The following is a 230,686-nucleotide window of genomic DNA, read 5'->3' on the forward strand; positions in this document are numbered from 1 at the left end:
TTTTAAATTTCTCAACTATGAAAGATTTTGACTCTCATGGTTTTGGTACTTATTAGGAGGCAAGAGATTTATTAGGAAGCAAGAAACTTATTAGGAGGCAAGAGGCTTATTAGGAGGCAAGGGGCTTAAGCCCCTTGTTAAAAGGGTTAGCGGCAACAGAGGTACTAAGGGGACAAATTTGTTTGCCGATGGGGGTATCAATAATGATGGTTTCTACATCGAAAACAGCGGAGATATTTTCGGGGGTTAAGACGGTGTCTATGTCGCCGATTTGATAGATTTGTCCTTGTTTGAGGAGGGCAAGGCGATCGCTATAGCGCACCGCAAGGTTAATCTCGTGTAATACTGTTATAATGGTCAAACCCTGTCGATTTAACTGTTTCAATAGTTCTAATAGTTGCAGTTGATAATGAATATCAAGGTAGGTGGTAGGTTCATCGAGTAATAACACTTGGGGATTTTGGGCGAGGGCAAGGGCTAAAAAGGCTCTCTGTCTTTCTCCCCCTGATAATTCGCTTACGGGGCGATCGCCATAAGCTGTTAATTCAGTCTCTGTAAGGGCTTGATGTACCGCCTGTTGGTCTTCCCCTGTCAAATCCCATTGATACCATGATTGGTGAGGGGTACGCCCCAAACTAACTAACTGACGGACTGTTAAACCTTGGGGTATGGTTTGCTGTTGGGGTAGGATAGCGATTTTTTTGGCTACGGTTTGGGGAGGAAGTTTATGAATGTCTTTACTATCAAGTAAAATTTTTCCCTGACTAGGTTTGAGGATGCGACAGATGAGCTTGAGGAGGGTTGATTTTCCTGAGCCGTTAGCACCCACTAAACTAAGCCATTCTCCCCTTTCTAAATCGAAATCAACGGATTTGATAATGGCACTTTTACCGTAACCACCATATAGGTTATAAGTATTTAGAGGCATAATAAATTATCTTAAAAAGAGCGTTTATACAATAACCAAACAAAAAGGGGCGAACCGATGAGGGCCGTAACAGCGCCCACGGGCAACTCCACCGCACCGATGCGAGAAAGTAAATCCGCCCAAGACAACACCATCGCCCCCCCTAATGCAGACATGGGTATTAAAAGACGATAATCATTACTTTTGAATAAAAAGCGCATGGTGTGGGGTACAAGTAAACCCACAAAGCCAATTAGTCCTGCAATGCTCACAGCCCCTGCCGCCAATAGGGTTGCGGTGCCACCGATGAGTAAGCGCGATCGCCCCAGGGGAATCCCCAAACCCACCGCCAAATCATCACCGAGGTTAAGGACATTGACAAAACGGGCTAATAAACAAGCAAAGGCGATCGCCACTAGAATGTAAGGACTAGCAAGGCGTAACTCCGCCCAACCACGACCATTAAGACTCCCCACAATCCAATTAAGAGCCCGTTGAATCCTGCCATCATCCGAGAGCAAAAGCAAAGTAGTTTGTATCGCCCCAAACAGAGACGAAACCGCCACTCCTCCCAAAATTAAACGCTCTACGCCGATACCATTTCCCGTCCTTGCCAAGGAATAAACTAAGGCAGTGGTTAACACTGCCCCTAACCAAGAAGCAAGGGGAATCATGTACAGAAAAACATTGAGGGTGATTAACACCACTACTACTAACCCCGCCCCAGCGGAAATTCCCAGTAAAAAAGGAGTTGCCAAAGCATTACGTAACATTCCTTGTAACAACGCCCCAGAAGTACCTAAAGCCGCACCAACCAAAAACGCAGCCAATATACGAGGTAATCTTAAATCCCAAATGATTACTTGATTAATTTCTTCCCCTTGATGTCTGAGGGCTTGATAGATTTCTGTAAACGTAAGAGAAACTGAACCAGATGATAAAGAAATAAAAAAAGTTAACAGTAGAGCTACACAAATAAATATAATTATCAATTGTGTTTTTTTGCTATTGTTCTGAATTTTTAATTTTTTTAATGAACGGCTAGTTTCAACAGGTCTTATTTCTGTATCAACAGTCATGGCAAATTACTGTACTTGCTATTATTAAAGGATTATGTAAAAACATAGCATAGGTTTATTGTCACAAACGCTATTGATTTCTTTTCTCATTTATAACCAATCTTGAAAATTATTGCAAATAATAATCAATTGATGTAATAGTCAAATGAGAATAATATATAACAGTTTCATGATGCAGTGAGTCCATCACCCCATATTTAGTCAATAGTTGATTAATCGATCGCCCTTAGCAGATAATGAAGTGTTGACCAGTAAAATAAAAGTTATATGTTAAGAGCAGGAATCGTCGGACTTCCCAACGTAGGAAAATCAACCTTATTTAATGCCGTAGTAGCCAATGCCAAAGCCGATGCCGCCAATTTCCCCTTTTGTACCATCGAGCCTAATGTGGGGGTTGTAGCAGTGCCAGATGAGCGTTTGGAAGTACTTGCAAAAATATCGAACTCCGTAAAAATTGTCCCCACCCGTATCGAATTTGTGGACATCGCAGGATTAGTAAAAGGTGCTAGTAAAGGGGAAGGATTAGGAAACCAATTCCTCGCCAATATCAGAGAAGTAGATGCCATTATCCATGTGGTCAGATGTTTTGATAGTGATGATATTATCCATGTTTCTGGGTCAGTAGATCCTGTACGTGACATGGAAGTTATTAATTTAGAATTATCCCTCGCTGATTTAACTCAAGTTGAGCGCCGAGTGGAAAGACTCAAAAAACAAGCCAAAAGCAACAACAAAGAAGCAGTGGCAGAAATGGAAATATTAGAAAAAATCTTACCCATCCTCAACGAAGGTAAAGCCGTTAGGGAATTAGAATTTACCCCCGAGGAGGAAGAAATTATCAAGCCCCTTGGTTTGCTAACCTCAAAACCCGTCATCTATGCCGCCAATGTCAGTGATGAAGATTTAGCCACAGGTAATCAATGGGTAGAAGGAGTGAAAGCAGAGGCTACCAAACAAAATGCCATGGTTGTCATCGTTTCTGCGCAAGTAGAATCGGAGTTGGTGGAATTAGGGCCAGAGGAAAAGGCGGAATTTTTGGAATCTTTGGGGGTTGAAGAAGGGGGTTTGCAGTCTTTGATTAGGGCTACTTATGAATTACTCGGATTACGCACCTATCTCACCACTGGGGAAACGGAAACTAAAGCATGGACTATTATTGCGGGAATGAAAGCCCCCCAAGCCGCGGGGGTAATCCATTCTGATTTTGAAAGGGGTTTTATCCGTGCTGAAACTGTTGCCTATAATGATTTGGTTAGTTGTGGCAGTATGGGGGCAGCCAAGGAAAAGGGTTTGGTTAGGGCTGAAGGTAAGGAATATGTAGTGCAAGAAGGAGATGTATTATTATTCCGTTTTAATGTTTAATTTTCTCTCAAACTATTACTTTTTAACATTTTTTAAATAGTTATATTTTTATTTTATGGGTAGGGGCGATCGCTCTTACTTTTTTATTATCAATAACAATAGCAACATAATTTTTAACTATTTTTATCTATTTACTATTATCCTATACTTAGTCTAGTTGAGTATAAACGATACATAAATGACTAAAAAATATGAAATTGCTTTCATAGGACTTTTAAATAATATTTTTTGTTGTTTCTTTTATTTTATCTTTAAAAACTTAAATATTGTGATGATAAACAAATACTATTTATCACCTATGACCATGAGAAATGAGAGTAAATCAATATTTTGATTACATTTATTAATTAATATAAAAATAACTTATTTAAAAGGTAAGGACAAAACAAAGTTGAGGTAGGGTAAAACGTACAAAAATTAGTAGTAAACATATTGATAATTAAAAATATATAAGTCATAATATCTTTTACAACATTAAGAACAAGTTAAGACAAATGAAAAACAACCGTATTTGGACATTATTAATGATTTTGTTATTGGGTGGTGCTTCTGTATCCCTCGCCGCCTGTGGAGATAACACCGAAGTAACTCCTCCTCCTTTAGGAGAAACTGAAGAAATGGAAACTGAAACCGACGGAATGGAAACCGAAGAAACCGAAGAAATGGAAACTGAGGAAACCGAGGAAACGGAAACTGACGGAATGGAAACCGAAGAAACTGAGGAAACTGAAACCGAAGAAGGTGGACAACAGTGATTGTGGTTAGTCAAGGATTTACAAACTGGTGATTTAATGTGTTATGCCACCTTACAAAACCCTGAAGGTAATGAAATTTATAAAGGAGCGAGTTTTGAAATTTGTGCAGATTCGCAAATCTATATAAATCAAACCGTTAGGTTAACTTATGAAGTGGTAAATATCAACGATTGTGAATCTATCGAACCCTGCGGAAAAACTCGTCAAGAGGAAATTATCACAGGGATGGAAATTATTCCATAATGGTTACTAATTAACCATTTCACTCATTTTAAATTTTTGGTGTCAGGAGTTGGGGTAGAAGGAAAAAGTTTATTTTCATCAAGATAAATTTGATTACTTTTACCCGAACTTTTTTTGTGGAAATTAATAATAGATAATCAATCACCCAACACCCATTATCCATTGCCCATTTTCCCACCTCCCCAGACGACTTGTTTAACACCTCCAAAGTAGTTAATAATAGGAGATTAGGTTATTAGAAAAAATTTATATTTTAAACAATGCGTATCTCTTTCAAGTGGTTACAAGAATTAGTCGATATTAATATTTCCCCCGAAGAATTAGCTAAAACCCTCACCATTGCAGGTTTTGAAGTTGAAGACATAGAAGATAGACGCACTTGGGCTGATGGGGTGGTTGTCGGTAAAGTGTTAGAGTGCGATCGCCACCCAAACGCTGATAAACTAAGTTTATGTCAAATCGACATTGGCGAAGAAACCCCCTCCCAAATCGTCTGCGGTGCGCCCAACATCCGAAAAGATATATATGTGGCGATCGCCACCCTTGGTACATATTTACCCAACGTAGATTTAAAAATAAAACCAGCCAAACTCAGAGGAGTAGAAAGTAAAGGTATGGTTTGCTCATTAGCTGAATTAGGATTAAGCAAAGAAAGCGAAGGAATCAAAATCCTCGAAGGAGACTTAAGCGTAGGGCAAGACGTGCGCCCCCTATTGGGTTTAGATGATGTCATCCTCGACATTACCGCCACCGCCAACCGTGCCGATGCCCTTAGTATGGTAGGTATCGCCAGAGAAGTAGCCGCCCTCACAGGGGGAGAATTAAAACTACCCACCACCGAAACCATCCCCCCCAACAATCAAACCGATAACCTCACCCTAGACATCAAAGAAACCTCCGCCTGTCCTGCCTATATTGGTACAATTATCGAGAACGTTAAAATTGCCCCTTCCCCCCAATGGTTGCAATGGAGACTAGAAGCATCAGGAGTGCGCCCCATCAACAACGTCGTTGACGTAACTAACTACATCCTCCTTGAATGGGGGCAACCCTTACACGCCTTTGACAGAGAAAAATTAATCCAAATTACTAACAGCCAAACCTTAAATATTGGGGTGCGCTTTGCCCAAGAAAACGAAACCCTCATCACCCTTGACGGGCAAAAAAGACAACTCAAAGAGCAAAACCTACTCATCACCGCCAACAATCATCCCATCGCCCTAGCAGGTGTTATGGGGGGAGAAGAAAGCGAAGTGGATGACAATACCCAAAATATTATCCTAGAAGCCGCCCTTTTTGAACCTGTACCCATTCGCAGAAGTGCCAGAAGTCAATCCATCCGCACCGAAGCCTCCACCCGTTATGAAAGGGGAGTTAACCAAGTACAATTAGAAAAAGCCCTTCACCATGCCGTAACCCTTATTACTGAATTAGCCCAAGGTAATCCTACCGCCCAAGCTACTGCCGATAATCGTCGAGGAGACTTTACCAACACCATCCAACTCAGACTTGAGCGCATACACCAAGTATTAGGAAAAGTAATTGACGGGGAAGGGTTAACCGATGTTGCCCCCCAAGATGTGGAAAGAATCTTAACCGACTTAGGTTGTAAGTTGAAAGTTGAAACAGAAAAACCCTTAACATGGCTTGTCACCGTGCCACCTTACCGTTACCGTGACTTAGAAAGGGAAATCGATTTAATTGAAGAAGTCGCTAGATTATATGGTTATGATCGTTTTACCGATACCTTACCCCCCCAATCTCAAGTAGGTTACTTATCCTCTGAGGTAACCATTCAGCGCCAAATTAGCTCGGCATTACGTGGTTTAGGCTTAACAGAATTGGTGCAATATTCCCTCGTCAGCCCTGAAAAAGCCCAAATAAAAATTGCTAATCCTCTTTTTAGTGAATATTCTGCCCTGCGTAGCAACCTCATGGACGGTTTAATCAATGCCTTTGAATACAACCAAGCCCAAGGGAACGGATATTTAAACGCTTTTGAAATTGGACGAGTTTTTTGGCTCGAAAATGATAAAAGATGCGAAGGTGACGCACTAGGGGGCATCCTAGGTGGTGATTTATACACAGATGGTATCTGGGTCAATAGTGGCAAGCCTCAACCCATGTCATGGTATGAAGCCAAGGGCATTTTAGAGAGTTTATTTAACAGTCTCAAAGCCCCTATTACCTATCAGGCAGAATCTGATGATGAGCGTTTACACCCCGGGCGCACCGCCAGTTTATGGTTACATAAAACGAAAATTGGGGTATTTGGGCAAATTCACCCTCAACTAAGACAGGACAAAGATTTACCTGATAGTGTTTATGTTTTTGAGTTAAAACTTGCTCCTTTGATGGACTATATCAGCCAAAGATATTTACAGATTCCCACTTTCAAGGCTTATTCTACTTATCCTAGTGTGGAGCGTGATTTGGCCTTCTTTGCCCCTATGGATTTAACGGTGGCAGAAATTACCAACGCTATGCGCAAGGCGGGAGGAAAAACCCTTGTAGATGTGAAGTTGTTTGATGAGTATAAGGGGGAAAATGTGGAGGAAGGTAAGCGCAGTTTGGCGTTTAGTCTAGTTTACAAGTCTCCTGATGGTACTTTAAAGGATAGTGATGTTGATCCTATTCATAATAAAGTCAGAGATAAGTTAGCGAAGCAATTCCCTGTGGAGTTACGCAGTTAATATTCTTTTCATAGGAAAGTAGTTGGTTTCGTTACTTTAACTTTCTCAAAAATTTTTAAGGTGGACATTGCCCACCCTACTAATTATTCATTATTGAAAATGGTTTTTTGTCTCCCCAATGGAAAGTTGAGGAGGCTTTTTTTATGGTTTATTCAACTTCTAAACCGAAAACACGATCAACGGCTTTTTCTACTTTGTAGCCCGAATCAATGGATTCTAAGGGATCTTTACGTAAACGGTGGCGCAGACATAGGGGCATTACTCGGCGGATGTCATCTACCGTTACTTCGGTACGTCCTTCAAAAGCTGCGATCGCCTTTGCTGCCCTATTAGTAACAATGTCTCCCCGTAAACCATCTACATCTAATTCAGAACAAATTTCCGATACTTTGACTCTGATTTCATAATCGATGGTGAGTTGGGGTAACAGATTTTGAGCATCAACCAACTTTTGTTGTAAAGCCTTTTGATCATCATCATACTTCGCCAAGAAACCTTGAGGATCTTGATCAAATTCCCCTCTTTGTTCTACAATTTGTACACGAAGATCTGGATCTTTTACGGTACGAATTTCGGCGTGCATCCCAAAACGGTCTAACAATTGAGGACGTAATTCACCTTCTTCTGGGTTTCCAGAACCAACCAACACAAAACGGGCGGGGTGACGGATAGAAATACCTTCTCTTTCTACAGTATTCCAACCACTGGCGGCGGAGTCAAGAAGTACATCCACCAAGTGATCATCAAGTAGGTTTACCTCATCCACGTAGAGGATACCACGGTTAGCCTTAGCCAAAAGTCCTGGTTCAAAGGCTTTTACCCCTTCAGAAAGGGCTTTTTCGATGTCGATAGTACCACAAACACGATCTTCGGTAGCACCCAAGGGTAAGTCAATCATCGGCACTTTTTTCTGAACAGTATCAATTTGTTGATTTTGTTCTAATTTCTCTCTCAACTCCTCTCCCATCATTTCCATATCGGTGGGATCTGAGTTGAAGGGATCTCCTGCTACCACAGAAATTTCGGGTAAAAGGTCGGCTAATGCCCTGATGGTGGTGGATTTGCCTGTGCCGCGATCGCCCATAATCATGACCCCACCAATTTTAGGATCGATAACATTGAGCAACAAAGCCAATTTCATCTGCTCTTGTCCCACAATGGCAGTAAAAGGAAATACTAATCTACGATTTTTTTTAGGGGGTGCTTGTAAGGTGGTTGTCATAGGTTATTAAATTTTATTATTGAGATACTCTAATTTTTATGTATGTAATTTAAGGATAACCTTTCTATGGTATGTGTTTGTTAGATCCGAGTCAAGAATTAATTACCTCTTAGAATTCAAATCTTAAATTTTAAGTGTCATATTTGTGGAGAATATATAAATATACCTTATAATTTGGCTACCAATTAAGTTGTGCTGACTAAATCTTAGGGGCTTAAACACACCAAAACTATTGTTGAAAAATACTATTATCAATTATTCATTCTCAATTATCAATTACTTAAACTGCTCTTAACGTTAAATAAACTAAGATCCTGACATAATAAAGTTTGACTAATACAAACTAATAAAAAATACCATGTTAGAACCAGGAGATCTCGCCAATCTTTTTTTTGAACATTTAGAAGTTAAAACTATTCCCGCAGGGAGCGTCATTTTTAATGTAAAAGAACAAGGCTCGGTAATGTATGCCCTTTTGAAAGGCGAAGTAAATTTAATAGTCCATGACAAAGTGGTGGAAACCATTTTTGAACATGATGTTTTTGGACAGGGGGCATTGGTACAACCTGAGCATACTAGGGCTTCCACGGCTGTAGCCCATACTGAATGTCAAATTGCAGAGTTAGATAGAGAAAAATTTGTCTTTCTGGTACAAGAAACCCCTTTCTTTGCCCTAGAAGTAATTCGCAGTCTTTCCACTCGTCTGCGTAAAATAAAAGGTGAAGTTTAGGTTTTAGTCATGAAAATATTAGTTCTCAATGCAGGTTCCAGTAGTCAAAAAAGTTGTCTTTATGAAATCCAACCCCATACAGATTTATCGACTCCCCTAGAACCTCTTTGGGAGGCTAGTATTGATTGGACGGTAAATGATGAGTATGGGTTGTTAAAGGTTTTTGCTAATGATCAAAAGCGTAAAATTGACCTACCCTTAGAAAATAAGGGAGATGGTATTTTGATTATGCTCGAAACCATTACCCACGGACATACCAAGGTTTTGTCCAGTCTTGAAGAAATTGATATTATTGGTCATCGCATCGTCCATGGGGGACGAAACTATTCTCAGTCTTGTATTATCACCCCAGAGGTGGAACAAGCCATTCAAGATTTAATACCCCTTGCCCCTAATCATCACCCTGCCCACCTAGAGGGTATAAGGGCGATCGCCCGTACTCTCCCCCATACGCCGCAAGTAGCGGTATTTGACACGGCTTTCCATAGTAAAATCCCCCCCGAAGCAAAAGTGTATCCTATCCCCTATGAATGGTACGAAAAGGGCATCCAGCGTTATGGTTTTCATGGTATTTCCCACGAATATGTCAGCCAAAGGGCGGGGAAGATTTTGGGTAAACCATTAGAAGATTTAAAAATTATCTCCTGTCACCTTGGCAATGGTTCATCTATTACCGCCATCAAAAATGGTCACAGTATCGACACCAGCATGGGTTTTACTCCCCTTGAGGGTTTGATGATGGGTACCCGTTGCGGTTCTATTGATCCAGCTATTCTCCTTCACCTCATGGATGAATATGGCTATGATAAGGAGCAATTAAATCACTTACTCAACAAGGAATCGGGCTTATTGGGGGTTTCTCAGGTGTCCGCTGATGTGCGTAGTATTATAAGTGCGATCGCCAATGGCAACCATCAAGCTCAACTCGCCCTTGATATATTTGTTCATCGTGTAAAATCCGTTATTGGCTCTATGATACCTAGTCTTGGGGGTTTAGATGTCCTTGTGTTTACCGCAGGAATTGGCGAAAATTCCCCCTTAGTCAGAGAACAGGTGTGCGCTGGATTTTCTTTTCTTAACCTTCAGTTAGATCTTGAACACAATAATCTTAAGTGTCTTGATCAAAATATTGCCCGACCCGATTCCTCTGTGGATGTGGTGGTGGTTAAAACTCAGGAAGACTGGGCGATCGCCCTTCAAACCCTTCCTTTTTGTAGCTAAATGTTAACAAATATTAAAAAAATCGCTTTTTTTCTTGACTTTTGCGCTAGAAAAGGAGATGATGAGAATGTAATTAATATAATGAAAATCTGTCTGTTTAGGCTTAAAATTGTCACTATTCCCATTATGTAACAAGTATATCACGAAAGTGCCCCATAAACAAGCCCATCGCCTTTTTTTATTAAAAAGTTACAAAAAGAAATTAATCAATTTGCCGACCAACCGTTAGAGCAGAATAACTAACTCCAGCGGTGCCTTCCCCCGGGTGAACACAATCCCCGACCAGCCAAAGGTTTTTGATGGGGGTACGGGGGGCAAAGCCAAAGGGGCCAAAGGTACTGATTCGTTGACCAACACCGCCCACCATGCCATCTTCACGGGCGGTATATTTAGCAAAGGTTAGAGGGGTGGCTACTTCTTGATGAATGATATGCTCAGGACTGAGGTTAAAATATTCCCCTAAACGGGCGATCGCCTTTTGGGTGTATTCTTGTTTTAATTGGTCATAATCAGCCTTATTTTTATTCCACCATAGGGCGGTATCAGTGAAAGAAGAAGCGATAATGGTGCGTTTGCCCTGGGGCGCTCGTCCATCGTTAGGTTTACTCACCGACACAAACAAAGAATTCATCTCGCCAATTTCGCCCTCATAGTCATAGAGAAATTGTAAATGGGGGGGACAGTTTTCGGGAATAGCAGATTCATCTACCCCTAAATAAATCACAAAAGCCCCAGAAGCAGGTTCTAACTTTTCCACTCTTTTACCATATCCAGATGGTAAATTTTCCGTCATTTTTACAAGGTTATTTACCGTTACATTTGCCACTATGTGATCAGCATTATCAGTAAATATTTCTCCTTTTTTCTTGTGCTTAATAGTTACCCCTTTTACCCTGCCATTTTCCGTGTGAATTTTTTCTACAAAATAACCCATTTTTAACTTACCACCATACTTTTCTAGGGCATTTACAAGGCGATCGCTCAGTACCTGCATACTACCCTCCAGATGATATAGTCCTTGGGGTTCTTGGGACACAGAAAGGGCAGTGGCAGCATATAATAGAGCAGTTTCCTCCGTATCTACCTGAGAATATAACTTAAGTTGTAAATCAAGGAAAATTTTTAAGCGGCGATCGCCCTTTAATCCTAAAAATTGAAGAGCATTAGCCACCGTCATAAAAGTAAAAGGAACAGTAACAAAAGTATCTAACCTTAAGGCCTTGATAAGCTGAGAAAAATCCCACACATTGCGAGGAGGTAACACAGGATCTCTACTTTGAAAACGCCAACTAGCATCAAATAAAATCTTAAACAAAGACCAAAATTTTTTACTATCAGGAAACTGTTTCTCCCTTTCTTTTTGCCATTTTTCAGGACTTCTCCACACCATAATCGGCTCCTTTTCTTCAGGTAAAAAAACCGCACAGGCAGGATCACACACTGTCATAGGAGGTAACTCCACATCCAACTCCCTAAAAATACGCTCATGGATACCCCCCTTCTCCAATCCAGCCACCTGAGTTGCCCCCACATCAAAAGTAAACCCCCGACGCTGAAACGTAGAAGCACACCCTCCCGGCACCATAGCCTGATCATAAATCGTCACATCATAACCCCTCTTTGCCAACAATGCCCCAGCCGTTAAACCTCCGATTCCAGCCCCAATGACCACAACTTTTTTCACAACTTAACCTTTATGCCATAACTTACTTAACATTTCTTAATCTTTATTATAAACCTTCTCATATTAATAAAAAATAAACACACAACACTTTTTCTCAAACAAAAACCCTCAAACTCCATCAAAGGCATTCCTAGAGGCTTTAACCCCAAAAGCCCCTTCAATTTCTGATAACATCTTAAAGTAAACGACTAACGATGAGATAAAATAGACCCAAATAGCACTTATAGCAACGCACTATGTTTAAATTTCTCAAACAAGTAACTGATTACGCCAAAGGAAGTGTTGAAGCCGCCAAATATATCGGGCAAGGATTCGCAGTAACCTTCGACCACATGAAAAGGCGCCCCGTCACCGTACAATATCCCTATGAAAAACTAATCCCCTCCGAAAGATATAGAGGTAGAATTCACTTTGAATTTGATAAATGTATCGCCTGTGAAGTGTGTGTAAGGGTTTGCCCCATCAACCTTCCCGTAGTAGATTGGGAATTTAACAAAGAAGTCAAGAAAAAAGAATTAAAACACTACAGCATCGACTTCGGTGTGTGTATTTTCTGCGGTAACTGCGTGGAATATTGCCCCACCAACTGCCTATCCATGACCGAAGAATATGAACTAGCCGCCTATGATCGTCATGACTTAAACTATGATAACGTAGCCCTTGGACGTTTACCCACCAAAGTAACAGAAGATCCTATGGTAACACCTCTCAGAGAATTAGGATACCTTCCCAAAGGAGTAACCGAACCCCACGACTTACCCAAAAAAAAAGTAAAAAATAGATAACATCCAGATAAAATTTGACCAACATCCATAAAAAAAAGGAGTAATAAAAAACAGTGGAAATATCACAAGGAGTTCAGTTTGTAACCTTTGCTATCCTTGGGGTAATGATGATAGCATCAGCCCTAGGAGTAGTTTTACTAGAAAATATCGTTTACTCTGCCTTCCTACTCGGGGGAGTATTTATTAGCATTTCAGGATTATATCTACTCCTCAACGCAGACTTTGTCGCCGCTGCCCAAATTCTGATTTATGTAGGCGCCATTAACGTCTTGATTCTTTTTGCCATTATGTTGGTAAACAAAACCGAAAACTTTGCCGAAATTAAGGGTAGATGGATTCGTAAAGTATCCACCGCAGCAGTTTGTGCAGGGCTTTTTGGGTTACTTAGCACCATGATTTTATCCACCTCTTGGGATATATCAACAATTTCTGCTTCCGTCATCGAAAACACTACCATTGAGCTAGGAAAACACCTTTTTAGTGATTTCTTACTTCCCTTTGAAATTGCGTCAGTATTACTACTCATCGCCATGGTAGGTGCCATTATCCTTGCGAGAAGAGATTTTATCCCCTCCGCTACCAAAACAGGTGACGGTTTTACCACTTCCTTAACCCTTCCTGAGCAACCCAGAGAATTAGTTTCTGCCGACGATAAATAAAATTATAAGCACCAATCAACGATTATGGAATTACAATTACAATATTTTTTATTATTAGCCGCCGCCTTGTTTTGTCTTGGTATCTACGGTTTAATTACTAGCCGTAATGCCGTTAGGGTATTAATGTCCATTGAATTATTACTCAACTCCGTTAACATCAATTTGATGGGTTTTTCTAATTATTTAGATCCTGATAATATTAGAGGTCAAGTATTTACTATCTTTGTGCTTACCATTGCAGCAGCAGAAGCCGCTGTGGGTTTGGCAATTATCTTGGCTATTTACCGCAACCGTGACACCATTGACATGGAAAAATTCAATTTACTTAAATGGTAAATATTCATTGACACAATAGTTATATTGAATGTCATTATTATGGTGGGCATTGCCCACCTTCACTATTATCGCAGAATGATTTTTAAAGAATTAATCTTAGAGAATTTTGGTCCTTATCAAGGCAAAAATATTATTAATCTTACCCCTGACACTGAGCAAAATGGCGCTTCAATAATTTTGATTGGTGGTATGAATGGGGGAGGAAAGACAACTATAATTGATAGTATTAAATTAGCTTTGTATGGACGTAGGGCAGAATGTTCTACTCGTAAAAATTTGAGTTATAACGATTTTTTATTAGAGTCCATTAATCGTGGGGCAAACATAACTGAGGTAACCAGAGTTGAGTTAACTTTTGAACATTTTATTAATGAGCAATGGATTGAGTTAAAAATTATTCGTCATTGGCAAAGTAATGTTAAGGATGGGAAGGATAATTTAATCATTATTGAGGGAGAATTTCCTGACCTTAATTTGACGGAAAATTGGGATGAATATATAGAGGATATTTTACCGTTAGGGATTTCTAATTTGTTTCTTTTTGATGGTGAACAAGTGAAGGAATTAGCGGAACAAGATATTCCCAACCCTTCTTTAGTGGATGCTATGAGAGCTTTATTAGGATTAGAATTAGCTGACAAATTAGCTAGTGATTTACAAATTTTAGTTAGCCGTAAAAGAAAGAGTTTAGAAAGTACGAAAGAACAAAAAGATTTAGTAAATATTGAAGAGGAGTTAAAGTTTTTAGAGAAGGATAAAAAAGTAATTTTACAAGAGTTAAAAACTGCTGAAAAGGATTTAAAAATAGCTTCCAAAAATTATCGTTTAGCTTCTGATAATTTACGCATTGAAGGGGGCAAGATTGCGGAAAAAAAATATAAGCTAAAACAGGAGGTTGATTCTTTATCTCAAGAGATAGAAATAATTAGAAATCAGTTAGCTAATGTTTTTACTCAATATTTACCTTTAGGCTTAATTAAACCTCATTTAAATTCTGTAAGGGTTCAATTACAGCAAGAGGTAAGGGCTAGTAAAATTCAAAACTCCTATGATATTCTCAGAAGTAAGGATCAAAAGTTGTTAGAGTTTTTAACTACTTTATCTATTGATGATATTAATTATCAAAAAATAAATGGTTTTTTGGAGTCAGAAAATGATAGTTTAGGGCAGGAAATTAATAATATTGATGTTTATTTAAATGGGCAAGAAAAAGAGTTAAATTATTTAGATAATATTCTTAGTTATTCTTTGCCAAGGGAAGAAGAGAAGGCGAAAGAATATGTTGAAAAGTTAAGAATGTTGGAGGAGGAATTGATTAATGTTGAGGCGATGGCTATTAGTGTGGAAGTATCTAAAGACTATCAAAGATTAGAGCAAGAGTATAAACAAAAAGAGCAAAGGGTAGTGGAGTGTAAGGCGGAGGTGACAAGGTTACAAAAAACTTTGGAATCCATGGACCGAGATATACAGTCTAAGTTGAAAAAATTAGGAAAATATAGCGATCGCACCATAGAAGATTTACAGGCAGATCATTTATTAAATGCGATGCCAAAGGTAGAACAGACCTTAATGCTTTTTAAGGAAAAACTTACTCTTAGGAAGTTAAACAAGTTAGAAAATGAAGTAACCAGTTGTTTTCGTTATCTTTTACATAAGTCTAATTTTGTCGGTAAAATTATTATTAATACTGACAATTTTGTACTTAATTTATATGATAATTTAGGTAATTTAATTACTAAAAATAGATTATCCGCTGGAGAAAAACAGCTATTGGCGATCGCACTTTTATGGGGATTAGCGAGGGTATCAGGAAGACAACTACCCATCGTGATTGATACCCCCCTCGGCAGATTAGATTCTTCTCACCGCCATAATTTGCTAGAGCGTTATTTCCCTACCGCCTCCCATCAAGTAATTTTACTCTCTACCGATACCGAAATCGGCGAAGCAGAATTAGAGCAACTGCATCAGCAAAATGTCATTGCAAAAGAATATTTACTAGACTACAATTCAGCAAAAAATCAAACTACTATAAAATCAGGCTATTTTTGTTAAATAGGAGTAAAACTATTTACTACTTTTAAACATTTCACCATGGATATGAGCAATATCATATCTTACCAATTATCAACTTCTTGTCAATTCCCTTGTAAATGCTAAAGTATAATAAACCGTTAAAAACAAAGATTAAACTGATATAGTTTAAATCACATTAATTAGTAAGCGCCCCCAGGGCAAATAGCGAGAATCACAACTGGAGAAAAAATCAACAATGGGAAGAGTCGTTGGTATAGACTTAGGTACAACAAACTCGGTAGTAGCTGTAATGGAAGGTGGCAAACCGTTAGTAATTCCTAATTCTGAAGGTAGCCGCACTACTCCTTCTGTGGTGGGATTTAATAAGGATGGAGAGTTGGTGGTAGGGCAGATGGCTAGGCGCCAAGCGGTTTTAAACCCCCAAAATACCTATTATGGTATCAAGCGTTTTATGGGGCGTAAATATGGAGAATTAACAGAGCAATCAAAACGGGTACCCTATACCATTCGCCGTGATGAGGTTGATAATATCAAAATTCGTTGTCCTCGTATCAAGAAGGAATTTGCCCCAGAGGAAGTTTCGGCGATGATTTTGCGTAAATTAGCACAGGAGGCAGAAAGATATTTAGGGGAGGAAGTAACGGGTGCTGTAATTACTGTACCTGCTTATTTTAATGATGCCCAACGTCAAGCCACAAAAGACGCTGGAAAGATTGCGGGATTGGATGTATTGAGGATTGTAAACGAGCCTACGGCGGCATCTCTGGCCTATGGTTTGGAAAAAAAAGGCAGTGAAAAGATATTGGTTTTTGACTTGGGGGGTGGTACTTTTGATGTTTCTATCCTTGAAGTGGGGGATGGGGTTTTGGAAGTCCGTGCCACCAGCGGTGATACTCAGTTGGGGGGTAATGATTTTGATAATAAGATTGTTAATTACCTTGCAGAGCGGTTTTTGGAGGAGGAAGGAGTTGATTTAAGGCGCGATCGCACTTCACTTCAAAGATTAACAGAAGCCGCTGAAAAAGCCAAAATTGAACTATCAGGGGTAAGCAACACCGAGATTAATTTACCCTTTATTACCGCCACCGAAGATGGACCTAAACACATCGAAACCACCCTTAGCAGAGCAAAATTTGAAGAAATTTGTGGGGAATTGGTATCCCGTTTACGGCGCCCCATCCAACGAGCTTTAAAAGACGCAGGATTAAGCCCTATTCAAATCGATGAAGTAGTATTAGTGGGAGGCTCAACCCGTATTCCCCTAGTACAAGAATTAGTACGTAGTTTTATCGACATAGAACCTAATCAAAATGTTAACCCTGATGAGGTTGTAGCCGTTGGGGCAGCGGTTCAAGCAGGAATTTTGGGCGGAGAAGTCAAAGATATATTGCTCCTTGATGTAACCCCCTTATCTATCGGTGTGGAAACCATTGGAGGAGTGACTAAAAAACTATTGCCCCGTAATACCACCATACCCGTCAGACGTTCCGATGTTTTTTCCACCTCCGAAAACAATCAAACCTCCGTGGAAATTCACGTGGTGCAAGGAGAAAGGGAAATGGCAGAGGATAACAAATCCCTTGGGCGTTTCAAATTGACAGGAATCCCTCCAGCGCCTCGGGGAGTGCCTCAGATACAAGTCGCCTTCGACATTGATGCCAACGGTATTTTGCAGGTAATGGCAAGGGATAAAACCACAGGCAGAGAGCAAAGTGTGGTAATTCAAGGGGCTTCTACCCTTTCTCAGATGGAAGTTACCACCATGATGCAAGAAGCGGAAGCCTTTGCCAGAGAAGATAGAGAAAGACGGGAAAGAGTGGAGAAACGCAATCGTGCTAAGGCTTTGACCGATCAAGCCCAAAGACGGTTACGGGAAGTTACCCTCGATTTTGGCAGTCAGTTTACTAGCCCCTATCGTCGGGATGTGGAGTCTTTATGTCGGGAAATTTTGGATAGTTTAGAACAAAATGACGATCGCAAATTAGACCGTACCCAAGCGGACTTACAAGATGTATTATATGAGTTAAACCGAGAGGTAAGACTGCAATACAATGACGAAGAGGAAGGCTTCTTTGAATCCATCAAGAAAACCTTTATCGGTGATGATGAAGACGAATTATATAATCCTCGAGATTCCAGAAATATTTATCGTCAAACTGATTCTACCCTTTATGGTGGCAAAATGTCCTCTGGTTATGACCGTGGTTATGGTGGTAACAGTGTTAATGACTATGATTATGGGGCAGGGCTTTCCTCTCCTCCTAGTCGTCGCCCTCCTTCACGCCCCGCACCTCCTCCTAGCCGAAGGGGAGGATATGATGATTATCCCGAAGATAGAAATTATCGCACCAATCGCAAACGTGACATCCCCTACGAGAATGACTGGGATGATGATGAATGGTTTTAGGTAATTGATAGTAAAGGCAATGGGCAATGGGGAATAGGCAATGGTAATATTTCCTTAATTCAAAACAAATTTTTTAAAAAACTATGGCATATTATTGGTACAAAGCATTTCATCTTATCGGTATTGTAGTTTGGTTTGCAGGATTATTTTATATAGTACGTTTGTTTGTTTACCATGCAGAAGCGAGGCAAGAAAGCGAGCCAGCCCAAACTATTTTGACAAAGCAGTATGAGATAATGGAAAAGCGTCTCTACAACATTATTACTACCCCCGGGATGATTTTAACGGTAGCCATGGCAGTGGGGTTGATTTCCACCGAACCAGAGGTGTTAAAATCGGGATGGTTACACGCTAAATTTTTGTTTGTGGGCTTACTCCTCATCTATCATTTTTGGTGTGGACGTATTATGAGAAAGTTAGAAAAGAATGAAAATTCTTGGACGGGGCAACAATTTCGAGCTTTTAATGAAGCACCCACAATTCTTTTATTACTTATTGTTTTATTAGCTACATTTAAAGATAATTTACCCCTTGATTTAACCACATGGTTAGTGGCTGGTTTAGTAATTTTAATGGCGGCAAGTATTCAATTATATGCAAAAAAACGTCGTCAAAATAAAGAAAAATTAGCCCAAGAATTGGCTCAAGAAAATTAGATTTTATTAGGGTGATTTGTTTCTTTTATTATTTAATATAAAGTGCGATCGCGAAGTGGCTCTGCGAGATCGCCCTTATTTATCTGACCTTAATTTACTATCTTGATTGTATTTAAACGACTGTCCATTGCCCCTGTAATAGTAGCCCCAGACATAACAACTTTTTTAAGATAATCTAACGCTTCTATGGTAATCTTTTCCCCTGCTATTAAGATAGGAATACCAGGAGGATAAGCCGAAATTGTTTCTCCACTAATTTTATTTAAACTATCTTCTAAAGGAACAACTTTTTTCCCTGCCCAATAGGCTTGACGGGAAGAAATAGAAAATTTAGAATCAAAGTTTAAATAACCATAATTAGAAGATATTTCAGAAACTTCTTGATAAAAATCAGTAAGTTTTTTAAAACCATTAATTAATAAATCAATATCAGCATCATCATTACCAATAGAAATAATAAAAGTTAAATTTTTTAGAGATGGTAACTCACAAGTAACAGCCAATTTTTCGTGGAAAATTTCATCCGCTAAATAACCAGTTATGCCCAACTTACTAACATTAACCGTCAAACGAGTAATATCCAAATTATCAAAATAAGGGGTAGCTTTTTCAAAATCTAGTACCTGAAAATAATCTAAGTTTCTGATAGCTTTCCTTGCCATGGTTGCCAGATAAATAGTTTTATCTAATAACTCTTTTCCTTCCTCCGCCATCTGGGTAGTAGCAGACTCCAAAGAAGCCAGTAACAGATAACTAGGGCTAGAAGACTGTAATAATTGCAGTGCGTTGCTAATACCATCACCATTCACCAAATCCCCCTGTATATGAAGCATGGAAGCCTGAGTTAACGCCCCCAATACCTTATGGGTAGATTGGATGACAACATCAGCCCCAGAAGCGAGGGCAGAAGATGGTAATTGAGGATGAAAAGTAAAATGGGCGCCATGGGCTTCATCTACCAATAAAGGGATATTATGACGATGGGTAATCTCAGCAATTTCTTTGATATTGCTACATACCCCATGATAGGTTGGAGACACAATCATCACTGCTTTAACGTCATTATTTCGTTGTAAAGCTATCTCAATTTGCTGGGGTGATAATCCATAACAAATATCAAAATTTTCATCATATTTTGGATTAATAAAAAGAGGAATTGCCCCTGATAAAACTAACCCATAAATTACTGATTGATGAACATTTCTAGGTAAAATAATTCTATCTCCTTCTCGGCAAGTTGCTAAAATGGAGGCGATAATGCCACAGGTTGAACCATTAGTTAAAAACCATGTTTTTTTTGCTCCAAATGTATGGGATGCAAACTCTTGGGCTTCTTTTATAACTCCTTCTGGGGCGAAAAGGTTATCTAATTCTGGTAATTCTGGTAAGTCAGCTTTAAATACTAATTCCCCAAAAATTTCTTTTAATTTAGTACTAGCTCCTTTTCCTTGTTTATGTCCAGGGGCATAAAAGGGAGCATGATGTTTTTGTGAGGATTTTTTAAGTTGATTTAAAAGGGGATTATTCACAGATATATTATATTGTTTAGAAATCAAGAATCGAGAATTAAGAATAATAAGTTTTTATACTAATATTGGTCTGCAATTATAAAATAACTGATGTTACGCAAAAATATAATTAATCATTTTGAGGTGGTAAAAACCTTGAATGTTCACCCTATGTTTATACACGTGTTGGGGCAGGGGCTGGGAGTTGGGCAAGGGGCTAGGAGTTGGGCAAGGGGCTTAAGCCCCTTGTTAAGATTTACAGATAAAACCTAACTTATAAATGAGTGCGTAACGTCAGTAAAATAATACCTATTTCCCGATAATTTCTTGTAGTGCGTGTTCAAGGGCGATCGCACTGTGAGTCCAATGAGTACCCCCCTGACAAAAAGCAATGTAGGGTTCTCGTAAAGGACCATCAGCAGATAATTCGGACGTACTACCATCAATAAAAGTACCCCCAGCCATAATCAAATTACTCTCATATCCTGGCATGGGCGCAGGTACGGGATCAAGATACGAACCCACGGGGGAATACTTCTGAATGGCACGGCAAAAGGCAATGAGGGCTTCAGGATTACCAAATTTGATGGCTTGAATAATATCTCGTCGGGGGGCAAAAGGTAAAGGATTTACCTCATAACCTAACTCAGCAAACACCATGGCAATTAGATGGGTACTTTTAATGGCTTCCCCCACCATTTGCGGTGCTAAAAATAACCCTTGAAAGAGAAGACGATTTTGATCAAAAGTTGCTCCCCCACTGCTACCAATACCTGGGGCAGTGAGACGACAACAGGCTTTTTCTACTAAATCTTCTCGGCCTGCAATGTAACCCCCTGCGGTTACAATAGTACCTCCCGGGTTTTTTATGAGTGAACCTGCCATCAAATCTACACCCACCGCTGTGGGTTCAAGGGTTTCGATAAATTCCCCATAACAGTTATCCACAAAACAAACCGTATCGGGGTTTTGAGCCTTAACTATGGTTACAATCCTTTCAATGTCTGCTACCGAAAGACTTTTACGCCAAGAATAACCACAGGAGCGCTGGATTAACACTAATTTTGTTTCTGGTTTTACTGCCGTTTGTAAACCTTCCCAGTCAATTTCCCCAGAGACAGTTAAATCCAATTCACGATACTTGATGCCCAATTCCTTAAGGCTTCCTTGCCCTTCTCCCCGAATGCCGATAACTTCCTCTAGGGTGTCGTAAGGATGTCCTGCCACCGCCAACATTTCATCAGCGGGGCGTAAAACTCCATATAAGCAAGAGGCGATCGCATGGGTCCCCGATACTATTTGCACTCGCACAGCACTACTCTTCGCCCCCACAACCCTCGCAAAAACCTGATCTAGCACCTCCCTCCCAAGGTCGTCATGACCATAACCACTGACACTACTAAAATGATGGACTCCTACCTTGTATTCCTGAAAAGCCTTTAATACCTTATGGAGATTATGCTTTATCTGTTGGTCAACTTGAGCAAAAGTAGGGGCTAATTTTTCGGTGGCGGTGGCTATTAATTGAGATGGATTCATTTAGGTAATTGATAATAGAAAATTGATAGTTACGGTAAATTTAAAAAGTGGCTGTTACAAAATTTTAGATTTTGTGGCACTCAATCACTGTATTTTAAAAAATGAATATAAATGCTCATAAAATACAAAACGCCATGTTAAAGAAAATTTTATACGCCGACTCTGGAAATGGTCACACCCAAGAAATGTTAAAAACTTTGCAGGATATTCCTGCCTTTCAAAATTGTGACCTAACCATTTTACACGTTGTTTCTCCCCAAACCAGTGCCGATGCCCTAGAAACTAAATGGGAAGAAGGGGGAAAAATTCTTTCAGACATAGTCAAAAATGTTAACATTGACCCTACCAAGGTTTCAACTATTCTCAGACAGGGTGAACCCAAGGACGTTGTTTGTCAGGTAGCTCAGGAAATTGATGCAGATTTGATTTTAATGGGTTCTAGGGGTTTAAAAAGGTTAGAATCATTTTTGGAAAACTCTGTGAGTCAATATGTATTTCAACTGAGCGATCGCCCCATGCTCTTGGTAAAAGATGATATATATATACGTAAAGTAAAAAGGGTAATGTTGGCCTTAGATAAATCTGAAGCCGCCCAATACGCCCTTGAGTTAACTATTAATATGCTCAAAGACTATCGGGAAGCAGAATTATACTTAGTGAGGGTAAACCCCGATTTAGATGCCAATGTTGACCTATCCACCGCAGACATGGAACAAAATCCCGTCCTTGCCCCTGCCCTTGCCCAAGCCAAAAGAATGGGAATTAGTACCCGTTGCGTCGTCACTGGGGGTAAACCTGGCAAAAAAATCTGTCAGTTAGCCGAAGATAAAGACATTGATTTATTATTACTCGGTTCTCCTGATCGTCGTCCTTCCATTGCCAAAAGTTTGGTAGATTTAGATCGTTTACTGGGTTCTTCTCTTTCTGACTATATACGGGTAAATGCCAACTGCCCTGTTTTATTAGTGAGAAAATAGGTGTTAGACGGTAGAGGACGTATCATGTTACATCCTTAAATGTGTTAGGCATTGGATAATTAAATTATCCATTATTAATTCTCCATTATCAATTATTATCATGTCCATAGGCGATCGTTTTAATCAAATTAGAGGCAAAACTAGATTTGTTGTCTCCCGAATTTTCATCCATTTGCAAGGGGAAGAAATCGCTCCGCTGTTGGGGGTATTAAATGAAAATGCCCGTAATGCCGTTGATGCGGATGGTGATTTGGAAGTGATGGGGGAATGTTTGGTCAATGTTTGCCAAAGTCTGCTTCAATATCAAAACTATTGGAATAGTGCCTCCAATGAAGGGGATGTGGTTTGGAATGAAGGAGAAGCGGGGGATTATGTAGAAGAATTATTCACCGATTCAGCCAATCGTTATCTGGCACAACCCGATATTGAATCTACAGTAGGGGAAAACGAACCTTTATCCCTGCCCATAACCGATAACTTACTTGTTATGATCACAGTAGCTTTTGAAGGGGAATCCCCTGAAATTGAAACGGATTTGGCGGAATATGAGGCCCTGAGTGAAGGGTTAAAAGCTCTTATTAGTCTTAATTATAAAGGTGGTTATCGTGCGATCGCACTTCATTTTTCCCCCGCCCGACTAGGAGAAATCCTCACCGAGGAGCAAACCATTCTCAACTTCCCTGAGTTAATACCTTTATAAAAAAAGTATCAGTTTAAAAAAATAAAAATCATAATGTTTAAGAAATTACTAGCCATATGTTTAGTCATCACCCTCGGTTTTACCACCGTTGCCTGTGGCTCAAACAACGTTAGAAGTAACAATACCAACTTTACTAATAATACGGCTCAAACCATTAATAATATCCCCAGTGGACAATATCCCGTCCAACAAGCCACCTTTAACGATGTAGATGGGGAATATAACCTAATGCTATTAAATACCCCCTCTGGTAGTCGTCCCAACTTCATGACTACCGACTTACAGATGGCAAGGTTAACCGATGAAGAAATAGAAGCAGGTAAACAAACCTACGTAGAAATTAACGGTAGTAATGCAGTGATGCACCTCACCGAAGATTTCCGCATTGAATACATCCACAACGAAACGGAAACCGTTACCAATCCCAATACGGGCAGACAAGAAACTGTCATTGTCAGACAACAATCTAGTTTTTGGAGTCCCTTTGCTGGAGCCATTGCAGGACAAGCTATTGGTAGTATGTTATTTCGTCCTCAATACTATGTCCCCCCCGTGTTTCAACCTGGGGTACCCCTCCGAGGATTTGGTGGTTATGGTAGTAGCTATAGCCAAGCGGTGGACAGCTATCGCAGTAACCATAATACAGTCCCCCCAGTAGAAAGAAATCGTCAATCGGTACGCACCACAGGCACCATTAGAAACAGTCAAACAGGGGCAGTAAGAGGTCGTACCCTAAGCGGTACAAGGGCCACAGGCTCTGGAGTGGGTTCTAGTAACCTCCGCAATAGTGGCACATCCAACAGCACCACTAGACAGAGAAATAATAGTAGTTTTGGTACTAATCGCACTAATACAAGAAGAACCCCTGTTCGTCGTACTCCTACCCGCCGTAGTAGTGGTTTTGGTCGTCGTCGTCGTTAATTAAGTAGGGTGGGCATTGCCCACCTTTATTTATGCCCCTATCACCCCATAAAAACTACCTAAGTGCTACACCTGTAAAGACAAAGATTTTATCCAGAGCAGATTAAAATAGTAGCTACAACTTTTAATCATCGATTATCACTTTGCGAAAATGGGTAAAAAACCACCATCCCCAGCGACAATAGATAGAATGGTAACGGGAGTTTTACAAACTATCCAAGCTCAGTTTAGTTTACCGAACCTCAAACAAGGTGCGATCGTACCAAAAATAAAACTTAAAAATGGAAGTAATGGAAAAACCCATGAATATCCCCTTTTAGGGGAACGTTACATCATTGGTAGAAATAAAAATAGTTGTGACATTATTCTTCGTAATCCTATCATCAGTCAAATTCACTGTGCCGTTGAAAAGGACAAAACAACCAATAGATTTAAAGTAAAAGACTTACAATCTACCAATGGAATTTACCTAGGCAAAAGACGTTATCAATCTCTTACCCTACGTCATAATGATGTGATAACCCTTGGACCTCCAGAATTAGAAGATGTCATAGAATTATATTTTGATAAACCTCCCTCCAAATTATCGTTAATTCTTCGCTATGGATTATTTACCCTTGCAGGTTTTTTGATTCTTCTGTGTGCCATCGTCGCCATAGCATGGTCAAGATATACTGTTTATCCTATGCCCCAAGGCAATACTGGTGCCACGGTGGTTTATGGAGAAGATGGAGAAACGCCTCTTGCCCCCCGCATTTCTTCCCCCCATCGAGAGTTAGAAAGATTGAGTGATTTTTCTTCCTATTTGCCACAGGCGTTAATTGTTTCGGAGGATTCTCGTTACCATTGGCATTTTGGGGTTGATCCTTTGGGGATTTTACGAGCTATCTTGATTAACAGGGGAGATAGTGGGGCCAGACAGGGGGCTAGCACCATTACTCAGCAGTTAGCCCGTAGTCTTTACCCTGAAGTGGGTAGGGAAAATACCATCGCACGGAAGGTGCGAGAAATGGTGGTGGCGACGAAGCTAGAGGCGGTATATAGTAAAGATCAGATTATGAAGGGTTATCTCAATCGAGTTTATTTGGGCATAAATCTTTATGGTTTTGAGGATGCTGCCAGATTTTATTTTGGCAAGTCGGCGCGGGATGTTTCCATTGAGGAGGCGGCGGCGTTGGTGGCTATTTTACCTGCCCCGAATGCTTATAACCCAGTGCAGGATTATGATACGGCTTTAGGATTGCGTAATCGTGTTATCAGTCGTATGCTCTCTTTGGGTATGATAACAGAGGATGAAGCGAATGGAGCTAGAAGATCTCGTATTGAGATAACCCCTGAAGCGAGGGAGACTTTATCAAATACCATTGCCCCCTATTTTTATAGTTATGTGTTTGATGAGGTGCGGATGTTATTGGGGGCGGATTTGTTGCAGGAGGGGGATTTTATCATTGAAACGGGGTTAAGTTTGAAGTATCAAAGGGAGGCAGAAAATTCCCTCAAGGATTATATTAATACTAATGGATCTCGTTTTGGTTTTGACCAAGGGGCGATCGCAACTATCAACAGCAGCACAGGGGAAATTGTTGCCCTAGTGGGGGGAAAAGACTTTCAAGAAAGCCAATTTAATCGGGCCACCCAAGCCCAACGACAAGCCGCCTCCACCTTCAAACTATTTCCCTACACCGCCGCCCTTGAAGCGGGTATATCCCCCAATAAAACCTATTCCTGCGCTGCTTTACAATGGCAAGGGGTACAATTTCGCCCCTGCAATAACTTTTCTGGCCCCATCGATATGTATCAAGGTATGGCACTTTCCGAAAATGCCGTTGCCCTACGCATTGCCCAAGATGTGGGCTTAAATAAAGTGGTAGCCACTGCCAAAAAAATGGGCATCAATTCCCCCCAAAATCCCGTACCTGGTTTAGCCCTAGGACAAAGTGAAGTCAACGTTTTAGAAATGACAGGGGCTTACGCCACCATCCCCAATCAAGGAATATGGAATCGTCCCCACGCCATCAAAGTCATTCGAGACGGCAGAGACTGCGAAAACGTAGATGAATATAACACCTGTAGGGAAGTATATCGTTTTAATCAAGGGGGCTATGAAACCAAACAAGCCATAACCCCCCAAGTCGCCCAAACCGTCCATCAAATGTTACAAAGAGTAGTGACTTCTGGCACAGGCAGAAGTGCCAGTCTTGGTAGAGGGGAAGGCGGTAAAACAGGCACAAATTCTGGGGGTATTGATTTATGGTTTATCGGTTATAGTCCCCAAGATGATTTAACCACAGGAATATGGCTAGGTAATGATAATAACTCTTCTACTAGGGGAAGCAGTGGACAAGCAGCTTCTTTGTGGGGTAGCTATATGAAAAAGTTACTTTAAGCAAAGTGTTTATTTTCTCGTCACCTAAGTTAACATTTCACTACCAATTAATTTTTTATAACGCCTTGCTAGCTCATTTTTTAAACTAGAATCATCCTCCATATACTTATCTTGTAACAGAATCTTTTCCGCTGCATCCCTTGCTAAAACCAACACTTCTTGATCTTCCACCAAACTAGCAAGGGCAAAATCAGGCAATCCCGATTGACGAGAGCCTAAAACCTCCCCCGGCCCCCTCAACCTTAAATCCATCTCTGAGATAAAAAAGCCATCCTGAGACTGTTCTAACACTTTTAACCGTTGTAACCCATCGGGGGATTTGCTACCGCTGATAAGTAAACAATGGGATTTGTGACTGCCACGGCCTACCCTACCCCGTAACTGGTGCAGTTGTGATAACCCAAAACGTTCGGCATTTTCGATGAGCATAACGGTGGCATTGGGTACGTCAACCCCTACCTCGATGACGGTGGTGGAGACGATTATCTGAGTTTCGTTATCCCGAAAGGCGGTGAGGGCGGCTTCCTTTTCCTCCGATGACATACGCCCATGGAGTAAACCTACATTGAAGTTAGTAAAAATTTTCTCGCTAAATTTTTGATGTTCGACGACCGCTGCTTTGACATCGAGTTTTTCTGATTCTTCAATCATGGGAAAGATTACATAAGCCTGTCTCCCTTGGGCTACTTCCCTTTTTATTAATTCATAGCTTTGGGTGCGCTGTTTTCCTGCCAATACGGTGGTTTGAATGGGTTGTCTGCCGGGGGGTAGTTCGTCAATTTGGCTTACGTCTAAGTCTCCATGAAGGGTGAGGGCGAGGGTACGGGGAATGGGGGTGGCTGTCATGGTGAGGACATGGGGGGCTTTTCCTTTGGCTAAAAGACGGGCGCGTTGTTGTACCCCGAAGCGATGTTGTTCATCAATTACCACCAAGCCGAGGTTACGGAATTTTACAGGATCTTGAATTAGGGCGTGAGTGCCAATTAAAAGGGGCAATTCTCCGCTTTGCAGTTGGGAATGAATCTCCCTGCGTTTGGCGGTTTTGGTTGACCCTGTGAGCAATTCTACGGGCAAATGGAGCAGGTTAAACCACTGTACTATCTTGCGGTAATGTTGTTCTGCTAATACTTCGGTGGGTGCCATGAGGGCGGCTTGATACCCTGACTGGAGGGCGGCAAGGATGGCGAATACGGCGACGATAGTTTTTCCTGAGCCTACATCCCCTTGCACAAGGCGATTCATGGGGGAGGATGATTCTAAGTCGGTTTCGATTTCGTTGATTACCCTTTGCTGGGCATCGGTTAGCTGGAAGGGGAGGAGTTGGTTAAATTCTTCGATGAGTTTCCCTTGGGGAATGAAGGGGGAGGCTTGGCGGTTTTGTTTATCTTGTTTTTTTCTTTCTAAGAAGCCCAGTTGCAGGTAGAAAAATTCGTCAAATATTAGTCTTCTTCTTGCGTCTGTAAGTTGTTTTTGGTTGTCTGGATAATGGATATGGGCGATCGCCCTTTGCAGATCAATTAAACTATATTGTTGTCTGAGATAAACTGGCAAAGGATCATCAATTTCCGAGAGAGTAGGCAAAGACTCCACCACCGCCTTCCTAATCAAATCCGCTGCCACCCCTTCGGTGAGAGGGTACACAGGTAACAACCGCCCAATTTTAAGAGAGTTAATACTATTTCCCCCTGAGTCCAAAACCTCAAACTCAGGATTATCAAGGGTAATACCGTATTTATTTTCCTTTACCAATCCCGAAGCTGCAATCAACGCCCCCATAGCATAAGAGCGTTTCATCTTCTCCTGCCATCCCCTACTGCTGAAATAATTTCCCGCAAAAAAACGATTTATTTTCAGTTCTCCTGTTCTATCCTTGATAACGAGACTAAGAATAGTTAACTTTTTATTTTTCGGGCTACTAAAACAAGAGCATTTTTTTACCGTACCAATAACAGTGACCGTTTCCCCTGCTTCTAAATCCTTAATAGCAATTTTTTTTCCATAGTCAATATGCTCCCTAGGATAATAAAATAAAACATCCCTAACCCGATAAATACCCATTTTTTCTAATAGTTTATTTTGTCGAGTATTAACGCATTGCAAATTAATTACAGGACTATTTAAAGTTAGCTTGACGGGAGTTTCTTTTACCTTGGGAGTAACCGTGACCGTCTCAACTTTAGAAGGAAAAGGTATTATATTATCCTCTTTTGTTGCTTCTTTCCTTTCGGCTTCTTCCTTTTGTTTTTCTTTTACCTCATTAATAAATTCTTCTACATAACCAATTAAATCTTTTTTCTCTTGTAAAGTTAACTGAGGATATTCTGCAAAATCCTTTGCCACTTTTTGCCACTTAAAAGCAATCATCAAGTTTAAAACAGGCGGAATACCACCAAAACTAAGACAGAGAAATTCATGGAAACGATATTGTTTTCCCTGTAGATTTTGATAGCCATATTCCTTTTCTACCGACAACGCCTTTTCAATTCTTTCCCAGTCAGGGGATTTTCTGCCCTCTCCACTCATCACGATTCCCTAGTCTCAACCCGAAACTTTACGTTTTCTAGGATAACTGATTCTTGCTTTCTGACTGATAAATTGAGTTGAAAATTGGAAAAAAGGTTTTAGAATAGGTTTAATTAAATTAGCTGACGTGTGGTTATGATAGATTTCACAGTTGCCATTTGTACCTACAACGGAGAGAAAAGAGTCCCTGATGTTCTCGACAGACTCAAACAGCAAATTGACACAGAAGATATTAACTGGGAAATAATAGTTATTGACAATAACAGTAATGATAATACTGCTAAAGTAATCGAAGAATATAAAAATAATTGGAATGTAGCTTGTCCGATTAAATGTTATTTTGAAGAAAAACAAGGATTAGCTTATGCAAGACAAAAAGCTGTTGAAGAGGCAAATGGAAATTTAATTGGTTTTTTGGATGATGATAATTTACCGACATCAAATTGGGTGGAACAAGCCTATCTTTTTGGGAAACAGCATCCGAAAGCAGGAGCCTATGGTAGTAAAATAAAAGGGGAATATGAAATTGAACCACCACCAAATTTTGAGAAAATAAGTAGATTCTTTGCCATTGGCGGTAGCGATAAAACCATTTGTTATACTTCAGATGATTATCAATATGCTTATAAAAGAGTGCTTCCCCCAGGTGCGGGAATTGTTGTTCACAAACAAGCGTGGTTAGATAATGTTCCTACAAATTTATTCTTGCAAGGCAGAGTAAGCGGATTACAATTACCTGGCGATGATTTAGAGGCTTTTTTACATTTAAGAAAAGCAGGTTGGGAAATTTGGTACAATCCAGCGATGGAAATCTACCACAAAATTCCGAAAGAACGTTTACAAAAAGACTATATAGTTAATTTAATGAAAGGAAATGGCCTAAGTAGATACTATACTCGAATGTTAGGCTGGAAAGTATGGCAGCGGCCCTTTATTCTCCCCATCTATGCAATTAATGATTTAAGAAAAATTATGATTCATTTTTTTAAACATAGAAAACTATTAGAAACAGATATTGTTTTAAAGGCGGAAATGAAATTTCTAGTAAGTTCATTTGTTAGTCCTCTTTATTTTTGGAAATATCAAATTTTCAGGAGATAAATATTAATAATGCCCCTTATTTCTGTGATAATACCTGTTTATAACGGAGAAAAAACTATTCAAGAAACCATAAAATCTGTACTTCAACAAACATTTACAGATTTTGAATTAATTATTATTAATGATGGTTCAACTGATAATACTTTAGAAAAAATTGCTCAAATTGAAGATGATAGAGTAAAAGTCCTATCTTTTGCTAATCAAGGGGTGTCTGCTGCTCGTAACCTTGGCATTGCAAACTCTCAAGGCGATTATCTTGCTTTTCTTGACACAGATGATCTTTGGACTGAAGATAAGCTAGAATTACAATTAAAGGCATTACAAGAAAATAAAGAAGCAGTATTAGCTTATAGTTGGATAAATAATATAGATAAAAACAGTAAGTTTTTACGTTCCTACTCACATATTTTATTGAATGGTTATGTTTATGAAAAATTACTAATTAGTAATTTTTTAGGCACTGCTTCTAATCCTTTAATAAGAAGAAAAGTATTTGCAGAAATTGGTAACTTTGAAGAGTCTTTCCCTTATGCAGAAGACTGGGATTTATATTTGCGAATTGCTAAAAAATATGATTTCGTATGTGTACCATTACCACAGATTTTATATCGAATTTCTTCAAATTCTCTTTCTACTAATACAACAAAAATGGAGAAATATGGTTTATTAGTGATTGAAAAAAACTTTGCTGACATTTCTCCTTCATTAAAATCATTGAAAAAAAGTACATTATCTGATTTTTATATGTATCTTTCTCTTAAATCTGTTGAAGGAATACCTAGTTTTAAAAAAAGTTTAAATGGCTTAAGATACTTTTACTTTTTACTACAAAAAGACCCTTTGGTAATCAAGACAAGAAAAAGTTTAAGTAGTATCTTATTATTTAAAATCTTGGTAGGTTTATTCTTGCCGTCCTCACTAGCACAAAAATTATTAAATTTTGCTAAAAAGAAAAGTAACAGTTAAACTATTATTAGTTTAAAGTATCCTCTGTTACTACATGTATATTAGAAGTGTCAATAGTCAAATTACAATTCGGTAAATCACATCTCCCTGTCTCATTAAAAATGGCTTTTTACTAAGTAGTATGTGGTTAAAGCTGGAAATATTTAAAGTAACTTGTTCAAAAAGTAATAAATCAGGAATAATTAAAAGCTACGGATATTATAATAAACTGAGAAAATGACTTTATCGGCAAAAATGAAAACTTTATTTATTAATTTTCAAAAACCTTATCCTCCAATGGGAGGATTAACTTTGCGAAATTGGCAAAATATCAGTCTTATGATGCAACTTGGCGAGGTCCATCTTATTACTCTTGATTTTAAAAAATCAGAGAATGACGATAAATCTAGTCCACCATGTTTGAAAACTTATCAAGAATTTGATCTTAGATTTCTTCGCCAACAGAGAAGTATTCAAACAAAAATAATTAATAAATTATCGTATTTTACGCCTTTAGGACATCCACAAATTAATTGGTTAAGATGGGGTGTAGTAACAACAGCTTTAATGAAATTTATTTTAAAAGAAAAACCTAACTTAATTATTTTTCAAGATGTTAGATTTTATCATTATTTTCAGAAAATTAAAACTCTTCAAGAAAGTTGTCAGTTTAAAGTAATTTATGATGCTCAAAATGTGGAAGGAAAATTATTTAACGATATTTACCATTCCAGTGAAAGAAAACAATCTCTATTTTTTATTTCAAAATTTGATCCTTCAAAAGTTTTGCCGATTAAAATAAAAAGAATAGAACAAAGATTTGTTAGGGAAGCCAATCAAGTCTGGGTATGTAGTGAGAATGATGCTAATTTAATGCGAGAAATGTATGGTCAAAATTTATCTATTCAAGTAGTTCCTAATGGCATTAATGTTCATGACTATGAACATCTACGTCTAGGAAAATGTCCTCTTCCTGAGAATTGGAAATTTATCCCTCACACTATCGTTTTTCCCGCAACCTTTGGTTATCAACCCAACTCTGTCGCTGCTAAATTATTAATCGAGGAAATCTATCCTCGGTTACAAAAAATATATTCTGATTCCCGTTTAATCTTGGTAGGTAGTGGACCAACTAAATTGATGAGAGAAACAGCGAAAAGTAATCCTAATATTATAGTTACTGGTAAAGTCCCAGATATTAAACCTTATTTGGCGGCTGGAAATGTTATGGTTGTTCCTTTACAAGAGGGGGGAGGCACTCGTTTAAAAATTTTGGAGGCTTTTGCTGCGGGGATTCCTGTAGTAAGCACCTCAAAGGGAGCAGAGGGTTTAAAAGCTCAAGATGAACAACATTTGTTAATCAGAGATACCATGGAGGACATTGTAGAAGGAATTATTCAGTTATGGTCTGATCCTTGCTTTGCTAAAAAATTAGCAGATAATGCTTATAAACTGGTTCAATTTGAATACTCTTGGGAAGCAGTTGGTGATAGAGTTAAGGCAATAATTTTTCCTAGTTAACTAAATAATTTATGCAAACATTAAAGCAGTTATGGCAGTCCTAAATGAGTCATGAGATTGGGATCCCCCCTAACCCACCTTAAAAAAGGGGGAACTTAATTTAAAGTTCTCACAAATGATTTAGGGTCGCTATAGATACCCAAAATCAAAATAAAGTGAAAAATCAAGAGGCAAAAATAATGAAAATATGTTTATTATGGGCGACAGTTTATTCAGGAAATATGGGGGTTAATGCTCTAACTTATTCTGCGTTGACTTATTTAGAAAAGTTATCTCAAATGACGAATCAAAAATATCAATACATCTTAATAGGTACAGGGAAGAATGCTATTGTTGAAGATAAAATAGAGATAAATTCTCAAGAACTACATTTTAAATTTTACCCTATATACGGTTATACTAATCGAACTGCTTTAATCAAACCTAAATCGTTATCGTTTTATCAAGAAGTGAAAGAAGCTGACTTAATTATAGATTTAGGAGAAGGTGATAGTTTTACTGATATCTATGGTGAAGAACGGTTTAAAAAATTATTTATAACTAAATTATATTGCTTATTATTAAAGAAAAAAATTGCTTTATTTCCGCAAACAATTGGTCCTTTTAATAAACAGTGGACTCGATTATGCGCTAATTTTATTCTGGGTAAAATGACGGCTATTTATGTTCGTGATGACTTAAGTTATGAATATTGTATTCAGAATATTCCCAACTATAAAACTTTAAAAAAGTTTACTGATTTAGCTTTTTATTTGCCTTTTGAGCAATGCATTTTTAATCACGAAAAGATGAATATTGGTCTGAATATTTCAGGCCTACTTTGGAACGGAGGTTATAATACAAATAATCAGTTTGCTTTACAGGTGAATTATCCACAAATGATTACCAATATTCTGGATTTATTAAATCAGAAAAATAATTGTTTGATTCATTTAATTCCCCATGTGATCAGTCCATCTTTTCCTATCGACGATGATTATGAAGTCTGTCAAAAATTACATTTGAAATATTCTCAAACAATTCTTGCTCCTTCTTTTACCTCCCCCATTGAAGCTAAAAGTTATATTAGTGGTTGTGATTTGTTTATTGGTTCACGAATGCACTCTTGTATTGCTGCTTTATCTGCTGGAGTACCTGTCATACCGATAGCTTATAGTCGAAAATTTACGGGACTTTTCGATTACACTCTCAAATATCCTTATGTAATAGATGCTACGAAAAAAAATGACAAATATGTTATCAATCAATTAGACAAATATATGGGTAATCGGGAAGAAATGTTGACAAAAGTCAAAGAATCCACACTTTTAATTGAAAAATATAATCAAGATTTTTTTGAGGAACTTAGTTATTTAATAAAATGATGAAAAGCGTTAAAGATGTGGGTCAAGCTAATCTGTGTATTGGCTGTGGTATCTGTGAAGCTATGGCTTCTGATCAGGTGATCAAAATTAAATTAGGTGAAGATGGTTTTTATTATCCTCATCTTAATGAGGGCTTGGAAAAACAGGAACCTTGGCAAGAAATTAAACAGGTCTGTCCAGGTATGCTAGTAAATCAAGATCAGACACTTTCTACTCAAGACGAAAAACTCTGGGGACCGATTGCTCAAAGCTGGGTAGGATATTCAACTGATCCAGAAATTCGTTGGCAGGCCTCTTCAGGTGGTGGAATAACGGGTTTATTACAATTCCTTTTAGAAAAAAAAATTGTGACTGGTGTTATACATATAGGTAAAAGTTTATCTAATCCTCTTACAAATGATGTTTTTCTTAGTAGAAAACGGGAAGATATTATCAGAAATTCGGGGTCACGATATGCTCCTGCTTCTCCTTTAACATCAATTATTAAAATACTCCAAGATAAGGTAGAAAAAATCGCATTTGTGGGCAAACCTTGTGATGTGGCTGCATTGCGAGCTTATCTGAAATTATATCCTCAATACCAAGAGCAGATTGTGGTTTTGATTACTTTTATGTGTGCTGGTACTCCTAGTATGAAGGGTACAGAACATTTGCTCAAGACTCTCAAGGTTTCGTCAGACAATTTACAAGATTTTTGGTATAGGGGTAAAGGATGGCCTGGAAAAGCTACAGCAATTGATCAAGATTTGAGAGAATTTTCTCTCAGCTATAATCAGTCTTGGGGTACAATTTTAAACAAACATTTACACTTTAGATGTAAAGTCTGTCCTGATGGAATGGGTACTATTGGAGATATTACTTTTGGAGACGCTTGGATAGAAGAAAACGGTTATCCTAGTTTTGAAGAACAAGAAGGAAAAAGTTTGATTATTGCTAGAAATAATCAAGGTAAAAATTTCATTGAACAGGCAATTACTCAGGGATATTTGGAGGTTGATAATTATTATTTAAATAATCTGGAAAAAATTCAGCCTTATCAAGCACAAAGAAAAAAATTAATTGCTTCGAGAATCTTGGCGTTAAGATTAACAGGACTATTCTATCCTCAATTTTCAGGATTTTATTTAATAGATAATTCTTTATCAGTCAGTATCAGGGAAAATATCAACGGTACTTTAGGTACTCTAGAGAGATTGAGTGATAAAAATAAATTTAACTATTTTGTCTTTAAAATATTTAGTATTCTTTCTCTGACGATTCAAAAAATCGGTAAACTATTCAAGTATTTTAAATAAAAACATTTAATTTTACAATGAAACCTAAAATATCCATAATTTTACCTAGTTTTAATAATCGACAATACCTAGACAAAAGACTCAAAACTATTATCAATCAAACTTTCACCGATTGGGAATTGGTTGTTATTGATAATTTATCCGATGATGGTGCATGGGAATTAATCCAAGAATTTGCTCAAAAAGAGCCAAGAATGCGCATTTCGCAAGCTGCTAGGAAGGGAATGTATGTTAATTGGAATAACTGTATTCGTTTAGCTCAGGGAGAGTACATTTATATTGCGACGAATGATGATCTAATGACTCTGGATTGTTTGGAGAAAATGGTAACAGAATTGGAAAAATATCCCGAATGTGATATTTGTCATTGTTGTTTAACCATTATTGATCACCAAGATCGAGAAATTCCTCAAAAATGGTATCAATTTCTACCTCAATTATTTTATGGTGAATTAATCCATCAAAAACACATTCGTTTTGCTCCTTATGATGGCATTTTATATTGTGCTCTAACTACTGTCTATTGTGGTCCATTACAGTTATTAATTCGGCGCTCTGTTTTTGAGAAAATCGGTTTATTTGCCACAAATTTCGGACCTGCTGCGGATTTTGAATGGGGTATGCGAGCGGCGTTGGTTTGTAATATCCTTCATGTTCCTGAAGAATTGGTTTCCTGGCGTATTCATCCTCAACAGGCCACTCAAAGTTATAGTCATAATAGTTCAGTACATTATGAGAATTTTATCGCCATGGTAAAATCAGCTTTACTAATTTTGGAAAAATATAATCCTGAATTTTATCAGAAGTTAGATTTAGAGAAATTGTTATTTGTCTATAAAAGAAAAGCTTTAACGGCAGGTTTTAAGGGAAAGTCAAATAAATTAGATAAGATTAAATATATCTTATCTTTTTTTTCTCCCAATCCTGTTTTCTTGGCAGAATTTTTCTATAGAAGAGTGTTTTTTGCCAGAGGTAAAACTGATGATTGTACTTATATTAGAAATGAGTTAAAACGCTTACAATTAGAAGATTCAATTAAAATTATTAATTGAATTATGTTTGACTACTTCATAAAAATATAGTTATTTAAATCGTTTAGAATAAGTTTTATTGCGACGAACTCCCCTCGCTGAGAATGCTTCTTTTTATGTCAATGTTATTTCTAGTTACGCTCAGCTTAGTAATCCTCAGTTAATCTTGGGCGGTACAGGAGTTCTTGCTATTGATGATTTGGAAAATCAACAAGTTTTAGAAACCGCTGTAGCTGGAAAAGCTGACCTATTGATAACTGCTAACTTTCAGGATTTTCTCAACAAAGATGTGAAAACCATTATTCCAAATAAGCACGCTATTTATGATTTTCCCCATCATAATATTCATATTGTTCATCCTCACTTAGCCATTAACTGGTTAAAAAAAGGTACAATTCCTCCTATATCTTAACCATAGTAATCTCGTGTGTCATTCCCTCAAAGTTCCACGACTCAATCAATCGGACATCAAAATTAGTTGATTGAGCAAAAAATATTTTCCTAACTAACCTGAAATACTATGCAATTAATGCACCCTGGTTTAAAAGACTTACTTTTAATTCCTGAATACAGCAAAAGGGCGATCGCCCTTACCAATTAATATTAGAAACAAAAGAAATTTCGAGAAAATTATCAGGCTAAGTAGTTAAAATTAGTTGATTGAGCAAAAAATATTTTCTTAACTAACCTGAAATACTATGCAGTTAATGCACCCTGGTTTAAAAGACCTACTTTTAATTCCTGAATACAGCCAAAGGGCGATCGCCTTTTTATCCTTAGAAACAAAATTACCCAATTGGTTATTAAAGTTTAGTAAATTATTTCCCTATCAAATTGGCTTACAAATTAGACGGGAATATCGTCATATTGCCATGGGTTTAAGAGCATTTAAATTTAACGATATTGACTCTATTTTTGTATTTGAATTTTATAATCAACATTGCTTGTTTTTGTTACCATTATTGGCGTTGAGGAGAAAATTAACCTTTCTTAGTCTTCATGGTAATCAACAGTTTGCCATGAATAGCAAAATTAAATACTTAGGCTTTATTTATCTAAAATTTTATCTACAATTATTTAGAAACTTAAAAGTAGTTTTGTTAGAAATTGATGATGATGTAATTCCTGAAAAATACAGATTTTCTGACCATTGTAAATATTTGATGCCCCATCCGATTCTTAGTGAGGTGACACCTAGACTCAAGTTAGGGGAAAGATTATCGGAGAATCAAACCATAAAAATTGGGGTGGTAGGAATGATTCGCCCTGATAAACCGATCGCCCTTATCCTTGATAGAATACAACAGTATATTGCCGATAATGATCACCAATGTGAATTAATCATCGGTACACCCTTAAATCAAAAACCAGCCTATCTCGATGAAACAAAAGCTACTTTGTTCGACACCACCAAAGAAGAAGACTATTTAAAAGTATTACAACAGATAGATATATTAATCATTCACTACGACAAAGAGCGTTATTTTTACCGTGCCAGTGGAGTCATCAGTGATGCAGCTTCGGCTGGTTGCCATATTATCGCCTCTGATTATCCCGTAATTCATCATCAGGTGAATTCTCCCGTCAAAATTGGCTATAATTTCTCCGAATTTGAACAAATACCAAAATTAATTGACCAAACCATTAAGGATATTAAAAACCATGGACAGGATAACCATTGGCAGTGGAGGGAAGCTAGAAGTGTAAGGGCGATCGCATCTATTTTTGATGTAGAGAAATAGTGAGATCTATTAAAGACCCGAATCTTACGCCCATTTCAAGCATCCCGTATTGCTGCTACCTTCCGGTCCTGACAAGGTTTGAGCGTCGAAACTGCATAAGTCCGAGTCATTGACTATCATAACCCATTGTGAAGGTAAATTTCAAGGAGAAAAAACCACTTTGGTCATATTCAATGGGAATATTACAGAAACAAAAGATAAGATACAGTAAAAAATAACCCCATAAAGACTAGGCTATGAAAATATTAGTAACAGGTGCAGCAGGATTTATCGGTTTTTACTTAACCAAAGAATTATTATCCAGAGGAGAAACAGTAGTTGGTATAGATAATATTAACGACTATTATGATGTTTCCCTTAAAATCGCAAGATTGGATCAATTAGAAGGGCAAAAAAACTATATCTTTCACAAATTGGATTTAACAGATAGGGCAAATCTTGAAAAACTCTTTACTGAAAATAAATTCGATACAGTTGTACATCTAGCTGCCCAAGCGGGAGTAAGATACTCCATTGAAAATCCCCATGCCTATGTAGATAGTAACCTAGTGGGTTTTGTTAATCTTTTGGAATGTTGTCGCCACAATGCTATCAAACACTTAGTTTTCGCCTCTTCTAGCTCTGTTTATGGGGCGAATAAAAAAATTCCCTTTTCTACTTCCGACAATGTAGATAATCCTGTCAGTTTATATGCCGCCACCAAAAAAGCCAACGAATTAATGGCTCATACCTATAGTTATTTATACAATATTCCTTGTACTGGGTTACGCTTTTTTACTGTTTATGGACCTTGGGGAAGACCAGATATGGCATACTTTTTATTTACTAAGGCTATTTTAGAAGGAAAACCGATTAAGGTTTTTAATTATGGCAAAATGCAACGGGATTTTACCTATATTGATGATATTGTCGAGGGAATTATTAGGGTGATGAATCATCTTCCCCAAGGTAGTGTCTCTGATGGTGGGCAAAAGCATCCTCCTTACAAAATATATAATATCGGCAATAATCAACCCGTTGAGTTGAGCAAATTTATTGAAGTTATCGAAAATTGCTTGGGCATGGAAGCTGAAAAAAATTTTTTACCGATACAGCCCGGAGATGTGCCAACTACTTATGCAGATATTGATGATTTAATTGAGGATGTCGGTTTCAAACCCAGTACTACCATTGAGGAAGGTATTGAAAAGTTTGTCACCTAGTATAAAAGTTTTTACAAAACATCGTAACATATTTGCTTAGTAAAGTCAAAATATTTTATAAAACTTTAGACTAGCAAGAATTTTTGTTAACATTTTGTAATAGTTACTAAAATCAATAATTCCTGCAAAATATGACACAATCTACCCTTGAAAAAACAAAAGCCCCTGTCGTTTTACCCGTGGGGGGTGAAGACGAAGATAATTTTAATTATCAAGAGGTTTGGTATCCTGTCTTTTTTGTGGAGGATTTGGATAAAAATAGACCCAATTCTTTTACTCTCTTAGAAGAGGATATTGTGATTTGGTGGGAGGAAAAAACTTCTCAATGGCGAGTGTTTGCGGATAAATGCCCCCATCGTTTAGCGCCTTTAACGGAGGGAAGAATTAATGAGGAGGGTTTATTGGAATGCCCTTACCATGGCTGGGCTTTTTCTGGGGAGGGAGATTGTGAAGTGATACCCCAACAGAAGGAAAATCAACAGGCGCAAAAGTCTTCTCGTGCCTGTGCGAAGGCTTATTCTTGTAAAATTGAACAGGATTTATTATTTGTTTATGCTGGTAATCCTAATAATGCTGATAAAACTCCTATTCCCATCGTAGATCCTTTGGAGGAGGATAAGGATAAATGGTTGGTGTTAAATACTTTTCGGGATATTCCTTATTCTGCCCTCACTTTATTGGAAAATGTCCTTGATTCTAGTCATATACCCTATACTCATCATGGTTCTGTGGGCGATCGCACTAACGTTTCTACGGTAGAATTAGAAATTATCAGCAGTAATAGGCAAGGCTTTAAGGGAGTATGGCAAGAAGGACCAAGAAAAGGTAAACTAGGCACTCAATACACTACCTTTGTCGCCCCCAATTTAATGTGGCATGACTTAACCTCCAAGCAATTTGGACGCACCATGACGGTGGTTTATGCTACCCCCATTAGTAAAGGAAAATGTCGTTTATTTGCCCGTTTTCCCTTCCAATTTTCCTCAAAAATACCTCAATTTTTTATTAAGTTGACTCCCCGTTGGTATTCCCACCTGAATCAAAATGCGATTCTTGAAGATGATCAAATTTTCCTCCATTACCAAGAGCGATATTTAGAAAAATTAGGAGGTAGTGAAAAGTACGAAAAAGCCTGTTATTTACCTACCAAAGCTGATTTATATGTAACAGAATTTAGACAGTGGATAAATAAATTTAATGCGGAGTTATTTCCCCATCAAACTTTACCCCCAACTCCTCCCCATGATGTATTATTGGAGCGTTATCATTCCCACACAGAAAATTGTTCTAGTTGTCGTCAAGCCTTAAAAAATATCAAAAAAATACGTCAAACTTTATTAGTTTTCAGCGCCATTATTTGGTCAATAATTCCTTTGATAACCCTTAAAGTCACTAGTATATCTCCATTAATTACTTATTTAACTGTTACAGTTAATTTAATCAGCATTTTATTATACTTTTACTTAGGAAAAATTGAGCAAAAGTTTTATCAAGGACAAACAATAGCTCCAAGAAATGTGAAAAAGTAATTGTTTTAGATCTCAAAAATTGTTAATACGAAAATGAAAAATAAAGAAATCAATAGATAATTATTTTTTATTTTTGATAATCCATTGTAATCATATTTGATAATCCATTGTAATCATAACTATATCCCAAGAAAAATTTTAACAATAACTAACATTCGCTAAAATTAAATGTCAGCAAAAAAAATCTGACGCCAACTACCAAGGGAGGAACTAGGTGAGTGATAATATAATCATTAATAAACAAGATTCTCGTCACGAATTAAGAGAATTACTCAATTCGCAACTAAGATTAATGCTGGATAAAAATAATCTTGAAGGGGCGAAATCATTACTAATACCCGTGCAACCAGTTGATATTGCCGAAGCCATTGGGGATTTACCTGAAACCCAAAAACTAATCGCCTTTCGGCTTCTCAATAAAACAGAATCTATCGATGTTTATGAGCATTTAGACTATAACAGTCAAGAGTCGTTAATTCAAGAATTTAAGCGTCAAGAAGTCTTGGACATTGTTGATAAAATGTCCCCCGATGATAGGGCAAAACTGTTTGATGAATTACCCGCAGTGGTGGTTAGTAGAATTTTAGAGCAACTTAGCCCAGAGGAAAGACAAACAACTAATTTGCTATTGGGTTATGGGGAAGATACCGCCGGGCGGATGATGACTCCTGAGTATATCGCCCTCAAGGAAGATTTTACCGTGGCACAAACCCTTGAGAAGATTCGCTCAGAGGCTAGGGCTTCGGAGTTGATATATTATATGTATGTGACGGATGCTTCTCGTCATCTCTTGGGCATTGTTTCCCTACGGGATTTGGTAGTAAGTTCCCCTGATGATACCCTTGATAAAGTGTTAACTAAAGACATTGTATATGTTAATACGGATATGGATCAAGAGGAGGTAGCCAGACTGATTCAACGGTATGACTTTTTGGCGGTGCCTGTGGTGGATAAGGAGTTGCGTTTGGTGGGTATCGTCACGGTGGATGATGTGATTGATATTATTGAAAGGGAGGCAACGGAGGATATTTATGCCCTAGGGGCGGTGCAGTCGGATGGAGATAATAGTTATTTTAAAACGAATCTTTTTGTGGTGGCGAGAAGAAGGGTTGTATGGTTGTTGGTGTTATTGTTAACCAATACGGTGACAGGGGCTATTATAGGGGCGCAGGAAGATATACTGGGCAGAGTGACGGTTTTGGCAGCATTTATTCCTCTTTTGATTGGTACGGGGGGAAATATTGGTACTCAATCTTCTACGGTGGTTATCAGAGGATTAAGCACTGATAAGGTGAATGATTATGGACCGAAAAAAATTATTTTTAGGGAGGCCATTGCTGGTTTAATATTAGGTTTAATATTAGGTTTATTGGCTACTATTTGGGCTTATTTTTTGCCACAAACAAACCAAAATTTGATGGTATGTGTAACGGTGGGATTTAGTTTAGTGGCGATCGCAATTTTGGCCTCAGTGGCAGGTTCGGCATTACCCTTTTTATTTCGCTCTTTTGGATTAGATCCTGCTTTGATGTCTGCACCCTTTATTACCACTGCTGTAGATGTTTTAGGTGTGTTGATTTATTTTACTATCGCCCGTATTTTATTACCATTTTAGGAGAGAGGCAATGATTTTTAAGAATTTTACTTGGTGGGAGATTGGGGAATATATTAGCACTCTAATTTTATTAATTTTACTTATTATTAATAATCCTTGGCAGGGTAATTTTGTAGTTATATTTTTCGTTGCAGTTATTCTAATTCTTAATATAATTAATCGTAAATCATTAGAGTACAGAAACAAAAAAAGAATAGCAGCTGCCCTTAATATTCAACTAAAAAGATTCTCAGAACAAATTGCAGAAGTTAGTAATAGAGTTAATATTTTAGGTAGTAAAATATCCGTCAATCAGCCGCCCTTATCTAGTTCAAAAATGGGGTTATCAGAAAATGAAGTAATTGCCTCTTTGCAAAAAGACATCGCCACCATTAATCAGTCGGTGACAAGTATGATTGATTATGTCAATAAAAGTGACTTACTAGAAAGAGTAGCTATCATTGAACAAAAATTACCCTATATCGATGCTTCAAATTATAGTGGTAGTGCAAAAAATGATGATTCTATAAAGTTACCTAGTCCTGAAATTATCCATCAAAAGTTACCAAAATATAATTATGATTCACCTCCTCGACTTGCTTGGAAATGTATTCATGTTATAGATGCCCATAGTCAATCAGTTACTGATGTAAGTGTTACTTTTGATAAAAAATATTTAGTTAGTGTTTCTTGGGATCAATATTTAAAATTATGGTCTTTGGAAGATGGTTTAGAAGTAGATGCAATTCAAGGCTCTGAACAGGGTTTATTAGCGGTATCTACCCACCAAACTAACTATTTAAATCATGGTATAGCCACAGGAAGTTTAGATCAAGATGTGAAAATTTGGTCTTTGGAAAAAAAGGGAAAAAAAGAACTAAAATTTAAGTTAGAACATACTTTAACCGAGCATACAGGTTCAATTCATGGCTTAGAAATTGCCCCAGAAAATAACTGCTTAATTAGTGGTAGTTATGACCAAACTTTGAAAAAATGGGATTTAATAAAAGGGGATTTAATTGATAGTTGTTATGATGATAATGGAGCTATAAATACGATCGCCCTTAACGATAAAATCGGTATTATGGTAAGCGGTGGTGGAGATGGCACCATTTCTGTATGGGAAATCAATAGTAATCGTAAACTAGCGGTTTTGGTGGATAACTTAATATCATTAGAATCTATCGCCATTAGTACATCAGGGGAATATGTGGCGGCAGGTTGTGCCAATGGAGACATTAAAATTTGGTATCTGCCCCCCTCGATTTTTAGCCTTTTCCAAGAAGTTTCCCCCTCCCTCCAACTCCAAGGGCATCATGGGCAAGTGATGGATTTAGCTTTTCACCCCGATGACCAGTTATTATATACTGTGGGAGTAGATGGGCTTTTGAAAATTTGGTACTGTGCCACGGGTAAGGAATTAGGACATCTAAAAATTAGTGAAGATAATCGCATCTTTTCCCTTGCCCTGAGTGATGACGGAGAAATTTTGGTGGCAGGAGGAGTTGACGGCACTATCAAAATTTGGCAACAAACTAAAACTATTAACTAAGGTTGGGTTAAAAAGTGGAGTCGTGAGGGTAATGGAGAATTGAGAATAATAAGGTTTCACTATCTCGGTTTATTCAGCGCACCCTATTTACTTATTACTCATAATCACCTAATACCTACTATCCACCACCTAATACCTCTTAGGATATAATATTTGAAGTTTTACGGTGTATAAAAAATATTATGAAAATCATCGATGGTAAAGGTCGTTTATTTGGGAAAGTTAACATTCTTGACCTAGGGGCGATCGCAGTTATACTATTAGTAATAGTGGGTATATTTATTGTACCAGGCCCATCAGGCTCTGTTGCCCAAGTAACAGGGGGTGGTAATAGAGTAGAAAAAGTAGAAGTCAGCCTTATTGTGAGGGGTTTAAACACTACCAACTCCGATGATACCCTTGCGGAATTGAATGATGATGCCGAAGTAAATGTTATCGTCAGAAATGAACCTGCGGGGAAATTAAAAATTGAATCAGTGCGAGAATTACCCAACTATGTGGCAGCAACTCAACCCGATGGTAGCGTAACAGCCCAACTAGATCCACGGCCCATCGTCAAAAATAGCATTGATATGATTTTAACCATGACAGGCAACGGACAACTCACCAACGATGGATATGTCATTGCTAACCAAAAAGTAAAAATTGGTACAGTCTTAGAATTAGATAACCCCCGTTACAATTTCCGAGGCACGGTAATAGAAGTTACTAATGTGGATAGTTAATGGGAAGCAATTTTGATTTAGGTGGGCAATGGACAATTAATTACCCATTACCTAACACCTATCAACTTTAGATGGTAGCTTTAACCTCAGAGGTGTCTAGGGCTTCCACTAGACTGCGTACCACAGCCATCATGGCTACTTCGTCATTAAGTTTGTTTACCGCAGAGCCTACCCCCACTCCAGAAGCACCAGTGGCGATCGCCATGGGTACAGTAACATCGGATAAACCAGAGGCACACAAGACGGGAATTTGTACCGCTTTAGAGATGGCATGGGCGGCGGCAAGGGTAGGACTTGCTTTTTCAATTAATCCTAAAATACCACTATGATTGGGTTTAGAACTTGTACCCCCTTCAGTTTGGATTATATCAGCACCTGCGGCTTCTAATGCTTGAGCTAATTCCACTTGCTCATGGAGGGGAAGGGTATGGGGTACAGTAACGGAAAGAAGAATATTCGGTAATAAAGCGCGGGTTTGACGGGTGAGGTTTAAAACGTCCTCGGCGCTGAAGTTGATTCCCTGAGCATAAAAACTATCAAAGTTCCCGATTTCGATTAAGTCTGCCCCTGCTTCTACGGCGCTGACAAATAACTGAGGCTCAACGGCACTAACGCATACAGGGATATTAATAGATTCTTTTACCGCTTTGATAATTTCTACATCAGCAGCAATGTCCACAAAAGTCGCTCCCCCTAATTCAGCGGCTTTACACACTGCCTTTACATTGGCTAAATCAAAGTTGTTTAAACCACTAATTACTTTAAGGGCTTTTTTCTGGGCGATCGCATTTATTAAATTCTTAAGACTCATACATATACCATGGTAGTGTTTAAGAAATTAATTATATCAGAATAAAGAAATTTGTTCTTTGGTAAGGTTCGTGGAAATTTAGAACTTTTCTAACCAATCGCAAATACGATCTAATTGTTCAATGGTAACTAAACCGTATTGCCATAATACCATGGGCATAAACTCAGTATTTTGTTCCACTGAACGCTGGGCGACAGCAATGGATTCGGGAGAAAGATTGATTTCTTCGCTAAGAAATTCTATGAAATTAGAGTAAATGATTGGTGGCATAATTGATTTTTTTTATATTCTTTAAATGTGTTAACAATGATCGTAAAAAATGATAATTTCTATTATTATTTTCATTAATAAAGTAGATAAACTTTTCCCCATAAAACCTAAATGGCAAACTTTTATAGGTGTTATTAATATTTTATTGATATTGCTTGTCTTACTCTTCAATGGGTTATAGACAAGGAAATTTTATAGTAAACCTCACTCCAGTATCTCGTTGGATAACTAACTAAATTAATGAACAACATCCTAACAAATTAAACAATTGATTTCTTGATTTTTAACTATGATTTAACAATCCCAATTTTAAAAAAGTTAAGTTTGGTATTTTTATTTTGTTAATAGTTAATTTCTTTTCAAGTTGTGGTATTGATAGGTACTGTTATAGTTACTTAATATCTGACGACAATTAATAGTCTAAATTAATCAGACTTTAGGATAAATCCAATTATCTTTGTTTGATTATTTTAGTCACAAAACTTATCAATGGATGACTATAGTTTTGATTTTCAGGGTTTATTGTAAATAAACACTTATTTTAGTTCATTTAACTTAATCAATAGATAAATCAATGGGGTTTATGACTAGCTAATTTAATAGACTTAATCAATTATCTTTGGCAGATATTTTTTTATATCCAACTTTTGAAGCTATATTATAGTTTATTTTTTTGATTTTGTGTAGTCTATTTTACATTATTTTCTAAAAACTGGATAGAAATGCGATCGCCCTGTTGAATATTCAACTCATCGGCTCTCCCCCCAGCCAACTCCAAAACCTGATCAACTATAGCTTCTGGACCATAAATGGGGCATGGCTCACTCTCACAGGGAGGAACATTTGCCTCCACCGATACCACTTCACCCCGATAAAGAAAAATCATGTCAAGGGGCATATTAACATTTTTCATCCAAAAACTAGCCCGACGGGGAAACTCAAAAGGAAACAACATCCCTCGATGGGGGGCAATAGAATCACGGTACATCAAACCTTGAGCTTGTTGTGAAGATGTTTTTGCCACCTCCAAATCGATTTGTTCACCATTAATGATAGTATTAGCCGTGATAGGCAATTCAGGAATAATATGGGGTTTTTCTACTGCAACCTCTGGAGAATCAGCTTTTGAACTATCTAATTCACACCCCATTAAAGGGAAAGATAGCAAAACAAAATAACCAAAAGAATAAATTAACAACCCATATTTTTTATTAAAAAAATTCAAGGATTTTCTAAGCATAAAAAAGAATAATCAATAATTGCATCAAAGTAAAATTAAGCATATATACTCAATCAACTTTTAAAATCAGAAGGTATTAGAACTTAAACACCATCAAGATTGTTATAGTTTTAATTAATAACTTAAAACAATGTTACAATACTTAATCATTTTCAGCAAATACTCATAAAATCATGGCATTACCTAACCTTAATCATATCGGGGAAGCAACAATTAATAAGATAGCGACAAAGGCTTTTGAAACTCAGGTGACACAAGCAAGGGAATTGAGCGTTAATGTGAAAGTCAGTCGTCAAAATCTTCGTAAAGGCATTCTCGAATCCTTAGAAATTAATGGGCAAGGGTTGATAATGAAAAGGGGCTTGAGTTTAGAGCAAATGAATATTAGTCTCCATGAAATAGGAGTTAACCCCCTCAAGGCATTGATGGGCAATGTACAGTTAACAAAACCCAGTGAAGGTAATGCTTGTATTATTCTCACTGAAAAAGATATTTGTACGGCGTTAAATATCGGCTATCTCAACGGCATCGCTTCTCAATATGATGTTTCTATGGATAATCATCCTGTACATATTAAGTTTGAGAATGTTAATTGTCGCATTTTATCCGACCATCGCATCATGGTTGAGGCTAAGGTATTGGTAAAGGAAACAAATACCATGGAGAGGGTATGTATATTATTTAAACCTATTATTTGTGATCAGGGTAATGGTGTTTTGCTGGATGATTTAGAATATGTAGAGGGCAAGGGTTTATCTTCTATAATCATTGATGGTCTCATTTCTCAGATTTGTGATGTTTTTAATTTAGACCATTTTGTTATTGATGGTATTTCTTTACAGGTGAATAATCTTGATTTTTCTGAGGGTATGTTGCGTTTATCTGCTTTGGCGGGAATTACCCATTTTCCCATGGGCAGTAATGGATGATACTAAATTTTGTTTTAATAAGGTACTAATTATTTGGGGAACGAGGAACAGTTTATAATTATATATTAATAAGCTAATCCTCTCTATTTCATCAGGTTAATGAATCGGTATGTTATCTAATAAGGATTTGCTATGGTTCAATATTGTTATGGTTTTTTAAGCAAATTTAATTCATAAAAATAAAGGGCAACGGGCTTATTAAATGCTATAAAATAATCAGGATCTTGGGGTGATAAATAGACAGCAGTATATTGCTTTGCTGTAATATGATTAGGGTCAATTAATTCATATTTGGTAGTAGTTTCCACTAGATTAATATAAATATTGTTAGGGCGACGAAAAAATTGTCTGGTAATTTCACTGGTGATAAACTGTTTTTTATTAATAGTTTGTTTTTGTCTGCCTATGACGGTGGAAATTAGTTCATTTTCTTCACTAAATTTGGTAATTTGTTCAGTGGAGTTTTCTTGATTAATGATGACATTTTTAACATTTTTCTCTCCTAAATAAGCCTGTGCGATCGCCCTTGCATTAAAACCACGATCTGCTATGATTACTTGATTATTATTAATTGTTGTGGGCAAAAATTTGTTTGAATTACTATTCATAATAGTAGGGATAAATTTCACATTAAAATTTATATTTTGGTCAATATATTGAGCATTTTGTGAAAAACCAGGGGTTTCAAATTTAGGAGCAAGGGGTGCTATTTGCTCTTTTAAAATATTACTAACTTGCCAATTTCCTTCAAACCAACGGGGATAAATTAATTCTTTTTCTGGAGATGGTAAAGATATTTGATTATTCCAATTAGGATAACTATTGATTCTTTGTTCTAAGTTTTCGGCAAGGACTGGGTTAATATGAATTAGGAAAAAAGCTAAAGTTAAAGAAATTAATATAGAAATTGTTTTGATAAATGGGAGCATTATTTCTTTTTTTAGGTATGATAATGTGAGCTATAAATTATAGATTATAAATTAATTCTGACGATGTACTATCAACAAAATTTATTTAATTGTTAATTAGACATTGATTCAGATATTTCTTCTATCGTCTCATCTCTTTTGACCATAAAATATTGTAAAATTTACTGTATCTTAGTCATAATTAAACTTATGAGTAAAATATTAATTGTCGAAAATGAGCAGAAACTAACTAAGTTTTTGCAAGAAGGATTAAAGTATCAAGGTTATGAGGTGATGATTGCCGAGGATGGGCTAGTTGGTTTAACCATGGCAAGGGAATCTCGCCCTGACTTGATTGTTATTGATTGCATTTTACCAGGGTTATCAGGGTTAGAAGTTTGTCGCCGTTTACGTTTGGCAGGGGATAAAGTGCCTATTATTCTCTTGACGGCACAGGATGAGATTAACGACAGGGTAGCAGGATTGGACGCAGGGGCCGATGATTATGTATTGAAACCCTTTACCATGGAGGATTTGTTAAGTAGATTAAAGGCTAGTTTACGACGTAGTGGGGAAGAAGATCCAGATTTATTGCATTTCGTTGATCTTAGCTTAAATCGTCGCACTAGGGAAATAAAAAGGGGCGATCGCACCATAGACTTAACCGCCACGGAGTATGATTTACTAGAGTACCTTATCTCTAATGCGGGGGAGGTTTTAACCCGTGACCAAATTTTGCAGAGGGTATGGGGATACGACTTTGGGGGCGACTCCAACATCATTGAAGTATATGTGCGTTATCTACGGTTAAAATTAGAAGCCAATAAAGAAAAACGATTGATTCAAACCGTCAGGGGGGTTGGTTATGTCCTCAAGGAATAGGAAAAAATTGACAATAAATCATTGACCATTAACAATAAAAGAAGAAGAGATAATTAAAAATTACTTCTATTAAAGACACTCCCAAAACTGTTAAACATGAATAAACAACCTAAAATAATTGTATTAGACGATGACCCCACAGGTTCTCAAACCGTCCATAGTTGCTTATTATTGATGCAGTGGGATGTAGATACCCTTCGAGATGGTTTACGGGATGAATGCCCTATTTTCTTTATTCTCACCAACACAAGGGCTTTAAACCCTCAAGAAGCCTCCCGTACTACCCAAGAAGTATGTCGTAATCTCAAAAGTGCGATCGCCCTTGAAAACATAGAAGACTACCTCATTGTAAGTCGCTCAGACTCCACCCTCAGAGGACATTACCCCATCGAAACCGACACCATCGCCCAAGAATTAGGAGACTTTGACGCCCATTTTCTCATTCCAGCCTTTTTTGAAGGGGGTAGAATCACCCGCCATAGCACCCATTATCTCATCATCGATGGAGTAGAAACCCCCGTCCACCAAACAGAATTTGCCCAAGACTCAGTATTTGGTTACAGCTACAGCTATTTACCCGATTATGTCAGCGAAAAAACCGACGGTAAAATTAAACCAGAAGAAGTAGAGTGCTTTTTATTAGAAGACATTAGAAAAGGCACCCAAGAAAGACTCAGAAAACTAAGCCATAATCAATGTTGTGCCGTCGATGCCGAAACCCAATCCGACTTAGATAAATTCGCCCAAGACTTACTCACCGTCGCCAGAGAAGGCAAAAAATTCCTTTTCCGTAGTGCCGCCAGTATCTTAACTTCCCTTGCAGGAGTGGGCAAACAGCCCGTCGAAGCCGAAAATATGGGTAAATATAAACCCACCGATAACACTGGAGTTATTTTAATCGGTTCCCATGTCAAAAAAACTACCCAACAACTAAACCAATTATTACAACAACCCGAAATAGCAGGTATTGAAATTGACGTAGTATTACTGCGAGATAACCCCAACTCCCGACAGGAAATCATCACCCAAGCCCTAGAAAAAGTAAGCCAAGCCCTCTCAAACAATAAAACCCCTGCTATTTATACCAGTAGAGAAGAATTAACCTTTGCAGACATAGCCACCCGTCTCGAATTTGGGAAACAAGTATCAAGTCTGTTAATGGAAATTGTCAAAGGATTACCCCAAGACATCGGCTTTTTAATTAGTAAAGGGGGTATCACCTCCAATGATGTTTTGAGTAATGGTTTAAGCCTCAAGGAAGCCCGACTACTGGGGCAAATTTTACCTGGATGCTCAGTTATTACCACCCCTGCCAATCATAATTTATTCCCTAATCTGCCTGTGGTTTTATTCCCTGGAAATGTGGGAGACAAGAATGGTTTAGTCACCGCTTATCAACGTTTAAATAGTTGATGGTTTAATTATACAAACTCATTGCCTTCTCAATACCATCTTTTAAACTAAGCTCGATCGCACTTTGGGTAACATCCATCAAATCTTGTATGATAGGGGCTTCACTGGAGGAAAACTTTCCTAAAACATGACCGATAGTTTCTTTTTTGCCCTCGGATTTACCAATGCCGATGCGACAACGGGGGAACTTTTGACCCCCTACATGACTTATAATCGATTTCATGCCATTATGACCCCCCGCCGAGCCAGACAGCCTTAATCGGATTTTGCCTAGGGGAATATCCATGTCATCATAAACAATCAAAAGGTCATCAAGACTCAACTTATACCAATCAATTACCGCCCTTACTGATTGCCCAGAGCGATTCATATAAGTTAACGGTTTTAACAGCCTTACTTTTTGACGATGGGGGGCTATACCTTCACAAAAAAGAGCGTTAAATTTACTATTTTTTTGCCAACTAAAACCCCATTTATCTGCTAAATAATCAACTATTTCAAAACCAATATTATGTCTAGTTTTGTCATATTTTGACTCAGGATTTCCTAACCCCACAATTAAGTTAGGAACAACTATTTTTTTCTGTTTTTCTTCTTTCATTAATCTTCTTAACTTTGATTATTTCATTGATTCTTTTAATATTTAAAAACTATTACCTATTCCCTTAACTCTCCTCACTCCAACAACTACGCCACTGAGATTCTGCCTGTGCGATCGCATATAATCTTGTAATACGTTGATAACGTCTTTGTAGATCAACTAGCTTATCCATAATAGCAACGATCCTGCGGCGATCGGCACTTAACCCCGTATCACCAAATTCAATCTCCCCCAACCGTAAACACATAGCCACCACAGGAGTAATATCCTTAATTTCCTTACTAGAAATATCCTCCTTTTCCACCACCAAACTAAGAAGATTAGGAGCATCAGCAATACCCTTAGAATTATCCCTATTTTTCAGAGCCATCTCCAAAACCTTAGCAGGAATTTGAGCAGGAAGAATATTATACTCCTTCAACAAATCATTTCCCCGAGAAGAAATTTCCGTCAACACCTCCCCCAAAGAATCCTCAATTTCATCATAAAAATGTAAAACATCATCAGGATTTAAAACATCAGAAAAAAGATTAACCCCAGAAGAAATCTCAGCACTTAAACCCTGAATACCAGCCTGTAAACTGTTAACCTCCGACGGCACCTCCTGCGGAATAACCCCCGTCAAACTCCGAGGAAAATCCACAACAAGATTATTATCTGGCACATCTATCTCCACCAAATAATTAGATAACTTGATCAAAAAACCCTTACCTAAACCCTTAATTTTTCCCTGTAAATCAACCTTTTGTTGATAACTCAAAGCCAAAAAACTATCAGGATACTTTTGAGTACATATCTGATAACTAGCCAACACCAACTGCTTAGCCACCACAGGAGTAAAATGTTTAATATACTCCTCATATAAACTGTACAACTCCTTGCCCAGTAGCCTAACCTCTGTATCCAATACCGTCAAATCACCACGTAACTGCTTGATTGACTTGCCCATTACTCCACATCCATAAACAACAACACATAATCAAAATCCCCCTTCCTCCCCAAAAGGGAGTAGCCATCAGGCAAAGGGGGAAAGATTCACAAATCAAAAAAAATGCAAGAGAAAAATCTACACAGCGCCGCCAGTTTGAGCAGCAACCTCTTCAGCAAAATTAGTCTCTTCCTTCTCGATACCTTCACCTAAAATGAAACGAGAGAAACGACGAACTTGGATATTTTCGCCGATTTTAGCAACCTGTTGAGTAATTAACTCCTCCACAGTAACACTTTGATCCCTTACATAGGGTTGAGAAAGTAAACACATTTCGCCAAGGCGTTTTTGGATTCTACCCTCAACAATTTTTTCTTTGATGTTGTCTGGCTTATTACCCAAATCATCACGGCCCATTTCAATAGCTTTTTCCTCAGCTACAATCTCTTGAGGAATATCAGAAACCTTAACATATTCCACATTAGGACAAGCAGCAATCTGCATAGCAATGTTTTTGGCAAGGGCTTGGAAATCTTCCCTTCTAGCTACGAAATCAGTTTCACAGTTAACCTCTACAATTACCCCAATGCGTCCACCAGTGTGGATGTAGCTTTCCACGATACCTTCAGCGGCAACTCTACCAGCTTTTTTCTCGGCGGAGGTAATACCTTTTTGACGTAACCATTCCATCGCCTTTGCGATGTCGCCATCACTTTCCTTGAGGGCTTTTTTGCAGTCCATCATCCCTGCATTGGTTTTATCTCTAAGCTCTTTTACTTGCTTTGCTGATATTTCTGCCATAATTAATTACTTTAGTTTGTATTAAATTTTAAAAATTATCTTAAATAATCATTACATAAATCGAGTCCCATGCTCTCAGTTTTTCTGGAAACAGGATTTATCATTTCACCATACAACGGAAATCAAAAACAAATTTTACTCACCGCCAAAAGTATCTAGGTTATAGACACAATTAACAGTAAGTAAAAGTTACATTGTCAACGGCTAAGTTGTCAATCAGGAAAAATTACTCCTCTTCGCCACCAGCATCTTCGGTGTCAGAGTAATCATCATCTTCATAATCTTGATCTTCCGCAGGTTCAACGGTTTCTACAGATTCAAGAAACTCATCCACAGTGCCTTCAGCCACAGCTTTACCATAGCGCCCTTCATAGATAGCATCAGCTAATTTACCAATGATTAACTTAATGGAGCGAATAGCGTCATCATTAGCAGGAATAGGTAAATCAACCAACTCAGGGTTACAGTTAGTATCCAACATAGATACCACAGGTAAATTGAGTTTTTGACATTCTTTGATGGCGTTATGCTCACGACGAATATCAACAATGATAACAAGGTCAGGAATTCTGTTCATGTCCTTGATACCACCGAGGTACTTTCTGAGTTTGGTTAACTCACGACGTAATACCGAAGCCTCTTTTTTAGGTCTTCTGTCTAATGCGCCGCTTTCCTCGAGGGCTTCTAAGTCTTTGAGGTGAGCAACACGGGCTTTGATGGTTTCCCAGTTAGTTAGCATTCCCCCCAACCAACGTTGGTTAATGTAGAATGCACCACAACGGGCTGCTTCTTGGGCAATGATACCAGCAGCTTGGCGTTTGGTCCCTACAAATAAAACTTTTTTACCGCTTTCGGCAGCTTTTTTGACGTAGTTATAAGCCTCGTCCATTAATTGGGCGGTTTGTACTAGGTCAATGATATGAACCCCATTTCTAGCGGTGTAGATGTACTGAGACATCTTGGGATTCCAACGGCGCGTTTGGTGTCCGAAGTGAACACCAGAATCTAATAGCTCTTTTAAGCTAACTACTGGCATTTGATTTTCTCCTTTATTCGGGTTTATCCTCTATCTAGGCGATTAAAATTTCTCTGTCAGAAACACCCGACATCCTAGATATGTGAATTTTTTACAACTTTTCTAGTTTAGCTCAATTACAGCTTTTTTTCCATACCTCAGCATAAAATCAGATGGGTATTGTTTTCCCATAATCAATCCATTGAATATTCTTTATTATGTGGGTGTTTTAGTTTTAAGGTTACCTAAGAAAACTGTTCCGAAAGAGTTAACAAAAATGCAAGTTCTGTTGATGATTGAATGGCATGGGGTGTATTCGAAGGAATAAAAATAAACACTCCTGGTGTTAATGAAATTTCTTTACCCGCTAGGGTTAGTATTCCTTCCCCTTCAATCACGTTGACTGTCGCATTGCGAGGGTTGGTATGTTCGGCGATTTTCTTCCCCGATGAGAGAGACATTAAAGTATATCGACAGTTTCCATCTTCTAATAGAATCTTACTTTTGATTCCTGTTGTAGGATATTCAATTATTTCTTTCCAATGAATGGTAGTATTCTCGTTTGACATTATCATCATGGGATTACTCCTTTGTTTGGGTAAATTATGGAAATACAATTTTGGAAATTGGTGGGTGTCCAAGGAAAATATAAGCAGCTGGTTTTAGTACGCTTTCGGAATAAATAATTTTCTGAATATTTAGACTTTTTACCCTTTTAGCCGTAGCATTGTAAGCTATTATTTCCCCTTCTAAACTAAAATCACTATGGGTAATATAATGATCGTGATCATGCACTGCTTGAAAGATAAAGCTATAAATTGGATTAAGTTCCCATGAGGTGTCATAATTTTCCGCTGATACCCACAAATGATTTTGCTTAATATCATCAAACATTTCACTGGTGTTAGCGTAACGCTTATACCATGAAAATTCTATATTTAGAGGTGTCGTCTGAAACTCATTCCAGAGCCAATCACACAATTGAGCAATCATCACATCAGAAATTTCGGCAGGTTCACTTTCTAAATAGAGTGCAGCAAGATTTTTAACTTTAGATACTTCTGAGAGTTTCATATTTTTATTTTATCTTTTCTTTGACCCTCTACTTATTCAATACTTCAACTTTGTCAGATGATGGGTTTATTTAACGTTTGAGTTGATTGAATACGATATAAAAAGTAATGAAAGGTTGAAATAGATTAACCAACCAGTCTTGATAACTGTTGGATAATGATTCTAGTAATAATGCAGGTGTTTTTTTGCCAACAATTAATACTAAGTCCGATTTATAAACTGTAATTTTATTTACTGTCTTTGGCAATGGGCTTAAGCCCATTGTTCGTTGTATTAGCATACTTTTCTCTACGGATTCGATATATCCCTCTTTTGTCAGTCTCCGATAATCTTTGAAATTGCTAAACTCTAAAAGTCTTTCTCTATATGCGATCGCCCGATTATTTGTTACTTTAAAATAAAAGATGACTCAAAATTAAGAAAAGGAAATTGTAGTATATGTAATCTTTTGCTTATAAGGAGTTATGAAATTAATTAATAGTAAGAAAAAATGGAAAGTGACAAAAGAGGGTTATTTATAACTAATACTATTTTAGTGGATGAAAAAAGGTGAGCATTGCCCACCTTTGATTTTCTCTAGCTCCCTTCATAAAGAAGGGAGAATTTAGCTGAAGATGATTTATTTAATAGATGCACCTGTACCAGTGGCAGGGGCAAAACTAGGTACTACAACTTCATTATCCTGTTTGGTTAACTTGTTATAAAGTCTTTCGGTATTGGGGAAGTTGGCAGCGGGTAAGGTGGGATAACGACGATAAGGCACGGTATCTTCACCAAACACTTGAGAATATTCCATACTACCTACCAAAGCAGAGATAAAAGCACGAATACCTTGACTAGCAAGAATGCGATTATAGTGCTGAATCTCTTTTTGATTCATAGGCGCCCGTCCTAAGAAATGTTTAGTACCCAATTCAATGACCTTAGTATTAGGGAAGGGGGTATAGAATTCTTTGAGGTATAAATCAGAGCAACCGATGGCTTCGATAAACTCTTTGACAGAAATTTCTCCGTTGCCGAGCTTACTTTCTAAGTTGGTGAAGTTGGCATTTACCACATAGGGTTCTACATCGCGCTCGAATACTTGACGATAGGCCGCACGAATTGCATTTTTAAGAGCTACTTTGTCAACGTTGTTGGTAAGTTTAAATACCTTGGTTTGTTGACGTTGAACTGTTACACCTTGGTTAACACGGGATTTAACGTCGGGTTCGGTACGGAAGTTGGCGACTTGTCCGAGTTCGATAAATCTGGGAGTTACTTCTTTATCAACTCTTTGCCCAATGTCTTCTCTGATGGTTCCCACTCTGGCGTTACGCATTTGTAAACCGTTGGGGGTGACATAGCGCTCGTAGGGTACGGTGTCTTCGCCGAAGGCTTCTGAGTATTCTTTACTATCCATCATGGCATCTACGAGGGCATAAAAGCCTTTTTTGGATGCTAAGTCGAAGTAAGGATTCATCTCACTACGTCCGTAGGTAGGACGACCTAAAAGACGACGGTGGATATATTCGATCGCCTTGCACACATAGAAAGGAGTCCAGTAGGTTTTGAGGAATAGCTCAGATTTAGCTAACATACGGATAAAGTCTCTGAGGGAGATTTCACCGTTTTCGAGCTTGATTTCCGCTACTTTTAATCTTTGTCCTTCATAGACATCACGACCAAATACTTGGCGATAGGTAGCTTTGATGACGGCTTGGGTAGAACTTTCACCAAATTTAACTCCTAAACCATTACTTGCTCCTGGTAATTCGTTGTTGAGACGAACTACTTTGGGCCCTAAGGTACCGGGGAATTCTCCACGGGCGCGGGGGTTACTGTTTTGGTTATTGATACCGGGTCCACGGTGGATTAAGATACGTTTGGTATCTTTGCTGAAAGGTGCAGGGGCGCTGCTAGGATTACGGGTTTCTTTGGGGAAAATGGCTCCAAATTGAATTTCGAGGGGGTCATTTCCAGAACCGTAAACGTGTTGATCGGGTAAGGGGCGATCGTATTTAGCAAAGGTAGTGACAAATTGAGGTACTTTGCGGAAAGGCGCACTGTAGTTAAACAAGTCTTGTTGCATACCCCAGTTACGACATTCTTGAGCCTCAACCCCTAAACCTCTGAGGTAAGGTACGGTTTCTTCTCCGAAGTAATCTCCATATTCTTGGGAATCCACGAGCGCATCTACCAGCGCCCCCAAACCTCCAGTGGATACGATAGAGAAGTAGTCTTGTACTTCCTCACGGGAAGAAGGGCCACGACCTAAGATATGACGAAAAGCAAGTTCTAAGGCACGGGAGTTGATGAAAGGCTCAAAGAATTGCTTACGGTATAAAGGAGATTTGGCTAGACGGCGGACAAATTCCTTCATGGAAATATCGCCATTTTTTACCTGAGACTCAAGGTAAGAAATAGATTGAGAATAGGCTTTGCTGATGTCACGCTCGAATACTTGACGATAGGCGGCTTTTACTACGTCGTTTTTCTCGGTGGCAGATAAGCCCGTTTTCATCACAAATTTAGGACGACGTTCAGCGGCATTAAAGTAGCTCTGAGGTAGTTCTAAACCTTGTAAATCATTGGATTGTCTTTGACGTACTTTGTTGGCTGGAGTGGGGGCTTGTAGCTCGGCAAGGAGGATGTCAAAATATTGAGCAATAACTTCTTTTGCTTCTGCATCACCCTGAAAATAGCCAAGACAGGAGGCTTTCATATCCAATAATGCTACTACGGTGGCATCAATGGAACAGGCTCTTTCTAAGACTTCTCTTAAACCTCTGGTATTGACCACCAGAATGTTAGGATCTCCTGACACGATCGCATAGCTCACATAGCGCAAAAACCAAGACATATCCCGCAAGGACTTGGTCATGTTGCTAGGGCCATAACGAGATACATTGATAGGTCTAAATCCCGCAGGAATAGCACCAATGCTAGGAGCGGAGGAGAAGGAGGAAAATAAACCCGTAAAGAAATTACCTTTTTTGGCTTTGGTTTTAGTTTTTTCTTCCACAAAGGTTGCGGTGGAGTTTTGGGCTGCTTTGATGTCGCTAGGTACTTCTGTACCACCACCTACCCCTGCCAAAACCATTGAGGGTGCTTGAACTGGGGGCTTTTCAAAGAAAGCCATGGGAGAGCCACCAGTAAAGATACGGTTGGCCGCACGAGAAACGATTATGTCTGAATTGTTGGTAATGGTTTCTGCGATCGCCAATCTTCTTAAACCAGAATCAAAGTATGTTTTTAACTCACCTAACTCTCTTTGATCGGGAAAACGATCTTGCTGTTCTGCCTGAATAATAGTTGATACAGCTACAGTTTGGTATAATTGCGGTTTCGCTAAGGAACTACCGCCACTTGCTTTTATAGTCATTGATTCTTTTTATTTTAAAACTTTGTTTTTTAATCAATTCGTTCTATTTAGATTAAATCTTTTTGGGCTTTCTTAGGAGTTTTATTAAGTTTTGTTTCATTTTTTACCTACTCGAAGCAATACTAGATAAGGGAATGGGCAATTAAATTGATTTTTATTTCACCCCATCACTTCATTTCCCCTAGTCCTAATCCCTCATTCCATACCTAGAGACATAAGTTTCTAGTCTTTTACCAAATAGTTGATAACGGTTATCTCGAATCATGGCGTAAAGGCGATCGCCCGTACCCTTCGCAAAAGGTAAACCCTGATATACACTGACAAACCAACTGCCAGAGGGTAAAATTCGGGCAATCTCTTCCGCCGCATCGCTTCCCTGCCACCGTTGGTTATTTTCCTTATCAATCAAAATCATGCCCTTTTCACAATCACAGGCACTCACTTCCATCGAATCAAGAACTTCCTCATTCTGCATAGGAGTATATACAAAAGACTTCCCCTGATCAAAACTCTCTAATAATTGCACTAAATTAACACAGAGGTTGCAGTTGCCGTCATAGATGACATGGTATTTCATAGCCATTTGTTATAATTTTTTATATATTGCAATAAAACTTAATATAACTAATTATCTATGACTACCGACAACATTACCCAAACCAGAAAACTAGGCAATACGGACATAGAAGTATCAGCCCTCGGCATTGGTACATGGGCGTGGGGAGACTCCTTTTTCTGGGATTATGGCAAAACCTATGGTAAAAGCCAGATTGAAGAAGCATTTAAGGCAACGGTGGCGGGGGGAGTAACTTTTTTTGATACTGCGGAGGTATATGGCAGTGGTAAATCCGAGCAACTTTTGGGAGAATTTTGTAAGGCTACAGACCAAAAAATTGACATTGCGACCAAATACGCCCCCCTACCTTGGCGGTTATTCGGTGGTTGTGTAGCTGATGCCCTTACCCAAAGTCTCAAAAACCTACAAATGGATTATATTCCCCTATATCAAGTCCATTGGCCTTTTATGCTCATGAGTCAAGATAACCTCATGAATGCCTTGGCAGATGAAGTGGAAAAAGGTAGGATAGGGGCGATCGGAGTTAGTAACTATTCCTCTGAAGAAATGAAAAGGGCAAAAGATATTCTTGCCAAAAGAAATATCCCCCTCGCCGTTAACCAAGTAAAGTATTCCCTCGTTACCCGCAAAATTGAAGCCAAAGGCATCCTCAAAACCGCCCAAGAATTAGGTATTACTCTTCTTGCCTATAGCCCCCTAGCCCAAGGTTTACTAACAGGAAAATATAACCTTGATAATACTACTAAGCCAGAAGGTGCTAGAAAAATGGACTCTCGTTTTAGTTCCAGCGGTTTAAGCAAAATTGCCCCCGTACTCGAACTTTTAAAACAACTGGGAGAAAAATATCAGAAAACCCCTGCCCAAGTATCCCTTAACTGGTTAATGGCACAGGAGAATGTCATACCTATTCCGGGGGCAAAAAATGCCAAACAAGCCCAAGATAATACAGGGGCATTGGGGTGGAGTTTAAGCAGTGATGAGGTGGCGCAATTAGAAGAAATTACTAAACCTTGGCTTAACTCATAAGGTTAACATTTGATGCTTTTTTTCTCATCGAGGGCATCAGCTTCTTTTTTTAACATTGCCAACAAATGATAGTTTTCATTGGTTTGAGCTATTTCCATGCGACGTTCTAAATTACGGCGCAAATTGGCTTGATGAATAGCACCTAAATTACATTTAGTTTCTTCGCTGATAACATTGACAGTGGAGAGACATTCTTTTTCTTGTTGCCTTTCCTCTTGGCGAGGAATAAAGTAAGGTTGCGCATTGGGATTACTACTATAGGCGACACCACGATATGTCAAGAAAATTTTTGGTTGTAACTGGGGAATGTGTCGGGGAAGTTTCTGGCGACATTCGACACCTCTATATTTACCTAATATATCTGCTTCTTTTACTTCTAATAATGATGTTTCACTGGATTGATGTTGATTTCCTCTGTAGGACATTTTCATTTATTTATACCTCTTTTCAATTATTTAAAAATTTATTTATCAACTTAGTTAAAATTTCATCTCAGTGCTGATTAGATGTTATCTTTTGTGCTTATTTCCATAGAGTCTTAGCACTGTTGATATTATTCGCTCTTTGCTATGGGGGATATATTTTTCCCTATACTCAATGTAGCATCTTTTAAATAAGATGGATTTTTTCTGTATCAATTGTTACAGAAAGTTGTTATTTTGGTTGTATTTTGTAATAAAATGGAGAGTTGATGACAAATAAAAGTGCGATACGGCTTATCTAACAAAGAAATCCTCATCTCTAGGGCAGATAATGCTTTATATCAGGCAAAAGAAAGGGGTAGAAATACTGTTATTTAATTTCAAGGTAACGAATGATAAATTATTAATTATCATTTAAACATCCATTCCAAACCCACACTAACTTGAGAGTCTGCCTGTTGTATAGAATTTTGCCACTCGATTTGGGTAGATAAACGTAAACTCTTGTTAATGGCATAGGCAGCGGTAATTTCTGTAATACCAACTTCATTACTACTACCCAACCCTACAAAATTTTGAGTGACAAACACATCTGCCGCCCCTTGGGGAGATAATGGTAACGCAACTCTTACTCCGAGGTTTATACCATCGGTACTATAACCATTTGTTGTAATAGAGCGATAACCCACCACTGGGGCAATGTTAAAATAACCCCCTAATGGTAATACATAGTAGTTTAAATTAGCACTCACAGAACGACGCTCTAAGGAATTTCCTTGACTATCTTCTTCATCAAAGGAAGTAGCATATTTGGCACTGAAGGTTAAAGGGGTTTTACCGATAAATACATCTTCTATTCCCACAGAAATTCCCCCAATGGCATTATTAGAAGGAAACTCACTATAACCGATTCTCAGTCGAGTGGGAAAACTAGGCTTATTTCTGATTTCATCTAATAAATTCGGAGTTTCTTCTACCCATTTTTGCCATACAGGGCTATTTTCCATGACATCAGCAGGAATGTTAAATTGTTGTTGTCTATTTTCTAGGTCAATATTTTGAGCAAAAAGAGTATTATTAATTCCCATAAAGGAGGGAAAAATAATGCCTAGTATTAAAACATATCTATGGGATAAAAAACTAATTTTCATAGAGGCTTGTAGAGCTTATAATTATCAAATTAAATCTTAAAGTTAATTTCATTCAACTCCTAATTTAACATTGATTGTAATTCATTCATCGCATTATTTTGAGCCTCTACTTTTGTATGAATTTGTCCAACATCCGCTTGAAGTTTTTGGGCATTATTTCTAATATGATTTAATTGATCTTGAATGGGATGTAATGCCTGTTCTAACAGGTTAACTTTTGCCTGTATTTCTGTAGTGTGACGACACATATTTTCAACATTTTCTTGATTTGACTGCAACTGATTTTCAGTCTGTTGATAATTATTTTCTTGAAAATTAACGGTTTCTTGTTCGTTTTGTTGAGCTTTTTTTAACTGATTTAATTCATTCGTAAAATGCTCAATTTTTTGGTCAATTTCCATTTGTTGACCTTTTACTTCTGCTAGAAGTGGTTTAATATTAATTGTCTCGGCAAAATCGAGATCAATAATTCCTTTACGGCGACTAAATACTTTCAGATACTCATTCAATACCTTTTGTTGCTTTTTAAGATTTCGTCTTTGCCCCACGAGAGTTTCATTTAATAGTTTCATAGCTTCTTGAGAATCCGCTAATTCAGTTTCAAGACTCAGTTTATCTACGTCACTGGCACTATAAATTTTCTCTTGAATCTCTTTTACTTCATCGCTTTGGAGGGTTAATTCTTCTTCTTGCATATTAACAAAATTAACCACCTTAGCAGTTTCGTCTTTTACTTCATTTACTTTGGCTTCTAAGTCACCTAGGGGCATAGTTTCTAAGGCTTCAATATCCACTTGTTGCTCTTCTCCATCATCCCCTAAAAGGTAGATTTCCTCTTGTAAACGGTGGATACCTTCTTTGGTGAGATTAAATTGGCGTAAAAGACTTTCTTTTTCTTGTATTTGGCTGTTAATGTTTTGTAGGGTAAATTTTGCTTTGGCTAATTCTTCCCTTGCCATCAACAATTCTTCTTGTTTTTGTTTTAGGTATTCTTTTTGATTGTTAAGTTCGTTTTGTTGTTGTTCTAAACTACTTTTATTATGTTCTAATTCTCGCCAATATTCATCTAATTTGGTTTGTTGATTATTTACCCCTGAAAGTATTTCGTCGATGGGTTGGGTAAACATTTCTGGTTGGGGAATGTTATTTTTTATAGCTCCAGAAATTGATTCTAATTTTTCACGGATTTCCCCTTGATCTATTTTATTATTATTAAGTCTTTGTTGTTCGTTGGTAAGTTGTTCCCAAGCGGCAGTTAATTTATTTTTTTCTTCTTCGAGGAGGACAAGTTTTGATTCTTGCTCTTGTAATCTTTGTTGTTGTCCATCTAATTCGGCTTGTCTTTTGGCAATTTCTTCCCCTTGAATTTGTAGGGAAACTTTCCATTCTTCTATTTCTTCTTCTTGGGATTTAGATTTTTCTAGGGTGCGAGAAAAATGGCGCAAATAGTTAACAATGCGAGAACCTGCTAATTCTGGTGCGCCTTGAATTTGTTTGTTATTATCTAGGTTGAGGATGTAAAGAGTACCTTTGCCAGTTTGTTCACTAATGGCATCGGTGGTGATGATGTCTTCTCCTGCAATTGCCGTCCAAGTTTGATCGGCGGCTTGGGAGGTTAATAATTTTAATTCTGTTTTGTAACCACCAACAAACCCTCTTGTTTGGGTTTTAACTTCTGCCAGATATAACACAAATCTTTATTCCCTTATATTTTCTGTATGAATAGTACTTATTCCCATGTTAAACCATAATCCTATAGGTTAGGGTATCTTACTCTAGGACTATGTTAAGTCTATTTTAATCCGTTAATTATAGCAAATTTTTTTTTCACGACAATAGCAGTCTGGTAAATTTGGTTTATTGAAAGATTATCATGGGTAGTATGGATTTAATTTTGTGTCATCGGACAGCGGATTTTGATACTTTGGGGGCGGCGGTGGGTTTGAGTAAAATCCATGGTCGGGCAAAAATTGTGTTGACGGGGGGAGAGCATCCTTCGGTGAGAAATTTTTTGGCGTTTCACCGTGATGAGTTGGCGTTGATTGACCGGCGTACTATCCATCCTCAAGATATTCGCCGTATTTTTATTGTGGATACTCAAAGAGGCGATCGCATCGGGAAGGCGGTAGAATGGTTATCATTGCCTAATATAGAGTCTGTCACTATCTATGATCATCACCCTGAAAATGAACATACTTTGACGGCTACTAATAAATATATCGAAAAAGTAGGCTCTACCAGCACAATTATTTGTGAACTTTTGCAACGGCATAATATTACCCTCAATGTCATTGAGGCGACGGTGATGGCTTTGGGTATCCATGTGGATACAGGCTCGTTAACTTTTGAGCAGACTTCCCAAAGAGATGTTCTTGCCCTTGCTTGGTTGATGGGTATGGGTATTAATTTATCTATGGTTTCTGAATATGCCGAACCTAGTCTATCTCCGTTGTTACAGGATTTATTACCCAATATTCTTAATAAAGTAGAGACAGAATATATCAATGAAAGTGCGATCGCCTTTATACTTTTAGAAACCCCCGATTTTATCCCTGGACTATCTAGCTTAGTAGCAATCATTGGGGATTTACTAGAAGTAGATGTGCTAATTTTCGGGCATTTTTATCAGCAAAAAAAAGGAAAACAAAATAAACTAGGCATCATTGGACGCTCAAGCCTAGATTCAATCAACTTAGGACACATTTTTGCCAAATATGGGGGGGGTGGACATAGTAGTGCCGCTTCCTTTTCCATCCGTTGCGACAATCCCCAAGAGATTTTAGACGAAATTAAAAAACAAATCCATACCCAAGTCCCCGCAGCCCTCACCGCTTTCGACTTAATGTCCTCCCCTGTGCGTACCATTCGCCCCCATACCACCATCGAAAAAGCTCAACGCATTCTCCTACGTTACGGACATTCTGGGCTGTTTGTGGTCAATGAAAAAGGGGAATTAGTGGGGGTTATCTCTCGCCGTGACATTGATATTGCCCTCCATCACGGTTTTGCCCATGCCCCCGTAAAAGGTTATATGAGCAAAAATTTGCATACCATTGTCCCCCATACGGGTTTATCCACCATTGAAGCCATGATGGTAAATAACGATATTGGGCGATTACCAGTATTAGACAACGGGGATTTAGTTGGTATTGTCACCCGCACCGACATTTTACGGCAACTCCATCAAACCCGCATCAGTAAACATCAAACTGCCTCCGCTTCCCCCGTGGTTTCTTGTTTGTTACCCTCATTTCAAGAAAAGCTACATCCTCCCATCGGGGAATTATTAGAAAAAGCCGCCCAATATGCTGAGGAAAAAGGATGGCATCTCTATCTGGTGGGGGGAGGAGTCAGAGATTTATTGCTGACGGGGGATGATGACACTCTTAAGTTACAGGATATTGATTTGGTAGTAGATGGTTTTCATCGCAACACTACCACCGAGGCAGGGGTTGCCCTCGCCCAAGCCTTACAAGCAAGTTATCCCCAAGCCCGTCTGAGTATCCACGGAGATTTTCAAACCGCTGCCCTCACTTGGCACGATGATGATAATTTAGGCTCATTATGGGTTGATATTGCCACGGCACGCACGGAGTTTTATCCTTATCCTGCAGCGAATCCAGAAGTGGAAGCAAGTTCGATTCGTCAGGATTTATACCGCCGAGATTTTTCTATCAATGCCCTGGCGGTGCGTTTAACTAATCCTAATCCAGGGGAATTACTAGACTTTTTTGGGGGAGTGCGTGATGTGCGATCGCACCTTATCCGTGTACTACATCCCAATAGCTTTATAGAAGATCCTACCAGAATATTTCGAGGAGTGCGCTTTGCGGTGCGACTAAACTTTGTCATAGAAGCCCAAACCCTTGAATATATCGAGTATGCCATCGGTAGTGGTATTTTTGAAAAAGTATCCCTCGAAAAAACTTCTATCCCCGCCCTTACTACCCGTCTCAAAGCCGAATTAAGTTATATTCTCCAAGCCGATTACTGGAAAAAAGCCCTCGAACTTTTACAACAATTAGGGGCGCTCGCTTGTATCCATCCTCAATGTAAAATTAGCCCGGAAATATGGTGGCAAATTCGTTATTTAGATCGCTGGTTAAGGTTTTATAATTTAGAACAGGAAAATCATAAAACTCCTTCTTGGTTACTACGATTAGAGATCATTTTAACTAGCCTTGAGTTACAAATAAGAGTAAGAGTCGCTGAAAATTTACAACTGCCCAAAGATAGTATAACAAGACTAAATCAATTAGAAACTAACAAAGAAAAGATCGAAAATAGTTTTGATAGTAATCAAAAGTTAAGTCATAAAGTAGAATTGTTTAGCCATTATAAACCCCTTGATTTAATTTTAATTGCCGTAAAAAGTAATAAGAAAATTAGGTCAAATATCTGGCAATATCTTCTCCATTGGAGTAAAATAGAATCCCTCATTGATGGGAATGATTTAAGACAATTAGGCTATAAACCAAGCCCCCAATATCAAATTATTTTAAAAACCGTCAAAGGATTATTTTTAGATGGAGAAGTTACCACAAAATCCCAAGCCCTCGATTTTATTCGGGAAAAGTATCCTAAATAAAACAAACAATGGGCTTAAGCCCATTGTCAAAACAATAAATAAAAGTATGTTTTATAAATCGGACTTAGTATTACCTTTCTTCTAGTTTAGCTAAACGACTTTTTAAATCTTGATTTTCCTCTTTAAGTTTATCTACCGCTTGGCGTAAATCCTCAAGATTTTTATCCTTGCCTAATTTGCCTCTCACCTGATTAACCGCTTCTTCTGCCCGTCTTTTTACCCTACCATCGGGGGTGCTTTCGGCAAGGGTGGATAAAAGATTAATGGCTTGGGAATCTTCGATTTGAGATAAACCGCTGATAAGTGCCATTTGAGTAAGGAAAAAGGTATCTTTGAGGATGTCTTCAAATTGTTCAAGGATAATGGCTAATTTGTCTGCTTTTTGTCCTTTGGCAACCGCCCCAAGGCAACGAATGGCAGTTAGTCGAAGGGGTTGAGGGGTGCCGAGTTTGGTATATTGGGCGATTAAGTCGGCGGCGGCGGGGGAAGTTTTTAGTTTACTAAGACCATTGATCGCCCCTGATCTAATTATTTCGTTTAAGCCACTTCTGTCCTTCAATATTTGACCGAAAAGCTCAATTACCTCATTTTCTTTATCCGCTAAAGTACCCGTCACCAATGAGCCGAGAGCATTGATTGCGGAGGCTTCTGCGTAGTAACTAGGGTCAGTGGCGATCGCCACTTGTTTGAGGGCGTTATAACTAGATTCGGTTTTATGTTTGCCGAGGGCTTCTATAACTGCTCTTCTGACACGGTGATTTTCTTCGGCTAAAAACTCTATGAGGGTATCAACCGCTTGATCTAGTTTTATTTTGCTTAACTGCTTAACAATTTCTACTTTAACTCCCCAAAAAGACTCATTTTCAAAAGCATTTTTAAGGGTTTTTACCGCTTCTAAATTAGCTTTTTTACCAATAGAGATCGCACTGTAAATGCGGGAAATAGGGTCTGGATCATACTTTAATTGGGCTTTTAACTCGCTAAATCCATATTCTAACTTAACAGTTTTTAGATGATTATTGTTAACATCAAAACTAACAAAATCAGGTTTTTCAGCTAGAGGGAAATAGAAACTTTGTTCAGGTTTATTTAACTTAAGAATAAACTCCGTAGATGTAACGCCTTTTTGGGCAGAATAGTAACCAAAAGCAAGGGGAATTTTCAACTCAAACAAATCGATATATTTGCCATTTTCCTCTTTAGCCTGAGTTTGTTTCACCGTCACACAACCCAAATTAGAATCATTATCCCAACTGTAGGTTACCTTAAAATCAGGGTGTCCACCCCTAAAGACATATTGATCAAAAAGAGAGCCTAAATTATAGCCCGTTGACTTTTCCACCGCCCTTAATAAATCAACGGTTTCCACGGTTTTGTGGGCATTATCATTAATAAAAGTATGAATCGCCCTGTCAAACAATTCATCCCCCAAAATCGAGCGTATCATGTGATATACACAGGCGCCTTTCTCGTACAAATGACGGTCATATAATTCGATCGCCTCTCGGTACACATTTGTTACAATGGGACGACGATAACGGGAGGAATCTTCTTGTAAATAACTCCTTGCTTCCCCTAAAAGATAATAACGGGCATCATCATCTCCATATTCATGCTCCGTCCACAACACCTCTGCATAGGAAGCCGCCCCCTCCTTTATCCAAGCATGACTCCAATGTTTTATTACCACCAAATCCCCGAACCATTGATGGGCTAATTCATGTGCCACAAGGCTTTCGGTGCGATCATTATCTAACGCTCCTCTTTCGTCCAACAAACAACGGTCCGTTAATAGGGTAGTAGATGTGTTCTCCATGCCCCCGAAAATGAAGTCATCCACACACACTTGAGCATACTTTGAGAAGGGATAATTATAACCATATTTTTTACTAAAAAACTCAATCATTCTAGGGGTTTTACCCATGCTGATGGTAGCTTCTTTTTCTTTGCCTTTTTCTACGTAATAATCTACGGGAATATCTTGCCATTTATCCTCAATTTTGGCAAATTTACCTACTGCTAAAGTCATCAAATAAGTAGGATGAATTTGAGGCTGTAACCAGTGATATATTTTACTGTTTTCTATCTCTTGAATCTCTACTAATTCTCCATTAGAAATAGCTGTATATTCAGCGGGAACTTTTACTTTTATTTCGGAGGTGGCTAACTGCCCAGGGTAATCAAAACAAGGAAACCAGTAACGGGAATCTTCGTCTTCTCCTTGAGTCCATACTTGATGAGGTTTATCTGGATAATGTTCATCGGGGGCGATAAAATATAATCCTCTTTGGGGTTTTTCTTTACTATATTTAATAACAATTACTAAGTCTTTTGTGGTGGTAGGCTGTTGTAAATTGATAGTTAAAGTTTCACCGTCATAATCAAAGGGTTGACTGATACTATCAATCAAAACTGACTCAATTTCAAGGTCAACAGCATCAAGGGTAAGTTGACTAATGTTTTCTCGAATAGGGGTGAGGGTAATATTACAATTTCCCCCAAATTTCTGGGCGCTTATGTCCAATTCTAGGTCAAGAAAAATATGTTGTACCTGCCCATAGCGATCTGGATTATAGTGGGGTTTTGCCCCGGGTAGTTCAAAACTTTTTTTGGCTTCAGAATCAAAATAATAGCTACGGGTCATAGTTTGCTTACTGATAATGATATTTTTCCTTATTATTTATCTTATCTTAAGATGTGAATTGCTATGTTCGTTTTTTCAAGGATTATGGAGAGTTAAACTTAACGAAGTACCTAGAATTAGTTACAATTATGAGTAACTATCAAGTAAATTTTATTACAGTTAGCTATGACTGAAACAAATAATTATATGGAATTGGATCAAGAAATTAAGGAACAAGAAAATATAGAAGAAAATCAAAATATAGATTCAGTGATGGAACCTGAAGTTTTGGAAGATGATTCGGATGGGGTAACTGATGATGAAGCTCAGGATGATAGCGTAACCTCTGAAACCACCGATGATATTGAGTCAGAGGATACTTCTGATATTGGCGATGATGAGAGTGAAAGTGTAAAGGCGATCGCCCTTTTACAAGAAGAAATAGCCAATCTTCACCAACAACTAGAGCTTCAAAAAGAACAAACGAAAAGTGTTCAAGGTCAATTCATGAGGCTAACTGCTGACTTTGATAACTTCCGTCGTCGCACCGCCAAAGAAAAAGAAGAACAAGAAACCACCATCAAAAAGAAAACCATCACCGAATTACTTCCTGTGGTGGATAACTTTGAAAGAGCTAGAACCCAAATAAAACCAGCTAATGATGGGGAAATGGGTATTCACAAAAGCTATCAAGGAGTATATAAAACCTTTGTCGAAAGTTTGAAAAAACTAGGGGTTTCTGCCATGCGTCCAGAAGGTGAACTTTTTGATCCTAACTACCAAGAAGCTATGCTCAGAGAGCCTACTAACGAGTATCCTGAAGGCACAGTCATAGAGCAATTGGTAAGGGGTTATCTTCTCAATGATCAAGTGCTACGCTATGCTATGGTGAAAGTAGCCGCCCCCAAAGATGATGACGACAATGAAGCAATCGCCACCCCAGAAAATGGCGAAAATGCTGAAAATTAATCAACACCTTTTATTAGTAAAATTAACTAATATAAATTAGCAGGAAAAATAGAAAAAGAGCCACCCACTATGGCTCTATAAAAAAATTGAGCAAAATAAATTACACTTAGGTGAAGGTGTTGTACATCAAAAATAGTTGTCGTAAAAAATAATAATTGATGACAACAAATATTCCTAGGGTATCCTGTAAAAAACGATCAAGATCAACACCACAAGAAAACTTATAAATCGCAACTGCTATCAGTTATGGGAAAAGTAATCGGAATCGACTTAGGAACAACAAATAGTTGTGTTGCCGTACTAGAAGGGGGCAAACCTTTAATTATCAATAATCAAGAGGGTTCACGGACAACCCCCAGTATAGTAGGCTTTGGCAAAGGTTCTCAGCGCCTAGTGGGGCAATTAGCCAAACGTCAAGCCGTCACCAATGCCGAAAATACCGTGTACAGCATCAAGCGATTTATAGGTAGAAGATGGTCTGATAGCGATCACGATCGCACTCGGGTAACATATCAGTGTGTAAAAGGGAAAGATGACACCGTAGATGTCCAAATACAAGATCGTAGCTATACCCCCCAAGAAATCTCCTCGATGATTCTCCAAAAACTAAAAACCGATGCCGAAACATTTTTAGGAGAACCCGTCACCCAAGCCGTAATCACTGTTCCTGCTTATTTTACCGATGCCCAAAGACAAGCCACCAAAGACGCTGGTACTATTGCCGGGTTAGAAGTGATGCGGATTATTAACGAGCCTACGGCCGCCGCCCTTGCCTATGGTTTAGATAAACAAGACCAAGATCAATATGTATTGGTATTTGACCTTGGGGGAGGTACTTTTGACGTGTCGGTGTTGCAACTGGGTAACGGTATCTTTGAGGTAGTATCCACTTCAGGGAATAACCAATTAGGGGGGGATGATTTTGACGGAGTTATCGTTGATTGGCTAATTAAAAAATTTAAGGAACAAGAAGGCATTGACCTTAGTTCTGACAAAATGGCACTGCAAAGGCTCAGGGAAGCTGCAGAGAAAGCCAAGATAGAGTTGTCCAACCTCATGGAAACATCCATTAATCTTCCCTTTATTACCGCCGATGACAGTGGACCAAAACACTTAGAACTAGAACTTTCTCGCCCTGACTTAGAAGAACTAATCGCTCCATTGGTACAAGAAATCGTCCCTCCCATGCAAAGGGCGCTCGCTGATTCAGAACTCCGAAAAGACCAGATTCATCGAGTCGTGTTGGTAGGGGGTTCAACCCGTAGCCCTGCCATATCCGCCAAGATAGAGGAATTTTTCGGCACAGGTATTTCCATTGACCGCTCCATTAACCCTGATGAAGCCGTAGCCCTAGGGGCGGCAGTGCAAGGGGGAGTATTAGGGGGAGAGGTGCGCAACCTACTTTTATTGGATGTTACCCCCCTATCCTTGGGCTTGGAAACCCTTGGGGAAGTATTTACCAAAATTATTGACCGTAACACCACCATTCCCACCAGTCGTGCTCAAGTATTTTCCACGGCCGTGGATGGACAAACTTCTGTGGAAGTTCACGTGTTGCAAGGGGAGCGTTCTATGGTCAAAGATAACAAGAGTTTGGGCAAATTTCTTTTGACGGGTATTCCCCCAGCGCCTAGGGGGGTACCACAAATAGAAGTATCCTTTGATATTGATGCCGATGGTATTCTTAAAGTAAGTGCTAAGGATAAAGGTACAGGCATTGAGCAAGGAATCGTCATTAGTAATACTGGCTCTTTGGATGCCCAAGAAATTGATCTTATGCGTCGGGAGGCTCAAGAATATGCTTCTAGCGATCGCCGTCGGGTACAATTAGTTGAAATTAAAAAACAATTAGATAGTCTTCTCTATAGCTACGAATTGAGCTTAGAAAAAAATCCTTTCCTTGTGGGTGAAAGTTTACAAGAAGAAATTAACCAGAAAAAAGTCAACATTGCCGAAGCCATTGATTCTTCCGACATTCCCGTAAGTCAAGTGGAATCTATGATTAATGACTTGAGAGAAACCATTATCGGATTAGGTAGCAAAGCCTATGAAAGCGTTTCTCAACCCCCAGAAACCAATGCCGAACCTCAAGGAGAAACTATGTTTGAATCCTTGGATGGAGATGATCTTGATCCTGAATTTAAGAGTATTGAAGATGAAATCCTTAGCGGTTTGAGCCAAATTTCTGGTGGCACTGCGGAGTTTGATTTTGACTATGATCAAGATGAAACCATTACAGGGGATTACGAAACTGTAGATTAATAGTTAGGGTGCGCTGACAAAATGCTTTGTTTAATGAGTCCAAGGAGAATATTTTACTCTCTTGTTTGATGTAGTTAATCAGAATCAAAAAGTCAATATTTAAGTAATTTCATGAAAAAAGGGGTTTGCACCCCCTCTTTTTTTTGCCCTGTTTTAATAAATAAATAACTAACGGAACATAATACTTACCGAACTATCCTCATGGATACGCCAAATAGTCTCACCCAGTAGGTTTGCTACGGATAAAACTTTCAGCTGAGGAAAATAGTTGTCTAAAGGTACAGGAATTGTATTAGTTACGATTACTTCCTCAAAAACATCACTAGATAAACGAGATATGGCAGGGCCAGAAAATACCGCATGGGTTGCACAGGCATAAATTTTCTTAGCACCTTCTTTTTTGAGCAGTCTTGCCCCTTCTAGTAGTGTTCCTGCGGTGTCAATCATATCATCCACCAAAATGGCGTTTTTGCCTTTCACATCACCGATGACATTCATCACTTCGGCTACGTTATGGGCTTGACGACGCTTATCAATGATAGCTAAAGGAGCATCATTTAACTTTTTGGCGAAAGCCCTTGCCCGGGCTACACCGCCCACGTCAGGAGATACTACTACAAAATCTTCCAACTCTTTTTGAAGGAGATAGTCAAGAATAACAGGAGAACCATAAACATGATCTAAGGGTATATCAAAATATCCTTGAATCTGGGCAGAGTGTAGGTCCATGGCAAGGACTCGATTGGCCCCTGCCTGGGTGACTAAGTTGGCTACTAATTTGGCGGATATGGACTCCCTACCTGCGGTTTTACGATCGGCTCTGGCATAAGAATAGTAGGGAATAACTGCGGTAATTTGCCGTGCTGATGCCCGACGACAGGCATCAATCATGATCAGCAACTCCATTAAGTTATCGTTGACAGGATTACAACAGGGTTGAATTAAATAAACGTCACACCCCCTGATGGATTCTTGGATTTGGACGTATAACTCTCCGTCGGCAAATCTCTTCCGAATCATCGGTCCTAGATCCATGCCTAGATAGCGCGCTACTTCTGTAGCTAGTCCGATGTTTGCTGATCCTGAAAATAATCTGAGACGATTATTGTCGGATACTTGATGTTGTAACATGGGACTGAGTGTTAAAGTGGCAGAATGACTCACGGCAAATTCTTTAACCTCGTAAAATTTAATAATAATTTAATCTTTATCTTACCCTTTTAAAATAGGAGAAGTTTTACTCTTGTATTCTAATTTACAATATATATACCATTTTGCTTCATTTATTTTGGGGTTGTGTTGATTTTTTAATGAAAACTTTATTTATTACGGGTACGGATACGGATGCGGGAAAAACTATCGTAACTACCGCATGGAGGGCGTATTACAAGATTTATTATCCCCATCTATCTACAGGTTTGATGAAGTTATTACAAACTGGTAGGTTGGGGGATGCGGAATTTTATCAACAATTTTTCGATGATGTGATTATTCCTTTACGTTATGATGCTCCTTTGGCTCCCCCTGTGGCGGCGGCTATGGAACATCGTTCTATTGATATGGATTTGATTTATAGTCAGTTACGGCAGGGGCAAACCCAATATGATGTTTTTTTGGTGGAGGCTTTGGGGGGTTTGGGTTCTCCCATTACTGATAATTTGACCATTGCCCATGTGGCTGATAGTTGGGTTTTGGATACGGTTTTGGTGGTTCCTGTGAAGTTAGGGGCGATCGCCCATACTATAGCAAACGTAGCCCTTGCTAGACAACATAATATTAATTTAAAAGGGATTATTTTTAATTGTGTAAATCCCTATACCGAGGAACAGATTAATAATTGGACTCCCAAACAAATGATCGAATCCTTTACCAATATTCCCGTACTCGGTTATTTTCCTTATATAGAAAACCTTTCTAATTTAGAAGACTTAGCCAAAGCCTTTAAAAATTCCATGGACATGACCAAAATCCAAGATATATAAAGTAGGGTGGGCAATGCCCACCATGAGATATTTCGATACCTTAAAACTGGTATGTCCAACCAAAACAATTAAGAACCGATAATACCACCATCTTCCTTGGTAATAACCACCGTAGCCGAACGAGGATAAGGAGAACCATTACCATCAGGCCACCGAGAATTAATTTTCCCCTGAGCAAAATCCTCCTTAGTTGAAGTAGCCCCAGGATGCTGAACATTAATAAACATCGTACGGCGATCAGGAGTAGTAATTACCCCAGTAATTTCTTGACCCACCGGACCAGTTAAAAAACGGCGAATAGCCCCAGTTTCAGGATCCGCCGCCAACATCATATTATTACCAAACTGAGCAAAATCTCCAGTATTGATGACACTTTCACTCATATCAGTTTGAATCCAGATGCGACGCTCAGCATCAATCCACAACCCATCAGGGTTACAAAATTGATTCTCTATATCCAAAAAATCACCCTTCAAAGTCTGGCTGTCATCCTCTGGCCCTGCCAAAACAAACATCTCCCATTTAAAAGCATTACCGCTAGGGTTATTATTTTGCTCTTGCCAACGAACAATTTGTCCCCAACGATTACTGGCACGAGGATTAACCGTATCAACTTGGTCAGCTTCACGACTGGTATTATTAGTAAGAGTAAAATAAACCTCTCCCGTCTGAGGATCAATAGCCCCCCATTCTGGACGATCCATTTTTGTAGCACCTACAAAATCTGCCGCAGTGCGGGTATTAACTAAAACATCAGCTTGGGAGTTGAACCCATTTTCGCGAGTTAAACCATTTTGTCCAAAAACTAATGCTATCCAATCACCACTTCCATCCTCATTAAATCGAGCCACATAGAGGGTGCCATTATCCAATAAATGTCCCCCTGCAGTTTGTGCAAAATAGGGTTGGGCAGACACATATTTATAAATATATTCAAAACGAGCATCATCCCCAGAATAACAAACAATAGGTTGACCCTCTACCGCAGGATGAAATACAATTCCTTCATGGCGAAAACGTCCTAAAGCAGTACGTTTTTGGGGGGTATGGTTAGGATTAAAAGGATCAATTTCTACCACCCAACCGAAAGTATTTGGCTCATTACGATAATCTTCAATGGCATTATTGCCTTTTGTAGAAGCATCAAAGCGAATATACTCATCATTACCATTAGCCGCTAATTCCCAACCATAGCGGGTATCCCCTGTACTAACTCCATAACGGGAATGTTCTCTGGGTAAATTAGGATTACCTTGATTATCCACATCACCATTACGAAAATAACCATGCCAGTTTTCCTCTGCTGCTAGGTAAGTATTCCAAGGGGTTACTCCATGGGCGCAGTTGTTAAGAGTGCCACGGGTGGCTGTTCCATCCTTACTGTAAAGAGTTTTAACAAAGTCTGTACCACGGACAGGGCCATTAATTTCCATGGGGGTTAAACCTGTAATGCGACGATTACGAGAATCTTTAACTACTGCCCAACTGCCATTACGTTGCTTACGGATATGAACAATGGAAACTCCGTGGGCATTCATTTCCTTTAATACTTCATCGCTATCTCGGCGATTTTCTCCTATCATGGTTACATCTCCTCGGGTTAGGGCTTTCCCTTGGGCGGAGGTGTGCATATAGCGCGGTTCAATGTATTCATGGTTCATAACCAAAAATCCTTCTTCCGAACTGCCTTCATAGGGGGAATTTCCATCAATGGGAAAAAAGTGCATTCCATCATGGTGACTACCAATTTGCATTCCTTGTTCTGCACCAGTGTTTTCTAAGCGATAATCGGGATAGTCTCCTGCAATGGGCTCTCCCCAAGGAAGAATGACTTGAGCTTTATATCCTTCTGGAACGATAATGGTATCAGCTTCACTAATAGGAATGGCTTTAAATCCTAGTAATGGGTTTTGGGCTTTGGCCATGCGGGGGCGAATGGCGCTGAGAATAGGACTGGCAAACATGGAGGTAATGGCTAGGGCAACACTACCTTTTAATACTTGCCTCCGTTGCATTTTTTTTCCAATTATTGCGCTCAGACTGTTATTTTGTGAGGGATTGCAGTCTGGTTCATGGTTGGGGTCAAAGGGTCGAGAACGATTTATGTTCTTAGTCATTGTTTGTTTTCCTCTGTGACTCAAGAGGTGTTTTTGAGGAACAATACTTGAGCTATGTTGTTTTTATCATCAAGGTAGATAGTAGATAATTTAAGTTAGGAAAAGGTTAAACTAAGAATAAGTTTCGGTTAACTCAAGGTGGAAAAGAGTAAGATAATTTGAGGGTAAATTTTCAATGATTGTATGGTTGTGATTTTAGGTTTAATAAAGTTTTATTGAATAAATACAGTTAGTAAAAAATGTATATTTTTTATAGGATAAATATAGTAAAATAGCTATGAAATAAATATTTATTTAATTTATCAAATGTCTAATCAAATTACTCCTAAATTAATCATCCATGGTGGTGCTGGTAGCTCTTTAAAAGGAAAAGGAGGCCTAGAAGCGGTAAGGGAATCCCTCCATAACATTGTCAAAGAAGTATATGAGTTACTTTTGGCTGGTAAAAGTGCCAATGAAGCAGTAATTTTGGGTTGTCAATTATTGGAAGATAATCAGCGTTTTAACGCAGGTACAGGCTCTGTATTACAGTCTGATGGACAAATTCGCATGAGTGCATCGTTGATGGATGGGGAAGCCCAGCGTTTTAGTGGGGTGATTAATGTTTCTCGGGTAAAAAATCCCATTGAGTTGGCGAAAACTTTACAGCATAAGGAAGATAGAGTTTTATCAGACTACGGCAGCGCACAACTGTTACGGGAATTGGGTTTTCCCATTTATGACCCCCTAACTGATTTAAGATTACAGGAGTGGATTGAGGAGAGAAAGGGTAACTTTAGCAGTAAAATGGCTGGGGTTGTGGCGGAGGCTGAAAATGCTAGACGAGGTACCATTGGGGTGGTTGCCCTTGATAGTATGGGTAGAGTGAGTGCGGGGACTTCTACGGGGGGTAAGGGTTTGGAATATGTGGGCAGGGTAAGTGATTCGGCGATGCCTGCGGGAAATTATGCCAATGGGGTGGCAGGGGTTAGTTGTACGGGCATTGGGGAAGATATTATTGATGAGTGTTTGGCGGCGAAGGTGGTAATTCGTACCACAGATGGGTTGTCTTTGTCTGAAGCGATGCAAAAATCCATGGCAGAGGCGAAGGAAAATAAACGGGATTTAGGGGCGATCGCCCTTAGCCGTGATGGTAAGATAGTATGGGGTAAAACCAGCGAAATATTATTGGCTGCCTACCATGATGGCAACGGCATCAACGATAGTCTCGAATGGAATGATGATAGCTTAACCGACAGTATTTAGGTGTTAGGTTAATATGTTTTTATGTTAAAAATTGTCTTATCTATTCTCTAAAACTCATCATTTCGACCAAACCAACGTTCATAAATTTGATCATAAGTACCATTTTCTCGTAAAGCAAGGATAGCCCGATTAATATCATTACGATAACGGCTACCCCTAGGCAAAACGATGGCATAACTTTGAACATCAAAAGTGCTGCCGACGATTTTGGTACTATGATCACTTCCCCTTTCATTGATAAGATAAAGCAAAACGGGCTCATCATAAACCACAGCCTCAATATCTTGGTTTATTAACTCTTCATAGGCCTCTTCAATGCTATCAAAGGCTACAACATTCGCTGACAAATTTTGTAAAAACTCTACGGAGGTACTACCCTTTACCGTACCCACCGAACGTCCCCTTAAATCATTGTATCCTTTAATTTGGGTATCTAGGCGATCGACTGTCATAGAAGAACTAATAGAAGCAGTAAAATAAGAAATTAATAATATTCCTGCAAACATCCAAATTGTTGCTACAATTCTCCCCCCAGCGGTGGTAGGGGTTTTGTCACCATAACCCACCGTAACTAAAGTTACCACAGACCACCAAAAAGATTCCCAAATACCACGCCAATATTTACGGGGAAACATTTGAGTATTTTCTTTCCTTTCAAATATCCACATCATATGGGCAGCTAAAATAGTAAACAAGCATAAAATTCCCACCGTAATCCAAATGGTTGGTACAAATATATAATTGATTGCCATTCTGAAGGGGGAAATAGGCTCTCCTGATACCATTATATTTAATCCAGATTCAAAGAAAGGGTGAGAAAAATCGATAATTTGTTCCCTTTCCGATGTCATAGAAATTCCTGCCACAGATACATCTGCCCTGCTTTCTATCACGGAATTTAATAATTCTTGAACATTATCCTCTGAATGAAGTTCGTATTCTATGTCCATTTTGTTAGCAATTTCATCCCATAAATCAATGCTAAATCCAGAATATTCTCCGTTTTCTTGTTCAAATACAAAGGGAGGAAAGGGGCGGGTAGATACCCTAAGGGGATCATTTTTTTCTTGGGCTAGTAAAGGTTGTGCGGAAATTATGCTAATACCTAAAACAACAAGTTTAATCCAAAAGAAATTAGTTATTAAGTGGGGGAAATTAATTTTCTTGGGTGCGAACATATTTTTTTATGTATTGTATTTTGCCCCCATTAAGTAGGTAGGTGTAATTAAATCGATCTAGCCAAAAGGTTTAAGCCTTTTATTAATAAAGGTTTTGGTAATACTAAACCCATCATTAATAACGCCAACTTACTTATACAGGGATAATTCTATTACTTGATTTATTGATATTTACCAGTAAAACATAATTATTATTGTCTTACAAAAAGTGATTAGGAATAGTTTTTGAAGGTATAGTTAAAATCTATTTAGAAAAAAAGGACTCTCGCTATGGGCTTCTATTTGCTAAACGATATTCCTTGAAATGCTATAATTTGACGTTGAATGCTTATTTTGGATAGATGGTAAATTTTGGCACAAGTAATTATTGAAAATCTTTATAAGAGTTATTCTGGCTCTAGGTCAAAGCTATCTGGTGGTAATAATATAGGAGTTATTTCCCCTGTTTCTGTCCCTGTGGAAAACGAGAAAAAGGAGTCTAACTCCAACGATAATACGAATGTTCTTAAGGGGATTAATTTAGAGATTAGGGAAGGGGAGTTTATGGTATTGGTAGGGCCTTCAGGGTGTGGTAAAAGTACCCTACTGCGGTTAATTGCTGGGTTGGAAGAAATTACGGCGGGTAAGATTATTATAGGCGATCGCACTGTAAACAATTTACCACCAAAATCGAGAGATATTGCCATGGTATTCCAAAATTATGCCCTTTATCCCCATCTTAGGGTGTATGACAACATCGCCTTTGGTTTACGGCGGATGAATCCTGATAAAAAGAAATTTTCTGCTGCTAAAATCATGGCAGATATTAGTCGTAGTTTACCGCCTTCTTTTCGTTATCTGAGTCAGGAGGAACAAACTATCCAACAAAAAGTCATAGAAGTAGCCCAATTATTACAAATTGATCATCTTTTAGATAGATTACCAAAACAATTGTCGGGGGGGCAAAAACAAAGGGTAGCCTTGGGCCGTGCCATCGCTCGAAATCCCCAAACTTTTTTAATGGATGAACCTCTTTCTAATTTAGATGCTAAACTAAGAACTGAAACTCGTAGCCAGATTGTTACCCTACAAAAACAATTACAAGTAACAACTATTTATGTTACCCATGATCAAACAGAAGCTATGACTATGGGCGATCGCATTGCTATCATGAATAGTGGAGAAATTCAACAGGTAGCTACCCCCCTAGAAGTGTATCGTCAACCAGCGAATCAATTTGTCGCTCAATTTATTGGCTCACCTCCCATGAACTTTATTGAAGTTACTTTTATCAAAGAAAAATCAATGATTGTTCATCAATGTTTTAAAATAGTTTTACCCCAAAAATGGCTCAATATTTTCGCTGATTATAATTACGAAAAAATTAATTTAGGAGTTAGACCAGAACATTTTTATTTAACCAATGACACTACCAAAACCCTATCTTGTACTATTACAATGATTGAATCTTTGGGAAATGAAACCCTGTTAAATGTGAGTTTAGACAATGTTAATTATCCTCTACAAGTAAGGGTATTTGGAGATGATATATTTAATATAGGGGATAAAATAAATTTAGGAATTAACCTAGATAAAGTTAGTTTTTTTGATTCATATCAAGGTAAAAATATTAGTTTAAAATAAGAGAAATCTCCCTTAACTTTTACCTCATCTGCACAAAATTATTAAATGACCATGAAAAAAATTACCTACCAAGAAACTATAGATAAAATATGTTTATTTACCATTATTATTTGTACTGTAATTATAATGATACTGGTCATTGGTAGTAGGGTATGTCCTAACGATATTTGTTTATTTAGAACTAACCCCCATGTAGAAAAATTTTCTTGGAACGATCGCACTATAAACTCTAATGATAACGCCTTTATTCTTGATTTTGATCGCCCTGTATCCCAAGAAAGTGTAGAAAATAATTTGGAAATTGAACCAGCTTTACCAGGTAGAATTAGTTGGGCCGGAAAAAGATTAGTTTACACATTAAATAATGTGATTCCCTACGGGAGAAATTATCGTTTGTCCTTAACCAATGCCCAAGAAAAATTTAGAGGGAAAGAAGAATTAGGAGAAGAAATAGAACCTTTTATCGGGCAGTTTCAAAGTAGAGATAAAGCCTTCGCTTATGTCGGTAGTGATGGCAACGAAGCAGGAAGATTAATTCTTAATAATACCACCAAAGAAAATCAAACTATTTTAACACCAGAAAACCTAATTGTTACCGATTTTAAATTTACCCCCAATACCGAAAAAATTGTTTTTTCCGCTGCCGAAAAAGACATAAATCAAGAAGGGGTTAGAGACTTATCAATTTATGAAGTAACCACAGGTTTATCCAATGATAGTACTACCAAAATTCCAGGGCAACTAAAAACCATTCTTGGTAAAGATGAATATTTAAACAATAATTTTGATTTAGCAGGGGAAAAAGGAGATATTATCGTTGTACAACGAATCAAAAAAGATGATCCCACCGATTTTGATTTATGGAAAATCGAAGATGGTAAAATTCCTCAAAAATTAAACACCGATGGAGGTAACTTTATTGTAACTCCAGATCGAAATGCGATCGCCATTGCCCAAGGAGAAGGAATTTCCATTGTGCCATTACAAAAACAAGAAGAAAACGAATCCCTCAACTTTCTACCCCAATACGGGCAAGTATTAACCTTCACTAGGGATGGTAAGGCAGCTGCCATGGTAAACTTCAATACCGACAACGCCGAATTGCGTTATACCCGTTCATTGTTTTATGTTAATAATCAAGGAGTAGAAAAAGAATTAGTTACCATCGAAGGCTCTATCGTTGACTGTGAATTTTCCCCCAATGGTAATAGCCTTTTCTGTCTTTTAACCGAATTAATCGACACTGAAAATCAGTTTCAAGAAAAACCCTACTTTGTCGGCATCGATATTGAATCAGAAGATGTTATACCCCTACTAGCCCTTCCCCATTATCAAGACATAAAAATAAGTATAGCTCCCGATGGTTCAGGAATATTATTTGACCAACTAATAACAGAAAGTAACCTTAACGAAGATACCGTCATCAATAAAGCCCCCGCTGCCGAATTATTTAGTGACTCCGCCGAATTAATCTTGAGTAGTCGTCTTTGGGTGTTAAATTTACCCAGCACAGATTCCCCTCAAGCCTCCTTACAAGAGTTACCCATCCCCGGTTTTAAACCCCAGTGGAGTCCATAATTAATTATAGTAGTGGGCAATGCCCACCAAACCATTTAACTCAAAGTTTTAAAAAGATTTTCTAAACGAGCTTTTGCTACACCCTTTTTATTTAACAATAACCAAGTTTGAATCAAATCAGGGCCATGTAATTCACCCGTTAAACCAGCCCGTAAAGAGCGCATTACTAAACCTTTTTTAACCTTTAAATCCTTCGTTACCTGCTTAATGATACCCTTAGCTTCATCCTCTGTTAAATCCTCTGAAGTAGCGGAAATTACCGAACCTAAAACATCTTTTACTCCTTCTTGGGTAACAAAATCTTTGGCTTCATCAGAAAGATTAATTTCCGAAGCAAAAAACAAAGCAGTTTCCTTGACACCATCGGTTAAACGAGTGAGACTGGTGGAAATTAAAGCAGTTAATTCCAATAACCAATCCTTTTGATTTTCTATATCAAATTCATAACCTGCCCCTTGCCAATAGGGAATTAAAGCAGGTAACAAATCCTCTGGGGGCATAATGTGTAAATATTGACTATTAATCCAATCTAATTTATCCCAGTCAAACTTTGCACCAGCTTTATTTACCCTTTCTAAACTAAACTTTGTGGCAGCTTCATCGAGGGTAAAAATTTCCTCTCCATCGGGGGAAGTCCAACCCAACAAAGTCATATAATTCACTAGGGCAGGGGCAACAAAACCCATTTTTCTAAAATCATCAATGGAAGTAACTCCATCACGTTTAGAAAGTTTTCTCCCTTCAGTATTAAGAATTAGGGGAGTGTGGGCAAATTCGGGTACTTTTCCCCCAAGGGCTTGGTAAAGTAAGATTTGTTTAGCTGTGTTGGCAATATGATCTTCTCCTCGGATAACATGACTAATATCCATATCCATATCATCCACCACCACGGCTAAGTTATATAAAGGTTGCCCAAAAACATCTCCTTCCGAAGCCCTAGCGATTACCATATCACCACCCAAATCACTGCCTTGCCAAATTACTCTATCCCTAACTAAGTCATTCCAGATAATTTGTTGGTTATCTTCGATTTTAAACCTAATGACGGGTTTACGTCCTTGGGCTTCAAATTCGGCAATTTGTTCGGCGCTAAGGTTACGATGACGGTTATCATAACGGGGGGCTTGGTTGGTGGCTTTTTGTTTCTCCCGCATTTCGTCTAATTCTTCGGGGGTACAATAGCAGGGGTAAGCTAATCCTTTTTCCACTAAGGTTTGGATTGCTTGACGATATTTATCTAGTCTTTCGGTTTGGAAAAAGGGGCCTTCATCCCAGTTTAGTCCTAACCATGTTAAACCTGATTTAATATTTTCAGTATATTCGGCTTTTGAGCGTTCGATGTCGGTATCTTCTACTCGAAGAATAAATGTACCTTTTTGATTACGGGCATACAGCCAGTTAAAGACGGCGGTGCGTGCTGTGCCTATGTGTAAGTTTCCTGTGGGGGAGGGCGCTATTCTAACTCTAACTGACATATTATTTTTTTATAGTGATTTTATCTGCAATCTCCTATTTTATCTTTAAATGTGGGGGCTACATTCTACAGGGGTTCTTTTTTTTGTAATTTTGACGGTTTTTTTGGTTTCTAATTAGTCTGATTAGGTGTTTATTTTTAAGATGGTTTGTTCTTTTATTTGGTTATATTTTTTTCTAAAAGGCTTTTGGAGATAACGTTTTTATCTTTTTGGTATAAACATGATAATTTGTTCATAAGTCATTTATTATTCTGATATATGTCTTGGGGTTAAAATATTTTGTACAGTATTTATACTTAAAGTTTTTCTTGTAATATTGTTATTTCTTATACCATAAAAAGAATTATATTAATAAATATAAACATCTAATCTATCAATATTTAAGAAAATCTAAAAAAAGTAAAAATAATAATGAAAAGTCATTTTAAACACAATCAGCCACAAAAATAACTGTTACAATGGATGGTATATAAAAACATTTTAATTAAGACAAGGTTTAATAAGGTAAATTTATGGAAGCCAGTGGTAGGTCTAGAAACAATCAAGAAAGTAACCCTAGACAGATAACAGCGAATATTTTTGGAACTACGATCGCCCTTACAACCCTTATCGTACCATTACTGTTAATAACAAACTTTTCAGACAAAATCCAGAATCCATCTTTGCAGAATAGAAATATTATGACCCTCACTCGCTAAAATGAAATATTGAGGTGCAAAAGCCAACAAATATTTTATGAGAGTAAAAATAAAACTATTCGCCATCTATCAAGAAGTATATCAACAGTCAGAGCTAACCCTAGACATCCCCGAAAATACTAAGGTTGGGGATATTTTGCAACAAATGATTACCGAAAAATCAACATTGCAACCATGGGAAAAAATAACTCGATTTGCCGTAAATCTTGAGTTTGTTTCCCCTGATTATATCCTTCGCCCCGGAGATGAAATCGCTTTTATTCCCCCCGTCAGCGGAGGCTAAAATTAAGCATTGACCAGAAAAACGCCTCAACCTTAATTTTCAATTATCCATTAAGATAGTTGAGGGAAAAAACAAAGAATAAAAAAAGAAGATGACAAGAGTAGGTGTTATCGGTGGAGGGCAGTTGGCATGGATGATGGCAAAAGAAGCCCCTGCCCAAGGAATTATATTATCGGTACAAACCCCTAGTAAAGATGATTCGGCGGTTAGTTTGGCCCAAGAAGTGGTATGGGCGCCCGTGGATTCGGTGGAGGGTACAGAAAAACTAGCCCAAAAGTGTGATGTAATAACCTTTGAAAACGAATTTGTTGACCTTGAAGGGTTGCAAGTTTTGGCAAAAAAAGGAGTTTGTTTTCGTCCTTCTCTCCAGAGTTTAGCTCCTTTATTAGATAAATATGAGCAAAGATGTTTTTTAGCAAGTTTGGGTTTGCCTGTACCTCAATTTAAAAATTTTGAGAAGATAGAAGACTTGGAAAGTTTTGGTTTTCCCGTGGTGCTAAAGGTGCGCCGCCATGGTTATGATGGACAGGGTACAATCATTGTAAAATCCCCTGATGAGTTGGATTCAGCTTTAAAAGTATTGGGGGATGTACCTTTTTTAATAGAGGAATTTATTCCCTTTGAGTGTGAATTGGCGGTGATAGCTGCCCGAGGAGTGGATGGCACGGTGACTAATTATCCTGTGGTAGAAACCTATCAAAAAAATCAGGTATGCCGTTGGACGATCGCCCCTGCTAATATTACTATAGCTCAAGTGGAAGAAGTAAAAGCGATCGCCCATAAACTTTTGAGTGCATTAGACTATGTGGGAGTAATGGGCATCGAATTATTTTTAACTCAAGATGGCAGAATTTTGGTCAATGAAACCGCCCCCCGTACTCATAATTCTGGACATTATACCCTTGATGGTTGTCGCACTTCTCAATTTGCCCTCCAACTGCGAACCGTTACGGGGCAAGCCATAGGGGATTTAAGTTTTTGTAAGCAAGGGGCTGTAATGGTTAACCTACTAGGTTTAGACTTCCCTAACCCGAACTATGAAGAAAGACTAACCCGCATCGCTTCCATAGAAGATACTTTTGTTCACTGGTACGAAAAAAGCGAGTCTCGCCCAGGGCGCAAAATGGGACATGTCACCGTTTTAACTAATGATCATACTGTACCTAAGGCAAGGGCGATCGCCCAGCACATAGAGGCCATCTGGTACAGCTAAAGGTATATTATGATTGACAAAGGTGGGGTTTACCCACCATTTTTTGTGATGGTCAATTATTATTATTGTTGGGGTTGTTGGGGAGAGTTTTGTTGAATAAACTGGATAGACTCTTGAGAAGGCCACAGCATAATTCTTTCTAATAAATCATCATCACCCTGTTGAAGAGCAGAAATTACCCCCTCAAGGACAACAACTTCGATTTGTACAGAATTAGCCATATCAGGTTGAGACTCCTTAAAACCTTCTACTAAATCTCTCACTTGGGATTCTTCAAAAAAGAAAGGAATAAATTCTTGATCTCCCTGTCTAACGGTTAAATAACCTTGGTCATCCCCCGCTGTGGCAACAAACAAAGGAACGCCAGTACGATAACCAGAATTTAATTCCCTAGCCTGGTCCACATCCGCCTGACGAGGTACGTAGGCAAATCTAATGCCATCAGGTTGATTTGCATTTGCTTCTGACATTTCGTAAACTTCCCCTAAAGATACAGGAATAACCTGTACTTGTCCACCTAATTCAGGGTTATTTTGCTTCAATTGCTCTACAAAATTATTCGCATCGGTTTTACTGATAAAAACCCCCGCCACTCTTTGATTATTATTCTCTCCGTTAGTGGCCACTAAGGGTGCTCCTTCTTCATCAGCAACGGTAAAAACAGGAATTGATTGTAGTTTTTCGACGATTACTTCTTGGGGGAGGGCTAATAATTTGCCCATGGGGGCTAACCAACAACTTAAGACTGTAGCACTTACTATACTTGCATTACGAATAGTGTTTATAAAAGATTTTTTGTTTAACATAATCTCTCTCAATAAAAAATTAACTATGGGTTTTGACGAATAGCTTAATATATAGTTTCACCTAACCAAAAAGTTATTCATCTCATTCTACCCAGATCACTAGAAAACAACAATTGTTAGTAAAATTGTCCTATCAGTTTAGTTAAGATTGCCTCTAAAAAGGTTCAATTGTTTTCCCATAAGGTTAAGGGAAAAGGTAAGAAGTAAAGCAATTGCACTATTAATTACCTATTACCCTCTCCAAACTTTGTACTAATGGATTGGTAATTCCAGGCAGTATCCTGCACCATAAACTGTTTTAATATAGCGAGGGCGACGGGGATCTGGTTCTAGTTTTGTGCGAAGGTGACGCACATGAACTCGGATAGTTTCAATGTCATCATTGGGATCATAACCCCATACTTCCTTTAAAATGTCACTGGGGGAGACGGTTTGACCATGTCTTTGTAAGAGACAGTGAAGTAATTCAAATTCGAGATGGGTTAGTTTGATGGTTTTGTCAAACCAAATCACCTCAAATCTTTCGGGTACGATAGTTAAAGGGCCATAATTCAGAATTTCACTATGTTTGGCACTTTGGGGGGTGCGATCGCTCCTACGCAATAAAGCCTTAACTCTTGCCAACATTTCTTCTACCTCAAAGGGTTTGGTGAGGTAATCATCAGCCCCTGCGTTAAAACCTTCTACTTTATTTTTTGTTTGAGCCAGCGCTGTCAACATTAGTACGGGGATATTGGCAGTACGTTCATCCCTTCTTAACCTTTGGCAAACGGTAAAACCATCTACTTTTGGTAACATTAGATCTAACATAATTAAATCTGGTTGTAATTGAAGGGCGAGGGCTTGACCTTTTATACCATCTTCTGCTTGGGATATATCATAACCTGCCATTTCTAGGTTAATAGCTACTAATTCTGAGATCGCTGGATCATCATCAATGACCAATATTCGAGACATTCTATATCAAACCTTTTGTTATCTTGAGTTTTAATTTGTTTTATTAAGAAATTATAAATTGTTATCTTATGTAACCGATTATAAGCAATATTACAAAAGGTGAACGTTTTTTATTTATGAAATGTTACGAAAAATAGGGAATGGGGAATAGTAATCTAATAATATTTCCTAGTTTTTAATTTCTTACAGTTGGGGTCGATCGCCCGTTAACTTATAATGAATATAATCGGCTAAGATGCGATCGTGGTCAAAACAAAGATTTTTAGGAATATCCCAAAGGGGAAAAAGTGCCACATTTAAAGCATCATCATCGGCTTTTGGCTCACCCTTAGCTTGGGCAATAAATACAATACTAATGGTATGTTTCCGTTTATCCCTCTGGGGGTCAGAATAAACATAGAACTGCTCCACCAAATCAACCCTTAAACTAACCTCCTCAAGGGCTTCCCTGATAGCTCCCTGCTCTAGCGATTCTCCATAATCCACAAATCCCCCCGGAATAGCCCACCCAAAAGGCTCAAACTTACGCTCAATTAAAACAATAGGTGCAAACGAATTATTTTGAAACTGAGTTGCAAATTCAGGAGCGACAGAGGTATGATCAATCATCTCAATGATAATATCCACCGTAGGCGCTGGATTTTTATAAATAACGGTATCTACGTCTAGCACCATGGATTAACTAATAATTTCTAAATAATCGTGTAGTTGTTGGCGGGTGTTGGGCTGTCTTAATTTTTGGATAGCCTTGGCCTGAATTTGTCTCACCCTCTCCCGTGATAGGTGCATCATCTCGGCAGTATCACTGAGGGAGTAGGTTTTTCCATCTTCAAAACCATAACGCAGACGTAAAATTTTAGCTTCCCTTTCACTCAAACTGCTTAGGAGGGTGTTGACATCCTGACGCATGGAAATCAACATCAAATTTTCTTCGGGGGTGGCAGAATCCGTCTCAATTAATTCGACTAACTCAGTGTTATAGTCTTCCCCTACCTTAGTTTCAAGGGAAATAGAGCGAGGAATCTGGCTGAGAAAATTTCGTAACTCAAAGGCTGTCATTTCCATTTTTTCTGCCAACTCTTCGGCTTTGGGAGTCCTTCCGAGGGTTTGGGATAGTTGTCTTTGAGTTTTTTTGAGTAAGTTTAATTTTTCGGTAATATGGATAGGGATACGGATAGAACGGCTCTGAGTGGCGATCGCCCTTGTCATCCCTTGACGAATCCACCAATAAGCATAGGTACTAAAATGATAACCCTTGCGATAATCAAACTTCTCTACCGCTTTCTCTAGTCCTAAAGTTCCCTCTTGGATTAAATCTAGTAAATCTAAACCACGGTTTTGATACTTCTTGGCAATGGAAACCACCAAACGCAGATTTGCATTAATCATGTGCTGTTTAGCACCCTTGCCCATGGACAAGATTTCTTCTAACTCAGTTGTCTCTAATTTAGCTAACTCAGCCCATCTTTCGATGCCATTTTGCAAAACTTGTTTTAATTGAAGCGATGTTAAATCAAGCTCGGCACACCATTCATCCATACTCGGCAACCGTAACAACTGTTTTGACAAAGACTCATAACACTCAAAGGCGTTGATATAGTCCTTAATTTTGTCCTCCTCCTTGTGCTTGTCTCGTAAATCAATGAGCTTTTTGGAGGAGCAAACTTTTCTGGCCAAATCAATTTCTTGTTCTTTGGTTAAAAGTGGAATCCGCCCAATGTCCCGTAAATAGAGCCTGACAGAATCTTTTGAGTTGGGGGGACGATGGACGGACTGATTTTTTTCCGAAAAAGTCACGGTAGGAAGTTTTCCAGAGGAAGACGGTGAGACAGAAGACAATTCTTCAAAAGACGAGGCTCGGACATTTTCTGGGCGAAAATAAAACTTTGACATAATCGCTGTTCTTTTCCTAATGTGACTTATTCGATTTCCCTCAATATACACCAAAAAAAATTTTTCGCTACATTTTTTGTAAAAAAACTTTAATCATCTTAGAAAATGTACACATTTTAGTTAAGTTGTGATGAGAAAAATGGTTTGGAGCCAAGAGTGTTTATATGTTCAAGGTTTTAAAATAAACAAAGCAAAGCTGATATTTTAATAGTTAATAATGTACTGACGTTCGGTTATACTCATTTATGAAACCTAGGACAACAGGTTATTATGAACATGTGCGAAACGTTATTAGTATGACATTAAGTAATGATTGTATCTGATCCTCTATCCCTCCAGTTAACAGATCTTTTTCCTTCCAATGGTTCTTTTAACTCCCAGTTTGTTGGTGTTGCCCCTCAGAAAACCGAGGTTAAGGCACAGCAAGAGTGGTACAGTGCGATCGTATCTATACAACAATTATTACACTTAACTATTTCCCCCCAATGCCCCAAAACGGTACAGGGGGTAGTAATTTCATCACCCACTCCAGCCATTACCCACACAGAATTGGTAGGCCACCTAGAAGTTGCCGTTTTTTCCCCCTCCCTAGAAGGAAAAATGATACTCCCCGCTTGTGAAAAAAATACCGTTTTCACAGATCAACTTTTTTCTCCTATTAATATTCCCCTACAAGGGCAAGACTCCCTCAACAACGAAGATTTTTGTCTTGTGTTAACTAATGAGTTTAGCTGTTTATTAGTAAAAGGAACAAACTCCCATAAACAAAGTATTTTTAACTTTTCTTTTGATCCAGATTTAATTAATCAAGCATGGGCTTTATTAAGAAAAAAATTAGTTATTAACTATCAATATCAAGAAAACTATTTACAAGAGTTAATCAATAAATTTAGTCCTAGAAGTCCTCACTACAAAATAGTAAGTCATTTTAGCCAATGTTTATTAGAAAATATAAGATTAAGTGACCTAAAACCATCAGAAGAAATTATTTCTCATTCCCAAGAGAAACGTCATCAAAGTATTTCTCTCAAGAAAACACCTCTACCTCCCTATCCAGAAATTGAGTTATTACAAGCTCTCACCCACGAAATTAGAACTCCTCTAACTTCTATTAAAACTCTTACGAAATTGTTACAGAAAAAAGCAAAATCGTTTCCCGAATTAACTAAATATTTAGAGATGATAGAGCAAGAATGTAGTGAACAAATTAACAGAATGGATTTAATTTTTCGGGTAGCAGAATTAGAAGCAACTCCCCATAAACAAAAAGAACTTAATTTAGTTCCTGTATGCCTAGAACAAATCTTAAATCAAACTATTCCTATCTGGAAAAGACAAGCCCAAAGAAGAAATATTGTTCTTGATTTTATCGTACCCCAAAAGTTACCCCAAGTAGTAAGTGACCCCGTGATTTTAACTCAAATGTTGGGGGGATTAATGGAAAAATTTACTCGAAATATTCCCAGTGGGGGACATTTTCAGGTGTTAGTTTTACCGTCAGGAGATCAACTTAAATTACAATTTTTATCAGAGTCAAATTTGAATAATAATCAGGTAAAATGTCTGGGCAAATTACTTTTATTTCAACCAGAAACGGGTAGTTTATCCCTAAATCCTGATGTAACTAAGCATATTTTTAATGTGTTGGGTGGTAAGTTAATTATTAAACAAAATCAAAATAAGGGTGAAGTTTTAACGGTTTTTCTTCCCCTCGGAAAACAAAAAAGAACCACTAACCATCCACAATTAACAATGGATAGTTAGGAGTTACTACCAAAGTCGAAATGTTTGTAAATTAAAATTCTTACAAATATTATTCTTCTCACAAAATAGCTTAATTATAGTAATTATCATGGTTACTGGGTACAAAACGATCCCCCTAAATCCCCCTTAATAAGGGGGACTTGAGAACGATAAATGCACCTCATAATTACAAAAAACGCTATATTATTGACATAGATGATAACTGTAGTTTAGACTAAATGGAAAGTGGAGCAAGGAAGGACAAGACATAAAAGAAAAATAGAGAGAAAATATAAATAAGCAAAAATAAAATCTTCTCTCTATGAACAAATATAGCAGACTGGAAAATTTCCGTCATGACACCTATGAAATGTTAGTCAAAGGTAAAGATGCCACTTTTCAATTGATGGATAGTGTTATGACCACGGAAAATGCTCGTAGTTTGGCAGATTTTTCTTTATCACCTTTTTTCCATCGGCAATGGTGTAGTACCTATGAAGCCATAAAAGATTGTCGTCCGAACAGCAACAAATTGATGAAACGATATATTCAAGAAATAGACACCTTAGAATATACATTACTAGGTATAGATCATACTCAGTGGAAGTTTGAAGATAGTCCCACCATGAAAGATAGAGGTTATCAATATTCTTCGTCATCCATCAATTCATCGGTCATAGGACAAGGATATAGCACCATCGCTTGGTTACCACCATTGAATGAGAAAGGAAGTTGGGCATTACCTTTAAGACATGAAAGAATCACATCCTTTGAAAATCCTCTGGGTAAAGCAACATGGCAACTAAGGCAAGTGTGTAGAAAATTGCCAGAAAATAAACCGAAATTGGTGGTGTTGGATTGTGAGTATGGCAATGGCAAATTTATTAAGCAAACCGCAGATATTGAAATCAGTAAGTTGATTAGAGTACGTTCTAATCTATGTCTTTATGGTAATCCTCCAGCCTATAGCGGTAGAGGCAGACCGAAAAAACATGGGGCAAAGTTGAAATTAAATCAATGTGACCATTTTCCCCATGCCCATGAAATATTAGAAATGGAAGACTCATCCCTAGGAACAATACGGATGAGTAAATGGAAAGAACTTCATTTCTACAATGCCCCTTCACAAAAGCTAACCCTGTTTAAAATTGAACGATTGAAGCAGAAAAAAACTGGTGCTTTACATCGCCCACTGTGGTTAATCTGGGTGGGAGAGCAATTTTTATCTTCTTCCAATATTTGGATTCAATACAGCCGACGATTTGGTGTGGACCACTGGTATCGTTTCGCCAAGCAAAGATTACATTGGACGTTACCCCATTTTCGCACCCCTGAGAGTTGTCAAAGGTGGAGCAATTTAATTGTCAATATTACTTGGCAGTTATGGTTATCCAAGGATTTAGTCAAAGAATATCATCTGCCATGGCAAAAACCTCAACAGAATTTAACCCCCGGAAGAGTGGCTCTGTCTATGACTTCATTATTGATGGACATTGGAAGTCCTACCCTTTCTCCTAAAAGTCGGGGAAAATCCCATGGCTGGCCTAAAGGTCGAAAAAGAAACAAAGCTAAAGTTTATCCTACGGTTAAAAAGCGTTTATCTAAGACTAAAAAAAGACCAAAAAAATAACTTTTAAGCCATTATTAAATTCATTTATAGCGTTTTTGAGCTAATCTTTGTTAGCTTACTTATTCTCTTACAATTTTTTCTTAGTCTAAACTACAGTGATAATTTATTCAAAATAAATATTATTTAAAATACACGGTCATTTTTACCTAACCCCTGTATAGACGTAATACCCTAATTATCCTTAATGGCATGATAATCGGGAACTTTACCCCATGCAAATTTGAGGGAGTTGGATAGGTTTTTGTTGGCACTTGTCACAAAGATAATGAGGGCGATAACTGCCATAAATCCTGCAATGGCAAAAAGGAGAGGATAGCCACCAAAGTCGAGGAATATTGAGCCGATGACGGCGCTACCAAGGGCAACTCCGATGTCGAAACCACCGACACAGAGGGAAAATGTTTTGCCTCTTTCTTTGAAGTTACAACGATCTGAAATGAGGGCGAGGGTAACGGGAATAAGCATTCCAGCCCCTGCTCCTTCAAATAGGGCGGCTACAATGAGGGCGGAGGGGGTTATGGCAGATACTAACAAAATCATGGAAATGATATAACAAAAAAGGCTGACGGTGATGAAACGCCCTCTACCATAGACATCTGAGGCTTGACCTGCAAAAAATCGGACGGAAAAAGAGGCGATCGCCGTTCCTGTGTAAAAAAGACCAACGTTAAAGTTAATATCTAATTCTCTGATGTGAAGGGGTAGAAAAGTGATGATGGTACTAAATAGTGAGCCGACTAAAAGTAATACTAAGGCAGGTACCAGAAAAGAACGGTCTAAAAATAATTCTTTGAAACTACGACTATTATCATCTTTTTGTGAGGTGGGATTGTGGGCGGATGCTTTTTGTTTTTCTCTGATTTGCTGTTGTCTTTCGGGGGGAAATTCCCTCACCCGACAGGCGAGAAAGAGGGATAGAAATCCACATATTGCACAGAAAGAAAATAAAACTTGATAAGTACTATACTCTTGCAAAAAACCGCCCACCGCTGGCCCTACTGCCATACCGAGGGGTATTACTAAGCTCATGTAGCCGATTAGTTCTCCTTTTTGTTTGGGGGGTGATATGTCCACCACAAGGGCGCTGTAACCTGTAGTAAAGGCGGCGATGCTGATGCCGTGAAAGGCACGAATAGCCATCAGTTGGGGGATTTCGTTGAAGAATAGGTAACAGATAGGGGCGATCGCCGCTACCGTTGCTCCGATGAGAATAATTACTTTACGGCTGGGGTAATAAACCAGACTACCGAATATTGATTTACCTAAATTGAAGATAAATTGATTAATAGTTTTAGGAAAAGGACTTTTTTGTAAACAAAGATTGAGACTTTCATCGGCTAACTGTCCTAACCATACCCGAGAGCCTAATAAACCGATGGCAAAGAAACTCATCACGAGGGCTACTTGTTTGGGGGCGGCACCCATATCTTCTATGTAAGCAGGAAGGGTGGGAAGCAATGATGACATACTCATCCAAAATAGTAACCCAGAGGCGAATAAAATGGCGATGTCTATTAGTTTTTGGCGCTCGATGGTTTGAAATACCTTCAGAAAATTCACTGTTTGTGACTAATTTTGTTACAAAAGTTCATCTTCTATTATCCCTTAAAAAAAATATTACGGCAGTTCTACGGAGCTGGGTTTGGCGATGTGGGGTAAGCCCCAACCTAGTTTTTCTCTGAGAATGCGGAAAAATTCGGGGGATTGTAAACGGATAAATCTGGCATCATAGGGCGATCGCACCATTTGTACTTGATCATCGGGCAAAATATAACATCCAGCGTTACCATCTCCTACCATGACCATTTGATTTTTGGTGGCGGGGTAAATTGTAACAGGCTCTTTGTCCGAAAAAACTAACGCCCGTGAAGCAAGGGAATGGGGGCAAATAGGAGCGAGTTGAAACACAGGCACATCAGGAGTTACCACAGGTCCTCCCGCACTGAGGGAATAAGCGGTAGAACCCGTGGGGGTGGAAATAATTACTCCATCGGCGGCAATATCTACGGGAGCGTGTCTGCCGATTTTTATTTCAAAATGACACATACTCGTGAGGGGTTCTCGGTGTACTACCACTTCATTAAGACAAAGAGCTTCCCAAAGTTTGACTTTGTCTCGAACCACATTTACCTCAATCATAGATCGCACCTCAACCTCATAATCTCCCTTAAGTACCTGTGAGATCGCCGTGTCAAGCTGATTAAGATAAATTTCGGTCAAAAAGCCCAAATGTCCTGTATTCACCGTTAAGAGAGGAATACTGTGGGGAGCAACCTGACGACAAGCCGACAAAACCGTACCATCTCCCCCCAACACAATGGCGAGTTTCATGTCTTGGTCAAATTCTGGCTCCGCTATTTGTTCGATAGGGCTATGACATACGGGGCGATCGGGATAAGAATAACCTAAAATACCAGTGTAGCCCGTGGCTAAGTAAACATCGTAACCCTTTGCCATTAAACTTGATTGTAATTCCGCAGCGATTTGACAGGCAATAGGTTTTACATCGTTGTAGATAACACCGATTTTAGGCATCAATAAATATTCCTAGTAAAATTTGACCGAGAAAGACTTAAGTTCCCATAACACCATAGGCATTATACCAGAATCAGCGATTTTTCCCCATGAACTTTAATTATTTTCACTTTTAAACTCAGATTTTTAAGAAAATTTTAAGGGGTTATGGAGTCGTTTTCCTATGCTTCTACTATTGCTATCGAGATTTTAAACTATTAATTTGATTTTGAGCATCGCTAATTAACATTTGTGCTTCGGCGTAAGATGTTGAATTTGGATCTATGTCTTGTAAGATATTTATTATTTCTTGAATTTGAACAATACGCCGATTAATATTATTTGGTGAATCTTCCATATTTACTGTACTAGAACGATAATTATTAATTAAATCTTCGGCTTTATTAAAATTACGTAAAGAATTTTCTTCTCTTTCTTTTCTTAATCTTACATCTCGTAAACTGTCTTCATATTCAACAATAATACGATTAGCTTGGCGATAGCCCTCTAAATCAGTAGAAGGAATTTTGTTTAATTCATTAATAGCCTTTTGCCAAAAGTCTTCAATATCTGACCATTCACTCACAGTATAAGGGGAATTTTGCGATCGCACTTTAGCCAAATTAGCAAAATCTTGAGCGGTACTCACAAAAGTAGCTAATCTTTCATTATTAGCAGAAAAACCCACCATATCTTCAAAATCTAATTGATGAGCAACCAATTTTTGTTGAGCAATAGTACCCGCAAAAGTAGATGGAGAAATCAAGTTAAATTCATTAAGCATAGTGCGCCATTGTTGAATAATTTGTCTTCTTTCTTGGTCAGAATTACTGTTTTGATATTGATTTTTTATTTCGGTTAGTTGAGTTTCTAATCTATTTAAAGTAGTTTTAGCATTATTTCCCTGAAAAATTTTCGCCTCTAATTCTCCTACCTTTCTGCGCATTTCTAAAAATTGAGATCCAGAAAAACTAGAACGATAAAAAAAACGAGAACCACCATATCCCATTAATTCTTGTTGGGCAATAATAGGAATATTATCTAAATAAATCTTACCTTCTTGTAATCTTTGAGAACCTAATTCAAGATCAGGAAAATCAGTGGCATTGTCAATTAATTGTTCTGCTTGTTCTGTTAAATTAAGAGCTTTTTTGAAATTATTTTCTACTATAATTTGACTAGGCAAAAGTAATACAGGAGCATGATTATTGATAGGGCGACGAATAGCGGCGTAGGGTAAATTGACAATATATAAAAATCCGATGGGAATACCCAAACCTATACAGGTAATAATTAATCGTTTAATGGATGATTTAAATTTTGGCTTTTGTTTTTGAGGAGAATCTTTTGTTTTTGGATTATTAATTTCTTCTTCTAGCTGTTCTAACCTTGTTTTTGGTTCAGTTTTTTGTGGAGCTAACTCTAGGCTGTTATTTCCTTTTTTTTTCCTAAAAACAGTTTTAAAGAACATGGTAAGCTCAAATATTTGTTATGCATAATATATAGTATGCCCCCAAAATATCTTTTAACTCTCACCCAAGGGAAAAAAAGGGGCTATGGGGGAAGGTATCCCCCTAAAATCAACGGAAAATCAATAACTGGATTAAAAAATTAATTATCCATTGTCAATTATCCATTATTTAGTGAAATAGGCTTCTAAAGCCTCGGCAACAATTTGATTCATCGCTTTTTTCTCTTCACCAGCAATGGTTTTTAATTTTTGGTACCATTCCTCGTTAACACTGATACGATGTTCATTACGTTTTGCACGGGGTTTCTTTTCGCCTTTTTTCATAGTTTTTTGATTATTAGGTTGATAAGTTTGGGCATATTCTCTGAGGGCATCGAAACCGACACGGTTACAGAAGTCGCCAAAGGTTTCATTTTTCTTTTTGCTATCACGGAAATAAACAAATAGAGGTTCTAAAAACTGCTCTAATTCCGCAATATTGAGTTTTTCTTGGTAGGTACGTGCCAATCTGGTTTGATTGGGGCAACCTCCTAACCACATTTGGTAAACATTGGGGGCCGAACCCACAAACCCTAATTCTGCCATATAAGGGCGCGCACAACCATTGGGGCAACCCGTCATCCGAATGACGAAGGTTTCTTCTGCCATACCTAATTTAGCCAAAAGGGTGTCAATGCGATCGACTATGCTAGGTAAAATTCGCTCTGATTCGGTGGTGGCTAATCCGCAGGTGGGCATGGCAGGACAAGCCATGGAATAACGGGTAAGATGGTTGACGTTATCAGGATCTAATTCTACGCCGTTATCACGAAAAATTTGGTTAATGTCTTCTTGCCACTGGGGATTAATTTCATAAAGAATGATGTTATGGTTGGCACTCAGGCGGGTAGGTAATTCATATTTGGTGATTACTTCCTTGAGGGCGGTTTTGAGTTGGAATTGACCATCATTTTTTACTCTGCCGTTTTCTACAGAAATACCAAGGAAAAGTTTACCATCCCCTTGCTCATGCCATCCGAGATAGTCTTCATATTTCCACTTGGGTAGTTTTTTGAAGGATTCTAATTTTTTGCCGAAGTATTCTTGTAGTTTGGTTTTAAATCTTTCTACTCCCCAATCATTGATTAAATACTTCATTCTGGAATGACGGCGGTTAGTGCGATCGCCATAATCCCTTTGAGTAGCGACTACTGCTTTGACTAAATCAAATACATCATCTTTTTTCACATAACCAATTTCATCGGCAGTACGGGCAAAGGTTTCCTCTTTACGATGGGTACGCCCCAAACCACCCCCAGCAAGGACATTAAACCCCTGCAATTCGCCTTTTTTATTGGTAATTACCACCAAACTAAGGTCATGGGTATAAATATCAATGGAGTTGTCTCCTGGCACCGTTACAGAACATTTAAACTTACGGGGCATATACTGAGTACCGTAAATAGGCTCTGGGGAGTCCTCAAAATTAGTACCATTTTTGCCTTTTTGGCGGGCTGCTTTGACTTCGGGGGCTTCTTCGGCAGTGATAGCTTTTTCTCCATCTAACCAAATCTCATAATAAGCACCACTTTGGGGAGCAAGTAAATCGGCTATTTTGTCGGCATATTCCCAAGCGTATTGATAATCTAACCTATTCTTGTAGGGGGCAGGGGGTGCCATGACATTACGGTTCAAATCTCCACAAGCCCCAAGGGTAGAACCCATGTTCTGCACAATGGTTTTAATGACGGTTTTAAGATTTTTCTTGAGAATACCGTGGATTTGGTAACCCTGTCTGGTGGTAACTCTGAGGGTATGGTTGCCATATTCTTCCGAAAGTTGCTCGAGGGCAAGGTAAAGTTGGGGAGGAATAAACCCTCCTGGGTTACGGGTACGTAACATAAACTGATAGTCTTTTTCTTGCCCTTTTACCCGATTGTCTCGGTTATCCTGTTGATAAGAACCGTGAAATTTTAATATTTGAATACCATCTTCACTAAAATGGGTGGTATCTTGCTTTAATTCCGTGGCTACTGGTTCTCTTAAAAAGTTACTACGCTCTTTAATTCCTTCCACTTTTGAGCGTTTTTTCTCAATGGTTGAACTGTCTGTCATTACTTTTGTATATTTGTTGTCAGATTCTTATTTACTATTCTAGTGCGATCGCACTTCACCTGCCATTAGAGACACAAAAATTAAAAACAAAAAAACCTACGGATAAATCAAAGGATACTCCTCCACAGGAATGTAAACCCCATCACACTGCCCCTTATAACGGTATTCCACCAGAGTAAAGTTATCATCTTGCCATTGATAAGTAGCATAACTCCCACAATCTCCCAAACCCCGTGCTTTTCTATCCACCATCAACTGCTCCGTTTCAGGATCAAACTCCAGAGCACCCGTTAACAAAGAAGTTTCTCCAATTTGCAAACTCCCTCCCCGCTCCTCAAAAACAGTAAAACTCAACGTACTAATAAGATGTTCCGCTTGATTAGCATCATAAAATAAATATTGATAACTTCCTTGATACGCCCCCACAAAACAAAAAATTTCTACCAAATATTCAGTAGTATTCAACTCATAAATATTAGTATTTTCATCAGAAATAAGGTGATTCTCACTGTTACAAACCCCTAAATCATCTTTTTCCCCAAGACTTCTAATAATTTCCTCATTATCTAAAGAAGGAACATCTGCCAAACCTTCCAACCTTATCAAAGGATTATTTTCACATCCTAAAATAAACTGTAGAGTCAGTAGAACGAAAATAAAAAAAGTATTGTGTTTGTATTTAAAAATATTTCGTTTTAACAATTGATAGGAAGTAAAAGAATGAAAGTATTTGCTTAAATGTAATCTTAACTTATAAGATATAGAGTTAAACAACCAAATCATCGAGGGAAAAAGTTGAGTAGAAAATATTTATTTACCTCCGAGTCTGTCACAGAAGGTCATCCCGATAAAATATGTGACCAAATATCTGACACTATCTTAGATGCTTTATTAAATGAAGATCAATATAGTAGAGTAGCTGCGGAGGTTGTAGTCAATACAGGATTAGTCCTTATCACAGGGGAAATTTCATCAAAAGCTCAAGTGAATTATATTGACTTAGCCCGTAAAAAAATTGCTGAAATTGGCTACACCGATGCTAATAATGGTTTTTCTGCCAATAGCTGTTCCGTATTAGTCGCCCTAGACGAACAATCCGCTGATATTGCCCAAGGGGTAAACCAAGCCCAAGAGCAAAGAGAAAAGCTCAGTGATGATGAGTTAGATAAAATTGGAGCAGGAGATCAAGGGTTAATGTTTGGTTTTGCCTGTGACGAAACCCCTGAATTGATGCCCTTACCCATTAGTCTAGCCCATAGGATGTCCAGACGATTGGCTGCTGTTAGGAAATCAGGAGAATTACCCTACCTAGGGCCTGATGGTAAAACCCAAGTAACCGTTGCCTATGAAAACGATCGCCCCGTAGGCATTGATACCATCCTCATCTCTACTCAACACACCGAAACCATCGGCAATATTAGCGATAACGACAAAATTCAGGCTACTCTCAAAGAAGCCATCCACGAAACCGTAGTTCACCCCGTCTTCCACGACTTAGAAATTAAACCATCTAACAAAACCCGTTTCTTGCTCAACCCCACAGGAAAATTTGTCATTGGTGGGCCCCAAGGAGACTCAGGTTTAACAGGAAGAAAAATTATCATCGATACCTACGGCGGTTATTCTCGCCATGGCGGGGGTGCATTTTCTGGAAAAGATCCCACCAAAGTAGATCGTAGCGCTTCCTATGCTTGTCGCTATGTTGCCAAAAACATCGTTGCGGCCGGACTCGCTTCTAAGTGTGAAGTGCAAGTCAGTTATGCGATCGGGGTAGCCCAACCCGTGAGTATTTTTATCGAAACCTTTGGCACTGCTAAAGTATCCGAAGAACAACTATTATCTGCGGTAAAAACTCACTTTGACTTGCGCCCTGCAGGTATTATTCAAATGTTTGATCTTTGTTCCCTTCCTTCCCAGAGAGGGGGTCGTTTTTATCAAGACGTAGCGGCTTACGGACATTTTGGCAGAAACGATTTAGATTTACCTTGGGAAAAAACCGATAAGGTATCCGCACTCAAACAAGAGTTAGGAGTTTAGATTCCATTGTTGGGTGGGCAATGCCCACCGTAGAACCTTATAAATTAGGGGTTAACAATACACCCTGACTTTGACCCAGAATAATATGATTTAAGTCCTTAATATCCTCAATTTCAGGCAAATTAGGGGTAGTTAACTCCACTTTCCATTCCGTAGGATCTAACTGTAACCAATCGAGGAGGTTGATTTCAACCTTTTGTCCTTCAAGATTGGCAACCATGACAATTTTTTTATCAGGCATTTTAGGGTGCGATCGCACTCCATAAAAAATAGTCGCATCATCTTCTTCAATCTTATTAAAGCGATCGCCTCCATGCAAACTTTTACCAAGCCATGGATTATGACGACGTAACTCCCTCAAACGAAGATTATACTCAGCAAGGGCAGGATCAACCATTTTAGTATAGTGAGAAACATTACAAATCTCAGAACAATCCTCCATAAACATCAAAGCCCACTGTTTAAGATTATCAATGTCCAGATTTTGACAGAAAGCAATCATATTACTCTCCCTCATCTCCTTCATTTCCTCAATATTACAAGCCCCATCATCAAAACAAAGCTGACAAACCTTCACCACCTCCTGAAGATCATAATTCCGAGCTATCATACTCGCATTAAGAGCGTGGGTAAACTCCCTTAACTGTTCCAACTTATCAAACCCTAAAGACTTCATCCGTTGAAACGCATCCTGCCGATGATAACGCTCCTCAGTCATCTGCCAGTCCAAAAAGCCCACTTCCTCAGAAACCACCTTAACCCCATACTCCTCATCCGTATTACGGAAAAACATCCAAGGGGCGTGCATCAAAACATTAATAAAATCCATCGGTAAACCGGGGCTAAAACCATATACCCACATGGTCACAGCAGGATTATCATAGGCACCCCGAATCACATCATTGAGAGTTTCTCCCAAACGCCAATTAATCTCAAGGCGAGTATCTACCTGACTACCACGGCGTAACGTATCATGGTTACCACACCCCGTAATCCAGTTTTGTCCTTGATACATCACCTCACACACCCGTTGCCACTTTTTGCGCCAAAAACCTTTAATACTAGGGGTATTGTGGGCAAAAATTAGAGGTCCCCACTGATAGGACTCTGGTTTAAGATTAATTAAATCCATGTAGGTTGACTTGGTTTCCCAACCCTCCTCTGGCCAAGGGCGTCCATCTTCAAAAATAGTGAATAATAACCTTTTATAACCCCCTACCTCTTGCACCAAATCACTCATGGCAAGAAGATATTGATCATCCTGCTCTACCCTACCAGTAAGGGGATTAAAAAAGCGGAAATCTTGACCGCCATCAACCCGAATACCATCTGCCCCAGTATTAATTTTTCTCCTTTGCATTTCTAGTAAAATGGATCTAACCATGGGAAGCTGGTGGTTTAAATCCTGCCCATACATATTAGGACCCTTGAAAAATTGATTGTTTATTAATAGTTCCGCTTGGTTGTCCGCATGACCATATACTAAATCATAGATAAGACCAATGGGTTTATCTGGAAAATTATGTAATACCCCAATCAAGTCATATAATTCATCAGGACGTAAACTAGAAAGAATAGAAGGGCTAGTGGCAGCGGCTCCGATAATAGGTACATCATAACCCCAGCCTTGGGTATTGGGTTTAGTTACTTTAACTTGAATACCTTCAATACTTTTGAAAATATCATCCCCTTCAGGAATGCTTTTAGGGGCAATACCACAACATTCTTCGACAATTTCAAACAATCTACTATCCTGACTCAAATCTTTACGATATTCGATGGTAGGCTCAATGGGAAGTAGTTGGACTGCATCATAACCTATATAATGTTTGTCTTGGGGTTCTAGAGGCTGGTTATTCCTTATTTTTTCGCCAATATCTTTATATACCTTAGTTAACCCAGCCAAAGTACCTTCAGCAGAAGCTGTACCTACATGGAGTTGCAAAATATTAATGGGAGTAGCAGTGCGAGGGATATTTTCTTCTTCAGTGGTGCCTGTGAGTTTAAAATAGTCTAGGTCTATTCTTTCCTTTTCTAATTTACCCATGTCATATAATTCTGCGGGGGCAAATACTCCGAAGGGCAATGAATAAGCTAGGGCATCTCTGATAATTTCAATTTGTCCGTAGGGGTTGCGATAACGTAGCCAATAAAATGAACCAAGGGTTTCTCTGGTTCCTGCTTTCATTCCTTCTATGATGCCCCAAAAGAATTTACCTCTTTTTTTTAGGAAAATACAATCTCGTCTCATTTCGATGGTAGAGCTTTCTGAGGATAAAAGATCTTTTACTTTTACATCTTCGCTAGGGGTAAAGACTTCTAAATAAATCTCGTTAAGGTGCATTACTTCCCTAAGTAGTTGGGGAGTCCAAAAACCTATTTGAGTTAGTCCATCTTCTCTATAGTTGGCACCGAGATAGGTGGCTACCTCCTGATTTTCTTCAAAAACAGTATTAGATGATTTTTCAATTTTTTTGATTTTATTTATTAATTTTCTCGTTTCTGATTCTACGAGGGCAATTTTAGTTTTGGTTTTGGTTTCCACAGTCAATTATTCTCTATTTTTACAATCAATAGCTTTAAAATCACACTGATTTTATTGTTAATAGAAACTATTTATTATTATTTTTTTTATAGTTAATATTCTTTTTTTGGGTAGGATACAAAAGGGATTTCCTATCAATGGTCAGCCATGACGGTAAAGCTATATTGACCAATTATAGATCAAGTTTTTCTATTTGTACTTTAGTTTGATTAGATGGCATGATTTTCTGATAATTTAAGATACTGATAATAAAAATTAGATTTTGATTTTAAGATGAAATTTTATACTTTGGACGTTTTTACAAATCAGCTTTTTTCTGGTAATCAATTGGCGGTTTTTCCAGAAGCAGCAGGTTTAACCACGGAGATTATGCAAAAGATTGCCATCGAGTTTAATTTCTCGGAAACGGTGTTTGTGTTTGATGATGAGGACACAGATTTTTATCTGAGAATTTTTACCCCGGGGGGAGAAATTCCTTTTGCGGGGCATCCTACCATTGGCACGGCTTTTTTGTTGGCGAAATTGGGTAAGTTTTCTCTGGATTCTGAAGAAACAGAGGTTATGTTTAGGGAGGGGGTTGGTAATGTTCCTGTGATGGTATTTAAAAATGAGGATGGTAAGATATGGACTCAGTTAAAAGCGCCTTGTCCTCCTGAATTTTATACGGATTGTCCTTGTAAAAAGGATTTAGCTCAAATGTTATCTTTGGATTTAGATGATTTGATGGTGGATAATTTTGTGGTGGAGGGGGCTTCTTGTGGCTTACCTTTTTTGTTGATTCCTTTGGCTAGTTTGGAGGCGTTGAGTCGGGCAAAAATTAATCTGGGGGTTTGGCAGAGGGTTTTAAAGGATTTTTGGTCGCCCCATGTATATATTTTTGTACCAACTGGGAAAGATAGTTTTCAAGGGAGAATGTTTGCTCCTGCTCTTAATATAACGGAAGATCCTGCCACGGGTTCGGCTGCCACGGCTTTTGCTGGTTATTTGGCTAAGTATCAGTCCGAAAGTGAGGGGTGTTGGCGTTGGGATATTGCTCAAGGCTTGGAAATGGGGCGCCCTAGTCAGATAAGGGCGATCGCCCTTAAACAAAACCATATAATTAAGGAAATAAAAGTGGGGGGCGAGTCGGTAATAGTTACGGAGGGAGATTTAAAATTAAATTAACAAAAAAAGTAACCCTAATTATTAAGTATTAATTATTTTTTTTTCATAAATCTAACAAGTAACTATAATATAAGATATAGACTAACAGAAATGAATATGTCCCCTAGCCCAGACGACTTGATTCTTTGCCAATGTATTTTTAGCACTCCCAAAGATGTAAACCTAAAAATACCTTTCGGAAAATTGGACGATAGCGAAAACCTCTCTCGTTATGCCCTAGCTATGCCCTACGAGCAAGATCACCTTGAACCCTTTGCCCGTAAAGGCGACGTTTGCTACTATGAAGTTTTGGTAACGGATACCCAACCAGAAAAACTGTCATCCCTAGACGAAAATTTAGAGAAGGTTGTAGAATTTGACCGCAAAAGTCTAATGGAAGCAGGAATCCCTGGTTTAGCCTTCCCTTACCTGACTTTAACCGAATATTCTCCCCTCATTCCCGATTTATTGGATGCTTGGCAAGATCAAGAAGGACAAGAATACGTCATCATAAACCAAAGAAGTAATTGGGAATCCTTGGGCCAATATTTTGCCCGTAATCATGTCCCTAATAACCAAGTCTTTCATCATCTCCAAACCATGGCTAAACTCTGGAAAGACTTGCACAAGTTAAAATGTTCTCAAACTCTCCTAGAAGAAGACAATCTGGGGGTAGGAGATTCTGGAGATTTAGAAATCAAAAAGCTATATTTTGATGATCTCCATAACCCTCCCCATCTCAGACAATTAGTAGAACTCTGGATCATAATTTTAGAAGAAAATAATCAAACGGACAAAGCAACCATCATCAAAGGATTGATGGAGCAGATAGAAGAAGGTCAAATTGATACTATCAAGGAATTATCCGACGCTTTAAACATAATCTATCAACAAGCTCAGTTAGATGATTTACTAGATGATGCTGAAGAAGAATTATTGATTCCCCCTGATGATGAATTAGAAGAACTTACCGATCAATTTGACTTTGATGAGGTGGACGATGATCAAGATGCTACGGTGATCAATAGTGGGGATAGTATTGACGAACAACCCACCGTTGTTTTACCCATGACTCTCTTGAGTTTGGCGGAATGCGGCATGACTGATATTGGTATGAAACGCTCTCACAATGAAGATTGTTTTGCGGTGGAAACCAAGATTAATAAGCGAGAAACTCCCCAAGGCATTTTTTGTACGGGAAAAGGATTCTTTCTTGTGTGTGATGGTATGGGAGGACACGCTGGAGGAGAAGTAGCCAGTGCTTTAGCCGTTAGGACTCTTTATAAATATTTCCAAGACCATTGGCAAGATGGATTGCCCGACGAAGAAACCATTAAAGAGGGTATTTTAGAAGCCAATAGAGTGATTTATGATGCCAACATTGAAAAAGGTAATCTTGGCGCGGGAAGAATGGGTACAACGGTAGTAATGACCCTTGTTCAAGATAACCAAGTTGCGATCGCCCATGTGGGAGACAGTCGCATTTACCGAGTTACCAGAAAATGGGGTTTAGAACAAGTCACCACAGACCACTCCGTCGCTCAAGCAGAAATGAAAAACGGCATAGAACCAGAAATTGCCTTGGCTCGTCCTGATGCCTATCAACTTACCCAAGCCCTAGGCCCTAGAAAAAGAGAATTTGTCCATCCTGACGTTAATTTTTTAGAAGTCAAAGAAGACACAATCTTTTTAATGTGTTCCGATGGTTTATCAGACAATGAACTATTAGAAAATAATTGGCAAAGTGTTCTTTTACCTCTACTCAGTGCCAAAGCCAATCTTCAAGAAGGAGTAGCCCATCTCCTCGAATTAGCCAATCAAATTAATGGCCATGATAATATCACCTGTATTTTGGCAAGGATTAAAGTTCAACCTAATTTAGAACAAAAAAACCCCTTAATCTAAGATAATAATGAATATTAGATAGTAAAAGTTAGGGAATGACTAATTATTGATTGTATGGGTGTATAGCCTATTTGATAAAGGATTAAGCTATTTTATCAACCCCAAAATAATTGAAATAGATTTCAGAATATAAAATTTTCTTAAAAATTTTGTGAACTTAATTGATCAATATTTCGTCTATAGGGGCGTAGTAAAAAAATTACTTCGTACTCATTCATTTATTCAATATTCAAACTTAGATTTATCAAATCATTTCCCATGAAAAAAGTTCAATCCTTACTGTCCAAATTTTCCATTAGTGCCTTTGCTCTAATCTTTGCTGCTAACTTTAGCGTGGCTTCCCACGCACTAGATGCTTCCTCTGAATCCCAAAATACAACTAATAACCTTGCAATGATGCACGGTGACCATGACTCAGAAGAAGAAATGGAAATGATGGAAGATGCCTCAGAAGAAACCACAGAAATGGGTTTTAAGGTGATGACCGCAATGTTATCTGGTAATAACATTTATCCTGAGCCTGTCATGACCAATGCAGGAGGGGTTGCTGTGGCAATCTTGGGGCAAGATAATACCTTAATGGTTTATGGTAGTTTCAACGGTTTAAGTAGTGCCTTAAGAGATTATGAAACCGATCCCTTAGATCCTCCTAATCCTGCCGTTACTTCTGCTGTACATTTACATTTAGGTACTCCCGAGGAAAATGGCTCTTTTGCCCGTGCTTTATCTGTCACCACTTCTGAAGATGGCTTAAGTGGTCTTTTCACTGGCACTTATCAATTATCTGATGAAGAAGTTATGGCTCTAGGAGAAGGTAATTTATACATTGATATTCACACAACCATGAATCGTGGCGGTGAGTTGAGAGGAGTTGTTCAAGAGTAATAGTGTCTGAACATTGTTAAATTGATTAATTAATTGAGGGATTTTTGATAGAATCTCCTATGGTGGGTATATAGCCCACCTTTTATTTTTTGTAAGAATAATTGATGAATCCCATTGTTTTAATTCATGGTTTTATGGATCAAAGTGCTGTATTTAATTCCATGTTTTTATATTTAGAAAATCAAGGATATAATGTTCATGCAATTGATCTTACTCCTTGTTACGGCACAGCAGATTTAAAAGTATTGGCTCAACAGGTTAAGGAATATATTGATAAGACTTTTGAGAAGGAAGAAAAAGTTAATTTACTAGGTTTTAGTATGGGTGGTTTAGTTACCCGTTACTATTTACAAAAATTAGGAGGTGTGGAAAAAGTAGATAAATATATTAATGTTTCTGCCCCCAATAATGGAACTATCATGGCTTATTTATTACCTTTTTTGGGCATTAAACAAATGCGTCCACAAAGTGATTTTTTATTAGATTTAAATAAGGATATAAATGAAAGTTTATCAAAAGTTAAATGTTTATTTTTATGGACTCCTTTTGATTTAATGATTTTTCCTGCTAAAAGCTCTATCATGAAATCATTTCCAGTAGAAAGAATCCCTGTACTAACCCATAAATGGATGATTAGCGATCGCAGGGTTTTAGAAAGAGTTAATAAATTTTTGAAGGAGAAATAAAGTTTAAATTAGTCTCTTTGTATCTTGATTTTCTATGATTTTTAGACGGGTAAAAGTTTCTTGATAATATTGAGGATAAACAGGTAATCGGGGCTTTAAAAGCCAATCATGGTTTAATAATGTGGTGGTTAAATCCTCTAAACTATGATGATTATAGTCTGGGTTAACTTCATCCTTGGGTACTATCCCCCCTAAATCTGTAACCCCTAATTCTAAGCATTTAATGAGGGTGTTTTCATCTTCAATTAAGTTTGGGGGAATTTGAATGGCTATATTATTTGGTAATATTTCCTTAGCTTTTTTGATGGTTTCAAGCATTTCTAAAGAACTAAAATTATTTTGGGAATAATTATCTTTATTACCTTTGGAGTAGGGTTGTAAGATTACTTCTTGAATGTGACCATATTTTTTATGGATAGATGCGATCGCCCTTAAACTTTCCATACGATCACAAGATGATTCCCCAATACCTAATAAGATACCCGTAGTAAAAGGAATTTGTAACATTCCAGCCCATTCTAGCTGTTGCAATCGAAGTTGTGGAATCTTGCTAGGGGCAAAACGATGGACAGTATCTAACAATGATGGGGTTACCTGTTCAACCATCAAGCCCATAGAGGCATTTACCGTCTTTAATAAAGCCATTTCCTCATAGCTCAAAGGGCCCACATTGCTGTGGGGAAAAAAGCCCATGGAAAGGGCTGAATGGGCTATATCATAAATTAACCGTAGCCAATCCTTACGCCTTGTGGACTGGGGATGTACCTCGCCACTAAGGATGAGAATTTCTGTAACTTCCTTGCCTTGTAAACTGGTTAAAATTTCCCTTGCCTTATCTAAAGTTAACCATACATCTTTTTGGGGATCGGTGCGAAAATTGCAGTAACTACACCGATTAAAACATTCATAGGTTGGCACAAGGGTAAAAGCTGGGCTGTAGGTTACTATGTGCATTTAATGATTGGGGATTGATGAAAAAAAAGTGCTTTGGTTAGGGTAAGGAATGGCTTTTATTATCATGGTGAAAATTTTGTCACTTCAACCTAACACCTAAAACCTACTTAATAATGAGTGCCAGATTTACGGTGATGCACCGCTGTGATACCGTCATCTTTTAACAATTTACCAGCCTTGGCGATCGCATATAAAACCCAATGATCACCACATTCGAGGCGATTTTTAACCTCACATTCCACATAGGCAAGGGCATTGTTTAAAACAGGGCTACCATTATCAGCAATGTCATGATCGATATTCACAAAACGATCTTCCCCAGGGGCAAAGGGTTTAAGAAAATGCTTCATCAACTCCACATATCGCCCCTCTTCAAGGACATTGAGGGCAAAACAACTGCCGATGGGCAACAAAGATTCGATCGCCCTTTCCTTGGCTACCGCAACGGTTAAACCAGGGGGGTTAAAAGTGGCCTGAGATACCCAAGAAGCCACCATGGCGCCTTTCATTTCATCTCTTTGGGTGGTGACGATACATAATGAGCCTACCAAACGCCCCAAAGCCTGTTCAGTTCTGGCGGTGAGGGAATTAGCAGCAGCGGACTCCTTAGATTTGAGGGCTTTTTTACGTTTTTTGAGGGCTTGGGCAAAATCTGTTCCCGCCTCCTCACAGGTTTTTAACACTGCTTCCGTGGGTTTAAATTTGACTCTGATGGTATCAAAACCGAAACGATAACCCCCATCTCTGAATTTGTTTTCTAATAAATCGATGGCCTCTCCACTCCAACCAAAAGAACCAAATGCCCCCACTAATTTATTCTTATCAGCGTTTGCTAGGGCGATACCGAGGGCGCTTTGGATTTGGGTAGGGGCATGACCGCCGAGGGTAGGAGAGCCGAAAATGAAGCCTTCACAGCCTTGTATGGCGGTTTTTATTTCCTCGCTTCCTGCAAATTCAGCGTTAATGGATTCTACCCTTACCCCTGCTTTGGTAATGCCACGGGCGATCGCATTTGCTAGGGTTGCGGTGTTACCATAGGCGGAGGCATAAACTAGGGCGACATTAAGGGTTTGATTTTTCTGGGTTTCTAACCACTGTTGATATAAACCTGTTAATTCGGTTAAACCATAACGCACCAAGGGGCCATGGTTGGTGGCATAGATGAAAGATTCTTTTTCCTTCACCTTCTCAATGGCTTTACTCACTTGGGTGGCGTAGGGGGCAATGACACAATCGAAATAATGTCTTCTATCTTCTTGGTAAATACTCCAACCCTCGTCCAAAATTTGATCACCGCATACATGGGCAGAAAATAGCTTATCGGTATAAAATACCTTAGTTTGGCGATCGTAGGTCAAAAGTTGATCGGGATAACGGGGGTTAGGAGTGGTGATAAATTCTAGTAAATGCCCCTTGCCTAAGTCTAATTGAAACTCGTTTTTGACAGCTGTAATATTGAGGGGATTTCTGGCAGTGGTTTCTTGGTAGTTATTCTCGAAGATGGTTTCTAAGGATTTTGCCCCCGTGTTGGAGATGATGATATTAATTTGGGGGGCTTTTTGCAACAGGGTGTTAATGCTTACTGCCCGATTGGGGTTGATATGTCCTAGAATGAGATAGTCAATTTTTTGTAGGTCAATTCTTTGCTCTAGGGCATCGATGAAAATTTCGGTGAAGGATTCCCCAGGGGGATCAAATAGGGCTATTTTTTCTCCTTCAATGACAAAAGAATTGGCGGTAGTGCCTCGATTTAGACCGTATTCTACCTCAAATTTGAGTCTGTCCCAAGTACGAGAACGGAATACTCTTGTGTTAAGGGCGATCGGGGTAATTTGAACATCTTTTGATTTTGTCATATTATACTCAGGGTTTAATATTTTTTTGTTAATGGGGAGTGGAAATTTTATGTTTTATCGATATTTTCCATTTTATCCCGTAACTCCCACCTGTTTCTAATTTATCCGCAGGAGACAAAAGGCAAGAGATAAGGGTAAAGGGGGGATGAGGTAAGGGGCAAGGGGCTTAAGCCCCTTGTTAGAATATAGGATTAATACTCAATTTATGGAATACAAAACTAACAAAAATCAACAACTAAGTTTATTTGAACCTTCTGCCACTTATAAGTTTAAAAAGCCATCTTTAAAAGCTGAATATAAGATGAGTGGGGAGTATTTACAAAGCTGGAAAAAAAGAATTTATAATTATCAACAAGAAGCGAAAAAAAAGCAGGTAAAACAAACTAATTTATTAACTTCTGAAAATAATATTACTTGGGATATAGATAATTTTGATCCTTTTTCTATCCCTACCCATACAGATCAGTTTTATAATTTACCAAAATATAATGATAGTGAAAGCTGTTTATATTTTATTTTAGATACAGAATTACCTTTGTTATTGTATGTGGGAGAAACAAAATTATCGCCCTATCAAAGATGGATAAATCATGATTGTAAGAGTTATATTCAAAAGTATATAGAACTTCATCGTCAATACAAAATTAATACTAATGTGCGATCGGCTTTTTGGTGGGGAATTTCCCCTGAGCGTCATATTAGGCAAAGGTTAGAACGGGATTTAATTCTTAAGTGGCGATCGCCCTTTAACAAAGAATCATGGCAACATTGGGGACAACCTTTTAAATAAGGGTTGCTTAAAAAGCGGAATTGAGAGAAAAAAATGAATAAATGAAAGAATAGCTTACTCTCTAGCACTCATCCATTCTCAAGCAGTGAAGAATACTTGGAATGCGGGGGTACAGAGGATAATATTTTGTGGTTATAAACTGAACAATATATTAAAAGACATTTAGCCGTGGATAGTCTTAGCTTTCCCTTTCTCACTTATTATACAAAGGCAAGTGTTTCCGATGATCGAAGAATTGAATTAATCATGATGATTCTTTAAGACTCATTCATATTTTTATAAGTAGCCACAGCAGAGGGGGAAATGCGATTGAGATAACGGAAAATCCAATATTTCAACACCGTATCAAGAATTACGGGGAAAGTGGCAATAAACAAAAAATTAAAATCCCGATTTTCTGCTAAACCAAGATGACGAGCAACACTTTCCAAGACAATTTCCCAACCATGGGGAGAGTGGAAACCAACGAATATATCTGTGAAAAGAATGATTAAAAATGCTTTAGCAGAATCACTTAACCCATAAATTAATTCATCCAAAAAAGATTTTAAAACCTGTAATTCTTGACGACTAGAAACGAGGATGATGGCAAAAGAAATAAAAGCAAATATGTCAGAAAAAATATTTTTGATACCATTGGCACTTTGACGACGATAATCTTGGGCTAACTCTTGGGCTTTCTCTTGGATGATAGTTTCTTTTTCTTGGGAAGATAAATTTGGCATTAAGCCAATCATGGCTTTTAGTTGTATATTCTCCTCAAAAATTCTCAATTCGTTGAGGGCTTCTTCCTGTAAGTCTTGATTGATAAAAACGATGTCTTGATGACTAGCAAAATAAGGATCAACAAATGCTCTACCAATGGCTATTTTACTAATATTGTGAACTAAAATGGGGATTATAATCAGGAATAAAAGAAATTTTACGGATACAGCGGTTTTATATTTAGAGCGACGAAAACGGTTAATTAATTCTTCTTCTGTATCGGTAGAATCAGGGTTAATTTCATCTTTTATTTTTGTCAATGTTCGTAAAAATGAACGGGGCAGGACGCTGGTTTTGTCGGAAACTGTTTCTTTTATTTTTTTATCTTCCCCTGCAGGGACATCGATAATGGGGTTTTTTGTTTCTTTGGCAAGGTTCGGTACTGTTTTGGGATTAATTTCTGATTCTTGTTGATATTTATTAACTATTTGATCAATAAAATTTAATTTTTCAATAATCAATGATTGGCTAAGGGTTATATTTTTATTAGTCTCATAGGGATAATTTTGTTTATTACTAGCAAATAAGTTGTTAAAATATTGACTTGTTTTAAACTGAGTTAATTTAAGATCAATAGCTTTTAATTTACTATTTAATTCTCCTTGAAAATAGGCAAAAACTCGTTCACTGTGATTTCCATTTTGAAGAGTTATTTTTTTGTTTTGAAAATGTTCTATTTCTATATTTTTAATAGTCAAAGCTGCTTGATAGGCAGATTCGAGGGAATTTTCGGCACTACGGGCAAGGGAGCGTTTTGTATAGCGAAAAATTTTGTTGAACATGAAAGCTAGACAACAGTTACATGATTTAATATTTTAGGGGTTATTTTTCGACATGGACGACAAATTGCCCAATAACATTGTTATCATAAAATATATATTGTAAGGTACACCGTTTGATATATTACAAATGCTGAGAATAATCACAGATAAAGGTGAAGCAAAACAAGAGCTAAAAAGAATTGAAAACCGTACTCACAATGATGAGACTCATATTCAAGAGTCCATTGTGAAAGAAATCATTGCGACGGTGAGAAAGCATGGAAATCAAGCCTTGTTCGATTATACTCAGAAGTTTGACCGACAAACTATCAACGAAAGTAACCTTAAGGTTAGCGGTGCGGAAATTGATGCGGCTTATCAGCAGATTTCTCGGGATTTATTATCAGCTATTAAGTTGGCAGCAAAGCAGATTGAAGCGTTTCATCAGCAAAAAGTGCCTAAGTCTTGGGTAAATTTTCCTTCTGACGGGGTGGTTTTGGGGCGACGTTATACCCCTGTGGATAGGGCTGGTTTATATGTGCCGGGGGGTAGGGCTTCTTATCCTAGTACAGTGTTGATGAATGCTATTCCTGCGAAGGTTGCTCAGGTACCTCGCATTGTGATGGTGACTCCCCCTAGTGAAGGGGCAAAGATTAATCCTGCGGTGTTGGTAGCGGCTAGTGAGGCGGGAGTTACGGAAATTTATCGGGTAGGGGGCGCCCAAGCGGTGGCAGCCTTGGCTTATGGTACTGAAACTATCCCTAATGTAGATGTGATAACTGGGCCTGGTAATATATTTGTAACTTTGGCGAAAAAGGAAGTATTTGGCACCGTGGGTATTGATTCTTTGGCTGGGCCTAGTGAGGTGTTGGTGATTGCTGATAAACAGGCAAATCCTATCCATGTGGCGGCAGATTTACTGGCACAGGCGGAGCATGATCCTTTGGCGGCGGCTATCTTGATTACTGATGATGTCGCCCTTGCTCAGGCGGTACAAGGGCAGGTGGTAAAACAGTTGGAAAATCACCCTCGTAAGTTGTTGACGGAAAAGGCGATCGCCCATTATGGTGTAATTATCGTTACGGAAAACCTAGAGGAAGCAGCGGAATTATCCAACCTTTTTGCCCCAGAACATTTGGAATTAGAGGTGGAAGAGCCTTGGGATTTAACTACCCATATCCGCCACGCTGGAGCTATTTTCTTGGGTAATTCCACCCCTGAAGCGGTGGGAGATTATTTGGCTGGACCAAACCACACCCTGCCCACGTCAGGGGCAGCTCGTTACGCTTCTGCGTTGGGGGTCGAAACCTTTATGAAGTATTCGAGTTTAATTGAATATAGCCCCCAAGCCTTACAAAAGGTGTCTGACGCTGTTATGGCATTGACTGAGGCGGAGGGGTTACCCTCCCACGGGGATTCGGTAAGGTTGCGGGTGAATCCTGATGAAAAATAATATTTGACGGGGCGATAAGGGCGCTGGGTAACAGATACCTATACTATTAGGCTTTGACTGCCACTTTGCGCACTGCGAAGCATCTCTGCGAGATCGCCCTTATGATAATAGAGTTTAGAGGTAATTAGTCTAACTTAATTACTGCCCAATCATCCTGACGAACAAAATTAGTCATATCAGTAAATTTTCTTAATTCAAACTGTTCTACTGTAAAAATAGAAGGGGAATTTGCTAACCATTGGTCATTAATTTTTTTCACCGCAGACTCTACTTTACCTTCGTCAAAACTATCTGTAACATCACCAAAATAACCCAGAGTGATATGCGCCGCAAACTCGTAGTTTTGTTCGATACCCAAAGAAACTATTTTTTCATCCTGATAAATCAGTTGACGCAATTTAATAATAGGTTCATAAAAAGCCTCCGTTGGTGCTAAACAAATGGCAATGGCACGGGGAAAAATAGAAAGTCCTAATACATCAAATTTATAAGGTTTTACATCTTTATAAACAGTCTTATAATCTTTAAAAATACTATCAATTTGTTTTATTAATAGCTCATCAAAATGAGCATCTTGGGCTACAGCATTTAAATATATATCGTCCCAAATTAAATCAGCTAAAGTAACATGAAAACTATCTGGTGGTACAACTACAAAAAAATCTGAACCCAATGCTTTTACTACCTGTTGCTGAGTTTCAGCTAATTTTTGATAAAACTCTTGATTATGACTAGACTCCCCATGGGGAGGAGTAATAATGGTATATCCAGGAAATTTAACGGGTTTTTGTCCATCAAATTTAGGAGATGATTGGATATTTTGTATTTGTTGCTCATAGTTAGCAGGGGCAGTCATTTGCACGATTCTATTGATGTAGCTTTGATAGTTTCCATCCATTTTTTTATCCTCTATTTAGCTTTAAATTGATATTATTTATAACTTTTTTAAAAGTGACATTCATTATAATTTTTAATGGTATATTTGTCAATCTATATTTGCTTTAGTTATATTTTTTATGTCTCACAAAGACACAGAGACACATAGGTTAATATTAAGAACTTTTGTGTTACGAATAAAAGTCCTTGTTGATTTTTTATTTACGGATGTTAGCATTTAGTAGTTTAGTTTTTTATGATTTAACTAGTTACTAAATGCTCTAAACATTTATAAAATTAATCAGGGGTTTTACGATGATATTTTTTATGATTAGCTTTTAATTTTTATCACTATTATGTCTCGTCTATGGGTTACTTTCAAAGCTCAATCTAGTAATAATTCGTTGATAATCTGGGTATTGATTAATTAATTCTTTTGCTGTGGCTAATTCAAAATCTGTAAAGTCGAATCCGGGGGATACGGTGCAACCAATTAAGCAATAAGAATTTGGTTGACTTACTTCTGATGCAAACCAATCTCCTTGATTAATGACTAACTGAAAAGTGGGATTTTTTCCTGTAGTATCTCCTAACAGTATGGATTTATATTCTCCTGATTTGGTGAGAATGTGGACTTGTAATGGTGTGCCACTGTAAAAATGGAATATTTCATCGCTTTTGAGACGGTGAAAGGCGGAAAATTCTTCCCCTGAGAGTAGGTAATAAATAGCGGTTGAGCAATTTCTTGATTCTGTGGCACGAGATGATAAACCGTTGCTTTTGATAGTATCATTACTACGATAGGTTTCTCGATAGTAGCCCCCTTCGGGATGTTTTTGTAGGTTGAGTTGTTTTATCCAATATTCTGCATTCACTGGTTTTATGGTGGTAAAGGTGGTTTTAAAAGTATTAGGTTATTTTTTTGCAAAATTTCTAATCCAACTAATTTTATCGTCATTAGAGGAAAGGAGACATTACTTTTGTCCTAATGGCTAACTTCTAACACTTCCACCAGTAAAGCAATTTTTGTCACCCATGCTAAATACTACCGTAGGGCGAGGTTTTCGGATTGAGAGTTGTTGATAACTCGGTTTAGTTTTCCACTGCTATAACCTTCTAAGTCGAGGGTAACGTAGGTAAATCCTAAATTTTGGAAGTCATTAACTAATGTGGGCAAGTCAACTTCATTGACAAAGGTGGCTATTTGTTGGGGTAATAGTTCGATTTTAGCGGTATCTCCTTGGGATCTAACTCTTAAGTTGAGATAGCCTAGATTGCGTAAATAAACTTCTGCCCTACCGACACGATGGAGTTTTTGGATGGTGATTTCTTCTCCGTAGGGAAAGCGGGAAGACAGACAGGGTTGAGAAGGTTTATCCCACCATGGTAGATTTAATAATTTACTGATCTCTCTTACTTCTATTTTTGATATACTTACTTCAGCTAATGGCGATCGCACTTTTCTTTCTTTTGCTGCTTCTATGCCGGGGCGATAGTCTTGCAAGTCGTCATGGTTTACCCCGTCTATGACATAAGGATAACCTCTTTTAAGGGCGATCGCTTTTAATTTATCGTGCAATTCACTTTTGCAAAAATAACAACGGTTGACGGGATTCGAGGTATAGTTAGGATTATCCATTTCCTCAGTGACAATCATCTCATGATTAATACCAATCACTTGGGCTTGATGTTGGGCTTCATCTAATTCTTCGGGTAAAAGGGAAGGGGATACTGCCGTAATAGCAAGGGCTTTGTCTCCCAAGACATCATAAGCAACTTTAGCAACTAGGGTGCTATCAATTCCCCCAGAATAGGCAATCAAAGCCTTATCCATGGCGGCAAAAATACTTTTTAATTTCTCTAGTTTTTCTTTGCTCATTCTATCTATTTCTAATAATCCTACACATAGTATTATATTCTAGTCTGAAGAAGTTTAAGTAATGTACCATTGACATTTAACAATTCAATTAATACATTTTTATTCATTATTAGTTATTAATTATTTATTATCATTATGTCTAAAGATTTAAAATTACAAACCGCTAACTTATATCTAAACATTTCAGATGAATGGTTAGAAAAGCTAGATAATCTTGCCATGGAAAAAGAGCAAAACATAGAACAATTAGTATTAGATATTATTGGTAACTATTTATCAGATAGTCAGTTAAGTTTAGAAAATAATCAACGACTAGAAGAATATCAAAATTTAAATCAGCGTTTAGAAGTTTTAGAAAAAAAAGACTATCAAATAGAAAGATTAACAACCAAATTAGAAATTATAGAAAAGTTGGTGGCTACCTTACAAACAAAAGCCATTAAAGAAGATAATACAAGTAGTAATCAAGATTGGGATGATGAATTTGAAGATGAACCTGATGAAGTTTTGACTGACTTTTTGTTGTAATTTTTTTAACCTATGATAATAATATTATAAATAGTTCGATGTATTTCTCTTTTTTTACTCTTATTTTCTCAACAAAATAGTTACTGTAACTAATTCAGTATCTCTCAGTAATTAAATATATAGCAATTGTAATGGTTACGGAGTACAAGATGATCCCCCTAAATCCCCCTTAATAAGGGGGACTTGAGAATAATAAATGTATCTCATAATTATAAAAAACGCTATAAATGTGCCGATTGAAGTGAGACTTTTTATTAATAAAGATTTTAGGGTAAAATTAAACCTATAATTAACTTTGGCTATCCATCTTAATATGTTATTTTACTATTTTTAAAAAGTATTTTTATGTTAGAGAAAAGTATTTCTTCAGAAAAAAAAATATCACCCTTCAAAAAAGTTATTCTTAATATATCAGGGGAAAAATTAAAACCATTTTGGTTTTTAGCCCCCGCCCTAATTGTCTTAACTCTAATAGTTTTTTATCCTGCTATTCAAGCCTTTAGTCTTAGTTTTTCTAGTTATGGCTATGACTTAACACAACCCCCTGAGTGGGTGGGTTTACAAAACTTTGAGAGATTAATCCAAGATGAATTATTTAGAAAAACTTTACTCAATAGTCTTCTTTACATGGTGGGAGTAGTACCAGCCTTAGTTATTTTACCATTGTTCTTGGCGATCGCCGTTAACCAAAAATTAAAAGGCATCAACTGGTTTCGTGCGGCTTATTACACCCCCGTAGTAATCTCCATGGTGGTAGCAGGAATCGCTTGGAAAGCCTTATATTGGTCAAATGGTATCTTTAACCAAATTTGGCTAGGATTGGGCTTCTCATCGGGTTTACCATGGTTAACTAGCCCTGACTGGGCTATTTGGAGTGTGATGGTAGTCACCATTTGGAAAGGTTTAGGTTATTACATGGTGATTTATTTGGCTGGTTTACAAAGTATCCCTGCTGAATTATACGAGGCAGGGGCTATCGATGGCTCAGATGGTTGGCAAAAACACTTTGATATTACCATTCCTCTCATGAAGCCTTATATTTTTTTGGTGGCAGTAATTTCTGCCCTCAGTGCGACAAAGGTATTTGAGGAGGTATTTTTATTAACCCAAGGGGGTCCTAGAAATAGCTCTAAAACTGTTGTATATTACATATATGAAAAAGCATTTCAAGAGTTAGATATTAATTACGCTAGTGCCATGGGTTTAGTTTTATTTATGGCCATTTTAGTACTTTCTATTGCTAATTTAATTCTTTCTCGCACTCGCTAAATTAAGTAATGGATAATCAAAAAAAACTAATAATAAAACTCTAATAGGCATATCACAAATTATTTAATAATCCCATAAGTACCTTGGCGAAATTAATTATAGCTCTTATTTTGCTAAGTTTTTCATTAAGGAAGGGTTTAAACTGTTTATCTGAATTAATTTAACTACGCCAACTTTCATACACATATTTATTATTTATCAATTTTTCTATCTCGATTTTACCAGTCAAAATTAAATGAAAATTAATAAAATACTGATTACCATATTATCTAGTTGTTTAGTGCTTTATGGTTGTCGAAATGAGGTAGAAATCCCTCAACTAAATAATCTTTTACCCTTACCCCAAGATCCTAATATTCAAGTATATTTTAATTATAATGAACAGGCTGAATATACTGAACCCTACCGACCAATTATTCGTGAAGGAGATAACTTAGAGCAAATTTTAATAGAAGCAGTAAATAGTGCAGAAAATACCATTGATATTGCCATTCAAGATCTTAATTTACCAGATTTAGCAAGGGCGATCGCATCTCAACACGAAGCAGGAAAAAAAGTAAGAATAATCATTGAAAATAACTATAATTTAAGTTTAAATGAACTAGGAGCAGATCATGGTTTAGCTATTCTGAAAAAAAATAATATTCCCATCATTGATGATACAGAAGATGGTAGCAAAGGTAGTGGTTTAATGCACCATAAATTCTTGATTATTGATAACAAGAAATTGGTTACAGGTTCAGCAAATTTTACCCTAAGTGGTACCCATGGAGACTTGGATAACGAAAATACAAGGGGTAATGCTAATCATCTTTTGGTAATAGATAATGCGCCCCTTGCCAACATTTTTGCTCAGGAATTTAACTATATGTGGGGTGATGGGCTTGGTAACAAAAAAGATAGCTTATTCGGCTTACAAAAGCCCTTTCGCCCTGCCCAAACCCTAACCATCGGAGAAAGCCAAGTTACAGTAAAATTCTCTCCTACTTCTCGCACCCAACCATGGGAAGCAACAACCAATGGCTTAATAGATGAAACCCTAAAAAAAACTAGTGAATCCATAGATTTAGCCCTCTTTGTTTTTAGTAAACAACCATTATCTAATACCCTCAAAAATAAAAGTTCACGAGGTACTCAAATAAGGGCATTAATAGATCCTCTTTTTGCTTATAGATATTATAGTGAAGGGTTAGATTTATTAGGAGTTGAATTGAGTAATAATTGTCAGTTTTATGATGACAATAACCCATGGGAAAATTCTATTGAAACGGTAGGGATACCTAATATTTCTAGGGGAGATAAATTACATCATAAGTTTGCATTAATTGACAATAAAATTATTATTACAGGTTCTCATAATTGGTCAGCAGCGGCCAATTATACTAATGATGAGGCTTTATTAATTATAGATAATTCCACCATTGCCAAACATTTTAGCCAAGAATTTGACCGTCTTTATGATGATGCCATTTTAGGAGTCACAGACAGATTGCAACAACGCATTGAGGAAGATAAGAGAGAATGTCAAATTAACGGATAATTCATAAAAAAGTTTATTCTGGTGGGCAATGCCCACCCTATTCATAATGAATATCTTAGTTATTTAAACCAATTTTTTCTAATAATTTATTAAGGTTAAAATGCTCTTCAATTAGCTGTTGTACACATTCTACTTTAATAGTTTCTTGGAGACGCACGGTTCCGAAGGCTCGATCTACAATTTCCACGGTGGTGAGGGTATCGCAATCTACGGTCAGAATGGGGATTTCTAGGTCTTCAGCTCTTGCTAAAATGAGTTGTTGAGGTGGGATGTGTCCTGTTAAAATTAGGCAGTTTGTAGAGCTTTCTAGGGCTGCTAATTGGAGGTCTGTGCGATCGCCCCCTGTCACCACAGCCATATTCTGTCGTTGGCGAAAATACTCTAAAGCAGAGTTAACATTCATCGCCCCTACGGTTAAACTTTCTACCATCAAATCTAAACGATCAGGACGACATAGTACAGTCGCTTTCAACTGTGCTACTAATTCCCGAACGCTAACACTTTGTAAAAGTCTGTCGGTAGGCAGCATCCCCAATACATCAATGCCATGGTCTTCTAAAAAAGGTTTAATAACATTAGTCATGGTATCGAGTTGATCATGGGGAATACTATTGATACTAACACCTAAAAGGCGATCGCCAAACATTTGTTTAGCACAAAGAATTTGATCCACAATTTGTAAAGCATCATACTTGACTACCAACAAAACAGAAGCATCAATTTTTTCGGCTACTTCTGGACTAGAAAGATTAAACAAATTACCTTGAGAGAGATTTCCCGCACCCTCTACCAACACCAAATCACCCTCAATGGAGTTACAGTAGCTAAGTACATCAAAACTATCATCTCCATGGGAATCTAAAGCATCAGTGATGGTTTTTTGATTGAGTAATACCAAAGGAGACTTAATTTGAGCAGCAGATAAGTCCAAAGTTTGAGTAATAAAACTTATATCTTGCTCATCTTGGGTAGTATCCAAATCATTAAAACAAGTGCCGATGGGTTTAGCATAGCCCAATTTAATACCCCTTTGTCTTAGTTGATGGGCAACCCCCAAGATTGTTGCCGTCTTTCCCGTATAAGGCTGATTAGAAGCAACTAATAAATATTTTCCTTTCTTAGACATGATAAATTTTCCTCTAAATATTATTATTTTTAAGGTTGACAAATACTACATAAAAATAATTGAAAACCAATGTAATTCAAAATAATTAACACAGCTTAAAAAAAGTATTTACAATTTTGTTTTGGCTCAAATAAAATATAATAACCATTGTATTTATTTTATGACTTAATTATTAACCATTATTTCATCGTCCATGGGATAAAAAATTAAACCCCAAACACTTTTTAACTATAGCATTCCTAAATGAATCAGAAAAAATGCTTGTGTTCACTCCTGCAAAAATCGACTAACTAGGGAAGTAAACACTTTACAAATCATTGAGTTATACTACATTTATTAAGAAATATTAATTATAAAATCAAACTAGAATATCTATAAAGTCAAAAAATATAGACTATAAAATAACTTACTGTGTTTATTTTGATACTCCCTACAGATGAATCTGAGGGGTTCTTAAATAGCCCAAAGTTGGACTTTTAAAGGGGCAATCAAAGACCCTCTACTGACTCCATCGAGGCTTAACCCCAATTTTGCCGCTACTTTTCTTAGGATATTCCCACATCCATTACAATCTGCATTAATCTTGATACCATCTTTGGTCTTGTACAAACCTCGCTTTACCCTTTTGCCAGAAGCTGTCCACCCTTCGGGTTTTTCACCGATAGTTGGTAGAAAATCAGCATCTACAAAGGAAGCCTTGCTGGTATAGGATTCCTCGGTTTCCACAAACCTTAGACCGTATTGCTCACAGAGTTGAGCGATGCGGTCTTTTAATTTGGCTGTAGGGATCTGAACAAAACTTTGGTTAGTCTTCGTGCCAAGGTTTATTCCTTGAGTCTGCCCTTGATTCCAGCCGAAGACCACTGTACCGATTCTATGCTCTAGGCAGTGGTTGATGACAATTCGAGCGGCTTTATTTACTGCATCTCGCATCTGGCGATTACGTTTTTCAGTACGTTGAGCTAACTGTTTTGAGCAAAACCCTTGAGGTTTGCCTTCTTTTAACACCGACACCCTCTTGTTATACCACTGGTTAAGGGATTTAAGGTGCTTGCCATCAACCACAAAGCTAGTGCCAACATTAGACAAGCAGGTCAGCCAATTGGTCAACCCATGATCTATAGCTAGCACGTTATTTTCATCTACATCGACAACAATACTTTTTGTTTTATACACAAATTCGAGATAAAATTCACCGTTTCTGGGCAAAACTCTATACTCTCTAATATCCTTAAAGTCTAAGTTAGAAGGCATAGGCATATAAAAACAATCAATGCCAAACCAAGCCTTAACCTGTTTCCCTAAAGGAAAGCGCAAACCCTGCTCTTTTAATTTGACCGCTTGTTTAGGATAGGTTACGAGATTTAACCCGTGTTTCCTATAGTTTGGCAATCTTGGTCTTTGAGTGACCGTACCTTTTTTAATGCCTTTCAACAAGCCAAAGAAAGACTTAAAAGACTCCGCCACAGTGGTTAGGCATTGTTGAGCGACTTGGGAATACATCGCCTGATAATGACGATTGGAACTCATCTTGCGGTGCAGATCAAATTTTGAGGGTGCATGACCCGTCTTGAAATACATTTGTCGAGCTAAATACGTCCCGCAATTATGCAATTTATTTGACTCTCCACACACAAACTCTAGCACTGCCTTGAGTTCAGGGTTTGGGTTTATCCGATTCTGCTGGCATCCATACATCTTAGTTTTCTCCTTGTGATATTATATACCCTGCACCCTTATAATGGCAAATGAAATTTCAATCCAATCGGAATATAACCTACAACTGTCAGTATCATGTAGTTTGGTGCGTGAAGTATCGCAAAAAGTTACTGGTGGGGGAGATAGAAACTCGTTTGAAGCAAATTGTATTAAAGGTAGCCGAGGAACTACAGGCAGAGATTGTTGAGATGGAAACTGATCAAGATCATATTCATCTCTTGATTAGATGTGATCCTCAGTTTGGCATTCACAAAATAGTGAAACGGATGAAGGGGCGTAGTTCTAGGTTGTTGCGTGCGGAATTTAAGATCCTCAGAACTCGCCTACCTAGTCTTTGGACAAATTCTTATTTTGTCTCTACGGTTGGTGGTGCACCTCTTGCCGTGATAAAGCAGTACATAAAAGATCAACAAAAGGTTTAATTTGCTTCTTCCCGTTGGTCTGTCGCTCGGCTTATATCCCCATGTCTAAAAACAGGGGCTTTACGCCGACTTTTTGGTAATCAGATTTCTTTACAAAACTCCTTTAGAACTAGGAATTTCATTTAAACGACGCACATCATATTCCAATGCCATACGCATTGCCCTAGCAAAAGCCTTAAAAGTTGCTTCGATGATGTGATGAGAATTAATACCATCCAATTGACGGATATGTAAAGTAATCTGACAATGATTGACAATCGCCACAAAAAACTCCCTTACCAATTGGGTGTCATAAGTGCCGACTCTCTGGGTTGGTATATCTAAACCATAACTTAAATGAGGTCGTCCCGAAAAATCAAGGGTAACTTGTACTAAAGCCTCATCAAGAGGGGCGATAAAATGTCCGAAACGATTGATTCCCTTCCTGTTACCCACAGCCTTGGCTATGGCCATTCCTAAAGTTATACCAACATCCTCATTAGTATGATGATCATCAATTTCAATGTCTCCTGTGGCTTGAATATCTAAATCCAATAGACCATGGGATGATAGTTGATGTAACATATGGTCAAGAAAAGGTACTCCTGTATTAACGTCACATTTTCCTGTACCGTCCAAGTTGACTTCTACCTTTACATCTGTTTCCTTGGTGTCACGACTGATAGCGGCAACACGGGGAGGAATAGAAGCTAATTCTGCTTTTGGGGCAGGGATTAAGGTGTTATTAACTGTCATTATTTAACTATAAAATATTCAATAAATAAAATAAGGGTAAGATGATTTATGGTATCTTATTCATCACCTGAAGTTGTTTTAATGATATACGGTCATTATTCTTGTTTTTGATATATTCAAGATACTATCGGTGTGATAATGGTTGAATTTTCATCCTATGAATACCCTTGTATATATGATAATCCTTTTTGAGATCCGATAATTAGGGGTTGTGGAAAAAATGGAGCTATGAAGGTGGGAATAACAAATAATAACAATGCTTTAGATATGGAATGTTGATGATAATTTAAGAATATTTCATACCATCATTGACGTAATTTATTTTCTAGTTTTACGGTAAAATTAATTTTTTCTGTTAAGTGTAATTAAGAGCAAAATTGATCATTGCGGCAGATTTTAAGGAATGACCAAGATAAAATTCTATATAGTTTTTTAGGCTTCTTTCAATATTTATCCAAGCTAAATTAATTGTTTCTGTAGAGTGTATCTGTTTGATTTCCTTTTCCATTTCCTGTTGTTTTCCGTTAGATAAACATTGTAAAAAAAATAATTCTAAGGCATTAATTTTAGTATTAATATAATTGTTTTGACTATTATTCATAGATGATAATTGAATTAAACCACCATTAGCAAAACTAAATCCTACTCGCCAATGGGATTGAGCAAAGTTAGGAATTAGAGGGGTTTCTGTGGTGAGGCAATAGTTTACTTCTGGAGCTATACCTGTCAGAATTAGTATATTAAATACTCCTTGGGCTAAATAGGGGGTGAAATTAATTTGATTATCTAATGTTTCTAAAGTTTTTAAGTGTTTATTAAAAGTATTATATAATTCTATTTGAGGTTGTTCTGTGGGTGCTAAATTAAGGATTATTTCTGCTAGGTATTGACTGATGGTTAGTTTTCCTAAATTATGACTTAGTTTAGGGTATGATTCTTTAGTTTCTGCCTGAATTAATCGATCTAAATTTGTTCCTTTAACGATTAAAAATTCGTTTATTACTAGGGGTTGAATCCTTCCTCTTAATCTTGATTTATATTTTCTGGCTCCTGGGGCGATCGCCCGTACTAACCCATATTCAGGAGAAAAGATAGTGACTAATAAATCATTTTCCTTAAACGGATTTTGTTTGAGAATAATGCCCGTAGTTTGATAAGTTTGGCTCATGGTATTTGATACAAAAAGGAATAATTAACTTAAAATAGGGACGTAAAACATTACGTCCCCCAAACTTTTATTTACTCCCCATAAAAGTTAGGCGATTAAACTCTCCGCATAAACATCCTCTGAAGAATTATCCCTAATCTCCATGGAAGTATCAACTAATTCAAAATGAGGTTGTAACTGAATTTGTTCCACATTAGGAGTAAAACCCAACCAGCCCCTAGAGGCATGGGCAAATTCATCGGGATTTCCACTCACACAAAAACGGGTTGCCAAGGCATCTTCTTGGTTGCGTAATCCATTGATTTCCAACTCCTTAGCCATAGCCCTCACCACCGCATAGGCTGGATCTACTAATTTTACATAGGAAGGCAAAATTTCTCTCAAAACTCCTTCTAAATGGGGATAATGAGTACAACCATATACCAAAGTATCAATTCTATTTCTCAGTAAAGGCTCAAGATATTTTTGGGCTACTTCTTTCGTATAGGGGTCATAAATTTTATTGTCTTCGATAAGAGGAACAAATTCAGGACAACCAATTTGCCAAACCTTCGTATCAGGCTCAAGTTCATTAATAGCGTTACGATAAGCATTACTAGAAGCGGTAGCAACGGTGGAAATAACCCCAATTCTTTTTCCTTGTTTAATAGCTGCCTTTGCCCCAGGATGAATCAAGCCCAAAATAGGAAAATTAAACTCCGTCCTAACTTCCTCAAGGGCAAGGGCAGAGCTAGTATTACAGGCCATGATCACCATTTTTACTCCCTCTTCTTGCATCCAGTAGAGAATCTCTCTAACGAATTGTAAAATTTCTTGAGGTGACTTAGTACCATAGGGGAGACGTTTAGTATCTCCAAAATACAAAATAGACTCCTGGGGTAATTGACGATATATCTGTCGTAATACCGTTAACCCTCCCACACCACTGTCAAATACACCTATTCTGTTGTTAAACGCATTTGTCATAAATCTAGTTATTATTTCCATTGAAATTAATATAATATAAGCAAATTTACTCAATATTGTAAATATTTTGTGAGGAATTAAATATATGAAACAAATCAAAGACTTATGGGTTACAAAAAAACGGTTAGAGATTTTACCGAATATTTATAATTAAGTATCTTATTGAGATAAAATTGCATCTTTTTATGTTTACTTTTCGTCTGATTTATTGCTTCTTATTAAATGTAATCTCTTATCATTAAATATTTTCACTCATTTTATGTTATGTAATAAAATGTTATAAACCAGAAGTTTCCGAGGGATAATTATTAATCTATTTGGGCAGGGACAATAAAGAATAGCTTTTTTAATCCTTTAATTTTTTCCATGACGATAATTGAGAACCTTTTAGCTCAAAAGTACAAAATAAATGATTTTGTTTTTTAAGTTTTTAGTAATTAATTGAGTTGTAAAACTTTTCCCACTCCCTCAGATTAAATCAAACCAAGAGGGTGGGAGCAAAAGGTTTTGTCTGGACTGGTCTAAAGTCTATTGGTTCTAACGTATTCGACAATTCCCGCGGCAATGCCTTGAGCCATCTGTCTTTGAAAATTAGGATCTCCTAGACGAGCGGCATCTTCTCTACCCGTGACAAATCCAGTTTCGACTAACACAGAGGGCATTCTCGAATTACGGAGTACATAAAACCTTGCCTGACGTACTCGGCGATCGCGTATATTAAGCCTTTGTAAAATATTACGATGAATAACATTAGCTAAATTACGACCACTCTGAAAATAGTAAGTTTCCAAACCATTAACATCAGGACGACTCATACTGATAGCGTTAGCATGGATGCTCACAAACAAATCAGCATTAAGACTATTTGCCATATTAGTACGCCCTTCCAAACTGATAAAATTATCATTATTACGAGTAAGACGTGCTTGGATGCCCTGTTGTTCCAAAATTCGGGCAACTTCTAAAGAAATCGGTAAAATAACATCCTTTTCCCGCAAACCACCAATGCCCACAGCCCCTGGATCTCTACCTCCATGACCTGGATCGATTATGACCAAAGGACGGGATTGGTTAGGGCGATTATTAGCAGGGGGAGTAGTATTCGCGGGGGGGGGAGTAATACTAATATTCCGAGGGGGGGGGTTAACGGGGATCGCCGCCGTGTTATTGGTGGGGTCATTGACCACGGGATTATTATTGCGAATGGGTGCGTTATTAGTCGCTGTACGCCCTCCCAAAAGAGAAAGACTAACAGAACGGTCATTAGGTTGATTTAAACGTCCAATTCTAACCCCAGGGGATGGTTGAACCAATAAAATAACGGTATTATCATCAGGTTGCCAAATGCGTAGTCTGGAAAGAGGACTATTAGAAGATAGTTGAGGGTTCCGAAAATTGGGAGATAGATCCGCATTATTAATGCGAATTTGATAAGTACCATCCTGCTGAGACCAAGTACCTGTAGCTCTTAAGCTCTGATTAGCTCTAATTAATAAGTCATTATTGTCAAAATTAATAGACTCAATGATTGTTTTATCTTGATTTCTGGCAATATTAACAGGTCTGGTGGTATTTTGAGCCACCGTTATCGCACTAACAGATTTTGTGCCAACATTGCTACTAGAAAGAGATTCTACCCTTCCCATACCCCCTTGAGGCCATAAAACTAATCCCCCCATACGGCTAAAACTCGCCTGCCAATCAGGGCTATCGGGATTAACATTCATTTTTAAGGATGCAACGGGGGGAGAAGAGCGTTTTTGACTCACATCAATAGAACTTATTCCATACTCATTCACATCCCATGAGTTAATTAATTCATTGGTAAGAGTAATACCTTGCAACTCAAATTCGATCTCGCGGCGATCGCGACTACGACTATAACGAATAGCATTATTAGAATTCCCATCAATCCCCATCAAAATGCCACTAGAAGAAATCTGAAAAGGAGACCTACTATTTGCCCTCGCAGTGGTGTTATTAGGATTACTAGGAGGAGGATTATCAATAGAAGAATTATTATTACGAGGAGGAGTCGGAGTAACAGGAGGAGGAGTTGTCATCCTCTCAGGCTGAGGAATATCCACACTCCACTGAGTAGGAGAAATGCCCTGAACCCTTACCTTTTGAGGATCGATTGTATAACCCTGAGCGATTTCTACCACCACCCTTGTCGTATTATTATCAAATTGACCAATTCTTAGATTAGTGATCAAACTACCCAAATTTTCATTAACAGTACCTCTACCTAAATTAGTACCGGGTAAATCAATAACTAAACGGGTAGGATTAGATATTAATTGAGCCGTAGGCTGAACACTTCTGTCCGTAGTAAAAACCAGTCGATTTTGATTCGCTTCAAAGCGCCAAGAAATCAACCTCCCCGCAAAAGCAGGAGTCGTCAAAAATAAAAAAGTTAGACAACTGAGAATAAAAGAATAAAATTTCACTGTAGTATTACTCCTCAAATCAATTTAATAAAGTTTGATAGTCATAGATTTTCACTGCCTTTAGTGACAATGAATCGAGATTTAAATTAATATAGTTATTGATATTTATAAGTCTTTGTTGTATAAAATGGACGTTCTCTAAATTTAATTGATAATATTTTACTGATAATCCGAGCAACTCAAGGAAGATAAATCATATTTTGACCTACGTAATAACTAACTACAACCTCACTACCCCAAACTGCTATACAATCATAGATCATAAATAAAAGTTAGTGTTTTCAAACCCTAATGACAGCTAAGTTAATTATCTAACTGACGTTACGCAAAAACATAATTAGTTTAAGATGGTAAAAACGTTGGATGTTCATATTAGAGTTGTTGCGAAATAGTAGGAGATAGCTTTAATGTTGAATATTAAATAAAGTTAATGGGATTTTTCTTATTCCTGATTTTATTTTATGCTACTTCCAAATATAAATTCCATAATCCACAAGCTGTTACCATTAGTTTGTCATCAAATTCTGGCGTTCTATTTCTATAAACTGATGATACAGCATAGTATCTTTTTACCCCTGCAAAAGCGTTCTCACATCCTACTCTTTCCCTTGATAATTCTCTATTTTCCTCTTTTTGTTCCACCGTCAACTCTCCCCCTCTCGGTTTTTTTTGAGGTAAAAAGACATTATCATACATTTTTTGCACTCCTTGAAATCCCGAATCTGCTTGTACTTTCACCATATCTGGTATTCCCCCAATCAAGTCAAATTGATCATGGATTTTTTTATCATGAATTTTGCCATTACAGGTGGGTGTTAACTGTAATATCTTTTTTTCTGGGCTTACTACCGCTAGATTTTTACGGGTGTGTCTTTTCTTTTTTCCTGAGTAATTTTCTTTTTGTTTTTTCTTGTCTTGTGGTCGATTAATCGGTCTTTCCACCCCGTCAATCATCACTCTTTCCACATCGGGAAAATATTCCCTGAACTCTTGAATTGTGCTAATTTTCCTTTTTGGCAATACCTGTTTTTCATTTAATGTTTTTTCTAAAACCTCTTGTAGTTTATGACTCCATCGATAAGCTTGACTTCGGTCACAATCAAAGAGAATAGCAGCTAAATCAAATGTTGGATAACATTTTAAATAAAATAGAATATAGAAAAGTTTCTGCTCAATGGTTTTGAGATGAGATTTTCGACCTCCGCCAAAGCGTCTCTGACGAGAAGAGTCACTTTTTTGTGATAATGAAAGATAAACCGACTCAAAACTGACTAATAAATCATCAAATGCCTTGCGATTCAATCCTGTGGTGGCTCTGAGGAGTCGATCTTGATTAAGTATTTTGTCAATATTTAACATTCTACTTCTTTTTACTTAGTCAGTTTTCTCTATTATCTCCTATTTCGCAACAACTCTATTGTGTTTGTACATGTACTGGGCAAGGGGCCTCGCGCCCCTTGTTAAAACTTACAGATAAAACTTAACTTATAAATGAGTGCATAACGTCAGTTATCTAATTTGGTTGTGGTTTTTATATATACTTTGATGACATTATTTTTTATCTTTTTGTTTCTGTGTATTTTAGCTATCAATGTAAATTATCAGTAAGTTTGATTGTCCATGATTTTTAATATCCATTGGTGGAATATTTATAATTGAACTGGCATTAATTTTAATAAAAATTTAATAATTGTCACAAAAAAAATATTGAATGGGGAGAAATCTGTAATTCCCCCCTATGGACAGATAGACCAAATAATAATTGATCTAATCGCAACTATAAAATTTTATGGGTGTTTGGATGTTGCTTTACATTATCATCATCAGACACGGTTTTGATGTTATTTAAAATTCTTTTTCTTGCTAACGAATAATTAAGGTCAGCTTTTTGCTCTCCTAAAGCCAGAAATTCCTTAGCTGAAGGCTTCTTTTTATAAGTACGAGTTGCCGCCAAAGTCATCTCAGTAAAATTATGACAAAATTGGCTATTACTAGGGAAATCATTGGGTTTTTGTAAACTGTCATTAACTAAAACCTCTCCCACTGTTTTTGCACAAACGAACTTATAAGAAGTTTCAACTCCCTTCAACAAAGTTTCCCAGTAGGCGGATGGAATAGGCTCAATTACTTCTACTTCCTTAATATCTCCTTCTTCTCTGACAAAGCAGGTTGCTAAACCGAAGATACAATAATCATCGGCTGATACTTCTGCTTGATTTAATGTGGTGGTCATGGGTAATCTTTAATCTATATGGTTATCTTTGTTCAAATTTTACAATATATATTTTTGTCTAGGCTTTATTTTATATTTCTGTAACAAATAGGGTCACAACATAACAATGTACTATTATCGTTTTCAAATAAAGTTCTTTTTTTGTTACTCCAGTAATATCATTAATTTTTCATGATTTAGTGAACATTAACCATGGATAAAATAGTACAAGTAATTCAAGATATTCTTAAATATACTGACAAAAATAATTGCATCAGTAACAGCCTAAATAAAGGTTTAAGTCCATTAGAGATAGAACAAGAATTAAAAGATTTTCCTTTTAAACTACCTCAAGAAGCAAAGCAATTATATCAATGGCATAATGGCACTAATATATATGATGATGTCCAAATTTTTTACTACCATTATTTTTTAAGTTTAGAAGAATCATTACAAGTTTATCAACAATGGATTGACGATAATCAAAGCCATGATTGGAGTATTTATCCAGAACATCTATTTCCTTTACTGGGTTTTGAAGGAGAGTATTATGTCATTGAATGTTCTTTAGAGCAACAAGAAACAGGAAAAATATGGCACATTTATCATGAAAATATTTGTGTTTATAATAGTCTGTATTCCATGTTAAAAAGTTTCTTAGAATGCTATGAAAAAGAAGCCTATAAAATGATTCTAGTTGATGGTTATTGGGAAACGGAAGAAGATCAAAAAATGGTAGCAGAAATTAAACTAAAACATAATCCCATCAGACAAACGATTGTTACAGAATTAGAAAAAAGAGGTGAAAACGACTATTTTTCTTATCCCTAAATTACGACAACCTAGTTAAAATACCTAAAATCTTCTTAGAAGTAGGAGTTAACAAAGTACGCCGATAAGCATCCGCTGCCTTTTTGATAGCATCAGCTTGGGTAGGATAAGAATGAATCACCGATGATAAACCATTTAATCCCACTCCATTAACTATCGCCGCAGTTATTTCCGAAATCATCTCCCCTGCGTGACTTGCCACAATGGTAGCCCCTAAAATTTTATCCGAACCCTTTTTATGGATGATTTTTACAAAACCTTCCTCCTCCCCATCAACGATCGCCCTGTCAACACCATTAAACAAAACTTTGGTAATATTATATTCAATGCCCTTATCATCCGCATCATGAGCATACATACCCACATGGGCAATTTCAGGATCAGTAAAAGTAACCCAAGGAATCACCAAATCACTAAACTTCGATTTACCCAACCCAAAAGGAGAAAACAGAGTATTCTTAATCACAATACGTGCCATGGCATCCGCCGTGTGGGTAAATTTGAACTTACTACAAATATCCCCCGCCGCAAAAATTTTCGGGTTAGTAGTCTGTAAAAAATCATTCACCACAACCCCCCTACGGTTATCATATTCCACCCCCACCGCTTCGAGGTTCAACCCCTCCACATTGGGTGCCCTTCCTGCCCCCATCAAAATCTCATCCACAATTATTGAATCTTCCCCCCTATCCGAGCGATAATAGATTTTTTTACCTTCCTCAGTATTTTCAACCCTTATGGGTTGAGCCGATAAAATTAAATTCATCTTTTCCCTGATAAAAGTATCTTCGATAATCTGCGCCGCCTCTTCATCCTCCTTATTCAAGAGATGGGGATATTTATGAATTAAGCTAACTTTTGAACCTAATCGATGGAACGTTTGGGCTAATTCACAACCAATAGGCCCCCCTCCTATCACCGCCAACCGAGGAGGTAATTCCGTTAATGAGAAAATCGTTTCATTGGTGCGAAAACCAACTTTTTCAATGCCTTCCATCCGAGGAGTTACTGCCCTTGCCCCCGTCGCAATTACCGCTTTTTTGTAGCTTAATTTTTGTCCATCCACTTCAATGGCACTACCTCGTAAAAAACGAGCCTCTCCCAAAAATACATCAATGCCCAAATTTTTAAACCGAGTTGCCGAGTCATGGTGACTAATTCCAGCCCTCAGTTTGCGCATCCTCGCCATAACTTTAGGAAAATCAACGGTTACATCATCCACATTTACCCCCAAATCAGGGGCTTTGAGTATCTCCCCCATTACCTTCGCTGAACGAATTACCGCCTTTGAAGGTACACAACCAAAATTAAGACAGTCTCCCCCCATCAGATGTCTTTCCACTAGAGCAACCTTTAAACCTAAATCTAATCCTGCCGCCCCTGCCGCCACCACTAATCCCGCTGTACCTGCCCCAATAACCACTAAATCATATTTATCTTGAGGGCGGGGATTTTGCCAATCTGGAGGGTGTACATAGGATATTAATTGTTGGTTATATTCATCCATGGGGGGGATATTGATGGATTGGTGTTTATTCATGGTTTTAAATAGATTTTGTACAATGGCTATAGGGATTAATTAGGAGGGATTAATTAGGTTAGTTAAAACATGATTACTACCACTACGAAAAAGTTAACTTTAGAAAAATTTTTAGAGTTACCAGAAACTAAACCTGCTTCTGAATTTGTTGATGGAAAAATAGAACAAAAACCAATGCCTCAAGGGGAAAATAGTCGTATTCAAATTAAACTTTGTACAGCCATAAATCAAGTAACAGAATCAGCTAAAATGGCTTATGCTTTTCCAGAATTACGTTGTACTTTCGGGGGAAGATCCATTGTTCCTGATGTGGTAGTTTTTGAATGGGAAAAAATACCTCGTACGGAAAAAGGAAGAATTGCCAATCGTTTTCAGACTTATCCTGATTGGAGTATCGAAATTTTATCACCCCAGCAAAGTTATTTAAAAGTTTTGGATAATCTTTTGTTTTGTTCCCAAGAAGGAACTAAATTAGGTTGGTTAATTCATCCAGAGGAAGAATTTATTTTGGTAGTATTCCCTGAGCAAAAAATAAAATTATTTAAAGATAATGATCTTTTACCAGTTTTAAATAATATTGATTTACAGTTAACAGTTCAGGATATTTTTGACTGGTTATGTTTTTAATATGGTAAGTCAGCATTGACTATATTTGAAAATTAAATTTCTGTCCCTCTAGTAGGATAATCATTACTCAATAAAAATTCAATACCTCCCAACATTTCTTGAATAGATGGTCTGCCAAAGGGATTACTATTAAGACCTACATAATATAATGTGCCGTCATCCTTGACCAAGAAAAAGGCAGGTTCGGAAAATGTTGGAGGTTCATTTTCTTGGACACCTTCGGATATATAGACTCCCCAATCACGCATTGTCTGCAGGGAAACACCATAACCGATGGGTAATTTATCTAGTTGCCATGTTTGTTGAGATTCTTGGGCTTTTTCATGACTATCTCCACTGACATAAATTACTTTTACTCCTAGTTGTTCAAATTGGGGGATATTTTTATTAATTTCCTGTCCATAACTTTTACAAATAGGACAAAAGCATCCTCTATAAAAGATAATTAAGGTCAATTTTTCGGGTTTTTGTGCTGATAATTTCCAAATTTTTCCATCTAGGGTATTAACTTCTAAACTGGGGACTTTTTTTCCTGTTAATAATTTGTTAAGTAGGTAGGCGATGAAAAATCGAGTTAAATGAAGAAATATAAATAGGAAGACAAGGGAGGAAAATAGATGGGAGCAAGATTAAGAGTATTTCTGCTCAAAGAAGAAGAAAGAACTCTCAAAGAAATACAACAAGCACAAAATCTAAACAAAAGAGAAAGACAACGAGGAGAAGCAATCAGGTTAAGTCACCATGGTTGGTACGTAGAGAAAATAGCAGCTTATTTAGGTTGGACAGAAGAAACAGTGAGAAAAACCCTGAGAAATTGGCAAAGTAAAGGATTGGGAGCAATATATGAGAAAAAAAGACCAGGAAGAGAAAAAAAATGGGTTGAAGAAGACATGATATACATAGAAAAAACAATCAGAGAAGATGAACGACGATATAATAGTAAACAATTAGCACAGAAGTTAAAAAGAGAACGAAAAGTAAACTTAAGTAGCGACCGTTTGCGTCGAATACTAAAAAAAAGGGAATCGTCTGGAAGCGAACCAGACAAAGTCATAGACAAAAACAAGACCCAAGAAAACGGCTAAACAAACAGGCAGACTTAGAAATGTTAAACATAAGTGCTGCGACAGGAGAGATAGACCTTTTATATGGAGATGAATCAGGATTTTGTCAGTGGAGCGAACAAGGATATAGTTATTATTTTCAGGGAGAGCAGAAACGACAAGAGCAAACAAAAAGAAGAGGAAAAAGATTGAGCATCATAGGATTGTGGCAACCGTTAGTTCAATTCTTCTATAGTCTGGTGATAGGAAGTTTTAAGAGTGATGACTTTATCAATTTAATGGACGAACAATCAAAAATAGCTTCAGAATCAGGGCGAATGCGTGTAATAGTACTTGATAACGGCTCAATTCATACAAGTAAAATAGCCAAAGAAAAATACTCACAGTGGGAGGAAAAAGGACTATTTTTGTTTTTCTTGCCACCCTATTGTTCCGAGATGAATAATATCGAGTTGGAATGGCAGCATTTAAAGCGAGACCAATTAGCTGGTCAAATGTTCGAGACAGAAAAAGAATTAGCTTGTCATGTAATATGGGGGTTAGAACATAGAGGAGAAAAAGGACAATATTCTGTTGATTTTGTCAATGTTCGTCCTCATTTACATTCTTTTACATAGCTTGGTTTTCTTTCGCCTACCTACTTAGTCATGATTTTGTGTATAAATTAGTATGGTTTAATTCGATTTTTGGTTAAAAGTTTTGTAGTGAGTGTGATGAATAATTAACTGGTTATCAATTTATTCTGTAGATTCCAATACTTGGGTATTAAGGGCTTTTCTGGCTATTTTGGTAACATAAATGGTAACGGCAACGGTGGCAATGAAACCGATAATTCTAATTGCCCATTCTACGGTGGGATTACTGGGGGTGTCAGCACCGATGGTGGCGATATTCCCAGCCAATGAGCCGATATAGACATACATAATGGTGCCTGGTATCATGCCCACTGAGCCGATAAAATAATCTTTGAGAGATACCCCTGTAACTCCGTAGGCGTAGTTTAGAAGGTTGAAGGGGAAAACGGGGGATAAACGGGTTAGTAGCACTATTTTTAAGCCTTCTCGCCCTACGGATTCATCGATGGCTGCAAATTTTTGGTTCCCTTGTATCTTCCCTGCTACCCAATCTCGGGCGATATATCTACCAACTAAAAAGGCTAGGGTGGCGCCGATGGTTGCCCCGACAAAGACGTATATGGAACCTAAAACAACTCCGAAGACGACTCCGCCCCCAAGGGTGAGAATTGAGCCGGGTAAGAAGGCTACGGTAGCTATTATATATAACAGGATAAAGGCGATCGCCCCTAATCCTCCTAAACTATCAATCCATTGCAGGGCATCGAGTAACCATTGTTGAGGGTTAAAGCCTCCCCCTGTTTCTTGGGCAAATACGGGATGAATATGGAAAAATAAGGTCAAAATTAGGGTAGAAAAACTTAACATTATTAGCTGTGACAATTTAGATATTTTACTTGTTACTGTCTTAACACTTTTCGTTAATGGTGACATGATTTTTTTCTCCATTTTCAAGGTTATTTTTGAGGGCTTTTTTAGCTAATTTGTTAAGATATATGGTAAGTAAAAGGGTCGCAAGTAACCCAATGATTCTTAAAATTAAGGACATAATATGATTATCATTATTTCCTGAATAATAAGACTGATCAACACTACTTAAATCAACAGCAAAAGAACCAAGATAAACATAGGCAAAAACTCCTGGAAATATTCCTAAAGAACCAATTAAATAATCTCGGAATGAAATTTTAGTTACTCCCAAAAGATAGTTAAGTAAATTAAAGGGAAATAGGGGAGATAAACGCATCAAAAAGACTATTTTCCAACCTTCTTGAGCAATGGCTTTCTCGATAGCTTTTATTTTGGGATATTGATCGAGCTTTTTTAATACCCAATCACGGCAAAAATAACGTCCCAATAAAAAGGCAAAAATAGCTCCTAAAATAGCGGCAATAGATACATAAATTGTTCCCCAAATTACCCCATATAAACAACCTCCTTTCATGGTTAATAATGAACCGGGAATGAATAAGAGAGTCGCTATATTATAGATGGCAATAAAGAGGATAAAACCCCAGAAACCCATTTCCTTAATCCCCGTTAACATTTTATTCCATAATGGGGTAAGATTAAGATGGTGAATTGTTATCAGGGCGATCGCACTTAATCCAAAAATTACCAGCAACTTAATTTTAGGAAATTGATCGCCACGATTCAAAGGTTTCAAGTTAATATCCTCACAAAATTTAACAAAGTTAACCTATCTTGCCTTGGGAAACTCCCCTGCTAAATGACTGAAAGTAATTTCACCCATTTCCCCCGGCATCTCTCCATGGGTTTTATTATCGGCGTGATAAGCCGCCACCAACATACGGTAATTATTATTCGATACGGTGATATTTGCCGTTGCATTACCTTGGTTATCAGCACGGAAAGAATTACCTTGTACCCCTCCCGCTGGGCCCATATCCATGCCCACAATATGAGGATTCACCCACCAAAAGGTATATAATCCGTTGGGAACTAAATTTTCCGCTTGAACGGTAATTCGATAGTTGTTACTGCGGGGAATAGAAGTAGTGGTAACTTGAGCTTTTGCCCTCAGCCAACGATCTTTGGTAAAGTTGCTAGGAGTACCATCTTGATCTGTTGCCATTAATCTGGAATTACTTTGGGCAATTAGTTGATTTTTTTGATTATTAAGAGTAGAAAATCCTGTTAAATTTTGGGCATAAACTACCCCTAAACCAGTGGAAAATAATAATACGGTAGTTCCGCCAATTATTAAACGTTTCATACAATAAACCTCTATGTTTTTTTACTCATTTATCTAAGATACGAAGTCAATGAGGAAATAGATTTAGTATTTTAAAAAAATGCAGGATAAACGAAGGAAAAGGCTGTGCTACTAGGTATAATAGTACCATCAGATTCTTTTACCACTACCGTATTAAGATTTTTGTCCCATTGAACAATAATTTCTCGCTGATTAAATAACATTTGTTTTTCTCCTATTTCCTGAATTTTTTTGTGGGTAAATTGTTCACTAACTCCAGAAAATTGGTTATGAATATTTTGTTCATCATGTTCCCAAATATAGGAGACAATTTCTTTAGGATGATTTTCTAATGCTTGTTGATTTCTGACAGGAAAAATAATTCTCTCATTGGTGTTATAACTACCGTAGGGATAGCGAAAATAATCCCGATTATGTCCTGTATCAGTGGATAAAATTTTACTCTCAGGATATTCCTTCAACCATTCTCCTAAAGTTGTTTTAATAGTTGGTATTCTCTCAACGGATTTATTCACATTTGCACCCACCACTCCCAATGCCCAAGGTTGAGAGTAGAGGGTGTCGTCAGTGCGATCGAACATAACCAAACAACTTTGGTACAATTTACCTGATACCCCAAAAGTGGTGTCTCCTCTCTCAAAGCTAACCATGGTGTCACACAATGGGCAGTAGGTGACAGAAATATTTTTTCCACCCACGGTATCGTTAACTATTTCATGCCAGTTCATAATACCGTAGGGATAGGCTTTTGCTTCGCCATTGACGACTACTCCAATAACTAATTCATCTTCATCAAAAGGAGTGGTAGAAGCATCATCAAATTGGGGATTATCAATACTGGGAATGCCGTCTTTGGGGGGACCTCCATCTAAAAGTTGCTGTAATTCAATGCTACTATTTTCTTCGGGAGATATATCTTGTTGACGAATATCGGCTAATTCTTGACTTTGATCATGGAAATGCTGGGTTAAAAAGAAGTATTGAAGTTTAAAGTCATCTAATCCTCCAGCTTTTAGTACTAATCCTCCCATTATCAGGGCGACTAATGCAATTACACCAGTGGTCAATTTCATTGTTTTTTTCATGGTTTTACCCTCTATCATTGAATTAAAAGGGGCTTTTTTTTATTAGAAAAAATTTTCCCTTTTACTTGAGATACGAAATCAATGACAAGATGGATGTTGAGGAATAATTGATAATTGAAAATGGATAATTGATAATTATTTGTCTATTTGCTCGAGAAACCCTAAATGATTAATTCAGCCATAATTAATAGAGCAACTAATATAAATAATATGCCCATGGCTCTTTCTAGCTTTTCCTGAGATAATTTTGTGGCAACTATGGAGCCGAGTTGAGCACCTATTAAAACCCCTGGAGCGGTAAATATAACGATATTAAACACCAGTTGTAATTCCTCGCCCCCTGCTTGGGCAAATTGAATAACATGACCAATGGATGCGATTAGGGCGGTGATGGCGACTATAAATACGCTAGTGGCGATCGCAACTGGACTCGGTACACGGCATCTTTGAATAAGATAAAACCCATTTAATTGACCCAATCCCGTGGATACCATGCCCAAAAATAAAGCCCCTATACTTGCCAATAAACGTCCTTCAGTGCGGTTATAGATGGTGTAATAGTATGTTTTGTTATTTTTGTCAGTAATACAGGTTTGAAGTTCTTTTTTTTCTTGGGTATTTTTTATATCCTCATCTAACAATTCTAAAGTATGTTTATCAGGGGATTTAAAAAAACTGGTGGCAATGACAAATAAACCTACTGCCAAAATTCCTTTGAGGACATCAGCAGGAATAATATTACCAAACCATGTACCTAGTAACGCCATGGGAATACTAACCAGTAAGAGCATTCTACCCAACTTAAAATCAATTAAACCTTTGCGAATATAGGCAAACAAACCACTGGAAAAGCCAAAAACCTCGGTAATTAAACCGATACCGATGGCTACTTCTGGAGGTAACTTTAGGGCAATGAGGAATAAAGGAGTAAAAAAAGTAGCCCCTTCTACCCCCGAAGCCATGGCAATGGTAGCTATACCGATGGCAGTGGGAAACAAATACCAATATTCTAAATTCATTGATTGTAAATCCTTTTTTCCTTGGGCTTCGTATTTTTATTAAATGTACATAGCAATCCCATTTGAGTTGTAAAATTTAAATCCCCCCCTACTGCCCTTGATAAGGGGAAAATTAAAGGTAGGTTGTTTACAAATTGTTTGGAATTACCATACACTACTCTTTTGTAAAATAATCAGTTAATCACCATGCTGTCAAATCAGACAGATGCAGAACTTTTTAAGCAATTACGTTCAGGAAATATTAATGCTTTAGGAATTTTCTATGAGCGTTATGGTGAGATTGTCTATCGTGTGGCATTACGTATGTTGGGCAACACTCAAGAGGCGGAGGATTTAACCCAAGAGATTTTCCTTTATCTCTCGAAAAAGGGAAATTATGATGAAAATCGAGGCTCAATGGTAGTTTTTTTGGTGACAATGACTCGCTCACGGGCTATTGATAGACACAGGCAAAAAAATTCTCATCGTCAAAGGATTCTCAAATGGTTTAATAATTCTCCTTCTCAGGAATATGGTGGTTTGATGGATAAAGTTGCCCTTAGGGAAGTGTCACACAAGGTTAGAAATGCGATCGCCCGTTTACCTATGCAACATCAACGGGTATTAGAAATGGCCTATTTTGACGGTTTAAGCCAATCGGAAATTGCCGAAAAATTAAATATGCCCCTTGGCACGGTGAAAACCTATAAACGCAAAGGATTATTGAAGTTGAGAGAGTTATTACAGGAGTTAGTAAATTAGTGATGAAAGATTTTAGAGAAGAAGAAATCAAGGAACTTTTGGCCAGTTATGTGTTGGGTGATTCTACCCCCGAAGAAACAGCCATGGTACATGATTTATTACAATCCCACCCAGAGTTACAAGAGGAAATTGATAGCTTACAAAAAACCCTTGCCCTTTATCCCCTTGCCTTACCAGAGGTAGAATTACCAAAGGCATTGGGCGATCGTATCTTAGCCCAAGCCCAACAAGAAAATCAAGTAAATCAAACCATAGTTAAAAATTCATCCTTACCCTTAAAACCTTTTCTTAGTGTCATTGGTGCTACCTTAATCGTAGTTTTGGGAGGTTATAACTATAGTCTGCAAAGGCAAATTGCCCAAATGGATAGGGAATTACAAGAATATCAAAGTGCGATCCTGAAAGAATCTGCTTTGCCACACGCACTTTCACGCCAAGAAAATGATAACCTAGTTTCCCTCAGAGGCACAGAATCCAACCCCCAATCATCAGGAAGTTTGTTACTCAATATTGAGGCAGATACCATTATGATAACAACCCAAAATTTAGATCCCATAGAACAAAATCAGGTATATCGTCTTTGGGGAATAGTAGATGGAAAAGAAGTATATTGTGGAGAATTTAGACCAGATTCACAAGGTAATAGTTTGATAGAATTACCCTTAGATCCAAATATGGTCAATCCTTCTCAAATAGTAATCACCCTAGAAAACTCAGAAAGTGATCTAACTCCCCAAGGACAAGCCGTTATGGTTAGTTATTTATAATAATAAAAGTAAATGACCTCAGAATCAGGTAACAATAGTTGTTCTAGTCCGTCTTCTTCAACTTATTAGAGTTGTTGCGAAATAGTAGGAGATAGCTTTAATGTTGAATATTAAATAAAGTTAATGGGATTTTTCTTATTCCTGATTTTATTTTATGCTACTTCCAAATATAAATTCCATAATCCACAAGCTGTTACCATTAGTTTGTCATCAAATTCTGGCGTTCTATTTCTATAAACTGATGATACAGCATAGTATCTTTTTACCCCTGCAAAAGCGTTCTCACATCCTACTCTTTCCCTTGATAATTCTCTATTTTCCTCTTTTTGTTCCACCGTCAACTCTCCCCCTCTCGGTTTTTTTTGAGGTAAAAAGACATTATCATACATTTTTTGCACTCCTTGAAATCCCGAATCTGCTTGTACTTTCACCATATCTGGTATTCCCCCAATCAAGTCAAATTGATCATGGATTTTTTTATCATGAATTTTGCCATTACAGGTGGGTGTTAACTGTAATATCTTTTTTTCTGGGCTTACTACCGCTAGATTTTTACGGGTGTGTCTTTTCTTTTTTCCTGAGTAATTTTCTTTTTGTTTTTTCTTGTCTTGTGGTCGATTAATCGGTCTTTCCACCCCGTCAATCATCACTCTTTCCACATCGGGAAAATATTCCCTGAACTCTTGAATTGTGCTAATTTTCCTTTTTGGCAATACCTGTTTTTCATTTAATGTTTTTTCTAAAACCTCTTGTAGTTTATGACTCCATCGATAAGCTTGACTTCGGTCACAATCAAAGAGAATAGCAGCTAAATCAAATGTTGGATAACATTTTAAATAAAATAGAATATAGAAAAGTTTCTGCTCAATGGTTTTGAGATGAGATTTTCGACCTCCGCCAAAGCGTCTCTGACGAGAAGAGTCACTTTTTTGTGATAATGAAAGATAAACCGACTCAAAACTGACTAATAAATCATCAAATGCCTTGCGATTCAATCCTGTGGTGGCTCTGAGGAGTCGATCTTGATTAAGTATTTTGTCAATATTTAACATTCTACTTCTTTTTACTTAGTCAGTTTTCTCTATTATCTCCTATTTCGCAACAACTCTATTAAATAAAGCAATTTAATATCCTCTTTACTAATCATAGCTTCTCTCTCCATTTACCCCCTAATTCCTTCAATATAAGCCGAAGTAATGTCACTTTGAGGATAATTAAAAATCTGGTCTATAGTGCCAAATTCTGCCAAAGTGCCGATGTTATTTTCAGTCCAAAATAGAGCTCCATAATCGCCAATTCTCTTGGCTTGAGCGAGGTTATGGGTAACAATCACCACGGTATATTTATCCCTCAAACTAGCGATTAAATCTTCTACTACACCGCTAGAAATGGGATCAAGGGCGCTACAGGGTTCGTCAAATAGTAACACTTCTGGCTCTAATATTAAAGCCCTCGCAATACATAGTCTTTGTTTTTGTCCTCCTGATAAGGATAAGGCACTTTGATTTAGTCTGTCCTTTATTTCTGTCCATAAACCCACATTTTTTAAGTTTTTTTCGATTAAATATTCAATTCTATTTTTATCTTTTATGCCATGTTCTCTGAGAGGAAAGGCGAGGTTTTTATAAATAGAAAAAGGGAAGGGGTTAGGTTTTTGAAAAATAGTACCAATACGGCGACGAAGATCTATCGCATCTATTTTTTTCCCTGAAATGAGTAAACCATCCAAACGAATATTACCCTCAGTTTTTGTATTTGGAATCATATCAACCAAACGGTTAATACAACTTAAAAAGCTACTTTTTCCACACCCAGAAGGCCCAATAAGAGCAGTTATTTTTCCTCCCTGTATAGGCATATTAATCCCCTTAAAAGCAGGTTTCTTGTTATAAAAAAGAGAGAGATTTTCTACTTGTAAAGATGGTAAAGTAATATTTTTTGCTGGGAAATTAGACATTCTTTTGATGACCGAGAGAAGTAAAATTTAAAATCATTTTTGCGATAAAATTAATCAAGAGAAAAAGAAGCAATAACACCAAAGCTGAACTATAAGCATTATCATCACCTCCACTAACATTCATACTCAAATCAAAAATATGAATAGATAAACTACGCCCCGAATCCATCAAAGATTCTGGCATTCTGTCCACGTAACCGCTAGTAAAAATTAACGCCGCTGTTTCGGCGATCGCACGACCCACACCCAACACAAAGCCAACAATGATACTCGCCATGGCAGAGGGCAACACAATCCGCCACAGGGTAGCCCGTTGAGAAATCCCCAAGGCTGCCGCCCCCAAACGATAATCAAGAGGAACGTTTCTCAGTCCTTCCTCCGTGGTACGAATAAGAATGGGTAACACCATACAGGCAAGGGTTAAACTCCCTGATAAAATCGAAAAACCTAGACCTAATTTAATGGAAAAAAAAGCATTACCAAACAAACCAAAAACAATAGAAGGAACTCCAGCCAAAATATCTAAACTACGTCTAATTAAAACTCCTAAAAAATTATCTTGTTCTATAAATTCTGTCAAAAAAATAGCAGTACCAATTCCTAAAGGTAATGCCGTTATCATAGTTACCAATAAAATCAAAAAAGTGGAAACTAAAATAGGTGCAATGCCTCCTTCCCTACCAGCATTAAGGGGTTTAGAAAATAAAAATTGCCAAGATATTTTTCCCCAACTATGAATAACAATATCCCCTAAAAACCAAGCAAAAAATGCAACAATAGTCAGAGCCATTAACCATAATAAAACCTCAATTAATAACCCCTCTCTTTTTTTATAACTTAACATTTTGCCCCCTCACAACCTCCGCTATTAATACCATAAGGGCGATCGCACCCATCAACCATAAACCACTGACAAACAAAGCAGAGCGATGATTTCCCGTAGCATAGGCCATTTCCAGAGCGATATTTGCCGTTAAAGTACGCACAGGAGCAAAAAAACTGTCAGGAACTTGTACCACATTGCCACAAACCATCAATACCGCCATCGTCTCCCCCAAAGCCCTTCCCGTCGCCAAAATAAAACCCGTCATCACTCCCGATTTTGCCACAGGTAATATAACCCCCCGAATCATCGCCCATTTTGATAAACCAAGGGCGATCGCACCCTGTCTAAACTCCAAAGGCACTTCCTCAAAACTAGCCTCCGCCGTCAGCGCAACAGTGGGCAAAATCATCAAAGTAAGGATAATTATCCCAGCTAATAAACTTGTACCCGGTGCCTGAAACCTATTGATCAACGGTACTAATACCACCAAACCCCAAAAACCATATACCACAGAAGGAATACCCGCCAACAACTCGATTAACTGACGATAAAAATAAGCCACAAAATGAGGTGCATAATATTGGGCAAAAATAGCTGAACCAATTCCCAAAGGAATCGCCAGAAAAACTGCCCCCACCGTCACCGATAAAGTACCCAACAGCATCGGCATCAAATTAAAAAACTGTTCCCTCGGATGCCAAGATGGATCTCGAAAAAACGCCCCCCATCCCACCTCCTCTAATACCACCGAGGCTTCAAAAAATAAAAACACAGTAATTACCACCACAATAACCCCTGTAATCAAAGCAACTATGGTAAGTAACCAACGCCATAGCAAATCACCGTGAGAGGGGGACAAAATCCTGTCTTTCAATGAGATCATGAACTTCTGCCGATTGACTATAATTAATAAAAGTTTGGGTTAAAAAATCCTCCTCACCATTCGTTACCAAATTGAGAAGGCGAGACAAAGGAAAACTGCCAATAGCAACATTATCCCTAGTTGCTCCAATTCCATCGAGAGGAAGTAATTTAATTGGTACATTATTATTAATACTAAATTCTGCCGTCCCAATGGATACGTAACCAATAGCAAAAAAGTTTCCCTCAACGGTTTTAATACCCTGTTGATTATCCCCAATCACCACAGAGGGTTTTACCTGACTATTAGTCAAATCAAAATAATTTAAAAATACCTCCAAAGTAGAACGCCCCTCCGCCTTATTTACCACCGTAATCGGTGCATCTTCTCCCCCCACTTCCTGCCAGTTATTAATTTCTCCCGTAAAAATTTGCTTAATTTCCTCATGGGATAAACTATCAACGAGGTTATCTTGATGAATGATAATACCTACCCCATCTTGAGCGATGCTATGAAATGATAAATCATCCTCCTCTGGGTTTGCACTACGGGAAACCATGGCAATATCGGCAATACCATTACGCACATCACTAATACCACGGGATGAACCTCCCGTTTGCACATCGATACGCACATCAGGATTTTTATCCTCAAACTGTTTACCGATTTCGGACACAAGGGGGGCAACAGTACTTGAACCTGTAATCACTAATCTTCCTGTTAATCTATCGGTATCCGATGAATTAATTGCCGCATTTTGTTGGCATGATTGCAGAGTAAGATGAGCAATTACCGCCACAGAAAAAATTTGAATAGCTTTTTTTGAAATCATATGATTGGTTTTCAGTTATCAAAATATTATTATGTAGGGCGCACTGAATAAACTCAAAAAGTAAAAAAGTACAGATACAACACCGATTAATTACAGCAAGAAAACTACTTCCCATTGCCTACCTTCAGGACTTCACTTTTTTAGCAACTCCTAATATATAGATAAAAACAACCTAACTCAAAGCACCACCACAACTAGAACCGCTCCCTGCCGTGCAACCATAACAATAGGATGCCGTTTGTACCTTTTCTATTACATCCAAACTATCCATCGCCAACAACTTCGCCACAGTCAAATTATCTCCATTAGGTATCTTTGCAGGTAAATTTTCCATCTGATTAAAATCACAATCATAAACATTACCCAAATAGTCAATGGACAACTCATTGCGACACATTAAACCATTAATGGTAACAGGATTAAAATTGGACTCCAAAAATGATAAATAATCATCAATCAAACCTTGTTTTTCCAAGAAAGTTTTAGTCCTACCAATAGGCAAATTAGTAATAGTTAATAAGCTATTAAATTTAATCTCAAAATGTTCTTGTAAGAACATTTTATAAGCAGTTTCTAACTTAGATTGTTCTGCCGTTAAAGAAAAGTTTTTAGTAGTAGGTAAAGGAGGATTATAAACCAAATCCAAAATTAAATTTTCATCTGTTCCATACCCCAAATCATTAAGCCACCCAATCGCCTTGATGGATTGATCATAAACCCCTTTACCCCTAACTTTATCCACATTATCTTCGAGATAACAAGGTAAAGAAGCCACAATCCTAACCTTATTATCCGCACAATATTGGGGAATATCCTCAAAACCTTGCTCAAAATAAATAGTTAAATTTGACCTAACAATAATCTCCTTATTATATTTTCTGGCGGTTTCTACTAAAGGCTTAAAACCATAATTTAATTCAGGAGCTCCCCCAGTCAAGTCAATGGTTTTTATCTGAGGAAATTTAGAAATTAACTGTTGTAATTGCTCACAAATTTCTGGAGTTAATTCTTCCGTACGTTTAGGACTAGCTTCTACATGACAATGACTACAAGCAAGATTACATTTTTTACCTAAATTTATTTGCAAAACTGTAACTTTATCCTTTAGTAAAGGTTTATTTATTTTCTGATTAAAAGGAGTTATCGTAGTAATTGTATTTACAGTCATATTTATTGATTCATCTTTTATTAATTTGGTCACAAATCTATAGATAAGAGTGGGTTTTATAAGGTTTAGGTATGAAAAACTAATGCATAAAAATATGAAAACTATTGCCCATTGCCTATTCCCTATTGCCAACCCTCACGACTACACTTTTTCATCAACACCTAATTAACAACAGCCTCCGCCGTCATAATGCCAAGTAGAATCAGTTATAAAAACATCAGAAAATTTACTTAAATTATTGGCCGTTTTATCGCAAATAGAAGCAGGAATTCCTTTTGTTAGTATATGTCCTGCATTATCATCAAAATGTTCTAAATCACCATGATAAATAGCTGTTTTTCCTGTAAAAATACAAGCCCCATCTTTGGGAATTGGTAGTTTAAAAGAAACGGTATCTAAACTTTCTAATAATAAAGGTTTATCCAATGTGTAACTATGGGTATCCAATAAACGATAGGGGCGACGGGTACGAATTTCTACCTGCCCAAAACCAGCATCAATTAATTGTTGGGTATATTCATCATAAGTTAGCGCCCCAGATAAACACATGGCTCGTAAACGCTCATCCTGTCTCAAATGTAAGGGGATAGACTCGGTGGCAATGGGATCACTCATTAGGAGTTTTCCGCCCGGTTTTAATACCCGATAAACTTCCTTAAGGGCTTTGTTTAGGTCTTTGGGTTCAAAAATATTAAAGAGGCAATTTTGAGCAACTAAATCAACGGATTCATCTGCTACGGGTAATTTAAAGGCATCACCCTCCCTAATTTCTACAAAATCTTCTTTAAACCAATCGTTAAGGGTTGTGGCTTGTTTTAAATTGTCTCTTGCCACGTTTCTCATGGCTTCCACGGGTTCAACGGCGATAACTCCCCCTTGCTGACGGCTAAAGTAAGCAAATTGTAGGGCTTCTAATCCCCCTCCGACTCCGACATATAAAACCCGAGGATTTTTTCCTAGTTCGTTGGGGTGAACCGTTGTACCACAGCCGTAGTTCATCTCTTGCATTTTTTGGGGGATTTTTAGTCCTGGTAATTGTAAAGAGCTACTTTGAACGCAACATAAACCTACTTCGGGGGTTTGGGCGACTTCTGAATAAAATTTGGCTGTGGTTTCTAAATATGTCATAAAATTCTGGAATAAAATTTCAAGTTAAAATAAGTACGAGCTGGAGAGCAAAAAGGTTTTAACTATATTGATGATATAGCAATCTTTAATAGGTTGTCACAAAGTTATTTTTTTTTGTCTAAAGGTAAGGGAGGTTTAAAATTAGAGCATTGCAGGGGTTGTAGTATGAAATATAATTTAGTTACGCTCAACATTGAGATGTAAAAATATTATCATCATTGCCTAATTTCCTGCTCAAAGAGGAAATCATATGTATGAGTAACGCCCTAATCAGTATTTGAAATAAAAGGTCACGGTAATGGTTATTATCAACAATTAATCATAAACCTTGATTTTAAATTGATTGAAAAAAGTGCTGGGATGTTAAGAAGGTTGGCGGTGAACAGCACATCGTAAAATAAATTTGATACACTGAGAAAAAAGATGAGAGTTTAAAAAATATTCATCCCCACACATTTATGAAAAAGTCAAATACCTCAATACCCCATAATCTCAGAAAAGTTTTTCTTGCGCTCGCTACGGGAACCCTAATACCGTTGTTTCATCCTATTCCTACTCAGGCTGAAATGGTTGAAAGCCCCAAGGCAATTGTGGATGAGGTGTGGCAAATTGTAAATCGAGAGTTTGTGGATGGAGATTTTAATAAGGTTGACTGGCAAAGAAAAAGAAGTGAGCTACTCAGCAGAGATTATAGTAACCCCAGACAGGCATATCAGGCCATTGAGGGGGCTTTAAAAGATTTGGGTGATCCTTATACTCGTTTTTTGGTGCCTGATCAGTTTGAAGCCCTCACCAATCAGACTTCTGGACGGGTTTCTGGGGTGGGGATTCGTATGGCTGTAGATCAAAGAACCCAAGATTTATATGTAGTTGAGGCAATTCGTAATTCTCCAGCAGAAGAAATGGGGCTAAAAAGGGGCGATCGCATCGTGCGCATTGACGGAAAACCAACGGCTTTAATGGACTTAGAACAAGCCTCGGAAGCTATGCAGGGGGATAATGGTAGTGATGTACGCTTACAAATTGCCCGTCAAGGAGAATCCAGTTTTGAGGTGGTAATTACCCGTGCCGAAATTCAAATACCTGCCCTCGATTACAGCCTCCGACAAGAAGGGGAATTAAATGTAGGTTACATAAGGCTAGAAGAATTTAGCTCTAATGCCACTGAGCAAATGCAAGAAGCCATTACCAGTTTACAAGATCAAGATGTTTCCGCCTTTGTATTGGACTTGAGAGGCAACCCTGGAGGACTCTTATTTGCCAGTGTAGATATTGCCAGAATGTGGATGGCAGAAGGAGAAATTGTCGATGTAGTGGATCGTCGGGGGGGGCATCGTCGCTTCCACGCTAACAACTCCGCCCTCACAGATCTTCCTCTTGTAGTATTGGTAGATGGTAATTCTGCTAGTGCTAGTGAGATTTTGGCTGGGGCATTGAAGGAAAATCAAAGGGCTACGGTAGTGGGCACAAATACCTTCGGTAAAGGTACAGTACAGTCAGTACATTCTCTTTCTGACGGCTCAGGATTGGCGGTGACTATTTCTCGTTATTATCCCCCTAGCGGACTAAATATTAGTAAAAATGGCATTGCTCCCAATGTGATCCAAAATATTAGCCGTCGGCAACAGTCACAGTTAAGGGATGATCCTTCTCTTATTGGTACATCGTCTGATCCTCAATATTATAGAGCGGTAAGCGTCCTCCGAAATTTGGCTTTCTTCCCAGTAGAAAATAGCCCTGTTAGTAGAAATTAGGACAGTGGTCAATTAAGGTATGAAAATAAAAATTTGCAGTATCAAATACTGGATATTACTTACAATGCTTTTTGATACTCAACAAAAATCATATCTTGATTATCATCATAAGTTTTAAATGATGATTAACCGTAGATTTTAGCTAATTGCTTTCTAACATCTAAGAAAATATCTCTTCTCAAATAAGGGTATTCTCCCACCCAAAGTTTATGACGGGGAATATAAATATCAGTAACTTTGCTAATACGCATAAAATCAGGATCATTAGATAATAGTAGTCCTTCTACCGCTTGACCACGATTAATTACCTTGTGAATTCTTTGTAAGGGACTAGAGATAGTAGTTCTAAAACCACTTTTATCTCCTATTTCTACGTTAATCTTTTTCTGCAAATTCTCAACAATTATCACTTTACCTAGCTTGTCGAGGGCGGAGGATTCGTTGACCACTTCTTCGCTAATATATACATCCAATACCCTACCACGCCAAAAGCCAACGTACTGATAACGTCTATATTTACCATTACGTACACTAGCCCAATATACTGGTCCCCACAGCCAGTATAGCCCGACGGTCACAATCAAAATCAAAGATATTCCTTCAAAACCTTCACCAAAAATTGCACCTAAAAGCAAAAAAATTAATACTCCTATTAAAGATATAAATAAATTTTTTAATAATGTAGAAAGATTAGCCCAATAATAAGCATATTGCGTTCCTGTGGCGATCGCAGGTATCATATCATTAAGAGCTTCTTTTCTAAGGGGAATTAACATAGGTGAACAATGGATAGTTAATTATATTTCAGTCTAATGGATTGAGCCAAGAAAAAACCTCTTTTTCTTCCCAGTTGTGGTTATACTCTACTTTATTACCTTCAAAAGTCTTAAAAATTTGACCATGGGCAACCAAAGAAAACTCATCATCTCCATGGGGATATTGTTTTATCCATGAAATGAGCATTTCTAAATTAGCATTTTGTGCTTCTAAACTATCATACTTGTGCTTTTCCCAAGGACGTTGACGGCAATTATCTAAACATACTGCTATATCTGGATTGAGAAATATTAAATGATTAGCATGGTTACTCACTGAGGCAATTAAATCCCCATAACAACCTTCAATAATCCAATGGGCATTACTTTCCATAAACTCAACAATATCTGCACAGGCATCATCAAAACTTCGTCTTTGGGGTGTTAATCCAGACTCCCAAGCGATGGTATCTAAATCGAGATAAGGAATTTGATACACTTCAGCAATTTTCTGAGCTAAGGAGGATTTTCCCGAGCTAGAATTACCGACAATGATAATTTTTTTTGCCATAAAAAAAGGGAGACAATATGCCTCCCCATAGTTTAATTAAACAGCTTCAAAATCTAAAGCGTCAATGATGGTTTTGTTATAAATAATGCGTCCGGGAGTGGTGTGGACATATTGGGCAATTTTTTCGCCCTCAGCGGTTTCGCGCACTTTGCGATCGCCATAATACTTCCAAACACTACCATCGGCAAGTTCTTCAATTTTTTCTGGGGTATCATCAGGGCGACTACCATCAACCTCCCCATCAAAACGCACCCATACATAGGCGTGTAAATCAATTAAACCTTGCTCATAGGCTTTAAAAGCATCCTCAAGGTTTGCATAATAACTACCCGCGCCCTTAGTAGCTGCAGGATTTTCCGCTGTTAGGTAATAACAACCCAATACCATATCCTGAGAAGGAGCGATAATAGGTTTACCTGTAGCAGGGGAAAGAATGTTGTGACAAGCCATCATCAACAAACGAGCCTCCGCTTGGGCTTCAATGGACAGGGGTACGTGTACCGCCATTTGGTCTCCATCAAAGTCAGCGTTGAAAGGAGGACAAACAAGGGGATGGAGTTGAATAGCTCTACCCTCTACCAACACAGGCTCAAAGGCTTGGATACCCAAACGGTGAAGAGTCGGCGCACGGTTTAGTAATACGGGGTGTCCTGTGATAACTTCCTCTAATACTTTCCAGATACTAGGATCACCTTTTATAATCATTTTCTTGGCCGCTTTGATATTGCTAACAATACCGATGCGAATAAGACGATTAATTACAAAGGGTTGGAAAAGCTCGATCGCCATTTCCCTAGGCAAACCGCACTGATAAATCTGTAAACTAGGACCCACTACAATTACAGAACGTCCAGAGTAGTCCACCCGTTTACCCAAGAGGTTTTGACGGAAACGACCCTGTTTACCTTCAATAATATCAGAGAGGGATTTGAGGGGGCGGTTATTACCACCTACGACAGTACGTCCTCTGCGTCCGTTATCAATAAGAGCATCCACCGCTTCTTGTAACATCCGTTTTTCATTACGGATAATAATTTCAGGGGCAAGAATTTCTTGAAGACGTTTTAAACGATTATTACGGTTAATGACACGACGGTATAAATCGTTAAGGTCAGAGGTAGCAAAACGACCACCATCCAACTGCACCATGGGGCGTAAATCAGGAGGAATGACAGGAATTACACTTAAAACCATCCATTCAGGTTTTGAACCCGTCGCAATAAAGTTATCAATTAAGCGTAATCTTTTGATTAATTTCGCTCTTTTTTGCCCTTTACTGTTGCTAATATCTTCCCTTAATTTATCGGCTTCTTCTTCTAGTTGAATTTCTTGTAATAATCGCTCTACCGCCTCGGCACCAATGCCCACTTCGATGTCTTCTAACTCTGAATCCTCGGCATAGATTTGCTCCTCAATTTCCATCCATTGATCTTCACTGAGCAACTGACGATTACTTAAGTTACTGGCATTGCCTGGGTTTAGCACTACGTAGGAGTTGAAATATACTACTTGTTCTACGTCCCGCAGGGGCATATCAAGGAGAATACTCAAATAACTAGGAATCCCTTTTAGGTACCATACATGGGTAACAGGGGCGGCTAGTTTGAGGTAGCCCATACGATGACGGCGCACCCTAGACTCTGTAACTTCAACCCCACAACGTTCGCACACAATGCCTCTGTGACGTACTCTCTTGTATTTTCCACAATGACATTCCCAATCCTTGGAAGGACCAAAAATTTTCTCACAAAATAGCCCATCCATTTCGGGCTTGAGGGTACGATAGTTGATGGTTTCTGGGGTTGTCACTTCACCGACTACAATACCGTTGGGTAAGGTGCGCTCGCCCCATTCTCTAATTCTTTCTGGGGAGGCGATGCCGATTTTTACGTAGTCAAACTGTCTTGTTTGTTGCTTTGTCATGCTATTGTAATGAGCTAAACCTTTTCTATATAATCAATCAATATGTAATCCGCAATTATCCGAGGCTTGTTATTTTTTTACATTTAGCGATAATTGTCCAGAGAATACATTATACTATAATATTTAGCGAATATTTTTGGTAGTACCGCCCCAAAGTATTTTAAACAGAACGATTCCAATGGGAATTAGCTAATACTGTGTAAACGATCGCAAACATCCCTAACACCGCAAGGGCAACGGAAAAACCAATCATCTGGCTATCCAGAATGTTTGTGGCTTGTTGGCTCAGTAAATTGTAATTGGTGGTAAATTTAGCCGCTGCCATGCCCGTATAGTGCATCGATAACACCGCAACACCCATAATTAAAGAGGCGCTGGTTTTTTTGAAGTTATACAAAGCATCTTTTTTCCCTGTCCTTAATCCAATAACAATTTTAATGGCCGCAAAAGAAGCTGCGATCGCAATGAAAACTGATAAAATAAACAAAGTAGGATCATAACTCACATCCGCCGCTACCCTCATGGCAGCCATACCAATATAGTGCATCCCTGCAATGGCCGCCCCCATGCTGATAGCCCCCGCCGCAATGGTTTTATTCGTCACCAAAGGCTGAGTGATAATGTATAAACCCTGAATACAACCCACCACAGCCGCAAACAAAGAAATTAGCACAATTAAAAAATCATAACTAATCTTTGGCTCGATAGAAAAAGCCGTCATGGCAATAAAGTGCATACCCCAAATACCCATACCCATAGTTACAGCACTAATGAGCAACCAACTCCAACGCTCTAAACCCTTGTTTAAAGTTACTTCCTGAGACATTTCGATGGTGAAATAACCAGCCCCCACCGCAATAATAGCGGAAAGAATAACGAGGGGAATATCATAAGTTACATTCATGATTGTTTACTAATTTATATTTAAAGAATTGAAGATGAAAATATGTGAAAATTTATTTGCCTACCGCAGAATAGTTAGGTTGTAAATGCTTATTAACAATATTTAATAACTGCATTTGAGAAAAAGGTTTAGCTAAGAAATCCTTAGCACCAATACTCTCCATTTTTTCAGCATCTAACATTTTATGATTCCCACTAACAATGATAATAGGAACATTTTTAAACATAGAACTACTCTTAAGAATCTGGGAAAGACGATTACCGTTAATCTTCGGCATCGACAAATCCATCAAAATCAAATCAGGTTTACTTTCAAATAGATAAGAAAGAGATTCCATGGGATTTTCCACCGTCACCACCTCAAAATAATCTCCCTGCAAATAATCCTTGATAGTTGCCAACATCGTTTCACTATCATCAATACAAATAATTTTATACTTGTTTTGCTCAGAGAAAGAATCAACGGCAGAAGACAATCCACCATTACTATCAGCTTTTACAGACTTAGCAATCATAGTTGCCCTTTGTGGTTGCACAGATGGTGTAGCACTTTGCATAACTTCCTCCTCCGTAGAAGGTAAACTGGGCAAATTATTGTAAGGATATTTTGCCGTTTGTAAACGAATGACACCCCGCTGAATATAGGGAGCGAGTAAACTGATGATTTTTAACTCATCCTGTTTCAAAAAAGTAGCCATATCTCGGATAGTAGTATCAGTATTGACCAATTTGGCTAGTTGTGCCAACACCCTCGGAGACAACTTCCCTTGAGGTACTGTTTTTTGAGCATTAGCAATATTAACAAACAAAGGTCTTTGATAGGGAGATTTTACCAGTTTGGAAACTTTTTGCCATAGTTGATGACGAAGACGCAAAGACTTAACCATGGAGGGAATTTGCACAACATTATCCCCAACCATGTTTTTTATCTTCAATATTTCTGCTTTTTCCAATTTTTCCCAACGATACTCCCCTTCTTGTAGCCAGAGGAATGATTCTAGGGTATCTTGAGTTAACTCATTGATGAGAAGATTTTTTTCTTGGTTGTCAATTACTTCTTTTTGACATAAGAAATAGACTAACTCTATATTCTCTAATTTATTTATATTTCTTTTTGATTTGAGAGAAGGAATAATTTTGCCCACTAGATGAGGAGCTAAACGGCTTAAATAATATTCTAATGTGTCTAATGATTGCAAGGAATGATTAGCATATTGTAATGCACCATCAATGTAATAAAGATTCCATGTTACAAAGTTTGATACTAGCTGTAAATGAACTGTTAATTGATTTTTATAAAAATATTGAAGAATATTAATGGGATTAAATTTTGAAGTTGTTTGCTTAGCTTGACTATTCATTTTATATTTCACCTCATAGAAATATCATGGAATTAATATATTAGGATTAGACTAAATTCAATTTAATCAATGGATGAGAGACGGCTACTTAATCAATAAATAGCGATAATTTTATACACATCTCAAATTAAATAAAAGGGTTAAACTCTCTTATCAAGTATTAGACAGAGATTATCTTTATAGGTTTAAATATCTTAGGAATAAAATTATGTAAGTGCTGTTTTTAGTTATAGTCATTTTAGACTATTTTTCAAAAGTTGTTTAGCTATTATACGATGTAATTTGTTTTCGTCTGTTTAAAATAATATGTAGTTTTATTAATAAGTTTATAAAAGCTATTTGTTATGTACTTTTTATTCTCTTTAATATTTTTTAATCATAAACCTAGAGATAATTTACTTTTACTAATTTCTCGATGGTTTTCAGTAATTCCTCCTCATTATAGGGTTTTGAAAAGTAACCATTAGCCCCCAAATTAAAAGCTAACTTTTTATGTTTTTCATTGCTTCGGGAGGTAAGCATAATTATGGGCAAAGAGTTAAATTGAGATTTGCCTTTAATTTCTTCTAACACTCCGTATCCATCAAGGCGGGGCATTTCGATGTCACAGATAACCCCTTGAACGGAAATTCCTGCTAATAGTTTATCTACCGCCTCTTGTCCATCCTTGGCTTGTTCTACTTGATACCCTGCTTTTTCTAGGGTAGAGGCAAGGTAGCGACGGACATTGATAGAGTCATCCACAATGAGAAGGGTATTATGGCGATCGCCCCTAAAACCTTTATAATAATCATTGCTAAACATTTGAGTGCGTGGTTCAAAATCATTTTGTTGCTCAATGCCTTCTTGAAGCATCACCGCAGGATCAATTAAAGGCAATACCCGTCCATCCCCTAAAACCAGAGAGCTAATGAAGCCAGGAGGCAAAGGCAGATGGGTTTCAATGGGGCGAATCGTCACCTCCTGCTCACCCCAATAACGCTCCAGATAAATAGCACCACAATTATTTCCCTCCCCCACAATCAACAATGTAGGTTTCTCAATAACAGGATAACCCGGCATTTCAAAGGGTTTAGAAGGACGATTAAAAATCAAAAAGTCTTCCATACGAACCACAGGAATAATTTGATTTTGCCATGAAACCCGCTTTTGCTCAACGGATTCAGGACATTTAATAATTTCCCTCACACTGTTGACAGGCACCGCAAAAACCATCTGCTGAGTTTCCACCAACATCACTTGAAGAATGGATAAATTAAAGGGAAGAGAAAGGGTAAAAGTGGTACCCTCTCCTGGGGTACTGTAGGCATGGATTTCCCCCTGCAACTCCTCGATATTCGATCGCACTATATCCATTCCCACACCCCTTCCCGACAACTCAGTCACCTCGGAAGCCGTACTAAAACCAGGCTCAAAAATATAATCCATAATTTGAGAAGGCTTCATTTTGGCAATTTCTGCCCCACTAATACCCATTTTCAGGAGCCGTTGACTAATTTTTTCTAAAGGAATTCCAGCCCCATCATCTTGGATAGTAACCATAATTTTTGTACCACGGTTAAAGGCGCTCAGGGTGATAGTTCCTTGGGCTGGTTTTCCTGCTAAAACACGAGCTTGAGGATCTTCGATACCATGGTCAAAAGCATTGCGTAACAGGTGAGTAAGGGGAGCATTGAGAGCCTCAATAAAAGTGCGATCGAGTAAAGTAGTTTCCCCCTCAATTTTTAGATTTACTTTTTTGCCAAACTGTATTCCCAAATCTCGGATAAAGCGAGGAAAACCCCTCACCAAATCAGCAAAAGGACGCATCTGGATGCGAGTGGCATTTTTCTGCAAAGATTCCATGGTGTGATTCAACTCTTGCAGGGCTTGGTTAATATCACCGATACTAAAATTAACATCCGTGCTAACCTCTTTTAACTGCACAATGGTTTCGATTTGCTCTTGGGAAATGACGTGTAAATCGCTATAGCGATCCATTTCTAGGGTGTCAAAGTCTTCGAGGGTAGCCTTGGTAACTAAAGATTGTTCATTCAAAGATGAAACCACCGTGGAATCCTGTTCATCAATCCAACCTTCCGAGGAGGCTCGATCATACCAATCCCTTAACTCCTTGTTCGAGCGCTCTAATTGATTCATCCGCCGTTGCATCAAATCCCCGAAAGCCCTGATCTGTTCTAGGCGTAAATTGAGACGGTTTCGTTCTAAAATTAATTTACCAAAAAGAGCATTAAATTGTGATAATTGCTCCACGGGAACTTTGACCATTTTTCCTGTTTGCGGAGCTACTTTGATGATTTGAGGTTCAGGGGTAGAAATTAACTCTTCTTCGGGGCTAGAGGTATCTTCAAACACTTCGGCAAAGGCATCTTCCATGGCTTCTTCGATGTCTTTCCCAAGGCTTTCTAGGGCAAGAAAATCTTCGGAAAATTGTGCTACGGAATTATCGTTTTCTAAAGGTAAGTCAAAATCTACCACTTCATCTAGGGCGTTACTCAAGGAGAGTAAATCATCATTTTCTAAAGGTAAATCGAAATCTACCACTTCGTCTAGGGCGTTACTCAGGGAGAGTAAATCATCATCCCCTAATTCAAAATCAAGGTCTGGGGTAATAGAATTATTTTCTATGGGTAAACTTTCCAAATCCCATGGTAGTTTGTCTAAATTTCCTCGCATTACTAGCCCGTGCGATCGCCTCCAAACCTTTAACGCCTCTTGAGCTAAATCAACGATATGATCTTGGCTAGTGGAGATAACTCTTTGTTTCACCGATTCTGATAAATTAATTACTGGCTCTAAATCCGCCATACGCGCATACATCAAGATTTTTTCAGCCGTCATCACCACCCCAGAAGCCAATGCCTCCCCAGATAAATCATTTATTTGAGTTTCAAAATCATCGAGGATAGTATCAACCCCCTCCTCAAACATCTGTAACTCCCCACTGCTTTCTTCATCCTGTTGTTTGAATAATAAATCCTCATCTTCATCCCGTAACTCCCCTAAATATTCTTTTAACCCCTCAAAAATAGGGTTAATTTCCCTCTCTAACCAATGTTGAGAAACTTCTTCCCCCTTCAAATAACTATCTTTAATTATCACCATGGCATCCACTGCACTGAGCAATAAATTTTCCACCTCCAAATCAATGTGCTTAGAATGATGATGTACCCGCAACACCTTCAAAAAGTCTTCTAAACGGTGGGCTACCTGATTGAGTGCCATAAAACCCATCATCCCTGCACCACCTTTGACAGAGTGAACTTCTCGCAAAATCAGATCTAATTTTTCTGTCTCGGCTATGGTTGCGCTAATGTCTAATATCTTGCTTTCGACTGTGTTAAAACAATCTTGGGCTTCTTCCAAAAAGTTGAGCTTGATTTGATCTCGATTCATTGTTTTAGGGGTTAGGGATTAGGGGTTAGGTTTAAACAATGGGCAATGGATAATTAAAGTTAAGGCAAAAGGCAATGGTTTTTGATTACCAATCATTCTTAATTTTTCATTCTCAATTCTTCATTCTCAATTACTCATTAACTTTAAATTGTTCCACCGCTGATTCTAGTTGTTTGGCAATGGTGGCGGTGTCTTTAATAGATTGAGCGATTTTTTCCGAGGAAAATGATCTTTGTTCTGATTGTTCGGCGATTTTTTCCATTAATTCTGTCACCAAACGGGAGGTTTGTGCCTGAGATACGGTAGATGTAGAGATATTTTGCATTAGTTCGTTGATACGTTGCGATCGCTCTAATACTCTCTCTAAGCGTTGTTTGGTTGATTCCACCAAACGGGTAGTATTAACTACCTGAGAAGTCCCCGACTCCATCGCCATGGTAACATCTTGGGTTTCCCTCTGAATTTCCGACACCAGTTGCGTAATTTGTTTAGTGGCTGCCGCTGATTGCTCTGCCAATGCCCCTACCTGCTCGGCAACCACGGTAAAACCTTGTCCTTGCTCCCCAGCACGACTGGCTTCTACACTGGCGTTAATGGCGAGGAGGTTAGTTTTGAGGGCGATTTCTTCGATCAACGATACCACCTGAGAAATGTTCTGAGATGATTCCCCTAGGCGTTTCATTTTCTTGGCGGTTTCTCCCACATTGGTACGAAGACTGACAATACTTTCTACCGTTTTGTCCATGGCATCAGAACCTTTTTTGGTCACCTCGTAGGCATCATCGGCAAGGGTAGCGGCTTGACTGGCATTGGCGGCCACTTCTTCGATGGAATAGGACATTTTTTGCACCGATGCAAGGGTTTGATTTGTTTGCTCTGTTTCTTTGATACTTTGGAATGCTAACTCTTGAATAGAGTATTCGTTTTCTCCCAAGGAGGTAACTACCTGAGTGCTAGATTCTTTTACCTGCAAAGCAATGTCTTGTAAACTGTCGAGGATGGCGTTACACAAATCGGCTACGGTACTCATTTCCATGGAGTCTAAACTGGCTCTTACGGTTAAGTCTCCTTCTACGGCGTATTGCAATTCATCTAAGAGGTTAAAGATGCCCATTTCTAGCTTTTCCTTTTCCTGTCTTTGTTCAAGGGCGATCGCCTCTTGCTCCCGAATCAACTCTTTTACCCGACTCACCAGAGCATTAAAATTCTGCGCCAAAGTACGACTTTCCACCGTCCCTTCAGGAATTGCCCGAACGTCTAAATCCCCCTCTGTCACCTGTTGGGCATTATCAATCAAATTTGTCAAGGGCGCAGAAAAAGTCTGAGCCAACAAAATAATATTACCCACCGCCAAAGCACCCAGAAAAATAGCAATGGTCGCAAACACAATAATTAACTGTCCCCCCAACTGAGTCACATCCGCATTATCCACCGATGCGATCGCCAAATAATTACTATCAGGAATTAAAGTAAAATTAAAATATCGATTTTGATACTCCAAAGTCAAAACCCCTATATCTCCACCATCAGGGCTAACCAAATTAGCATTATTAACCCCATCAAAAACACTCACAGAAGACAAAATACTTTCCAAATCATTAGTCGATATTCCCTCCGCAAAAATCCTTCCCACATCAGCAATGGTATTTCCCCCCACCAGCTGTTCCAAATTTACTCCCTCCGTACCACTCAAACCATTGACCACATCCCCCGTATTTGTGTCGACAATCTGCACCACCTGAGAGCCAGTCACCTGAAATTGTAAAGAAGTTTGCAGGGTACTATTAATCGCCTCCAAGACAGGATCTTCAGCCTCTGTAGATTCTAAATTATCCAAAAAACTCCGACTCGTTTCCCTAGTCACCAAAGCAATTTGCTCTATTTCCCCCTGCTGTTTTTGTTGCTCCTGATAACGGGTAAAATTGATCCCAATAGCACTTACTACCACCAAAGGAATCAAAGTCGTTGGCACTACCGTAAAAAGTAAACGCTCTCGCAGAGTGCCTCCCCCCTGTTTTGCCTCTTTTTTTTGCTCAGGGGTGGGTTGCCCTGTCACCCCATCAAGAGAAGAAGACATTAATTCCGCAGAGACATTGAGGGAAGGTTGTTGAGAGGTCATAATATTAAAAGATGATTAATGATTAATAATAGAATGTGAAAGCAATAATTTGCAATTTCTTGTTAAATAATAAGTCAGATTATTACCCCATGTAAACATTGAATCCGTCGAATAATAAAGCTATACCATAATTATTCACTTAATTTAAATAAGCCATGTTTGATGTTTTTTATATGTTTAAAAAATAACTTTATTGGGTAGCCTGAACAATAGACTTAAGATTTAATAGGGCAAGGGGTTTTTCATTTTCCCTTTCTACCCATCCCTGTAAATAAGGAGTCAGACTAAACCAATGACCAATTCTGTCCATCTCCAACAAATTTTGTACCTCCCCCAAGCTAGAAACTTTTTCTGTACTCATTCTGGTAATACCCTCAATTTGATTCACCGCCAATCCCAAAAATATCTCCTCATCTTGGGAGTATTTAGGTAAAAAAGGAGATACAGAAATCACTACCACATGATATTGTCTCGAGTAAGTAGGCAAAGGAGAAAACCCCATCAACTGAGGTAAATCCACCACCGAAAAAACCCTTTCCCTTGAAGTCATTAAACCCATTACAAAAGATGACATCTGAGGAAGAGGAGTAATATGATTTCCTTCTAAAAGCAAAGATTCTCTTACATATTCCATGGGAATCAAAAAAGTATCACTCACCCCCAAGCGACAACGGAGGTACAAATTACCCGTTAAGGCACTACGTTGAAACAGTTGGGGTAATAAATCCTGTAGCTTAGTAAACGAAGAAGTATTAGAAGACATAAGTTTTATTAAACGAGCGCTTGTTTAACCGCATCCACAATTTGATCTTTAGTGCAAGGCTTTACCACATAGGCTTTTACCCCTTGTTTTTCTGCCCACATCCGATCCACTGCGGCATTTTTTGCCGTACAAGCAACCACGGGAATTTTCGCTGTATGAGGATTTTTTTTCAGTTGACGACATAAGTCTAATCCCCCCATGTTGGGCATCATCCAATCGGTAACAATGGCATCTGGCTTAATTTCAATTACTTTTGAAAGAGCTTCTTTACCATCACTAGCTGTAGTCACCTGATAACCAGCCGATGTGAGGTAGTCGTTAAGTAAATCTAGTTCTGACTTTAGGTCATCTACCAGTAAAATGCTTGTCATAGGATATATATGTTCATTAATTAGTATAATTTGTTACTTAATTTTAATAAACTTTTAGCAAAAAGGGCAATCTGTGTTGTAAAACTTTGATAAAGAGTAAAAGAACTACTTAAGTATTAATTAGTTGACCTTAAAATTTGTTTTTTTTATTAATTTTGTTCACTAAAATCTTATCATTTTTTTATTTGTATTGACGTTTTTGCAGTCAAATTATGCAACCATAATATTCAGTTATTACATAAAAAGATTAAGTTATTTCAAAAAGAATATATACTTTATCTTCGCCTATCCGTAAGCAAAATATAATTTACATTGATTTTATTTTGTTACTTTGTAATCTACATTTTTTGAGAATTAATCACTTATTATATTAAGTTTTAGCAAATTAAATGTGTTCGGAAAAAGTATAATATGATTGCTATTTGTTTATATATACTTCTAACATATTTGAACGTAGTCATCCTATTTTGTCGGTAAAATGTCTAAAAACAACAAAGAATGTTCTTATTACCTGACCACAGTTTAAAACCTCTTTTCTTTGATAATGTATGGAAAGATTTTCTCAGAAATTATTTAAGGATGGTATATTCTTAGGTAAACACAGATTAAGGAGTATAAAAAATGAGTTTAATAGGAAATATTATTTGGTTAATTTTCGGTGGCTTTCTGAGTGGATTAGCTTATATTATTGGTGGTTTGACTACTTGCCTTACCATTATCGGTATCCCTTTTGGGGTTCAAGCCATTAAGCTAGGAGTAGCAACCATGACTCCTTTTGGCAGACGTGACTATGTTTCCCCAGACTATTCCAATACTTTAAACACTATTTTTAATGTGATTTGGTTATTGTTATTTGGTTGGGAAATCGCCATTTCTCATCTTGTCCATGGTTTAATTTTAGCTATTACGATTATTGGCTTACCTTTTGCTAAACAACATTTTAAGCTCATTCCTATCGCTCTATTTCCCTTTGGTAGAGAGTTAAGATAATATTTGTTTGGTGTTACACGAGTCATGAAATGAAATACTATGGAATTTTAATATGTCTTTAAGATTCAAACTATGATTATCATTGCCCATTTCCTATTCCCCACCTCATGAAGTTAAGATATAATCAGAGGTTTGCACTGTAAATTATAGTTAAGAATTATTAAATTATGTTTTGGGCGGATAAAATAGCAGAAAGTTCCCAACAAGAAGAATTAGTAAATGACTCCAAAACCCCTTCAGGTAGGGTACACGTAGGCTCGGTGCGCGGTGTTATTATTCATGATGTCATGTATCGGGCTTTAAAAAGAGCTGGTAAACCCGTTAAATTTACCTATGGGGTAGATGATTATGATGCCCTTGATACTGTACCCCATTATTTAGATCAAGAAAAGTTTGCTCCCTATCTGGGTTTTCCCCTTTGCAATGTGCCTTCTCCTGATGATAAAAGCAGTGATTATGCGAAGTATTTTATGGAGGAGTTTTTAGAGGTTTTCGATTATTTGGGAGTGAAGGCGGAAATTTATTATTTAAGGGATTTATACCGCTCTGGAAAAATGAACCCTTATATCGATACTTTTTTGAAAAATGCTCAGGGAATTAAGGATGTATATCTAAGTGTGAGTAAGTCCGATCGCCCTAAAAACTGGTATCCTTTTCAAGTAGTGTGCGAAAAATGTGGAAAAATCGCCACCACGGTAACCACTGACTATAATGGCTCGGAAGTTTTTTATACCTGTAAGGAAGACGCTACGGATTGGGTAAAAGGGTGTGGGCATTCTGGCTGGGTATCTCCTTTTGATGGTAATGGTAAGTTGCCTTGGAAGGTGGAATGGGTTGCCAAGTGGAATTTGATTGGTGTCACCATGGAGATGGCTGGAAAAGACCATTCCCAGAAGGGCGGCTCGAGGGATGTGGCCAATGCTATTTCCCGTAAGGTTTTGGGCAAACAACCTCCTTTCCATTCCCCTTATGAGTTTATTTTGGTAAATGGTACCAAAATGAGTTCGTCTAAGGGGGTTGGTTCTAGTGCGAAGGATATGGCGGATTTATTACCTCCAGAAATTTTGCGGTTTTTAATGTTAAAAACTCAGCCAAAAACGGTAATTAATTTTGCTCCTAATTATGATAATATCACTCGTTTATTTAGGGATTATGATAATCTTTTAAATACTTATGTAAAAATAAAAGAAGAAAATGAAAATGTAGAGTTAGATAAGACTTTGTTACCGTTGTTTTATGCTCAATTGGATGAGGAAATTAAGCCTTTTTACACTTTTGATATTAGTACCCTTATTTCTTTATTACAAGTTCCCCATCTGGATATTGTGGAGGAGGTCAAAAAACGCTCTCAGGTGGAGTTGACTGAGTATGACTGGCTCAAGATTAATGAACGCATTGCGATCGCCCGTAAATGGTTAGCTGATTATGCTGATGAGGAAGAAAAATTAGTTATTTATTTTGACTCTATTCCTGAAATTGTGTCGGAATTAACGGAGGATCAAATCACTTATTTAGGAAAATTAAAAGAAACTTTAACTACCCTAGAAAAATGGGAAGGAGAGGAGTTACAAACGGCTTTATTTACTGCCATGAAGCAGTTAGATTTTAAACCTAATGTGGCTTTTCCTGCGGTTTATTATAGCTTTTTAGGGAAAGAAAAAGGACCAAAGGCTGGTTATTTATTATCCTATTTAGATAAGGATTTTGTGTTAAAAAGACTAGAAGAAGTTATTAACAAGTAATCGGTTTTATTTTTTATAGCAATTATCATGGTTACGGGGTACAAAATGATCCCCCTAAATCCCCCGCAAATTCGGGGGACTTGAAAATCATAAATGTATCTCATAATTATAAAAAACGCTATATCTGTTTTTCCCCCTTACAAAGAAAGGGGGGTTTGTTTTCTAACTTTTGCCATGGCAGTAACATAGAATAGAAAGAGCAGTAATTTTAAGAGGGAGACTATATCATGGCCGATAAAATATTGATTCTCGGTGGTGGATTTGGAGGGCTTTATACCGCCCTACGATTACAAGAATTAGACTGGGAAGGGGATTTTCCTGAGATTACTTTGGTGGATAAAGGCGATCGCTTCTTATTTTCTCCCTTACTATATGAATTAGTAACCGAAGAAATGCAAAGTTGGGAAGTAGCCCCCTACTATACCGAATTATTAGAAGATAGCAAAATCAACTTTATCCAAGACACCGTCACAGGAATAAACCTAGAAAACAAAACCGTCAGCCTAGAATCTAACTCTACCCTAGAATATGATCGTTTGGTGGTGGCTTTTGGTGGCACTACTCCCTCCCAAACCGTTGCAGGGGCAAAAGATTATGCCTTACCTTTCCGCACCCTCGATGATGCTTATACCCTCAAAGAAAAATTAAGACAATTAGAAAATTCTGACCAAGAAAAAATCCGAGTTGCCATCGTTGGTGGTGGTTACAGTGGCGTAGAATTGGCTGTGAAAATAGGCGATCGCCTCCAAGAACGTGGTAAGATTAGAATTATTGATAGGGGCGATCAAATTCTCAAAAAATCCCCCGAATTTAACCGTAAAACCGCCGAAAAAGCCCTTAGAGATAGAAAAATATGGCTAGATTTAGACACAGAAATAACTAGTATAGAAGAAAATCAAATTTCCCTCCAATATAAAAATATCGTTGATACCATTCCCGTTGACTTAGTACTGTGGACAGTCGGCACAAAACCAGTAAAAATATTAGATGGTCTTAGCTTACCCCAAAACGAACAGGGAAAACTAACCATCAACCAAGAATTGCAAGTGGAAAACTATCCCGAAATATTTGCCCTCGGTGACTTAGTAGAATCCCTCGATAAAAACGGAAATGTTTTACCCTCCACCGCCCAAGTTGCCTTCCAACAATCAGACTACTGCGCTTGGAATATTTGGGCATCTCTACAAGAAAAACCTCTCTTACCCTTCCGTTATCAACCCCTTGGGGAAATGATTGCCCTAGGAATAGATAACGCCACCCTCAGTGGCTTAGGCATATCCCTTGATGGTGGTTTGGCTTATCTTGCCCGTCGATTTGTGTATCTATATCGTCTTCCTACCCCAAAACATCAGTTAAAAGTGGGTTTAAGTTGGTTAAGTACACCTTTTATTAATTTACTTTCTTCATAGAAACACTCAATCACTATTCTTCTTTGGATTAGCTTAATTATTGAGACTCAAATCCCCAAAATAACTAGGGGATATTAATTATAAAAGTTATGGTTTATGAAAACATTTAGTAATTTAATTATCACTCTTATTATTTCTTTTTGGATTATTATCCTACCAATTTTTGCCATCCAAAATGTAGCCCCCATTAGTTTACAATTCTTTGGACTTCAATCAATTTCTATTCCTTTAGGTATTTTAGTTTCATTTTCTGTGGCCTCTGGTTGCATTGGTGGGGCTTTATTGCCATTGTTTTTTAACCCAATGAATAAAAAGAAAAAATTGAGAAAAAATAACAAGAGAAAATCTCAAGATTTTGTTAGAGATTGGGAATTAGAAGACGAAGAAGATCCCATTTTTGATTGGTAATAATTACCATTGTTTATAAATAATATATTGTTTAATCTCACAAATGTAAATCCATGAATATTGACTTAGAAAAAACCATTGAAAATTTAACCATTACAGCTGATTGGGTAGGCTTGAGATATGTGAGTGAAAAAAGTCAAACCCATCGATTTCGAGATGGTTTACCCCAATATCATGGTAAAAAAATAAATCGAGGAGTCATGGCGGAGGTGTTGGTTAATGGACAGATGGGGTACTGTGCCACTAATCGCCTTGATTTTGCCAGTATTCAAAGGGCGGTAAATAGTGCTAAACAACAGGCTATATCGGCTCAGAAGTGGGGAATTTTTAGTTTTGATAGTAGCATTCGTCCTCCTAGTCGGGGAGGTTATCAGTCTTCGGTACAAAACCCCCTTGACACTCTCAGTATTAGGGATATAAATGATTTACTAATTCAGGTATGTGAGAGTTTAAAAGTATCGTCTCTGGTGGTTAAAACTACTGCTTTGGCCATAATGAATGAAGTAGAGCATCATTTTGTTAGTAGTAATGGTGCTAATATTTTTCAACATTTTTCGATGGTATCCACGGATTATGGTGCTGTTGCTCAAGATGGTAATATTATCCAAAAACGTAGTGATAATGGAATGTTGGCGCGTTGTTATCAAGGGGGTGCAGAAATTATTAATCCCTCTCTCATTTTACAACGGGCTAAACAAATAGGGGAAAGTGCGATCGCCCTTATCCATGCCCAAGAATGCCCCAATACTAGAACAAACCTAGTACTCGCCCCTGACCAAATGATGTTACAAATTCACGAAAGCGTAGGACATCCCCTCGAATTAGATCGAATATTAGGAGACGAGAGAAACTATGCAGGCAGTAGCTTTGTCAAACTAGAAGACTTTGGCAACCTTGCCTATGGCTCATCAAAAATGAATATAACCTTCGATCCCACTTTTGAAGGAGAATTGGCCAGTTATGGCTTTGATGATACAGGTATAGAAGCCCAAAGACAACATTTAATCAAAGATGGAATCCTATTGAGAGGCTTAGGAAGTCTTGAAAGCCAAGCCAGAGCAAAAGTTGAAGGAGTTGCTAACAGTCGGGCTAGTTCTTGGAATCGTCCTCCCATTGACCGCATGGCTAATTTAAACTTAGAATCAGGAGAAAATAGTTTTGATGACTTGATTAGTAATATCGAGCATGGGGTTTACATGGAATCCAACCGTTCATGGTCTATCGATGACTATCGTAACAAATTTCAGTTTGGTTGTGAATATGCCCGTCTCATCGAAAATGGTCAACTCACCAAAACCCTCCGCAACCCTAACTATAGAGGAGTAACCCAGCATTTTTGGCACAACCTATCGGCAGTGGGAAATGAATCAACCAAAGATGTTTTTGGCACTCCTATATGTGGTAAAGGTGAACCAAATCAAATGATTCGAGTCGGACACGCTTCCCCCGTCTGTGTTTTTAATGACATTGAAGTTTTTGGTAGTGAGTAAAATAATACAGAAAAACTGTTATTTCAATGTAGTTTTATGTCCCCAAAAACCATCGTATTTAACAACAGAAATATCTCCTAAAACTTTTGTTTGACAAGCCAACCTCAAATCTCTATCAGGGGAGTGAGGAGGAAAAGAGCGCCTTGCCTTATCTTTCCAATTAGGAGGGTTAACATTTCCCTTTATTTGCACAGCACAAGTACCACAGCTACCGATACCCATACAATTAATATATTTTGCTTTACCATTGTATAATTCAGCATCATTTTTGAGCAAAACTTTGCGGAGATTTTCTCCTACTTCACAACTAATATTTTTTCCTTGAAATTGAACGATGGGCATAATTATTTTTATAACTATTAATTAACTTAATAATACAATAATAAATATTAGGCTTTACTGTTTTTGACTAAAAATTTGATTATGTAGTAAAAACCAAAAGAATATTTTTTCTCATATCCTTATTCACCAAGTATTCATGTTTTTTCATCACACTTTAATTCAACCAATTCAAATCGACATAATTGATTTTTGCATAAGGTTCGAGCGCCTCTAACACCCTATTACCATAACTGCGAAAACTAACTCGATTGTCTAACAAAGCCAAAACCCCCTGATTTTTGCGCACAGATACGGTTAACTGTTGTAGGGTTTTTATACCATGGGGCAACAGATATAAACGAAACCAGTCTTTTTTTTGACTTTTATAATAATTTACTTGGGAGGCAACTAGAGGATTTTCCAAGGAGGGAATGGGTAGAGTTGCCATAATCAGCAGTTGCGGTGAAGGGAATCTTTCTTGATGTTGATGCCAAAAATTAATACCACATACCAACACAGTATTATTACTAAAATCAAGGTCATTAAGTTTTACTCTCGAACCAAATTGGGAAGCTAAAATGGAGGTAATTTGAGCCTGTAAAGGTACATCTTCAATGATGACAATAATGGGTTGATGGTTGATTTTGGCACTAGAAACAAGGGCTGTAATCTCTCTGGTGACGGAGTTTTGAAATTCGGGGCTATTGGGGAAGGGAAATTTTTCGGGGAAATATAGTTTTAGGATGGCATTGGGGGCATGGGGAGAAAATTTGAGACAGGTATAGTTACTGTTATCAATGCCTAATTGTTTAGTATAATCAATAGCTTCTTTTTCGGGACTGAGATAGTTAGCGATAAGGGTAACTGATTTTTGTTGCCAAATTTCTTTGATATTGTCATGAAAATTAAGAGGTGAAGATTTAATTATAAATTGTCCTTTTGAGCGATTTACTTCAACGTAGTTAATATAGTTTTTTTTGTCTAAGAAATACTCGTTTAATTTAATTAGTTTATTGTATAAATCTAATTTTGTTGGCTTTATTTTAAAAATTATTTCTTGAATAATTTGCTTTTCTTTGGTTTCTAGTAAGTAACTATTATAGGGATTTATTGGGTGACTAAATACTGATTGAGTTAGTTTTGCTAGTTGAGTTTGAATATAACTTTTATATTGCTCATTATCTTTTTGTAATTTAAACCAATCATAAACATCTACGGAGATGGTGAGATATTCATTAATAAACTGAGGTAATTTTTCAGCTTCTTCTATAATAATATGAGAGTTATTAAATAAATTACTATTAATAGTTTTGGTTAACCAATTCTGAGGAGTTAATAAAATAAGAGAATTATTACTTTTTGTATGGGTAGATAACTGATTAAAAACTAATTTGTTAGTACCTAGCTTTTGTTGTAAAAAGGGAACTTTTTGTTCTATTAGTTGCCGTTGATTTTTGTGTGTGGCAACAATAATAACGGTTTTATAACACAGAAGGGCAGGGGTTAGGTAGCTTAGATTGTAGGTATCGTGACTAACTCCTGTTTGGATTATAGCCGATCGCCCCAGGCGCAGACCACGGGCAACCATTCTCGCCATAGTAAGATGATGTACCCAATCAGAAGGGCTATAGGTGCGCAAAAAGTTGCGTAATTCTGAATGTACTTGGGCTTCTAGCATCTTGTGAGGGGAATTTCTTTTGAAAATTTTTATAATTACCCCTTAAATTTTAACGTTGATCGCCCTTGACTGTGAGATGATAGGTAAGGTTATAGTAATAAAAAATATAAAGGTAAAATTTTAATATGGCTCAAATAGAATTTACTAAAGGCATTATCGAGGAATCAATTCCCGATGTAAAAATGACTCGCTCCCGTGATGGTAGCAATGGCACCGCCACTTTTCGTTTTGAAGAATCTCCCATCTTAGAAAGTGGTAATACCCAAGCTGTTACGGGGATGTATTTAACTGATGAGGAAGGAGAGTTAAACACTAGAGAAGTTAAGTGTAAGTTTGTAAATGGTGAGCCTGTGGCCATCGAAGCCATTTATATAATCAAGTCTGTGGAAGAATGGGAAAGATTCATGCGTTTTATGGAACGTTACGCCGAAGAACATGGGTTAGGATTTAGCAAGTCTTAATTATTATGGTGGGTTTTAAGGGTTAGGTTTACTATCGATAATTTTTCACATATTCCTCACTTAATTTTATGGTTATTCCCCATAAAGATAAAGCATTTATAGTTATTAATTGTGCTGTAATTACTATTAGTGATACTAGAACTTTTGATAATGATAAAAGTGGTCAGATTATTAAAAACAAACTAATAAAAAATAATCACAATGTCAGTTTTTATTCTATACTAAAAGATAATTCAGATGAGATAGAATCTTTAATAAATAAGCTATCTAAAAGAGAAAGCATAGATACTTTGATTTTGAGTGGTGGTACGGGAATAAGTTTTAGGGATAATACGTTTGATGTGGTTAATAGTTTATTAGAAAAAAAAATACCAGGGTTTGGTGAAATTTTTCGTTATCTTTCTTATCAAGAAATTGACTCTAGGGCAATGGTTTCAAGGGCGATCGCAGGTATATATAACAACAAAATAATATTTTCTTTACCAGGCTCTAGTAACGCTGTAACATTGGCCATGGAAAAGTTGATTCTACCAGAATTGAACCATTTAATTACTCAATTAGGAATAAAAAAATAAGAGGAATTGTTACTATCTGTAGTTTAGACTAAATGGAAAGTGGAGCAAGGAAGGACAAGACGTAAAAGAAAAATAGAGAGAAAATATAAATAAGCAAAAATAAAATCTTCTCTCTATGAACAAATATAGCAGACTGGAAAATTTCCGTCATGACACCTATGAAATGTTAGTCAAAGGTAAAGATGCCACTTTTCAATTGATGGATAGTGTTATGACCACGGAAAATGCTCGTAGTTTGGCAGATTTTTCTTTATCACCTTTTTTCCAGAAGACTCTTATGAATAAGGGGTTTAAACCCCTTGCCTAAATCGATTTAATTATGCCTACTTACTTAGGTTGAAATAAATACTTGCATATAGCTATTTAACTTTTGAGTATTGCTTCGTCTGGAGACAAAATACTATGGAATTATTATCATAAGTATGGGATATTCAAAATATGATTACTATTCCCCATTCCCAACCTCAACCAAAGCACTTTAACCTAAAACTTAAGAAACATCCTCAGCCATTGCCATAGCCAAAAGATTTAATTTTTCCGTTAATACTTGAAAGTCAAAGGGTTTACTGATATAGTCATCCATACCCGCATCAAAACAAAGTTTTTCATCCGCTTTAGTAGCATTAGCTGTCATAGCAATGATATAAGGTTGCACAGCATGATTTACATGATTCCTAATCCATTGAGTAGCAGTTAAACCATCCATTTCAGGCATCTGCATATCCATCAAAACCACATCGTAACATTCTTCTTTTTCAAAGGCTTCTACAACCTTCAAACCATTGACAGCTAAATGGGGAGTATAGCCAAGTTTTTTGAGTAGTAAAAGGGCTACTTTTTGATTCACAGGGTTATCTTCTGCCACCAACACACGCAGGGTATTATCTCGATTTTTTGGTGATTCTACTGGATTATTATTATCGGTGGTTATTGTTTTTGGTAATGACGAATGGGAGACTATTTCTTTTTTATTAGAATTCTTTGGTAGTATTTTTTCATCCCCTATGGAGTTAGTAACTAATGGAAGAATAGCATTGGATTTTGCCATAGGAGAAGTTACCCTTAGCACTTTAATAGTAAAATAAAAACTCGAGCCAACTCCCAACTCACTGGTAAAAGAAATATCACCCCCCATCAACCTAGCCAGACGACGACTAATCACCAAACCTAAACCAGTGCCACCATAACGGCGATTTATAGCCCCATCCGCCTGTACAAAAGGATTAAATAATTTGTCTTGATTTTCCTTGGCAATGCCGATGCCCGTATCCTTTACCAAAAATTGAATTAAACAATCATCCTGCCCATCCTTACTTTCATCATCCATAGACACCATTACTGTAACGCTACCTTGTTGAGTAAACTTTAAACCATTGCCTATTAAATTAATCAACACTTGTCTTACCCTACCCACATCTCCCCGCACATATACAGGAGTATTAGATGCCCACAATAACTTCAAATCCAAACCTTGATTTTTAGCTTGAAAACTAAGTAAATCAATAACATTCTTGACACACTGTTGTAAATTAAAATCTTCCAAAACTAAATCTAAATGCCCTGATTCAATTTTAGAAAAATCCAAAATATCATTAATAATCAACAATAAACTTTTACCACTATCTTCGATGGTTTGGATAAAATCATGTTGCTCATTATCCAAGGAAGTATCTTTTAATAAATTAAGAATGCCGAATATTCCATTAAGAGGAGTACGAATTTCGTGACTCATCATCGCCAAAAACTGACTTTTCGCATTATTAGCATTTTCAGCTTCCGCCCTTGCTTTTTCCAGCAAAACATTACGATTACTAGCTTGCCACAAAGAATTTAAACCCCAAACCAATAACCAAGAAATTACCACCCCGGCAATTAATACCACCAGAGGAAGAGGAGATTTATTTTCCCGAATTAAAGTATTATTAGGGATTAAAACTATCTCCCATTGAATACCTCTATAACTAAAATTACTATTTTTACGCCATGATAAATTATCTTTCTCTTCACTATAAGTAGTGCTATAAATTAGAGAATTATTATCATAAATAAAAACTTGATAACCCTTAATACTTTCTTCCCTTAATATAGAATAAAATAAAGAACTAATATTAAATACCCCGATAATAAATCCATCAAATTCATCGTTAATAAAGATCGGATTATAGATGATAAAACCTTTAACTCCCTGTACTAAATCTACTTTTGGACTAATATAACTATCTCTTATTTCTTTGGCAGTATTAAGAGAATTTAATCTTTTTTGCTCAAAAGAAAGATCTAAATTTAACGCCATCTCATTACCTTCTTCAGGGACTATCCAGCGGACAAAATAATCTCTGTCAGCCCAATGTATGGCTTGATAACCTGAACGATTAAGTAAATAATTAGAAACATCATTTTGCCACTCTAAACGATTATAACCACCCCTAAACTCCCAACCCCTAACAAATCTTTGTAGGGCATTTATTTCTGACTGTAACTTATTTTGAATTTTTGTTTCCGTTGTAATTAACTGGGCAGAAATTTGTTGCTCTATTTGCATTCTTTCTCTAACACTTAGCAAGTGAAAAAGAAAAAAAGAAATCCCCGTCATAGATACACCAAGGGATAAAGTTAACAAATTTTTGTACTTAATAAATGTCATGGATATTAATAAAGCCCTGATATTCTAATCATAAATTAAATAGTGAAGATATAACGGAAGGAAAAAGAAATCAGTCTTTCATGCTATAAATCGAATAGAGAGATTATTCTAAAGTATTTTATTCAACATTTAGATAACTTACTCTAAAAAATTGCCGTGTATGCTTTATTCTTCCTCCTGTTGTTATGATTCCCAAAAAACTTACATTACAAAACTTTCTTAGTTACCGTCAGGCTAGTTTGGATTTTGATGGTTTACATACTGCCTGTATCTGCGGCGCTAATGGCGCTGGAAAGTCGTCTTTGTTAGAGGCTATCACTTGGGCGATTTGGGGTAAAACAAGGACAAAAGCCAGTGAGGATGTGATTCATTTGGGAGAAAAAAATACGAGGGTTGATTTTGATTTTAGTTATGGTGGACAAATTTATCGCATTATCCGCACTAAACAACGTAAGGGAGGTTCTACTTTAGATTTTCAAATCTTTAATAATGATAATTTTAATTCTATTTCAGCGAAAGGCGTAACGGAAACTCAGGATAGAATTAATGATTGTTTGAAAGTAGATTATGAGACTTTTGTCAATTCGGCTTATCTACAACAGGGGCAAGCGGATAAGTTTATGACTTATGGGGCGGCTCAAAGAAAGGATGTGTTGGTAAAGTTACTTAAGTTGGATGATTATGACAAAATTGCTGACAAAGCGAAGGAGTTAGCGAAACAATATACTGAGGAAAAAAATCGCTTACAAGGGCAGTGGGAGTTGTTGGAGAGTAAGTTGGAGGAGAAGGAAAATTATCTTGTCAAACTCACAAATATTGGTCAAGATTTAGATTATCATCAAAATGAGTACAGCCAAGTAGAGAAAAATTTAAAACAAGTTCAACTTCTGAGCAGTCAGCGGGATACCCTTGAGAAGGAGTTGGTATGGCAAAGTAATCAGTTGTCGGAGGTGAGGAATAAACTCAGTCAATTAATTGATGAAAAGAAAATATTACGTCAAGATATGGACGAATTAAGCCTTATTTTAACTAAAGAAGAAGAGATTATTAATAGTTATCATTTGTGGCGAGGATATTTGGATGAGGATAAGGTTTTAACGACAAAATATGATGAGTATAAGTTGTTAATAAGTGAAAAAAATAATTTAGAGGAAAGTTTACGGCAAGGGGTTTATGGTTTAGAGCAAAATATTCGAGAGGTTAATTTTAAGTTAGGGGAGTTAGCTAAGAATAAGTTAGATTTTGAGAAGGTTATTGCTGATAAGGATAAAATTATTGATGATGTTGAACAGTTTAGATATTATCGTGATAAGTTGGCTCAATTAGATTTAGTTAGAAATGATTTTAATCTTTTACAACAGGAAGAGTCTGTTTTAGTAAAGGAGTTGGAAAAGGAGGAGGCGAGGTTATCTTCTAGGATAGAACAATTAGCAAAGCAAGAGTTACCTTTACAGGAAAAGTTAGAGCAAATTCCTGATATTAGGAAAAAATATTTTGATGTTTCTCAAGAGTTAAAGGTGATTCATAATGAGAAAGTTTATTTAACTAGGGTAGAGGAAAAAAAGGCTAGTCAATTGTTAGCTAAACAACGGCTGTTGGATTATAAAAATAATGTTGCTCAACAGATTGAGGAAATTAACCAAAAGTTGAATACTTTGCGGGTGGATAATAATGCTAGTTGCCCTGTGTGTGAATCTCCTTTGGATGAAACTCATCTTAATCATGTTATTGATAGTAGTTTGAAGGAGTTGAAAAATCTGGAGAATTCTTCTTGGCAGTATGATTCTGACATTATACAGTGCGATCGCACTTTAGCCACTTTGGAGAAGGAATATCAAGGTTTAAGGAATAAATTAAACAGGGAAGAAGGTTTACAAAAAAACTATGCTAGTTTAGAAAATTCTCTTAATAGTATGGATGATATTCTTGAACAATTAGAGCAAATTACTACAGAAAAAGATGAGTTAATAGAGTTAGTAAATTCTCAAAAGTATCTCCCAGAAATTAGGACAAAGTTAACGGAGCTAAAAACAAAGATAAAAGAGTTAGGATATAGCCCTGAAACGTACAGTTTAGTTAGGGAAAATGATCATAAATATCGTTGGGCAGAAACTAATTATCAACGATTGCGAGAGGCGGAGCAAAAACTTGCTAAGTTAGAACAAAATCGCTTAGATTTAGAACAAGAGTTAATTACTTTAAATCAACAATTAGAAGACTTAAAAAAGAGTTCAGATATACAACAAAGTATTAAAGAAATAGATGAAAAAATAACGAAAATTAATTATAGTGACGAACATCATGGAGAGATTAGAAAACAGATTCAAACACTCCAAAATTATCAATTTCAGTATGCAAAATTAGAAGATGCTCAAAGACAATTACCTTTACTAGAAAATAAAGTTAATCAATATGAACAAAAAGCTATCGATTATGACAAAGAAATAGAGGAAAAAGAAACTAAAACAAATACATTAAAAGAACAATTATCTAATCTTTTTGACCACAAAGAAGAATTGAATAAGTTACAACAAGAAGTAAATTTAAAAAGAAATAAAATTAATGAATTACTAAGTAAAAAAGGAGGTATAGAAAAATCTTTAGATGATATAAATAAAGATGAGAAAAAATTACAATCTATTGATAAGGAAGTAAAACAGATAGAGAAAAACTACCGAATTTATACAGAATTACAAAAAGCATTCGGGAAAAACGGTATTCAAGCCCTGATGATAGAAAACCTTTTACCCCAACTAGAAGCCGAAGCAAATCAAACTTTGAGCCGTCTTACTAACAATCAGTTACATATCCAGTTTGTTACTCAAAAAGAAAAGGTTAGTAAATCGAAAAAATCTGAATCCAATTTTAAAGATACCCTTGATATTATCATCTCTGATGTCCAGGGAACAAGATCCTATGAAACCTACTCAGGGGGCGAAAGTTTTCGGATTAATTTTTCCATTCGTCTTGCCCTCTCTCGTATCTTGACCCAAAGGTCTGGCACCGCCCTACAATTGTTAATCATTGATGAAGGTTTTGGTACTCAGGATGATGCAGGGTGCGATCGCCTCATAGGTGCTTTAAATGCTATTGCTGATGACTTTGCCTGTATCCTCACCGTTACCCATATGCCCCAATTTAAAGAGGCTTTCCAATCTCGCATTGAGGTATATAAAACCAACGAAGGCTCTCAAATTCGTCTTTCTGTATAACTTTTGTGTCTGCTGATACCGAAAATCAATGGTTTCAAACCCAAGGGGGTAGAATGGGCATTGTAGAGTTTAAATTTATATATGCGTATTTTAATCATGGGAGGGACAAGATTTATTGGCGTTTCCCTCACCAAAATGTTAGTAAACCAAGGACATGAAGTCGTTTTATTTAACCGAGGTAATAACCCCGCCCCCGTAGATGGTATTCAACAAATTCATGGCGATCGCACTTCAGCGGTACAATTAGAAGAGAAGTTAAAAGGGGAAAAATTTGACGCAATTTTTGACAATAACGGGCGCACCCTATCAGATACAAAACCCCTTATAGATTTATTTTATGACAAAGTATCCCATTTTGTCTATGTAAGCTCCGCGGGGGTTTACTTACCATCCCATCAGATGCCCCACCGAGAAGATGACCCTCTCAACCCCGAAAGTCGTCACCGAGGCAAATTTGAAACAGAAGCCTACCTCAAGCAATCGGGCATTCCCTTCACTTCCATTCGCCCCGTATATATTTATGGCTCAGGAAATTATAATGATCTAGAAAACTGGTTTTTTGATCGTTTAGTGCGGGATTTACCCATCCCTATTCCTCATAACGGTTTGTATATTACCCAATTTGGTCATGTGGAAGATTTAGCATCAGCTATGACGGCCGTATTGGGAAATACCGAAGCCATAGGACAAATATACAATATATCGGGCGATCGTTTTACAACATTTACAGGATTAGCCCTCGCCTGTGCCTCCGCTATGGGCAAAAATCCCCATGACATTGATATTAGATATTATGACCCCAATCAAATAGATGTAGGAAAAAGAAAAGCATTTCCCATTCGTATGCAACACTTTTTTACCGATATTTCCAAAGCTCAAAAAGAGCTATCATGGCAACCTAAATATGATTTAATTTCAGGGTTAAAAGAGTCTTTTGAAAATGATTATTTAGCAACCCAAAGAGATAAAAAAGATATTGATTTTAGTGTAGATGAACAAATTATTGCTCACCTGGAAAGTAACTAAGATTTAAGACCCTGAGTAGGGTGGGCATTGCCCACCATCTCTGATTGTGTTACTGAAAGTAATGTGGTTACTTGCACCAGAAATGAAAGTACAAAATGAGTTTGTATGGGTGTTAGAAAATGCAGTCTTGATTTGCGAAGATTTGACATAATCTGATTATCAGAGAATCCAATAATTTAATATAATTTATTAGGATTTGCTTGGAGATTTTGCAGATTTATCTCTCATTGCTATTTCTGAAAGATTAAAAATAAGTGCGATCGCATTTTTGGATAAGGACTTTAATATTTACAGGCGTTATCGCAAAGATTACTTTAATCGTGTTTTTTATCCTATTAATTGAAAACCCCTTTTATATAACAAAGAATACTTTTTATGTCATAGCATTTATTGTGAATTTAAACCTCCAATAAATTAGCCACACTTGCCTTTGGTAAAGGCTCACCCATCATCTGATGTGCAATAATCAACGACTCTAAAGCCTCCTCTCCATTAGCCACAGCTTCTTGATAAGTATCTCCATGAGTACGCCATTGTTGACCAATAAAATCGGGAAATCCTACTAAAAAACAATTATCTTCATCAGACCATTGAATGATCATTTTATATTTCCATTTATTCATCATTCTTTCGCTATTTCTACTAGCCGAGAACCCCTTCCATAAAAGAAAGGGGATATTTCACATTTTACTTATAATTTTCCATACCAACACAAGAACATACTAAATTGCGATCGCCCCAGGCATTATCAATGCGCCCTACAGCACTCCAAAACTTATGCTCTTTCGTCCAACTATCAGGATAAGCCGCCTCTTCACGGGTGTAAGGATGACTCCAATCAGAAGCAATCAAACTCACCGCAGTATGGGGAGAATTTTTGAGTAGATTATCCTCCATGTCCATCTTACCATCCTCGATCGCCCTTATTTCCTCACGAATAGAAATCATCGCCTCACAAAAACGATCTAACTCAGCCAAAGATTCACTTTCTGTCGGTTCAATCATCATCGTACCATTCACAGGCCAAGACATAGTAGGCGCGTGGAAACCATAATCAATGAGACGTTTTGCCACATCCTGCACCTCAATAGAAGCGGTTTTACGCAACGGACGTAAATCAATAATACACTCATGGGCAACCAAACCCGTTTTACCAGTAAACAAAATCGGATAATAAGACGCAAGACAATGGGCAATATAATTTGCATTCAAAATCGCAATCTTAGTCGCCTCCGTCAAACCCTCAGGTCCCATCATGGCGATATACATCCAAGAAATAGGCAAAATACTGGCACTACCCCAAGGCGCCGCAGAAACCATCCCAATCGACTCTTTTCGCTCAATCCCCCCCTTATTAAGGGGGGTTAGGGGGGATCCATCCGTAGCAGGTAAAAAAGGCACCAAATGCTCCATCACTCCAATAGGCCCTACCCCTGGGCCACCGCCACCATGGGGAATACAAAAAGTTTTATGTAAATTAAGATGACACACATCCGCCCCAAAATCCCCTGGGCGACACAAACCCACCTGCGCATTCATATTCGCGCCATCAAGATATACCTGCCCCCCATAACTGTGGATAATACCGCATATATCCTTAATGCCCTGCTCAAATACCCCATGGGTAGAAGGATAAGTAATCATCAACGCCGAAAGATTTTCCTGATATTTTTCCGCCTTGGTGTTCAAATCCTCAATATCAATATCCCCCTGACTGTCACATTTCACCGGCACCACTTTTAAACCACACATCACCGCACTGGCAGGGTTTGTACCATGGGCAGACTCAGGAATAAGACAAATATTACGATGGCTTTCCCCCAAACTATCATGGTATCTGCGAATCACCTGTAACCCTGCATATTCCCCCTGAGAACCAGCATTAGGCTGGAGAGATATTCCCGCAAACCCTGTTATTTCGCCCAACCATGCCTCTAATTGAGAAAAAAGGACTTGATAACCCTTCGTTTGAGAAACAGGGGCAAATGGATGAATTTGGTTAAATTCTGCCCAAGTTACGGGTAACATTTCCGCCGTAGCGTTTAGCTTCATGGTACAAGAACCGAGGGCAATCATGGAAGTGGTAAGGGATAAATCTTTGCTTTCCAAGCGGTGTAAATACCTTAGTAACTCGGTTTCGGAATGGTATTGATTAAATACGGCTTCGGTGAGATAAGGAGTATTACGCAAAAAGTTGTGAGGTAAATCAAACTTAGAAGTATTTAATTCCTCAACGGTGAAATTAACCTCCCCATTGGGAGCGAAAATTGACCATATTTTCTGCACATCTTCGAGGGTAGTAGTTTCATCAAGGCTAATACCGATAGCACTCTCATCGTAGCGGAAATTAACTTGCCTAGCTTCAGCAGTTTCACGAATAGTATCAACCAACTTTGCATCAGCAAAATTGATGGTAATGGTGTCAAAAATAGAATGACTCCTTAACCGATAATTGAGCCTTTCTAACCCTGCACCTAAAACCTTAGTTAAATCATGGATAGTGGTAGCAATGTTTTTAATACCTTCTTGCCCATGGTAGAGAGCATAGGTAGAAGCAATCACTGCCAACAATACCTGCGCGGTGCAAATATTACTCGTTGCCTTATCACGGCGAATATGTTGCTCTCTGGTTTGTAGTGCTAACCTTAAAGCTGGTTTTCCATGGACATCCTTAGAAACCCCTACAATACGCCCCGGTACTTGTCTTTTATATTGATCCTTCGTGGCAAAATAAGCAGCATGGGGCCCACCATAACCCAATGGTACTCCAAAACGTTGAGTATTTCCCACTGCAATATCAGCATTTAATTCCCCTGGGGATTTTAACAAAGCCAAACTCATCAAATCACAGGCGAGAGTAACTAAGCCTTTTTGTTGGTGGACTTGATCAATTATTTCTTGATAATCATAGATGGTACCGTGGGTAGTAGGATATTGTAACAAAGCCCCGAAAATGGGAGTATTAAAATCAAAATCAGCAAAATCAGCGATAATTAACTCAATATCTAAATATCTAGCTCTAGTTTCAATTACCGCAATGGTTTGGGGATGACAAGTGCGATCGACAAAAAACCTGTTAGACTTATTTTTACATACACCATAACTCATGGTCATAGCTTCCGATGCTGCTGTGCCTTCATCCAACAAAGAAGCATTAGCAATTTCTAAACCCGTCAAATCAATGATCATGGTTTGATAATTCAAAAGTGCTTCTAACCTTCCCTGAGCAATTTCTGGCTGATAGGGAGTATAAGCAGTGTACCAGTTCGGATTTTCTAAAATGTTGCGCTGAATAACTGGGGGAGTAATACAATTACTGTAACCCATGCCGATATAGTTGGTAAATACCTCATTCTCTTGGGCAATTTCCTTTAACTGGGCAAGGGCTTGACTTTCTGAACTAGCAGAAGGTAACTTTAAAGATTGATTGAGGCGAATAGATGGGGGAACAGCTTGATCAATTAGTTGGTCTAAACTATCATAGCCTAGAGCATCCAACATTATCTTCGCACTAGGTTCATCGATGCCGAGGTGACGAGCTTTGAATTGATTATTTTGTCTTAAACTAAGGGAAGATTTAACGTGACTCAAGGTGTCATTCTCCATAGATTCAGAATGACTATTACCGAAATTGTCTAAATCGAGCATGGTTGATGGTAGGGTGATTTACGTTTGAGTTACTTAAGTAAGTAGGCATAATTAAATCGATTTAGGCAAGGGGTTTAAACCCCTTGTTCATAAGAGTCTTAATAAAATAAGAGCTATAATTAATTTCGCCAACCTACTTATTACATATTAACGAAATCTTAACAATTCTTAAACTAAGATTATTTAAACAGTTATAGGACTATTAAAATATTGGGATGCTTCACCGAGCAATTTTTCAGGAAAAGGTAAATCGTTAACAGTCAATCCTTTTTTGGTTATTAAAAATTGAAAATCCAAAACTTCTATGCCAACAATATTATTTTGATCATCATAGTCAATAATAATTTTGCTTGTTTTAGGTTCAGTGCTATGAATTTTACGGTCTATCAGTTTAAAATAAATGGCATCTACTGATGAATCATAGGATACGATCATAATTTGTTCCTCAAATTTCGGTTAAAAAAAAGACTAATGATTCTAGGGGGAGTTGAATTAGCTGATACAATTACCTCCAAAACTCTATTATCAAAATCAACTATTCTTTTATAGTAATGAATTTTATCTCCAGCCTCATCCACTTCAAGTTTAGTTTTATCTGGGTTTTCTATACAATCTATTACCCATAATTCTTTGATTTCACTTCTTTCATTGATTCTACTTAGTGCGTGTTTTGTCCAAAAATAACCACTCATTATTGAACAGAACAGCATAAAGAATATTTAAAGGATAGCCCCCTAACTTATTAACTGACGTTACGCACTCATTTATAAGTTAAGTTTTATCTGTAAATTTTAACAAGAGGCGCGAGGCCCCTTGCCCAACTCCTAGCCCCTTACCCAGCACGTGTACAAACACAATATGAACATCCAACGTTTTTACCATCTTAAACTAATTATATTTTTGCGTAACATCAGTTATTAAAATATAATTCTCAATTATTAATGATTAATTACTATGTTTCTGCCTCCATCTAACACAGGGGAATATGTTTGTTTACAAGATATAAATTTATTTGTTAACTCTAATTGTCAGGAATTGTCCACCCAAGGGGCAAAGGGAAGATATATAAAATTGGTTTCTGATACTCCAGAAAGTGAAGCGGTAAAAGTCTGCTTATGTGAAGATAATTATCAGGGATGGTTGCCTTTATCATCTTTAAAATACTTACAACCTGCCAAGGAAAATTATCAGAAAAAAACCGTTTTTCGTGAATATATTACCCAGAAAATCCCCGTCATTATAGATTTTTGTTTACAAGCCCATCAAGTGCCTAATTATTATCTATGGGGCGGCACTGTAGCACCTAACTATGATTGTTCGGGTTTAATGCAGTCAGCTTTTGCTAGTGAGGGGATATGGTTGCCGAGGGATTCTTATCAACAGGAAGATTTTTGTCAAAAAATTACTAGGGAGAAGTTAGAAAAGGGAGATTTAATTTTCTTTGGTGTAAAAAAAGTTACCCATGTGGCTCTTTATTTAGGGGATAATCGCTATATCCATAGTTCGGGTAAAGATATGGGTAATAATGGCATAGGTATTAATGAATTAAGCAATGATGTTGATCAAGTTAGTCGTAACTATTATCAAGAATTATGGAGTTATGGCAGGGTAATCCAGTCTTTGTAATCATCGAATTCAATTTTTACTCACAAAAAAAAATCCCCTCTCTATTACAGAAAGGGGAAAGAAAACAGATTCAATATCAATTAACGTTCAATTTGGGGCATGGTAGACAAATCAACTTCTGCTACTTTGATGGCAGTTACATGATTTTCCACAATGACAGGTAAAGAAGCCCTTACCTTGGATGCTACTTGCACGGTATCCACATCATAGGTGCTAGTAATTAATTTGGGATATAAACCAATACCGATGATTGGCAGAATCAAGCAAACGGTGATAAATACCTCACGGGGATTGGCATCTACTCCAAAACGGGGCAATTGCAGGGCGTTTTCTTTTTTGCCATAAAATACGACTCTCAACATGGAAAGTAGGTAGATGGGAGTTAGAATTAAGCCCACCCCTGCTAAAACGGTAACAACTACTTTAAAAGTAGAGCTATAAGCATCACTCTGGGCAATACCGAGGAAGATGGATAATTCACTAACAAAACCACTCATGCCGGGTAACGCCAAAGATGCCATGGAGGCGGTGGTGAAGAGGGCAAAGGTTTTGGGCATAAGTTTTGCCATACCACCCATTTCGTCCATCATCAGGGTATGGGTGCGCTCGTAGGCTACCCCTGAGAGATAGAATAAGGCGGCGGCGATTAAACCATGGGAAAGCATTTGTAACATTGCTCCATTCATACCCAAATCAGTGAAGGAGGCGATTCCCACTAAGACAAAGCCCATGTGAGAGATGGAGGAGGAAGCAAGGCGACGCTTAAGGTTGGTTTGTCCAAAGGCAGTAAATGCACCGTAAACGATATTTACCACCCCAAGAATGATTAAAAGAGGGGCAAATTTGATGTGGGCATCGGGTAAAATCTCCATATTGAAGCGAATTAGACCATAACCACCCATTTTTAATAAAACCCCTGCTAAAACCATGGATACGGGTGCAGAAGCCTCGCTATGGGCATCGGGCAACCATGTATGGAATGGAAAAATAGGTAGTTTTACGCCGAAGGCGATGAGGAAACCTGTATAGGCTAAAACTTCTAGGGTTAGAGGGTAATTTTTTAAACCTAATTCGGCAATGTTGAGGGTGAAGGTGTCGCTATAAAACGCCAAGGCTAGTCCTGAAACGAGGATGAAAATAGAAGCCAAGGCGGTGTATAGAATAAATTTGGTGGCGGCGTAGAGGCGTTTTTTACCTCCCCAGATGGAAATTAAGATATAGACGGGAACTAATTCTAATTCCCACATAATGAAGAATAATAGCAAGTCTTGGGCTGCAAATACGCCAATCTGGGCGCTGTAGAGAAGTAATAATAAGAAATAATATAGTTTTGGTTTGTTGTCAACTTTCCATGATGCAAGGATGGATAAAGTGGAGATTAAACCTGATAATACAATGAGGGGCATGGATATGCCGTCGATCGCTAAGGACCAATTTAAACCGATTTGAGGTAGCCATTCATAGGTTTCTTGCATTTGAAATTCACTAGCACCAATGGTGTAGCTTTGGGAAATGCTGTAAACAATCAAGGCAAGGTTTAGTAAGGCAATGGCTAAGGCATAGTTTCTGGTATTTTTGCCGTATTTGTCGGGAATGAAGGGAATGGCGATCGCCCCTATTAATGGTAAAGCTATAATTGCTGTAAGGTACGGAAAATCATAGGTAAACATGATCAATAGTAATTTATACTTATTACACCCCCTATTATATGAAGTTTTGTTACAATTGACAACTAAACTGTCAAGATGTGCTGATGATGAAGTGCAGGGGATAATGCTGATTATTTCCTTTGATGTAAAGGTGAGAAACCGCTGTATTTTTTAACTTTTGATACCTAATTTTTTGAGGATAGCTTTTCTACCTTGGTGAGCGAGGGTATCATCAAGGGTAGTTAGGGTAATGGTTTCTTGATATTTTTGCTCGATCGCCCTTATAATTAACCAGTCTGCTAAGAAAGGATTTTTAGGCAATAAAGGACCATGGGCATAAGTGGCGATCGCACTTTTGTAAAAAGCCCCCTCAAAACCATCCTCCCCATTATTACCATAACCACTCAACACCTTCCCCAAGGGCGACACATCCCCCAAATAAGTCCTACCACCATGGTTCTCAAAACCTACCACCATAGGAGATTCCCCCCCCATCATCTTTTTAATATCATCCGCCAAAGGATTACCCACCAACTCAAAAGCCACATTACCAATGCAACGTTGGACATTTTGCCCAGGGTGTTTTGTCACCAAATCCAAAATACCTAAACCCTCAATCCTTTCCCCCAAAGCAGGTTCATAATATTTACCCAACAATTGAGGTGAACCGCAAGTAAACACTCCAGGGATACCAGAATGTAACTTTTCCTTAATTATTTCTGCCTTTTTCCCTTGTAAATCACGCATGACAATTTCCTGTTGTCTATCCTGCGCCCCTCCCCCTACCACCAAATCAAACTTTTCAAAGCTAGTTATATCAGCCCCTTGATCCAGGGGTAAAATATTTACATCCAAATTACGCCATTGACAACGTCTCTGAATACAAATCACATTGCCGCGATCGCCATAGGTACTCATAAGATTAGGATATAACCAACCGATATTTAATTCCATAGTCAGGGAGCCTTGATAGTTAATTAATGATTAAAGTAGCATTTTATCCCGAAACGTGAACCAAACAGATACCTCATCAATCATCTTTGTGTCTCAACTATCCAGCCACATAAGCCTCTAATTCCTCACTAGGATTCCCATAAACCCCCTCAATTTGTTGAACACAACAATCAATGGCAAAATCATTAAACTCCTCCTCCTCAATGCCAAACATTTCTAAAAAAGTTTCAGGCTTAACCCGACAAAAACTAGGTCTATCCTCATAAATTGTACACTTTCTCATATCATGATCGTAATTGATACACCAACCATTTTCCCCCACCATACTCATATATAGCTCCAAATTTTCAGGACTCAAATAAGAATCCAAATCAGGACGCTCCCTAGGATCTAAATTACAACAAGCACCACAACCTTCCATACAACGCCATTTGCCCATAACAAAACCTCGTAACAAAACTTAATAGATTTTCTTGGAATTACCACCATCGAGGGCAACCTTTCCTAGTATGATATATTTTGTCAGTATAAAAAATAAAAAAAGCTGATTTGACCCTCAAAAGAGTATTAAAACGTCAGATCCAAAGACATTCATTCATAACTCCATTTTATATCAAGAGATTATGGTTTAATACCAAAAAGGCACAATCAGTATCATAAATAATAATTTAACTACTTAGGAGCAAATATGGACTTTATCACAAACTTTTTTAGTAACGTTGACTTTGAAGTAATCTTACAGCTAACCTCCGTTGGTTTAATTCTCATCGCAGGACCTGTAATTGTTTTTATTCTCTATGCCCTAAGAGGAGACTTATAAAAAATACTGCCATTCAGCTTTCAGTAATCGTGCTGATAGCTGAATAAACTTATCCCCTTTGCTAAGATAAAATCGTACAAAACAACTAACTAGAACTCATGTTTGATCGTCGCTCCAGTGGAATCTTACTCCATCCTACCTCATTACCTAGTCCTTACGGTATCGGAGATCTTGGAGGGGGAGCTTATGGTTTTATCGATTTTCTTCATAGCAGTGATCAACAAGTATGGCAGATATTACCCTTAGGCCCCACAGGAAGCGGTAATTCCCCCTATCTATCCTACTCTGCATTAGCGGGTAATCCTCTCCTCATCAGCCTTGATATTCTCTATGGAGATGGTTTATTAACAGAAGAAGATATAAGCCAAGTCCAAGCAAAATTTAAGCACATCAACCCCTCCAGAATTGATTATCACCTAGTAACAGAGACAAAATTCCCTCTCCTCAGAAAAGCCTTTGATACCTTCGGGGAAAGAGAAGAAGATGAATATAAACAAGAATTTGATCAGTTTTGCCATGACTATAGTTACTGGTTAGAAAACTACTCCTTATTTATGGCCCTAAAAGAATCTCATAACGGTGCCGCTTGGTTTCAGTGGGAAAAAGACATCGCTAAAAGAGAGCCAGAAGCCATTAAAAGATGGCAACTAAAGCTAGGGGATGAAATGTTTTATCATAAATTCTTACAGTTTAGCTTCTTCCGCCAATGGTGCAGCTTAAAAAATTATGCCAATGAAAGAGGTATCCAAATATTTGGAGATATTCCCATTTATGTAGCCCATGATAGTGTGGATGTATGGGCAAATCAAAGTATTTTTTGCCTAGATGAAAAAACAGGAGCCGCCGCATCCATGGCAGGGGTACCACCCGATTATTTTAGTGAAACCGGGCAACTATGGGGAAATCCGGTCTATAATTGGGAGGCCTTAGAAAAGACTAATTTTGCTTGGTGGGTACAGAGAATTAAGGGAATGTTAGAGTATGTAGATATTATGCGTATTGATCATTTCCGTGGCTTTGAATCCTTTTGGGCTGTGCCAGAAGGGGAAACCACCGCTATGAATGGAGAGTGGGTAAAAGCCAAAGGAGAGGAATTTTTTACCATCCTTAAAAAGGAATTGGGTACATTGCCCATTGTGGCAGAAGACTTAGGGGTAATTACTCCAGAAGTAGAAGCCCTACGGGATAAGTTTAAATTTCCAGGTATGAAAATACTTCATTTTGCCTTTGATTCTGATCGGGCAAATGGTTTTCTACCGTTTAATTATAATAACCGCAACTGCGTCGTTTACACAGGAACCCATGATAATGATACTACCGTAGGTTGGTTTGAAAAACGTTCTTTTGACGCTCGTAAGCAAGTGGTAGACTACATAGGAGGCATTTGTGATGAAGGTATCCATTGGAGCTTAATTCGTCTTGCTCTAGCTTCGGTGGCTGATATGGCTATTTTCCCCGTACAGGATTTATTGGGCTTAGGTACCAATTCTAAGATGAATACCCCAGGCACAGTGGACGACAATTGGAGTTGGCGCTACCATGAGCATGACTTAACAGAGGATGTGGGGCAATATCTTCAGTATTTCACATATCTCTATGGTAGAAAACCCATATAGAAGTTTTTATGAAAACTCTAGCTTAGATAATAAGGGGAATGACAGGGCATCCTATGGTGCGGAGAGAATCGCACCTAAACCCCGCCCCTTAAAATTTATAATGAACCCCTAATTCAGTGGATAAGTAATTGGAGTTGCCCCCAGAAACGTTTAGGTATCTTAGCTGGGCAAAAGCAGAAGTATTCGTATTAAATTCATACCCTACCCCTCCTTTCACCTCAAAACTAAATGAGGTATCTTCACTGTCGATGGCTGGTTGAACTAAGTTATTATTTAAGTCAAAAGTTGCGGGGGCTGTGACAGATGAGCGAGTAAATCCAACTCCGGCTGTACCAAAATAGTTCCAATTATTACTACCTTCAAATGCTGCGCTATAACGGGCGCTGGCGATTACGGAAAGAATATTGGCATCACCCACACGGCCATCTAAATCTGAACCTGCGTATAATAATCCTAATTCTCCTCCTATGTTGGGGGTAAATTGATAACCGATATAACCAGCAGGCCCAAAACCAGTATCTAAAAGTCCATCGCTAGGAAAAAATACTCCTAAACTTGCTCCTGCGTACCAGTTATCGAAGGAAATAGAATTCTCATCACTATTTTGGGCAATTTTTGATTCTTCAGGGGTATTATTAAAAATGGTGGTATTGGAAGAATTCATTTCAAAACTTTGAAGGACTGTGGAAGAGGTTGAAACGGTATAAAATTCTTCGGTGGACAGGAAAACACTTGATTCAAGATTATTATCATTATCAGGGAAGGTGTTTTCTGAAGCAGTCCCGGGCATAGCGATTGAAAGTAAACTAGCACAAGAGACTAAATATAATAATGTCTTGTTCATTTTCTTGCTCCTCGTTGTTTTATAGTTTCATGGTAACTAAATATTTTTATTAATTACGGTAGTTGTAAATAATTGTATCTAACACAAAAAACCAGACTATGGCTTGCATTGTGTTCCATAATCTGGTTTGTTGTCTTTGAGGAGAAAATTTGCTAATGCTAATTGTTAACTTGTGACAATATATTCTCTGACGCTACCTCGTTTTTTCCGAAGATGGGCAAGGGCTTGTTGTTCTAGTTGACGCACTCTTTCTCGACTGATTCCCATTCTCTGACCAATTTTGGCGAGGGATAATTCTTTGCCGTCTTCTAAGCCAAAGCGTAGTCTGACTACTTGCTGTTGTTGGGGGGTTAATTCCCCTAGAAGTTTGTGCAAGTCTTGACGCATCAATTCTTGGGTGATGTACTTGTCGGGGGATAGTCCTTCGTCTTCTAAAAGTTCAGATAATTCGGTATCTTGGTTGTCTCCTACTTTGACATCGAGGGAGATGGGTTGACGGGCTATACTGAAGTATTCTCTGATTTGGGACGGTTCTAAGTCAAGGGCGTTGGCAATTTCACTTTGATTAGGGCTTCTGCCTAATTTCTGAGATAATTCTCGCTGAGTTTTCTTGATCTTGTTTAATTTTTCGGTAATATGAATGGGTAAACGGATAGTTCTAGCTTGTTGTGCGATCGCCCTTGTAATGGCTTGACGAATCCACCAGTAAGCATAGGTAGAGAATTTAAAACCTTTGGTGGGGTCAAATTTTTCGACACCTCTTTCTAAACCGAGACTACCTTCTTGGATTAAGTCCAAAAATTCCATATTTCTTTTTTGGTACTTTTTGGCGATCGCCACTACCAAACGTAAATTCGCCTCAATCATTTTTTGTTTAGCGCGTTTACCCTGATGAATAAGCTTTTTCAACTCTGCAGGGCTTTTTTCCGTAGCCTCTGCCCACTCCTCTAAAGTTGGCTCATGGTCAAGTTTTTCTGCTAATTCTTCTTTTTGGGCATACAAAGACATCATCTCTTGCACTTGCTTCCCAAAAACAATTTCTTGCTCATGACTCAGAAGGGGGACTTTTCCGATTTCTTGTAAATAGGTACGCACCATATCTACAGTGTTAATTTTTTTCTTGTCCATTCCGTTTAATTTGGCAGTGGGCATAGGGCTTCTCTTCTCCTAACTTCAAGCGCAATTTTTTTGTGATAGGATTGTTAAGGTAAAACAGATCCTTTTATTGTTTTTGGATTTTCCGAGGAATCTCCAAAGAGCGTCTATTTTTTATATTACTGTTTTTATAGACTCTGGTTTGTAAAAAAAAGTTCACTATTGTAAATTTTTTTCTCTAAAATCTCGTTTATGGGTACTGAGGCTCAAGAAATGTTTACAAAAATATAACAATTTGTTAACTACTACTTTATATGATGACTTATTCTGAGTTACTATTAAAGTTTTTTTCTTGAGTAATTACCGAACGTTAATTTTCGGTTCTCTTTTCTCCCTATAACTATTTTTCCCACTTAAACAGGAAAATACTCAGTTCCTCTGAACTATATAAAATATTCATACTTCCAGATTCAACATCAAATAAATACCAATTAGTTGGTTAGCAGTGATAAAATATATATCACAGAGAGTTGGTGAGGTAGTTGCAAGTTAAAGTTTTCCTGTGAATTTAGCTTGAGGAAAGTCCGGACTTCCGAAAGATCAGACTTGCTGGGTAATGCCCAGTGCGTGCGAGCGTGAGGATAGTGCCACAGAAATATACCGCCTTTTGATAAAGGTAAGGGTGCAAAGGTGCGGTAAGAGCGCACCAGCAGTATCGAGAGGTACTGGCTCGGTAAACCCCGGTTGGAAGCAAGGTCGGAGGAATGAAGGTTGATCTTTTTCCTATTCCGCTTCTGGTGTACCGCTTGAGGTGTTTGGTAACAGGCACCCCAGATAGATAACTACCCCCGATGAGGGAACAGAATCCGGCTTACGTCCAACTCTCTGTTTTCTTAACCCATTTGAAAAATAAAGGTTACTTTATCTTCTTTACCGAGAGCAATGCGATCGCCATTACTCAAACGATGACGATTACCCTTCCCCAGAGGAACATGATTAACATAAGTACCATTGGCACTGCCCGTATCCTCCAGAAAATAAGATCCATTTTCCTGACAAATATCCGCATGAATGCGGGAAACAATCTGAGAATTAGGGAAACCCGACACATCAATATCAGGGGGGACCGTTTCATTTACCTTACCAATATGAATGACAGGCAAATCAGAAGCTAACTCAATGGTGGTATTAGTTTGTACATGGAGAAGATTAGCCGAAGGGGTTTGCAATAGAGTTTCTTGCACCACAGGATTTTCCGCCCTAGCAGGGGAAGCCTTAGCCTCATCAGTCGCTCCTACGTCCATATTATCCATGGTATCACCTCCACCCCCATAGGTTAAACTAAAACCACACTCACCACAAAAAGTGGCATTGGGAGGTACATCAGCTTCGCAGTTAGGGCATTTTGTCACCGTAGCCCCATCCCCTAAAGGAGTAAAACAAAGTTCACAAACAGTTGCCCCGTCAGGGTTTTCATATTGGCAATTAGGACAGGTAATCATTGTTATGTATAAATTAAAAAGTATTTAGGTTATTATAATTCGGTGTTATGTATCTAATTTTAACCTTACTCTTGAACCCCAGAAAGAAAATAATTTTTAAGAAAATTAACATAAAATTCAATTTTCTATGGTTGCTTTAATTCTCAATGGTTTGTTGCATTGCCCGTAAAAGTTGTAAATGTTTATTTTGTTGCTCAATTTGAATAGACAAAGAATTACAAACTAAATCACATAATTCAAACACAAAAGGATTGGATATTTGATAATAAACATTAATACCTTTCTGAGTACGATTTACTACCCCAGCCCCAGCTAAAATTTTTAAATGTTTGGATACATTTGCTTGTCCTAACTCAGTAATTTCTATGATTTCTGACACATTTTTTGCTCCGCTACGTAAGGCACAAACGATATTTAAACGACTACCTTCTGATAACACTTTAAAAAAATCCGCTACTAAATTTAACGCAGAAGGGGACATTTTCGCCATCAAACACTCTGAAGGGATGGTAGAGTTTTTTTCGTCAACTAAATTACTCATATTTTTATCTTTAAATATATTAGGAACTAGACTTTTATTTTAGGGTTTTCAAACTACTTTTATCACGAAGTAATGAAATACTAGCATCTATACAACACTATATTACCATATTGTCATACGTTTTTTGTGGGATATAGAATAGTTTGATTTGATTTATAAATCACCTTTGAAAATTTGCTCTACATTTAGATTTAACTGAGAAAAAATAGTTGACCTAATTATTTCATTTGCCCTAAATTGTTGACCTTGATATTCTCCTTTTTCAAGGGTATAAATAGTTAAAGTAGGTTGTTTTGGATAACCAATAAATTTGCGTCTGCCTAAACCTAAATAATCAATAATCCAATATTCTCTGATGCCCAAACTTTCGTAAGCATCTAACTTTAAAGCATAGTCATCACTCCAATTTCCACTAACTACTTCTATAATTAATTTAACAGCATTTCCAGATAATAAAGTTGATTGGTTTTCCCATAATGGTTCATTTTCCAACATTTTTTTATCTAAAATAATTCCATCTGGTTCATATCCTGAAAACCTATCTCCTTTAATTAAACATTCTTTGGGAGCAAAATAAGGTAAGTTTAACCGTCTTATTTCAAAAGTTAATTCTGTAATTAAAAATCCTGCTATTTGTGAATGTTTCCCTTTTTGTTTTGGCATTTGAATAATACTTCCGTTGTGTAACTCATACTGATATTCAGTGGATGCAGGATACCATTCAATAAATTCTTCAAAGTCTAAATGGTTATCTTTTAATAAAGCCTGTATCATTTTATTTTTTGCTTATTTTTAATAGGTTTTATGCTATAGGTAAGTTACCGAGTAATAGATTTGTTTCGCCATAACAATATCAATCTTTTTGTATGCTAGAAAATCCCAAGAAAGTGTAAATAAATAATCCTAAAAGTATTATCGTAAATAAATTACTCAACCAGTCTCCCCATTTTACATAGAGAGTTTTAGTTTGACGGCGATATATTTCCCCCTGATAGGTTTGATATTGGTCTATGTCAGAAAGCCAGATAGTGTTACCATGGGGGTCAACAATACCAGAGTAGCCCGTATTGGTAGCTCTTGCCATCCAACGGTCATTTTCAATGGCTCTCATTACGTCTTGGGCGTGGTGCTGAGAGGGCATAGCTTCGCTGTAGTGAGCATTATTGGAGGATGTGATGATAAATTTGCCCCCTTGTTTAGTTTGTTGTCTAAAATGCTCTCCATAGGCGGATTCGTAACAAATACCGACAATGACTTTACCTTGAGGAGTTATAAAAATTTGATTTTTTTCCCCTGCAATCAAATGGGCATCGAGGGGGGAAAGGCGGTTGATAAAGTTGCCGAGGATGTTAGCAAAGGGTATATATTCGCCGAGGGGTACAAGGTGGATTTTATCATATTGTTTGATTACTTTGCCTTGGGCATCGATGCTAAAGAGGCTATTACTAAAGTTATTTTCTTTGCTGCCAAATGCTCCTAAAATAATGGGAGTTTTCTCTCTGAGGATGGCGGGGTATAGTTTTGTTTTGGTTTTGATGTCGTCAAAATATAGGGGAATGGCGGTTTCTGGGGTGATGACTAAATCTACTCCTGTTTGACTCAGTTTTTCATAACTTTCGGTGTAACGGGCGATCGCCCTTCCTACCCCAGACTCGTACAATTTGATAGTATTAGGTATATTGCCCTGAACTATACCCACCGTAATAACCTCTTCAGGATTATCAGCCATGGGTTGAGTGTAAAGTAAATAACCCATACCGTGGGACAATATTAATATTACTAAACTATAAATAGTCAATAACAAGCCTTTTAACTGATAATTAATCATACTATTGTTATGCTTTAAATTATCATAAAAACTTTTAATTCCCTCAGCACATAAAGCATTTACTATAACAATAATGCTAGATAAAGTAGTAATTCCAGAGAACTTTAATAACTGTAAAAAATATAAGTTATAAGGACTTTGGGTATAAGCAATTGATGACCACCAAAGGGGAGACAAACTCCACATCCTCTCAAATATAACCCATAATATAGCCCCTAATAAAATTTTAATAAAAAGATTGTTAATAGTCTTTTTAAAACGCTCTATATAGCTGAGAAAAAAATAAAAACTAGCACCCCAAGCAACCACTAATCCAGCCCCCCAAAAAGTAATAAAAATCCAAGCAAATAAAGCAATCAAAAGACTATTTAGCCAACTTATTCCCATCCAAGTCATGGGATGAATGCCCATAATCCAAAACAATGCCAAACCATGATAGCCACATCCCCACGCAAAACAAGAAATAAGAGTTTTTGACAAAGACTCTTTTTTTATGCCTAACCAAAGAGGTATCATCGCCACCCAAGCAAAAAACCAATAATTTGTAGGGGCTACCGTTAACCCCATTAAAATGCCACCTAAAAAGGAAAATAAAATACTTAACAAAATCTATTTGTAACTAATAACTAATAAGCATGTCCCATTGCCTACCTCAACCTATTACATTAAAATAAAATTGAGACATTGAGATAATTAATACAAAGAATATTGCGCTGGATTTAACCACCGTGAAACCTCTTTTTCTAACTCATAAATATCACGAGAAAAACTCTGTTTTACCCATTGCCCGATAGCATCAAAAGGAGTGAAAACTTCTCCTACTTCCCAATCAATATCTTGTCCGAGGGGAGTAAGGTGATTTCCCTGTAAAGTCAGGGTAGAAACCATGTTAGGGAAAAGTTGGCTTAAAATGGGTTGTAGTGTTAAAGTTTGGTCAATATTATCGTTACTAAATTTCACTAGCAGATTACGACGGGTTGAATAGTTATCTTTGACAATACTTTGGGTTTCTTCTGGAGATGGGGTAAACTCAAATTGTACATTGGGATCAATCTTCCAATTATTTTTAAGATTATCAGTGATAGATGGAATAATTTGATCCATAAAAGGAATTGCTTTTTGGAGGGGATAATTATTAAATGAAATCAGAATATTTCCCGCTCTTTCTACTTCAAATAAACTACTAATTAAAAGATGTAATTTACATCCCATACTATGCCCCATACCGTAGATAGGTAAATATTTTAAATCTAGTCCTGTGTTATTGTCTAATCTTTGTAAAAGATTTTCAAATTTGTTCAACACATAAAGAGCTATACTTTTATGGTCCAATGTGTTTATAAAAGGAGTCGCAATAATCAAATATCCTTGAGATGCAAGTTTTTCTAATAGCCAACGATAGGTAATATGAGGTGCTGTGGCCACAAAAGCACCCCCAAGAAAATGTATAATACCGATGGGTTGTGATGGGGTTAACACCCAGTTACCATTTCTTTCTTGCCATTCCATGGAAATATGTTCTAATTTTTGTTATCTTCTAAAGCTATAACCATTATAATCTCATTTAAAAGTGTTGGTTTTCTTACCTCTTCGTTATTAACTGTTGTCTTATGTCTTGGGATGGAAAATGACGGTTAATTATTTGTCTGAAATTTTTTTAAGAATAATAATTCTTTATTACTCTTTATTCGTAATGTTTTTACTATATATTTTAAATGTTTTCTATTTTTATCCTTACCTATAACGAGGAAATTGATATTGCTGATTGTATAAAATCAGCTTCTGAATGTGATGACATTATTGTAGTTGATTCTTTTAGTAATGATAAAACTATGGAAATCGCTTCACAATTCCCTGTCAAACTTGTTCAACACGCCTTTGAATCCCATGGCAGACAAAGAAATTGGATGTTAGAAAACATTGAAACTAAATATGATTGGGTATATCTATTGGAGGCTGATGAAAGATTTACCCCTGAGTTATTTAATGAGTGTTTGGAGGCGGTTAAAAGTAACAAATATGTGGGCTATTATGTGGCGGAAAAGATGATGTTTTTGGGTAGTTGGATAAAATACAGTAGTCAATATCCTCGTCATCAAATGCGTTTATTTAAAAAAGGTAAGGTTTCTTTTATTGATTTTGGACACGCAGAAAGGGAGGTTTGTGAGGGGGAAGCAGGATATTTAAAAAATATTTATCCCCATTATACTTGTAGTAAGGGATTGAGTCGTTGGTTAGAAAAACATAATCGTTATTCTACGGATGAGGCTATAGAAAGTATTAAACAAAGGGGAGTAAATAAAATTAGATGGAAAGATTTGTTTTTTGGGGAAACGGAGGTAATTCGCCGTCGGGCTTTGAAGGATTTATCTTTTAGGATTCCTTTTAGACCTTTTTTTCGTTGGTTTTATATGTATTTTATTCTTAGGGGTTTCTTGGATGGTAGGGCTGGGTTTGCTTGGTGTGTTTTGCAGAGTTTTTATGAATATTTTATTATTTTGAAGGTTGAGGAGTTGAAACAGAAGGATTAGGCTTTTTTATTTCATTTAGCTATTATTTTTAATTAAAGCATTTTAACTTAATCCCTAATATTTATAAAATAATTCAGCGCACCTTAATTGTTAATGATAATTTTTGTTTTATATTTTTTAGGAATGTTAAGAGGTTTCTTCTCTGCTTTTTCTAATGAACGATTATTAATTGTTGGGTTAATTTGATTGAGAAAGTAGTTTAGTTTTTCTTGGATGATAGAATCAGTTTCATTATTTTTCATGATTAATAAATAGTCAATCATGTATTGAGTCTGAGAAATATTTAATTTACCTGTTTCCCATCGATGAATTAGTTGGTTGAGTCCATATAATCTTTTGAGGGGAGATTCGGCAATGAGATGGTTAATATTTTGTTCAAAGGTTTCCTTTTGGTTATTTTTTTGTTGATAAAAGTACCAACCCAAAAGGGCAAAAGTGCCACTACTGATTAATCCTTGGAAGATAATGGCTGTCGCTAACCAATGACTATCTATTTCTAACCAAATTTTAGCACTAAGATAAAAAGCGATCGCACCTAAACCACTTCCTGCCACCGCCAAGGTAAAACGACGATTATGGGAAGGAAAAAAACGGGAAAATACCTGAAGAGCAGAAAAAGAAACTCCCTGATAATTATAGATGAAAAACAACAGGGCGATCGCCCCTAAATTAGAAAAAATTAAACCCTTATCACCCACCACCATCATCAAACCAACCAAAAACCAACATAGACGACGATAAGTTTTTGGGGTGTATGTAGCACTCAAACCATCAGAAACTTGAGTAAATAACCGTCGAGAAAAATAAAAATTAGACCTTTTAGCCTTCACCATAACATCAAAAACAGTGGCAACAACCAGCCTCCCTTCAGAATAATAATCCTAGCACTAATCCATCGTCATCAAAACCTTTTTTTAGGCAAAAAAAGAGCAAACTTTGGTTCAGTAAGTAACTTTAATATAAAATGAAGTCCAGAAGCAAATAAATAAAACAAATAAAATGAACTCAGGAATCGATTTACAAGGAAGTTTTATAACCTCCCTCATCGACTTAGGATTGTCCCCAGAGTTAGCCAAAACCCTCTGGATACCACTACCCCTAGTCTTGATGATTATCGGTGCAACCGTGGGAGTATTAGTAACCGTATGGTTAGAAAGAAAAATCTCCGCCGCCGCCCAACAAAGAATTGGCCCCGAATACGCTGGTCCTTTAGGTGTATTACAACCCGTCGCCGACGGTATAAAATTAGTTTTTAAAGAAGACATTACCCCCGCCAAAGCAGATCCAATTTTATTTACCTTAGGCCCTGCAGTGGTAGTAATTCCAGTATTTTTATCATATTTAATTGTACCCTTCGGGCAAAACTTAGTAATCACCGACTTAAACGTTGGTATCTTTATCTGGATTTCCCTTTCTAGTATTGCCCCCATTGGCTTACTCATGGCAGGTTACTCCTCCAACAACAAATACTCCCTTCTTGGGGGTTTAAGGGCAGCTGCCCAGTCCATCAGCTACGAAATTCCCCTTGCCCTTGCCGTCCTTGCTGTGGTAATGATGTCTAATAGTCTTAGTACCATTGACATTGTCGAACAACAGTCGGGGTATGGTATCTTGGGATGGAATATCTGGCGCCAACCCGTGGGCTTCCTTATCTTTTGGGTAGCAGCCTTGGCTGAATGTGAGCGTTTACCCTTCGACTTACCCGAAGCAGAAGAAGAATTAGTGGCAGGGTATCAAACCGAATATACAGGAATGAAATTCGCCTTATTTTATGTGGGTTCTTATGTTAACCTCGTGTTATCAGCCCTTATTGTAGCTGTGCTTTATTTAGGAGGTTGGGACTTTCCTATTCCTATCCAAAACTTAGCTAGTTGGTTAGGAGTAAGCGAAACTACCCCTTGGTTACAGGTACTTACCGCAGCCCTTGGTATTTCCATGACAGTATTAAAAGCATACTTTTTAGTATTTATTGCTGTATTATTACGTTGGACAGTACCTAGGGTAAGAATTGACCAATTACTAGACTTAGGCTGGAAATTTTTATTACCCGTAGCCTTAGTGAATCTATTGCTTACCGCAGCCCTAAAACTAACCTTCCCCATCGCCTTTGGAGGGTAGGGATAAAATTTATACACTGGGCGGACATTTGTTCGCCCTAATTGAAAAAGACTTAAATTGATTTAACGTGAATGGCAAATATAATCAAATTAAAAACATTATTCCCTAACTATCAATTATCCATTCTCAATTATCCATTATCAATTACTTTACACCCTCATTGATTGATTAAAAACTGGTGACATCATCATTATCCTTTTCCCATCACAACCATTCTTCCTCCTGTTGCCCTATCATTCGCCTTGCAACCTCCGAGGATATTCGTCAAATTGCCGATGTACTCACCTATAGTTTCCATGACTTTGGTAAACTAACAGGGTGGCTTTATCCCCTAATGAAGATGGGTATTGCCGAGGATTTGCGCGATCGCATTTATGCCCATAATTCTGACTATTGCTGTATCATAGCCGTTATACCTGCCACCACCACAGAAGCAGAAAAGATAGTCGGCACCGTAGAAGTATCCCAAAGAAGACTATATGGTTGGACTCAAAAACAAAAATTTCCCTATATATCTAACCTTGCAGTAAAAAAAGAATTTCGTCGTCAAGGCATCGCCACCCAACTGCTCAAAAAATGTGAAGAAATTGCCCAAAATTGGGGCCATGATAACCTTTCCCTCCATGTATTAGCCGAAAACAAAACAGGGCAAACAGTCTATCTTCAAAATGGCTACACCATCAAACAAGAAGAAACTAACCTCTATAGTTTATTCATCAAAAACAAACGTCGCTTGTTGTTAGAAAAATCCTTCAGTAATAACCCAGAGTAACTCCCATTCATCCCCATGAATCAAAACGCCCAAAATAACATCTACACTGCCTTAGATAAATTTGTTCAAGAAAAACCTCTGCTAATTGTCAATCCAAAAAAGAAAAATGGTCTAATCCTAATTAAAAAATATTATGCCGAATTTGCAGGCCCTGGGGCTATAGTGGGAGGATTTTTTGACCAAGATTTAGTAGATGTTATCCCCGTAGGTAAACTATCTTTATTTTTACCCCAAAATAGTTCCGAAAGACAAAAAGCATATCTACTCAGGAGACAATGGGTAAAACTAATTAAACAAATCACCAGTAACCCCATTCCCCATGAAAGGGCGCAGGTTATTCTTAATCAATTTGAACATTGGTTTGATAGTAACACCGCACAACAACTACCCGATGAAGTATTTGCTTTCTTGGTGGGGGTATTACCTGATACCATAAAAAAAACTAGGGATTTAGTAAACCGTTTATAAATAAATTAATTTTTAATCTTAAGCCGTGATGAGTCAGTATAATATTGTCAAAACTCCTGTCAAAGTAGGCATTGTCGGCACAGGATATGCCGCTGCTAGAAGGGCAGAAGCCTTTAACGATTCGCCCCATACCGAATTAGTGGCTGTAAGTGGTAATACCTCCGAAAAAACCGCTACCTTTGCTCAAACTCATCATGTAAAAACTGTATCTTCTTGGCAAGATTTGATAAGTGATAAAGAAATCGATTTAATTTGTGTTTCTAATGTAAATTATCTCCATGGGCAAATTATCCGTGAAGCCCTTTTGGCAGATAAACACGTTATCGTTGAATATCCCCTCACCATCGACAGTAAAGAAGCCTCAGAATTATTAAATTTAGCCAAGGCAAAAAGAAAACTACTTCATATCGAGCATATCGAACTTTTGGGGGGAGTGCATCAAGCCATTAAACAATACATTTCTAAGATAGGTAATCCTTTCCTTGCTAGTTACGAAACTATTTTGTCTAAACCCAAGGTAGGTACTCATTGGACTTACAATTACCATCATTATGGCTTTCCTCTGATTGCTGCCCTTTCTCGCATCAATCGCTTTACGGATTTGTTTGGGGAGGTGGAAACGGTTAGTTGTAATGCTCGTTTTTGGGATGCCCCTGAGAGTGGTTATTTTTCGGCTTGTTGGTGTCAGGCACAGTTGATGTTTAAAAATCAGATGGGGGTAAATATTACCTATGGTAAGGGTGATAAGTTTGCCCGTAGTGGTAGGGTATTGACTATTCATGGGGATGAAGGGGTTTTATTGTTTGAAGGGGAAAAGGGTAGGTTAATTCAGGGGGATAAGGTAACGGATTTGGAAGTGGGCAGTCGTCGGGGTTTGTTTACCCAAGATACAGAAGCGGTTTTAGAGCATTTATTAAATGATGCCCCTATTTATACCACTAATCAGCATAGTGTTTATACTTTGAAGGTGGCGAATGCTGCCCTGGAGTCTTACAAAACAAAACAAACTCTATTAATAACTGACGTTACGCACTCATTTATAAGTTAATCTGTAAACTTTAACAAGGGGCTTAAGCCCCTTGCCCAAATCCTCGCCCCTTGCCTAAATCGATTTAATTATGCCCACTTACTTACTTAATTAATTATCAATTATCCACTGCTAATTGTTTATCTTGCCAAAGTTTGAGATAATCTTGGTTAAACTTTAGTAATCCATGGCTGGTAAATGAGCGCAATTATTTCTCCCGATGTTAGTCTTGAACAGTTAAAATCTACTACTCCTGTTAGGTTGGGGGTAATGGCTTCGGGTAGTGGTAGTAACTTCGAGGCGATCGCCCATGGTATTATTAATGGAGAATTAAATGCTAAAATTGAAGTCCTAATTTACAATAATCCTGATGCTACGGTGAAGGAAAAAGCCGAAAAACTAGGCATCAAGGCAGTTTTACTCAACCATCGAGATTTCCAAAGCCGTGAAGAATTAGATCTAGCCATCGTCGAAGTATTCAAAAACCATGGGGTAGAGTGGGTAGTGATGGCAGGATGGATGCGCATTATTACCAACGTATTATTAAATGCCTTCCCCCGAAAAGTGATCAATATTCACCCTAGTTTATTACCTAGTTTTAAAGGGATAAATGCCGTCGAACAAGCTTTGGAGGCAAAGGTTAAAATAACAGGATGTACTGTCCATTTAGTAGATTTGGCTGTGGATAGTGGGCCAGTTTTAATTCAGTCGGCGGTGCCTATCCTCGAAGGGGATACCCCCGAAACCCTACATAAACGGATTCAAGTCCAAGAACATCTTATCATGGTAAGGGCGATCGCCCTTTTAGCCCATCTTGAAAATTAGTAAACCATTATGCAAGAAACAAGACTAAATATCTTACTCACAGGCATCGGCAACCAAATCATCGACTTTTTTAGTAACCCTTGGCGCCGACTATCCCTTAATGTAATTGCTTTCTTACTAGGTTTCTTTCTTGCTAATACCATCTCCTCCATTGCCGGGCAAGCAGCCAGATGGGATGTCACCTTTGCCTTTTTTTTCCTACTCTTCACCGAAGGCTCAAATATTATCATTTACAAAAATCGTAACCCCAACAAACCCCTCTGGCGTACCACCCTCAACGCCTTTAAAATCGGTTTTGCTTATTCTTTGTACCTCGAAGGGCTCAAATTAGCATCTTAATTTCTACAAGATTAGCTAAGATAAATTAACTAGCGATTCCCATTACCCCATACCTTCCCCCTAGGCGGCTATGACTCCTAAAGCCTCATCTTTGCAACAAAAATCCCCCCGTTTTACCCTTCGTTGGGTTTTAATTGTTCCTTTTTTAGTACAAATAATTACCACGGTAGGTATAGTCGGTTATTTATCATATCGCACAGGGCAAAAAACCATAGAAAATTTAGCTGATCAATTATTGACAGAAACGGGCGATCGCACTTTAGAATATTTAGATAACTATTTAGGAAAAGCAGAACAAGTAAACCAAATTAATGCTAAAGCTTTTAGTACAGGAATCATCAACCTAGAAAATGATCAAGACAACCTACCCCAATACTTTTATAGCAAAATCCGAGAGTTTAATTTAGGTTATCTCAACTTTACTGACTTAGTAGGAAATTATGTTGGTGTCGGTTACGGCTATCATCAAACTACCAACGTAGAAGTGGCAATTATCAACAGTGATAATCCTAACCAAAAAATATACTACCACGTGGATCATCGAGGCAATCTTCTTGGCATTGCCGACATAGAAGAAAATCCCTCCCCATTAAAACCTTGGTATCAACAAGCCCCCCAATGGAGTCCTATTTATCCTTGGAATAGTGAAAACGCTTTTCCTCCCATTCTCGGCATTTCCCACTCAACCCCTGTTTATAATAGCGACAATACTTTAATCGGTATTTTATCCATAGACTTACAACTAGAGCAAATTAACCAATTTTTACAACAGCTAAACCTTCAAGAAGGTAGTGTTACCTTTGTCATTGACAAAGAAGGACTAATGATTGGTAGTTGTAACCAAGACTTTTTAGGGGGCATCGTGGATGGTAGTAGCCAAAGAATATCCGCCCCTAACTGCGAATATCCACTGGTAAAAGAAGTAACACAAATCCTCACAGACAATTATCAAAACTTTGATAATATCACCAGAGAAACCACCATTAAATCCCCTAGCAGCAGTGGTAAACCCTATATAAAAGTTACTCCCTATCAAAATGACATAGGAATTGATTGGCTTGTCATTACCATATTACCTGAGTCGTTGTTTATGGATGAAATCAGTAATAATGTTGAAACTACCCTTCTTTTTACCGCCCTTAGCTTGGTGTTTTCTGCCTCCGTGGGTTGGTTAGTGGCAAAAAAAATAGGTAAACCCATTCAGCAGTTAAGTAAATCAACCGTAGAAATTGCCCAAGGCAACTGGCAAGGGGGCATCATTGATTATAAACCAAGCACCATCAAAGAGCTTGACATTCTATTCTTTTCCTTCAGTGAAATGGCCCAGCAATTACAAGCCTCTTTTATCGAAAAGGAAAAAGCCCTTAATGAATATCAAAAAATGTATGAGCAAGTCGTTCAAACTCAAACGGATTTTGTGTTACGCTCGAAGGTTGATACTACCATCATTTTCGCTAATCCTGCCCTATGTGAAGCCCTAGGATGTACCCTAGAAGATATACAAGGTAAGTCTTGGGGAGATTTTGCTGATCCAGAAGACTTAAAAGAAACCATTATTCAGATTGCTAATTTAACCCCCCATAATCCTACTTTTGTCACCGAAAAGCATAATTATCAGGAAAATGGTGGTTATGGTTGGACACAATGGATTAATCAAGGGATTTTTGATGATCAAGGAAATTTAATTGAGATACAATCTGTAGGTAGAGATATTACAGTTTTAAAACAAAAGGAATTAGAGTTACAGGCTTCCCAAAAAAGGCTCGAATCAATTTTAAATAATGCCCCCCTAGAAATGTGTGTTAATGATTTGGATGGGCATATGTTGATTGTTAATGATTCTTTTGCCCAAACTTTAGGTAAAACTCCTGATGAAGTTATCGGTAAAAACTACGAAGACATTTTTTCAGAGACTGAAACGAAGATAATTCGGAAACATGATCAAGTCTTGATTGAAACTGGGCAACCCATAATTTTTGAGCAAGAATTTCTCATTGATGGTAAGCTAAAAGCCTTCTTGGTTAGTAACTTTTTAATTCCCGATGACCAAGGACAATATAATCATATATGTTCTATGGCTTTTGATATAAGCGATCGCAAAGAGACCGAAAAAGCCCTAGAAGAAAGCAACACAAGATTTCGTCGTCTTACCCAAAATGTTCCTGGTATAGTCTATCAATATATCATCGATAGGGACGCAAATGATCACTTTACCTATATTAGCCCTAAATCACGAGATATATATAACCTCAACCCCGAAGAAATCATCCAAGATAGTAGTATATTATGGCAAAAAGTTCATCCCGATGACTTAGCTTCCCTCATGGTTGCTGTGGACACCTCCGCCACCAACCTAGAACCCTTTACATCGAGGCATCGTATCATTTTGGCAAATGATGTCATAAAATGGGTTGAAGCCACTGCTGCCCCCGAAAAACAGCCCAATGGTGACATAATCTGGGATGGGTTGATTAGGGATATAAGTGATCAAAAAATAGCCGAGCAGAAGTTAAAAGAGAGTGAGCGTCGATTCCGTCGTTTAAGTGAAAATGTGCCGGGGGTAATTTATCAATATGTAGTTACCCCTGAGGGTAAAGAGAAATTTATTTATGTTAGTCCAAAATGCAAAGAAGTTTGTGGCATAGAACCAGAAAAACTGTTAAAATCTAGTCTCTTTATCTGGGAAAAAGTGCTTCCTGATGATATTATTACTATCCGAAAAAATATTGCAAAATCTGTGAATTCCTTAACTCCTTTTTATGCTGAATTTCGTCTCAAAAAAGAGGATAAGAGTCAAGAATGGTCATGGTTGGAAGCCTGTTCTGTCCCTGAAAAACAAGCCAATGGAGATATATTATGGGAAGGATTTTTGACTGATATTACTGCTCGTAAAAAAGCAGAAATTGCCATTACCAATGCTAAAGAAAAAGCAGAAAAAGCGACTCAAGTAAAAAGTGAATTTTTAGCGAACATGAGCCATGAAATTCGTACTCCGATGAATGGGGTAATTGGTATGATAAAGTTATTGGAAGATACTCCCCTATCAGACCAACAATTAGACTTTGTTCAAACCATCCGTGATAGTGGCGAAACCTTGTTAACCATTATTAATGATATTCTTGATTTTTCTAAAATTGAGTCGGGTAATTTTAACCTTGAGAAACAAATCGTCAATTTACCTAATATCATTGAATCCGTTGTCAAATTGTTTAAGCAACAGGTGCAAGAAAAAGGCATTGATTTGATTTATCATCTCCATCAAGATTTGCCTACCTTTATCTATGGTGATTCTTCCCGTTTACGACAGATTTTGCTCAATTTAGTGGGTAATGCCGTTAAGTTTACCGAAAAAGGACAAGTTTTTTTATCGATTATCAGTCAAAAGATTACCGACAATCATCAGGAAATCCTTATTACCATCAAGGATACAGGAATTGGTATTAAGGGCGATCGCATTTATCACCTATTCCAACCCTTCACCCAAGCCGACAACTCCATCAGTCGCCGTTATGGAGGCACAGGATTAGGATTAACCATCAGTAAAAGCCTAGTAGAATTAATGGGAGGCACCATCTGGGCAGAAAGTAGCGGTAAAATCGGTGGTAATCCTCCCCTCCAATGGCAACCCCAAAACCAAATTTATGAATTTCAAGGTACAACCTTTTACTTTACTATCTTTGCCGAAATTCCTACTACTCCATTGATGCCCCCTCCGCTAGAAAACGAAAACAACAATAACCCCCAAGACTTACAACTATCCCCTCACCTCAAAATTTTATTAGCAGAAGACAACCTCGTTAATCAAAAAGTAGCCCTACTCACCCTCAAAAAAATGGGTTATCAAGCAGATACCGCCAAAAACGGAGTAGAAGTATTAGAAAAAATAGAGCATAATTTCTATGATGTTATCCTCATGGATGTACAAATGCCAGAAATGGATGGTTTAACCGCCGCCAGAATGATACGCAGTCGCCCCAACCTACCCCAACCCCACATCATCGCCCTTACCGCCAACGCCCTCGACGGTGATAGCCAAATTTGTCTCAACGCAGGAATGAATGATTATATCTCCAAACCCCTACGCATAGAAGCCCTTCAAAAGGCACTCACCAAAGTAATAGAAAATGAATAATGAAACCACTCATTACCCCTTGTGGTACCATATAAACTTGCTTAAGTTAATCAACAAAAATAATGCGCGTCGTCTTTTTTGGTACACCAGATTTTGCCGTTGCCACCCTTTCCAAACTATTATCAGACGAAAATCATCAAGTAATTGCCGTCGTCACCCAACCCGATAAACGTCGGGGCAGAGGAAGTAAAATGATTCCCTCTCCTATCAAAAAAATAGCACTGCAACATAATCTCCCCATCTGGCAACCAAATCGCATCAAAAAAGATCAAGCTACCCTAGAATTATTAGAAACTACCCAGGCAGATGTTTTCGTCGTCGTTGCCTATGGGCAAATTTTATCTTCTCAAATACTTCAGATGCCTAAACATGGATGTATCAATGTTCACGGCTCAATTTTGCCCCAATATCGAGGTGCTGCCCCTATTCAGTGGAGTATCTATGATGGCGAAAAAAAAACAGGCATCACTACCATGTTAATGGATGAAGGTATGGACACAGGGGCAATGTTACTCACTGCCACTACTCCCATTTCTTTGTTTGACAATAGTGATACCCTTGCCCAACAATTAGCCACCCAAGGTGCTGATTTACTGTTAGAAACCCTTGCCAAACTTCCAAAAATCAATCCCGTTGCCCAAGATGATAACCTCGCCACCTATGCCAGATTAATTAACAAGGAAGACTATCCCATTGATTGGACAAAATCTGCCTCACAAATTCATAATCAAATTAGGGCTTTTTATCCCAACTGTTTTACTACTTTTAGGCAACAAAAATTAAAAGTTAGCGCTAGTTTACCCCTCACAGACATAGAAAATATTGAACTACCCCCAGAATTTACCAAAATCAAATCCTATTTATCTGATATAAATTCAGTAAAAGGAGGAGTGGGAGAAGTGGTAAAAACTATCAAGAATTTTGGTTTTGTAGTTCAAACAGGCTCAGGTTTACTATTAATATTAGAGGTACAATTAGCGGGTAAAAAGTTACAATCTGCTTGGAATTTTATTAATGGCACTCGTTTGGAATTAGGAGAATATTTGGGCTAAATAAATTATCTTTTAATTCACGATACACCATTGATGTAAGACATATTCAACACATTTATTTTGTATTAAAGGATCTTTTTCTACAATGGTTTTTGCGTCTTCTATACATTCGGCTTTAAAGATTAACATACCTCCTTCAGCGTCATTCCAGTAGCCTGTTTTGGCTTCATGTCCTAATTTATTTAATTCTTTTACATATTCTAAGTGGGCGGGAACATACTTATCAAAAATATGTTTAGGAACTATTCCTTTTTCTATTTTTACAAACCAAGCCATAACTTTTTGTGATTTTTTAAAACCTTTTTATTTTATATTATTTTATCCACTTTTTTGTACAAAATTAGATCTTCTGAATGGGAATCAAGGTAAATAATAAAACTAATATTTTTTTAATTTTCCATGGTCAAAATTGCTCGAACTAAATGATCTTGACTATGCAATTCAAAACCGAGTTTACGACAAAGATTTTGCATGGCGTGGTTGTCCATTAGCATATCAGCCCTAAGATATTTAATGCCTTCTTGGTGGGCAATATTAATCATGCTTTGGGTTAATAAGGTACCTAAGCCCTGATGTTGATAGTTATCTTTGATTAATAAGCCAATGTCAGCGGATTCTAAGTCTCCATGGATTCGGCTTAACCGTGCGATCGCCCTTATATCACCCATATTATCACAAGCTACCAAAGCAATCTCTCGATCATAGTCAATAAAACAAATACGGGCTAAACGCTCATGGGAAATCAAAGACTGACGACTGATGGAGTGGAAAAAGCGAAAATACACCGATTGCTCAGATAATGCAGTACAAAAATTAACTATCTTTGGCTCATCTTCTGGGCGGATGGGGCGGATGGTAAAGCGATCGCCATTATTCAAGGTATGATGACTTATGTATTGAGTGGGATAAGGACGAATAGCAGGGCTGGGTATATCTTCTAGTTTTGTCTCGGGGGGGTATAACAACACCCTCGCATCCAAACTTATCAACTCATCTTCATTGGCAAGGAGGGGATTTATATCGATTTCCTTGATAAAAGGTTGTTCAATTACCAACTGACTAAATAATACCAAAATTTGCTCTAATTGGGCAATATTTACAGGTTTTCTACCCCTTACCCCCTGTAGGGCAGTAAATATCTTGGTACGCTCGATTAAACGTCGTGCTAGGGTAGTATTTAGGGGCGGTAAACCAAGGGCTTGATCCTTAAATATCTCCACTAATTCCCCCCCAGTGCCAAATAGTAGCACCGAGCCAAATTGGGGATCATCACTACTACCCAAAATCAACTCATAACCCGTGAGGTTGGCCATGGGTTGCACCGTTACCCCCAAAAAGTCGTTTTCATTGACCCCTGTTTTTATAGTCTCAAAGGCAGTTGTAACAGCTTCCTCATCCCCCAAATTTAACTGTACACCCCCCACGTCAGTTTTATGGGTAATAGTCTCAGAATGTAATTTAAGCACCACAGGATAACCTATTTTAAGGGCGATCGCCCCTGCTTCTTCTGCATTAAGGGCAATGTGGGTTTCCACTGTCGGGATGCCATAGGCTTTGAGTAACTGTTTGGATTCATATTCCGTTAACAAAGTGCGCCCCGTAGCTTGAGCATGACCAATTATTTTAGAGGCTAAAGGGCGATCGATCAACTCCTCCGAATCAGCAAAACTAGGAGTCTCATAGAGAGCATTAAGATTATTACTATAACGCCACATCAAATTAAACAACCGTGCAGCATCATCAGGATAACTCTGGGTATAAACATTAGCATGATTAAGTATTTCTCTCCCCGTCGCCACCGTGCTACCCCCCATCCAACTCGCCAAAATAGGCTTATGTTTAATTTTTTTTGCCACCTCCAACAAAGCCTCCGCCGTCTTGGTGGGATCAGTCATATCCTGAGGAGTTAAAATAACCAATAACCCATCACTATTATCGTCCTCCGAGGCAATTTCCAAAGCCTCGGCATACCTTTGGGGGGTAGCATCACCCAAAATATCAATAGGATTACTACGACTCCAATGGACAGGTAAAATTTCATCCAATTTTTTAATAGTTTCCTCACTTAAATGCGTCAGCCTACCCTTACCCCAAGTCAGTGCATCCGTCGCCAATACCCCAGGCCCCCCAGCATTAGTCAAAATAGTCAAATTCTTACCCTTCGGGCGTGGCTGCTTCGCCAACAACTCCGCCATATTAAAAATCTCACTGATAGTATCCACCTGCAAAACGCCACAGCGCCGAAAAGCAGAAGCCAACACCTCATCACTGCTAGTCAACGCCCCCGTATGGGAGGCTGCCGCCTTAGCCGCCTCCTCAGTGCGTCCCCCCTTAATGACAATTATCGGCTTAGTTAAAGCCACCTCCCGTGCCGCCGAAATAAAATCCCTTGCATTACCGATGGACTCCATATAAATAACGATACTCTCAGTTTGAGGATCATCCCCCAAATAATAAATTAAATCCCCCCAATTAACATCCAACATCGAACCGATGGACACAAAAGCACTAAAGCCCAAATTTTCCTGCAAACTCCAATCCAAAATCGAAGTACAAAAAGCCCCACTCTGACTAATAAAGCCCACATTGCCAAGGCCAGGGCTAGTACTGGCAAAACTAGCATTTAATCCAGAAGAAGGACAGATTAAGCCTAAACAATTAGGCCCGATTATTCGTAAATTACCTTTTTTTGCTTCCCTTAATATTTCCTGCTCCAACTTTATCCCCTCAGCCCCAATTTCCTTAAACCCAGCAGAAATAATAATCGCTCCTTTTACCCCTGTTTCTACACACTCACGAATCAAATCAGGTACCGTGGGCGCTGGGGTGGCAATAATGGCTAAATCCACCGATTCGGGTAAATCCTTGAGACTAGCATAAGCCCGAATGCCCAAAATACTTTTGCGTTTGGGGTTGACAGGAAAAACCGTACCCCCAAAAGGATGACTAATTAAATTCCAAAGTAGGGTACGCCCAACACTACCTTCTTTTTCTGTTGCCCCAATTAATGCTACCGATTTGGGTGCAAACATAAACTTGAGGGGATTGTAATAGGTGCGCATGATGTCATGGGCTTTATCTGTTCTCATGGGAATTAATTATCATCTTTTTCCTACAGCTTGATTTTATCCCATTATTTTTTGTCTGAGCTTATTTTTTAGCTTTCTAACTTAACTTTTTATAATTGTCAATCAATGGTTAATGGTTCATTGCTACAATGAATCTACTGCTAAAGCCTATGAATAATCGATGATTGAACAATTAAAGCGTTTTCCTACCATTGAAAGAATTATCCAGCAAATAGAGTCTTTGCCCCCTCTCAAAACTGAGGAGTCTATTTTATTTCGTGTATTGGTACAGTTGATGGTGATTGTGGGTATCGTGGCGACGGATGTGGCTGCGGTGAGTCAATTTCCGATGAGTGTTTGGGCTATTCCTTTGAGTATTTTGGGGGGGGTGGTAAGTTGGCATCGTCGTAAGGAAAAAAACGTTACTTTAAAATTTATCCTTGCCATTGCTATGGTTGCCACTTTGTTTTTCTTTTTGGGTAATCTAATACGCAGTTTGTTTGATAATCGTTTAGTGTTGGCGGAGTTTTTGGTACAGTTGCAAGTTTTACATAGTTTCGATTTACCTCGCCGTAAGGATTTGGGTTATTCTATGGTGATTGGTTTTATTTTAATCGGGGTGGCTGGTACTCTTTCTCAGACGGTGGCTTTTGCTCCTTGGTTATTATTGTTTCTTTTGGTTACTATTCCGACGATGATTTTGGATTATCGTTCTCGTATGGGTTTACCGACTTATGAGAGTGAGTATAAGGCTAATACGGGTAATAAACATCAGAAGCAGTCGGAGAAAACTAAACAGTGGTTAAAAAATTCTCCTTTGTCGCCGAAAAAGATTACTTCTTTTTTGACGGTTACTCTGGCTATTGGGTTGCTAATTTTTACGATTATGCCTCGTTATCCGGGGTATCAGTTACAAACTTTTCCTGTGAGTGCGCCTGAAGGGTTGGAAGATCTTGATTTTTCTCAGGCTGATCGGGGCATTGTTAGCCCGGGTTATAATCCTGATGGTAGTGGTGCTGGGGGTGGTGGTACTTCTGGGGAAGATGGTGCGGGTAGAGGGCAGGTGGATGATACTTTTTATTATGGTTTTAATACTACCATGGACCAAAATTTGCGGGGTAGTATTAGTAATCCGAAGGTGGTTTTGAGGGTGCGATCGCAATCACCTGGATTTTGGAGAGCTTTGGCTTTTGACCATTACACTGGGCAGGGTTGGGATATTTCGAGGGATGATCAAACCATGGATGTAGATCGCAATCGTTGGAATTTCCAATTCAATTTTTCTTTGCCCAATGTGCTGGGAGAAACGGAGAGGGTAATTCAAACTTTTACGGTGGTTTCTGATTTACCTAATATTATTCCTCTTTTATCTTCTCCCGATCGCCTTTATTTTCCCACAGAACAAATAGCCATTGATACAGAGGGTAGTTTGCGATCGCCCACAGGCTTAATTGAGGGTTTAACCTACACGGCGGTATCAAAAGTAAGAAACCGAAATCAAACCCAATTATCCCAAGCAGGAAATAATTATCCTGAATCTATCTCCGATTACTATTTAGAAGTACCTGAAAATATTAGGAATTTGGTGAGGGAAAAAGCAGAGGAATTATTGTCACGCTCCCCCAGTGAGCTAACTTCTAATTATGCCAGAGCATTATATCTTGCTCAGGCTATCAAACAAAATTATCGCATCGATCCTGATATTCCACCCCTAGAGGAGGGCGAAGACTTAACCCAAGCCTTTCTGGAAACCTATCAAGGGGGTTATCCCGATCATTTTGCTACCGTATATACCCTTATGTTGCGATCGCTCAATATCCCTGCTCGTTTAGTAGTGGGTTTTGCCCCAGGCAACTTCAACCCCTTCACAGGATACTATGTCGTACGTAATACCGATGCCTACGCCCTTACAGAAGTCTATTTTCCCAACTATGGCTGGTTTTATTTTGATCCCCTCCCGGGTAACGAAATCATCCCCCCATCCGTGGACGACGACAACACCTTCGGAGTCTTAGGACAACTGTGGGATTGGGTTGCCAGTTGGTTGCCTTCCCCCATTGTCGATTTTGTCACCATACTATTTACCAACATTATTGATGCTATTTCCGACTTTCTTTCCTCTCCATGGCTAACTCGTTTGTGGGCATTTTTTACGGGTAGTTTTACGGGTATTTTGCTAGGCTCAATGGTGTTAATATTCCTTGGGTTTATCGGTTGGTTAGGGTTTAATTTACTGCAAAAACAATTGTATCGTCTCCGTTTAGCGAAGTTAGATCCTATGGAGAAGTTATACCTCGAAATGATTGATTTTCTAGGAGCAAAAGGTTATCCCAAACATAAAGCCCAAACTCCGAGGGAATACGCCCAAAGATTAAGGGATTTTTTAGCTACTGAACAACTAGAAATTATTGATTTAATTTCAGATAATTTTGTGGCTTGGTATTATGGTAAACAAGACTACAATATTGATTATTTACGAAGCCAATATAACTTATTAAAAAGTAGTTTTAAATCTAAAGTAAGTAAACAATTGATGATGGATAATTGATAATAATAAATAAGTAAGTAAGTAGAGTTATGCTCTGTAAACTAATAGGGAGGCAAGGAGTAAGAGATGTGAGGTAAGGGGTAAGAGATGTGAGGTAAGGGGTAAGGGATATGAGGCAAGGGGCTTAAGCCCCTTGTTAAAGAAATTGTAGAAACCAAAAAATACTAATGGAACGGAACTTATAAAAGAATTATGGCAGAAGAAGAATTTAACCAATGGAGTCAAGAAGAATGGGAAAACACCATCCTAGACTTTGCCAATTTACAAGGAGAAATTAACTATAAACAAGCTCAAAAATCTTTACAAAATTTACTAGACAATCTTGACCTTAAAAAAGAAGAAAAAATAGGATTAGAAACTGATATTGGACAACTAACAGCAATGTTAGAAAAACTAGAAAACTCTGTGATTCAAATTGCCGCCTTTGGCATGGTAGGCAGGGGAAAATCTAGCGTTTTAAACGCCTTAGTGGGGCAAGAAATATTTATCACTGGGCCTTTGCATGGAGTAACCCAAGATATAAGTCAAACCCATTGGCAACTCAATCAAGAAAGTATTGGTAATGGATTGGGTAATGTACAACGGCTAATAAATTCCTCCGCTAATGCTCAAATTCAGTTGATTGATACCCCCGGCATTGATGAAATTGATGGGGAAACGAGGGAGGCTTTAGCCCATGATTTGGCTAGTCAGGTGGATTTAATTTTATTTGTGGTGTCGGGGGATATTACGAGGGTGGAATACAATGCCCTTTCTCAGTTGCGGGAAGTTGGTAAACCGATGATTTTGGTGTTTAATAAAATTGATCAATATCCTGATACCGATCGCACCGAAATCTATGAGACAATTAGGGATAAGAGGGTAAAAGAGTTATTGTCACCCGATGAAATTGTCATGGTGGCGGCATCTCCTCTTATTTCTGTGGCGCTGAGGGATAAAGAAGGTAAATTAAAGGTTAGTCGTCGTCGGGCAGAGCCTCAAATCGAAGATTTACAGCTAAAAATCCTTGAAATTCTCCATCGAGAAGGAAAATCCCTCGTTGCCCTCAATACCATGTTATTTACAGGTAATATTAACGAACGATTGGTACAACGAAAATTATCAGTTAGGGATGATAACGCCGAAAAAATTATCCAAAAAGCCGTAATGACTAAAGCCAGTGCGATCGCCCTTAACCCTGTAACCGCCCTAGATTTGTTCACAGGGGCGATCGTTGATGTGGCGATGATTTTAAGCCTTTCCCACCTTTATAACATCCCCATGACCCAAAAAGGGGCATTAGGACTACTAAAAAAAATAGCCTTCAGCATGGGAGGTATCACCGCCAGTGACATCCTTGTGACATTTGGTTTAAGTTCCCTGAAAGGAGTATTAGGCTTAACCACCCCCATCACAGGAGGATTAAGCCTTGCCCCTTATCTCTCCATCGCCATTACCCAAGCAGGAGTAGCAGGGGTTTCCACCTATACCATTGGGCAAGTAACCAAAGTTTATCTCGCCAACGGCGCTTCATGGGGCGAAAATGGTCCCCTAGCAGTGGTAGAAAACATCATCAATTCCCTTGATGAAACGTCCATTTTAAACCGCATCAAATGGGAATTAAAAGCCAAATTAAAAACTACTAAACCGCCAATAATTGATCCCAATCTTGGCTAGGGGCATCCTCTTGGGCGACAATTTCCAAAATTTTGCCATCAGTTTCTGGGCGAGAAATCACCTCAACACATACCTGCGCCACTTTTCTACGGGGAATAGAGCCTTCCTCTAGGGTATCAGCACCCCTTACCACCAACGGATATAAATTGTCTTCATTTTTTAAACCTCCCGGACGCACGATGGTATAGTTTAAGCCACTATTTATCAAATACTTTTCTGCCTGTTTTTTCCAAAACAACACCAACCCAAATAAATTGAGAGGATGGAAAAACTTCGATACACAAAGGGAAGTAACAAAAATAAATTTATTTATCTCTGCTTTTTTCGCACAATCAATTAAATTTTTACTACCCTCAAAATCCACCTTATAAAACGCCGTAATATCCCAACTAGGGGTTGCCCCCGTGGCACAAATTACCACATCACAATCTTTTAAAGCATTTTCTAAAGTTGTAGGTTTTAAAACATCCCCCATAACTAAATCCACCGATGGGGGTAAAATTTCCTTTGCCTTGGCTTCTTCCCTCACCAAAGCCCGAACATCCATCCCTTTTTCTACCAACTCTTTGACTATTCTTCTTCCTGTTTGCCCCGTAGCCCCTGCCACTAAAATTTTCATGGAATTTTTTATTTATAATTACTATGGTTCTATGGTATCAATTTGTTTAAAGTGGGAAATAATGCGAATCGTAGTAATATTGACAATTAAATTGCTCTATTTTAGTCTGAACTAGAGATTAAATATTAATTACGATCAGTCATAATCAATCTTCATTAATAGTTAAAATTCAAAATAATCATGACCATTTATTTCGTCGGTGCGGGGGTAGGGGGTATCGACTATTTAACGGTAAAAGCCCATGGTTTAATTTGTAAGGCTGATGTAGTCATTTATGATGCGTTGGCTGATGATGAAATTCTCAAAATTACACCACCCCATTGTTTACAAATTAATGTGGGCAAAAGAGGGGGACAAATTAGCACTCCTCAAGATAAAATCAATCAAATATTAATTAATTATGGTCAATCGTATAATAATGTAATTCGTCTGAAAAGTGGAGATCCTGGCATTTTCGGTCGTCTTAGTCCAGAATTAAGGGCGATCGCCCCTTATAATATTGATTATGAGCTAGTACCTGGTATATCATCTATTTTAGCCGCTCCTTTATGGGCGGGGGTAAGCCTGACAGAAAAAAATAACAGTCAAAATTTTGTGGTGATTAGTGGACATAATCCTGAATCCCTTGACTGGCATATTCTCTCCCAAATCGACACCCTCGTTATTTTGATGGGGGCTAAAAATCTTCCACGCATCATTGATTTTTTAATTAAGGGCGATCGCCCTTTAAATGGTTCTATTATAATCATAAAAAATGCAGGGAGAAACAATCAACAAATATGGACTGGGACATTAAATAATATACTGAGCAAAACCGAAGGAATAGCTCTCTCTCCATGTGTTATCGTAATTGGTAATGTGAACTGATTATTAACTAAGACCATGGGAATTTTTGAAGATTTTAGTAATTTTTTAGAATCTCGATTAGAAGAATTTTTAAATAGTAATCCAAAACTTAAACTAGAAGTTTTATCAGAAGAATTAATAGCTCAAGAAAAAGAAACTATTAAACTTATTTTAAAGCTAAAAGCTGAACTTCAAAAATTAGAGCAAGAAATTACACAATTAGGCAAAGACATTCAAAAATGGCATCCTCGCATCGAAAAAGCAAGACAATCAGGTCGTTATGATTTAGCTCAACAAGCTGAAATGAGAGAAATTAGTCTTCTTCAACAGGGAAAAATAGCTTGGGAAAAAATGGAAGACACTAAGAAAAAAATTGCCCAGTCAAGAGAAATTCTTGCATCCATTGAAGATAAACAAAAAGAAATTCAACTGAAAATGAAACAAGCTCAAAGTACCTATAATACTCCTAAATATTATAATTCCTCCTCCTCTCAATATTCTACTTACAACGACACTTTAGATCCCCTCGAAGAGAAATTCCAACAATGGGAAGTTGACCAAGAATTAAAGGATATGAAAGGAAAGTAAAACACTCCACAATAAATGTAAATAATCATTACAGAATTTACTTTTTTTATTGACTTTTTTCCCTTATACTGAGATGATAAAGATATTTACAGGATAATGGAAATCTGTGTGTTTATATCATAAAAATGCAAACATTCCCATTATATAATAATAACATATCCAGAGAGTATCAAAACCTAAAAAGTGCAAAAAAAAGTTAATCAGGATACCAAAACATTCCCTTGATGCCTTCAGGATCTAGGATAAAACCTAAACGACGGTAAAACTCTACCACTTGAGGATCTGCAAATAGAGTAACATTACTAATATCATCACTACGTAACTTGCGAATCATATATTGCATTAAAACCTTACCTAATCCCTTATTCTGAAAACGGGGGTGAATGACCACATCCCAAATAGTGGCATTAAAAGCATGGTCAGAAGTCGCACGGGCAAAACCAATCATGATTTTTTTATTGCCTCTAACCTCCCAAGCCGAAACAACTAAATAGCTGTGTTCGAGGGCTTTTTTTACCTTTCTGAGAGGGCGCCTAGCCCAACCCACAGAATCACAAAGTTCTTCTAATTCATACAAATCGATTTCTTCATGGGTGCTGAAATAAATTTGGCTGTTACCAAATTTATCAGGATTTAGTGACACCCAGTCTCTATTATCATCATTAGCATTAAAGCTATTGTCGTTGTTTGTTTTTGTAAATAGTTTTTGCAACCAAACCATGCCCGTATGGCTAGAGTTAGATGTTTGTAATTTTTAAAATGTTCATTGAGTCTAGGATTTCACTTTTCTCAACAACCTTCTAAGCATCATATCACAAAGAATTGAGAATGAATAATGAATATTAATAGCATTCTAGCGTTTTATTCCCTAATTCTGAACCTCGATGACATTCACTAATTGTTGTAAATCTCTAATCTCGTGGGTTGCCATGAGGGAAAAACGTAGTCGGCTAGTGGGTACTGTGGGGGGGCGAATAGCTGGTACATAGAAACCATGCGATCGCAATTTAGACGACATATTTAGGGCTTCGGGAGCATCTTTGAGGGGTAAACACAAAATTGCCGAATCTGAGGGTAAAATAGCTAGGTTAGCTTCACTACATAGTTTTTTAAGAAAATTAATATTAGTCCATAGATTATGACGACGATGGGCTTCAGTGCGAATGATATTAACCCCTGTCAACGCCGCTGCTGTATCTGCCACAGAAAGGGCAGTGGTATAAATCCAAGTAGGGCAACGGTTACGCAAAAAATCAATTAACACCTCACTCCCAGCCACATAACCCCCTAAGCTACCGACAGCTTTACTTAGGGTGCCGATTTGAATAATACGCTCACTTTTTATCTGAAAATGTTCTAAGCATCCAGCCCCATGTTTGCCCATTACTCCTGTGCCGTGGGCTTCATCCACCATTAGCCAACAGTCAAATTTTTTGGCAATATCCAACAACAAAGGGAGGGGGGCAATGTCTCCATCCATACTAAAAACACTGTCGGTGATAATCAGACAATGGCGATAGTTGGCGCGATTTTTAGTTAATTGCTCAACTAAATCTTCACAGTTAATATGTTGATATTCCACCGCATGGGCTTGGCTTAATTTTGCTCCATTTTTAAGACTAGAGTGGTTATATTCATCCCCTAAAATAAGGTCTTTTTTGCCCACTAGGGCGGAAATAGTACCTAAATTGGCTAAATATCCCGAACTAAAAACAAGGGCTTTAGGGGTTTGTTTCAAAGAGGCGATCGCACCTTCTAAATCATCATGGAGGGTTCTATGACCACTTAATAAACGAGATCCAGTGCTACCATTACCATAACGCTCGGTAGCTTCTATTACCGCCTGTTTAAGACGAATATCTGTGGCTAGTCCTAAATAATCATTACTAGCAAAATTAATTAACTGTTCACCATCAATGGTGATAGTGTAACCTGATAAATCAGTTATTTTTTGTTCTTGCCGATACCAACGAGCTTTTTTAATAGTAGAAAGGGATTTTTGTAAATGTTGCCCTAGAGAATCATTCATGAAAATCGATAAACAGTGAAGGTAAATTGACAATAGACCACGGACAATCCACAATAAATGAAGCTAAAAAAATAATTTTTATTCCTCAATTAACATCTAATCTTATCAAAATTCTGGCTATGTTTTTATTAATTCCCGCCGCAGGTGTAGGTAAAAGAATGGGAGCAAAAGGCAACAAATTACTATTAAAATTACAGGATAAGCCCCTCTTGGCATGGACATTAATTAACGCCGAAAAATCTCAGGAAATTGAATGGATAGGAATAATGGGGCAACCCTACGACTTTAAGGAATTTACCCAAATTATTAAACAATTATCCCTTACCAAACCCGTCACCTTGATAAAAGGGGGAGACACTAGACAACAATCAGTTTATAACGGTTTACAAGCCTTACCTAGCCATGCCCAGAAAGTATTAATCCATGATGGGGCAAGGTGTTTGGCAACCCCAGAATTATTTGATCGTTGTGCCAAAGCGTTAGATAATTGTCAGGGTTTAATTGCAGCTATCCCTGTTAAAGATACTATCAAAATAGTAGATGAAAACAAAACTGTCATAGATAGCCCTAACCGTGATTACTTATGGGCAGCCCAAACCCCTCAAGGATTTGATGTGGAGTTATTAAAACAATGTCACAATCAAGGGCTAGAGTTGGGGTGGGAGGTGACAGATGATGCGGCGCTGTTGGAAAGATGTGGTTATTCGGTGCAGATAGTAGAAGGGGAAGAAACTAATTTGAAAGTGACTACTCCTATGGATTTAACTATTGCAGAGTTTATTTTAAATCACGGGAAAGTATAGCGGTTTTACAATTCTTGATTGTCGGATTTCATACTTAAACCTAACAGACTCAAAATTCTAAAGTTTAATTGTCCATTGTCAGTTATTGATGGGGTTGCCACGAATATCCGTCACCACAATATCCCACTGTCCATTATTGGCTGTTTCAAAAACAATTTTTTCTCCGTTACTACTTATCATCGGGTTTCTAATTTCTTTATTATTTTGGGGGATTAAAACTCTTTTTTGTTGGGTGGTGCGGTCATATAAATATAGCCCTGATTGTCCTTGTTTTACCACCATAAACACTAGATAACGTCCATCCTCGGAAATGGTGGGATTAGTGGCAATTTCATCAAAGGCATTTAAATTGGGTAAATCAATTAGGCGGCGGTTTCTGGCATCAAATAAGTAAATATCTTGAGAGCCGTTGCGGTCTGAGGTAAATGTGATAAAATTTCCTGCTATGTAGGGATTTAATTCTGAGTTACGACTATTTAAACCCCTTCCACCATTATCGAAGGGAAAATTGAGAGTGCGGGGATAGTTGCTACAACCAGTAATGGTTAACACCATCAGCACAGGAAGGACAAAGATTCGTTTCACATTGATAGGGCTAGGTTTAGCACCACACATTATACGATAAAATAACTAGCAAATCTTAATGATAATTGATTTATGGCTTTTTTTATCCCTGATGAATCCCTTCAAAAAACCGCCGAAGAAGTTTTAAACGCTACATGGCAAAGGTTTCCTTCTTTGGCAAAAAACCAAATTGCCTTGACTTGGCTTGTGTATGACGAGCCGATAATTGTGAATACTGGAGGTGCTTTGTCGGTGGATGAGTTTTGGAAGCATCCTATTCGGGGTTATAGCTATCGGGGGGATGAAAATCTTTATCCTGCTAGTGTGGTAAAACTTTTTTATTTGGTGGCGATTAAGGATTGGATTAAGACGGGGATGCTAGAAACTAGCCCAGAGTTGGAAAGGGCTATTAGGGATATGATTGTGGATTCGAGTAATGATGCTACTGGCTTGGTTTTGGATGTGTTGACGGGTACTACATCAGGCCCAGAATTAACGATCGCACCTTTTCAAACATGGGCATATCAGCGTAATATTGTCAACCGTTATTATCAATCTTTGGGGTGGGAGGAGTTAAAAACCATCAATGTTAATCAAAAAACTTGGGGAGATGGCCCCTACGGCAGAGAAAGAATGTATTTAGGGGAAAATTTTGAAAATCGTAATCGTTTAACCACCAGTGCGATCGCCCGATTATTTCACAGTATAGTAGGAGGTGTGGCAGTATCCTCGGAAATATCTCAAGAAATGATGAGTTTATTACAAAGAGATGTAAACCAAAAAACCCTCGCCCCCCATGAAGAAGAAAATCAGGTGAGTGGCTTTTTGGGGGAGGCATTGAGTACAGGCGATCACCTTTGGTCAAAAGCAGGATGGACATCAAAAGTAAGACTTGACAGCGCCTACATTGAAAAAAGTAACGGGAAGGCTTACCATTTAACAGTGTTCACCGAAGGTGCAGAAAATAGCCAAAATAGAGAGATTTTACCCTTTATTTCCTCCCGAATCAGCCAATTTATGGAACATTAATCAACTATTCAAAGTCAACCCATTGCCTATTGCCTATTGCCTATTGCCCATTGCCTATTGCCCATTATTTCCCCATTCCCTTATAAAAAATGCAAACAATCGATTGGATAGTAGTCTTGTTATACCTCATTGCCACCATGGCAGTGGGCATATATCTTTCAAAAAAAGCCTCCAAAAGTTTAGAAGACTTCTTCGTCTCAGGGCGCTCATTACCTTGGTGGTTAGCAGGTACAAGTATGGCTGCCACCACCTTTTCCATTGATACCCCCCTCTACATTTGCGGAGTTGTTGCCACTAGGGGTATAGCAGGTAACTGGGAATGGTGGAGTTTTGGTTTTGCCCACGTGGTATTAATTTATATATTCGCCCGATTATGGCGTAGGGCGGAGATTGTCACCGATGCGGAGTTAACGGAGATTCGTTATGGGGGGAGAATGGCGGCAATTTTACGGGCAACCAAAGCCTTTTTATTTGCCGTACCTATCAACTGTATCGGTATTGGTTACGCCATGTTAGCCATGGTAAAGGTGGTGGACGCTTTGCAGTTGTGGGAAAGTTTGGGGTTGAATGTGGGCGACAATGGCAAGTTATGGAGCGTTATTTTTGTTAGTTTTTTCGTCCTCATCTATTCAGGATTTTCAGGGTTATGGGGAGTGGTCGTAACGGACTTTTTCCAATTCTTCCTCGCCCTGTTTGGAGCTTTATTAGTGGCGGTGTTTGCGGTCAATGATGTGGGGGGTATAAGGGAGTTAGTTCCCCAAGTACAGGCAGTTACAGACATCGATGTATTAGCTTTTATCCCCTTGGTGCGGGGGGATGGATTTTTGGGTTGGCAGTGGAGCGATTTTGCAGGAATTACTCTCACTACCTTTTCTGCTTATCTTTTTGTGCAGTGGTGGAGTTTTCGCCGTAGTGATGGGGGAGGGGAGTTTATCCAAAGGTTAGTGGCGGCAAAGGATGAAGCGGAAGCGGAAAAGGCGGCATGGTTTTTTAATATCCTCAATTATATCGTCCGTACTTGGCCTTGGATTTTGGTGGCTTTGGCAGGATTGGTTATTTTTCCTGAATTAGAAGATCCTGAATTGGCTTATCCTTTAATGATGTTGGAGTTTTTACCTTCTATCGTCCTCGGTTTGGTGGTGGCTTCTTTGATAGCTGCTTTCATGAGTACGGTATCTACTTCTATTAATTGGGGGGCTTCTTACCTCACTAATGATTTGTATCGTCGTTTCTTTGCCCCTGATGCTTCCCAAGCCCAGTTGGTTTTTGCTGGAAGGGTTGCTTCTGCTTTGGTGACTGTGATAGGTGCGATCGCCGCTTTTTTCGCCCAAGACATTGCCACGGTATTCCGCTTAGTAATTGCCATCGGTACAGGGCCTGGATTAGTATTAATTTTAAGATGGTATTGGTGGCGCATTAATAGTGCGGCAGAGTTAACCGCCATGCTGGTAGGTTTTGCCATCGGTGTGCTGAGTATGATTCCTAACCTCAATCTCTTCCCGACGGATTTTGGTTTAAGGTTAATGGTTATCTCTGGTGCCACAGCGGTAGTATGGATTTCGGTAATGTATCTCACTCCCCCTGAGTCCGAAGAAACCTTAACCAGTTTTTATCTACGGGTGCGCCCCGCTGGGTTAGGGTGGAAAAAACAACAGGATGCTACAGGGGTTCAACCTTTACAAAATTTGGGCTTAGATGCTCTCAAAGTGGTGGCTGGGGTGATGATTTTATTTGGCTCAATGTTATCCATCGGTGGCTTTTTACTTTTACAATCGGGGGTGGGTTGGTTTTGCCTCGTGATGGCGGTAATCGGCGGTTTTTGGTTACGTCATCTCAACAAACAACGAATTTTTAGTATGTCTCGCCCCGGGAAAAAGTAATGAATATAGCTGAACAAAAAAGACTGTTACGAAAAAAATATACTAAGGAGCGATCCCAAGGGGATCTGCTACGCAGCACGCACCTTGATCATTTCCAATGGCAAAAAAAGAGCGATCGCATTAGCCGTAATTTATTCAACCATCCCCTTATCGAAAAATCAAAGGTAATTCTAAGCTATATCAGCCATAGACAAGAACCGGATTTAAGTTTTTTATATCGTCATCACCCTATTACATGGGGCATTCCTCGCTGTCAAGATAAAGACTTAATTTGGCATCAATGGCATTGGGGTAAAGGACTTAGAAAAGGGGCTTATGGTATCTTTGAACCTTATAAAGATAGTCTCAAAATTATTCCAGAAGAAGTAGAACTAATTTTAGTACCTGCGGTGGCCTGTGACAAAAAAGGTTATCGCCTTGGCTATGGAGGAGGATTTTACGATCGCCTCTTATCCCAAAAGCCATGGCAAGATATTCCCACCATGGGCATCATTTTCGACTTTGCCTATGTGGACGAATTACCCACCGAAGAATGGGATCAACCCCTTGACTATATTTGCACAGAGAAAGGAATTATAGAACTAAAAAAAGACCTCTAAATTATCCCCTTTGGGCGTACATCCGTCGTAATATTTCCCCCGGGTCAACTCTTTCTCCATTAAGCCTAAATTCCCAGTGAAGATGAGGGCCTGTAGTCCTTCCAGTCATACCAATTCTGCCAATACGAGCGCCCGTAGGTACGGTTAGCCCTTGAGGAATAAAAATTCCCCCTTGTCTATCTACCAAGGCTCTACCTCGATTTGTATTTTCGATCGCCCCCATCATGTGACAATAAGTATGGTTCCATGCCCCTGACCTAATGGTAATCATCGTACCACAGGCGGTATTATCCGAGAGTCCTACTACTTCGCCCCCCCACCAATTACGAATGTAACTACCCAAGGGAGCGGCAATATCTAAACCGCTATGAAATTGTCTTCGCCCCGTAACGGGATGAATGCGATAACCAAATGGGGATGTATATCTTTGGAAGTTTTCCACAGGAAAGGATGCTCTACCCCATAAATTAGCAGAAGCCACAGTTTGCGATCGCACTGGAAGGGTCGTATAATGAAGGGTGACGATGAGGGAAAATGTCACCAAAAATAAAAAAACACCGATGACACGCCACTTTTTTAGTGCTAACTTAAACATCTTACCTTTAGGTAATGTCAGCTTAAACATTACTCCTCACCAAATTTATAAATACGATCAATAATTGTAACCTACCCCAAAAAAAATGGGGTGAGTCCGATTAACTTAACGGAATAACAAGGCGGGAATTCTGGTACTTCTCAATAACTGAATAGTAGTGCTACCAATAATTAAATTTCTGATGCGACTATGACCATAAGCCCCCATAATGAGCAAATTAATATTATTCTGCTCAATATAAAAAGTAATCTCACTTTCTTCATCACCTTTTAACAAAGAAGATTGAACACTAAAACCTGCATTTTCTAATAAATCCAAAGCCTGTGATAATTTACCGTTACCATCATCACCTTTGCTCACCATCACCAAATGAATATCCAAATCCTTAACGAAAGGAACATTTACTAAAAAGTCTAAAATTCGATGACCTGTGGCACTACCATCATAAGCAATTAAAACTTTATCAATGGGAACATAGTCACGGGGGGTAACAAAACAAGGTTTATTACTAACACGAACAATTCTCTCTAAATTTGCCCCTAGATGAACGGAATTATAATCCGCATTTTCTCCCCTTTTACCTAATACAATTAAATCCGTTTTTTCCTCTAAATTTTTAACCGTATCAGCGACAAAACCAGTCTTATGAATACCATTAACCTTTTCTACTCCTTCCTGTTTTAAAATCTCTTTGCCATGATCTAAAATCACCTTAGCTCGTACATGATTTAACTTTGCCCTTTCATGGTCTAGTTCCACTAACTTTTCTAACAATTCATCCGATGCACCTAAACCAAGACTTCCGCTCCAATTTCCCTGAGAAGATTTACTTTGAGCTCGATTGTCTGTCACCGATAAAATATTCACCTCTGCATCTAATCTTTTGGCCATCCAGGCAGCATATTTATAGGCATTTTCACCATAACTAGAACCATCTGTACAGAGTAAAATATTTTTCATGATGAACTTTTTGTTAACTAGAAACTATAAATATATACACCCTACCATTTTGACCCACAAAACAAAAACCCCTCGAAAAGACTTCGAGAGGCTCAATAATGTCCGTCACGGTCGAAAAAAAATTAACCTTTTTTACGAGGAGCAACAATACCGATGATGTTTTTATTAGGATCATCTAAAACGTTGATTCCTTCTGATAAAACGAGATCAGCAACTTGGAAGGTTTTACCAATGTCAACTTTACTAATATCCATCTCTAGGAATTGAGGAATATTATCAGGGTAGCAACGAACTTTTACTTCCGTTACCATTTGCTCCATGATACCGCCTTTTTTGATACCGATAGAAGTACCAACGATTTTTACAGGAACAACTACTTCTACTTGATTATCCCCAGAAGGACAGAAGAAGCTAATGTGGTGGAGGGTTCTTTTCCAAGGGTGAGATTGAACTTCTCTGATCAATACTTTACCATTCCAAGAAAGTTCGGGAATAGTCATCTCTACTAAAGTGTTGTTGATAGAAGCACTTTTGAGAAGGGCGATCGCCTCTTTGTGACCTAAAACTAAGGAAATAGCTTCAGAACCACTATGACCGTATAAGTTAGCGGGGAGCTTACCTTCACGACGTAAAGCTCTTGGTTTAGAGCCTTCAGGTCTGGTGTTACATTCTAATGTGACTTGCATTTTTTTACCGAATTTAATTATAAATTTTATATTTTGATAATTTACCCAAGCAATTTAATTGGGGGTTAATTTTGGAACAATTTTAATAATAACCAAAATATACTTTTAATTTAGGACTGTTGGAGAGGATTTACATTGGCATTAAGTAAAGCTCTTTTTGGTCCATGGATAGGATCTTCAACGATAATGGTTTGTTCTCTACCTGCCCCAAGGGAGACAATCGCAATGGGTAATTCCATCAAGTCTGCCAAAAATTTAAGATAATTGAGGGCATTTTCAGGTAATTCTTCGAGGGTACGGCATTCCGTGGTGGATGCTTCCCAACCGGGTAGAGTTTCATAGACGGGCTTACAACGAGCAAATTTATTGGCATGGGTAGGTAATTCGGTGATGGTTTCGCCATCTACTTCATAGGCTACACATACTTTTATCTCTGGTAATTCGTCTAAGATGTCTAATTTAGTTACTGCCAAGCAGTCTAAACCGTTAATTCTGGCGGCATATCTACCAATCACAGCATCAAACCAACCACAACGACGACGGCGCCCCGTGGTAGTACCAAATTCAGAACCACGATCGCCCAATAAAATACCGATTTCGTCTTCTAGTTCGGTGGGGAAAGGTCCTTCTCCTACACGGGTGGTATAGGCTTTTGCTACACCAATGATACGGTCAATAATAGTAGGTCCTACTCCAGCACCAACACAAGCTCCCCCAGCAATGGGATTTGAGGATGTTACATAAGGATACGTACCATGATCAAGATCCAGTAGTGTTCCCTGCGCCCCTTCAAATAAGATATTTTTCTTACTTCTTACGGCTTGGTTGATTTTTAGGGAACTATCAATGACAAAAGGACGTAGTCTTTCGGCGTAACCTAGGTATTCCTTGATGACTTTTTGAGGGTCTAGGGGAGGTAAACCATAGAGTTTTTCGAGGACTGCGTTTTTGTAGTTAATAGTCCATTCTAACTTGTCGGGATGGCGATCGCCATTAATCAAATCAAGCATTCTAATGCCGATTCTTTCCGCTTTATCAGAATAGGTAGGCCCGATGCCTCTGCCCGTTGTACCAATTTTGAATTTACCTCTTCTGTCTTCTGCCGCTTGATCCAAGATGCGATGATAAGGCATCGTCACATGGGCAGTTTGAGAGATAAATAAGTTGTCAGTGGACACATTGAGATCAACTAATTGATCAATTTCCTCTAACAATTCCTGCGGATCTATCACAGTACCAGAACCAATAATACATTCTGTATCAGGGTATAATATCCCTGAAGGGATTAAATGTAACTTAAAGGTTTGACCATCTACGACCACAGTATGTCCTGCATTTACGCCCCCTTGGGAACGCACCACGACATCCGCTGATTTACTGAGTAAATCCGTGATTTTTCCTTTTCCTTCATCGCCCCATTGGGCGCCTATTATAATAACGTTAGCCAAGAGTTTTTTAGTGCTAAACTTCACACAAACTATTATTATCGCAGTTTAAAATTTTTATGTCAAGTTTTATTTTTTTGAAATAGGGAATAGTAACAATAATCTTAAATTTTGATATTTGTAAAAAGCTGAATGGAATAAGTAATTGACAGTTTTAGATAAAAATTAGAAAATTGATTTATTAAATTATTTTGAGTAGGCAAAAATGAAAACGGCGGTAGCGTTAACCATTGCGGGTTCTGACAGTGGTGGTGGTGCAGGAGTTCAGGCGGATTTAAAAACTTTTGCCTTCAATTATGTTCATGGTACCAGTGTAATTACTTGTCTCACGGCACAAAATACTAAAACCGTAACGGAGGTAATGGCGGTATCTTCTGACATGGTAAAGGCTCAATTTGAGGCGGTAATCAGTGATATTAAGGTAGATGCCCTGAAAACGGGAATGCTTTTTAATGAAGAAATTATCTCCACGGTAGCTGATTGTATCAAAACATGGGGTGGCAAAAATATTCTTATAGATCCTGTAATGGTTTCTCGCACAGGAGCACAGTTAATTGATAATGAAGCGGTGGAAGCGATGAAAAGTTTGCTTTTTCCCCAAGCCCTCATGCTCACGCCTAATCTATACGAGGCTCAGTTGTTGAGTGGTATATCTATTACATCCATTGATGATATGAAACAGGCTGCTACTAAAATTTACGATTTGGGGGTGAAAACAGTTTTAATTAAAGGTGGTGCCGCCCAAGGAGAAAATAAAGGAATCGATGTTTTTTTTGATGGACAAGATTACACCGTTATTCAAATAAAAGCCGTTGATACTCTTAATAATCACGGTACAGGATGCAGTTTAGGGGCGGCTATTACTGCCCATCTAGCCCTCGGAAAATCCCTCCCAAGGGCGATCGCCTCTGCGAAGGAATATGTCACCACAGCGTTAGAATATTCCCTGGAAATAGGCTCAGGATGCGGTCCTATCGGTCACTTTTTTCCGATGATAGAATCACAATATCTTGAATTCCATCAGAACTAATTGACCTATACAATAATGATCTGACTACTCACTTTCCCATCCATCAAGGGATACGGGAACAAAATCACCATAAATAGTTAAGGCTAAAAATAAAGGTTCCCCTTGAGAAATCAATTTTCCACTTAAAACACAACTCTCATCTTTTCTGGCGATGCCTTCTATGGTTGCTCGAATATCTGTTTTTGCGAAGTTTGGTCGATATTCTCCTGATTTTTGTTGTACATAATTCCACAAAATATCACGGATTAATGTTTGATAACCCTGACTTCCGGAAAGAGACTTTAAACTATCTTTGAGGCTCTTTTCCAGACGAATACTGGTTACCTCCATTTGAGTTGTAGAAGTTCTGTGCATTGAGCGCATAATGTTGAAGTTTTTATACTTTGTATATTGGGTAAGACTAGAGTAGTATATTAATCTATATTTTGCTACAAAAATATATGATTTTTTACAAACCTTAACCATTAATTATTTTCTTGAAGAATCATCTTCTAAGTTTTTGTTATGTTCCTAATTTTACTGCTTAAGTATATGTCTATATAATAGGATAAATGAGGTTTTTAGCTTTTGCAGCAGTTTGAAATGATTAGGAATAAACTAATTATCAATAATTTGGACGAAATAGTTCTTGTGGTCTTTGTGGAGTGATAGTTTTTTATGTTTTAAGATGTAAAACTTATGAAATAAGAGTGCTATGGCGTTAATTATGATATGTTTTTAGGCAATTTTCATTTAATCAAATATTTTTTGTCCTGTTTTTTTGGTAAATATCTTCTTTTAAAATAGAAGCAAACTTTGTTTGTTTCTCACCATCACAAGTTAAGATTAGGATGTTTGTTCATGACCTAGCTTGAGGAAAATGGTTTCTAGGCTTTCTTTTTCGCAATGGAAATTATGTATAGGAATATCTGCTTTTATGAGTTCCTTTAAAAGTTGAGAGGCTTGTTCTAAGTCCCCTGTAAAATGGGTAAGATATTGATTTTTATCGGGTAATTTTTCCCAATATTCTACTAAAAGACAGTTGTTTAATTTTTGCTCTAGTTGGTCGTTTTTTGCGAGGGCGGAAATAAATATTTGTTGTTTACTAAATTTTTGGTATAGATTTTCTAGGGATGAATTTTCGACTAAACAGCCTAATTCCATAATGCCGATGGATGTACATAGTTCGGCTAAATCACTGAGGACATGGGATGATATTAAAATGGTCATTCCCGCTTGTTGCAGTAGCTTAATGGCTTGACGAAATTCTAGTCTGGCGATAGGATCTAG

Annotated in this window: 198 protein-coding genes, 2 other RNA genes and 1 pseudogene (1 of these 201 cut by a window edge); 96 read left to right on the forward strand and 105 right to left on the reverse strand. The window is 37.9% G+C overall.

The annotated features are described in order from the left end of the window. Positions 1–109: 109 nt before the first annotated feature. A complete protein-coding gene (locus tag A5482_RS01005; protein WP_069789939.1) occupies positions 110–928 on the reverse strand; it encodes an ABC transporter ATP-binding protein in 819 nt (272 codons plus the stop codon). 11 nt (positions 929–939) lie between these two features. Beyond that, the gene (locus tag A5482_RS01010; RefSeq protein WP_083260384.1) at positions 940–1,986 is read right to left on the reverse strand and encodes a FecCD family ABC transporter permease; all 1,047 of its coding nucleotides are present in this window, start codon (positions 1,984–1,986) and stop codon (positions 940–942) included. 267 nt (positions 1,987–2,253) lie between these two features. Between A5482_RS01010 and ychF the strand changes: the two genes are divergently transcribed. The 4 genes from ychF to pheT all read left to right on the forward strand — a co-directional run bounded on the left by ychF (position 2,254) and on the right by pheT (position 7,039). Then, the gene (gene ychF, locus A5482_RS01015; RefSeq protein WP_069789938.1) at positions 2,254–3,348 is read left to right on the forward strand and encodes a redox-regulated ATPase YchF; all 1,095 of its coding nucleotides are present in this window, start codon (positions 2,254–2,256) and stop codon (positions 3,346–3,348) included. Between the two features lie 494 nt (positions 3,349–3,842). After that, positions 3,843–4,103, forward strand: a complete 261-nt coding sequence (locus A5482_RS01020) for a hypothetical protein (RefSeq protein ID WP_069789937.1) — start codon at positions 3,843–3,845, stop codon at positions 4,101–4,103. Next, on the forward strand, positions 4,104–4,346 hold the full coding sequence (locus A5482_RS01025) for a hypothetical protein (RefSeq protein ID WP_069789936.1): 243 nt from the start codon (positions 4,104–4,106) through the stop codon (positions 4,344–4,346). Positions 4,347–4,606: 260 nt separating this feature from the next. Then, positions 4,607–7,039, forward strand: coding sequence for a phenylalanine--tRNA ligase subunit beta (pheT, locus tag A5482_RS01030; protein WP_069789935.1), 2,433 nt, complete (start codon positions 4,607–4,609; stop codon positions 7,037–7,039). Between the two features lie 148 nt (positions 7,040–7,187). Here pheT and bchI read toward each other — a convergent pair whose 3' ends face one another. After that, positions 7,188–8,261: a magnesium chelatase ATPase subunit I gene (gene bchI, locus A5482_RS01035; RefSeq protein ID WP_069789934.1), complete on the reverse strand. Its 1,074-nt coding sequence runs from the start codon at positions 8,259–8,261 to the stop codon at positions 7,188–7,190. Positions 8,262–8,619: 358 nt separating this feature from the next. Here bchI and A5482_RS01040 point away from each other — a divergent pair, with 358 nt between their 5' ends. Both A5482_RS01040 and A5482_RS01045 read left to right on the forward strand, forming a co-directional pair. Beyond that, positions 8,620–8,991, forward strand: a complete 372-nt coding sequence (locus A5482_RS01040) for a cyclic nucleotide-binding domain-containing protein (protein WP_069789933.1) — start codon at positions 8,620–8,622, stop codon at positions 8,989–8,991. Between the two features lie 9 nt (positions 8,992–9,000). Next, entirely contained in the window at positions 9,001–10,212 is a 1,212-nt protein-coding gene (locus tag A5482_RS01045; RefSeq protein WP_069789932.1) for an acetate kinase, read from the forward strand. A gap of 202 nt (positions 10,213–10,414) precedes the next feature. Here the strand turns inward: A5482_RS01045 and crtD are convergent, their stop codons facing one another. Continuing rightward, positions 10,415–11,896 (reverse strand): C-3',4' desaturase CrtD, encoded by a 1,482-nt coding sequence (gene crtD, locus A5482_RS01050; protein WP_069789931.1) that lies wholly within the window; start codon positions 11,894–11,896, stop codon positions 10,415–10,417. Between the two features lie 236 nt (positions 11,897–12,132). On the opposite strand from crtD, the gene ndhI reads away from it, so the two are divergent. The 6 genes from ndhI to hemJ all read left to right on the forward strand — a co-directional run bounded on the left by ndhI (position 12,133) and on the right by hemJ (position 18,776). After that, positions 12,133–12,681: an NAD(P)H-quinone oxidoreductase subunit I gene (gene ndhI / locus A5482_RS01055; RefSeq protein ID WP_069789930.1), complete on the forward strand. Its 549-nt coding sequence runs from the start codon at positions 12,133–12,135 to the stop codon at positions 12,679–12,681. Between the two features lie 53 nt (positions 12,682–12,734). Then, the gene (locus A5482_RS01060) at positions 12,735–13,340 is read left to right on the forward strand and encodes an NADH-quinone oxidoreductase subunit J (protein WP_069789929.1); all 606 of its coding nucleotides are present in this window, start codon (positions 12,735–12,737) and stop codon (positions 13,338–13,340) included. Between the two features lie 24 nt (positions 13,341–13,364). Then, complete coding sequence (nuoK, locus tag A5482_RS01065; protein WP_069789928.1) at positions 13,365–13,676, forward strand: NADH-quinone oxidoreductase subunit NuoK; 312 nt, start codon at positions 13,365–13,367, stop codon at positions 13,674–13,676. A gap of 24 nt (positions 13,677–13,700) precedes the next feature. Further along, positions 13,701–15,731 carry a DNA sulfur modification protein DndD gene (dndD, locus tag A5482_RS01070; protein WP_242411900.1) on the forward strand — a complete coding sequence of 677 codons (2,031 nt, stop codon included), beginning with the start codon at positions 13,701–13,703 and terminating at the stop codon, positions 15,729–15,731. Positions 15,732–15,948: 217 nt separating this feature from the next. Beyond that, positions 15,949–18,120, forward strand: coding sequence for a molecular chaperone DnaK (gene dnaK / locus A5482_RS01075; protein WP_069789927.1), 2,172 nt, complete (start codon positions 15,949–15,951; stop codon positions 18,118–18,120). Between the two features lie 83 nt (positions 18,121–18,203). Further along, entirely contained in the window at positions 18,204–18,776 is a 573-nt protein-coding gene (gene hemJ, locus A5482_RS01080) for a protoporphyrinogen oxidase HemJ (protein WP_069789926.1), read from the forward strand. A gap of 89 nt (positions 18,777–18,865) precedes the next feature. On the opposite strand, the gene A5482_RS01085 is transcribed toward hemJ, so the two are convergent. Both A5482_RS01085 and A5482_RS01090 read right to left on the reverse strand, forming a co-directional pair. Next, a complete protein-coding gene (locus A5482_RS01085; RefSeq protein WP_083260391.1) occupies positions 18,866–20,305 on the reverse strand; it encodes an aminotransferase class I/II-fold pyridoxal phosphate-dependent enzyme in 1,440 nt (479 codons plus the stop codon). A gap of 288 nt (positions 20,306–20,593) precedes the next feature. Continuing rightward, entirely contained in the window at positions 20,594–21,823 is a 1,230-nt protein-coding gene (locus A5482_RS01090; protein WP_069789924.1) for a methionine gamma-lyase family protein, read from the reverse strand. Positions 21,824–21,957: 134 nt separating this feature from the next. Here A5482_RS01090 and A5482_RS01095 point away from each other — a divergent pair, with 134 nt between their 5' ends. From A5482_RS01095 to A5482_RS01110, 4 genes are all read left to right on the forward strand, one after another. After that, entirely contained in the window at positions 21,958–22,800 is an 843-nt protein-coding gene (locus A5482_RS01095) for a universal stress protein (RefSeq protein ID WP_069789923.1), read from the forward strand. 97 nt (positions 22,801–22,897) lie between these two features. Further along, positions 22,898–23,500, forward strand: a complete 603-nt coding sequence (locus A5482_RS01100; protein ID WP_069789922.1) for a DUF1517 domain-containing protein — start codon at positions 22,898–22,900, stop codon at positions 23,498–23,500. 33 nt (positions 23,501–23,533) lie between these two features. Then, a complete protein-coding gene (locus A5482_RS01105) occupies positions 23,534–24,421 on the forward strand; it encodes a hypothetical protein (protein WP_141712654.1) in 888 nt (295 codons plus the stop codon). 151 nt (positions 24,422–24,572) lie between these two features. Beyond that, positions 24,573–26,807 carry a transglycosylase domain-containing protein gene (locus A5482_RS01110; protein ID WP_069789920.1) on the forward strand — a complete coding sequence of 745 codons (2,235 nt, stop codon included), beginning with the start codon at positions 24,573–24,575 and terminating at the stop codon, positions 26,805–26,807. 24 nt (positions 26,808–26,831) lie between these two features. Here the strand turns inward: A5482_RS01110 and recG are convergent, their stop codons facing one another. After that, a complete protein-coding gene (gene recG, locus A5482_RS01115; protein WP_069789919.1) occupies positions 26,832–29,330 on the reverse strand; it encodes an ATP-dependent DNA helicase RecG in 2,499 nt (832 codons plus the stop codon). Positions 29,331–29,465: 135 nt separating this feature from the next. Between recG and hpsE the strand changes: the two genes are divergently transcribed. The 8 genes from hpsE (at position 29,466) to A5482_RS01155 (ending at position 38,329) form a co-directional block, all read left to right on the forward strand. Then, positions 29,466–30,431 carry a hormogonium polysaccharide biosynthesis glycosyltransferase HpsE gene (gene hpsE, locus A5482_RS01120; RefSeq protein WP_069789918.1) on the forward strand — a complete coding sequence of 322 codons (966 nt, stop codon included), beginning with the start codon at positions 29,466–29,468 and terminating at the stop codon, positions 30,429–30,431. A 9-nt stretch (positions 30,432–30,440) separates the two neighbouring features. Further along, positions 30,441–31,397: a glycosyltransferase family 2 protein gene (locus tag A5482_RS01125; RefSeq protein WP_069789917.1), complete on the forward strand. Its 957-nt coding sequence runs from the start codon at positions 30,441–30,443 to the stop codon at positions 31,395–31,397. A gap of 546 nt (positions 31,398–31,943) precedes the next feature. Beyond that, positions 31,944–32,897: a glycosyltransferase family 4 protein gene (locus tag A5482_RS01130; RefSeq protein WP_161486822.1), complete on the forward strand. Its 954-nt coding sequence runs from the start codon at positions 31,944–31,946 to the stop codon at positions 32,895–32,897. 155 nt (positions 32,898–33,052) lie between these two features. Beyond that, positions 33,053–34,261 (forward strand): polysaccharide pyruvyl transferase family protein, encoded by a 1,209-nt coding sequence (locus A5482_RS01135; protein ID WP_141712653.1) that lies wholly within the window; start codon positions 33,053–33,055, stop codon positions 34,259–34,261. Further along, positions 34,258–35,556, forward strand: coding sequence for a Coenzyme F420 hydrogenase/dehydrogenase, beta subunit C-terminal domain (locus tag A5482_RS01140; RefSeq protein WP_083260383.1), 1,299 nt, complete (start codon positions 34,258–34,260; stop codon positions 35,554–35,556). Before A5482_RS01135 ends, A5482_RS01140 begins: the two co-directional genes overlap by 4 nt. A 17-nt stretch (positions 35,557–35,573) precedes the next feature. Further along, entirely contained in the window at positions 35,574–36,608 is a 1,035-nt protein-coding gene (locus A5482_RS01145) for a glycosyltransferase (protein WP_069789913.1), read from the forward strand. A 58-nt stretch (positions 36,609–36,666) separates the two neighbouring features. After that, entirely contained in the window at positions 36,667–36,999 is a 333-nt protein-coding gene (locus A5482_RS01150; protein ID WP_069789912.1) for a hypothetical protein, read from the forward strand. A gap of 286 nt (positions 37,000–37,285) precedes the next feature. Next, positions 37,286–38,329, forward strand: a complete 1,044-nt coding sequence (locus A5482_RS01155; RefSeq protein WP_069789911.1) for a glycosyltransferase — start codon at positions 37,286–37,288, stop codon at positions 38,327–38,329. 10 nt (positions 38,330–38,339) lie between these two features. Here A5482_RS01155 and ffs read toward each other — a convergent pair. Continuing rightward, positions 38,340–38,437: signal recognition particle sRNA small type (ffs, locus tag A5482_RS01160), an RNA gene on the reverse strand. Between the two features lie 128 nt (positions 38,438–38,565). Here ffs and A5482_RS01165 point away from each other — a divergent pair. The 5 genes from A5482_RS01165 to A5482_RS01185 all read left to right on the forward strand — a co-directional run bounded on the left by A5482_RS01165 (position 38,566) and on the right by A5482_RS01185 (position 44,931). Further along, on the forward strand, positions 38,566–39,531 hold the full coding sequence (locus A5482_RS01165) for an NAD-dependent epimerase (RefSeq protein WP_069789910.1): 966 nt from the start codon (positions 38,566–38,568) through the stop codon (positions 39,529–39,531). 131 nt (positions 39,532–39,662) lie between these two features. Then, on the forward strand, positions 39,663–41,060 hold the full coding sequence (locus A5482_RS01170) for an aromatic ring-hydroxylating dioxygenase subunit alpha (RefSeq protein WP_069789909.1): 1,398 nt from the start codon (positions 39,663–39,665) through the stop codon (positions 41,058–41,060). 214 nt (positions 41,061–41,274) lie between these two features. Next, a complete protein-coding gene (mgtE, locus tag A5482_RS01175) occupies positions 41,275–42,675 on the forward strand; it encodes a magnesium transporter (protein WP_069789908.1) in 1,401 nt (466 codons plus the stop codon). Positions 42,676–42,685: 10 nt separating this feature from the next. Further along, positions 42,686–44,206: a WD40 repeat domain-containing protein gene (locus tag A5482_RS01180; RefSeq protein ID WP_069789907.1), complete on the forward strand. Its 1,521-nt coding sequence runs from the start codon at positions 42,686–42,688 to the stop codon at positions 44,204–44,206. Positions 44,207–44,388: 182 nt separating this feature from the next. After that, entirely contained in the window at positions 44,389–44,931 is a 543-nt protein-coding gene (locus A5482_RS01185) for a DUF4330 domain-containing protein (RefSeq protein ID WP_069789906.1), read from the forward strand. Between the two features lie 67 nt (positions 44,932–44,998). On the opposite strand, the gene A5482_RS01190 is transcribed toward A5482_RS01185, so the two are convergent. The 3 genes from A5482_RS01190 to A5482_RS01200 form a co-directional block, all read right to left on the reverse strand. Further along, entirely contained in the window at positions 44,999–45,742 is a 744-nt protein-coding gene (locus tag A5482_RS01190) for a DUF561 domain-containing protein (protein ID WP_069789905.1), read from the reverse strand. A gap of 78 nt (positions 45,743–45,820) precedes the next feature. Continuing rightward, positions 45,821–46,012, reverse strand: coding sequence for a DUF2949 domain-containing protein (locus A5482_RS01195; protein ID WP_069789904.1), 192 nt, complete (start codon positions 46,010–46,012; stop codon positions 45,821–45,823). Between the two features lie 688 nt (positions 46,013–46,700). Further along, positions 46,701–47,162, reverse strand: a complete 462-nt coding sequence (locus A5482_RS01200) for a DUF192 domain-containing protein (RefSeq protein ID WP_071891682.1) — start codon at positions 47,160–47,162, stop codon at positions 46,701–46,703. 263 nt (positions 47,163–47,425) lie between these two features. On the opposite strand from A5482_RS01200, the gene A5482_RS01205 reads away from it, so the two are divergent. Next, on the forward strand, positions 47,426–48,181 hold the full coding sequence (locus A5482_RS01205) for an LmeA family phospholipid-binding protein (RefSeq protein WP_069789903.1): 756 nt from the start codon (positions 47,426–47,428) through the stop codon (positions 48,179–48,181). Between the two features lie 146 nt (positions 48,182–48,327). Here the strand turns inward: A5482_RS01205 and A5482_RS01210 are convergent, their stop codons facing one another. Beyond that, complete coding sequence (locus tag A5482_RS01210; protein WP_069789902.1) at positions 48,328–49,110, reverse strand: DUF6816 family protein; 783 nt, start codon at positions 49,108–49,110, stop codon at positions 48,328–48,330. Between the two features lie 189 nt (positions 49,111–49,299). Between A5482_RS01210 and A5482_RS01215 the strand changes: the two genes are divergently transcribed. After that, complete coding sequence (locus tag A5482_RS01215) at positions 49,300–49,971, forward strand: response regulator transcription factor (protein ID WP_069789901.1); 672 nt, start codon at positions 49,300–49,302, stop codon at positions 49,969–49,971. Between the two features lie 96 nt (positions 49,972–50,067). Next, positions 50,068–51,384: a four-carbon acid sugar kinase family protein gene (locus A5482_RS01220; RefSeq protein ID WP_069789900.1), complete on the forward strand. Its 1,317-nt coding sequence runs from the start codon at positions 50,068–50,070 to the stop codon at positions 51,382–51,384. Between the two features lie 4 nt (positions 51,385–51,388). On the opposite strand, the gene pth is transcribed toward A5482_RS01220, so the two are convergent. The 8 genes from pth to A5482_RS01260 form a co-directional block, all read right to left on the reverse strand. Continuing rightward, positions 51,389–51,985, reverse strand: coding sequence for an aminoacyl-tRNA hydrolase (gene pth / locus A5482_RS01225; protein WP_069789899.1), 597 nt, complete (start codon positions 51,983–51,985; stop codon positions 51,389–51,391). 64 nt (positions 51,986–52,049) lie between these two features. Then, complete coding sequence (locus tag A5482_RS01230; protein WP_069789898.1) at positions 52,050–52,934, reverse strand: hypothetical protein; 885 nt, start codon at positions 52,932–52,934, stop codon at positions 52,050–52,052. 117 nt (positions 52,935–53,051) lie between these two features. Then, the gene (gene tsf / locus A5482_RS01235; protein WP_069789897.1) at positions 53,052–53,714 is read right to left on the reverse strand and encodes a translation elongation factor Ts; all 663 of its coding nucleotides are present in this window, start codon (positions 53,712–53,714) and stop codon (positions 53,052–53,054) included. Between the two features lie 226 nt (positions 53,715–53,940). Beyond that, positions 53,941–54,750: a 30S ribosomal protein S2 gene (gene rpsB, locus A5482_RS01240; RefSeq protein ID WP_069789896.1), complete on the reverse strand. Its 810-nt coding sequence runs from the start codon at positions 54,748–54,750 to the stop codon at positions 53,941–53,943. 224 nt (positions 54,751–54,974) lie between these two features. Further along, complete coding sequence (locus tag A5482_RS01245) at positions 54,975–55,307, reverse strand: cupin domain-containing protein (protein WP_069789895.1); 333 nt, start codon at positions 55,305–55,307, stop codon at positions 54,975–54,977. Between the two features lie 25 nt (positions 55,308–55,332). Continuing rightward, entirely contained in the window at positions 55,333–55,803 is a 471-nt protein-coding gene (locus A5482_RS01250; RefSeq protein WP_069789894.1) for a transposase, read from the reverse strand. 619 nt (positions 55,804–56,422) lie between these two features. Beyond that, positions 56,423–59,167 (reverse strand): phycobilisome rod-core linker polypeptide, encoded by a 2,745-nt coding sequence (locus A5482_RS01255; protein WP_069789892.1) that lies wholly within the window; start codon positions 59,165–59,167, stop codon positions 56,423–56,425. Positions 59,168–59,354: 187 nt separating this feature from the next. Further along, positions 59,355–59,744, reverse strand: coding sequence for a thiol-disulfide oxidoreductase DCC family protein (locus A5482_RS01260; RefSeq protein WP_069790144.1), 390 nt, complete (start codon positions 59,742–59,744; stop codon positions 59,355–59,357). A 57-nt stretch (positions 59,745–59,801) separates the two neighbouring features. Here A5482_RS01260 and A5482_RS01265 point away from each other — a divergent pair, with 57 nt between their 5' ends. Beyond that, positions 59,802–60,770 (forward strand): aldo/keto reductase, encoded by a 969-nt coding sequence (locus A5482_RS01265; protein WP_069789891.1) that lies wholly within the window; start codon positions 59,802–59,804, stop codon positions 60,768–60,770. Between the two features lie 2 nt (positions 60,771–60,772). Here the strand turns inward: A5482_RS01265 and A5482_RS01270 are convergent, their stop codons facing one another. The 3 genes from A5482_RS01270 to hmpF all read right to left on the reverse strand — a co-directional run bounded on the left by A5482_RS01270 (position 60,773) and on the right by hmpF (position 64,034). Further along, positions 60,773–61,195 (reverse strand): DUF4278 domain-containing protein, encoded by a 423-nt coding sequence (locus A5482_RS01270; protein WP_446684788.1) that lies wholly within the window; start codon positions 61,193–61,195, stop codon positions 60,773–60,775. A 407-nt stretch (positions 61,196–61,602) separates the two neighbouring features. After that, a complete protein-coding gene (locus A5482_RS01275; RefSeq protein WP_069789889.1) occupies positions 61,603–62,343 on the reverse strand; it encodes a hypothetical protein in 741 nt (246 codons plus the stop codon). Positions 62,344–62,402: 59 nt separating this feature from the next. Continuing rightward, complete coding sequence (gene hmpF / locus A5482_RS01280) at positions 62,403–64,034, reverse strand: pilus motility taxis protein HmpF (RefSeq protein ID WP_069789888.1); 1,632 nt, start codon at positions 64,032–64,034, stop codon at positions 62,403–62,405. Positions 64,035–64,225: 191 nt separating this feature from the next. Between hmpF and A5482_RS01285 the strand changes: the two genes are divergently transcribed. Beyond that, the gene (locus A5482_RS01285; protein ID WP_069790143.1) at positions 64,226–66,931 is read left to right on the forward strand and encodes a CBS domain-containing protein; all 2,706 of its coding nucleotides are present in this window, start codon (positions 64,226–64,228) and stop codon (positions 66,929–66,931) included. A 70-nt stretch (positions 66,932–67,001) separates the two neighbouring features. Here the strand turns inward: A5482_RS01285 and A5482_RS01290 are convergent, their stop codons facing one another. Next, complete coding sequence (locus A5482_RS01290; protein WP_069789887.1) at positions 67,002–69,575, reverse strand: M1 family metallopeptidase; 2,574 nt, start codon at positions 69,573–69,575, stop codon at positions 67,002–67,004. Between the two features lie 165 nt (positions 69,576–69,740). Between A5482_RS01290 and grpE the strand changes: the two genes are divergently transcribed. Beyond that, positions 69,741–70,523 (forward strand): nucleotide exchange factor GrpE, encoded by a 783-nt coding sequence (gene grpE / locus A5482_RS01295; RefSeq protein WP_069789886.1) that lies wholly within the window; start codon positions 69,741–69,743, stop codon positions 70,521–70,523. 246 nt (positions 70,524–70,769) lie between these two features. Then, the gene (dnaK, locus tag A5482_RS01300; RefSeq protein ID WP_446682307.1) at positions 70,770–72,785 is read left to right on the forward strand and encodes a molecular chaperone DnaK; all 2,016 of its coding nucleotides are present in this window, start codon (positions 70,770–70,772) and stop codon (positions 72,783–72,785) included. Positions 72,786–72,953: 168 nt separating this feature from the next. Here dnaK (A5482_RS01300) and A5482_RS01305 read toward each other — a convergent pair whose 3' ends face one another. Then, entirely contained in the window at positions 72,954–73,949 is a 996-nt protein-coding gene (locus A5482_RS01305) for a ribose-phosphate pyrophosphokinase (RefSeq protein WP_083260381.1), read from the reverse strand. A gap of 146 nt (positions 73,950–74,095) precedes the next feature. Between A5482_RS01305 and bioD the strand changes: the two genes are divergently transcribed. Next, complete coding sequence (bioD, locus tag A5482_RS01310) at positions 74,096–74,767, forward strand: dethiobiotin synthase (RefSeq protein ID WP_069789885.1); 672 nt, start codon at positions 74,096–74,098, stop codon at positions 74,765–74,767. 68 nt (positions 74,768–74,835) lie between these two features. Here the strand turns inward: bioD and A5482_RS01315 are convergent, their stop codons facing one another. Continuing rightward, entirely contained in the window at positions 74,836–76,884 is a 2,049-nt protein-coding gene (locus tag A5482_RS01315; protein WP_069789884.1) for a PhoX family protein, read from the reverse strand. Between the two features lie 306 nt (positions 76,885–77,190). Here A5482_RS01315 and A5482_RS01320 point away from each other — a divergent pair, with 306 nt between their 5' ends. Further along, the gene (locus A5482_RS01320; protein ID WP_069789883.1) at positions 77,191–78,129 is read left to right on the forward strand and encodes an isoaspartyl peptidase/L-asparaginase; all 939 of its coding nucleotides are present in this window, start codon (positions 77,191–77,193) and stop codon (positions 78,127–78,129) included. Positions 78,130–78,176: 47 nt separating this feature from the next. On the opposite strand, the gene A5482_RS01325 is transcribed toward A5482_RS01320, so the two are convergent. Then, positions 78,177–79,307 (reverse strand): transporter substrate-binding domain-containing protein, encoded by a 1,131-nt coding sequence (locus tag A5482_RS01325; protein WP_069789882.1) that lies wholly within the window; start codon positions 79,305–79,307, stop codon positions 78,177–78,179. Between the two features lie 351 nt (positions 79,308–79,658). Between A5482_RS01325 and A5482_RS01330 the strand changes: the two genes are divergently transcribed. Both A5482_RS01330 and A5482_RS01335 read left to right on the forward strand, forming a co-directional pair. Beyond that, positions 79,659–80,930, forward strand: a complete 1,272-nt coding sequence (locus tag A5482_RS01330) for an ABC transporter ATP-binding protein (RefSeq protein WP_069789881.1) — start codon at positions 79,659–79,661, stop codon at positions 80,928–80,930. A gap of 45 nt (positions 80,931–80,975) precedes the next feature. Beyond that, entirely contained in the window at positions 80,976–82,508 is a 1,533-nt protein-coding gene (locus A5482_RS01335) for a hypothetical protein (RefSeq protein WP_446684789.1), read from the forward strand. Between the two features lie 35 nt (positions 82,509–82,543). On the opposite strand, the gene gltX is transcribed toward A5482_RS01335, so the two are convergent. Further along, complete coding sequence (gene gltX / locus A5482_RS01340) at positions 82,544–83,983, reverse strand: glutamate--tRNA ligase (protein ID WP_069789879.1); 1,440 nt, start codon at positions 83,981–83,983, stop codon at positions 82,544–82,546. A 512-nt stretch (positions 83,984–84,495) separates the two neighbouring features. On the opposite strand from gltX, the gene A5482_RS01345 reads away from it, so the two are divergent. The 3 genes from A5482_RS01345 to A5482_RS01355 all read left to right on the forward strand — a co-directional run bounded on the left by A5482_RS01345 (position 84,496) and on the right by A5482_RS01355 (position 86,177). Continuing rightward, positions 84,496–84,681, forward strand: a complete 186-nt coding sequence (locus A5482_RS01345) for a hypothetical protein (protein ID WP_141712652.1) — start codon at positions 84,496–84,498, stop codon at positions 84,679–84,681. 37 nt (positions 84,682–84,718) lie between these two features. Beyond that, the gene (locus A5482_RS01350; RefSeq protein WP_069789878.1) at positions 84,719–84,964 is read left to right on the forward strand and encodes a MoaD/ThiS family protein; all 246 of its coding nucleotides are present in this window, start codon (positions 84,719–84,721) and stop codon (positions 84,962–84,964) included. 91 nt (positions 84,965–85,055) lie between these two features. Continuing rightward, positions 85,056–86,177: a 5-(carboxyamino)imidazole ribonucleotide synthase gene (locus tag A5482_RS01355; protein ID WP_069789877.1), complete on the forward strand. Its 1,122-nt coding sequence runs from the start codon at positions 85,056–85,058 to the stop codon at positions 86,175–86,177. A 62-nt stretch (positions 86,178–86,239) separates the two neighbouring features. Here the strand turns inward: A5482_RS01355 and A5482_RS01360 are convergent, their stop codons facing one another. The 4 genes from A5482_RS01360 to A5482_RS01375 all read right to left on the reverse strand — a co-directional run bounded on the left by A5482_RS01360 (position 86,240) and on the right by A5482_RS01375 (position 89,833). Next, entirely contained in the window at positions 86,240–86,983 is a 744-nt protein-coding gene (locus A5482_RS01360; protein ID WP_069789876.1) for a Tic22 family protein, read from the reverse strand. A 252-nt stretch (positions 86,984–87,235) separates the two neighbouring features. Next, positions 87,236–87,940 (reverse strand): response regulator transcription factor, encoded by a 705-nt coding sequence (locus A5482_RS01365; RefSeq protein ID WP_069789875.1) that lies wholly within the window; start codon positions 87,938–87,940, stop codon positions 87,236–87,238. Between the two features lie 183 nt (positions 87,941–88,123). After that, positions 88,124–88,615 (reverse strand): NUDIX domain-containing protein, encoded by a 492-nt coding sequence (locus A5482_RS01370; protein ID WP_069789874.1) that lies wholly within the window; start codon positions 88,613–88,615, stop codon positions 88,124–88,126. Between the two features lie 3 nt (positions 88,616–88,618). After that, positions 88,619–89,833 carry an RNA polymerase sigma factor, RpoD/SigA family gene (locus tag A5482_RS01375; protein ID WP_069789873.1) on the reverse strand — a complete coding sequence of 405 codons (1,215 nt, stop codon included), beginning with the start codon at positions 89,831–89,833 and terminating at the stop codon, positions 88,619–88,621. Between the two features lie 309 nt (positions 89,834–90,142). Between A5482_RS01375 and A5482_RS01380 the strand changes: the two genes are divergently transcribed. Together A5482_RS01380 and A5482_RS01385 are read left to right on the forward strand one after the other, a co-directional pair. Next, complete coding sequence (locus A5482_RS01380) at positions 90,143–91,597, forward strand: sensor histidine kinase (RefSeq protein WP_069789872.1); 1,455 nt, start codon at positions 90,143–90,145, stop codon at positions 91,595–91,597. A gap of 301 nt (positions 91,598–91,898) precedes the next feature. After that, positions 91,899–93,206, forward strand: coding sequence for an NF041680 family putative transposase (locus A5482_RS01385; RefSeq protein WP_446684748.1), 1,308 nt, complete (start codon positions 91,899–91,901; stop codon positions 93,204–93,206). Between the two features lie 171 nt (positions 93,207–93,377). On the opposite strand, the gene A5482_RS01390 is transcribed toward A5482_RS01385, so the two are convergent. The 5 genes from A5482_RS01390 to A5482_RS01410 all read right to left on the reverse strand — a co-directional run bounded on the left by A5482_RS01390 (position 93,378) and on the right by A5482_RS01410 (position 99,891). Next, positions 93,378–94,766, reverse strand: coding sequence for an MFS transporter (locus A5482_RS01390; protein ID WP_069790579.1), 1,389 nt, complete (start codon positions 94,764–94,766; stop codon positions 93,378–93,380). 57 nt (positions 94,767–94,823) lie between these two features. After that, positions 94,824–95,741, reverse strand: coding sequence for an NAD(+) kinase (locus tag A5482_RS01395; RefSeq protein ID WP_069790578.1), 918 nt, complete (start codon positions 95,739–95,741; stop codon positions 94,824–94,826). A 178-nt stretch (positions 95,742–95,919) separates the two neighbouring features. Then, the gene (locus tag A5482_RS01400; protein WP_446684790.1) at positions 95,920–97,191 is read right to left on the reverse strand and encodes a hypothetical protein; all 1,272 of its coding nucleotides are present in this window, start codon (positions 97,189–97,191) and stop codon (positions 95,920–95,922) included. A gap of 165 nt (positions 97,192–97,356) precedes the next feature. After that, a complete protein-coding gene (sir, locus tag A5482_RS01405; RefSeq protein ID WP_069790575.1) occupies positions 97,357–99,285 on the reverse strand; it encodes a sulfite reductase, ferredoxin dependent in 1,929 nt (642 codons plus the stop codon). Positions 99,286–99,381: 96 nt separating this feature from the next. Then, a complete protein-coding gene (locus A5482_RS01410) occupies positions 99,382–99,891 on the reverse strand; it encodes a DUF1176 domain-containing protein (RefSeq protein WP_161486829.1) in 510 nt (169 codons plus the stop codon). Positions 99,892–100,080: 189 nt separating this feature from the next. Between A5482_RS01410 and metK the strand changes: the two genes are divergently transcribed. Continuing rightward, positions 100,081–101,322, forward strand: a complete 1,242-nt coding sequence (metK, locus tag A5482_RS01415) for a methionine adenosyltransferase (protein ID WP_069790574.1) — start codon at positions 100,081–100,083, stop codon at positions 101,320–101,322. Between the two features lie 37 nt (positions 101,323–101,359). Here metK and gghA read toward each other — a convergent pair whose 3' ends face one another. Further along, on the reverse strand, positions 101,360–103,867 hold the full coding sequence (gene gghA / locus A5482_RS01420) for a glucosylglycerol hydrolase (protein WP_069790573.1): 2,508 nt from the start codon (positions 103,865–103,867) through the stop codon (positions 101,360–101,362). Positions 103,868–104,140: 273 nt separating this feature from the next. On the opposite strand from gghA, the gene A5482_RS01425 reads away from it, so the two are divergent. From A5482_RS01425 to A5482_RS01440, 4 genes are all read left to right on the forward strand, one after another. After that, positions 104,141–105,031 (forward strand): PhzF family phenazine biosynthesis protein, encoded by an 891-nt coding sequence (locus A5482_RS01425; RefSeq protein ID WP_069790572.1) that lies wholly within the window; start codon positions 104,141–104,143, stop codon positions 105,029–105,031. Positions 105,032–105,121: 90 nt separating this feature from the next. After that, the gene (locus tag A5482_RS01430; RefSeq protein ID WP_242411933.1) at positions 105,122–106,915 is read left to right on the forward strand and encodes a serine/threonine phosphatase; all 1,794 of its coding nucleotides are present in this window, start codon (positions 105,122–105,124) and stop codon (positions 106,913–106,915) included. Between the two features lie 258 nt (positions 106,916–107,173). After that, positions 107,174–107,800: a CHRD domain-containing protein gene (locus tag A5482_RS01435; RefSeq protein WP_069790570.1), complete on the forward strand. Its 627-nt coding sequence runs from the start codon at positions 107,174–107,176 to the stop codon at positions 107,798–107,800. Positions 107,801–107,904: 104 nt separating this feature from the next. After that, a complete protein-coding gene (locus tag A5482_RS01440; RefSeq protein ID WP_069790569.1) occupies positions 107,905–108,486 on the forward strand; it encodes an esterase/lipase family protein in 582 nt (193 codons plus the stop codon). A gap of 3 nt (positions 108,487–108,489) precedes the next feature. Here the strand turns inward: A5482_RS01440 and cofG are convergent, their stop codons facing one another. Both cofG and A5482_RS01450 read right to left on the reverse strand, forming a co-directional pair. Continuing rightward, a complete protein-coding gene (gene cofG / locus A5482_RS01445) occupies positions 108,490–109,440 on the reverse strand; it encodes a 7,8-didemethyl-8-hydroxy-5-deazariboflavin synthase subunit CofG (RefSeq protein ID WP_446684791.1) in 951 nt (316 codons plus the stop codon). 107 nt (positions 109,441–109,547) lie between these two features. Beyond that, the gene (locus tag A5482_RS01450) at positions 109,548–111,296 is read right to left on the reverse strand and encodes a diflavin flavoprotein (protein ID WP_069790568.1); all 1,749 of its coding nucleotides are present in this window, start codon (positions 111,294–111,296) and stop codon (positions 109,548–109,550) included. Between the two features lie 205 nt (positions 111,297–111,501). Here A5482_RS01450 and A5482_RS01455 point away from each other — a divergent pair, with 205 nt between their 5' ends. Next, the gene (locus A5482_RS01455; protein ID WP_069790567.1) at positions 111,502–112,086 is read left to right on the forward strand and encodes a hypothetical protein; all 585 of its coding nucleotides are present in this window, start codon (positions 111,502–111,504) and stop codon (positions 112,084–112,086) included. Between the two features lie 257 nt (positions 112,087–112,343). On the opposite strand, the gene A5482_RS01460 is transcribed toward A5482_RS01455, so the two are convergent. Then, complete coding sequence (locus A5482_RS01460; protein ID WP_069790566.1) at positions 112,344–113,633, reverse strand: proton extrusion protein PcxA; 1,290 nt, start codon at positions 113,631–113,633, stop codon at positions 112,344–112,346. Positions 113,634–113,760: 127 nt separating this feature from the next. On the opposite strand from A5482_RS01460, the gene hisD reads away from it, so the two are divergent. Continuing rightward, complete coding sequence (hisD, locus tag A5482_RS01465; protein WP_069790565.1) at positions 113,761–115,065, forward strand: histidinol dehydrogenase; 1,305 nt, start codon at positions 113,761–113,763, stop codon at positions 115,063–115,065. 124 nt (positions 115,066–115,189) lie between these two features. Here hisD and A5482_RS01470 read toward each other — a convergent pair whose 3' ends face one another. The 3 genes from A5482_RS01470 to larE form a co-directional block, all read right to left on the reverse strand. Continuing rightward, positions 115,190–115,963, reverse strand: coding sequence for a DUF1868 domain-containing protein (locus tag A5482_RS01470; protein ID WP_069790564.1), 774 nt, complete (start codon positions 115,961–115,963; stop codon positions 115,190–115,192). 343 nt (positions 115,964–116,306) lie between these two features. Further along, positions 116,307–116,816, reverse strand: a complete 510-nt coding sequence (locus A5482_RS01475) for a cupin domain-containing protein (protein ID WP_069790563.1) — start codon at positions 116,814–116,816, stop codon at positions 116,307–116,309. Positions 116,817–116,986: 170 nt separating this feature from the next. Continuing rightward, positions 116,987–117,820: an ATP-dependent sacrificial sulfur transferase LarE gene (larE, locus tag A5482_RS01480; RefSeq protein WP_069790562.1), complete on the reverse strand. Its 834-nt coding sequence runs from the start codon at positions 117,818–117,820 to the stop codon at positions 116,987–116,989. Between the two features lie 135 nt (positions 117,821–117,955). Here larE and A5482_RS01485 point away from each other — a divergent pair, with 135 nt between their 5' ends. From A5482_RS01485 to A5482_RS01495, 3 genes are all read left to right on the forward strand, one after another. Then, positions 117,956–118,348, forward strand: a complete 393-nt coding sequence (locus A5482_RS01485; protein ID WP_069790561.1) for a hypothetical protein — start codon at positions 117,956–117,958, stop codon at positions 118,346–118,348. A gap of 345 nt (positions 118,349–118,693) precedes the next feature. After that, the gene (locus A5482_RS01490; RefSeq protein WP_069790560.1) at positions 118,694–119,617 is read left to right on the forward strand and encodes a carbohydrate ABC transporter permease; all 924 of its coding nucleotides are present in this window, start codon (positions 118,694–118,696) and stop codon (positions 119,615–119,617) included. Between the two features lie 235 nt (positions 119,618–119,852). Beyond that, complete coding sequence (locus tag A5482_RS01495; protein ID WP_069790559.1) at positions 119,853–121,157, forward strand: phospholipase D-like domain-containing protein; 1,305 nt, start codon at positions 119,853–119,855, stop codon at positions 121,155–121,157. Between the two features lie 55 nt (positions 121,158–121,212). Here the strand turns inward: A5482_RS01495 and A5482_RS01500 are convergent, their stop codons facing one another. Together A5482_RS01500 and A5482_RS01505 are read right to left on the reverse strand one after the other, a co-directional pair. Next, a complete protein-coding gene (locus tag A5482_RS01500) occupies positions 121,213–122,283 on the reverse strand; it encodes a phosphotransacetylase family protein (RefSeq protein WP_069790558.1) in 1,071 nt (356 codons plus the stop codon). A 453-nt stretch (positions 122,284–122,736) separates the two neighbouring features. Continuing rightward, the gene (locus A5482_RS01505; RefSeq protein ID WP_069790557.1) at positions 122,737–123,981 is read right to left on the reverse strand and encodes an RNA-guided endonuclease InsQ/TnpB family protein; all 1,245 of its coding nucleotides are present in this window, start codon (positions 123,979–123,981) and stop codon (positions 122,737–122,739) included. A 50-nt stretch (positions 123,982–124,031) separates the two neighbouring features. On the opposite strand from A5482_RS01505, the gene tnpA reads away from it, so the two are divergent. Continuing rightward, positions 124,032–124,424, forward strand: a complete 393-nt coding sequence (tnpA, locus tag A5482_RS01510) for an IS200/IS605 family transposase (protein WP_069790556.1) — start codon at positions 124,032–124,034, stop codon at positions 124,422–124,424. Between the two features lie 90 nt (positions 124,425–124,514). Here tnpA and hisB read toward each other — a convergent pair whose 3' ends face one another. From hisB to A5482_RS01540, 6 genes are all read right to left on the reverse strand, one after another. Beyond that, on the reverse strand, positions 124,515–125,159 hold the full coding sequence (gene hisB / locus A5482_RS01515; protein WP_069790555.1) for an imidazoleglycerol-phosphate dehydratase HisB: 645 nt from the start codon (positions 125,157–125,159) through the stop codon (positions 124,515–124,517). Positions 125,160–125,514: 355 nt separating this feature from the next. Further along, complete coding sequence (gene recO / locus A5482_RS01520) at positions 125,515–126,327, reverse strand: DNA repair protein RecO (protein WP_069790554.1); 813 nt, start codon at positions 126,325–126,327, stop codon at positions 125,515–125,517. Positions 126,328–126,414: 87 nt separating this feature from the next. Further along, on the reverse strand, positions 126,415–127,293 hold the full coding sequence (gene murI, locus A5482_RS01525) for a glutamate racemase (protein WP_069790553.1): 879 nt from the start codon (positions 127,291–127,293) through the stop codon (positions 126,415–126,417). A 521-nt stretch (positions 127,294–127,814) separates the two neighbouring features. After that, positions 127,815–129,743 carry an N-acetylmuramoyl-L-alanine amidase gene (locus A5482_RS01530; RefSeq protein WP_069790552.1) on the reverse strand — a complete coding sequence of 643 codons (1,929 nt, stop codon included), beginning with the start codon at positions 129,741–129,743 and terminating at the stop codon, positions 127,815–127,817. Positions 129,744–130,202: 459 nt separating this feature from the next. Then, positions 130,203–131,102, reverse strand: coding sequence for an IS5/IS1182 family transposase (locus tag A5482_RS01535; protein WP_069790049.1), 900 nt, complete (start codon positions 131,100–131,102; stop codon positions 130,203–130,205). Positions 131,103–131,520: 418 nt separating this feature from the next. Further along, positions 131,521–131,976, reverse strand: a complete 456-nt coding sequence (locus tag A5482_RS01540) for a hypothetical protein (protein WP_069791718.1) — start codon at positions 131,974–131,976, stop codon at positions 131,521–131,523. Positions 131,977–132,168: 192 nt separating this feature from the next. On the opposite strand from A5482_RS01540, the gene A5482_RS01545 reads away from it, so the two are divergent. After that, a complete protein-coding gene (locus A5482_RS01545) occupies positions 132,169–132,786 on the forward strand; it encodes an SMI1/KNR4 family protein (RefSeq protein WP_069791717.1) in 618 nt (205 codons plus the stop codon). A gap of 1 nt (position 132,787) precedes the next feature. Here the strand turns inward: A5482_RS01545 and A5482_RS01550 are convergent, their stop codons facing one another. Next, the gene (locus A5482_RS01550; protein ID WP_069791716.1) at positions 132,788–134,326 is read right to left on the reverse strand and encodes a mercuric reductase; all 1,539 of its coding nucleotides are present in this window, start codon (positions 134,324–134,326) and stop codon (positions 132,788–132,790) included. A gap of 69 nt (positions 134,327–134,395) precedes the next feature. On the opposite strand from A5482_RS01550, the gene A5482_RS01555 reads away from it, so the two are divergent. After that, on the forward strand, positions 134,396–134,953 hold the full coding sequence (locus A5482_RS01555) for a Uma2 family endonuclease (RefSeq protein ID WP_069791715.1): 558 nt from the start codon (positions 134,396–134,398) through the stop codon (positions 134,951–134,953). A gap of 32 nt (positions 134,954–134,985) precedes the next feature. On the opposite strand, the gene A5482_RS01560 is transcribed toward A5482_RS01555, so the two are convergent. Then, on the reverse strand, positions 134,986–135,543 hold the full coding sequence (locus tag A5482_RS01560; protein ID WP_201150099.1) for a peroxiredoxin-like family protein: 558 nt from the start codon (positions 135,541–135,543) through the stop codon (positions 134,986–134,988). A 27-nt stretch (positions 135,544–135,570) separates the two neighbouring features. Between A5482_RS01560 and A5482_RS01565 the strand changes: the two genes are divergently transcribed. Next, positions 135,571–136,038, forward strand: a complete 468-nt coding sequence (locus A5482_RS01565; protein ID WP_069791634.1) for a helix-turn-helix domain-containing protein — start codon at positions 135,571–135,573, stop codon at positions 136,036–136,038. Next, entirely contained in the window at positions 135,978–136,634 is a 657-nt protein-coding gene (locus A5482_RS01570) for an IS630 family transposase (protein WP_446684832.1), read from the forward strand. The genes A5482_RS01565 and A5482_RS01570 overlap by 61 nt, the downstream gene beginning before the upstream one ends. Positions 136,635–136,754: 120 nt before the next feature. Here A5482_RS01570 and A5482_RS01575 read toward each other — a convergent pair whose 3' ends face one another. The 5 genes from A5482_RS01575 to A5482_RS01595 all read right to left on the reverse strand — a co-directional run bounded on the left by A5482_RS01575 (position 136,755) and on the right by A5482_RS01595 (position 140,932). After that, positions 136,755–137,525 carry a TVP38/TMEM64 family protein gene (locus A5482_RS01575; RefSeq protein ID WP_071891753.1) on the reverse strand — a complete coding sequence of 257 codons (771 nt, stop codon included), beginning with the start codon at positions 137,523–137,525 and terminating at the stop codon, positions 136,755–136,757. Then, complete coding sequence (locus A5482_RS01580) at positions 137,500–138,258, reverse strand: TVP38/TMEM64 family protein (RefSeq protein WP_242412019.1); 759 nt, start codon at positions 138,256–138,258, stop codon at positions 137,500–137,502. The genes A5482_RS01575 and A5482_RS01580 overlap by 26 nt, the downstream gene beginning before the upstream one ends. A 33-nt stretch (positions 138,259–138,291) precedes the next feature. Beyond that, on the reverse strand, positions 138,292–138,828 hold the full coding sequence (locus tag A5482_RS01585) for a hypothetical protein (protein WP_069791698.1): 537 nt from the start codon (positions 138,826–138,828) through the stop codon (positions 138,292–138,294). A 71-nt stretch (positions 138,829–138,899) separates the two neighbouring features. Beyond that, positions 138,900–139,913 (reverse strand): DUF3179 domain-containing protein, encoded by a 1,014-nt coding sequence (locus tag A5482_RS01590; RefSeq protein ID WP_069791703.1) that lies wholly within the window; start codon positions 139,911–139,913, stop codon positions 138,900–138,902. A gap of 161 nt (positions 139,914–140,074) precedes the next feature. Further along, entirely contained in the window at positions 140,075–140,932 is an 858-nt protein-coding gene (locus A5482_RS01595) for a sulfite exporter TauE/SafE family protein (RefSeq protein ID WP_069791699.1), read from the reverse strand. Between the two features lie 186 nt (positions 140,933–141,118). On the opposite strand from A5482_RS01595, the gene A5482_RS01600 reads away from it, so the two are divergent. Beyond that, positions 141,119–141,673 carry a sigma-70 family RNA polymerase sigma factor gene (locus A5482_RS01600; protein WP_069791700.1) on the forward strand — a complete coding sequence of 185 codons (555 nt, stop codon included), beginning with the start codon at positions 141,119–141,121 and terminating at the stop codon, positions 141,671–141,673. 2 nt (positions 141,674–141,675) lie between these two features. After that, entirely contained in the window at positions 141,676–142,440 is a 765-nt protein-coding gene (locus tag A5482_RS01605) for an anti-sigma factor domain-containing protein (protein WP_069791701.1), read from the forward strand. Positions 142,441–142,592: 152 nt separating this feature from the next. Here the strand turns inward: A5482_RS01605 and A5482_RS01610 are convergent, their stop codons facing one another. The 7 genes from A5482_RS01610 to arsM all read right to left on the reverse strand — a co-directional run bounded on the left by A5482_RS01610 (position 142,593) and on the right by arsM (position 149,213). Continuing rightward, entirely contained in the window at positions 142,593–143,492 is a 900-nt protein-coding gene (locus A5482_RS01610; RefSeq protein WP_069790049.1) for an IS5/IS1182 family transposase, read from the reverse strand. A 110-nt stretch (positions 143,493–143,602) separates the two neighbouring features. Continuing rightward, on the reverse strand, positions 143,603–144,397 hold the full coding sequence (locus A5482_RS01615) for a phosphate ABC transporter ATP-binding protein (RefSeq protein WP_069790050.1): 795 nt from the start codon (positions 144,395–144,397) through the stop codon (positions 143,603–143,605). Beyond that, positions 144,390–145,241: a phosphate ABC transporter permease PstA gene (gene pstA / locus A5482_RS01620; protein ID WP_069790051.1), complete on the reverse strand. Its 852-nt coding sequence runs from the start codon at positions 145,239–145,241 to the stop codon at positions 144,390–144,392. Before pstA ends, A5482_RS01615 begins: the two co-directional genes overlap by 8 nt. After that, the gene (gene pstC / locus A5482_RS01625) at positions 145,228–146,106 is read right to left on the reverse strand and encodes a phosphate ABC transporter permease subunit PstC (protein ID WP_069790052.1); all 879 of its coding nucleotides are present in this window, start codon (positions 146,104–146,106) and stop codon (positions 145,228–145,230) included. The genes pstA and pstC overlap by 14 nt, the downstream gene beginning before the upstream one ends. Then, entirely contained in the window at positions 146,063–146,917 is an 855-nt protein-coding gene (locus tag A5482_RS01630; RefSeq protein ID WP_069790053.1) for a phosphate ABC transporter substrate-binding protein, read from the reverse strand. The genes pstC and A5482_RS01630 overlap by 44 nt, the downstream gene beginning before the upstream one ends. Before the next feature lie 172 nt (positions 146,918–147,089). After that, complete coding sequence (arsS, locus tag A5482_RS01635) at positions 147,090–148,085, reverse strand: arsenosugar biosynthesis radical SAM (seleno)protein ArsS (RefSeq protein WP_069790054.1); 996 nt, start codon at positions 148,083–148,085, stop codon at positions 147,090–147,092. Positions 148,086–148,250: 165 nt separating this feature from the next. After that, positions 148,251–149,213: an arsenosugar biosynthesis arsenite methyltransferase ArsM gene (gene arsM, locus A5482_RS01640; RefSeq protein ID WP_069790055.1), complete on the reverse strand. Its 963-nt coding sequence runs from the start codon at positions 149,211–149,213 to the stop codon at positions 148,251–148,253. 458 nt (positions 149,214–149,671) lie between these two features. Here arsM and ctpB point away from each other — a divergent pair, with 458 nt between their 5' ends. Next, a complete protein-coding gene (gene ctpB, locus A5482_RS01645; RefSeq protein ID WP_446684792.1) occupies positions 149,672–150,967 on the forward strand; it encodes a carboxyl-terminal processing protease CtpB in 1,296 nt (431 codons plus the stop codon). A gap of 125 nt (positions 150,968–151,092) precedes the next feature. Here the strand turns inward: ctpB and A5482_RS01650 are convergent, their stop codons facing one another. The 9 genes from A5482_RS01650 to A5482_RS01690 form a co-directional block, all read right to left on the reverse strand. Next, positions 151,093–151,743: a phosphate ABC transporter permease gene (locus A5482_RS01650; protein ID WP_069790056.1), complete on the reverse strand. Its 651-nt coding sequence runs from the start codon at positions 151,741–151,743 to the stop codon at positions 151,093–151,095. Positions 151,744–151,771: 28 nt separating this feature from the next. Further along, the gene (locus A5482_RS01655) at positions 151,772–152,293 is read right to left on the reverse strand and encodes a phosphotransferase-like protein (protein ID WP_069790057.1); all 522 of its coding nucleotides are present in this window, start codon (positions 152,291–152,293) and stop codon (positions 151,772–151,774) included. 36 nt (positions 152,294–152,329) lie between these two features. Beyond that, the gene (locus tag A5482_RS01660) at positions 152,330–154,216 is read right to left on the reverse strand and encodes a DNA-directed RNA polymerase subunit gamma (protein ID WP_069790058.1); all 1,887 of its coding nucleotides are present in this window, start codon (positions 154,214–154,216) and stop codon (positions 152,330–152,332) included. 160 nt (positions 154,217–154,376) lie between these two features. Further along, on the reverse strand, positions 154,377–155,120 hold the full coding sequence (locus tag A5482_RS01665; RefSeq protein WP_069790059.1) for an MHYT domain-containing protein: 744 nt from the start codon (positions 155,118–155,120) through the stop codon (positions 154,377–154,379). A gap of 52 nt (positions 155,121–155,172) precedes the next feature. Then, entirely contained in the window at positions 155,173–156,480 is a 1,308-nt protein-coding gene (locus tag A5482_RS01670) for a response regulator (RefSeq protein WP_069790060.1), read from the reverse strand. A gap of 384 nt (positions 156,481–156,864) precedes the next feature. Next, a complete protein-coding gene (locus A5482_RS01675) occupies positions 156,865–159,876 on the reverse strand; it encodes a hybrid sensor histidine kinase/response regulator (RefSeq protein WP_069790061.1) in 3,012 nt (1,003 codons plus the stop codon). 130 nt (positions 159,877–160,006) lie between these two features. After that, positions 160,007–161,995 carry a methyl-accepting chemotaxis protein gene (locus A5482_RS01680; protein WP_069790062.1) on the reverse strand — a complete coding sequence of 663 codons (1,989 nt, stop codon included), beginning with the start codon at positions 161,993–161,995 and terminating at the stop codon, positions 160,007–160,009. A gap of 190 nt (positions 161,996–162,185) precedes the next feature. Next, positions 162,186–162,758, reverse strand: coding sequence for a chemotaxis protein CheW (locus A5482_RS01685; protein ID WP_069790063.1), 573 nt, complete (start codon positions 162,756–162,758; stop codon positions 162,186–162,188). An 8-nt stretch (positions 162,759–162,766) separates the two neighbouring features. Then, positions 162,767–163,129: a response regulator gene (locus A5482_RS01690; protein ID WP_069790064.1), complete on the reverse strand. Its 363-nt coding sequence runs from the start codon at positions 163,127–163,129 to the stop codon at positions 162,767–162,769. 621 nt (positions 163,130–163,750) lie between these two features. On the opposite strand from A5482_RS01690, the gene A5482_RS01695 reads away from it, so the two are divergent. The 5 genes from A5482_RS01695 to A5482_RS01715 all read left to right on the forward strand — a co-directional run bounded on the left by A5482_RS01695 (position 163,751) and on the right by A5482_RS01715 (position 169,168). After that, on the forward strand, positions 163,751–164,119 hold the full coding sequence (locus A5482_RS01695; protein ID WP_069790065.1) for a YccF domain-containing protein: 369 nt from the start codon (positions 163,751–163,753) through the stop codon (positions 164,117–164,119). Between the two features lie 167 nt (positions 164,120–164,286). Then, a complete protein-coding gene (lysS, locus tag A5482_RS01700) occupies positions 164,287–165,861 on the forward strand; it encodes a lysine--tRNA ligase (protein ID WP_069790066.1) in 1,575 nt (524 codons plus the stop codon). A 227-nt stretch (positions 165,862–166,088) separates the two neighbouring features. Then, a complete protein-coding gene (locus tag A5482_RS01705; protein ID WP_069790067.1) occupies positions 166,089–167,270 on the forward strand; it encodes an NAD(P)/FAD-dependent oxidoreductase in 1,182 nt (393 codons plus the stop codon). A gap of 96 nt (positions 167,271–167,366) precedes the next feature. Next, entirely contained in the window at positions 167,367–167,678 is a 312-nt protein-coding gene (locus tag A5482_RS01710; RefSeq protein WP_069790068.1) for a lipopolysaccharide assembly protein LapA domain-containing protein, read from the forward strand. A gap of 53 nt (positions 167,679–167,731) precedes the next feature. After that, positions 167,732–169,168 carry a TldD/PmbA family protein gene (locus A5482_RS01715; protein WP_069790069.1) on the forward strand — a complete coding sequence of 479 codons (1,437 nt, stop codon included), beginning with the start codon at positions 167,732–167,734 and terminating at the stop codon, positions 169,166–169,168. 18 nt (positions 169,169–169,186) lie between these two features. Here A5482_RS01715 and A5482_RS01720 read toward each other — a convergent pair whose 3' ends face one another. Together A5482_RS01720 and A5482_RS01725 are read right to left on the reverse strand one after the other, a co-directional pair. Next, on the reverse strand, positions 169,187–169,510 hold the full coding sequence (locus tag A5482_RS01720) for a 2Fe-2S iron-sulfur cluster-binding protein (protein WP_069790070.1): 324 nt from the start codon (positions 169,508–169,510) through the stop codon (positions 169,187–169,189). Between the two features lie 154 nt (positions 169,511–169,664). Then, positions 169,665–171,167: a helicase C-terminal domain-containing protein gene (locus tag A5482_RS01725; protein ID WP_069790071.1), complete on the reverse strand. Its 1,503-nt coding sequence runs from the start codon at positions 171,165–171,167 to the stop codon at positions 169,665–169,667. 125 nt (positions 171,168–171,292) lie between these two features. Between A5482_RS01725 and psb28 the strand changes: the two genes are divergently transcribed. From psb28 to A5482_RS01740, 3 genes and pseudogenes are all read left to right on the forward strand, one after another. After that, positions 171,293–171,628 carry a photosystem II reaction center protein Psb28 gene (psb28, locus tag A5482_RS01730; RefSeq protein ID WP_069790072.1) on the forward strand — a complete coding sequence of 112 codons (336 nt, stop codon included), beginning with the start codon at positions 171,293–171,295 and terminating at the stop codon, positions 171,626–171,628. Positions 171,629–171,696: 68 nt separating this feature from the next. Further along, positions 171,697–172,203 carry a MogA/MoaB family molybdenum cofactor biosynthesis protein gene (locus tag A5482_RS01735; RefSeq protein ID WP_069790073.1) on the forward strand — a complete coding sequence of 169 codons (507 nt, stop codon included), beginning with the start codon at positions 171,697–171,699 and terminating at the stop codon, positions 172,201–172,203. Positions 172,204–172,318: 115 nt separating this feature from the next. Beyond that, a pseudogene (locus A5482_RS01740) lies at positions 172,319–172,474 on the forward strand (NF041680 family putative transposase); the annotation flags it as partial. A 219-nt stretch (positions 172,475–172,693) separates the two neighbouring features. Here A5482_RS01740 and A5482_RS01745 read toward each other — a convergent pair. Continuing rightward, positions 172,694–174,847, reverse strand: coding sequence for a hybrid sensor histidine kinase/response regulator (locus A5482_RS01745; RefSeq protein ID WP_242411904.1), 2,154 nt, complete (start codon positions 174,845–174,847; stop codon positions 172,694–172,696). A 185-nt stretch (positions 174,848–175,032) separates the two neighbouring features. On the opposite strand from A5482_RS01745, the gene A5482_RS01750 reads away from it, so the two are divergent. The 3 genes from A5482_RS01750 to A5482_RS01760 all read left to right on the forward strand — a co-directional run bounded on the left by A5482_RS01750 (position 175,033) and on the right by A5482_RS01760 (position 179,428). Further along, positions 175,033–178,059: an AAA family ATPase gene (locus A5482_RS01750; protein ID WP_069790075.1), complete on the forward strand. Its 3,027-nt coding sequence runs from the start codon at positions 175,033–175,035 to the stop codon at positions 178,057–178,059. A gap of 81 nt (positions 178,060–178,140) precedes the next feature. After that, positions 178,141–179,085 (forward strand): NAD-dependent epimerase/dehydratase family protein, encoded by a 945-nt coding sequence (locus A5482_RS01755; RefSeq protein ID WP_069790076.1) that lies wholly within the window; start codon positions 178,141–178,143, stop codon positions 179,083–179,085. A 196-nt stretch (positions 179,086–179,281) separates the two neighbouring features. Beyond that, positions 179,282–179,428 carry a hypothetical protein gene (locus A5482_RS01760; RefSeq protein WP_161486824.1) on the forward strand — a complete coding sequence of 49 codons (147 nt, stop codon included), beginning with the start codon at positions 179,282–179,284 and terminating at the stop codon, positions 179,426–179,428. A 55-nt stretch (positions 179,429–179,483) separates the two neighbouring features. Here the strand turns inward: A5482_RS01760 and A5482_RS01765 are convergent, their stop codons facing one another. From A5482_RS01765 to A5482_RS01780, 4 genes are all read right to left on the reverse strand, one after another. Beyond that, the gene (locus tag A5482_RS01765) at positions 179,484–179,708 is read right to left on the reverse strand and encodes a type II toxin-antitoxin system HicB family antitoxin (RefSeq protein WP_069790077.1); all 225 of its coding nucleotides are present in this window, start codon (positions 179,706–179,708) and stop codon (positions 179,484–179,486) included. 64 nt (positions 179,709–179,772) lie between these two features. Continuing rightward, positions 179,773–182,733: an aminomethyl-transferring glycine dehydrogenase gene (gene gcvP / locus A5482_RS01770; protein WP_069790078.1), complete on the reverse strand. Its 2,961-nt coding sequence runs from the start codon at positions 182,731–182,733 to the stop codon at positions 179,773–179,775. Between the two features lie 183 nt (positions 182,734–182,916). Next, positions 182,917–183,168, reverse strand: a complete 252-nt coding sequence (locus tag A5482_RS01775; RefSeq protein WP_069790079.1) for a DUF2283 domain-containing protein — start codon at positions 183,166–183,168, stop codon at positions 182,917–182,919. Beyond that, positions 183,165–183,425 (reverse strand): DUF4258 domain-containing protein, encoded by a 261-nt coding sequence (locus A5482_RS01780; protein WP_069790080.1) that lies wholly within the window; start codon positions 183,423–183,425, stop codon positions 183,165–183,167. The genes A5482_RS01775 and A5482_RS01780 overlap by 4 nt, the downstream gene beginning before the upstream one ends. Before the next feature lie 262 nt (positions 183,426–183,687). On the opposite strand from A5482_RS01780, the gene A5482_RS01785 reads away from it, so the two are divergent. Further along, positions 183,688–184,359 (forward strand): C40 family peptidase, encoded by a 672-nt coding sequence (locus A5482_RS01785; RefSeq protein WP_069790081.1) that lies wholly within the window; start codon positions 183,688–183,690, stop codon positions 184,357–184,359. An 80-nt stretch (positions 184,360–184,439) separates the two neighbouring features. Here the strand turns inward: A5482_RS01785 and A5482_RS01790 are convergent, their stop codons facing one another. The 3 genes from A5482_RS01790 to A5482_RS01800 form a co-directional block, all read right to left on the reverse strand. After that, positions 184,440–186,029, reverse strand: coding sequence for an NAD(P)H-quinone oxidoreductase subunit 4 (locus A5482_RS01790; protein ID WP_069790082.1), 1,590 nt, complete (start codon positions 186,027–186,029; stop codon positions 184,440–184,442). A 150-nt stretch (positions 186,030–186,179) separates the two neighbouring features. Beyond that, complete coding sequence (locus A5482_RS01795; protein ID WP_069790083.1) at positions 186,180–186,962, reverse strand: type 1 glutamine amidotransferase; 783 nt, start codon at positions 186,960–186,962, stop codon at positions 186,180–186,182. Between the two features lie 97 nt (positions 186,963–187,059). Continuing rightward, positions 187,060–187,401 carry a YkgJ family cysteine cluster protein gene (locus A5482_RS01800; protein WP_069790084.1) on the reverse strand — a complete coding sequence of 114 codons (342 nt, stop codon included), beginning with the start codon at positions 187,399–187,401 and terminating at the stop codon, positions 187,060–187,062. A gap of 249 nt (positions 187,402–187,650) precedes the next feature. Here A5482_RS01800 and psb30 point away from each other — a divergent pair, with 249 nt between their 5' ends. Together psb30 and malQ are read left to right on the forward strand one after the other, a co-directional pair. Then, the gene (gene psb30 / locus A5482_RS01805; protein ID WP_069790085.1) at positions 187,651–187,782 is read left to right on the forward strand and encodes a photosystem II reaction center protein Ycf12/Psb30; all 132 of its coding nucleotides are present in this window, start codon (positions 187,651–187,653) and stop codon (positions 187,780–187,782) included. A 98-nt stretch (positions 187,783–187,880) separates the two neighbouring features. Continuing rightward, positions 187,881–189,398, forward strand: coding sequence for a 4-alpha-glucanotransferase (malQ, locus tag A5482_RS01810; protein WP_069790086.1), 1,518 nt, complete (start codon positions 187,881–187,883; stop codon positions 189,396–189,398). A gap of 88 nt (positions 189,399–189,486) precedes the next feature. Here the strand turns inward: malQ and A5482_RS01815 are convergent, their stop codons facing one another. Both A5482_RS01815 and A5482_RS01820 read right to left on the reverse strand, forming a co-directional pair. After that, on the reverse strand, positions 189,487–190,242 hold the full coding sequence (locus A5482_RS01815; protein ID WP_069790087.1) for an outer membrane protein: 756 nt from the start codon (positions 190,240–190,242) through the stop codon (positions 189,487–189,489). 165 nt (positions 190,243–190,407) lie between these two features. Continuing rightward, a complete protein-coding gene (locus A5482_RS01820) occupies positions 190,408–191,394 on the reverse strand; it encodes an RNA polymerase sigma factor, RpoD/SigA family (protein WP_069790088.1) in 987 nt (328 codons plus the stop codon). A 469-nt stretch (positions 191,395–191,863) separates the two neighbouring features. On the opposite strand from A5482_RS01820, the gene rnpB reads away from it, so the two are divergent. Continuing rightward, positions 191,864–192,226, forward strand: an RNA gene (gene rnpB / locus A5482_RS01825) — RNase P RNA component class A. 4 nt (positions 192,227–192,230) lie between these two features. On the opposite strand, the gene A5482_RS01830 is transcribed toward rnpB, so the two are convergent. The 5 genes from A5482_RS01830 to A5482_RS01850 all read right to left on the reverse strand — a co-directional run bounded on the left by A5482_RS01830 (position 192,231) and on the right by A5482_RS01850 (position 196,717). Then, entirely contained in the window at positions 192,231–192,839 is a 609-nt protein-coding gene (locus tag A5482_RS01830) for an FHA domain-containing protein (RefSeq protein ID WP_069790089.1), read from the reverse strand. 136 nt (positions 192,840–192,975) lie between these two features. Beyond that, complete coding sequence (locus A5482_RS01835; RefSeq protein ID WP_069790090.1) at positions 192,976–193,380, reverse strand: ArsR/SmtB family transcription factor; 405 nt, start codon at positions 193,378–193,380, stop codon at positions 192,976–192,978. Between the two features lie 153 nt (positions 193,381–193,533). Then, positions 193,534–194,154 carry a Uma2 family endonuclease gene (locus A5482_RS01840; protein ID WP_069790091.1) on the reverse strand — a complete coding sequence of 207 codons (621 nt, stop codon included), beginning with the start codon at positions 194,152–194,154 and terminating at the stop codon, positions 193,534–193,536. Between the two features lie 79 nt (positions 194,155–194,233). After that, positions 194,234–195,775, reverse strand: a complete 1,542-nt coding sequence (lnt, locus tag A5482_RS01845) for an apolipoprotein N-acyltransferase (protein ID WP_069790092.1) — start codon at positions 195,773–195,775, stop codon at positions 194,234–194,236. Between the two features lie 126 nt (positions 195,776–195,901). Continuing rightward, complete coding sequence (locus tag A5482_RS01850; protein WP_069790093.1) at positions 195,902–196,717, reverse strand: DUF1350 family protein; 816 nt, start codon at positions 196,715–196,717, stop codon at positions 195,902–195,904. 206 nt (positions 196,718–196,923) lie between these two features. Here A5482_RS01850 and A5482_RS01855 point away from each other — a divergent pair, with 206 nt between their 5' ends. Continuing rightward, positions 196,924–197,739, forward strand: a complete 816-nt coding sequence (locus tag A5482_RS01855) for a glycosyltransferase family 2 protein (RefSeq protein ID WP_069790094.1) — start codon at positions 196,924–196,926, stop codon at positions 197,737–197,739. 83 nt (positions 197,740–197,822) lie between these two features. Here the strand turns inward: A5482_RS01855 and A5482_RS01860 are convergent, their stop codons facing one another. After that, on the reverse strand, positions 197,823–198,572 hold the full coding sequence (locus A5482_RS01860; RefSeq protein ID WP_069790095.1) for a hypothetical protein: 750 nt from the start codon (positions 198,570–198,572) through the stop codon (positions 197,823–197,825). Between the two features lie 166 nt (positions 198,573–198,738). Between A5482_RS01860 and nuoH the strand changes: the two genes are divergently transcribed. The 8 genes from nuoH (at position 198,739) to fmt (ending at position 208,472) form a co-directional block, all read left to right on the forward strand. Continuing rightward, on the forward strand, positions 198,739–199,857 hold the full coding sequence (gene nuoH / locus A5482_RS01865) for an NADH-quinone oxidoreductase subunit NuoH (RefSeq protein ID WP_069790096.1): 1,119 nt from the start codon (positions 198,739–198,741) through the stop codon (positions 199,855–199,857). A 178-nt stretch (positions 199,858–200,035) separates the two neighbouring features. Further along, positions 200,036–200,629: a GNAT family N-acetyltransferase gene (locus A5482_RS01870; protein WP_069790097.1), complete on the forward strand. Its 594-nt coding sequence runs from the start codon at positions 200,036–200,038 to the stop codon at positions 200,627–200,629. Positions 200,630–200,644: 15 nt separating this feature from the next. Then, complete coding sequence (locus tag A5482_RS01875; RefSeq protein ID WP_069790098.1) at positions 200,645–201,097, forward strand: hypothetical protein; 453 nt, start codon at positions 200,645–200,647, stop codon at positions 201,095–201,097. A 28-nt stretch (positions 201,098–201,125) separates the two neighbouring features. Then, positions 201,126–202,145 carry a Gfo/Idh/MocA family protein gene (locus tag A5482_RS01880; RefSeq protein ID WP_069790099.1) on the forward strand — a complete coding sequence of 340 codons (1,020 nt, stop codon included), beginning with the start codon at positions 201,126–201,128 and terminating at the stop codon, positions 202,143–202,145. A 177-nt stretch (positions 202,146–202,322) separates the two neighbouring features. Continuing rightward, positions 202,323–202,949, forward strand: coding sequence for a phosphoribosylglycinamide formyltransferase (purN, locus tag A5482_RS01885; protein WP_069790100.1), 627 nt, complete (start codon positions 202,323–202,325; stop codon positions 202,947–202,949). A 9-nt stretch (positions 202,950–202,958) separates the two neighbouring features. Continuing rightward, positions 202,959–203,288 carry a DUF565 domain-containing protein gene (locus A5482_RS01890; protein ID WP_069790101.1) on the forward strand — a complete coding sequence of 110 codons (330 nt, stop codon included), beginning with the start codon at positions 202,959–202,961 and terminating at the stop codon, positions 203,286–203,288. A gap of 70 nt (positions 203,289–203,358) precedes the next feature. After that, the gene (locus A5482_RS01895; RefSeq protein ID WP_069790102.1) at positions 203,359–207,420 is read left to right on the forward strand and encodes a PAS domain S-box protein; all 4,062 of its coding nucleotides are present in this window, start codon (positions 203,359–203,361) and stop codon (positions 207,418–207,420) included. Between the two features lie 62 nt (positions 207,421–207,482). After that, entirely contained in the window at positions 207,483–208,472 is a 990-nt protein-coding gene (fmt, locus tag A5482_RS01900) for a methionyl-tRNA formyltransferase (protein WP_069790103.1), read from the forward strand. A 12-nt stretch (positions 208,473–208,484) separates the two neighbouring features. On the opposite strand, the gene A5482_RS01905 is transcribed toward fmt, so the two are convergent. Beyond that, positions 208,485–208,748, reverse strand: coding sequence for a YciI family protein (locus A5482_RS01905; RefSeq protein WP_069790104.1), 264 nt, complete (start codon positions 208,746–208,748; stop codon positions 208,485–208,487). Between the two features lie 113 nt (positions 208,749–208,861). Continuing rightward, positions 208,862–211,561, reverse strand: coding sequence for a bifunctional acetate--CoA ligase family protein/GNAT family N-acetyltransferase (locus tag A5482_RS01910; RefSeq protein ID WP_069790105.1), 2,700 nt, complete (start codon positions 211,559–211,561; stop codon positions 208,862–208,864). Between the two features lie 160 nt (positions 211,562–211,721). On the opposite strand from A5482_RS01910, the gene A5482_RS01915 reads away from it, so the two are divergent. Together A5482_RS01915 and A5482_RS01920 are read left to right on the forward strand one after the other, a co-directional pair. Further along, on the forward strand, positions 211,722–214,088 hold the full coding sequence (locus tag A5482_RS01915; RefSeq protein ID WP_069790106.1) for a transglutaminase TgpA family protein: 2,367 nt from the start codon (positions 211,722–211,724) through the stop codon (positions 214,086–214,088). Between the two features lie 192 nt (positions 214,089–214,280). Further along, the gene (locus A5482_RS01920) at positions 214,281–215,744 is read left to right on the forward strand and encodes a GTP-binding protein (protein WP_069790107.1); all 1,464 of its coding nucleotides are present in this window, start codon (positions 214,281–214,283) and stop codon (positions 215,742–215,744) included. On the opposite strand, the gene A5482_RS01925 is transcribed toward A5482_RS01920, so the two are convergent. Continuing rightward, a complete protein-coding gene (locus A5482_RS01925; protein WP_069790108.1) occupies positions 215,710–216,363 on the reverse strand; it encodes an SDR family oxidoreductase in 654 nt (217 codons plus the stop codon). The genes A5482_RS01920 and A5482_RS01925 overlap by 35 nt on opposite strands. Before the next feature lie 180 nt (positions 216,364–216,543). On the opposite strand from A5482_RS01925, the gene cobA reads away from it, so the two are divergent. Together cobA and A5482_RS01935 are read left to right on the forward strand one after the other, a co-directional pair. After that, positions 216,544–217,230 carry a uroporphyrinogen-III C-methyltransferase gene (cobA, locus tag A5482_RS01930; protein ID WP_069790109.1) on the forward strand — a complete coding sequence of 229 codons (687 nt, stop codon included), beginning with the start codon at positions 216,544–216,546 and terminating at the stop codon, positions 217,228–217,230. 15 nt (positions 217,231–217,245) lie between these two features. Beyond that, a complete protein-coding gene (locus A5482_RS01935; RefSeq protein WP_069790110.1) occupies positions 217,246–217,797 on the forward strand; it encodes a TIGR04376 family protein in 552 nt (183 codons plus the stop codon). A gap of 196 nt (positions 217,798–217,993) precedes the next feature. Here the strand turns inward: A5482_RS01935 and A5482_RS01940 are convergent, their stop codons facing one another. Further along, a complete protein-coding gene (locus A5482_RS01940; RefSeq protein ID WP_069790111.1) occupies positions 217,994–218,518 on the reverse strand; it encodes a GNAT family N-acetyltransferase in 525 nt (174 codons plus the stop codon). A 147-nt stretch (positions 218,519–218,665) separates the two neighbouring features. Beyond that, positions 218,666–219,826: an 8-amino-7-oxononanoate synthase gene (gene bioF, locus A5482_RS01945; protein WP_069790112.1), complete on the reverse strand. Its 1,161-nt coding sequence runs from the start codon at positions 219,824–219,826 to the stop codon at positions 218,666–218,668. A 119-nt stretch (positions 219,827–219,945) separates the two neighbouring features. On the opposite strand from bioF, the gene ispD reads away from it, so the two are divergent. Next, complete coding sequence (gene ispD, locus A5482_RS01950) at positions 219,946–220,629, forward strand: 2-C-methyl-D-erythritol 4-phosphate cytidylyltransferase (protein ID WP_069790113.1); 684 nt, start codon at positions 219,946–219,948, stop codon at positions 220,627–220,629. A 78-nt stretch (positions 220,630–220,707) separates the two neighbouring features. Here the strand turns inward: ispD and A5482_RS01955 are convergent, their stop codons facing one another. Continuing rightward, a complete protein-coding gene (locus tag A5482_RS01955; RefSeq protein WP_201150046.1) occupies positions 220,708–221,214 on the reverse strand; it encodes a TolB family protein in 507 nt (168 codons plus the stop codon). A gap of 72 nt (positions 221,215–221,286) precedes the next feature. Between A5482_RS01955 and A5482_RS01960 the strand changes: the two genes are divergently transcribed. The 3 genes from A5482_RS01960 to A5482_RS01970 all read left to right on the forward strand — a co-directional run bounded on the left by A5482_RS01960 (position 221,287) and on the right by A5482_RS01970 (position 224,701). After that, a complete protein-coding gene (locus A5482_RS01960) occupies positions 221,287–222,222 on the forward strand; it encodes a serine hydrolase (protein ID WP_069790115.1) in 936 nt (311 codons plus the stop codon). Between the two features lie 89 nt (positions 222,223–222,311). Next, positions 222,312–224,102, forward strand: a complete 1,791-nt coding sequence (locus A5482_RS01965; protein WP_069790116.1) for a sodium:solute symporter family protein — start codon at positions 222,312–222,314, stop codon at positions 224,100–224,102. Next, entirely contained in the window at positions 224,102–224,701 is a 600-nt protein-coding gene (locus tag A5482_RS01970; RefSeq protein WP_069790117.1) for a 5-formyltetrahydrofolate cyclo-ligase, read from the forward strand. Before A5482_RS01965 ends, A5482_RS01970 begins: the two co-directional genes overlap by 1 nt. A gap of 1 nt (position 224,702) precedes the next feature. On the opposite strand, the gene A5482_RS01975 is transcribed toward A5482_RS01970, so the two are convergent. The 4 genes from A5482_RS01975 to A5482_RS01990 form a co-directional block, all read right to left on the reverse strand. Beyond that, positions 224,703–225,296: a M23 family metallopeptidase gene (locus tag A5482_RS01975; RefSeq protein ID WP_242411905.1), complete on the reverse strand. Its 594-nt coding sequence runs from the start codon at positions 225,294–225,296 to the stop codon at positions 224,703–224,705. 105 nt (positions 225,297–225,401) lie between these two features. Next, positions 225,402–226,256: a universal stress protein gene (locus A5482_RS01980; RefSeq protein WP_069790119.1), complete on the reverse strand. Its 855-nt coding sequence runs from the start codon at positions 226,254–226,256 to the stop codon at positions 225,402–225,404. Between the two features lie 122 nt (positions 226,257–226,378). Beyond that, positions 226,379–226,942 carry a 50S ribosomal protein L25/general stress protein Ctc gene (locus A5482_RS01985; protein ID WP_069790120.1) on the reverse strand — a complete coding sequence of 188 codons (564 nt, stop codon included), beginning with the start codon at positions 226,940–226,942 and terminating at the stop codon, positions 226,379–226,381. A gap of 110 nt (positions 226,943–227,052) precedes the next feature. Then, entirely contained in the window at positions 227,053–228,390 is a 1,338-nt protein-coding gene (locus A5482_RS01990; RefSeq protein WP_069790156.1) for an adenylosuccinate synthase, read from the reverse strand. 202 nt (positions 228,391–228,592) lie between these two features. Here A5482_RS01990 and thiD point away from each other — a divergent pair, with 202 nt between their 5' ends. After that, positions 228,593–229,417, forward strand: coding sequence for a bifunctional hydroxymethylpyrimidine kinase/phosphomethylpyrimidine kinase (gene thiD, locus A5482_RS01995; protein ID WP_069790121.1), 825 nt, complete (start codon positions 228,593–228,595; stop codon positions 229,415–229,417). A gap of 24 nt (positions 229,418–229,441) precedes the next feature. Here the strand turns inward: thiD and A5482_RS02000 are convergent, their stop codons facing one another. Together A5482_RS02000 and A5482_RS02005 are read right to left on the reverse strand one after the other, a co-directional pair. Continuing rightward, the gene (locus tag A5482_RS02000) at positions 229,442–229,780 is read right to left on the reverse strand and encodes a hypothetical protein (RefSeq protein WP_069790122.1); all 339 of its coding nucleotides are present in this window, start codon (positions 229,778–229,780) and stop codon (positions 229,442–229,444) included. 462 nt (positions 229,781–230,242) lie between these two features. Beyond that, positions 230,243–230,686: the final stretch of an ABC transporter ATP-binding protein gene (locus A5482_RS02005; protein ID WP_069790123.1), read on the reverse strand. It continues 522 nt past the right edge of the window; the window shows 444 of its 966 coding nt (coding positions 523–966); its start codon lies off the right edge, out of view; it ends in the stop codon at positions 230,243–230,245.

The sequence above is a fragment of the Cyanobacterium sp. IPPAS B-1200 genome, assembly GCF_001747005.2.
Taxonomy (GTDB): Bacteria; Cyanobacteriota; Cyanobacteriia; order Cyanobacteriales; family Cyanobacteriaceae; genus Cyanobacterium.

Excerpts from the sequence above, each read along its gene's own strand:
- A5482_RS01600 (WP_069791700.1), top strand. The coding sequence starts at position 141,119 with ATGCTGTCAAATCAGACAGATGCAGAACTTTTTAAGCAATTACGTTCA.
- A5482_RS01705 (WP_069790067.1), top strand. The coding sequence starts at position 166,089 with ATGGCCGATAAAATATTGATTCTCGGTGGTGGATTTGGAGGGCTTTAT.
- A5482_RS01685 (WP_069790063.1), bottom strand. The coding sequence starts at position 162,758 with ATGTCTTCTAATACTTCTTCGTTTACTAAGCTACAGGATTTATTACCC.
- lnt (WP_069790092.1), bottom strand. The coding sequence starts at position 195,775 with ATGGGGTTAACGGTAGCCCCTACAAATTATTGGTTTTTTGCTTGGGTG.
- A5482_RS01795 (WP_069790083.1), bottom strand. The coding sequence starts at position 186,962 with ATGGAATTAAATATCGGTTGGTTATATCCTAATCTTATGAGTACCTAT.
- A5482_RS01495 (WP_069790559.1), top strand. The coding sequence starts at position 119,853 with ATGAAAATTAATAAAATACTGATTACCATATTATCTAGTTGTTTAGTG.
- pheT (WP_069789935.1), top strand. The coding sequence starts at position 4,607 with ATGCGTATCTCTTTCAAGTGGTTACAAGAATTAGTCGATATTAATATT.
- A5482_RS01275 (WP_069789889.1), bottom strand. The coding sequence starts at position 62,343 with ATGAAAATTAGTTTTTTATCCCATAGATATGTTTTAATACTAGGCATT.
- A5482_RS01210 (WP_069789902.1), bottom strand. The coding sequence starts at position 49,110 with ATGCTCCCATTTATCAAAACAATTTCTATATTAATTTCTTTAACTTTA.
- A5482_RS01105 (WP_141712654.1), top strand. The coding sequence starts at position 23,534 with ATGTTTAAGAAATTACTAGCCATATGTTTAGTCATCACCCTCGGTTTT.
- A5482_RS01190 (WP_069789905.1), bottom strand. The coding sequence starts at position 45,742 with ATGAGTCTTAAGAATTTAATAAATGCGATCGCCCAGAAAAAAGCCCTT.
- ychF (WP_069789938.1), top strand. The coding sequence starts at position 2,254 with ATGTTAAGAGCAGGAATCGTCGGACTTCCCAACGTAGGAAAATCAACC.
- A5482_RS01130 (WP_161486822.1), top strand. The coding sequence starts at position 31,944 with ATGAAATTTATTTTAAAAGAAAAACCTAACTTAATTATTTTTCAAGAT.
- A5482_RS01265 (WP_069789891.1), top strand. The coding sequence starts at position 59,802 with ATGACTACCGACAACATTACCCAAACCAGAAAACTAGGCAATACGGAC.
- ispD (WP_069790113.1), top strand. The coding sequence starts at position 219,946 with ATGTTTTTATTAATTCCCGCCGCAGGTGTAGGTAAAAGAATGGGAGCA.
- A5482_RS01435 (WP_069790570.1), top strand. The coding sequence starts at position 107,174 with ATGAAAAAAGTTCAATCCTTACTGTCCAAATTTTCCATTAGTGCCTTT.
- A5482_RS01855 (WP_069790094.1), top strand. The coding sequence starts at position 196,924 with ATGTTTTCTATTTTTATCCTTACCTATAACGAGGAAATTGATATTGCT.
- A5482_RS01270 (WP_446684788.1), bottom strand. The coding sequence starts at position 61,195 with ATGTCCTACAGAGGAAATCAACATCAATCCAGTGAAACATCATTATTA.
- A5482_RS01775 (WP_069790079.1), bottom strand. The coding sequence starts at position 183,168 with ATGATCGTATCCTATGATTCATCAGTAGATGCCATTTATTTTAAACTG.
- A5482_RS01250 (WP_069789894.1), bottom strand. The coding sequence starts at position 55,803 with ATGAAACTCTCAGAAGTATCTAAAGTTAAAAATCTTGCTGCACTCTAT.
- A5482_RS01650 (WP_069790056.1), bottom strand. The coding sequence starts at position 151,743 with ATGTTAATTCCCCTTAGAAAAGAAGCTCTTAATGATATGATACCTGCG.
- ndhI (WP_069789930.1), top strand. The coding sequence starts at position 12,133 with ATGTTTAAATTTCTCAAACAAGTAACTGATTACGCCAAAGGAAGTGTT.
- A5482_RS01005 (WP_069789939.1), bottom strand. The coding sequence starts at position 928 with ATGCCTCTAAATACTTATAACCTATATGGTGGTTACGGTAAAAGTGCC.
- A5482_RS01350 (WP_069789878.1), top strand. The coding sequence starts at position 84,719 with ATGAGAGTAAAAATAAAACTATTCGCCATCTATCAAGAAGTATATCAA.
- A5482_RS01660 (WP_069790058.1), bottom strand. The coding sequence starts at position 154,216 with ATGACAAAGCAACAAACAAGACAGTTTGACTACGTAAAAATCGGCATC.
- A5482_RS01205 (WP_069789903.1), top strand. The coding sequence starts at position 47,426 with ATGGCATTACCTAACCTTAATCATATCGGGGAAGCAACAATTAATAAG.
- A5482_RS01290 (WP_069789887.1), bottom strand. The coding sequence starts at position 69,575 with ATGACCCGTAGCTATTATTTTGATTCTGAAGCCAAAAAAAGTTTTGAA.
- A5482_RS01800 (WP_069790084.1), bottom strand. The coding sequence starts at position 187,401 with ATGGGCAAATGGCGTTGTATGGAAGGTTGTGGTGCTTGTTGTAATTTA.
- A5482_RS01040 (WP_069789933.1), top strand. The coding sequence starts at position 8,620 with ATGTTAGAACCAGGAGATCTCGCCAATCTTTTTTTTGAACATTTAGAA.
- A5482_RS01095 (WP_069789923.1), top strand. The coding sequence starts at position 21,958 with ATGTTAAAGAAAATTTTATACGCCGACTCTGGAAATGGTCACACCCAA.
- A5482_RS01540 (WP_069791718.1), bottom strand. The coding sequence starts at position 131,976 with ATGACCACCACATTAAATCAAGCAGAAGTATCAGCCGATGATTATTGT.
- A5482_RS01615 (WP_069790050.1), bottom strand. The coding sequence starts at position 144,397 with ATGTCTAATTTCCCAGCAAAAAATATTACTTTACCATCTTTACAAGTA.
- A5482_RS01820 (WP_069790088.1), bottom strand. The coding sequence starts at position 191,394 with ATGCCCACTGCCAAATTAAACGGAATGGACAAGAAAAAAATTAACACT.
- dnaK (WP_446682307.1), top strand. The coding sequence starts at position 70,770 with ATGGGAAAAGTAATCGGAATCGACTTAGGAACAACAAATAGTTGTGTT.
- rpsB (WP_069789896.1), bottom strand. The coding sequence starts at position 54,750 with ATGCCAGTAGTTAGCTTAAAAGAGCTATTAGATTCTGGTGTTCACTTC.
- nuoH (WP_069790096.1), top strand. The coding sequence starts at position 198,739 with ATGAACTCAGGAATCGATTTACAAGGAAGTTTTATAACCTCCCTCATC.
- A5482_RS01155 (WP_069789911.1), top strand. The coding sequence starts at position 37,286 with ATGCAGTTAATGCACCCTGGTTTAAAAGACCTACTTTTAATTCCTGAA.
- A5482_RS01325 (WP_069789882.1), bottom strand. The coding sequence starts at position 79,307 with ATGTTCGCACCCAAGAAAATTAATTTCCCCCACTTAATAACTAATTTC.
- A5482_RS01610 (WP_069790049.1), bottom strand. The coding sequence starts at position 143,492 with ATGTTAAATATTGACAAAATACTTAATCAAGATCGACTCCTCAGAGCC.
- A5482_RS01180 (WP_069789907.1), top strand. The coding sequence starts at position 42,686 with ATGATTTTTAAGAATTTTACTTGGTGGGAGATTGGGGAATATATTAGC.
- cofG (WP_446684791.1), bottom strand. The coding sequence starts at position 109,440 with ATGCACATAGTAACCTACAGCCCAGCTTTTACCCTTGTGCCAACCTAT.
- sir (WP_069790575.1), bottom strand. The coding sequence starts at position 99,285 with ATGACAGACAGTTCAACCATTGAGAAAAAACGCTCAAAAGTGGAAGGA.
- A5482_RS01215 (WP_069789901.1), top strand. The coding sequence starts at position 49,300 with ATGAGTAAAATATTAATTGTCGAAAATGAGCAGAAACTAACTAAGTTT.
- A5482_RS01890 (WP_069790101.1), top strand. The coding sequence starts at position 202,959 with ATGCAAGAAACAAGACTAAATATCTTACTCACAGGCATCGGCAACCAA.
- A5482_RS01575 (WP_071891753.1), bottom strand. The coding sequence starts at position 137,525 with ATGTCACCATTAACGAAAAGTGTTAAGACAGTAACAAGTAAAATATCT.
- purN (WP_069790100.1), top strand. The coding sequence starts at position 202,323 with ATGAGCGCAATTATTTCTCCCGATGTTAGTCTTGAACAGTTAAAATCT.
- A5482_RS01790 (WP_069790082.1), bottom strand. The coding sequence starts at position 186,029 with ATGTTTACCTATGATTTTCCGTACCTTACAGCAATTATAGCTTTACCA.
- A5482_RS01835 (WP_069790090.1), bottom strand. The coding sequence starts at position 193,380 with ATGAGTAATTTAGTTGACGAAAAAAACTCTACCATCCCTTCAGAGTGT.
- A5482_RS01980 (WP_069790119.1), bottom strand. The coding sequence starts at position 226,256 with ATGAAAAATATTTTACTCTGTACAGATGGTTCTAGTTATGGTGAAAAT.
- A5482_RS01430 (WP_242411933.1), top strand. The coding sequence starts at position 105,122 with ATGAATATGTCCCCTAGCCCAGACGACTTGATTCTTTGCCAATGTATT.
- A5482_RS01440 (WP_069790569.1), top strand. The coding sequence starts at position 107,905 with ATGAATCCCATTGTTTTAATTCATGGTTTTATGGATCAAAGTGCTGTA.
- A5482_RS01230 (WP_069789898.1), bottom strand. The coding sequence starts at position 52,934 with ATGGGCAAGTCAATCAAGCAGTTACGTGGTGATTTGACGGTATTGGAT.
- ctpB (WP_446684792.1), top strand. The coding sequence starts at position 149,672 with ATGAAAAAGTCAAATACCTCAATACCCCATAATCTCAGAAAAGTTTTT.
- tnpA (WP_069790556.1), top strand. The coding sequence starts at position 124,032 with ATGAAATTTCAATCCAATCGGAATATAACCTACAACTGTCAGTATCAT.
- A5482_RS01655 (WP_069790057.1), bottom strand. The coding sequence starts at position 152,293 with ATGGCAAAAAAAATTATCATTGTCGGTAATTCTAGCTCGGGAAAATCC.
- A5482_RS01490 (WP_069790560.1), top strand. The coding sequence starts at position 118,694 with ATGTTAGAGAAAAGTATTTCTTCAGAAAAAAAAATATCACCCTTCAAA.
- A5482_RS01195 (WP_069789904.1), bottom strand. The coding sequence starts at position 46,012 with ATGCCACCAATCATTTACTCTAATTTCATAGAATTTCTTAGCGAAGAA.
- A5482_RS01690 (WP_069790064.1), bottom strand. The coding sequence starts at position 163,129 with ATGACAAGCATTTTACTGGTAGATGACCTAAAGTCAGAACTAGATTTA.
- A5482_RS01745 (WP_242411904.1), bottom strand. The coding sequence starts at position 174,847 with ATGACATTTATTAAGTACAAAAATTTGTTAACTTTATCCCTTGGTGTA.
- A5482_RS01200 (WP_071891682.1), bottom strand. The coding sequence starts at position 47,162 with ATGGGGTGTGAATTAGATAGTTCAAAAGCTGATTCTCCAGAGGTTGCA.
- A5482_RS01460 (WP_069790566.1), bottom strand. The coding sequence starts at position 113,633 with ATGTTCAACAAAATTTTTCGCTATACAAAACGCTCCCTTGCCCGTAGT.
- recG (WP_069789919.1), bottom strand. The coding sequence starts at position 29,330 with ATGAGTGGAGAGGGCAGAAAATCCCCTGACTGGGAAAGAATTGAAAAG.
- grpE (WP_069789886.1), top strand. The coding sequence starts at position 69,741 with ATGACTGAAACAAATAATTATATGGAATTGGATCAAGAAATTAAGGAA.
- larE (WP_069790562.1), bottom strand. The coding sequence starts at position 117,820 with ATGAGCAAAGAAAAACTAGAGAAATTAAAAAGTATTTTTGCCGCCATG.
- A5482_RS01535 (WP_069790049.1), bottom strand. The coding sequence starts at position 131,102 with ATGTTAAATATTGACAAAATACTTAATCAAGATCGACTCCTCAGAGCC.
- psb30 (WP_069790085.1), top strand. The coding sequence starts at position 187,651 with ATGGACTTTATCACAAACTTTTTTAGTAACGTTGACTTTGAAGTAATC.
- A5482_RS01755 (WP_069790076.1), top strand. The coding sequence starts at position 178,141 with ATGCGTATTTTAATCATGGGAGGGACAAGATTTATTGGCGTTTCCCTC.
- A5482_RS01385 (WP_446684748.1), top strand. The coding sequence starts at position 91,899 with ATGAACAAATATAGCAGACTGGAAAATTTCCGTCATGACACCTATGAA.
- A5482_RS01245 (WP_069789895.1), bottom strand. The coding sequence starts at position 55,307 with ATGATGATAATGTCAAACGAGAATACTACCATTCATTGGAAAGAAATA.
- A5482_RS01545 (WP_069791717.1), top strand. The coding sequence starts at position 132,169 with ATGGATAAAATAGTACAAGTAATTCAAGATATTCTTAAATATACTGAC.
- A5482_RS01880 (WP_069790099.1), top strand. The coding sequence starts at position 201,126 with ATGAGTCAGTATAATATTGTCAAAACTCCTGTCAAAGTAGGCATTGTC.
- A5482_RS01985 (WP_069790120.1), bottom strand. The coding sequence starts at position 226,942 with ATGCAAGTCACATTAGAATGTAACACCAGACCTGAAGGCTCTAAACCA.
- gcvP (WP_069790078.1), bottom strand. The coding sequence starts at position 182,733 with ATGCTCGATTTAGACAATTTCGGTAATAGTCATTCTGAATCTATGGAG.
- A5482_RS01355 (WP_069789877.1), top strand. The coding sequence starts at position 85,056 with ATGACAAGAGTAGGTGTTATCGGTGGAGGGCAGTTGGCATGGATGATG.
- A5482_RS01915 (WP_069790106.1), top strand. The coding sequence starts at position 211,722 with ATGATTGAACAATTAAAGCGTTTTCCTACCATTGAAAGAATTATCCAG.
- A5482_RS01725 (WP_069790071.1), bottom strand. The coding sequence starts at position 171,167 with ATGCTAGAAGCCCAAGTACATTCAGAATTACGCAACTTTTTGCGCACC.
- A5482_RS01830 (WP_069790089.1), bottom strand. The coding sequence starts at position 192,839 with ATGATTACCTGTCCTAATTGCCAATATGAAAACCCTGACGGGGCAACT.
- bchI (WP_069789934.1), bottom strand. The coding sequence starts at position 8,261 with ATGACAACCACCTTACAAGCACCCCCTAAAAAAAATCGTAGATTAGTA.
- A5482_RS01840 (WP_069790091.1), bottom strand. The coding sequence starts at position 194,154 with ATGATACAGGCTTTATTAAAAGATAACCATTTAGACTTTGAAGAATTT.
- A5482_RS01360 (WP_069789876.1), bottom strand. The coding sequence starts at position 86,983 with ATGTTAAACAAAAAATCTTTTATAAACACTATTCGTAATGCAAGTATA.
- A5482_RS01550 (WP_069791716.1), bottom strand. The coding sequence starts at position 134,326 with ATGAATAAACACCAATCCATCAATATCCCCCCCATGGATGAATATAAC.
- A5482_RS01590 (WP_069791703.1), bottom strand. The coding sequence starts at position 139,913 with ATGAAAAAAACAATGAAATTGACCACTGGTGTAATTGCATTAGTCGCC.
- murI (WP_069790553.1), bottom strand. The coding sequence starts at position 127,293 with ATGACAAATGCGTTTAACAACAGAATAGGTGTATTTGACAGTGGTGTG.
- A5482_RS01735 (WP_069790073.1), top strand. The coding sequence starts at position 171,697 with ATGGTTATTCCCCATAAAGATAAAGCATTTATAGTTATTAATTGTGCT.
- nuoK (WP_069789928.1), top strand. The coding sequence starts at position 13,365 with ATGGAATTACAATTACAATATTTTTTATTATTAGCCGCCGCCTTGTTT.
- bioF (WP_069790112.1), bottom strand. The coding sequence starts at position 219,826 with ATGAATGATTCTCTAGGGCAACATTTACAAAAATCCCTTTCTACTATT.
- A5482_RS01260 (WP_069790144.1), bottom strand. The coding sequence starts at position 59,744 with ATGAAATACCATGTCATCTATGACGGCAACTGCAACCTCTGTGTTAAT.
- A5482_RS01450 (WP_069790568.1), bottom strand. The coding sequence starts at position 111,296 with ATGACAAAATCAAAAGATGTTCAAATTACCCCGATCGCCCTTAACACA.
- arsS (WP_069790054.1), bottom strand. The coding sequence starts at position 148,085 with ATGACTGTAAATACAATTACTACGATAACTCCTTTTAATCAGAAAATA.
- cobA (WP_069790109.1), top strand. The coding sequence starts at position 216,544 with ATGACCATTTATTTCGTCGGTGCGGGGGTAGGGGGTATCGACTATTTA.
- A5482_RS01780 (WP_069790080.1), bottom strand. The coding sequence starts at position 183,425 with ATGAGTGGTTATTTTTGGACAAAACACGCACTAAGTAGAATCAATGAA.
- pstA (WP_069790051.1), bottom strand. The coding sequence starts at position 145,241 with ATGTTAAGTTATAAAAAAAGAGAGGGGTTATTAATTGAGGTTTTATTA.
- A5482_RS01970 (WP_069790117.1), top strand. The coding sequence starts at position 224,102 with ATGAATATAGCTGAACAAAAAAGACTGTTACGAAAAAAATATACTAAG.
- psb28 (WP_069790072.1), top strand. The coding sequence starts at position 171,293 with ATGGCTCAAATAGAATTTACTAAAGGCATTATCGAGGAATCAATTCCC.
- A5482_RS01315 (WP_069789884.1), bottom strand. The coding sequence starts at position 76,884 with ATGACTAAGAACATAAATCGTTCTCGACCCTTTGACCCCAACCATGAA.
- A5482_RS01255 (WP_069789892.1), bottom strand. The coding sequence starts at position 59,167 with ATGACTATAAAAGCAAGTGGCGGTAGTTCCTTAGCGAAACCGCAATTA.
- hemJ (WP_069789926.1), top strand. The coding sequence starts at position 18,204 with ATGGCATATTATTGGTACAAAGCATTTCATCTTATCGGTATTGTAGTT.
- hisD (WP_069790565.1), top strand. The coding sequence starts at position 113,761 with ATGCTGAGAATAATCACAGATAAAGGTGAAGCAAAACAAGAGCTAAAA.
- A5482_RS01670 (WP_069790060.1), bottom strand. The coding sequence starts at position 156,480 with ATGAATAGTCAAGCTAAGCAAACAACTTCAAAATTTAATCCCATTAAT.
- A5482_RS01470 (WP_069790564.1), bottom strand. The coding sequence starts at position 115,963 with ATGGATGGAAACTATCAAAGCTACATCAATAGAATCGTGCAAATGACT.
- A5482_RS01565 (WP_069791634.1), top strand. The coding sequence starts at position 135,571 with ATGGGAGCAAGATTAAGAGTATTTCTGCTCAAAGAAGAAGAAAGAACT.
- A5482_RS01875 (WP_069790098.1), top strand. The coding sequence starts at position 200,645 with ATGAATCAAAACGCCCAAAATAACATCTACACTGCCTTAGATAAATTT.
- A5482_RS01860 (WP_069790095.1), bottom strand. The coding sequence starts at position 198,572 with ATGGTGAAGGCTAAAAGGTCTAATTTTTATTTTTCTCGACGGTTATTT.
- fmt (WP_069790103.1), top strand. The coding sequence starts at position 207,483 with ATGCGCGTCGTCTTTTTTGGTACACCAGATTTTGCCGTTGCCACCCTT.
- A5482_RS01365 (WP_069789875.1), bottom strand. The coding sequence starts at position 87,940 with ATGTCTCGAATATTGGTCATTGATGATGATCCAGCGATCTCAGAATTA.
- pth (WP_069789899.1), bottom strand. The coding sequence starts at position 51,985 with ATGAAAGAAGAAAAACAGAAAAAAATAGTTGTTCCTAACTTAATTGTG.
- A5482_RS01630 (WP_069790053.1), bottom strand. The coding sequence starts at position 146,917 with ATGATTTCAAAAAAAGCTATTCAAATTTTTTCTGTGGCGGTAATTGCT.
- A5482_RS01220 (WP_069789900.1), top strand. The coding sequence starts at position 50,068 with ATGAATAAACAACCTAAAATAATTGTATTAGACGATGACCCCACAGGT.
- arsM (WP_069790055.1), bottom strand. The coding sequence starts at position 149,213 with ATGACATATTTAGAAACCACAGCCAAATTTTATTCAGAAGTCGCCCAA.
- A5482_RS01145 (WP_069789913.1), top strand. The coding sequence starts at position 35,574 with ATGAAACCTAAAATATCCATAATTTTACCTAGTTTTAATAATCGACAA.
- A5482_RS01125 (WP_069789917.1), top strand. The coding sequence starts at position 30,441 with ATGCCCCTTATTTCTGTGATAATACCTGTTTATAACGGAGAAAAAACT.
- A5482_RS01380 (WP_069789872.1), top strand. The coding sequence starts at position 90,143 with ATGATTGTATCTGATCCTCTATCCCTCCAGTTAACAGATCTTTTTCCT.
- A5482_RS01935 (WP_069790110.1), top strand. The coding sequence starts at position 217,246 with ATGGGAATTTTTGAAGATTTTAGTAATTTTTTAGAATCTCGATTAGAA.
- A5482_RS01045 (WP_069789932.1), top strand. The coding sequence starts at position 9,001 with ATGAAAATATTAGTTCTCAATGCAGGTTCCAGTAGTCAAAAAAGTTGT.
- gltX (WP_069789879.1), bottom strand. The coding sequence starts at position 83,983 with ATGTCAGTTAGAGTTAGAATAGCGCCCTCCCCCACAGGAAACTTACAC.
- A5482_RS01960 (WP_069790115.1), top strand. The coding sequence starts at position 221,287 with ATGGCTTTTTTTATCCCTGATGAATCCCTTCAAAAAACCGCCGAAGAA.
- A5482_RS01750 (WP_069790075.1), top strand. The coding sequence starts at position 175,033 with ATGATTCCCAAAAAACTTACATTACAAAACTTTCTTAGTTACCGTCAG.
- A5482_RS01285 (WP_069790143.1), top strand. The coding sequence starts at position 64,226 with ATGGATTTAATTTTGTGTCATCGGACAGCGGATTTTGATACTTTGGGG.
- A5482_RS01695 (WP_069790065.1), top strand. The coding sequence starts at position 163,751 with ATGAGTTTAATAGGAAATATTATTTGGTTAATTTTCGGTGGCTTTCTG.
- pstC (WP_069790052.1), bottom strand. The coding sequence starts at position 146,106 with ATGATCTCATTGAAAGACAGGATTTTGTCCCCCTCTCACGGTGATTTG.
- A5482_RS01940 (WP_069790111.1), bottom strand. The coding sequence starts at position 218,518 with ATGGTTTGGTTGCAAAAACTATTTACAAAAACAAACAACGACAATAGC.
- A5482_RS01850 (WP_069790093.1), bottom strand. The coding sequence starts at position 196,717 with ATGGAATGGCAAGAAAGAAATGGTAACTGGGTGTTAACCCCATCACAA.
- A5482_RS01605 (WP_069791701.1), top strand. The coding sequence starts at position 141,676 with ATGAAAGATTTTAGAGAAGAAGAAATCAAGGAACTTTTGGCCAGTTAT.
- A5482_RS01400 (WP_446684790.1), bottom strand. The coding sequence starts at position 97,191 with ATGTTCTTTAAAACTGTTTTTAGGAAAAAAAAAGGAAATAACAGCCTA.
- malQ (WP_069790086.1), top strand. The coding sequence starts at position 187,881 with ATGTTTGATCGTCGCTCCAGTGGAATCTTACTCCATCCTACCTCATTA.
- A5482_RS01335 (WP_446684789.1), top strand. The coding sequence starts at position 80,976 with ATGACCATGAAAAAAATTACCTACCAAGAAACTATAGATAAAATATGT.
- hisB (WP_069790555.1), bottom strand. The coding sequence starts at position 125,159 with ATGACAGTTAATAACACCTTAATCCCTGCCCCAAAAGCAGAATTAGCT.
- A5482_RS01710 (WP_069790068.1), top strand. The coding sequence starts at position 167,367 with ATGAAAACATTTAGTAATTTAATTATCACTCTTATTATTTCTTTTTGG.
- A5482_RS01595 (WP_069791699.1), bottom strand. The coding sequence starts at position 140,932 with ATGAATTTAGAATATTGGTATTTGTTTCCCACTGCCATCGGTATAGCT.
- recO (WP_069790554.1), bottom strand. The coding sequence starts at position 126,327 with ATGAGCCAAACTTATCAAACTACGGGCATTATTCTCAAACAAAATCCG.
- A5482_RS01910 (WP_069790105.1), bottom strand. The coding sequence starts at position 211,561 with ATGAGAACAGATAAAGCCCATGACATCATGCGCACCTATTACAATCCC.
- A5482_RS01665 (WP_069790059.1), bottom strand. The coding sequence starts at position 155,120 with ATGAATGTAACTTATGATATTCCCCTCGTTATTCTTTCCGCTATTATT.
- A5482_RS01975 (WP_242411905.1), bottom strand. The coding sequence starts at position 225,296 with ATGTTTAAGTTAGCACTAAAAAAGTGGCGTGTCATCGGTGTTTTTTTA.
- A5482_RS01965 (WP_069790116.1), top strand. The coding sequence starts at position 222,312 with ATGCAAACAATCGATTGGATAGTAGTCTTGTTATACCTCATTGCCACC.
- A5482_RS02000 (WP_069790122.1), bottom strand. The coding sequence starts at position 229,780 with ATGCGCTCAATGCACAGAACTTCTACAACTCAAATGGAGGTAACCAGT.
- A5482_RS01370 (WP_069789874.1), bottom strand. The coding sequence starts at position 88,615 with ATGGTGCTAGACGTAGATACCGTTATTTATAAAAATCCAGCGCCTACG.
- dnaK (WP_069789927.1), top strand. The coding sequence starts at position 15,949 with ATGGGAAGAGTCGTTGGTATAGACTTAGGTACAACAAACTCGGTAGTA.
- A5482_RS01815 (WP_069790087.1), bottom strand. The coding sequence starts at position 190,242 with ATGAACAAGACATTATTATATTTAGTCTCTTGTGCTAGTTTACTTTCA.
- A5482_RS01090 (WP_069789924.1), bottom strand. The coding sequence starts at position 21,823 with ATGAATCCATCTCAATTAATAGCCACCGCCACCGAAAAATTAGCCCCT.
- A5482_RS01455 (WP_069790567.1), top strand. The coding sequence starts at position 111,502 with ATGGAATACAAAACTAACAAAAATCAACAACTAAGTTTATTTGAACCT.
- A5482_RS01345 (WP_141712652.1), top strand. The coding sequence starts at position 84,496 with ATGGAAGCCAGTGGTAGGTCTAGAAACAATCAAGAAAGTAACCCTAGA.
- A5482_RS01505 (WP_069790557.1), bottom strand. The coding sequence starts at position 123,981 with ATGTATGGATGCCAGCAGAATCGGATAAACCCAAACCCTGAACTCAAG.
- A5482_RS01110 (WP_069789920.1), top strand. The coding sequence starts at position 24,573 with ATGGGTAAAAAACCACCATCCCCAGCGACAATAGATAGAATGGTAACG.
- A5482_RS01165 (WP_069789910.1), top strand. The coding sequence starts at position 38,566 with ATGAAAATATTAGTAACAGGTGCAGCAGGATTTATCGGTTTTTACTTA.
- A5482_RS01425 (WP_069790572.1), top strand. The coding sequence starts at position 104,141 with ATGAAATTTTATACTTTGGACGTTTTTACAAATCAGCTTTTTTCTGGT.
- A5482_RS01675 (WP_069790061.1), bottom strand. The coding sequence starts at position 159,876 with ATGAATCGAGATCAAATCAAGCTCAACTTTTTGGAAGAAGCCCAAGAT.
- A5482_RS01485 (WP_069790561.1), top strand. The coding sequence starts at position 117,956 with ATGTCTAAAGATTTAAAATTACAAACCGCTAACTTATATCTAAACATT.
- A5482_RS01555 (WP_069791715.1), top strand. The coding sequence starts at position 134,396 with ATGATTACTACCACTACGAAAAAGTTAACTTTAGAAAAATTTTTAGAG.
- A5482_RS01925 (WP_069790108.1), bottom strand. The coding sequence starts at position 216,363 with ATGAAAATTTTAGTGGCAGGGGCTACGGGGCAAACAGGAAGAAGAATA.
- thiD (WP_069790121.1), top strand. The coding sequence starts at position 228,593 with ATGAAAACGGCGGTAGCGTTAACCATTGCGGGTTCTGACAGTGGTGGT.
- bioD (WP_069789885.1), top strand. The coding sequence starts at position 74,096 with ATGAAAACTTTATTTATTACGGGTACGGATACGGATGCGGGAAAAACT.
- A5482_RS01500 (WP_069790558.1), bottom strand. The coding sequence starts at position 122,283 with ATGTCTAAGAAAGGAAAATATTTATTAGTTGCTTCTAATCAGCCTTAT.
- tsf (WP_069789897.1), bottom strand. The coding sequence starts at position 53,714 with ATGGCAGAAATATCAGCAAAGCAAGTAAAAGAGCTTAGAGATAAAACC.
- A5482_RS01895 (WP_069790102.1), top strand. The coding sequence starts at position 203,359 with ATGACTCCTAAAGCCTCATCTTTGCAACAAAAATCCCCCCGTTTTACC.
- A5482_RS01010 (WP_083260384.1), bottom strand. The coding sequence starts at position 1,986 with ATGACTGTTGATACAGAAATAAGACCTGTTGAAACTAGCCGTTCATTA.
- A5482_RS01140 (WP_083260383.1), top strand. The coding sequence starts at position 34,258 with ATGATGAAAAGCGTTAAAGATGTGGGTCAAGCTAATCTGTGTATTGGC.
- lysS (WP_069790066.1), top strand. The coding sequence starts at position 164,287 with ATGTTTTGGGCGGATAAAATAGCAGAAAGTTCCCAACAAGAAGAATTA.
- A5482_RS01395 (WP_069790578.1), bottom strand. The coding sequence starts at position 95,741 with ATGCCTAAAATCGGTGTTATCTACAACGATGTAAAACCTATTGCCTGT.
- A5482_RS01585 (WP_069791698.1), bottom strand. The coding sequence starts at position 138,828 with ATGAAACGTTTAATAATTGGCGGAACTACCGTATTATTATTTTCCACT.
- A5482_RS01680 (WP_069790062.1), bottom strand. The coding sequence starts at position 161,995 with ATGACCTCTCAACAACCTTCCCTCAATGTCTCTGCGGAATTAATGTCT.
- A5482_RS01765 (WP_069790077.1), bottom strand. The coding sequence starts at position 179,708 with ATGAATAAATGGAAATATAAAATGATCATTCAATGGTCTGATGAAGAT.
- A5482_RS01020 (WP_069789937.1), top strand. The coding sequence starts at position 3,843 with ATGAAAAACAACCGTATTTGGACATTATTAATGATTTTGTTATTGGGT.
- A5482_RS01785 (WP_069790081.1), top strand. The coding sequence starts at position 183,688 with ATGTTTCTGCCTCCATCTAACACAGGGGAATATGTTTGTTTACAAGAT.
- A5482_RS01170 (WP_069789909.1), top strand. The coding sequence starts at position 39,663 with ATGACACAATCTACCCTTGAAAAAACAAAAGCCCCTGTCGTTTTACCC.
- hpsE (WP_069789918.1), top strand. The coding sequence starts at position 29,466 with ATGATAGATTTCACAGTTGCCATTTGTACCTACAACGGAGAGAAAAGA.
- A5482_RS01905 (WP_069790104.1), bottom strand. The coding sequence starts at position 208,748 with ATGGCTTGGTTTGTAAAAATAGAAAAAGGAATAGTTCCTAAACATATT.
- A5482_RS01920 (WP_069790107.1), top strand. The coding sequence starts at position 214,281 with ATGGCAGAAGAAGAATTTAACCAATGGAGTCAAGAAGAATGGGAAAAC.
- A5482_RS01720 (WP_069790070.1), bottom strand. The coding sequence starts at position 169,510 with ATGCCCATCGTTCAATTTCAAGGAAAAAATATTAGTTGTGAAGTAGGA.
- A5482_RS01715 (WP_069790069.1), top strand. The coding sequence starts at position 167,732 with ATGAATATTGACTTAGAAAAAACCATTGAAAATTTAACCATTACAGCT.
- A5482_RS01185 (WP_069789906.1), top strand. The coding sequence starts at position 44,389 with ATGAAAATCATCGATGGTAAAGGTCGTTTATTTGGGAAAGTTAACATT.
- A5482_RS01320 (WP_069789883.1), top strand. The coding sequence starts at position 77,191 with ATGTCTAATCAAATTACTCCTAAATTAATCATCCATGGTGGTGCTGGT.
- A5482_RS01375 (WP_069789873.1), bottom strand. The coding sequence starts at position 89,833 with ATGTCAAAGTTTTATTTTCGCCCAGAAAATGTCCGAGCCTCGTCTTTT.